The organism is Flectobacillus roseus, assembly GCF_030056595.1.
GTDB lineage: Bacteria > Bacteroidota > Bacteroidia > Cytophagales > Spirosomataceae > Flectobacillus > Flectobacillus roseus.
Genome location: NZ_JASHIF010000002.1, coordinates 57,672 through 288,357, shown reverse-complemented (window position 1 = coordinate 288,357; position 230,686 = coordinate 57,672). Strand labels below are relative to the sequence as shown.

Sequence of the window (230,686 nt, the reverse complement as noted above, 5' to 3'; positions counted from 1 at the left end):
TCTATGAAGCGCTTTATTGAAATGCTCTAAAGACTTTACATAATCCTCAAGACCATAATTAGTTTCCCCTAACTTATAATGCAGATGTCCCAACAGGGTATCAGCAGAGTTTTCGGGAATGAGGTCAATAGCCTCCAATAATATGTCACGTTTTACTTGGTCCTCAAGTTCGCCCTTCTCAGAGAATTGATATATAGCTAAGGCTCTTTTTTCATTTGCAGGTAATTTGTTCCACTTTTCACGGACACTTTCCAAGCTTTGTGCTTTAGGATGAATCCCAAGGAAAAAAAGTAATAGGAACACAAATAGCGATTTTATATGATTCATGATAAAATGTGTGTCAGGTTTATAATATTTCAAAATTTTGGACAATACTAAGTTAGTGGGCAAAATAGAATTTAATTTTTGTGCCCAAGGCATTCAGGTATCAGCTTTCGGCGGTGGGCTTTGTAAAAAAGCACGGCTGTGGTTAATAAAAACATTTTAACACTCTGTGCCTTGTGCCTGTTGCCTTGTCCCTAAACACATAACTTAAATCTTATTTTGCTCGATTACTTAATTGTAATATTTAGACTTATACGATGATTACTTGCAAAAAGTATTCTTCAGAATGTGGTAACACATCCCTAAAAATAGACTTCTGAATTTGAGAAACCTATCCATTCTTATTCAACGGTACTTGATGAAGTAGTATAAATTTAAACTATAGTATATTTTTAGTTAGTGTGATAAATAGAATTTAAGTTATGTGTTTAAGCACTAGGCAACAGGCACAAGGCAAAGAGTGTTAAAATGTTTTTTAACAACCACAGCCATGCTTTTTCCAAAGCTCACCGCCAAAAGCCGATATCTGAAAGCCCAAAGCACAATTTTAAATTTTATTTTCCCACTAACTTAACTATGTTGAATTATGTAAGCAATTTTGGTTGAAGCGTTTTGGGTAAAAATTATTAGAGAATGTAGAAGGCGGAGATATTTTCAAATAGATTTTTATCCTGTGTAAGTTTAGATATATTTTTATAAGTAAAAGGAAAGATTAAATTAATAGTATATCTGAGGCAAAGTTTGACTATAACCTTTTGATTATGAATGTCTTCAAATAACCAATATACTGTTAACTAATAACGTTTTCCTACTTAAAGCAAACGGTCGATAAAACTATCGACCGTTTATAGTTGAGCTGGCTAAAAACAGTCAAGCTCCATTAATTATATGCTCCAGTTAGCAGGGTCATGACGCCACTCTTGAAGAGTTATCATTTGACTTTCTGTAACATAGTTTTTCTTTTTAGCTTCCTCCAACAAGGTTTCGTAATCGCTCAAAGTATAGAACTTCAAACCTTTTTCTGCAAAGTTTTGAGTTGCGACATTAAAACCATAGGTAAAAATAGCGACCATACCCAATACATTAGCACCAGCCTCGCGTAATGCTTCGGCAGCCTTTAATGAACTACCACCTGTAGACACCAAATCCTCCACTAATACTACTTTCTGACCAGCTTTGATTTCACCTTCGATTTGGTTGCCCATACCATGTTTTTTCGGCTCAGGGCGTACATAACAAAATGGCAAGTCTAAGAAATCAGCTACCAAAGCACCTTGCGCAATACCTGCTGTAGCTACACCTGCGATGATATCAACCTCTGGCCAGTATGCTTTAACAGCAGCAGCCAAGCCGTCACGGATTGCGGTACGTACCTTTGCGTGAGAAAGAGTAATACGGTTATCACAATAAATAGGAGAATTCCAGCCAGAAGCCCATTTGAAAGGCTTGTCAGGGCTTAATCTTACGGCTTTTACGTCTAGTAGCATCGAGGCCACAGATTGTGCAAGTGTTGCGTGTGTCATTGGATTACTGAATTTGTATAGGGCGATGAGATTTCTTTGTCTGTTTTGAGATTGTATTCAAGCAAAGAAGGTTAATTTGGTTGTCGATTTTCAACTTTTATGCAAAAATAGGAAGAGTCGGGCATGTTTTACTAACAAAAATGTAATTTTGCTTTTACAATGCAACAATATGGGTGGCTCAACACGTGCCAAACATTACCAAATATTTAAAGATATCTATTCAATAAGATGATCATTTTCATTGACGACAGACCTATCAAAGTGATAAGTCAAAAAAAAGCTAAGTCTCTGACAACCACAGATTTTGAACACTTGATAGACGCAAAACTTGAAAGTATTCGTCCTGAGAAATTGCATGGCCATGTCTTGATATTAAACGTAATTTTACCAACAATCAATAAACTTTTTACAATTTTAAAAGAACACGATTTACCACACTTCCTGTCAATCACCTTGGTAACAGCCGATAGAGATATGACAGAAGAGCAAATTAAAGCACAATATAAGGTGATTAAAGCAGCAGGTGGCGTAGTTAGAAATGAAAAAGGAGATTTGTTATTGATGTATCGTCTCAAAAAATGGGATTTACCCAAAGGTAAACTCGACAAAGGCGAAAAATCCAAAAATGGTGCGGTACGCGAAGTAGAGGAGGAATGTAATGTAAAAGTACGTTTGGAAGAAAAAATCTGTACCACTTTTCATACTTATACTTACAAAAACGAGCACATCCTCAAACAAACTAAATGGTATTCAATGGAGATTGTGGATGCTTCTAAAATGAAACCACAAATTGAAGAGGATATCGAAAAATTAGAATGGATGGATCGTAAACAAGTACACACAGCCTTGATTAACTCTTATTCATCGATTCGCTATGTCGTAAAAAGATATTTTTACGAAGGTGAAGACAAATGGGAAATATAGGAAGTGATGAGTTTTGAGTTTGGAGTGATTTGTTCTCTAAACTCATCACTCCAAACTCAAAACTCATCACTCCAAATTCATCACTCTCAAGTCACAACTCACAACTTAGACAGTCTTCAACGCTTGCTCAATATCTGCTTTAATATCGTCGATATGTTCAATTCCTACAGACAAACGTAGTGAAGTTGGTTCTACGCCAGCAGCTAATTGTTCGGCCTCTGACAATTGCGAGTGTGTAGTCGAAGCTGGGTGAATAATCAGGGTTTTTGAATCGCCAACATTCGCCAAATGGCTAATCAATTGAAGGCTATTCACAAACTTTTCTGCACGCGCTTTATCGCCTTTCAGTTTGAATGACAAAACACCACCAAAACTGCGATTCAAATATTTTTTTGCAAGTTCGTGATAAGGGCTACTTTCAAGTCCTAAATAATTTACGCCTTCTACTTCAGGATGCGACAACAGCCATTCAGCTAGTTTTTGTGCATTTTCTCCAATTCTTTCTACACGCAAAGACAAAGTCTCTAAGCCTTGCAACAATAAGAAAGAGTTAAAAGGACTTTGTGAAGGACCCCAATCGCGCAAACCTTCTACCCTAGCACGAATGATATATTGAATATTACCGAATGGTCCACCGATGCCGAAAACATCGTTCAAAATCAAGCCATGGTATGACGGCGAAGGCTCTGTAAATTGTGGAAATTTACCATTACCCCAGTTAAAAGTTCCCCCATCAACAATCACTCCACCCATCGTAGTACCATGTCCTCCAATCCATTTGGTAGCAGACTCAACCACCACGTGAGCACCATGTTTGAGCGGTTGGGCAATAGCACCACCTGCACCAAAAGTATTATCTACTATTAATGGAATTTCATATTTGTTTGCCAAAGCAGCGAAGGCCTCAAAATCAGGCACACTAAAACTTGGGTTTCCAATAGTTTCCAAATAAATCAATTTGGTACGGTCATCAATCAATTTTTCAAAACTCGACACGTCATCGCCATTGGCAAAACGAGCCTCCACACCGATATTCTTGAAGGAGTTTTTAAATTGATTATAGGTTCCGCCGTACAAGAACGAGGTCGTAACAAAGTTATCTCCTGCCGTTGTGATGTTATTAATCGCCAAGAACTGCGCCGCATGTCCCGAACTAACCGCCAAGGCTGCCACTCCACCTTCCAATGCTGCAATTCTTTTCTCGAATACGTCATTGGTTGGGTTCATAATACGAGTGTAGATGTTACCAAACTCCTTCAAGGCAAAAAGATTAGCGCCATGTTCAGCACTATTAAAAGAATAAGAAGTTGTTTGATAAATAGGTACTGCTCTTGAGTTAGTTGTTGGGTCTACTTGCTGACCTGCGTGCAGTTGGAGGGTTTCAAATTTCATATCAAAGGGTTTTTAAGGGCAAAGCCAATAGGTTTCTGTTTTAGAAGTAATTGGAACAACAATACATCTACTGCATTGCCAAGGTTTTGTTTCTTTTTTTAATGCATTTTTCCTAAAAGAATAATCACAATCAAATATACCTATATATTTATTAAACTACAAAAACTATAGATTAAATTATTTCCAAGAACCATTGTAATCAAAAAAGGACAAAATTTAGCTAATCGGTAATTATTACCATTAAAACTACATTTCACACCACATATATTTCTTTTTTAACTTCTACCTTTGACATCATCAAACGAAGCCAATGTGAGTATGTCAGATAAAAAAATAAATTTCCCCATTTTAGATATTTGCACTTTATCCGAAACGAGAGATGAAGATTTTTTGGTGAGTAAATTTGGTGCCTATTTGGAGCGACACAAAAATCTTCATCATGCGCACCGACATAGTTTTTATCATTTGGTTTTCTTTACACAAGGTGCTGGCTTTCATACGATAGATTTTAGCAATTTTGATGTAAAACCTTACCAAATCTATTTCATGATACCCGGGCAGGTGCATAGTTGGAGTTTTGAAGGACCTATTGATGGTTATGTGGTCAATTTTTCAGAAGAATTTTTCCAGTCATTTTTATTGAAAGCAGAATATTTAGCTAATTTTTCATTTTTTAATAATATTGCACAAGACAGCGTCATCAATTTGAGTTTTCCACTCAATCAGAAGGTAAAAGGCTTTTTTGAAGAAATCCTTGAACAGGCGCAACAAAAACAACCTTTTGCTCATGACATGATAAAAAGTTTGTTGATACAAATGTTTATTGCCATAGACCAGCAAACCATTACTGAGAAGCCCAAAAATATTCCGCAGTTTAACTACACCTTGCTAAAGAATTTTCAAAAGTTGATTGAAAAACATCATACTACCCTAAAATTACCGATGGAATACGCAGAATTATTATACATTACACCTAACCATTTGAACGCACTTTGTAAAGAGCACTTGGGCTTACAAGCGGGCGAGGTAATTCGTAACAGAATTGTGTTGGAAGCAAAAAGATTATTAGTCAATAAAAATACAAGTATCTCAGAAATTGCCTATTATCTCAATTTTGCTGACAATTCTTATTTCTCCAAGTTTTTTAAAAAACACGTGGGATCAAGTCCAGAAGAGTTTAGAAAGAAGATTTAAGTTTTTTGTTGAAGGCATAAGGCAACAGGCACAAGGCAAAGAGTGTTAAATCGTTTTTTAATAACAATAGATATATTTTTACCGAAAGCTTTATAATTTAATTTTGCCCACTAACTTATTATTTTCTACCTAAAGCCTACGGCATACAGCTTAAAGCACATAAATACAATTTTGTTTCATATAAATATTTTTAGTCATGAACGAATATCAAAATATAAAACTCGATGTCGAAAGAAGTAAAACACGTGCGATGATAGAAATGCGTTGTCCGCAATGTCGCCAAGGAAAAATGTTTAAATATGCTAACTGGCGCGTTGACAAATTTGACGAGATGCACGATAACTGTCCTGTTTGTGGGCTACATTTCGAGGTAGAACCTGGCTTCTGGTATGGTGCTATGTTTGTGAGCTATGGCTTTTCGGTAGCGATATTGGCTATCATGGGTGTTGTAATCTATTGGGGCTTCAACGATCCTTCGGTTTTGGGTTATATTGTTCCTATTCCAATTGTATCCTTGATTGCGGTACCATTCAATTTTAGAATGTCGAGAAGCGTATTCTTACATCTATTTGGTTTTGTCAAATACAAACCAGAGCAAACAGCATAGAAATCTTTTCCCTTGTTATATAAAATAATTCCTCAAACAATTGAGTGATTTACAATTGAGTGAATGAGTGATTGTGTGAAAATTTGTTTTCAATCAGTAGAGACGCAATGATTGCGTCTCAAGCCAAGTGAAATCTAGTATGGTAGCATCAAAAAAGCGGTCGAAAAAATATTTTTTCGACCGCTTTTATTGAAATTTATAAAGTCATCCAAGTCTCAAAATGCTGAATGAATCATGTTTGAAGGTTCTAAGTTTTAAAACTTTTGAAAAAATGAGTCCAAGACTAAGTCTTGAACTAGGTTTTTTAATTCAATAATAAAGCCCTGTAACTTTTGTAATTAAGGTATCTTTTGACTCAGGTTTAAAAGCTCCATTCTTCAATCTTTCGTAATTAAAAAAACTTTTGTCTCGACTAGAAATTATACATTCCCTCCAAGGCTGGGACTTGTATAAGAAATAGAGTATCTCATTATTATACTTCACCACAAGAATATTTTGGTGAGAAATAACTTCTCCATCAGTGTAAATCTCGATTAGGTAAAATTCCTGATAAGGCGTATTATTGGGCACATCCCTCATATACTTGAAAAAGGTTGCCCTTTGGTAATAATCAACACTATCGCTTAGAAAGTGAGATAGATTATTTTTTTTCAAATTACGTGTATTGAAGTCTTGCCAATTAATTACCTTAAAAAAGGTTGATAGCAATACTTCATCCTTTTTATGGTTACACTTTTGAAAAAAAACGATAAATAGCATCATTGTAACGAAACCAAGATACCTCATAAAATTGGGCATTTTCCCTATTCTGTTTAAAACACAATATATATTCTAAACCTTCTACTTTAAGAATTCCAAGTTTTAAACTTTTGAAAAAGTAGTCCAAGACCAAGCCTTGGACTAGAGTTTACATTCGTTTTACTTTATGTCTATATATCGGATAGGTAAATTCCAGCCTTCAATAGAAATTTGAGTTGGTTGAGCACCTGCTTTTGCCTCTAAAACTACTTTCTTGGTTGTTTTTGGCGTAATCGAAACATAATTATCATCATAGAAAGTTGGCAAGATACGCTCTTTAGTTTGGGTATTTACCAAGGAAACACGATTGAAGAATGCTATAGTTTTTTCGTCTTTGTTCGTCAGGCTCACTTCTATTTTATCTCCTGAAATACGTTTGGCAATCACTTCCAAATTGGCAGATGGCATAGTTTGTAAACCAGAATATTTACCTTCAGCATTCGGATACCAATAGAAGTTATCACTTACAATCTTCTGATTTTCGTCCAATAATTGTAGTGATAAAAATGACCCATCTTTTGCGCCTAACTCATCTAAGATGTTTTTAACGGATAAAATCTTCTTAATGGATGTCGCCTCGATGTAGGTAAATACTTTGGTGATAAGTTTGGAATTACCTTTAGTGTCATAAGCTGTAGCCACCAGCATCAAATTTCGTTTGGCAGTAAAATCATTATTCACCATCATCAACATGCCATCAATTGGATTTGCCATGATATGCACCAATTCACTACCGCTACGCAATCCATACAAACAAGCATTTGGGTCAAGATAATAGTCATACATTTGTCCACGCATGGCAGTCCAAGGGTTTTGGGTTTTCCAAATAATAACTCCTGTGTACCAATCCCACTGATGAGCACTAAAACCTTCCATCAAACCACGATACTGGTCGTAGTTGACTAGCTGTGCCTTCAAACCAAAATCTTTAATGTCCTTTGGCTTACCGTAAGGGTCGATAAACTGATTGTAGCCCACACCCGTGTAAGTATGGTATGTCCAAACGGTATCTGGCTTTGTGCCTGAGTTATGGTATGGCACTTTTAAATTTTCTTCTGGAATAAATCTTTTCAATGATTCATAGTCCCCTGTCCCTACCGAACCTACTTCAGAGTTGAATGGGAAAGTGCGCTGTTGCCAAAATACCTCCAAAGGTTGAATTCCATAAGGGCCGTCGCCGTTACCACCAAGAAAGTTGTAAGACATCGCATCTGAGTTTGAATAGTCTACAAACCAACGAGTTCCGTCGAGTTCTGGTAAAATTTTATCACGCAATGGCACTAAAATATCTTCAGGAGGTGTAATTTCATTTCCTCCGCACCACATAGCAAGCGAAGGGAAATTGCGTACCATTTTAATCATATCTGCTGCCGACTCCAAAAACAAAGGATGATTGTCTGGATATTTACGACGTGTCCATTGGTCTTCTTTTTTCATAGGATCAATCCAACGACCATTGCAGTCGCCCGACATCCAGAAATCTTGAAATACCAATAAACCGTATTTGTCACAAGCTTCATAAAACTCTGGACGCTCTACCAATGCCCCACCCCAAATACGAATCAAATTCAGGTTCATATCTCTATGGTAGCGAATTTCGGCATCATAGCGTTCTTTTGAAAAGCGTAACATCGCATCAGAGATAATCCAGTTACCACCTTTGATAAAAATCTTTTGACCATTTACGGCAATCTGACGGCTTTGGGTAGTAGTATTCCATGAGGTTTGAATTTCGCGAATACCTACTTGAAGTTTCTCAAAATCGGAAACTTTTTGACCGTTTGGTGTAAAACTAAACTCAGCATCATATAAATTCTGAGCGCCATAACCTGCTGGCCACCACAACTTTGGATTGCTTACAATCAAGTCTTTGATTTTGTAGGTTTTGCTCGATTTGGCTGGTAATGTTAGTTTTTCGGAGACGGTTTGTCCATTAATTTTAAAAGTCAATATTCCAGAAACTGGGCTATCGCTGGTATTTTCCAAATCTGCGGTGGTTCTCACCGTAGCTGGTTGTTGCGTACCTTCTGGTGTACGAACACCCGACACAAGGGTAATTACATGAGGATCCTTGAGGTTGACTAAGCCTGTTTTTTCAATCTGCACTTTGTCCCAAATACCTGTATTTCGGTCACGAATCGGGCGAATCCAGTCCCAACCTGCGGTGTATTGTATGGCTACATTTTTGGCGATTGTTCCATCGCCACCTTGTCCACCATTTGGATTGCCAGGAGAGTTAGAAGGATATACAATGACTGCCAAGCGGTTTTTGCCATTGATTGCCAACAAGTTAGTAATATCAAATGCTTTGCGCAAAAACATCCCTTCGAATGGCTCTTTATTGACTTTCTGACCATTGACGAAGATTTCGCAAGAGTAGTTGATTCCTCTAAATTTCAACCACACTTTTTCTCCTGATGCAGGCTTTTTTTCCTCAAAATCCTTTACAAACCAATAGGTATAATACTCCTTTCCGACATGATACACATCAGGAATTTTCTCATTATTGAGTCCATAAAATGGATCAGGAATTTCTTTGTTAGCTAATTGAGTCGTCAAAACCGTTCCCGGAACTACCGCAGGTTTCCAAGTAGAAAGGTCAAATTGAGGACTAGAAATCTGCGTACCCGAAGCCTGAATAGTGTTTGCTTTGGTACATTTCCAACCTTGGTTTAGCTCATAACTTTGTTGCGCCATAGCTGGCAAAAAGCCAACTGAAAGCAAACAAGTCTTAAGCGCAAGTTTCATTTTTTGTTTGAACGAATACATAAATTTAGATTTAAGAAAATTGGGAATTATTGAGAGTGAAACCCTTCCTTTTGCTCAATGGGCATTTTTCTCAGTATTATTTTTATATTAAATATACCTAAAAAAAGCCTAGACATCGACGGAAAGGAAGTATTTCAAATATAGGTATTCAAGAAAAGTAATTAACCTGAATTATCTGGAAAATCTATTCAATCAATGATTATTAATGTTAGCACATGACACTTTTTATCCGAAAAAATGAAACCTTGTTTCCTCAAAAATCACTCAATTCTATAATCATGAAACGTATTATATCGCTCCTCAGCGCTGGAATTCTTTTGAGCAGTATTTCTTTATTGGCTCAAACGCAAAAGCTTCGCTGTGAATATTTAGAAAATCCCTTAGGAATAGACCAAACAGCACCACGATTCGCTTGGGAGTTTAGGGCAAAGCAAAATCCTGTCGCAGTCAAAATCTGGGTTAACACCGATTCGCTAGCATTGGTAAAAGGTCGTAATAATACATGGGTATCGGCTAATATCTCCTCATCCCAACAGTTAGCCACTTATGCAGGCAAACCTTTACAATCTTTCCAGAAATACTATTGGAAATTGGTCGATAAAAACAATCAAACGCTGAGTGCCATTGCTAGTTTTGAAATGGGTATGCTTCAGCCATCCGACTGGAAAGGTGCATGGATAACTGATGGGCAAGGGAAAGAGGAAAAAAATGCGCCCTATTTTAGAAAAGCCTTCGAAGCAAAAAAAGAAATTGTTTCAGCTCGCGCCTATATTGCGGTGGGTGGCTTGTATGAGTTAAGTATCAATGGACAACGAGTAGGCAATCACCGCCTCGACCCGATGTACACTCGTTTCGACAGACGAACCTTGTACGTAACGTATGATGTTACGATGCACTTACAACATGGGAAAAATGCCATTGGTGTATTATTAGGCAATGGCTGGTATAATCACCAATCTACAGCGGTTTGGTTTTTTGATAAAGCTCAATGGCGTAATCGTCCCACTTTTTGTTTGGATGTACGCATTACCTACAAAGATGGCTCAGTTGAAACCATTAGTTCTGGCAAAGATTGGAAAACTTCAGAAAGCCCAGTAACATTTAACAGTATTTACACAGCAGAGCACTATGATGCAAGACTCGAAAAAACAGGATGGAATTTGCCCAACTATGATGACAAAACATGGAAAGATGTCATTTATCGAGCAGCGCCTTCTACCCATATTGTAGCACAAGCGCTTCATCCGATTAGGCACACGAATGAAATTTTGAGCAAAAATTTAAAAACATTTTCAAAACAAAACTATGTATTTGATTTAGGCGAAAATATTTCGGGCGTTTCCTCGATAACCGTAAAAGGTAATGCAGGAACTGTCATAAGACTAAAGCATGGTGAAAGATTATTGCCAGACGGACACGTTGACCAATCAAATATTGATGTGCATTATCGTCCTACTGACGACAAAGACCCTTTTCAAACGGACATCTTTATTTTGAGCGGAAAAGGAGAAGAAACCTTTACCCCAAAATTCAATTACAAAGGTTTTCAATATGTGGAAGTCAATAGTTCAGAACCAATTGAGCTTGTGCAAAATAGTATAAAAGGCTATTTTATGCACTCAGATGTCCCAGCTATTGGAAAAATTACAAGTTCGAATCCAACCTTGAATAAAATCTGGGCTGCTACTAATCGCTCCTATTTGTCTAATCTTTTTGGCTACCCAACCGACTGTCCTCAAAGAGAAAAAAATGGTTGGACAGGCGACGCCCATATTGCCAGCGAAACAGGTCTATATAATTTTGACGGTATTACTATTTATGAAAAATGGCTAGCCGACCACCGTGACGAACAACAGCCCAATGGCGTGCTTCCATCAATTATTCCAACGGGAGGATGGGGTTATGAATGGGGCAACGGACCAGATTGGACAAGTACAATCGCCATTATTCCTTGGAATATCTATTTGTTTTATGGAGATAGCAAACTGTTAAAAGACTCTTATGAGCCTATCAAACGCTATGTTGACCATATTACCGATATCAGTCCTAATGGATTATGTACTTGGGGATTAGGCGATTGGGTTCCTGTAAAATCCAAAACACCTGTAGAATTAACCTCAACGGCATATTACTTTGTGGATGTAACTATTTTGGCAAAAGCTGCCAAATTGCTCGGAAACCAAAGTGATTACCTTAAATATTCAGCCTTAGCAGAAAAGATTAAAAAGGCATTTAATCAGAAATACCTGAACGAGCAAACTGGCATTTATGGTGCAGGAGTACAAACAGAACTCAGTGTTCCACTTTATTGGGGCTTAGTTCCTGAAGCTTTGAAGTCAAAAGTAGCGAAAAACTTAGCTGATAGAGTTGCCCAAGACAATTATCACTTAGACGTAGGTTTGTTGGGAACAAAGGCTATTTTGAACGCATTAAGCGAAAATGGATATGCTTCTGTTGCTTACAAAGTTGCTTCACAAGAAAGTTACCCATCATGGGGCTGGTGGATTGTGAATGGTGCTACAAGTTTGTACGAAAACTGGCCTATTGACGCCAAATCGGATATTTCGATGAATCATATTATGTTTGGAGAAATTGGCGCGTGGCTATACAAAGGCTTAGCAGGAATTTTCCCAGACGAGCAAGGGGCTGGTTTTAAAAGCATTATTCTTAAACCCAATTTTGTTGAAGGTTTAGCAACATTCTCAGCGGATTTCGAATCCCCAAGAGGTTTGATTCACTCTGAATGGGAACAAAAAGGTAATACAGTAATTTATAAAATCGTAGTGCCATCAAATGCCTCCGCTAAAGTACAATTACCAGAAGGATACAAGGTAAAAAGCATTAATCAAAAAGCTATCTCGACTCCACAAGTAGGTCTTTTATCTGCTGGTGAATATACCTTACTCATTGAAAAATAGAGATTGGGCAGAGATATTCTGAACACGCCTAGCAAGGCTTTAGAAAAATGTGCCACGCATTCATCTCAATGGAATTAAAATAATCCCTAATTTTGTTCTATTCGTGCAAGTCTGCTAGGTGTGTTGTTTAGATTACCAATTATTATGAAGTTTCAAAAAGTTATTTTTAGTACTATATATCTACTTTTGTTAGGCCCTTGGCTACATGCGCAAATCAGATTTGAGGTGCATATTCCAGCACAGGACCGTTCAAAAAATCTTCCTATTTTTATAGCTTGTAGTTTCAACAATTGGTCTCCTGGCGACCCTAATTTTCGATTAGAATCGATTGGAAATAATACATACGCCATTGACCTTCCTGATACGCTTTCTTATTTTGAATACAAATTTACCCAAGGCTATTGGACCCAAGTAGAAGGTGATTCGCAAGGACATAGCCGCCCCAATCGGGTGTATGATAGACTGAAGGAACAAAACCCTCAACTTTTGAGCCTTCAAATCGAAGGATGGGAAGCCCGTCCTACCTATCGTTTTTACATCAAAAGCCTTCCTAAAAATACGCCTCAAGATGCGAGTATTTATATTTCTGGGAACTTCAATAATTGGGACCCTGGCAATGAAAGCTACAAACTTCAAAAGCAGTTTGATGGGACTTATAGGGTAACTGTTTCTACAGAATTAGAAAAACTAGAATACAAATTTACGAGAGGAAATTGGGAGACCGTTGAAGGTCAGGAAAACGGGAAAGCTTGTCCTAACCGTGCGCTGTATCGCAAAAGTGACTTCCGATTGGAAGAAATTCCAGTAGATATAAAAGGTTGGGAGGATCTTACGGGGACCTTCAATTTTTACTCAATATACGATTTACTCATTCTATTTTCGGCGTTTCAATGTATTTTGCTATTGGTTGCTATTCCAACTATGCAAGACTACAATCGCAAGGCCAATCAATGGCTATTGCTCTCTATCGCCTTTACGGCTATTGTCCTAATTATGAAAACATTGACAGGCTACAGAGTTATAGCAGAACAATACAGTCGCCTGCTGTTGATTCCTGATTTTGCCTTGTTTTTGTATGCCCCTTTATTCTATTTTTATTTACAAAAACTTCTTTTCAAAACACCTCAAATGCCTGTAAAATGGTGGTTACATTTTATTCTACCCATTTTTCAGGTATTGGTATATATGCCCTTCATGCTATTGGGTTCGAAAGAGTTACTCATTAAGTTATTGAACAAAGAGCAAGACCTTCATTTCGTTTCAGTGATTGCAGGAACTATTTCGTGGTTTGTCAATATATTTTACTGGTTTATCAACTGGAAATCAGTCGAGGGATATAACAAACAATATCCAAATCAAGCATCAAATGAGCAAAATACTGATTATTTACATACTGTATTGATTCTTCAGGCGATATGCCTTGTATTATGGGCTTTTACAGGACTACTCATATTTGGCCAACGATTTTTTGCATGGGATACCGTTTTATTGGCAGACAAGAGTATCGATATTATTTGGTTGGCATTTTCGGCTATTCCCTATTTCTTGGGATATTTTGCCATTCACCAACCTGAGATTTTCAAAATAGTCAAAACTAGTCTTACTCAGGTCAATATTTTGCCCAATAAGGCATCAAATGATACGCCATCGGTATTGTCTAAATTACCAGAAATTTCACCCGAAATCATACCTCAAACAGAAGAAACTCCTGTACAAGACATTGAAAAAGATGCCAATCACGAGCAACTAATTGCTAGTTGGAAGGAAAAAATTGATGAGTTTATGAACTCAGAAAAGCCCTACACCAATGTAGGACTTACCCTAAATGAGTTGGCGGGAATGCTAAAAATCACACCACATTTGCTTTCGAAGGTAATTAATGAAGCGTATCAAAAAAACTTTTTTGACTTTATCAATTCCTACAGAATTGAGGAATTTAAAATTCGTTTTGAAGATCCTCGCAACAGACAATTCACCATGTTGGCCATTGCATTTGATGTAGGTTTTAATTCGAAAACCGCCTTCAATCGTGCCTTCAAAAAAATGACCTCCCAAAGCCCAAGAGAATATTTCTTCGACTCTCGTGTGGAGGAATAATTTAATTTTAGCAGGTATCATTTTAGAGGCAATGCATTGCGTCTAAAATGACACCTGCATTTAAAAAATAATCACTTATCCACTCAATCACGATTCACTCAATTATCAACCTCTCTGTATCTCTTCTAATTTCATTTACCATTTGTACAATTCCATCACTTTCTTGGTTTAAGTCGATATTCATAAAAATATCCCGTACCTTTGCAGTCTTTTTCAGCTAAAAATGAGAAAAATCTATCAAAAATAAGTACCATTTTATAAAGTGGACTATCCAAATAGTCATACAAAAGATTGAAAAACAACAAGTTGACTTTTATTTAAAAATAAATCTTCAAAAAGTACAAAATACAGAAAGTGGGACGACATGAGCCAGACAAGCATAGTACTTTTGTAAGAAAATATTTGAAAATTTCTCACACTTAGAGAAGACACATTTTTATAAACTAAAACTATTTCTCTCTTTTTGAGAGTAATGTACCAATTAATTATTATGAATTTTATTTACTTCCTCAACACTATTTCCCCTAAGATTCAACATCTTTTTGGGCAATTACATTTTCGAATTACACTTCATCTTTCCATATTTTTTCATTCCCTATCCCGAATGAAAAGCTTTCATTTTATAAGGTAAAATCTCAAAAAACCAGAACTATTGAAGGGCTTTTGAGATAGTCCAAATTCAATCCAATTATATTTTTCGGTAATGACGGAGTCGGCAAAAGTGGTTTTGCTGATAGCTCCTTGATTACCTTTTTTAAACCAATAATCCATTAACCAATTTCAATTTTATGTTTCAACAGAACTACGGAGAAGAATTAAAAAATTCTCGTTCGGAAGCTAGATTTTCTTTCGGTAAGAAACTCTGGCTATTGATGATGTTTAGCTGGGTGAGCGTAGCAGCTTTTGCCCAAAACAAGGTGACGGGTACTGTAAAAGATGCCAAAGATGGTTCACCACTTCCGGGGGTAACTATCCAAGTAAAAGGACAGACAAAAGGTACGCAAACAACAGGTGATGGTAAATACCAAATCAATGTCGCTGATAACACGGTATTGGTATTTAGTTTTATCGGAAAAGCAACGAAAGAAGTAACAGTAGGTAGCCAGACAGTGATTGACGTAAGCCTTGAAGATGATATAAAAACATTGGGAGAGGTTGTGGTAATTGGTTATGGTTCGCAAAAGAAAAAGGACTTGACGGGTTCTGTTGCGGCGATTAACTCAGAAGATTTTAACAAAGGTAACATTGCTTCGCCTGACCAATTGGTTGTAGGTAAAGTAGCAGGGGTTCAAATTACGTCAAACGGTGGTGCGCCAGGTGCTGGTAGTACAATCCGTATTCGTGGAGGTGCATCTTTGAATGCCAACAACGACCCACTTATTGTAATTGACGGTGTGCCTTTAGACAACTCAGGTATTTCTGGTGCGCCAAGTGCCTTGAGTTTGATTAACCCGAACGACATCGAGTCGATGAACATTTTGAAAGATGCTTCGGCAACAGCAATTTATGGTTCACGTGCTTCGAACGGGGTAATTTTGATTACTACTAAAAAAGGAAGCAAAAACGGTGGTTTGAAAGTAAACTTCAGCTCACAAGCTTCATTGGCACAAAGCACAGGCTTCACAAAAGTGCTTTCAGCTGACCAATTCCGCACAATGATTAATGAAAAAGGTACTGCTGCTCAAATCGCTGTTTTGGGAAAAGCAAATACTAACTGGCAAGAGCAAATTTATCGTAATGCATTAAGTTCTGATAATAACTTAAGCGTTTCGGGTTCTTTGAAAAGTGTTCCTTTCCGTGTATCGGTAGGTTATACTAACCAAGACGGTATCTTGAAAACTTCAAATATGGGTCGTACTTCTGCCTCTATCGGCATTTCTCCTACCCTTTTGAATAACCACTTGAAAATTGATGTGAATTTGAAAGGCTCAAACGTTGATAATACTTTTGCTAACACAGGTGCTATTGGTGCAGCTATTGCATTTGATCCAACTCAATCTGTTTATTCAGGCAATAACAACTACGGTGGTTATTGGGAATGGTTAAACTCAGACGGAAAACCAAATACGATTGCGCCACGCAACCCAGTTGGGTTGTTGAACCAAACTAGCGATAAAAGTACAGTTCAACGTAGTATTGGTAATATTCAATTGGATTACAAATTCCATTTCTTACCAGAATTACGTGCCAACTTAAACGCAGGTTATGATGTAAGTAAAAGTGACGGAACAAGATTTGTTCCTGCGACGGCGGCGGCTAACTATAGCACAGCAGGTGAGAAAACGGTTTATACTCAAAATAAGACCAACAAATTGTTTGACTTTTATTTGAACTATACCAAGGAATTGAAAGAGATCAAAAGTAGAATTGACGTAATGGCTGGTTACGAATACCAAGATTTCTTGACAGAAAGTACTAATATTAGAACAAACGCAGAAGGTTCAACGACTTATACCAATAGTCCATATAAGACACAAAACACTTTGGTATCATTCTTCGGTCGTATGAACTATACTTTTGACGATGCCTATTTGTTGACTTTCACAGTTCGTAGAGACGGATCTTCAAGATTTAACCCAGACAACCGTTGGGGTACATTCCCATCAGCAGCATTTGCTTGGAAATTGAATGAAATGTCTTTCTTGAAAAACTCAAATACCATTTCTGAATTGAAATTACGTGTAGGTTATGGTATTACTGGTCAGCAAGATATTGGTCAAAACTATGCGTATTTGCCAAGATATACTGCCTCTTTAGACAATGCTCAATACCAATTAGGTAACACTTTCTATACAACACTACGTGCTGAAGGTTATGATGCTAATATTAAATGGGAACAAACAGCTACGTCTAACGCAGGTATTGACTTTGCCTTCAAAAAAGCAAGACTTTCGGGTAGTATCGACTATTACTACAAAAATACAACCAACTTGTTGAATGTAATTCCGGTAGCTGTAGGTACAAACTTGACAAACCAATTGTTGACAAACGTTGGTTCAATGGAAAACCAAGGGGTTGAATTAGCCTTAAACTACAACCCAATTCATACGGACAAATTTGACTGGAATGTAGCTTTCAACGCAACATACAATGTTAACAAAATCACCAAATTGACTAACAACAACGACCCTTCTTACCAAGGTGTATTAGTTGGCGGTATTGCAGGTGGTGTAGGTAGTACCATCCAAATCCACTCAGTTGGTTATCCTGCTTATTCATTCTACGTATTACAACAAGCTTATAATTCAAACGGTAAGCCTATCGAAGGAGTTTATGTTGATAGAAATGGTGATGGTATTATCAATGTGGATGACCAATATCGTTACAAATCTCCAGCACCAAAAGTATTCTTAGGCTTCAACTCCCAAATGACTTATGACAACTGGAGCTTTGGCTTTGTGTTGCGAGGTAACATTGGCAATTACGTGTACAACAACGTAAAATCTTCGAACGGAGCCTATATCAACTTCCAAGGTTCGAACGGATACATCGCCAACCTTTCACCAAGTGTATTCGATTCTCAATTTGCGAAAAACCAGTTTTTCTCAGATTACTACATGGAAAATGCTTCATTCGTAAGAATGGAAAACATCACGTTGGGTTATACATTCAAGAAATTCTTGGGTAACAAAGTTAATATGCGATTGAATGCCACAGCACAAAACGTATTTACTATTACTAAATACACAGGCTTGAACCCAGAAGTTTCGGGTGGTATCGACAACAACGTGTACCCAGTACCACGTACTTACTCTTTAGGTTTGAACATAGGTTTTTAATCGAATTCAATCCAAGAGCGATAACAACAACTTAAATTTCCTATTCAAGTATTATTAAGGATACAAAGAAATGAAAACAAGATTTTTCAAAAATATAGCATTATTCGGAGGGTTAGCAGCCAGCTTATTGGTTAGCTCATGTACGGGTGATCTCGACAGAACTCCTTTTATTGAAGTAACATCGGCTACTGTGTACAACAACCCAGCAGCCTACAAACAAGCCGCTGCAAAATTATATGCAGGATTGGCACTAACAGGTCAAGAAGGGCCTGCTGGTAAACCTGATTTGGGCGGAATCGACGAAGGTTTCTCTAGCTACTTGCGTCAGTACTGGCAGTTACAAGAACTTCCGACCGACGAAGCTGTGATTGCTTGGGGCGATGCTGGCTTGCCAGAAATGAACACCATGCAATGGTCTTCAAACAACCCATTCGTAAGAGGTTTGTACAACCGTATTTTCTACCAAATTGCAGCTTGCAACGAATATATCCGTGAAGCAAGTGATGCCAAATTGAGTAGCCGTGGTATTACAGGAACTAACTTAACAGACGTAAAATACCTCCGCACAGAAGCTCGTTTCCTTCGTGCTTTGAGCTACTGGCATGCGCTGGATACGTTCGGAGGAAATGTTCCTTTCGTAACAGAAGCTGATGCAATTGGCTCTACATTACCAAAACAAACCAACGCTTCTGCTTTGTTTAATTACATCGAAACAGAATTGAAAGCTATTGAGCCTGATATGATGGATGCTCGTAAAAATGAGTATGCTCGCGCCGATAAAGCTGCTGTTTGGATGCTATTAGCCAAATTGTATTTGAATGCTGAAGCGGCTGGTGTTGGAGCAAAATACGCAGATGCTGCTACTTATGCTAAAAAAGTAATTGATGCAGGTTATAGCTTAGAGGCGAAATACACAAATCTTTTCAGAACTGACAACAACAATTCTAAAGAGATTATATTCCCTGTGGCGTTTGATGGTGTTCATACAAAAACTTGGGGTGGAATGACATTCCTAGTACATGCACCAGTAGGAGGTTCAATGTCGGCAGCATCGTTTGGTATCGATGGTGGCTGGGGTGGTTTGCGTACGACAAAAGCGTTTGTAAGTCTATTTGCTGACCCTTCTGGCAAAACTGATACTCGTGCGATGTTCTACACAGACGGACAAAAATTGGAGATTGAAGATTTGACTCAATTTTCAAATGGCTATGCGATTTCGAAATGGAAAAATATCTCTTCAACAGGTGCTCAAGGTTCTGACATTGTACACCCAGATACTGACTTCCCGATGTTCCGTTTGGCGGATGCGTATTTGATTTATGCTGAAGCAGCGGCTCGCGGTGCTGGCGATCGTACTTTGGCTTTGCAATATGTAAATGCACTTCGTACACGTGCCTACGGTAATACGAATGGAAACATTACGGCTGCCCAATTAACGGCTGACTTTATTTTGGACGAGCGTGCTCGTGAATTATACTGGGAAGGTTCTCGTCGTACTGACTTGATTCGTTTTAACAAATACACTTCAGCTACGTATGTTTGGCCTTGGAAAGGTGGCGTAAAAGACGGTAAATCAGTAAGTGATTTCTTGAAAGTTTACCCGATTCCATCTACAGACCTTACTGCTAATCCAAACTTGAAACAAAATACAGGATACTAAGGAGTGAAGAGTTTTTGAGTGTGGAGTTTTGAGTTTTTGATATTTTCAAGGCTCCACACTCAAAAATATCAAAGCTTCTAAATTAAGTAAGAGGAAAGATTAAATGAGTGTCTGACAATTGATATTCGATTAACCAATAACTTCCTTTTACTTGAGCATTAGTGCAAAATAAGATTTGATCAATTTTGAGTGTAAAATATTGATAAATAAAAAAATACATTCGCAATTCACAACTCATAATTCAGCACTAATACTTTCCTGATCAAAGTCAACTTTAACATAATTGGACTCAGAAATGAAAAAGATATTTAGTACTTCTTTAATCGTTATGGCTTCTCTATTTGTTTTCACTTCTTGTGAAAAAGAAGAGGACAAAGCCATCTTGAATACGAATGCTGTGCCTTCGATTCAACTTTCAGCAAACACGGTGGTGTTGACCAAAGACAATGCTGATAAAGATGCAGTAACACTTTCTTGGCCAAAACCAGATTATGGTTTTTCTGCAGCGGCGTCTTACACAATTTTGATTGATAAAAAAGGTGGTACTTTCGTAGCTCCAGTTTCTATCACAACGAATACAGGACTTACCAAAACCTTCAAAACGTCGGAATTAAATGCTATTTTGATTAAGTTAGGCTTAGTTGCTGGAACTGCTGGAGATATCGATATCCGTGTGGTTTCTAATGTGGGTGATAATACTTCAAAAACGTCTTTCACTTCTCCAACAATTTCATTGAAAGCAACCCCATATTTGGATAAGCTTGATTTAACTACTATTTGGGGTGTAGTTGGAAGTGCTGCCGTTAATGGTTGGAATGGTCCAGATATGCCTTTCTACAAGACTGACAAAACCGATGAAATCGTAGCATATGTTACATTGTTAGATGGCGAAATCAAATTCCGTAGCAACAACAAATGGGATGTAAACTACGGTGATGATGGTGCTAATGGTACATTAGAATCTGGTGGTGCTAATATCAAAGTAACAGCGGGTACATACAAAATCACGTTCAATACAGCTTCTTTAACTTATACAATCGAGAAATATTCTTGGGGCTTAGTAGGAAGCGCCACGCCTAGCGGTTGGAATGCACCAGATGTTCCTTTAACTTATGACCCAACTACTGACACATGGAAAGCAACAGCTTTCTTAAAAGCTGGAGAAATCAAAGTGCGTAAAAACGAAGATTGGGGTGTAAACTACGGTGGCACTGCTGGAACCTTGGTACTTAGTGGCGATAATATTGCGGTTACTGAAGGAAATTACAATATTACTATCGACTTCAAGAAAATGAAATTTACGGTTGAAGCTACTAAGCCTTGGGGTGTTGTAGGTGATGCTGCTCCAAATGGTTGGAATGGTCCAGATGTAAAATTCCGTCCTGATTTTTACACTGAAAACGTTTTTGTGATTGATAATGTAACTTTAGGAACAGGTGAAATCAAGTTTCGCTACAACGACGCATGGGCAGTAAACTACGGCGATGATGGTGCTGATGGAAATTTGGAAGCTGGCGGTGCTAACATTAAAGTTACAGCTGGTAAGTATAAAATCATCCTTGATTTGTCTAATGCTAGCAAGCCTAAATACACATTGACCAAAAAGTAATTGTACCCTAAGTCAATATAACAAAAAGCAAAGTGGTTTAGCACAATAAATCACTTTGTCTTTTTGCCCTAGCATATTCCCCCCATACCTTTCATGAAAAAGCTATTTTTATTGGGCATTATTTTGCTCAGTACCTTCAATCCTTTTGCCCAAACCAAAACCCCAGAAGTATGCTATGAGATTTTTGTACGCTCATTTGCAGACTCTAATGGCGATGGAATTGGTGACATCAACGGGATTACTTCGAAGCTAGATTATCTTAAATCACTTGGCGTCGATGCGCTATGGTTAACTCCTGTCAGCAAATCTCCTTCCTACCATAAATATGACGTGGTAGATTACAAATCAATCGACCCTGAATTTGGTACGATTGAGGACTATAAAAAACTAATCGCAGAGGCACACAAACGTAAAATCAAGATTATCAAAGACTTTGTCATCAATCATACAAGCGATAAACATCCTTGGTTTTTGGAAGCAAAGAAAGGAAAATCAAACCCTTATCGTGACTATTACGTTTGGATGACGCCCAAAATGATTGACTCATTGGGTATTGCTACTCGCGAGCAAGCAGGTGGTTCTTGGGAAGTTACGCCTTGGCATTTTGCCCATAAAGACGACACTGAAAAGTACTATGCTTTGTTTTGGGGTGGTATGCCAGACTTGAACTATGATAATCCTAAAGTTCGTAAAGAAGTTTACGAGGCGGCAAAATATTGGTTAAAAGAAGTAGGTGTTGATGGCTTTCGTTTGGATGCAGCCAAGCATATCTATCCAGATTGGGAAGCAGAGAAAAGCCATGCTTTTTGGCAGGAGTTCAGAAAAGAAATGACTTCTTTAAAGCCAGACGTATATATTGTAGGTGAGGTTTGGACTTCAGCAGACAAAGTTGCGCCATACTTCAAAGGGTTGCCAGCTAACTTTCACATTGATGAAGGATTTGCGATTCAAAAAGTAGTAAAAGAAGAGAAAGACGATAATTTGATTCAAAAAATCTTATCTGACTACAAAGCATTCGGCTCTCAAAATCCAGATTTCATCGACGCCACCATTATTGATAACCATGACCAAGACCGTATTGGTACAGTGATGAACGACGATGTCAACAAAATGAAAGTAGCGGCTCAATTGCTTCTTTCCTTACCAGGACAACCATACATTTATTATGGCGAAGAGCTAGGGATGTTAGGCAAAAAACCTGATGAAAACATTCGTGAACCATTTCTTTGGGAAAAAGAAGCTAGTGATAAGGCTCGTACAAAATGGATGAAACCTGTTTTTACCACTGAAAAAATAGTTCGTCCACTTTCGGAGCAAAGCAAAGATCCAAATTCTGTTTTTAGTACTTACAAAAACCTGATTGCTTTCCGTAGAAGTCAACCAGCGATGCGTCAAGTAATTCGTCCGAATTTACAAGAAAGTGCTATCAAACAAGAGGGGATTTTGGCTTTTGTCAGAAATCATCCTTCAGGCAATTTGTTGGTGATTCATAACCTTACAGGCAAAGCTCAGGATATCCAATTGCCATCATCAGAACAAAAATACAAAGCAGTGGTATTTACGACTTCTGGCAAAAAAGGAGCACTAAACTCCACAAAAGTTACAGTTCCAGCGTTTGGAATGGTAGTTTTGAAATAGTCTTTTGCCCCAAAAAACATAAAATATAATTGGTACAAAAGGAATAGTTCGCACCTTATAAAAAGCCATCCAATTGGATGGCTTTTTGCATTTTTCCAATAAACCCAAAAACTGTACTTCATGCAACATACTATCGTGTTAGTGACATGGCACCTCTCCTATTTCATAGACAATGTTAAACCGAAAACGTTTACAAAAAAAAATCCTAAAAAATCTCAAAGCAAAGTTTGTTAGTTCTCTATAATTGTCACAACTTTCCTTAAGAACCTCTCAAAACCGTCTCCATGACCACAAAAATTGAGATTTAGTTTCGAAAAACATTTTCAAGAAAATATAACTTTTTTAAGAACCATGAGTATCCTCCAAATGTTTGATTTAACAGGAAAAGTAGCCCTAGTGACAGGCTGTAAAAAAGGTATTGGTAAAGCTATGGCTTTGGCTTTGGCAGAAGCTGGCGCTGATATCATTGGTGTTTCGGCATCTTTAGAATTAAGCGGTAGCCAAGTGGAACAAGAAGTAGTAGCTTTAGGACGTAATTTCAAAGCATACCAAGCTGATTTTGGCAAACGTGATTCTTTGTACAGTTTTATCGAACAAGTAAAATCAGATTTTCCTGTCATTGATATTTTGGTGAACAATGCTGGTTCTATTTTGCGTAAACCTGCGGCGGAGCACCCTGACGAATACTGGGATGAAATCATCGAAATCAACCTTAATTCGCAATTTGTTATCACACGTGAAATTGGTAAATCAATGGTTGAGCGTGGTAGTGGAAAAGTAATTTTTACTGCATCATTATTGACTTTCCAAGGTGGTATCAATGTGCCAGGATATGCTGCTAGTAAAGGTGCCATTGGCAGCTTGACCAAAGCATTCGCTAACGAATGGGCAAGCAAGGGCGTAAATGTAAATGCTATCGTGCCAGGATATATTGCAACAGACAATACCGAAGCACTTCGCAACGACCCAGAACGTTCGGCATCTATTTTGAGCCGTATCCCTGCCAACCGTTGGGGTACACCAGATGACTTTAAAGGTGCAACTTTATTCTTAGCTTCTCAAGCTTCTTCTTACGTACACGGAAGCACGCTTATCGTAGACGGCGGCTGGATGGGTAGATAATCAAGTGTGGAGTATTGAGTTTTGAGTGCTGAGTTTTGAAAAATTAAGTGTTGGAAAATGAGTCATCTCTAATTGAGTGATTGAGCGATTTAGTGATTATTTTTAATAGATATTTCTAATTATTGGACAAAATTGAAGTTCCTAGTTCAAGACTTAGTCTTGGACTTACTTTTTTAAACAGTTTAAAACTGTTTAAAAAAGTAAGTCCAAACATCTGAATCACCCATTCTCGTTTTGTCCAGTAATCTGATGAATTTTACTAGTAGAGACGCAATGATTGCGTCTTAAGCCGAGGAAAATCTAGCATTGTAGCATCAAAAAGCGGTCGGGAAATATTTTCCGACCGCTTTTTTGATGAAAACTTGGAGAATAATCCCAATCTTAAAATTCGGGACGACTCATGTTTTAACATAATCACCCAATTCCACACTCAAAACTCAACATTCAGCATTACATTTCCTCCTCCTCGCCTGCCAAACTCCATATCATGGCATAACAAAAAGCTACAAAAAGACCATATTCTACCACAAACATCCACGTAATACGATAAGTCATCGACCGCAATACATACTCCACAAGAGAGAAAGGTTGTGCGATGATATCCCATGAGTTCCAACGTTCAATTCTTCCCAAATAGATACCATAGCCACTTAAAGCAATGGAAGTGATCAACGCAATCCAACTTATCTTTTTGGAAGTATATTTCGCCCACAACTGTTTAATCCAATACATAGAAATCATTCCTGCGAATAAAGCTGACATGGCGTATCCGAAGAAAGTTAACTGTTCGTGCCAATACAAGCCCGAATCATATTGTGGAAATAGGTGTACAAAATCAGTAATGATATATGGTGCATTTGGAAAAAATGCCAGCCAGATAATACTTGAAATCACTAATTTAGATAAGGTTACTTTCCCTTGATCAGACTGTCGCTGCAACCAAACCACACAAAAAAGTGGTACCCATGCCAGGAACAAATTCCAGTTAATGCCCCACATATATAAATCAGAATATACCACTACCCTTGTAGCAAAAAGCAATACGGCAAAGCCAGACATTAGCATCAAGGAGAGAATAACTCTCTCCTTGCGTTTTGAAATAAATAATTTTCCAAACATAAATTAAAAGTACTTTGAATTACAAAGTTTAGATTTAAAAAAATAGAGCGTGTAAAAACTAGATACTAGGCTTGCTCAGTCCTTGAAAAAAAGGGATAGGTCGGGCAAAAGTCAAGTGTCTATTCATGAGAACTAAATTGTTTAATCGTGATTAATCGATTGCCAATAGGGCGATAGGGTTCAAACTATTATTATATACATCCAAAGTAGGTGCTTACCAAAATAAGTAGAATATGAAAAGGTGTGTTAGTTTCCAGCAAATGGGGTTCCAAAAATACCTACTGCCAATTCTACCCAAATCAAGAAAAAGATGATAAATAAGATAGCTCCAGCAATAAACCGTGTTTTGAAAGTTTTAAATTTTCTTAGTAAAAGCTCAAGCGTAACGCCAGTACCACTCAATAAAACTCCTGCCACAATAAAGTCAAATACCGACCATTGAACTTCATTGGTAAACTGCATGGCAATCAGAGGAATCAGTAAAATCGATAAAGATCCTCCCAAAATTAAGGCTAATCTCCTCGTTGGAGTCAGCTCAAATGCATTATTTTTTTCCATAAGTAATTGATTTTAAATATATTAAGTTAAAATTTTATAAGTAGTTCAAAATTAATGATATGTCCGTGTTGTATTGTGGAGGAACCCTGTTATTATGAGTAAAATCTAATAACTGATTCCCCATTAACGAATAACTTTTTACTTACTTCAACACTCTCCTCTCAAAATTTCGCGCTTATTTCATTCCTTTCACTAATTCTTCTAAAGCCGCCAAATGGCTCTGAAATGCTTCTCTCCCCTCTTGAGTTACCTGAAAGGCTGTATTTGGCTTTTTTCCAATAAAACTTTTGCGTACTATTATGAACTGCTCTTTTTCTAAAGCAGCAATGTGTGAAGCCAAGTTTCCGTCTGTTAGTGCCAAAGTTTCTTTGAGTTCACCAAAATCAACCCAGTCGTTTACCATCAAAATTGACATTATACCTAACCGAATTCGACTCTCAAAAGCTTTATTTAACTGTGTTATAAAGTTCTTCATTCTATCCTTCTATCCTAGTTTTCGTACTTTCGATAGAGCAAAATTCCATACAAAATATGTAAAACCCCAAATCCAAAAGCCCAAAAGAACAATCCTATATAATAATCATTCATAAAACCCGAAATAATTCCTAAGACCACTTCAGCAATTCCTAGGTATCGGATATCATTATAGGTATACTTCGAAGCATTAATTAAAGCTAATCCGTAAAATAACAAGGTGGCTGAATCTATCAAATGTGGTGCATTTTGCAATAAAATGATGCAAAATAATCCCCCTGCCACCAAGGGTAGCATTAGATTCGCTAGTAATCTTTTAGAAGCTGTATTCCAGAGAGTTTGCTTATTTTTCTTAACTCTTTTGTAGGTTAGGACAAAAGCAGCAATTAAGGTCAAAACTAAAGTTGATACCCCAATTTTTACTAAATCTGACAACAGTGCTTGATTCTCAAGCAAACGATTATAGCTTCCGTTATAATCTCTTGAAATGCGAAAATAGGCCAAACCTGAAGCAATTAAACCAAACGTTCCTGCAAAAACGCCACTGAGTCCACTTAGCGATAAAAATCTGGTGGAGCGCTCCATCATAGCTCTAATTTCTGCAATGTCTTCTAAATGTTGATTCATATCCAATTTTTAAAAGTACTTTGTAATGCAAAGTTGATAATTAAAAAAGATTTTCCAAAATTTCGGTTTAATATTTTTCTAAAAATGGAGAGATTTTTGTTAGTAGAGACTAAAATTGATACTTTCGAGCTACCAAATCTTGCATTTGTTTGCCCAAACCCTTACCTATATCATGACGATCAAGCAAATTTTCATCCTTACAATTTTGCTCTTTACAAGCAATATGATGTTGGCGCAAACGCCAAAAAGTAAAAAAGTAGTTACCCAATTTTTTGTAAAAGCAATCGACGAACAAACAAAAGAAGAGTTACCCGTAGAACTTGACATTAAGCTATATAAAGCTAAAAAGACGTATCAAGGCAAAAATGAGCCGTTTTTGAGTCCTTTTATGTTTTTGCTTTACGAATCCGATACGGTAGAAGTTAAAAGTAAAGTTGACGGCTACTATTCCTACACCGAATTGTTGATAGCGTCTTGCGATACCTGCCCTATCTATCAGCATACGGTAACAATGGAAAAAAGGAAACCACTTTTTGAAAATGCTAAAGTAAACGACATCGTAAAATTAGACAAAATCTACTTCGACCAGAGTAGTTTCATTCTAAGAAGTGATTCCTATCCACAACTCGAGGAACTTTATAAAGCACTAGAAACCAATCCCAAACTTCGTATTGAAATCTCGGGACATACCGACAACGTGGGAAATGCCAAGTTAAACCAATTACTATCCGAAAACAGAGCTAGAGTAATCCATAATTATTTGGTTGGCAAAGGTATTGACTCCAAAAGATTAAAATTTGCAGGTTACGGACAAACCAAGCCTGTATCGCCTAATGATACGGAAGAAAACAAATCCAAAAACCGACGAGTCGAATGTTTGGTGCTAGCAAATTAGACTGATGTCGGTATTCATGGAACTCTCTAGTTAACCATAAAATAAACTAAATATATTTTATGCGATTGTATAACTGATTATTCATAAATTGAAAAGACAATTATTCATCTAAATTTTATGGCATGAAAAAATTAACAACCCTCCTATGCACTTTATTTCTTGTCTCATTTTCTTTATTCGGGAGTACTAATTCTCACTCATTCGAGCAAGATTTGGAGGAAAATATACTTGGAACTTGGGTTATCCCCAATAACCCATATCGAATTGCCATAATTTTCATGAGAGATGGAAGCTTTATGTTTGTTGATTATAATGATGTTAGAAAAAAAAGAGAGCTTTTGCAGGGGACGTTCGAGTTACTGGATAATGGTAAAATAGACCTATTGTTTTATGATAGAAGTAAACTAAGTTTTCGATACAAACTAAAAGCTGGTAAAGCAACAATTCAGAATTATAATGGTAAATACACTTTTGAGAAAACTAAAGTTAACTTCAAGGCATATGTAGAAGGTGATGAGGATTTATTCAATCCCGAAAAAAAGGGTAGTCCAGTAAAGAAATCTCAAAATTCGAATCTCAAAAAAACATAATAAAAAAGGAGCTTTAAATTAGCTCCTTTTTTATGAAAGACTATTTCGGTAATCATAAATAATTTCGCACCAATCCCGTTTTTTCTACCTCCATTAGAATATCAAGCCACGTAACTAAAATTCAAAATAATCCTATTATATTGCAAAATACTATCAACAGATATTTTTCGGTATTTTTTGCTATTTATGAAAACTCTTAAAAATCTTATTGCATTTTTCTGCTGTTATTTATTTACTGGTCTTTTAATCTCATTTTCTCAAAGCAAAGATTTGTCTACTCAAGAGAACAAATTTGTGAAGCAATTCTCTACGCTAAGCAATGGCTCGGGTGATTCTGAAAAATTTGAAAAAGATTTTACCAACTTCCTTTCTTCAAATGCTAATTCGATTGACTTTTCTTTTAACAAGCTGAAAAACAACTCTTTTTATATTACCACATCAACTGATGGCAATTTCCGACACTATAGCTGGGACAACGGCCAAGGTGGTTCGATGCGCTTTTTCAATGAAATCTATCAGTGGAGAGTTGGGGGAAAAGTATTTGTAAAGCAGGTGCAAGATTCGGAGGAAGGTGATAGCGGAGAGTTTTCTTCCAAAATTTATACCATCAATATTCAAAACAAAGACTACTATTTAGTAATCACCAATAGTATTTTTTCCAATCGTGATGCTCGTCAATCAGTGATAGCTTTCGTCATCAACAACAATCAACTTGTTCAAGCCCCCATATTCAAAACCAAAACTAAGCTTTTAAGCAGAATTGATGTTGATTTTGATTTCTTTTCAGTTGTCGATCGTCCCGAGCGCCCTCTCGAATTAATTACCTTCAATGGCAAGGCAGATATGCTTCTTATTCCCGTTGTCAATAAAGATGGTAAAGTCACTAATCGTAGTATTCAATATGTCTTCAATGGCACTTCACTTGAGTTTAAAGGTGTTAAGTAATACATCTTTAAGAATGGACTCGCACTAATCTTAAATATGCTTTATTGTATAAAAAATTTAATTAATTTCATTTTTTTAATTAAGATTTTATCATTTTAAATCTTTCCAACTAAACACATCTCCACTATGGGAAACAACCTAAGTAGTAACGGTGGTTACCGTTATCTAGCAGCAAACCCGAATGCAGAGGAATTCAAACCTTCAAAACGCTCAAAGAAAAAACTCCCTCCGAAAGTAGACCTCCGCAAATACATGACCAAGGTAGAAAACCAAAAGTCATTGAGTAGTTGTACGGCAAATGCTACTGCTGGGGCTTATGAGTATCTTGCAAAACGTCATTTAAAAAATCGTCAATTTGAAGTAAGTCGTCTATTCGTATATTACAATGCTCGATTAAGAGCTAGCAATGTTATCAAAGATGAGGGTAGCCATATCCAGTATGCTGTCGAAAGCTTACACAAGCTTGGCGCATGTACAGAGGATGTTTGGCCTTATGAATTGAAAAAAGTAAATAACAAACCTAATACAGCGAGTTATGATGAGGCGAGTTATTTTAAGGTACAGAAATCTAAATATGTACCAACTGACTTAAAATCATGGAAACAAGCATTGGCTGAAGGATATCCCATTATTTTTGGTATTGCACTTTTTGAGGGGTTTGACAATTGTCAAAAATATGGCGGTGTAGTACCCATGCCTTCGCCAGATGAAGCTTCTCGCGCTGCTCACGGATTACACGCTATGCTTTGTGTAGGGTACTCAGAGGCTGACGAAATGTTCATTGTTCGTAATTCTTGGGGTGAAGAATGGGGAGATAAAGGATATTGCTATATGCCTTACCAGTATGTAATCAATGAAAAATTTAACCTCGGAGATAGCTGGATTATCAAACGTACTGACCCTATTCCTGATTTTGAAGACACTTGGGTAAACGATAAAAAGTCGATTATTGCCAAAAGTGGAGCTGCAAATGCTGCAAGTCTGCCTGTTTATTCGGCTGATGACTACGAAGACTTTGATGTTTGGACCATTTTCGAAGACGAATTAGTAGACGAATATGATGAGGTTGGTTGCGATGAATACGAAGAGCTTGAATACATAGAAAGCGACCTTGACGAAGAAGGTGAAGAGGAAGAGTACGATGAGGAGGATGAAGAGGATGAAGACTCGGAAGAATACGACGAAGAAGAGGAAGAAGAAGAGTCAGATGACGAGGAAGAATACGACGAAGAAGAGTCTGATGATGAGGAAGAATACGACGAAGAGGAGGAAGAAGAAGAGTCTGATGATGAGGAAGAATACGACGAAGAGGAGGAAGAGGAAGAGTCTGAAGACGAGGAAGAATATGACGAAGAGGAGGAAGAGTCCGAAGACGAGGAAGAATATGACGAAGAGGAGGAAGAAGAAGAGTCCGAAGAAGAAGAAGAAGAATCTGAAGACGAAGAGGAAGAAGAAGAATCCGAGGAGGAAGAATCTGGCGAAGAGGAAGAGGAGGAAGAATAGATCGATCATCCAAACTTAGTCACAAGGAAATTTCATTTTCCAGACAGGGTGCGACTTAAATCGCATCCTGAGATATTCATTAAAAAGCGGTCGAAAATCAATTTTCGACCGCTTTTTTTACACTAATATGTTTGGTTAGACGCAAAACACATACACCTACCAATAAAGCTTATTATTCATCTTCATCTTTTCGAGCCTCTACGCGGGTAAGTAGACTCTCTTTCAAACTATTAAAATCTGACAAAATAAACAATACTGTCAAAAATGAGATAGTTAATTCCAACATTGATAATATTTTGGCAAGCACTGAACTTGGCAATAAATTACCATAGCCAAAAAATGTAAATTGTTGTAAACTGAAAAACAAAAACTCGAACAACAATCTTGGGTTGGAGTAATTTACGGGCATTCCTTCATAATTAGCGGGATTGATAAGATATAATCCAAAAAAGTCGAAAGTAAATGAAAGAATGAATACAGAAATATTCATACAAGCAAATACGATGAACTTATGAAATGGAGCATCTTTTATGGTTACATCTATGATTTTTTGGTATCCTACCCAGACGAAATAAATCGTTTTTGAAAAACACAATAGAACCAATACCAATGTCGACATTATCGGGCTTACACCTTCTATTTCGTCAATATAAAAAAGCCAAATCGCTGAGATAACCACGATCATACATCTAGCAAAGATTCCTAATACACTCTGATTATTGGGATTGAGTAGCTTTATTCCATTCATTTTACTGCCAAACTTATATGCATCAATATGTCCGCAAATGTAGATTAATTCATAAGATTATTCAATTGGGAATCAAGGGTGTTGAATTGATTTTGTAAAATATTAGCTTCACAACCCCATAAAAAGATAAAAACAAAATTTTATTATTGTATTTTTCATCATTGAATTCAGAAAGTAATTGGATGATTTTTCCATAGAACTGCCCTTTATAAATCTGAATAATTACCTAAACTATTTGTTAAAACTGGTACATTTCTTCTTAGAAACTTACCGATATTATTTTTATCTGCGACACAACATGAAAAATAATTTATCAATCGATATACTCTCGGCCACCATCAACAGCGTTGCAGAGAGTTTTGTACTCATTGCGCCCGACCACAAGGTATTAATCTGCAATACCTCAATGGTCAAAACGCTAGAAATATTTTTTGGAAAAGAAATCCACATAGGAGATGATTACCGAGATTTTGTGTTGGAACCCTTGAAGGATATCTACTTTTCGGCATTTGAAAACGCGATTCAAGGTGAATCTACTATTATACAAAAAGAAACTTCGACTGGAGAAATACATTTATGGTTTGAGTATAAGGCCAACCCCGTTTATGACGATGCTAAAAAGCTAATTGGTGTTGCCATTTATGCGAAAAATATAGATGAGCAGAAAAAAGCAGAATTAGCCATCGAGTATCTTAAAACTACCTACGAATCCCTTCTCAACAATATCTCCGACAGTATTTGCTTGCTTGATAGCAATTTTAAAATAATTCAATTCAACACCCATTTTAAGAAAAGTATCCTCCGCAACATAGGCAAAGAAATCAACCTTGGTGACGATTTTAGGGAATTTTTGTTCCCACTAGAAACAGATGCTTTTTACACCCAATTTAATAGTGCTATTTCAGGAAAAACAGTAGAGGACGAAATATGTGTTCATAATATACATGGAGAGACTATCTGGATTTTAAGTAAAATGTATCCTGTTCATGACAAAAATCAAACGATCATAGGTGTCTGTTTGGTGGCTATCAATATCAGTGCCAAAAAGAAAATGGAATTATCAATTTTAGAAAATGAACAACGTTTTCGGAAAATTATTGAAACGGCTCCTGTCCCAATTGTCATTGTGGATAAGAAAATGAAAATACAGTTGGTAAACCCTGAAACGGAGAAAATTTTCAATTATGAGTCAAAGGAACTTCTAGACCAAGATATTAATATTCTAATCCCAAAGCGATTTCATACAAACCATGCTCAATACCAGCAGCAATATATTCAAGCACCCAAAATGTACCGAATGGGTATTGGTCGATTTACTCCTGCTGTCACCAAGGATGGTATCGAGAAAATTGTAGAAGTAAGTCTCAATTCTTTTAAAGTAAATGATGAAACGTTTATCTTAGCCATTATCCAAGATGTCACTAAGCGAATTGAGCATGAAAATAAACTCGAAAATCAAGTGGAAACCCTTGAAAAAATCGCTTGGCAACAATCCCACGAAATGCGAAAACCAGTTGCCAATATCCTCGGATTAGTCCAGCTTATTGAATACGATAAAGCCTATAACCCACTGCTTATCAACCAGCTTCACCAGACTACTAAGGAATTGGACGATGTTATTCATAAAATTGTGAATCTTACACATCTCAACAGATAAAAATCAGAGATCTGTGTGAGTTTCGTATTGTGATTCACACAGATATTTTGGTATCTTCATTTCGAATTATGACGATACTAACCCACCATTCCCTATCGTGCTTGAAAAATACTATATCTTCGCCTTGTTGGCATTATTTGCAGAAATCATTGGTACGGTTTCAGGCTTTGGATCTTCCATCCTATTTGTGCCTGTAGCTTCCTTATTTTTTGATTTTAAGACTGTTCTAGGTATCACTGCAGTATTTCATGTTTTTAGTAATATCTCAAAAATTACTCTATTCCGAAAAGGCATCAACAAAGAAATAGCCCTTAAATTAGGTATTCCAGCGGTGATATTTGTGATGATTGGAGCGTGGATGACTACCTTTTTACCCACAAAGTCCATGGAGCTGGCAATGAATATTGTGCTGGTGGGCTTGTCGTTGTATTTGCTTTACAATTTCAATAAAACCCTCAAACAAACCGATGGCAACCTATATCTTGGAGGAATCATGTCGGGCTTGTTGGCAGGTTTGGTCGGCACAGGCGGTGCTATCAGAGGTATCACTTTAGCGGCATTTCAACTTCCCAAAGAAATATTCATTGCCACCTCCGCGCTAATTGATTTGGGAGTAGATAGCAGTCGGGCGTTGGTTTATGTCAGTAACGGCTATTTTGATCGGCAATACATGGTGTTAATTCCATTTCTAATCGTCATCAGTATTTTGGGAAGTTATATCGGAAAAGTAATTTTACAATATACTTCCGAAACGGTATTTAGGTATATCGTTTTATCTATCGTTGTCCTCACCTCTATTTTTCAAACTATCAAGTATTTCATGAATTAATCAAACCTTAGCCAGCTATGAAAACAATGCCCATTGCCATTATCGGAGCAGGTCCTTCTGGATTATCTATCGCAAGAGCCTTAGCCAATGCTCAGCTTCCATTTGTTATTTATGAAAAGCACCGCAATACGGGTGGTTTATGGGATATCGAAAATGAAGGTTCGCCAATGTACGAATCAGCGCATTTTATTTCATCAAAAACCCTTTCAGGATTTCCTGATTTCCCTATGCCTGATGATTATCCCGACTATCCTACTCGCAAACAGTTATGCGCTTATATACAGGCATTTGCCAAGCATTTTGATTTAGAAAAACATATTATTTTCAATACTAAAATTGAAAAAGTAGAAAAATACGAGGACGGTTGGAAGTTGACAACGACACAAGGTGAAAGTTATTTTCATCAGGAACTTATCTGTGCCAATGGGACGCTTTGGCAACCCAATATTGCCCAATATCGTGGTACCTTTTCAGGAATAATTCGTCATTCAAATACCTTCAAAAAGTCTACTGAGTTTCTCAATAAAAGAGTATTGGTTGTTGGAGGTGGCAACTCTGGAGTAGATATTGCTTGTGAAGCGGCTAGTTTTGCTGACGAAGCCTATTTGAGTATGAGACGTGGCTATTATTTTATTCCGAAACACGTTTTTGGTGTGCCATCAGATGTATTTTCTCATGGTGGCCCCAAACTTCCCTTAAAAGTCAATCAATGGATTTTTAAAAAACTCCTAAAAATTGTAGTAGGTGACCAAACCAAATTTGGACTTCCCAAACCCGACCATGAATTGTTTGAATCACATCCTTTGATGAACTCACAAATCATGCACCATACCTCCCATGGCAATTTGGGTATCAAACCAGACATTGATTATTTTGATGGGAAAAAAGTCTATTTCAAAGATGGGAGTTCTATTGAAGTGGATGAAATAATTTTGGCAACGGGCTATCATTACGCTATTCCCTTTGCTGAGGAGTTTTTTGGCTGGAAAGACCATCGTCCACAATTATATATGAATCTATTTAATCCAAAACATGACAATATCTATGTCATGGGTTTTGTAGAAACCAACTCGGCGGCTTATGACATATTTACAGAATTAGCAACTTTGCTAGCTAACTACCTAAAAGACAAAATCGAATCCCCAGAAAAAGCAAAGATTTTTAGAAACAAAATCATTTCTGAAAACCTCGATTTAACAGGTGGCATCAACCTCGTTGCCTCAGAACGTCATACTGGATATGTTGACAGCGATACGATCAAAGCGAAGCTTAAACAAATTCAGAAGCAAATGGGCTGGAAAAATACATTTTGAAGATGTGAAAAATTTTATCGAAATACCATATCTAACATTCATACTTCAATTGTATTTTTGATGATTCAAATCCTTTTATTCGAATTTAGATGATTGACAATATAGAAATACAAAACTTTAAATCTATCTCAAAACTAAATTTAGAGATAGGGAGAGTTAATGTGCTCATTGGGGCAAATGGTTCAGGTAAAAGTAATATCCTCGAAGCTATTGCCTTAGGAGCGGCGTCTACATCGCATGAATTAAGCCGTGAATTTCTCTCAGCAAGAGGAATTAGAGTGACAGAACCCAACGCAATGAGAAGTGGTTTTGATATGGCGAAGGAAAATAATTCTATCAAAATTACTTTCAACGAAAAGGAAACTAAAATTCCATTTGAGTTAAAACATTCAAATGAACCTTTTTCGGATTGGAATTTAGTACATGATAAAGAATTATTAACTCCAGATACGCTTGAACAGCTTGAACAGTTAGTGTTAAAACTACAAAAAGACACTTTAGAGAAAAAGAATTTCAACTCTAATGATAAGAAATGGCTCCTTATTGATGATATAATAAAGGATATCCAAGGACAATTACCCTTAATAGAAACAAGAGAAAGGCTCAAAAGCTTCTTGATATATGCTCCAGAAAATACTTTTCTGCGAAAATTTGAAGAAGAATCTCAAATTGAACCATTAGGAATCAAAGGAGAAGGTCTGTTTAAGTTAATTAGTACCATGCAAGTAGAAAACAAAGATGAATTTCAAGAGCTTGTTGAAAATCTTCATCTTATTGATTGGTTTGATGGATTTGAGATTCCCAATGATTTAAAATTTACGGAAAAACGTATTCGTGTTAAAGACAGATTTTTGGAAGAGGGTCTCGAATCATTTGACCAAAGGAGTGCTAATGAAGGTTTTTTGTTTCTTCTCTTTTACTTTGCTTTATTCATATCCAAATATACCCCAAAGTTTTTTGCAATTGATAATATAGATAGTTCTCTCAATCCAAAGTTGTGTAGCGAATTAATTAAAACTCTGGTCAAACTAGCCAAAAAATATGATAAACAGGTTATTTTCACTACACATAACCCTGCGATATTGGACGGCTTAAATCTAAATGATGAAGACCAAAGGTTGCTGGTTGTTTTCAGGAACATGAATGGACATACAAAGATAAAACGTGTTTTAAAAAGAGAATTACCTGAAGGTTCAACACCTATTCGACTATCAGAGCAATTTCTAAGAGGATATCTTGGAGGACTACCCAAATCATTCTGACGCCTATGTCTACAATCGGATTAATCTCAGAGGGCATCACGGATCAAATCGTGATAGAACATATTCTATATGGATTGCTTGATGATGAGGATTTATCAGTTGAACCATTACAACCAACCAGAGACGAAACAGATGAAAATCTTGCTATTACTGCTGGAAACTGGGTTAAGGTTTTTGAATATTGTGAATCTTCTCAATTTCAACAGGCTGTTGAGAACATGGATTTTGTCATTATTCAAATAGATGCTGATATTTTTAAGAAAGAAAATCTTAACAAGAAATATAAAGTTGTTCTTCAAAATTTATCTTCTGAAGAACAATTAGAGGTAATCAAAAATAAACTCATCGAGTTGATTGGTCATGAGCTTGTAGAAAACCACGGCAATAAAATTATTTTTGCCATATCTATCGACTCAATTGAGTGCTGGTTATTACCTATCTATTATTCTAATAAACCTCAAATTGCGTCGAAAGAGGTTAATTGCCTTGAAACTCTTAATAAAGAGCTTATCAAAGTTGAAAATTTCACAATTGACAAAAAAAATCCGAGATACTACAGAAAGATTTGTAAACCATACAGAAAAAAGAAAGAGCTAACAAAATTGTATAAATTTAACCCTAATTTTACGGCATTCATAGAGGACGTACAATTGAAGATGGTTTTATAAAAGCAAAACTCCCTATCCACCAAGGTCGATAGGGAGTTTTGTTTAAGAAGTTTTTAAACTATTGCAGATTTCTCATACTTATTTACCAACGCTAGCACGAATAATATTCAATGCTCCACCAGCTTTAAACCATTCAATTTGCTGGTCGTTGTACGAGTGATTTGCCACGATAGTATCTGAACTTCCATCCTCATGATTCAAGACAATTTCCAATGGTTTTCCTGGTGCAAAATCTGCCAATCCGTTGATATCTATAGAATCGTTTTCTTGGATTTTGTCGTAGTCGGCTTCATTAGCAAAAGTCAAAGCTAACATTCCTTGTTTCTTTAAGTTAGTTTCGTGAATACGAGCAAAAGATTTTACTAATACTGCACGAACGCCCAAGTGACGAGGCTCCATAGCGGCGTGCTCACGAGATGAACCTTCTCCATAGTTTTGGTCTCCTACCACGATAGAACCAATACCAGCGGCTTTGTAAGCACGTTGTGTTGCAGGCACTGGACCGTATTCGCCAGTCAATTGGTTTTTAACCTTATCAGTTTTCTCGTTAAAATAATTCAACGCACCAATCAACATATTGTTAGAGATATTATCCAAGTGACCACGATATTTCAACCAAGGACCAGCCATTGAGATATGGTCAGTAGTACATTTTCCTTTGGCCTTAATCAACAATTTCAAGCCTTTCAAATCTGTACCTTCCCAAGGAGTAAATGGTTCTAACAATTGCAAACGGTCAGAAGTTGGAGAAACTTTTACAACTACCGAAGAACCATCCTCAGCAGGAGCTTGGTATCCAGCATCTTCTACCGCAAAACCTTTTGTTGGCAATTCGTCTCCTTTTGGAGGATCCAATTTCACTTGCTCACCAGCTTCGTTTGTCAAATAGTCCGTTAATGGGTTAAATGTCAAATCACCTGCAATAGCCAATGCCGTTACTAATTCTGGTGAAGCCACAAACGCATAAGTATTTGGGTTACCGTCTGCACGCTTAGCAAAGTTACGGTTGAATGAGTGAACAATAGTGTTTTTCTCACCTTTCTCAGCACCTGCACGAGCCCATTGACCAATACAAGGACCACAAGCATTTGAGAATACTTTACCACCAATGCTTTCAAAAGTATCAATAAAACCATCACGCTCAATGGTATAACGCACTTGTTCAGAACCTGGCGTAATAGTATATTCAGCTTTAGTCTTTAAACCTTTTGCTGCCACTTGCTTCGCCAAAGACGCCGCACGTGAAATATCTTCGTAAGATGAGTTAGTACATGAACCAATCAAACCTACTTCTACTTTGGTTGGCCAACCGTTTTTCTCTGCCAATTCCTTCATTTGAGAAATAGGCGTCGCCAAATCTGGAGTAAATGGACCATTTAAGTGTGGCTCTAAGGTATCCAAATCAATTTCAATTACTTGGTCGAAATAGGTAGCTGGATCAGCATAAACTTCTGGGTCAGCGGTCAAATATTCTTTTATACCATTTGCCAATTCTGCTACATCTGCACGACCAGTGGCTGCCAAATAACGAGCCATTGATTCGTCATAACCAAATGTAGAAGTAGTAGCACCGATTTCAGCCCCCATGTTCGCGATTGTACCTTTTCCTGTTGCTGACATTGATGTAACACCTTCTCCAAAATACTCAACCACAGCACCCGTACCACCTTTTACCGTAAGGATACCCGCTACTTTCAAGATTACATCTTTTGCAGAAGTCCAACCGTTAAGCTTTCCTGTCAATTTTACTCCGATAAGTTTAGGAAACTTCAACTCCCATGCCAAACCTGCCATTACATCGCAAGCATCAGCACCCCCTACACCAATGGCAATCATACCCAAACCACCTGCATTTACGGTGTGAGAGTCTGTACCAATCATCATACCCCCTGGGAATGCATAATTTTCGATTACTACTTGGTGAATGATACCTGCCCCAGCTTTCCAGAATCCGATACCGTATTTGTCAGAAACTGAAGAAAGAAAATCATAAACTTCTTTATTTTTATCAACTGCTACTGCTAAATCTGTCGCCGACGAAACTTTTGCTTCAATCAAGTGATCACAGTGTACTGTTGAAGGCACCGCAACTTTCGGACGACCAGCCTGCATAAACTGTAAAAGAGCCATTTGTGCTGTAGCATCTTGCATAGCAACACGGTCAGGAGCAAAATCGACATACGACTTACCTCTTTCAAATGTTTGAGTTGGAGTGCCTTCCCATAAGTGAGAGTAAAGAATCTTTTCGGTTAACGTCAATGGTCTTCCCACTAATTTACGAGCTGCCTCTACACGTGCAGGCATTCTTTCGTAAACCGCCTTAATCATTTCTATGTCAAAAGCCATGATATTTTATTTAGTTATTAGTTATTGGAATATTAGATTTAAAGAATGAATTATGTCAAAACTATCAATAGATGCTAATTAAAGAACACCCATCTGAGCTATTAGGTTCTTATAAATTGAAATGACCTTATGAATGAACGTATTTAAGTTTTTTATTTTAGGGACAAGGCAACAGGCACAAGGCAAAGAGTGTTAAAATGTTTTTAACGACCACAGACATGCATTTTACCCCAAGCCCACCGCTGAAAGCCCAAAGAACAATCTTAATTTTATTTTGCTCACTAACTTACTAAAACTTCTAAATTGTGGATGTATGACGAATTTAGGGAATCATCTTTTTTTAGATTAAGGTAAAAATACAGTACGGATGCTATTTTTTCATACTTCATTCTTCGTAAATGCAAAAAATTAATAAAAACATATTACATCTGTAGTTGGTCGTAATAGGTACATTTTGAGCTCATATTCACCTTTCGGAAAGAATATACTGTGTATTTTCAGCTTATTTTATATAGCTTCTCGTTGTGCTAGTTCAAAATTAAATATCAGTAAAGACCAAGTAAGGTTCTCTACTTACTAAGTTAAGAATCTTTAGAGAATCTCCTTCTGCTTATTTGCATAAAACCTAAAACATTCACGTCTGAGAAAGTTGAATGAATAGTGTGCCTCTTTTTAAAAAACCAGCAAAATATAACACAATACACTTATTTTCAACCCATTGACTTCTACTTTAGATTTTTCTATTTCAAATCCTTCTCATTTTACGGTGGTATTCAAAATCTATCAAAGACAAGGTGGCATTAATTTTATTTCTGAGGATAATCATAACTATCGTTCTGAATAACATCCAAAATCACTAAGAGAAGCAACTAAATCGAATTTAGGACTAATCTAATGTTTACCATGAAAATTAATGAATAAAGCAAATAAAAATTAGATATATCCAAGAAAATATATACCTAAACCGTCTATTCTCTAAAAAATTTTTAAATCGAACTTCGATTTCATAAATTTGTCGGACAACTTCTTCTCAAAAAAACTAGTGTCTATTTTGTAGAAAAGGTTTATTTAACCAAAAATTACTCACGGATTAATACTATAATAACTGTAAATAATTCAATATGAACTTTTATAACGATTACCTTAAGGAAATTGAGGAAAGAAAAACACAGGGACTTCATCCTAAGCCAATTGATAGTGCAGAATTGGTAAGCGAAATCATTGAGCAAATCAAAGATTTGAGCAACGAGCACCGTGCTGATTCACTTCAGTTTTTTATATATAACACATTGCCAGGAACAACTCCAGCAGCAGGTGTAAAGGCTAAGTTTTTAAAAGAGATTATACTTGGTCAGTCTGTTGTAGAAGAAATCACTCCTCAATTTGCTTTCGAATTGTTGTCGCACATGAAAGGTGGTCCATCAATCGAAGTATTGTTAGACCTAGCTTTGGGAGATGATGCTGCCATTGCAACGCAAGCAGGAGAAGTATTGAAAACACAAGTTTTCTTGTACGATGCTGACTTGAAACGTTTGAAAGATGCATTTGAAAGCGGAAATACAACAGCCAAAGATATCATCGAAAGCTATGCAAAAGCAGAGTTTTTCACAAAACTTCCAGACGTACCTGAAGAAATCAAAGTAGTTACGTTTATCGCAGGTGAAGGAGATATCTCAACAGATTTACTTTCTCCAGGTAACCAAGCTCACTCTCGTTCTGACCGTGAATTACACGGAAAATGTATGATTTCTCCTGCAGCTCAGGCTGAAATCGAAGCATTGAAAGCGCAACACCCAGACAAATCTGTGATGTTGATTGCTGAAAAAGGAACAATGGGTGTAGGTTCTTCAAGAATGTCAGGTGTAAACAACGTGGCTCTTTGGACGGGTAAACAAGCAAGCCCTTACGTTCCATTTGTTAACTATGCTCCAATTGTTGGTGGTACTAACGGTATCTCTCCTATTTTCTTAACTACAGTTGACGTAACAGGTGGTATCGGTATCGACCTTAAAAACTGGGTAAAGAAAGTAGATGCAGACGGTAAAGTGGTGCGTGATGAAAACAACGAACCAATTCTTGAGCAAGTATATTCTGTTGAGACAGGAACTGTATTGACAATCAATACAAAAACAAAAAAATTATATAATGGAGACCAAGAGTTGATTGATATTTCAAGATCATTCACTCCGCAAAAAATGGAATTTATCAAAGCAGGTGGTTCTTATGCTATCGTATTTGGTAAGAAAATCCAAACTTTTGCTTCTCAGTTATTAGGTATTGCTATCGCTCCAGTTTTTGCTCCTTCTAAAGAAGTTTCAATCGAAGGTCAAGGATTGACAGCTGTTGAAAAAATCTTCAACAGAAATGCAGTAGGTGTAACGCCAGGCAAGACATTACATGCTGGTTCTGACGTACGTGTTACAGTAAACATCGTAGGTTCGCAAGATACTACTGGTTTGATGACGGCTCAAGAATTAGAGTCAATGGCTGCTACTACGATCTCTACGATTGTAGATGGTGCTTATCAGTCTGGTTGTCACACAGCATCTGTTTGGGATAAAAAAGCGCAAGCTAACATTCCTAAATTGATGAAATTCATGAACGAGTTTGGTTTGATTACCGCTCGTGACCCTAAAGGTGTATATCACTCAATGACTGACGTAATTCACAAAGTATTGAATGATATTACAGTTGACGATTGGGCGATCATCATCGGTGGTGACTCACACACACGTATGTCAAAAGGTGTTGCATTTGGCGCTGACTCAGGTACTGTTGCTTTGGCATTGGCTACGGGTGAGGCTTCTATGCCAATTCCTGATTCTGTAAAAGTTACTTTCAAAGGTAGCATGAAAGAATACATGGACTTCCGTGACGTAGTGCACGCTACGCAAGCACAAATGCTTCAACAATATGGTGGAGAAAACGTGTTCCAAGGAAGAGTAATTGAAGTACACATCGGAACATTGACTGCTGACCAAGCATTTACCTTTACCGACTGGACTGCCGAGATGAAAGCGAAAGCTTCAATCTGTATTTCAGAAGATGCTACTTTGATTGAATCATTGGAAATTGCGAAAAGCAGAATCCAAATCATGATTGACAAAGGCATGGATAATAAAAACCAAGTACTTCAAGGTTTGATTGACAAGGCGAATAAGCGTATTGAAGAAATCCAATCTGGTGAAAAACCAGCCTTGAAACCAGATGCTAATGCGAAATATTACGCTGAGGTGGTAGTTGACTTGGATGTAATTGCCGAGCCAATGATTGCTGACCCAGACGTAAATAACGCTGACGTTTCGAAAAGATATACACACGATACTATCAGACCATTATCTTATTACGGTGGCGACAAGAAAGTTGACCTTGGCTTCATCGGTTCTTGTATGGTTCACAAAGGCGATATGAAAATTTTGGCTCAAATGTTGAAAAACATCGAAGCTCAAAATGGTAAAGTGGAATTCCAAGCACCTCTTGTAGTTGCTCCTCCAACTTACAATATCGTAGATGAATTGAAAGCTGAAGGTGACTGGGAAGTATTACAGAAATACTCAGGCTTTGAGTTTGATGACAATGCTCCAAAATCAGCAGCTCGTACTTCTTACGAAAAAATGTTGTACTTAGAGCGCCCTGGCTGTAACCTTTGTATGGGTAACCAAGAAAAAGCCGCTAAAGGTGATACCGTAATGGCAACATCTACACGTTTGTTCCAAGGACGTGTGGTAGAAGATTCAGAAGGTAAAAAAGGTGAATCTTTGCTATCATCTACTCCAGTAGTAGTACTTTCAACAGTTTTGGGTAGAACTCCAACTATCGAAGAATATGTGAAAGCAGTAGAAGGTATCAATTTGACTAAATTCTCTCCATCACACATCAAGTTGGTGAAATAATAGTCTAACATATATAAAAAAGCCTGAGCACACACTCAGGCTTTTTTTATGGTCAATAAAAGCAAAACAAATGGAGTTTGTTGGATGTTTATTTAAACAAATGATCAATTTTGAGTTATTTATACATCATTTTTATAGCAAATAAGTAAGCGAATTCGTCAATTTTATGACTGTTATCAAAAAAATGGACTACATTTTGAAATGAAGTTTATATATTTGGCAAAATATAAAAGGTAGTGGCCTTTTATCAACCAAGAGGGCACTAGTATCAATAGATTTGTGCTTTAACGAATAAAATCTGTAAATGATTTCGGTTGTTTACTCCACCAATCAAAATAATTAATGTCAAAAAACTTAGTAATAGTAGAGTCTCCTGCCAAAGCAAAAACCATTGAAGGCTACTTAGGAAAAGATTTCACCGTGAGATCTTCCTTTGGTCATGTGCGTGATTTGCCAGATAAAGGAATGGCTATTGATATTGAAAATGGGTTCAAACCTACTTATGAAGTATCTCCTGATAAAATCAAGGTTGTCAACGAATTAAAAAGCATAGCAAAATCATCTGAAGAGGTGTGGCTAGCAACCGATGATGACCGTGAAGGAGAGTCTATTTCATGGCACTTGAAAGAAGCCCTTGGATTGGCAGATAACACAAAACGTATTGTTTTCCGTGAAATCACAAAAAAGGCTATTCAAAATGCGATCCAAAATCCACGTACTATTGACATGGACTTGGTAAACGCCCAACAGGCACGTCGTTTACTCGACCGTCTGATTGGTTTTGAGCTTTCGCCAGTACTTTGGTCTAAAGTAAAGAAAGGTCTATCTGCTGGTCGTGTACAATCTGTTGCTGTAAGAATTATCGTAGAGCGTGAGCGTGAAATCGAAAACTTCAAAACAAAGTCTTCTTTCAAAATCGTAGCGCAGTTCTTATTAGAAGGAAATAAAATTTTACAGGCTGAGCTTCCTAAAAATTTTGAAACAGCGGGTGCAGCTAAAGAATTCTTGGAAAAATGTTTGGGGGCGACTTTCAAAATTAAATCGCTCGAAACCAAACCTGCTAAAAAATCTCCTTCGCCTCCTTTTACGACGTCAACGCTTCAGCAGGAAGCTTCTCGTAAGTTGGGATACTCAGTAGCATCAACTATGATGTATGCGCAAAAGTTGTACGAAGCTGGTAAGATTTCGTATATGCGTACCGACTCAACGAGCCTTTCGGAAGAAGCAATCGAAAAAGCTAAAAATGCGATTACAGATCAGTTTGGTGCTCAGTATGTCCAAACTCGCCAATACAAAACTAAAAACGAATCTGCTCAAGAAGCGCACGAAGCCATTCGTCCGACTGATTTCTCAGTTACTTCTGCTGGTGCAGACCTCCGTGAAAAACGCTTGTACGAGTTAATCTGGAAACGCTCTATCGCATCCCAAATGGCTGATGCTCAACTTGAACGTACTACAGCAACCATTGGTATTTCGAGTACTTCAGAGGAACTAATCGCACAAGGTGAAGTTATCAAATTTGATGGTTTCTTAGCCGTATATCTTGAAAGTAGCGACGAAGAAGAAGATGAAGAAAATTCAAAAATGCTTCCTCCGCTAAATATTGGTCAGATATTGAATCTGGACAATATGAAGGCTACGGAGAAATTTACTCGTCCTTCAGCAAGATATACCGAAGCTAGTTTAGTAAAAGCCCTTGAAGAAAGAGGTATTGGTCGTCCTTCTACCTACGCTCCTACCATCTCGACTATTATCAAAAGAGAGTACGTAGTTAAAGAAGATCGCCCTGGCAAAGAACGTACTTTCAAAGAAATGGTTTTGAAGAATGAAACTATTTCGGAAAAAGAAGGTAAAGAAACCTATGGAACCGAAAAAGGTAAACTCTTCCCTACTTCTGTGGGTATGGTTGTGAATGATTTCTTAGTCAATAATTTCAGCGAAGTAGTAGACTTTAAGTTTACTGCCGAAATGGAAAATGAGTTTGACGAAATCGCTCATGGCAAAATGGGATGGTCTGATATGATTGATAATTTTTATCAGGGATTCCATAAAACCATTGAAGAAAGTAAAAGTGCAGAAAGAAGCTCTTCTGGCTCAACTCGCGAGCTAGGTATCGATCCGAATTCTGGTAAAACGATTTCTGTAAGACTAGGAAAATATGGTCCTTACGTACAGCTAGGAGATACGAAAGATGAAGAAAAACCAATTTTTGTCAATTTACCAAAAGACAAATTGATTTCGTCTATCACTTTAGAAGAGGCTTTAGAATTGTTCGAAAAACCAAGACTTCCTCGTGAGGTTGGTTTCTTTGAAGATAAACCCGTTATTATTGGTGCAGGTAAACTAGGCCCTTATGTAAAGCATGATGATAAATATGTAAGTTTAGAAGCTACTGACGATCCATTCACCATTGAAGAAGCTCGCGCGATTGAATTAATTCAAGCAAAGCGTTTGGCAGATGCTGGCGATGCATTAGGGGAATTTGAAGGTAGTGCTGTTACGACAGGTAAAGGACGATTTGGCCCTTATGTAAAACATGAAGGCAAATATTTCTCACTTGCCAAAACAGATTCACTTACGACTATTACTCTGGAAAGAGCCATTGAAATCATTCAGGCAAAACGTAATCAGGAAGCCAACAAATACATTAAAGAATTTCCTGAAAACGAAACTATTAAGGTCGTAAATGGAGTATATGGACCGTATATCCAAATTGGAAAACGTAACGTAAAAATTCCAAAAGATATGGTTGCTGCTGATTTAACGCTAGAGGATTGTATCCGTCTAGGTGAAGAAGCGCCAGCACCGAAAGGAAAGAAAAAATAGATCGCGATTTTTCAAATCCAATCTCAACAACAGCACAAAGTTTACTCTAACTTTGTGCTGTTTTGTTTATTCATTAAATTTATCATCAAGCAAAATGGCTAGAAAAAAGAAACTCGTCGTGCTCACAGGAGCTGGGATTTCTGCAGAAAGTGGTATTTCTACCTTTAGAGATTCAAATGGCTTATGGGAAAATCATTCCATTGATGAGGTAGCTACGCCTCAAGGTTGGCAAAAGAACCCTGGGCTAGTGTTAGAGTTTTATAACCAGCGTCGAGCCCAATTAGCAGAGGTTGTTCCTAATCAAGGTCATACCATTCTCAAAGATCTTGAAAAATATTTTGACGTGACTATTATCACCCAAAATGTAGATAATCTTCACGAAAGAGCTGGCTCCAATGATATTATCCATTTACACGGAGAATTGACCAAAGCAAGAAGTTCAGTCTCGGCGTCGATGGTATATGATATAGGTACCAAACCGATCAAACTGGGTGACAAATGCAAAAAAGGATCTCAACTTCGTCCGCATATTGTATGGTTTGGCGAGTCGGTACCAATGATTGAAATTGCTACAGAAATGACCGCCATGGCCGATATCCTCATTATTGTTGGAACGTCCATGCAGGTATATCCAGCAGCAGGACTGATTGACTGCGTAGGCAAAAATGTACCGATTTATATTATCGACCCCAACAAGCCCAACGTGTCGCTCCGCCCTAATATGACTTTCATTGAAGAAATTGGAAGTGTTGGCTTAAAACAGCTTTTTGACAAGCTTACCAAAAAATAAAATTTGTCCATAGACAAACAATCCCGTATTTTTGCGCTTTCAAATTTTACTCGATAACATCCCCCACAAGTCTAATCATGCAAATCATCGACGGTAAAGCCGTAGCAGACGAAATAAAAAAAGAAATTGGTGCAGAAGTTGAAGCTATCAAAGCATCAGGAGGTAAAATTCCTCATTTGGTTGCTATTCTCGTTGGAAACAACGGTGCTTCAGAAACTTATGTAGCCAATAAGGTTAAATCTTGCGAAGAATTAGGCTTTAAATCTACTTTGTTGCGTTTTGACCCAACAATTTCGGAGGAAGAGCTTTTGGACGAGGTTCGCAAAATCAACCAAAATGATGACATGGATGGTTTGATTGTTCAGCTTCCACTTCCTGACCATATCAATCCAGACAAAGTAATGGAAACAATCGACCCAAGAAAAGATGTAGATGGTTTCCACCCAATCAATATTGGTAGAATGGCGAAAGGTTTGCCTGCTTATATTTCGGCAACTCCTCAAGGCGTTCTAGATTTGTTGGAGCGTTACAACATCGAAACTGCAGGAAAACATTGTGTAGTAGTGGGTCGTAGTCAGATCGTTGGATTACCAATGACGATTTTGATGCAACGCAATACTAAAATTGGTAACTGTACCGTAACCATTACGCACTCAAGAACTAAAAATTTGGCTGAGGTATGTGCTTCAGCAGATATTTTGATTGCAGCATTGGGTCGTCCAGAATTTATCACAGCTGACTACGTAAAAGAAGGTGCCGTTATCATCGACGTAGGTTTGACTCGCGTAGAAGATAGCTCAAAGAAAAGTGGTTTTGCCTTGAAAGGTGACGTAAAATTTGATGAAGTAGCGCCAAAATGCTCATTCATCACGCCAGTACCAAAAGGTGTAGGTCCAATGACTATCGTTTCGCTTATGAAAAATACTTTACTTTCTGCTAAAAAAGTAATTTATCAATAGCATTCAAAACTCATTTAGTGAATTTAGATTAAGTGAATGAGTGATTATTTTTATGTGAATTTTACTTGTAGAGATGCGATGCTTTGCGTCTTAAACTGAGTCAGATATAGCGTAGTTGTACCAAAAAAGCGGTCGAAAACATATTTTCGACCGCTTTTTTGATGAAAATTTAGAGATTATTCCCAATGTTAAATAACGGAATGACTCTTATTTCTTTTCCTCGATACCCCTTTTATTTACACACCATTCTTATTAAAACCTTAATAAACTCTTCTCAAAAGAATCCATTTTTGTAAAATTTCAAAAAATCTTACTAGATGGCATTGCTTTTGTAGAGTTTTCCATAATTTCATGTCTTCAGGAGTAACATCTCCTTTTCCTAAGTAGCTTATAAATGAGACATTTATACTTTTTTTCACTCCTATTCATCTACCTATTAGCCACCCAACTAGGAATGGCTCAGATAAAAATTCGCTATCCTGAAAGTAGATTTGTATTTCAAAGAAATAATAACAATCAGGCAGAAGTCCCTGTAGTGCTACAATTTGACAAACCTGTCCAAAAAATTGAAATTCAAGCGATTGCTCGTTCTATGAGTACTCCTCAAGGTACATCTACAGACTGGATTACTGTTCAAAAAAACTCCCAATCCAATACATGCTATACCAAAATTACTCTCTCAGGAGGCTGGTATGATTTGGTTGTTAGGGCATTTGATGGACTTACGTTTATAGGTATTGATACATTAAAAAGAGTTGGAGTTGGCGAAGTTTTTATCGTTGCAGGGCAGTCAAATGCCACAGGAGATAATGAACTTAGGAATCAGAACATATTTGGTCCTAGCGCTACCGATGATAGAGTCGAAACCATCAATTATTTTAACGGGGAAAGTACTACTTATGGCGCCACAAAATACCCGTATCCTGTAATTTCTCAAATAGATTCCACCTTTCGTCTAGCGCCTTTTGGCAATAGTGCTTGGTGTTGGGGTGTATTGGGTGACTCCTTAGCCAAGAAACTTAATGTCCCTATTCTTTTTTTCAATGCTGGTTGGTCTGGATCAGGCATAAGCTCGTGGGTGTCATCTGCCGAAGATAGTACGGCTACTCCAAGCGAATTTATTACTTATCCAAGAGGTTTGCCTTATGGAAATTTAAGAAGCTCATTACGCTTTTACACTGCTCAGTTTGGTTTACGAGCAATTCTATGGCATCAGGGTGAGACTGATAATTTATATCAAACAGACCGAGATACTTATGGAAAAAAGTTAAAAAGACTTATAGAAAAATCAAGAGAACATAGCAATGCACCCAATCTGGCGTGGGTGGTGGCACGAGCTACAAGATTTAGGGGATTAAGTATCCAAGCCTCAAGAGTTTGGCAACCCGTGATTGATGCACAAAACGATGTGCTTGGTATCAATGGACAAGGACAGGCCAACTATTTACCCAATACATTTATTGGACCTGCCACCGATTCTCTGATTGGCCCATCAATTCGAACCATTGACTCTGTACACTTTCAAGGGAAAGGAATTGTAAAATTGGCACAAGCTTGGAATATGTATTTAGATAGTCATTTTTTTAGCACGTCAACGCCTATTCTGAGTACCGCATTACCCCTGATTGGTAGCACTTGTGCTAGTATTACGAGCTTAAAATTTACGCTTTCAAATCCAACACTATATTCAATGATTGAGTGGAGTAATGACCCTTTAGCTAAACAAGTTTTCAGTAAAAATACTAGTGTCAATTTATCACAAAATCAGTTTGCTAGAGTCCGAGTAAAAGATGCTCAGGATAGAGAATTATTTAGTCCTTTGTTATATACACCCAACAATTTTGCAGGATTATACCCTTTAGAGTCCATTCAATCGGGCTATTGGCACGACACAGGCATTTGGAGTTGCGGTAGAATTCCCACAGCGTTGGATGAAGTAACCATTTTGAAGAATCATGAAGTCGTTGTTGGAACAGGCTTATCAGCACAGTTTAAGAAGCTTAATTTATTGGGAAATTTATATCTATTTGGCGATACTCATTTGTTTTCAAATAAGGTAGTTCCCAAGTCACCGAAAGAGTAGAGAGACTCATAAATTGAGTGATTGGTGGTTGAGTGATTTAGTGATTATGTTAAAATTTGTATTCTCGTAGTAGAGACGCAATGATTGCGTCTTAAGCCAAATCATATCTAGTATAGTAGCATCAAAAAAAGGCGGTCGAAAATTGTTTTTCGACCGCCTTTTTTGATAAATAGTTAAAGAAATGGATTATTTCAATTCACTAAATGCGAGATAACACCTCTTTATGAATAATGAATAACAACCTGCGAAACCACTTTATCTTCTTCTTGTAATAATTGTAATTCTGCTTTTTCTTGGAAATTAATAGAAAGTCGGCGTTGAAGATTTTTCATCCCTACTCCTATTCGTTTGTTCTCTAAACTTAGCGTACCAGCATTGGTAACCCTTATCATCAAAACTTTCTCTGACATTCGGGCTTGAATCATTATATCACCACCATTTTTCGTTTTTCCAACACCATGTTTGATGGCATTTTCAACTAATAATTGCAACGACATGGGTGGTACTTTACAGCCCATAGTGGCTCTTTCTATCATAAACTGATATCGCAATCTTTCTTCGTATCTTAATTTTTCCAAAAAAAGATAGTCTTTGACCAATTTTAACTCCTCCTCAAAACTCACTAATTGGTGATTCCCCATTGACAAAGACGTCCGAAGCAAATCTGATAATTCTGTCAACGCATGGCGTGCCAAGGCTGGGTCTGTCAAGGTAAGTGCCTTGATGCTATTGATAGCATTAAAAAGGAAATGCGGATTAAGCTGATTTTTAAGGTTTTCTAACTCCGCAATTTTGAGAAGCGTTTCAGCTTTACTTAGCTGTATCTCCTTTTGATGCGAAACCCTTTCCATGATGATTAAATGGAAAAACAAAAACCAAATAATAACATAACGGACTGACTCTACGTAAAACTGTAAATAATCGTAAAGCTCAAGCGGCAAACCCATACTTGGCTTTCTATATCGCTGAAAACCAAAAGCAAAGTCTTGTAAATAGAAAGCACCGCCTACTATTACGATTCCTAGTAGCGCATATGGTATAACATTTCTTTTATCAGCAAGCTTTTTATTGAATATCTCTTTATAAATATGTGTAAGAACTAATCCAATAAAAAAACTAATTACTAAATAGATAGGCAAATTATAACCTTGCTCAAAATACTTTGAGTTAGGTTGTCTGAGCACAAAAGTGGTAAAAGTCCACCAGCTAAACTGTCCTATCCAGTAAACTCGTGAGTCTAGTAACTTCATTTTTTCTATTTTAAGGATGTAAATAATTTGCGGTACACCCCTGTTTGGCTATTTGGTTAAGGCAGACATTGTATTAAAATCCAATGTCTAAAACTACAGGCTGTATCAAAAATTGGTTCAGGTTTTGCAAATATACGAATCTTATACCGACCTCAAAAGATTGAGAAAATCTCATCCAATGAAAATCCCCAGAAATATCCAGACCATAAGATTTAAAGTTACCTATATCACTACCTTTATAATTTAAAACTTTTGTTCCCTGACGAACCGTAAAATCATAATTAGTCTCACCATGTGAGAAATCTGCAAAGAAATTGGTTTTAAGACGCTTCAAATATACCCATCTTCCTATATTCCAATCGGGTGTTGCTAGTGGCATTTTGTAGTCAACACTTAGCGTATTTAGGTACTCATAATTACGATACGAATAGCCTCTTGCATAGGCAAGCGGACTTCCATACGAATACAATTTGCTGTTTGGCGAACCATCCTGATTTTTGAAACCAAACTGTAGTTGGAATCCTCCACGCAATCTCAAACTATGATGGGGAGCTAAGCCTGGTGTATAAATACTCGCTTGTAAAGCCGCCAATCCTCCATCAATTACGCTAGCAAAAGCATTTCTGTAATAAAAATTTAAACTCTGTGCCCATTTAGGTGCTATATCTCTAAGCGACTGCTTCAATTGTCTAACATACGAGAATGTATAGATCATAGACTGATTCAGTCCATTGTAAGATTCTGTCAAATATCTTTTACTCAAGTCATAGCCACTTACTTGCATCATTGCCACATTGGCCGAGAAAGATAATGATTGAATATATTTTGATTTAGTAAAATTTAGAGGTACTCTCAACCCAACCAATAATTCCTGTTGATTCCATCGGTCTGACGCTAAGCTATCCAAAGGCTGTGCATTGTCTAAATACAGGGTAGTCTTCCGCTGAGTATTACGCCACGAAACATCAAGCATTGGGTAAAATGTTTGAAAACTCAAATTGGCATAGGTTCCACTCGTTTGCTCATTCATATTATAGGTATAGCCACCCGAAATAGCGGTAGTTCCCAACATATCCTGAGATGATAAACCTGCATAAAGCGTATTACCAGTAGAGGTAGTCATAGCTCCCCACGAATAGATATTGAAGATATTAAACTTACTGTATTTACTTACCTCATAAGACTGATTTGGCACTTGCTTCAACAGGTTTTGATGTGCCTCTTTCAGCATCATTTCCCCAAAATACCTTGTAGTTGCACTAGGATTCACTTCTTTCAAATCAGAATCCTGCAAAGTCATATAGGCTAGTCGATGCCCATTTTTGGTAAAATTGTTAAAAATCAACTCTTTTCCGTCCTTTGAAATTGCGGGGTTAAATCCTCCTAATTTACGATTTGTGACTTGATAGCGAGTTTGTTTATCTAAACGGTAAAGATAGACATTATCAATACCCGTAACTCCTGAGTTAAAAAACAGGCTATCTCCGTTCAATACTGGATGTGCTAGATTTTCTTGACTACTCGTAAATAAGGCTATTTCTTTGCCTGACAAATCCGTTTTTGTGATAGTTTTCTGTCCATCTTTTAATTTTACGAAAACAATCTCATCCGCTTTTGTCCATCGTGGATGAAGTAAAAATGCGTTTGTTGGATTTGGTATTTTTTGTAATACTTGACCAGACTGAGCATCTAAAATGACCAAACTATATTTTTGTTCAGGTGTACTTTCGACACAGACAATTTTTGAGGCCTCGGTATTCAGACTTGGTGCCGCATATTTAGTTTTGTGAGTGAGCGTTTTGATTTTTCCCTCATTAAAATCATACGTTTTTATCACAGAATAATCCTTACGTGCCCAACGAGCATCATAGGCAATTTCTGCCCATACGACTTTCGTTCCTTGCAGAGAGAGCATCCCTGCATCGTTCCAGATACCTAATTCTGCTATTTTTTCCTCTTCTCCATTTTTATCCACTGCCACTAATTGCGAAATAATATCCAAGCCTGTTTTAACAACCAAAATTCTACCATCGGGCAAATATTGAGGATATAGATAGTTCGAAAAGTATTTGTCTTTACTCGTAATCTGGGTAGCAGGGTTTTCCGTAATCTTGTTTTGCTCCTCAATCCATTCTTTTTGAATATCTAAAAAGGCATTTTTGTACAAATCTTCCACCCGAAGCCCTGTAACTTTTTTGATATTATTAGAAAAAGAAAAAGGATAAAACGGAAATCGATAGGTTCCTGTCAATACTTTATCCCAAGCATCATTTCCATATTTTTTCTTCAAATAAGTCGTTAAAAAATAGCCACTTACATAATGATTGGGAATAAAATCTTTATACGATTCTGTCACTGCTTTGGCATAAGGATATATCTTTCCTGAAGCTAATTGTGCGCGTAATGCCATATCAAAACTCGGGATTCGTCCTCTACCCGATTGAGTCATAGCAGTTTCTATACCAACGGCATCACCTTCTTTAAACCAATTGGGAGCGGTCAGGCTACTTACTACGCCGAGTCCATTATTTCCAAATAAATAATACGCTAATTTCGAGATACCCGTCAAGGCTTTGTCATTTTGTACCACATGACGAAACTCGTGTACTGCCAATAAATCTAGCCAATTGTTAGTTCCCAACAAATTGGGATCTTGAGGTGGCGTCACAAAAAATTCGCTTCTGCGTGGTAATAGGGTTACAAAACCATTGGATACAGTGGTTTGATTTTGTAATAACACAGAAATTTTACGAGGATTTTTACCCAGAGAGGAAGATACCGGTTCATAAACTGTTTCCAACACATTGGCCAAACGCTGCCCCTCTTCGAGATTAGTAGTGGGGAAAATAAGTCTAAAATGTGGCGTATTGATTTTTGACCAGCGAACTGATGGGGGATTTTGTTGTAGACTATTCGTAGAAACCTGAGCCAATTCCAAAAAAGGACTCAAAAGACCAAACACCAACAAAAGACTTTTTTTCATAGAGATAATTTGGTTTGCGAGAATGAATGGATTCTAGCGCTTGTTGAGTTCATCATCAACAAGCGCTATAGGTATTTTTAATCAACCCAAGGGTCGAATGTTTTTTCTAATTCCGTCAAATAGCCTTTATTGCCATTTGGTCGTTTTAAGCTTTTGGTAAATTCATACCAATAACCGTCGCCAACAGAGATATATTTTCCGGTATGCTTTGGTTCATTTTTCAAGGCTGCATCAGGAATAAACTCTCCAATAAAAACCTGCTGAATAATCGCATTAGCTTGCGCCCAAGTAATTGGTTTTGAGTCAGTTTTTCCGATACTATTAATACCCTCGGCTTGACGCTTGGCATAGTAAAGATTCAACTCAAAATTTTTCACATTTTTATCTTTATCGATTCTACGATATTCCAAATGAAAAGGTGCTTCTTTTTGGGAAGTTTCATAAATAGCCTGAATCAATTCTTGCAAAAAATACTCCCAATCTGTTTGATTAATTGGGTTACCTGCTGGTTGTTGATTTACTTCAATTTCGAAGAAGTTCATTTCCTCCTCGAGCGCTTTATGATTAAATTTATTTGGCGTTTTTTTCAATATCTCTTTAATAGGCTCAAGCCATGCATTGTCGATTTGGCCTTTCCAGCTATAATCATCATTGAGTGAGAATCCCTCCTCTAAAATTTCCTCTTCGCTCAAATCTTCTCTATCGATATAGGCGATTTGGAAATCTACCCCGATGCCCTGCCCAGCAAATTGCATTTTTAGCAAAATCTGATGTGAAAATGGAGCACCGACCATATCGGCTGTCTCAAATTTTATTACTAATGATGATAATTGATTAATTTCCATTGGATACTTTTTTTGGTAAAATTGTGTTTTGTCACACTAACATTGTTGCTCATGCTCAAAGCATTGTTTTGTAGCAAATAGCAAAGTCACAAAGGTACAAAGGCTAATTTTGAAGGCAATGAATTGTCCAAAATTTTATGAGTTGGTATCCAAAAGCAAACGTTGAGCAATGACCCTTTTATCAATTTTACCCGAAGCTGTTTCAATAAATGTATTTACTAAAAAAATTGCTTTAGGGATTTTAAATTTTGGTAATTTTTCAGCACATTTTTCTAAAATACTCTTTTCCTCTGTTTTCGTGATTTGGTTTGTTTCCCAAATCAACACGAGTTTTTGTCCTAATTTATCGTCGGGTATTCCCCAAGCAAAAAATCGTTTGTTCGACAATCCCTCGAAATACTTTTTACAGATTTCAAAGACTACTTTTTCCACCTCCTCTAATTGTATCTTGACGCCTCCACTATTGATAATGTTGTCGTATCGACCTAAAATCTTGAATTTCTTATCCTCGGTTAATTCTACAACATCGTTGGTAAATATCCATTCGTTATTCGAGGCTGGTGCTTTTATCGCTAAACAAGAACGCTCGTCGAGCTTGATATCGACTCCATCGAGTATCTCAAACTCATCAGAAAGTCCTATTCCATTCAACCTTTTAATGGCAATATGTGAAACCGTTTCTGTCATGCCATAAGTACTAAACACTGGCACTGAAAGTTGCTGAATCTGTGATTGTAATGCCGCATTCACGGCTGCACCACCAACGATAATGGCTTTCATTGGGTTGATTTTTTGTAATCCTATACCTCCATTCTCAATAATCTCCTGGATTTGAAGAGGTACAAGCGCCACAAAATCAAAATCAAACTGAGATAGCATTGGGTATTTCACAAAAGGATTTGAAACGGGCGGAACAATCACCAGTTTTAACCCAAGAGTCATACCACGTACTAGCATCATCACTCCTGCAATATACTCGATATTTACACATACCAAGGCAGTATCGCCTTGGTTTAACCCAAAAGTTTTACCAGTCAATTCGGCACTCGCTTGCATTTGAGCACGGGTTAATTCAATAGGCTTGGGAGTACCCGTTGAGCCAGAAGTGTGAAGGACAAAAGTTTCGGCTCCAGACAACCATTTTTCACAAAATTCCAATGCTCGTTGCTCGTAGGCATCGTCGGAATTGGGCAAGTTTTCGTAAGAATCAATATATAACATACACAAAAATACAAATCGACTGTGGCATTGTCTACCACAGTCGATTTTTTGTAAGGCGTAAAGATTTTAAACAATTGTAGATTGGGGACTGCTGATTTCGGAAATATGGGAAAATACCTCTTTTGGGATAAAATAGGTTTACCTCTACAATCCAACATCAGTAATCTTTACTAAATTACTTACCAAGTACTTATTTTATTGATAGAAACTCTACTTTACCGAAACCTTACTAGAGGTAGCATCGAAAGAAGCTGTGTATTGTTTCAAAGGACTACTAGCAGGTGCCGATAAAACAGTACCTGTAGTTGAAAATTCTGAACCGTGATTGGGACATTTGAATCTATCCTGGTCAGCCAAAAAATTAATCGTTGTTCCTTCGTGTGTACAAGCTTTTGCTAAAGCAATAAAATTTCCTGCTTTTGTGCGAGCCACAATTACATCGCCAACCACCAAGGCAGAGCCATTAGTTTTTAAAGTTGCATAGTCCGAAGTTGAAATATCAATGGTAAAATCAATAGTTCCTTTCGAACTAGCTGCATTGCCTGTAAATCCAGTACTTGTCGGATTGGTGGTAGTTCCTCCAGTAGTACCCCCCGATGGCGTAGGATCCGACTTGCTACTGCATCCAGATAAACAATTTTGTAAAATTACAGCACCTACACTGATGCCCACGAGCGACATGAATTCCTTACGTTCCATGATGAGATTAAAGAAGTTGTTTAAATAAGACAATAATTACGTTAGAAGAGAATTGTTAATTGTTATCCTCTCGCACAAAAAGATTAGGTGCACCATTCATTAAAAAGGGCACAATATGTTTAAAAAGAAGAAATTATAAATTGCAATACTAGAGTACTGGCTCAAGTTGAAAAGAGAACAAACGGATATATGTTAGTAAATTAAATGTATTTACAGATAAAAACAAATTAAAGCCTGTAAATTCTTCATTACGATTATAACCTCAAAATCAACCTTTTAGTTATATTTTTCTCTGTACATTTTTTTAATTGAATCTATAACTTCAAAAACAATTTATTAGTATCCAAGGTTAAAACCTTGATTGAATTCTTGGAAAATCTCCAAAATTTGGTCTGCCCAATAGATAATATCCCTATTTTTGTAAAAGAATTAACAGGGATTCGAACAACTTATCTATTTCAGTTATCTCAAATAGATATATTATCTAAAATTTATTAGCCTAGTAAATAAAAAATCTTGTTCTAGTAAATTTGTGGTATTCATGAACAGTACACAATTTTCATTAAAATGATGTCCGACGATAAATTTATCAATCCCATTAATAAAGATAAAGTAGCCGAAAATCCAGGTTTGCTACCATACGCACATACCGCAGGTGGTGCTGTAATCAGACCAGAGGATATGGGCAAAACCAAGGGTCGCTCTGTTACTGCGATGCGCCAGCAAACCGACCGTCAAATGAACCAGTTGTACGAACAAATGGAGACTTTGGCAAGACAAGCAAAAGCACTTGCACAGCGTCGTGAAATTTCTGAAAGAATTTACACTGCTACCGTAGGATTCGAACCTATTATCAACGAAACCTACTATATGTACGAGAAAGAAGACGGTACAGATTTGTTGTCATTGGTTGCACCGCATGAGTGGGGCCGTTCGTTCAAGTATGTAAGATATGTGGCAAAAGTGTTACTTTTGGCCGACCATACTTGGGATGTTACTTACAACGAAGAATTAGACAAAGAACAATAAGGCATTAGTGCTTATTCATTATTTAATTATACAATTATGATTCAGTGGGAAACCATCAAGGAATATCAAGAAATCCTGTTTCAATTTCATGAGGCTGGGATTGCAAAAATCTCTATCAATCGTCCTCATGTACACAACGCTTTTACGCCATTGACCGTAAAAGAAATGATTGACGCCATGAATATCTGTCGCGACGACGAGCGTATTGGTGTGATTATTTTGACAGGTGAAGGTGGTCGTGCTTTTTGTAGTGGTGGCGACCAGTCTGTGCGTGGACACGGCGGATACATCGGTACAGATGCTGTACCTCGCTTGAATGTATTGGACTTGCAAAAACAAATTCGTTCAATTCCTAAACCAGTTGTAGCTATGGTTGCAGGTTGGGCAATTGGCGGTGGTCACGTTTTGCACGTGGTTTGTGACTTGTCTATTGCTGCTGAAAATGCTCGTTTTGGACAAACTGGTCCAAACGTAGGTTCTTTTGACGGTGGCTTTGGTGCATCTTATTTGGCTAGAGTTGTTGGTCAGAAAAAGGCTCGTGAGATTTGGTTCTTGTGTGACCAATACAACGCTCAAGAGGCTTTGGATATGGGATTGGTCAACAAAGTAGTTCCATTAGAAAAACTTGAAGAAACTACTGTTGAGTGGTGTTTGAAAATGTTGGAGAAAAGTCCTTTGGCACTTCGTATGTTAAAATCTGCGTTTAACGCCGAGTTGGACGGACAAGCAGGTATTCAAGAATTGGCAGGTAACGCAACGTTGTTGTACTACTTATCTGACGAAGCAAAAGAAGGTAAAAATGCTTTCTTGGAAAAAAGAAAACCAGACTTCAGCAAATTCCCAAAATTCCCATAAGAATCGAAAACATAGTTTTCAAAATTCAGCATTCTCAAAAACGCCCAACCATAAAATATGGTTGGGCGTTTTTTATTATTGACTCAGACACAACATTTTAGATTTTATTCAAAAAAACTTATCACCGCAAATCAACCTTTTATCTACAAATTGTGTCTATAGTGGAAGCAAATACTTCCAAATTTTAATAACAAGATTCAAGACCAAAGCGTTAAGTATATCAAGATTTCTTTTAGTTTTGGGGAAATAACAAAAGAGGAAGATTCATGGGTAATTTTCTTTTGTAAAATTTGTAAAATACTTAATTCTTATAAAAATGAACTATTGGTTAGTAAAGTCTGAGCCTTTCAAATATTCGTGGGATGATTTTGTAGCACAAGGAGTAGGCATGTGGGACGGTGTCAGAAATTATCAGGCTCGCAATAATATGAAAAGTATGAAGCTTGGAGATTTAGTATTTTTCTATCACTCCAACGAAGGACTTGAAGTTGTAGGTATTGCTAAGGTGGTTAAAGAACATTACCCCGACCCTACTACAGATGATGATCGTTGGGTAGTGGTAGATTTATCACCTGTTGAAAAATTACCAAAAACAGTTACACTTAAACAAATGAAGAATGATGAAAGACTACAAGATTTAGCTTTAATTAAACAATCTCGCTTGTCGGTTACTCCTGTAAAATCGGAAGAATTTGACATCATTGTGGGATTGGCTCATGAATAAATAGCTAGTCTACAAGCTTTTGTTAATCTATAACCCAATCACAACATATATGAAAAAGATATTGTTGATTTTAAGTTGGCTACTTTGTACAACTACAATGTATGCCCAAAGTGTAAAGCGTGTAGAGATTCCACTGCCTTCGGCTTCATCGGAATACTTTACGATTCCTTTGCAAAAGCAAGGCGTGCTTCTTTTGTCCCAAATCAACAAAAATCAGTTTAACCTCATTAAACTTGATACTAACCTTGAAACTGTTTGGAATATTAATGGTACGATAGATGGCAACCTCGATTATGTAAAGCACTCTTACGATGGCAAAAATGTGTACTTGCTTTTTAGCCGTTATCGTAGCAATGTATTTGAAGTAATCAAAGTAAACCTTGGTCCGGGCTTTGTCGAAAAATTCCAAATCATGTCGGTCGACAGACTTGAAGTGTCTGATTTTCAAGCACTCAACTCATCGGTATTTATCGGAGGACTTGTCAATAGCCAGCCCATTATCTTGTACACAGATTTGGCCGCTCGCAAAACCAAAGTATTACCTTCTGCCTTGAAAAACCAAGCAGAATTACAGTCGATGGAGCTTGATACCGTAAACCATTTTGTGAACGTTACGTATGCTGTCGGCAACAAAGGAAAAAATTATCAATTGGTCGTAAAATCATTTGATGAAGAAGGTACTCCTATCAATCAAATTGTGATGGATACCCAAGAAGATTTTGCTATGATGAATGGTCGCCTCAATATGGTTTCGGATAGCACCCAAATCATGTTTGGTACTTATGGTCACAAAAATTCTATTGGTACACAGCGTGGTCCTACCTCACAAGGAATTTATTTCGGCAAAATGCTTGACAATGAGCTAACTGAACTGAAGTTTTATAGCTTTACGGATTTCAAAAACTTCTTTAATTATCTCAGTGAAAAACAACGCTTAAAGCAAGAAAGGAAAATTCAAGATAAAAGAGACAAAGGCGAAGACCTACGCTTAGATTACCGTTTCTTGGTTCATGATATTGTTAAACAGGGAGATAAATACATTCTTGTTGCAGAGGCATTTTATGCCGATTACCGTTATAACAACTTCAATAATCCGTATAGTCCGTTTAGTTCATGGGGCTCTGGTGCGTTTGGAAGTCCTTGGAACTCCTTCTATAATCCATACCGCTGGGGATACGGCTACTACGGTTTGTACTCGCCATTTAGTAGCTACTACAGTCCATGGGGATATGGAAACAGATATTATGGAAACTCACAAACTTTTGATGGTTGGATATATACTCACGCGGTAGTAGCGGCTTTTGACGAAAAAGGAAATTTGTTGTGGGACAACAGCATTCCATTGAAAGATGTGAAAGAGCCTAAATTGGTCGAGAAAGTTCAAGCCTCTATCAAAGGCGACCAAATTACCCTGACCTACAGTAACAAAGGGCAAATATTCACCAAAACCATTGTTAAGGATTTGACACTCGATGAATTAACACCCAAACAAGTAGATACTCAAGTAATAGGAGATGTAGTAAAAAGAACTACTTCTGACCATATCGATTATTGGTTTGATAATTACTTTTTAGCGTCAGGTGTTCAACGCATTAACAACGATTCTGAAAATTTACGTCGTAATGTGTTCTATTTGAACAAAGTATCTTTTTAGCATGCTTTAATGGTATCCTCTTGACGAGGGATATTTTAGAAGAATAGTAAAATATTGAACTTCAGACTTTAATGCTCTGTTTTTCAGACGATTAAAGTCCTTTTAAAAAATATTAATAGGAAGCTCAGAGCATATAGCCAAAATTGCTCGTATTCTAACAAGTCTTTTTTGTAAATTTGTAGCGGTATTCGAAAAGGATACCGCTTTTTATTTGCAGAAGTTTAATCAACAGAACCATTGAGCACAACCGTAATACAAACAGCAACACCCAAAAATTGGAAAGCTTATCAACTTTTAGATTCGGGTGGTTTTGAGAAATTAGAAAAATTTGGAGACTATATCTTACGTCGTCCCGAACCGCAAGCGGCTTGGGATAAGTCACTCTCAGAATTAGAGTGGCAAAATAGCGCACATGCCTATTTCAAAAAAGACAAAGGTTCGCAAGAAAAAGGCGAATGGATGTTGAAAAAAGGAATGGTAGAGCGTTGGTATATGCCTTATCAAACACCGACATTGAACCTTAATTTTAAACTGGCACTTTCCTCTTTCAAACACGTAGGTATTTTTCCAGAACAGGCTATGAACTGGGATTTTATTATGGAAAAGGTTAAGAAAATGCCTGTTAAAAATCCCAAGGTATTGAATCTCTTTGCTTATACAGGTGGTGCTTCTATCGCAGCCAAACAAGCAGGAGCCGATGTAACGCACGTAGATTCTATCAAGCAAGTAATTAGCTGGTCACGCGATAATATGGAAGCTAGTCAGCTCGATAATATCCGTTGGGTAGTTGAAGATGCAATGAAATTTGTACGCAGAGAAGCAAAACGTGGAAATGTGTATCAAGGAATCATACTTGACCCACCAGCGTATGGTCGTGGTCCTGATGGCGAAAAATGGGTATTGGAAGAACAGATTAATGAAATGCTCAAAACAGTGGCACAAATTTTAGATAAGGAAAATTATTTTCTCATCTTAAATATGTACTCTATGGGATTCTCTTCTCTCATTGTTGAAAATCTAGTAAAGTGTAGCTTTGAGCATTCCAAAAATCATGAATTCGGGGAACTTTACTTAGAAGATTCTTTCAAAAAGAAACTTCCTCTTGGGGTGTATTATCGCTTCGCGAGCATCTAAAAATAGTACAAACTGGAGGATTCATATAACAAATAAATACTTGACTTTATGATCTTCTTAAATAACTATTTTATGGCTCAAAAAGCTAAACAAACACCTCTAATGCTTTAAGTAGCAACAAGAAAAGTGCTAAAAGATAAAATTTTTTCATAACAACAAAATCAGTGATTAGTTAAGGTTTTACTGATAGCAAATATATTGTTATTTATATTTTCAAACAATAATTTTTGTTTGTTTCGGGAACTTTTAAATGTTTTTTAATACAGCAATTATTCTCATCGAAAATGCTGTAATTTCGAGAATGATGAAAAGACTTTTTTTCTACTATATATTCTTGTTGGGAATAGGGCTTTTTTTGGTCAGCTGTAATAGCGAATCAAAGAAAGGGCTTTCTATCCCTGCCGTTCCTGAAGTTACCGAAAAAGCGCGCAGAGCTGCCGCAATTGAATTCTTAACCGATTTGATTAATTCGTCTTCTAGTTCTTCTGAAATTTATTACAAAAGAGCCAAATTGTACCTTGAAGACGAAAGACCCAAAGAGGCTTTAGAGGATATCAATACTGCTATTGGCATGAAAGCCAACAATGGTCATTTTTACCAAACAAAAGCACTTATCTTAAGAGAACTCAAAGAGCCCCAACAAGCTCTTGAGGCTGCCTCCAAAGCCGAGGTTCTCAACGTTGAGTCGCCAGAGTTGTTTACGCTTTTGGGAGATTTGTATCAACAAATTGGGCAATTCGCTAAAGCTAAATTATACTTAAACAAGTCCTTACAGATTTCACCAAATCATGGTGAAACCTATTTCTTTAAGGGTGAAATTGCTGCTAGACAAGGTGATACTACCACAGCATTACAGTATTTTCACCAAACACTTAATCTCAAACCAACGTTTTTGCCACTGTATCTTAAGTTTGCTGAAGTTTACACGGCTTTACGTCAGTATGATTTAGCCTTATTTTACAGTGATGAGGGGATAAAGCAACATCCTAAAAATGCGGAATTGTACTATAAAAAGGGGGTTACCTATCAACGTGCCTATCAAACCGATAGCGCATTGGCGAGTTATACCAAAGCTGTAAAGTTAGATTCGTCCCTAACGCAGGCTAGTTTTAGTGCAGGAATGTTGTATTTCAAAATTAGAAATTACCGTTTTGCTTTACCGCAGTTTGCCCATACAGTCAAGATTAACCCCAAATATCCTGATGCGAAGCTTTTTTTAGCCATTTGTCAGGAGTTTACTGGTGATTTTGCCTCTGCAATCCTCACTTACGAGCAAATTATTGCCGAAAATCCATCAGATTATCGTGCTACAGGCGGACTCTATCGTACCAAGCGTAAACAAGACTATGGTTCATATATTACAGACAACTTTGGCTCATCTACTGATACGAGTGGTTTGACTCAATATGATATTCCAAGAAAGAATGTTGATACGACGTTTAGACCATTACAACCTAAGTCAAGATTAAACTTAAAACCCGATTCTTCTCGAAAGAATTAATTATCTTTGAATAGTCTTTACATTTTAATTCATAAAAACAAAAACCAACGCCTGTAATGGCTATACCTTCGAAGAAATTGTTTGTATAATTTTCTAATAAGGAAAGATAGAATACAGGCCGAAACTAAAACAATCAAATGATTAAAATCACGTTACCCGATGGTAGTGTTAGAGAGTATGCCCAGGGAGTCACTGGGATGGACATTGCCCTCAGTATTTCAGAAGGTCTAGCCAGAAATGTATTGGCAGCGAAAGTAAATGGAAAGGTAGTTGATGCATCATTACCTATCAATCAAGATTCAGATTTCCAGCTACTTACGTGGAACGATACAGATGGTAAACAGACTTTCTGGCACTCTTCTGCCCACTTGATGGCCGAGGCTATTGAAGCTTTATACCCTGGAACGAAATTCGGTATTGGTCCTGCTATTGAAACAGGTTTCTACTACGATATCGACATGGGTGATAAAACCTTAAGCTCAGAAGACTTCAAGAAGATTGAAGACAAAATGGTAGAATTAGCTCGTCAAAAAAATGAATATCAACGCACTCCTATCTCAAAGGCTGAGGCGATTGAATACTTCACCGAAAAAGGCGACGAATATAAATTAGAATTAATCGATGGTCTTGAAGATGGTTCGATTACTTTCTATTCTCAAGGTAACTTTACGGACTTATGTCGTGGACCACACATTCCTAATACAGGCTTTATCAAAGCTATTAAGTTAATGAGTGTGGCAGGTGCTTACTGGCGTGGAGACGTGAGTCGTAAGCAAATGACTCGTGTATATGCCGTTACATTCCCAAAACAAAAGGAATTAGATGAATACCTACATTTGTTGGAAGAGGCTAAACGTCGTGACCACCGTAAATTAGGTAAAGAACTAGAATTGTTTGCTTTCTCTGAGAAAGTAGGTATGGGCTTACCACTTTGGTTACCAAAAGGAACCATGTTGCGTGAGCGCTTGGAAGGTTTCCTTCGCAAAGCACAGGTTCGTGCGGGATACTCTCCTGTAGTGACGCCTCATATCGCTTCCAAAGAATTATATGTAACCTCAGGGCACTACGCTAAATATGGTCAAGATTCATTCCAACCAATTCGTACTCCAGACGAAGATGAAGAATTTTTCTTGAAACCAATGAACTGCCCTCACCACTGCGAAATTTACAAAGTAAAACCTCGTAGTTATCGTGAACTTCCATTGCGTTTGGCGGAATTCGGAACTGTATATCGTTACGAACAATCTGGTGAATTACATGGTTTAACACGTGTAAGAGGATTTACTCAGGATGATGCACACATCTTCTGTCGTCCAGACCAAGTGGAAGAAGAGTTCATGAAAGTAATTGATCTTGTATTGTATGTTTTCAAAGCTTTAGGTTTCGAAAACTATTCAGCACAAGTATCACTTCGTGACCCTGAAAACAAAGAAAAATACATTGGTAGAGATGAAGACTGGGAAAGAGCAGAAGCAGCTATTATTCGTTCGGCAGAAATTAAAGGATTGCCAACGGTAGTAGAATTAGGCGAGGCAGCGTTCTATGGTCCTAAACTCGACTTTATGGTGAAAGATGCTCTTGGTCGTAAATGGCAATTGGGTACAATCCAAGTAGATTACCAATTACCACAACGTTTTGAGTTGGAATACACTGGTTCTGACAACCAAAAACACCGCCCAGTAATGATTCACCGTGCGCCATTTGGTTCATTAGAGCGTTTTGTGGCTATTTTGATTGAAAACACTGCGGGTAACTTCCCATTGTGGTTGTCACCAGACCAATTGGCGGTATTACCAATTTCTGAGAAATACGAAGATTACGCAAATGACTTATTCGTAAGATTGCAAGAGCAAGATTTGCGTGGATATATCGATCACAGGGACGAAAAAATTGGAAGAAAAATCCGTGATGCGGAAGTTTCAAAAATTCCATTCATGCTTATTGTGGGTGAAAAAGAATCTGCTGAAGGAAAAGTTTCAGTGCGTAAAAAAGGAGAAGGCGATTTAGGAATGATGACAATCGAAGAGTTTATTCAATTGGCTCAAGAAGAAATCAACAAGAATTTGGCGCGCATTAGCTAAGCAGCCCAATATCTGTGGCATTTGGTGAATGATAAGTTAAAACTCCTATCATTCATCAAATGCTACAGATTAAGGATAGAATAGCAACGAAAAATAAATTTGTGGTTTCACAGACGCGGAAATTTGCATTTCATTTTTTTTTGATTTAGATTTCGGAAAGATAAATTGATAACTATCTAATAATCACGAAAATCTGTAAATAGACTTTGTGCTGGAACATTTTTAGGAGTATTATAGTTATTAATTTAAACAGTTTTTGAACTTCTAGCTCAATCTGATTTTATATAATTTAAAACTAATAACTTTTACAATATGGCGTTACGCCCGAATAATAATTACAAAGGGACAAAAAGAGAAGAGGAACCTTACAGAATTAATAATGCTATCCGTGGCGTTCAACAGGTTCGTCTTGTAGGTGAAAACGTTGAACAAGGCATTGTTGAGTTCAAACAAGCGTTAGAAATTGCGAGTCAACAAGGGTTAGACTTGGTAGAGATTTCGCCAAAAGCAGTTCCACCAGTATGTCGTGTTATTGATTACGCAAAGTTTAAATACGAACAGAAGAAAAAACAAAAAGAAATTAAAGCCAATGCAGCTAAAACAGTTGTAAAGGAAATTCGTTTCGGTCCTAACACGGATGAACACGACTTTAATTTTAAATTGAAACACGCTATCAGCTTCTTGAAAGAAGGTGCAAAAGTAAAAGCTTATGTACACTTCGTTGGTCGTGCTATCGTATTTAAAGAAAGAGGAGAAATGCTTTTGCTTAACTTTGCAAAAGGTTTGGAAGAGGTTGGTAAACCAGATGAAATGCCAAGATTGGAAGGAAAAAGAATGTCTATTATCTTCTCTCCAAAAGTTGTGAAGAAATAGTGCTCTGTTCCAGACTTCCCGTCTGAATATGACAATCTATTAGACTCCTAGAGGTTTATACGTATATTTCAGGTAAAATCCTGATAATCAAAAGCCATTAATGACTGTTCTCAGCATTAATGGCTTTTTTATTTCTTAAAAATTAATTATTAACGCAAATAATTACAAACTTTTTTTGTATCTTTGCGAACTATTTTACCAAGCTGAGACAGAAATGTTGAGGCAATTACTTTTCACAATTTAAACGTTTAACAGAAATGCCAAAAATTAAAACTAAGTCAGGAGCGAAAAAACGCTTCAAAGTGACTGGATCAGGCAAAATTAAGCGTAAGCACGCTTTCCATAGCCACATTTTAACAAAAAAATCTACTAAACGTAAGCGTAACTTGGTTCATGATACATTAGTATCTGCTTCAGATATGAACAGAGTTACAGCCATGTTAGTATTGTAATTTTTTTCGGAAATCTAATTTCCATTTAGTTATTGTTCAACCAGAAAATTGGCCTTAAAGATTTCTTCAACGAAACGCCAAATTTCAAAAAACAAGCAAGATTATGCCACGTAGCGTCAATCACGTAGCGTCGAGAGCAAGACGTAAAAAAGTGCTTAAATTAGCCAAAGGTTTCTACGGAAGAGGTAAAAACGTTTGGACAGTAGCAAAAAACAAGATCGAGAAAGGTCTTCAATATGCTTACCGTGACCGTAAGGTTAAGAAAAGAGATTTCCGCTCATTGTGGATTCAACGTATCAATGCTGCTGCACGTCAAGAAGGTCTTTCTTACTCAGCATTCATGGGTAAAGTAAGCAAATCTGGTATCGAATTAAATAGAAAAGTATTGGCTGACTTAGCAATGAACCACCCAGAGGCGTTCAAAGCTGTAGTAGCTAAAGTAAAATAGCACATTAAAAGCCGAACCTCTAAGGAAGTTCGGCTTTTTTGTTTTCCTACGTTTCAATCACCTTTGTTTTTACTCCCACACAATTTCCTTCTGTAGGCTTTCCCAACAAATACACGTCAATTTCTATACTTCCTATTCTGTAAATTTTTATATCTGTCAAGTTGGCTGTTAATAGAGCATGTAAATCCTCCGCAGATTTTAGCCACCCTAATTCTTCTACGCCAAACCAATCTTCTTTTTTCAATAAAGGTTTAAAAAATGTTTCTACATCCCATTCTGAAGTAGTTACTTCGGGCGGAATTCCTAGAAACATTTTAAGAGATGCCACATCTGGAGTACCCTCTATAGCAAATGGAGCATCTAAGAATTCAATCTTTTCATCAGATTCACTGGGGTAATAAAGGTCAGCTACTAAGGCTGTTATCTGTTCTCCTAAAGATAAATTTGGATCTTCTTGTGACAAATTGATAGCTGTTTCTGTCATAACACTGATTTTTATAGATTTTAATCATAATTTAGTTGAATTTATAAAAAGTCTTTCTATTATTGTACTCAACACAAACCAAATTTAAACCCCCATAAAGATGTTAGAGCAACTCATGGGTCTAATCCAAGACCATTCTCAAGACGCAATCGTTAATAACCCCGCTATTCCTAACGAAAAAAACAATGATGCAATGCAAACTATCCTTGGCGCCATTACTGGCGGGCTGCAACAGCAGGCACAAGGCGGTGGTTTAGCTAGCGTTATGGGTCTTTTGGGTGGACAAGCAAATACAAGTGGTGGAAATCTTATGTCCAACCCAATTGTAGCAAACATTACTCAGCAAGCAGTAACAGGTTTGATGCAAAAATTTGGACTTGAAAATAGTGCAGCAGCAGGAATCGTGAGTCAAGTATTGCCGGGTGTAATTAGTTCTGTGATTTCGAAAACTAATGACCCAAATGACAACTCATTAAACATGTCAGACTTTACAAACGCATTTAGCGATGGTAAATTTGACATGAATGATGTATCTAACATTGCAGGTAAATTACTAGGCGGTAACGCTGGTGGTATCGGCGGCATGTTGGGTGGCTTATTCAAGTAATTAAATCATACCGAACCCATTTATATATTTGAAGGTGTAAGATTTTCTTACACCTTTTTTAGTTTCAGTCCGATGGATGTTTATCTTTGAAGCAGATTCATCAAATTCTTTATATCGTGAAATTACCTGTTTATTTGGATTACAACGCCACAACGCCTGTCGACGAGAGGGTTTTAGCAGACATGATACCATGGTTTACTCAGAACTTCGGTAATGCTGCTTCAAGAAGTCATTTATACGGTTGGCAAGCTGAAGAAGCCGTTTCGATAGCACGCACACAAGTTGCTAAACTACTTGGTGCAGGCGAAAAAGATATTGTCTTTACCAGCGGCGCAACAGAGTCAAATAACCTGGCGATTAAAGGTGTATTTGAAGCTTTTGGAAAAGAAAAAAATCATATTATTACCATTGCCACCGAGCATAAAGCCATCCTCGATGTGTGTACGCATTTGGAGCAATTTGGTGCTAAAACCACCGTATTATTACCAAACTCAGACGGTCTAATCACGACTGAACAAATTGCTGAGGCAATCGAAGCCGATACTTTATTGGTTTCGGCGATGTATGCCAACAACGAAACAGGCGTTATTTTTCCGATTGAGGAGATAGCAAAAATCTGCAGAGAAAGAAATATATTTTTTCATACCGACGCTACTCAGGCGGTTGGCAAACTCCCTATCAATTTACGAAATACACCTATCGACCTTTTGAGTTTATCGGCTCACAAACTCTATGGAGCCAAAGGAATTGGCGCCTTGTATGTCAACCGAAATAATCCCAAACTTCAGGTAATCGCCCAAATGGATGGCGGCAAACACGAACGAGGAATGCGCTCAGGAACGCTTAATGTACCTGGCGTAGTTAGCCTAGGAAAAGCCTGTGATTTGGCTAGATTAGAGATGAGAGCTAATCAAGAAAAGCTTTCTTTTTTAAGATATAAATTAGAACAATCCATCCTATCGAAACTTGAAAATACCTCTGTAAATGGAGGAAATGCCCCTAGACTGGCGCACGTTACGAATATTGCTTTTGGTGGTGTAGATGGCGAAATGTTATTAGGAAACCTTAAAAATATCGCCGTTTCCTCTGGTTCTGCCTGTACTTCTGCCTCTGTCCTACCCTCTCATGTGCTCAAGGCTATGGGCATAAACGACGACTTGGCGTATAGTTCTATTCGATTTAGTTTAGGGAAATATACCACTGAAGAGGAAATTGATTTTGCGATCAATCATGTAGTGGAAGTGATTGAAAAAATGAGGTAAAGATTTAGGATAGAATCCTTAGAAAAAGAGAGTGCTGGATAGGAATCCAGCACTAGCAGTGATGGATATTGTTTATTTAGTCGTATACCCCCATCCATTCTGGTTTTGTTTTGATTGTTTGTAAAAAAGGTCTCTTCAGAAATTTGCGGTCTTCAAAGATTTCTATTTCGTAATCTTCAATTGTATCTTCAAGGATTTGCTCATAAGTAAGTCCTATCTTACGTTTATTATTTCTAAAAAGTCTATTCGCAAGTGTTCTCAATTCAGTTTTAGCAAAACCTCTTGTTGCTTCGTTGTATCGTTCCTTTATATTGAATAACCAGTCCCAAGTCGAAGTTTTGTTAGCGTCATTGCTGAATGCTATTTCAATTTCGTTCTCTTTAAGTGCTCGGTAGTCAAGGTCTGGGTTGTCAACGATGTTTATTGAAACTTCAATAGTCGTATGGGTTGTGTCGAATGGATAGAATGAAACTCTTCTTGCATCAGCTGGGTTTTTAGAACCTTTACATTTCTTATTACATTTACTGCATAATGGAACAAGGTTTGAAAAATTGACAGAGGCGAAAGGAAAATGAGCTTTATTAAAATAATGGTCGTTGTCTTCCCTGTAATGCGATTCTGCTGATTCAATTGGCGACAAACCACAACAAGGACAGAATTGAAATGTTGGATTTTCAGTCAGTAGAGCATTATAATAATCAAGTTTATCGCCTGGAACTTCTGACCTGTCAATCAAGTAATCATAAAACTTAACCAACAAAGGTTTCATATCTTCTCTTACAACAATAGGTAAAGCATCCAATCCAATTGGTGATAAAATACCATCACACAGTTCTGCAATTCTATTATTAACATAAAAAGCTTCCCTAATATCAGCCCTTTCTATGTCGGTTAATGTTTTACATTTTTCGTAGATAGCATCGACATCTGTTTTTAACCAAGGATAAGCATTGTATATCAATTCAAAGTCTGCATCCAATAAGTTTGCACAGTTCGAAGCATTAGAAGCATTACACCAAACCTGACAAACTAAATGTTCTACATATTGATGTAAAGTGAATATTGAATGATTGATAGGTCTATATGTTCTTAGCATCAGTTTTTAGTTTTAATTCTATTTAAGCGAGCCAAAACCATGTCTTTTTCAATAGAGTCGCCAAGTTTTTTTAACTTAGATTTTACTTTTTCAATTTCTTCGTTTGATTTAATTGAATCAAAGTCTATTGATTCAAGCACTGAGTATGATAAATCTCCGATTGATTGGTCGTAGTTAAATAACCTATCTAAAATCAATTCAACTGATGTTCCGTAAGTGTTGAATTTATTGTCAAGCTCTGATACTTTCCTTGCTCTCGTATTTCCCTTTTCATCTTTCTCAAACAGTACCACATTGTCGGGTAAACAATCCGAAATAATAAAAGGCGAATGTGAAGTGAGTAAAATATCTTTTAGTAGATGGATATTGTAATCGTTGCCGGTACTACTCGCTGAAATGGTATCATTAAGAATCTTGATAAATTTTGCTCTCCAACTTGGATTAAAATGTGTTTCGGGTTCATCCAATAATAAAAGTGAACGTCTGTTTTTCAGCAATAAACAAATGCCCATTGTATGAATAAACTGATGCTCACCGTCTGAAAAGCTTCTCAAAAGCAAATCTTTTTCTACGCCAGTTCCTTTGATTTTCTTGGTGATGTAAAAATCTAAAAAATGAAAAACATCTTGTCTTGGATTGCCAACTGGAAGTTTGCCATCTGTGTAAACACCTTTGGAACGATAAACATTTTCTTTGGTTTCGTCATCTACAAAATGAGCATTCAATTCATAAAGCAACCTGAAAAAATGAAAACACGCTAAACCCGTACCAAAATGCTCCTTGAAGGCTGCTTTTGTGGCATCGTTTACATAAAAATCTAACCAAAGTGTTTGGTTTTTGGGGTCTAAAAACCACGAAGTAGCACATTTTTTAAGCTTATCAATCTGATTTTGCTCTACTATCTTTAGAATGGGAGCTTTAGAGGGTTTGCCAGTTTCTTTATCTACAAACTCAAAATCATGTGCATGTAGATTCATTCTGAAACTTCTTAGCCCCAAAATCCCTGTGTTATCAATAACTCGAAGTGGGGCGAGCGTTTCATCATTTTCAAAAAGTAAACAACACAAAAGCACGGCTTGGCTCATGTTATTGTCAATGTAAATTAAGCTATTTTCTGATTCTTCAAAACTACTGTAGTTATCTCTTACTGCTTGTCGGTATTCGTCTAAGTGGATTAAACGGCTTTTGATGAATGGTAAACTTAAAATTTCATTCTCACCCGAAGAATATGCGATGATGTGGTCAGGTAAATAGACTTTCCCTTCGGCTGAACTGTCTCTTCCAATAGGCGGAATCAATGAGACTTCTCTCTCTTGGGTTGAATCATCAAACGGAAACGGTTGAATAAAAAGTTGTGGCTCTCTGCCTTCTTTTTTAGAAACTTTTACCTTATAAAACCCTTTGATACTATTGGACATTGATTCTTTTTCAGGAATTAAATACTCCAGCGTAAAGGCATCTGGTACAGACTCATGTCGTTTAAAGTTTTGAGGGTCCTTGATGCTTTCGGGCAGATAACGGGCTACACAAACCTCCAAATGATAAAAAATATTAGCCAATGCCTCTAAAACATTACTCTTGCCACTGCCATTTAAACCTGCAAAACAAAAAGGGCGAAATTGCTCCATTGCCTCGGTGTCTGCCAAGTAATGAAATTTGATTTCAAAATCCTTTTGAAGACTTCTGAAACCGCCTTCGTTTTCTATTTTGAGTCTAATGAGTTTCATTCAACCGTAAGTTTTACTTTTTTGGTTATATCGTCATATACTTGTTTCACTTTCTCTTCTTTGATTAGCTCAAAGACAAAGCTCTTTGCTTTGTTATAAGTTTGCTGCTCGTAAAATCTGTTTTTGTTTAGTTCATCTGTATTTAATCTTTCAAGCAGCAGTTGTATGGAACTTGAATTACTATTCTCTTTAAAAAATTGATAATCATTTTCAAGCAATACTTCTAAATCAACCGCAGTGTTAAAACCTAATTCACCTTTAAATGCTAATTGCAAGATAGAGTGAAACAAGTCATTAGTAATTTTTAAGTTGACTTTTTTGCTACTTTTAATCTTTTCAGCCTTTGAAACAATTTGTTCAAACTTGTTTTGCAGCTCAATTGGTGGAACATACACGGGAAATGCCTTTAGTTGAGTTGAATTAATAGATGCAATCCCTGAAGTTTGTTTAGCAGCTTTTAAGAAGTAACTTTTTCCATAGTAACTGGCAATTTGAAATGAAAGAAATGTAGGATTAATAATTCTAGGATCGGTAATCCGTACTCTAAATATATGATTTTGAAAAATGCAATTCTTAATTTGATTTTTCCACAAAGTTCCTCTTCCTAATTTATCAGGGTCTCCCCCCTCTGTTAATAGTAAATCATTTTTTTGAAGGGTGTACCGTTTTATTTCATCATTTGTTGCCTCAATTTCTTTAATTTCGTTTAAGTCTAAAAAACCATCCTGTACATTTGCAACCCTCATGTAAGGAATAAACCTTGTTTGCTTGGCTCCATACCTTTTACCTTTCGTAAGTCCAGAAGTAATATCAGTGAGTTCAATCAAGCTATACAAGTTTAATCCTTGATATGGATCAAACATCTCCAAAAAAGTAGCCCTTAGCAATTCATCATATTTTTTGATGGTGGCTTCTCGCTTATCTAAAATGCCTTTGGCTTTGTCTAAAATGGCTACGATTTTGTTTTGAGTTTCGAGATTTGGTTCAAATAAAATTTCGCTATCTAAATACCTGTCTAACTTTAAATTTATAATACCTGTTGTCTTGTTTTGAAATGAGAGAACTTTGTCAGTTTGATAAAAATTACTTAGTAGGTAAAATAAATATTTGGGATTTACTTTTCCTTTGTTGGGTCTCAAAATAGATGTAAAGTTATTACATAGAAATGTTGAATTATCAGGGTTTTCAAAATAGACAACCCTACCAACTGGTTGGTTTGGACTACCCCCAGACTTCTCAATGATTATATCTCCATTTAAAAGCTTCTTCCTTTCTACTATCTTCCTTTCTATTTCTCTTTTTACGAGATTATGAAAAGTTATTTTCCCCGAATTTGTAAAGTTCGCAGTCCTAATAACATTCACAGCATTACTTGTCAATGCGTCAGAACCCCATTCCCCAGATATTTTATCTGTGATTAAACTTGATATTTTTACCATTTCCATCACCCAATCAAATTTTTAAGTTCTTGCATCTCTTTTTGTATTTCGGCTTCGAGCTGAAACAAAGCTTCCAGTATTTTTTGGGGTGGCTCGTAGGTTTGCTCTTCGTACTCAAATTTTTTGTAGCGGTTGTAGCTGAGGTCGAGTCCGTTGTCTTTTATTTCGGCTATCGGCACATAAAAATGGTTGTTGCGTTCTATGGGCGTTTGAGTTGCTCTGTTTTTGTAAGCATCCGCTGCAATGGGTAAAGGGTTTTCGGCGAGTTTGCGGCGGTTATCGTCCAAGCTGTAGCCGTCATTTTTTAGCTCATAAAACCATACTTTTTCGGTGTGCCAAATCGGGCTATCTTCTTCGGCTTTGGTAAAGAGCAAGATAGCCGTTTTTACACCTGTGTAAGGTTTAAATGCTCCGCTTGGCAACGAGATTACGGCTTCTAACTGGTTGTCTTTGAGTAGTATTTCACGGGTTTTTCTTTGATTGGTGCTTCCGCCAAACAATACCCCTTCGGGGATAATCACAGCGGCTCTGCCTCCTGAGCGGAGCATCTTTGAAATACGAATCAAAAAAAGCAACTCGCTCTGTGTGCCGTCAATCTTGAGTTCATCGCTCATGCCTTTTTTATCAATCCTGCCCGTAAATGGCGGGTTGGCCATAATCACCGAATACTCCCCGTCTTGGTGGAGTTGGTCATATTTTTTAGAAAGCGTATCAGTATTCTCAATCTGAGGAATTTTAATGCCGTGTAGCATCAGGTTCATTAGACCAATCCGCACCATGGTTTGGTCAATATCAAAGCCATAGAAGGTTTTTTCGTTGAGGTCGTCCCATACTTCTTGCTTGGTGATTTTATCGCCTCCATATTTTTTAAATCGCTTTAAGCCGTTTTCATCTTCCGTAATTTCTTCGGGGCTGGTATATTTGGTCAGGATGTGTTGATAAGCTCCCACCAAAAAACCACCCGTTCCGCAAGCAGGGTCACAGATTTTGTCTGTCAAATCAGGGTCAATCAATTCGCACATAAATTGTATCAGATGCCGAGGAGTTCTGAACTGTCCGTTTTTACCAGATGAACCAATTTCATTAATTAAGTATTCGTAAACGTCTCCTTGTGTATCTTGAAACTGCTGTCCAGCATCTTGTTGAACTATGATATCTTCAAAAATTTCATTAATTGCTTTTACAGCTTCATCTAATAATGCAGAGTTATTAATAATGAAATAAGCGTTTTCCATGTGCCTTGTATAAGGCTGTGAAGGGTCGTTGAGGTTTTTTATAAATGGAAATACGTTCTTAGACACCACATCCAGCATTGTATCTGGGTCAAGCTGTGAGAAATAAGACCAACGACAATCTTCGTTTCCTTCAAAAATGGATTCATATTCTTTTTCAGCAAAGATTGCTTTTGCTTTTTCCAAAGCATCAGCATCATCTATTCTACGCATAAAAAGCAAATAAGAGATTTGCTCAATCGCTGTAATTGGATTGGTAATGCCTCTGCTCCAGAACTTATCCCAAAGCTTATTGATTTTAGATTTTAATTCGTTTGATAACATACAATACTCTGCTCAAGGCAAATTTTTAATAAATAACTGTGATTACTTGGTAACTTTCTTGAAAAAAAGATTGAGTATTTTACTTAATCTCAATTGGTCAGATATCCCAATTCTACTTTTAATACGATAGGATATCAAAATAGAAACGTTGATTTCAAAAATAGTTAATTCTTAATACACATATTGGTTAAGCTATAAACAAGAACTTTAGACATTTTGAATTATTCATAATTTAACTTCAATAATAACTATTTAGTATTACCACCTAGGTAATTGATAGTAAACTTAAGTTTATCAAGTTCTATATTTGTTCGTAATATTAGGTAAATTTTCTAATAAAATATGTAGATTACACGCATCAAGTTGTCGTAACCTTCATAAATCGTAAGAACCTCGTTTAATTAAAATAAACGAGGTTCTTACGATTTAAAATGATGTAAATAATTGCCTAACAGACAACTACTTTCCTTGTAACAACTGAATATCTGGTGTTGAGTTGTCGTCTAATGTCACTTTGCCTCTTTCTTTACGGACGATGCGTGAATAAAGCCCTACTTCTTGACTAAATAAGAAGGTGAAAAATAACTTCGTGAATGAAGTATGATATTTCAAATTATCATAAAACTCTGGAGCAATTGCTTTCAACTTTGGAAGGTTATTCCAAGGTACTGAAGGCATATCGTGGTGTTCGTTGTGGTATCCAACGTTCATGTTGATTCCATTCAATGCACCGTAGTAGCTGTATGTTTCTTGGTTTTTGTCCAATACCAAATAGTGTTCTTGAATCCAACGAGCACCTAGTGGGTGTAAACCTACTGAGAACATAAAACTTGCACCCATGTAACCTAATGCAGGCCAACCCATTGTGTACACAATAATCGCATCAAAGGCTAATTGACAAACGATATTCATGATTACCCAACGGTCAAATACAGCCAACTCCAAACAACGCAATGTACGAATAGCTTGGAAAATTGGGAATAATAACAACCACAATGCTTTTCCTATGAAATAGTTGTTAATCAATTTTGCTTCCCAGTGATCTGGTAAGTCTGCATCTAGCTCGTGAACACCTTGAAATGCGTGGTGTTTTAAGTGATAATTTTTGAATGAAATAGCTGTTGGCGCCAATGAAGGGAAGTTTGCTACGATACCTGCATAAACATTCCAAGATGGTTTTTTGAAAATCAAGTTGTGTGCAGCCTCATGAATACATACAAAAAGTGTATGCGTTGGAAATGCACCGATAAGCCAAGCAGCCGCCAAAATAACCCACCATGCTTGATCTTTTACTAGGTAAGCCATACCAATTTGCATTGATACACAGCCTAGAATCCAAACGAAAGTCATGGGGTTTTTGGTAATAAGTTTTTTTACTTCTGGGTGAGCTTTTACAATTTCACGTGTACGAGTACGGTGTGGTTCTGTGCCCGTAACATAGGTAAAATCTTGTTGATATGCCATTAGTTTGGTAATTGTTTAGTTGTTATTGTTAATGTGACTATTTCAAGATTCGGGGATTTTCTGACGAAAATCTTTCAAATATATAGCGAACTTCGCGTTTTATCAATTTGTTTACGAATTAATGCTTTTTTAGTACCTTTTACAATGATATGAATCACCATCGGGACAAGCTTCTTGTGTTTTATCCAATATTCATGAGTATTTTAACAAGAATTAGGACTTTCGAGAAAAATACTTTTATCCTACCTCAATTTTCAACCATGAAGAAATACATATTACCATTACTTTTAGCTGCTTGTACCGCTCAAGGGCAAGTGTCGGGTACACTGCCCAAACCTTCCGTTAGACAATTGGCTTGGCAACAATTAGAGACTACTGCCTTTTTGCACTTTACTGTGAATACCTATACTGATAAAGAATGGGGAGAAGGCGATGAATCTCCTTCGATTTTCAACCCTACTAAGTTAGATGCGATGCAATGGGCAAAAGCATTGAAAGCTGGAGGTTTCAAAATTGCTATTATTACCGCCAAGCATCACGACGGCTTTTGTCTTTGGCCTTCAAAATATACCGAGCATTCTGTCAAAAACAGTCCTTACAAAAACGGGAAGGGTGATATCGTAAAAGAGCTTTCTGAAGCTTGTAAAGCCGTTGGTATCAAATTTGGCGTGTATCTTTCTCCTTGGGATAGACATGAAAAAACCTATGGCACTGACGCCTACAATACGTATTACAAAAACCAGTTGAGAGAACTCTTGACGAACTATGGTGAAATAGCTGAAGTTTGGTTTGATGGCGCCAAAGGCGAAAACGCTAAGAATATGGAGTACGATTTCCAAGGTTATTGGAAAATGGTGCGTGAGCTTCAGCCAAAGGCTGTGATGTTTTCGGATGCTGGTCCAGATGTGCGTTGGGTTGGCAATGAAAAAGGTAACGCTGGCGAAACTTGCTGGTCGACTATCAATAACGCAGGACAAGCGCCAGGAAAAGCCGATGAACATTATTTGAATACAGGTGATGAAAAAGGGCCAGACTGGATACCTGCCGAAACGGACGTTTCGATTCGTCCGGGTTGGTTTTGGCATGAAAAAGAAAATGCTAAAGTCAGAACGCCACAAAACTTAGTTAACCTGTATTACCAATCGGTCGGAAGAAATAGTTTGTTGTTGTTAAACATCCCTCCTAACCGAGATGGTTTACTAGAAACAACTGATGTGAATGCTATTAAAAAGTTTAGAGAAATTTTGAATGAGACTTTCTCCCATAATTTGGTTAGTAAAAAACATAAGTTTTTGATAGATAAAAAATTAAGTACCAGTAAGGTTTTAGACGTCAATCAGTCGTTGATTTTACAACTGGAAGGTGAAAAGGAGTTTGATAGAATCTCTATTCAAGAAAATATTGCTGAAGGACAAAGAATCAAGTCATTTTTGGTAGAATTTTGGGATGGTAAGACTTGGCAAAAGCTAGCAGAAAGTACAACAGTCGGTCACAAGCGCTTGTTGAGATTTCCAACTGTTAAAAGTACGCAGGTAAAATTGACCATCAAAGACGCCTTAGCAAAAGTATATTTAGCAGAGTTTGGCGTTTATAAAGCCTCCGCACAAGAATAAGATAAGAACTTCGTTATCAAGGTGTTTGAAAGCCATTTCAAACACCTTATTTTTTAACTTGTATTGACATGAAAACATATTTTGCCTCTTTTTGCTTGTTCTTAACTTTATCGCTTTCGAATAAAGTTCAAAGCCAGTCTTTGAATACAGCTGGTACTTTTTTAGATAAAAAAGGGGGACTTTTTGTCGCCACAGTCGAGAAGGACAAGTCAGATTTGGTATCGATAAAAATCAAAAAATACCTTTTGAATAAAAAAACCAAAATCTCTACGAGTGTTGTCGCGAGCGATTATAACATAGATACGCAAACCCCAGTCAAATTACTTGAGACTTCCAATGGTACCTTATATGTTGTTTTTTTGACAAAACCTGTGGTTCATGCCAATCCGAATCCATTTAAGATGAGTGATGATGTTTCATCAAAAAACAATACTGATAATGCGCCAAGAGAAAAACGAGCCGAACCAAAAGGGAATACGGCGCTTAATTTCAAGCAGTTGCGATATGTGTATTCTAATAACGGAGGAAAAACATGGTCAGATAGTAAAGCGATTGAAAACTTGGATACTTACAGTACTACCCACACAGATTTATTTGAATTAAAGGAATTTAGTGGCGCAAGGTTGGAAATAAAAGGAGTAAAAAGACTCATTAAAGATGAAAGAGACGTCGTTTTTAATGTAGTTATTGAGAATAAGTAGAGGGAGGTTATTTATGTTTAAATAACATTGAGTGATTGAGTGAATGAGTGATTATGTTTAAACACAAATTTTAAAATAATCACTCATTCACTCAATCAAAATTCATTCAATTCTCACACCTTGTGCCTTTGCCACTCTTTAATTGTGATAAAACTTTTTGTATCCAAAAACAGAAGCAATTGGTGCTAAAATATAGGCTAAAAAGTTTTGTGTGTTTTGAGACAAACCTTCAAAATAAATCTTACTCTCCATGTAGTTTACCCATACCATACTTTGCAAAAAGTTAGCATTCCCGTTTCTTATTTTTCCATTTTGCCACATCGTAATCATCGTTTCAATCAGTGGCTCTATGTCGTAAGAAGGTGTAATGGTATAGTACATCACCACGGGATTGGCTGAATCATTGTAATGTCGATGTGCTTGTGCTTTAGGTAAAATAATGGTTTCGCCAGCCTTTGCAAGCATTTTTTTGTGGTTAATCTCGTATGTGAGTTCTCCCTCTAAAATTTCATAGATTTCGTCCGATTTCTCGTGACAATGACAAGCTAGTGCTAATTGATTGGGTTGTAAACATACTTTTATTTTAGTATGGCTACCATTAGTTTCGGAACTAACCTCAATAAACTCAAGGGTATTCCCATTCCTATCTTCCAGAATTGTGCCTTTTTTGACCATAATTTTAAGGTTTAAGCTATCAGACTCCTCTCCCAGGCGAAAGCAGACTTAATAGAGGTATTTAAAAGTATTAATGGTTATTTTTGCTATGACATTTTGATTTAGTTAAGTTGTAACTAAATCAATTATTCGTGGAGTTAGAGAAGAATTATGATTCTTAAAACAATGTGCGGTTGCTCTAAGAAATTCACTTTAAGGCACTCAAAAATAACTGAATATTAAAGACTTATCAACAAAGTTTTGTCTAATTATTATACGGCTTATAAATTATCTTTTTTGTTAACAAAAATCAATTTTACCGCTTGAACTGCAAGCTATGATCTTCTAAATTCTTTTATTTTTTATGAAAGTAACATTCCCTCCCATTCGTTTTCAGAGTGAAGTTGGACGTAACAATCCACTTAAAGTATACTATCTAAGTGTTCCGCCTGACGTAGTTCAAGCTTTGGGAGGAAAGATGGGTATACGATTTTTGTGTACGATTAAAAATATTACTTGGCAGGCAGGTTTGGTTGCTTTGGGGGAGGGCTGGGCATATATCAACCTCAGCACGAAAAGAATGAAAGAAGCAGGATTAAGTCTAGGTTCGAGTATAGAGGTAAAATTAGAACCCGACCAGAGTGAATATGGCGCTACGATTCCTGAAGAACTTCAGGCTGTTTTTGATACTGATCCTGAAGGATATGCACGTTTTCAGGGACTGACCAAAGGTATGCAGCGCTATATCATTCATCATGCAGATGGGGTAAAATCGCCACAATTGAGAATTGAAAGAGCACTGATGATGATTGAGAATTTGAAAAAGTTGCCCCTAGGCAAGGAGGAATTTAGACGTATTCTGGGAAAACATGATTAAAAAAATATCCCCAAACTTGGATGGCCACAAGAATGGGGTATTTATTCTCTCATGTATGTAAAAATTCTTCTAAAATAATCGTGTACTGTTAAGCCAAATAGGAAGATTATTCACAGAAAAACCTCATACACTTATTTTGCTTGTACACTGACTGTATTACTCATTTTGTAGCTAGTTCCATCCTTGAAATAGACTTTTACTGCATAATCTAAGGTATTAGGAGTCTTATCCAGTTTTTCTGAAAACTTATTTGCTTCAACCGTCTGCCACGTACTCAGTGCTGCTTTATTTTCAGCACGATAAATCACAAAATGAGATACGTTGTTTGAACGGCAAGTCCAATCTAAAGTCACAAGTTTTTGATTGGGGTCATAATTTACTTTCAGCCCTTCCACGCTGGCAATGCCATTTTCACCAACATACAAAATCGGTTGAGAAAACTCTGATTTGGATTTGAGCTTGCTATAATCTTCTGCCTCCACTTTATACTCATAACGTTGGTTATTTTTCACGTCTGTGTCTACATAACTAATAGAGGTTGTTAATAACCCATTATATTGTTTCAACACCTCCCAGCTTCCTTTCGAAGATTTTTTGTATAATATATGAAAAGAAACGTCCTCGCTTGAACTTGGTATCACCAATAGTTTTATCCCGTTTTTCTCGACAACAATTTGTTCAAAAACTGGTGCCGTAGGAGGATTTGTATCTGGCAGTTTTGCCATAACTACTGGCGAATATTCTGAGTGATTATTACTTAAATCAACTGCAACTATCTTATAGAACAACTGTCTATTCAATAATGTTTTGTCTGGTATAGAATCTGTGTACTCAGAATTGGGAACTCCGTAAGGCGTAAGCAATGTGTAATTTTTGGCATCTTTCCGATATGCACGATACACCTTATAGATTGCCACATCAGGTTCGGTACTCGCAGGCCAGTCAACAACTACTTTCCCTTGAGGCGTAGCCATAGCTGCGAGTGTATTAGGAGCTTTTGGAGGCGTTCTATCCTCAATATTTGCCACCACGGGCATCGCATAATTTACATTCCCAGCGGTATCTACTGCTCCAACCACATAATATCTCCCTGTATACGGCTCAGGCGATACGTCGGTAAAACTGAGACTTTGATTAGATAAGACCTCTTTTTTGACAAAATTAAAAGGCCCCGCAACTGATCCTCCTTTGGCAATGACATAGCCTTTTAGGTCGCTGTTATTTCCTACTTTTTCCCAAGTAATGATTACTTCTTTATTGTCTACAACTTTGATTTTAACATTTTTGGGTTTTGCAGGAGGCGTAAAATCCTTTGGTGAACCTACCATTATATCCGACACTGGACTAGACACCCCGAATGGATCAATTCCGACGATACGATAGTAGTATTTGCGATAGTTGACCAAGTTGGAATCGATATAGGTAATCAGAGCACTAGGATTGCTAATACCCTTATAGGTTAAAGAATCTTGTTTGAGCATATTTTCATCTGCAGGAGTTTGAATGTAAGGATTGCTCGTAATAGATTTAAAATTCTTTCCATCCTCACTTCTTTCTATCAAATAACCAGAAAACTCACCATCGACGCTCATACGATACCAACGAAGCGTAACTTGGGAGTCGCCTTGCAAAATGCCTGCTGTGATAGGCGCGTAAACTTTGGTAAACTGATTCGCAAATAGTACTACCGTAGCAGTATCAACTTTGGTATTAGATTTGGTATCTGCATCTACCCAAACTTTGTACATAATGATATCCTCTGGATTTTTGGGTGTTTTATCGACCCATCGCAAACCAAGCACAGTAGCAGCATTGGCACTATAGTCGGCAGATAGCATCGCACTGGCATAACGACTATTTTGCTCATTACTTTTTTGGATAATACCTCCCACACTCTGCTGAAAAGTTGTGCTTGCTTTAGGATTGTAGAGTGACTGCACGGCTGCACCCACATAACTATCTTGTTTGGAGTATCGCAATTTTACCTCCTCAAAAGTCAAAGGAAGAATTTTGTTGGGTGTCAAAAGGGTACTTACTCCTTGGTTTGCGCCTTTTGAAATAACTGTTTTTTGAACACGAAAGCCTTTTTGACTAGCAAAAAGCCACTGAGCAGCACTGGTAGGCGCCCATCGCAACACTACCGAATCTTGGTAATTGCGCGCAAGAAGCTGTAGCTTGGGATTGAGAGACTTTTGCGCCTGTGTTTTTAACCCAATAAGGAGCAAAAGCATGAATATATAACGATTTTTTTTCATGACTCACGATTTTTAAGGATGTCGAAAAAAGGGACAAAGAGCGCATTCAGCGTGAAGCTTTAGAAACCTTTAATTCAAATCAAATTTTAGTAAGTAGCAGGAAAGATTAAATTAATAGTATATCAGAGGCAAAATTTAACTGTAACCTTTTGATTATGAACACCTTCAAATAACCAATATACTTTTAACTAATAACGTTTCCCTACTTATTTGACATTAGGCTTGCACTTTCTTTGTCCCAGTTTACTTAGAATTTAAAATACCCGCCTACGATTGGTGATGGCATAAATGCTGTTGTACCAAAAGTGAAAGCCTTCTCCACTCGATTAGTTGGCGCATCTGGATAAGGTTTGTAATCCAGTGTAATGTAAGCAGTTGTGCCACCTGTTCGTGGTTTGAAGGTATAATAACTCGATGATTGATAGCCATTATACACATCCAAATCGGCATTACTAAAGTTACGAGCCATAGAAGAGGCGGAGATATTTAACGTCAAACTTCGACTTGTTCCTTGCACGTTGATATTTGCGAAAACAGAACCAAAACCTAAAGAAACGTTTTTCCAATTCCCTAAACTTGTATTCAGTGCTTGACGAGTTTTAACCATATTCTCTCCAAAATTCTTGACTGCATAAAAGTCATGATATGCCACTTGGTCAACTTTAAAGGCAAAAGAATACATACGGGTAGGCTCGTCTTCTAATGGGAAGAAAGTCAATGAAGGTCCAATAATATCGTCCATTCTTAGCGCTGAGCTAATCATACTGATATTACCCAGCGTTGCTTTCACACCACCTGAAGTCGTAGGTTGATTTGAAGCTGGCTGGTTGACAGTAGTTTGTAATCCATTCAATGACGTATTCAAATTAACTGATCCAATAGATCCAACTTGCCCTATCAGAGACTGTCGTTGGATACTTACCGCTAAATCTGGAGTACCTATACCGACAATTTTTCTTAGTTCTGGAACACCGTAATAGACACCTACTTGTTTAGCTCCAAAATTCACCAAAGGCGTGTACACTTCATTTTGAATATAGGTATCAAAACTTACTACGCCAGCTTTCATCGGACTTGACACATTTAATAAGGCAGGTTGGTTTTTACCATTGCGAGTATAACCATACAACTCTGCATCGTCAAAATTCTCGGCTGATCCATTAGTTGGCTTTATATCCATGACTAAATAATCCGCCGATTGGACATTATTCGTGTTGCGATATTCGGCTCTTTCAAAATTTACGGCAGACAGTTTTTCATTAATAGTACTGTACTTACTAGTTTTGAAAACGATGTCATAAATTACCTTAGATTTCGGAATCGAAGAAGACGAAGTTGCTGAACGATTCAAGGCATTTTTGTTGATATAGAAAAAATCCTCTTGGCTTCTTAAAAATGCTGAGGCTTTAGCCACCGTAACCTTTTCTTTTACCATGGCGCTAGCCAAAAGTTGCTGATTAAGATTGATGGCTGAGCCTACAGCACTTTGATAAATTCTACGGATTTCGACGCGGTAGGTTTTATCATTTTGCAAATTGTTCGGAATATCAAATTTCACCTGATTTTGTTTGTCGTAATAAACCCCTGTAGTGAGTGTATCGCCACCATCCTTCGGAATATATACCGCTTTGTAGATATATTTTCCTGTCAACAAAGCACTAAATTTTGAATCGCTACCATCTACCGTGCTGCGAAAGGCCTCATCAGGAATTTGTCCTTCGATTACTCCTTGAGGTAATTGATTTTTCAGGAAATAATTTTGTCCTTCTAATGGCCAAGTATAGTTAACGTTGCTAAACTTTATATAATCAGGTTGTTTGGCGGTTGAAAACTCTACCGTTTTTTCTTCTGAACGATTAGCGTTATCACCCTTTCCTCCTATTTCTTCGATACCCAATGAAATACTAAACTTATGTTTGGAAGTTGAAGCAAAATGTTTGTTTTTCGACAAAATCAATTGTTGATTATCATTCACCCATTCAGGCGCTTGGAAGCCATCGAATGTGGTCAAACGACCGCCATTTTTGCTATCTTCATACGTAAGTTTGTATTCCTTAAGTTTAAAACGGAAGGTTTTAACGGTATTATCAGGCATGGCCAATTCATAATCTTGTCCGATACTTGTGTTGAACGTTACGGTAATTGGCGCATCGGTTTCAACCGCATTTTCGCCGTTGGCAGGAGATATATCCCCAATGATTTCGATACCATCCAAACCATTATCCTTGTTGTTGGTAGGCGTACATTGTTCTCCAAAAGCCAAATCAAAACCTGTATTTATTTTGATTAAACCCAACACATTTCCTTGAACTTTTACCCTTCCACTCATCCACATCGGATTAGGAATCCCTCCTTTAAGAATTGCTCCAGCGGTCACTTCGCATATTTTGAAACGTCCTGCAGCAAACCAAGAATCTAAATCAATATAGGCACCTCCATTGAGGTAAGCATACATTTGAGCATTGGCATACCAGCCATTCCAGCCCAAGGCTTGTCCACCTTGTTCGCATTCGATTCCATATTCTAAGGCAGCATCAAAGCCTAAAATTGCAGAAGCATTTACAGAAAGAATTGCTACCGTAGCGTCAAAACTACCCTGTAGTTGTCCCCCTACCAAAATAGAGAATTTTGGCACAGAGGTAACTCGTCCGTCTTCGTCGGTACTCACATTCGTTTTGGAGGCTACCTTACTATATTGAGCATTGCGATACTGATCGGCAGCGGCGTTGGCACCACCCATAAAGTTGCTTACCTCAGCTGGCAATTCTGGCAAACCACCTAAGTCATTGCCCATTGCTATATAGAATTTGGCTCCCAAATGCGCTTTTACCACAGGAAGATTTAAGTCCAAAATATTAAAGGCAATACGTTTTTGGGTATCGAGAGGATCACCCAATTTGATATGCCAATTTTGTGGATCGAAGTGTACACGCAGTGGCACTTGAACATTGGTTCCTAAGATACCTGCCGTAATATCTGCGTTCACATCATAAATACCTGGCGCCAAATAATTGAAAGCGACCGAACCCTTCACCAAAGTTGTTGGGTCATCAGGAGTACCATCTTTGCTGATTATATTGACAGAACCAGTAGCGTTAAAATTGTTCAATGCTCCATTAGCAAAACCAGCTTCAAGACCCACCGAAGCGGTCAATAAGCGGGCATCTGCCACAGACATATACACACGAGCTTTGAGTCCCCAAGCACCTTTTTGTGGTGAATACACTAGCCCTGACTTGGTTACTCCAGGGGCATTGTTCAGCTCCATTTTTTCGGCATCTGAGAGTGGCTTATTGGCAATTTTAGCATCTACAGTTCCTTCTTGTTTCATGTTAAAATATAAGCCTCCACCAAAACCTGTCAAGGTAAGTGGTGGCACTAATACAAATCCAGGGTTTGCCACCACTGAAGCATCCATATAACCGTAGTAGTAGTCATTGGTATTTCCAAAAATGATATTGGATTCGACCGTTGCCAAATTCGGAATTTTCACTTTTCCCCACCCACTTAAGCCTGTTCCATATTTTGCATCATCATAATAAAATTTCAGTTCACCTTTTACATTAGCAGGCCCAAATTGTCCATCAATCGTAAATCGAGAAGGATAGACTCCTTTGAAAGAAGGGGTTAATTTTCCATTTATAAAATCTAATCTACCTAATACTTGTACTGTACCTGAGGCATTTGCCAAACTGGCGTCTTCGCCACCTACCATGACTTTTACCCCAAATTCAAAGCCTAAGCCGATATTATTTTTCACAAATTTTGGCGGAATCAATTGAATAGGGAAACCTCCCATTTTTGATTCTTTACCTCCATTAGCTACAGCTGAAGTCATGATTATATCCTCGTGAGGACCGCCTTTTACGTCTTTATTGGCTGGGTCTTTTTCATGTTCGCCTGCAAGTCCTCCTTCCAGATACCATTCACCTGTTTGAAGATATATCCCACTTCCAGCAATTTCGTCGCCACCCAAGGCTTTAAAAGTTGAAAGAGAGAAATTCTCAAAAGTCAGGTCAGGCACGACCATATTCAGAGGTGGCTTGGAATCTAAGGTTAAAGTACCATTGAGCGAAAATAAAAACTCAGGGTCTTTATCTTTTATCAAGCCTATCACAAAAACTGAGTTGGGGGCTATTTTCATATTAGCCATAAACACTGGCACGTTGTATCCTTGTGGTTTGGGTTTCACCAAGATTTTGAGCGAATCCAAACCATTGCGAAGATTACAAGTATAGTCTAGCACATCCGAACTAATAGGCAATTGTATTTTACCCACCATATTGCCACGTATCAAGGCATTTTTGACAATCAATACCTCAAAAGAATCAACCGAAAAGGCTAATTTTCCCATTTTGCCAGTGGTATAATCCAACAATGGATAACGTGAAGGCGTAAAACGTGCCGTAAGTCCGTCGCTATCAAAAACCATATTGGATGCCGCAAAGCTGAGTCGATTATTGCCTCCGCCGCCTAGTGATTTTGGCAATAGTACATCAACTCGTTGCAAGTACAAACCTTTGAAGGTATTCCCTCTTTCTCCATCGTATTCGGCTGGTGGGCTAAAATTAGGAGGATTACGAAAATCAGAATGGTCATAAAACGCATCTAAACCCTTTACCGAGATACCTCCTGCATCTTTCAATCCAAAGGTTGGTACAGTGACAGTAGCAACCCAGTCATTCCATTTATTAAAATCAAATTTGAGTTGCGTAATCACATCTCCGGGTAGCGTATTGCCATTGTCGTCATTCAATTCCAACACATTTTTCCCTAGATTCAAATTTGCTTCTACGTGTACATGACGAACTGAGTCTTCGTCGAGAATGGCATACGTACCATCGTTTTGTGGATAGTGGCTTTGCTTAAACGTGATTGGCGTGTAGGGAGCTTTAAAATCTTTGACTAAATAAAGGACTGCATTTTTGGGAAAAAGCTTGTCGGGCAACATACACATTTCGGTGGCAGCCATCGACAAAAAGGAATTATCCTCTGGCATTTTGACATTTAACAATGCTCCCATTTCAGCACCGTCTGGCGCAATCGTGAAATAATTAATACCTATCAAACCAGCGCCAGTACTATAGCCAATAGGCAATGAAACAGCCATTTGTCCTTTAAGGTCATTCCAAAGTTTACTGGTTAGCAAATTGGTGTAGGTTTTGAGGTAGTCTACACTTATATTTTTGTAGGTCGATAAATCTGGCGGAGTAATGCCAGGCATTTGAAAACCTTCATCGCTTCCATTTGCCAAACCAGAAATAGCTTGATTGGCTGCATTAATTTTCAATTTGGAAAACTTGACTTTCAATGGAACATAATTCCAAGTAATTCGACCATTCCCTGACCAGCCATCTGGCGAATCCACGGCTTGGTCAATCGTCATGTCAAAATTGCCTATTTTAATGGTTTTTCCCGTCAAGTCTGTCTGTTTTACAGCTATCAAATCGGCTGGAAATTTGGCATTTTTACACTTTACGATACTACTATTTGCCGCTAACATTTCGCCTTGTGCACCAACTCTAAACGTGCAAACTTCACTTTTTCCATCATTTTGTAAAAAGATTTTTTCGTTAGCATCTTTCGCAACCACCATCCAAGCATATAGTCCATTGGCGAGCTCGGGGTAATTGGCACCAAAAATGAGATTGGGAGCGACCAAACCCTTCTCAGAGTATGGATTTCCAACATTTCTATTGATAGCATTATTAATGGCGTCGTTGGGATTTTGTCCCTCTGGCACTCTAACAAGATAAAAATCATAGTTGATTTGTGCCCCAGCAATATTACCCACGCAAGGAGTCCAGTTAAAAACGATATTTTGTGGATTGGTCGATTGAATTGGTGTAACGGGGTCACATACAGGCATAGTCAGGCGCGGTGGCTCGATATACGTGATGGGTATCATAATACATCCACGAGGTTCATTGCCGTTCAATATCGCAGGTCGCTGATTGTAGGGCGCCACCTTAATACAGAATTCGTAAAAGCCCTGAGGGATTAAACCACCAATCAAGGATTTGGGGTCGATGCCCGTAATGTCGATGTTACTTTCAGTAAAAAAGTTTTGGTTTGAGCCAAAAATCTCTATTTCCACAGGCACACCATTCCCCGGTAGAGTTATCGGCGAAGACGGCTGATAGGAGTCACGGGTTACGGCTCGCACACCGTTATTTTGTCCCTTGATTTCTCCCAAGAGTTTTACGTCTACTGGATTGGGGGTTGTATTCGTCAAAATCACTCTCAAAGAATTATTAGCACCGTCGGGTGCATAATCCTTGAGTCTTGGGCTATAGGGTGGGGGAAAAATCGTTTGAACGTTGATTCCACTAAGGGTTTGACAAAAAGAGTCAAACCCTACTCCCATCAATAAGCTCAGAAAAAGAAAAAGTTTTTTCATGGCGTTGAATGATTTAAAAGTTGAGAGAGTAACCTGCTTGGGTATAAACTTCTGTAAAATTTCTTGCTTCAAATTTGAGATCCTTGTTGTAGAGCAATGCTGCACTCAACGAAAGTTGTTGTTTGCTCGATAGTCTGATACGTCCGTTCCATCGGGCATTGAATGTATAACCGTTGGTATTTTCTTTATAATAGTTTTGGTTGTAATTGACATTCAAGCTATTAGAAAATGACTTCAAGTTTTTGGAAATATTCAAACTTGCCCCCATCGACTGTGTGTTTCCGTATGACAAAAAGTTTTTGATAAAAATCCCGCCTGGGCTTATCGTAAATTTCTGTTTCATATTGTTTCTCAGATAGTTGAAAGACAAAAACAGGTTATTAAACTCTAATAACTGTTTGGAAACAGTATTGTAATCGCTGGAGTTTTGGTAACTCGACATTAGGTTTATCGAATGACTTACCACCCTGTCGCCCCAAGAAAAACGAGGTGCTACCACCAAACTTTGATTGACCTGCTGAATTTTGAGAGTATCAATAATTCTATCAGGATTATTCTGGAAAGTACCATAATTCGAATAGGTCATCAACATCCCAAACTTGGTGGAGGGTTGCACCGACAAATTGAGCGATCCGATGTTGCGGGTGGTTTGAGTAGCCTTGGTTTTACTAACGTTATCTTGCTGTATACCATAACTACCACTCAGATTTACTCGACCTTGCCAAAAAGAAAAGGAAGGAGAAAATAGAATTTCTTGGACGTCATTGTTGAAAAAATAAGCGCCCATCGACTTATAATCTGTCGAAATCAAACGGTATTGTACTTGTAAGGATGCAAAGCGTGAACTAAACCTCAAACTACTATTGGCGGCATAACCCACCTGAGTACTTCGTTTTAGTAGAAATAGTTTTTTCAAAAAATCACTATCAAGCGATATGGTTCCAGTCAAATCTTTGGCATTTACATCGGAGGTATAACCACTTACTCCAACATCGGTCGACCAAGTTATTTTTTTGAAAAATGTCAATTGAGAAACAATGCCAAGTGTAGTGTTTTCGGCGGGAGTAATACCTTCGGCTGTTGGGATTTTGATAGAATTTTCTTCGTCCCATGCTTTGGTATAAATCAAGTCGATGAAGTTTTGAGAAGACCCCACTCCTACTTTTACGGCATACCCCATGCGTCTGAAGCTAGAGGGTAAAGACGAAAAGGTATTACGAGTTGTATCTCGCAAACTTGCTTGTTGAAAGCGTCCATACATGGCAGAAAAGCGAAATTTGCCAGGATTCAGGTCGATACCTGCCCCAAAAAACATTCGCCCAGCCAATGTGTAATTGGAATAGCTAAGGTTACGATACCCCAAGTGTAGTCTCGCCCATTTGTAAGATGGACTCATTCCAAACTGCTGGAAGGGTCCAGAAAAGGACTGACTTTGTTGGTTAATCAAGAAAAAGAATGGCATTTGAATACCATAAAGCGAAATAACAGGACTGGCAGAAATAGTCCAAGAAAAAGGGTCGAGACGTTGCCTGCCTTCAAGATTTGAATAAGTATTAAAACCTAAATTCAAACCTCCTGAAACAGTGACAGGCTTTTGTCCCTTTAGACCACCCAAATCTTGCGCTAATAGCGGAATCTGCCAAAAGCATAGTAGTATGAAAAGTTTCTTCATGAGTAGGGCAAGGAAAATGTTTACCCAAAATAAGAGGGTTTATTTACCTTTATCTATGCCCTTTTTTAGTCATTGAATAAGCGGACAATTGACTGTATTTCAAATAATTAAGTAATTTTAAAAATGATTATTCCTTTGTTTTAAATAGGACGTAACCCTTTTTACACATTGTTAGGTGATGATTTCGATTTTTGAAGTTGAAAACTTAAGAAAAAAGGGAGTCCAAGACGAAGTCTTGAACTAGGTGAATTACACACTGTTTGGTTACTTTAGTACTTTTTTGAAGTTGATGACTTGGGAAAAATAAGTCCGAACCTAAGTCGTAAACTAGGCTTATTTTTAGTTTTTATGTTAATATCAGCATTAAAACAGATAAGAATGTGTAGATTTGACACAATATTTACAAAATTCAAATTAATCTATTAAGCCCCAATTAATAAAGCGTCATGCTTTTTGAACTCAATTATGAAAAAAGTACTATTTATCGTTGCGATGCTTCTGCAAATTTCAAGCTTCGCTCAGGAAAATGTAAGCATTCTTAGTCCCGACAAACAACTGAAGGTTAGTTTGGCGGTTACAGAAGGCAAAGCGAATTATTCTGTTACCTATCAAGGCATTAAGGTGTTGGAAAACTCTCCATTGGGCCTTGTCACGAGTATCGGAGACTTCAGCAAATCTTTGACTTTTGTCAAAAAAGAAGAAAAACAAATCGACAAGACTTACCAACAAAGTAGAATCAAAAAATCCAATATTCACTATGTTGCCAACCAAGTGGTTTGTACTTTTTCAAATGCTGATAAAAAACTTTTAGAAATTACTTTTCAGGTAAGCAACAACGATATTGCCTTTCGCTATGGACTTTTTCCATATAAAGAAACTGCCAACTGTATTGTCGAAAAAGAGCTGACAGGTTTTAGTTTTCCTTCAAACACTACTACTTTTTTAACCCCACAAGCACCTGCAGGAAGTGGCTGGATGCGCACTAAACCAAGTTATGAAGAGGAGTATGAAGCAGATGCGGCACTCAATCAAAACTCCAAATATCGTTTGGGATATACCTTCCCTGCCTTGTTCCATGTGGGTAAAGAAGCTTGGGCTTTGGTTTCGGAAACAGGTGTAACAGGTGCCTATTGTGGTTCAAAATTGAGTGAATCCAATAATGGCACGTTCACTATTTCATTTCCAGAAAAAGACGAAAATAACGGTCATGGAAGTGCCGAACCAGCAATGGCTTTGCCAGCTACAACACCTTGGCGTACCATTACGGTGGGAACAAGTTTGAAACCGATTGTGGAAACGACCGTTCCTTTTGATGTAGTTGATCCACTATATGCACCTTCACAGGAATATAAAGCAGGACGTGCCACTTGGAGCTGGATTATGTGGCAAGATGACAGTATGGTCTACGATGACCAAATTACGTTTATTGATTTGGCTCAGAAATTAGGATATGAATATATTTTGATGGATGCCCTTTGGGACAAGAATGTCGGATATGAACGCATGGAAGCATTGATTAAATATGCTCATTCTAAAAATGTAGATGTGTTTTTATGGTATAACTCCAACGGTGCTTGGAACAACGCCCCTCAAGGTCCGAAAAACTGCATGAATAATGCTATTGCTCGTAAAAAAGAAATGAAGTGGCTAAAAGCTCAAGGCGTAAAAGGCTTGAAAGTGGATTTCTTTGGAGGTGACAAACAGGAAACTATTCAGCTTTATGAAGAAATCTTAAGCGATGCCAACGAATATGGTTTGATGATTATTTTCCATGGTTGTACGCTTCCTCGTGGTTGGGAAAGAATGTACCCTAACTATGTGAGCAGTGAGGCAGTTTTGGCATCAGAAAACTTGATTTTCAACCAGCATTTTGATGATAATGAAGCATTTAATGCGTCTCTGCATCCGTTTATTAGAAATACTGTCGGAAGTATGGATTTTGGAGGGACTTTACTCAACAAACGTCTCAACAGAAATAATAATGGAGGAAGAACTCGTAAAACAACGGATATTTTTCAATTAGCGACCGCGGTTTTATTCCAAACTACCGTACAGAACTTTGCTCTCACGCCAAACAATTTGACGGATGTTCCAAGTTTTGAAATTGACTTCATGAAAAAAGTGCCAACTACTTGGGACGAAACCGTTTTTGTGGATGGTTACCCAGGAAAATATTGCGTATTGGCGCGTCGTCATGGCAATGAGTGGTATTTGGTGGGTGTCAATGCTGAAAAAACTGCGCTAAAAATCAATGTAAAATTACCCATGTTTGCAGGAAAAACCGTTGCAGAATATAGTGATGACGAGAAAAGAAATCCAACTTTTAAATCTACGAAAGTGGCAAACTCTGGAGAAGCGACCCTTGTAATTCAACCAGAAGGTGGTATTATTTGGGTAAAATAAAGGGGATTCGATTTCGGATTTCGGATGTTGGATTGCGGAAGTGATTGTGCCGTTGTCGGAGTTTTCTCCGACAAACTTGCGTCAGCAATAATTTTGATTCTTACCTAGTCTGGGGCTTAGACTCGGATTAGGTAAGATTTCAGTTTATAAACTCTTAAAAAAATAAGTCCAAGACTAAGTCTTGAACTAGTTAAGCCTCTATATAAGGTAATCACTCATTGACAATCTTTTCCCGAATTGCCTTTGCCACGGCTTCGGTACCACATTGAACTTGAAGCTTGAAATAGATATTTTTGAGATGACGACGTACGGTTTCTATCGAAATAGAACATTCGTGAGCAATCATTTTATAGGAATAACCTTTGGTCAAATACTCTAGCACCTCTTTCTCGCGCTCAGTCAAATGATACGAATTTTGGGTAGGTGCAGGTTTTCTAAAAGTCTGCAAAATACGTTTGGCAATACCTGGCGACATCGGAGCACCACCTTCAAAAAGCTGTTTTATAGCGCCAAATAGCATACTTGGTGAATCTTTTTTCAGGATATAACCATCTGCACCGTAGCTCAAACAAGCAAATAGTCGATCGTCATCTTCAAAAACGGTATGCATGATTACTTTCATGTTAGGGTATTTCTCTTTCACCAACTTCACTCCAGTAATTCCATCTATCACAGGCATATCTATATCCATTATGAGCATATCTGGTGACTCAGACTGGATATGCCGTAAAATATCTTCACAGTTATGATGCGTCCCTACCACCAGAAACTCCTCCGCAGAATTTATCAGTAATTCGAGTAATTCTCGAAGTTTAGGGTTATCTTCATATATTGCTATTCGGTTCATTAATTTGGATTGGCTGTAGGATATGTAAAATTTAGTGAAGACCTGTCAATCAATTTTGATACTGCAAATCAACAGAATAAATAGATCGTTGTAAATAACCTTTTTGGGTCAGTTGCCTTATTAATACTATGCAAACGTATAAACACATCATTTTTGATTTTGATGGCACTCTTGCCAATTCTGTCCCAATTTTTCTGAAAATCTACAATGAATTGGCTACAGAAAAAAACTTTAAGCTTATTTCAGCAGAAACTATTCCTCAAATTAGGCATTTATCTTATCTAAAGCGAGCCGAATATCTGGGAATTCCGCTCTATCAAATCCCTTTTATTATTCCGGTACTATACAAAAAGTACAAGCAAAACATTCAGTCTCTACAAGCCTACGACGGAATTTTTGATTTTCTGACTGCACTTCACCAACAGGGTTTCACACTAGACATTGTGTCTTCTAATAGCAAAGAAAATATCCTTCAATTTCTTGACAATCAAAAATTTACCTACTTCAAAAATATCTATTGCTCAGAAAATTTCATGGGTAAAGATAAGGTTTTGAAAAAGCTACTCAAAGCTACTGAATACCCCTTGCGTGAGTGTTTGTACATAGGCGACGAGAACAGAGATATTGAAGCTTGTATGAAAATTAATATGGATTGCGCATGGGTTAACTGGGGGTATGAAGATGAGTTGCAGCCACAGCTACAATATTATCCAAAAGGGCATTTTAAAACAGTGCAGGACTTATTGTCATTCATAAAAAAAGACTCCTGATATGTTATCAGGAGTCTGAATAGCACTATTATTATTAATTCAAAACTTTAAATACCCAAGCTGGTTGCGAAGCAAAGGCTGCACGAACTTTTTCAGGAATAGTTACTTCAATTCCGTTAGGAGTAATTTTGTATTTTAAAGGTTTGATTTCTCCAATCAATGTTACAATTGTAGACTTTTCAGCCTTTTTCCAAGGTAAGACCACCGTTGCTGGAACAGTTTCTCCTTCTTTGGCCAAGTAAGTCAAATACGTCGATTTTTCTTTTCCAGTAAATGCCCATTGTCCTTCACGGTATGGCGCCACAGGTTTGGTACCGTAAATAGATTCTCCGTTTACAGATACCCATTTACCCATTTCTTCCATACGTTGGTAGGCTTCGTTGTGCCATTCACCGTCTGGTCCTGGGGCTACGTTCAACAATAAGTTACCATTTTTAGCCACGATGTCGACCAACATGTGAATGATTTCACGAAGCGATTTGTACTTGTCATTAGGTACATACGACCAGCTGGTTCCCATAGTAGTACAAGTTTCCCAAGGAATCGGCATGTAATGGTCAGGAATAGACTGCTCTGGTGTTACATAGTTTTCAAATTCTCCTGTTACAGTACGATCCACTACCAAAAGACCTGGTTGATTCTTACGACCCATAGCAGCAATTTTTGCCATGTCAATATCTTGGTCATAAGGAATCGTTTTTTGCCAGCTGATATTTGGGTCGATAGTTGAGAACGGGCGTACCCAACCACCATCTAACCAAAGAATATCCATTTTACCATATTGGGTCATCAACTCCTCAATTTGGTTGTAGGTAAAGTCTTTAAACTCCTGCCATTTTTGAGGATATTTTTTAGGGTCATAGTTGACGTTGCGGTCTTTTGGTGGAAAATATGACCACCAGTATGAAGGCGTATTCCAGTCAGGCTTCGAGAAATAAGCCCCAACCATAAAGTCCTTTTTACGGAATGCGTCAAAAACCTCCTTGGCAATATTGCTACGTGGATTGCTAGAGAAAGGCGTTTTTGCGTCTGTAACTTTGTAGTTGGTATATTTTGAATCAAACATACAAAAACCATCATGGTGCTTTGTAGTAAAAACTACATACTTCATCCCAGCCTTTTGAGCAGCATCAGCCCACTTTTCAGGAGCAAATTTTACGGGGTTAAAAGTAGTTTGAAGGTTTTCATAAGCTTTTTTGTACTCAAAATAATTCGCAGAAGACGCACCTCTACGCTCGCACCAACCCTCGTCTTCAGGACATAATGACCAAGACTCAACGATACCCCATTCGCTGTAGGTACCCCAGTGCATCAACAAACCAAATTTGATGTCTTGCCAGTTGTCTAATTTCTTTTTTACCAACTCGTCCTTCGGCCACACATACTTGCTATGGTCTTGTTCTGAGTGTTGTTGGGCGGATGTACCAAAACTTAGTACACTTGCTGCTAATCCAGCCAATATTAATGATTTTTTCATTGGGTGTTTTGATATGCCAGAATGCCTTTCATTAAGCTCTAGCTATTAAATTTGAAAATGGGTGATGGCACCAAAAAATTGATCCTATTACTTTAATGCTAATTTCTTCAAAATATACTCACCTATATTTTCTCCTTGTTTACCACCATCTTCAATTGAATCTCGAAAATGGATTCCCCCATAGAGTCTAGAGATGGCTGCTTCTTGGGCAGCATGTTTAAAAGATTTGAATTCTCGAGCAGGAACTCCAAACTCTACTTCTACCACATCTGTATAGGCAAAATTATCACCTACTAGCGCAGTTAAAACTGTTGCTACAGAAGCAGATACAACGCTATGCCCACTCGTATATTCTGGAAAAGGAGGAGTTTGTAGGACAGCTCTCCATGCTGGATCTATCCACTGGTTGATTACCGTTTCAGGTCTTATTCGGTTACTTCGATATTTCTCATCCCAACAAGAAATAAAAGCGTCCGCCATCGTCATGGCTACAAGTGCATGGGTACGAATCGTTTTATTTAGGTCTAATTTCTTTTGAGTACATGCGATACCAGTAATTCCCATCCAATGCCCCCCAGGAGAAATCTTCTTTGTCCCAAAACTGATATGTCCTTTTTGGTTTAGGAAAAAAGGATTACAATCCCAGAAGTTTGCAATATGTAATTGGTCTTTTGTCAGGTTTCGAGATGCCTCGTATACTTCTTTGGTAAGAGCATAAAACTCACTCTTTGGGTCTGCACTGTAAACTACAGGAGGATTGGGTTTAAATTGAGCAGCACTATCGAGTACAAAAGGGCGAAGAGTTCGCCAATGAGGCTCATACGCTTCTGTATATGCTGGTGGGGTCGGTTGCCAGTATCCAGGTTTATTGATTGGTGTATATCTTAAATAACCACTCGTTTTTACGTAACCATCTTTTAAAGCATATTTCACAAATCTTTTTACTACGCTATCAGCCAATATTTTTGATTCAGCAAACGCTTTTGGAGTCAATTGAAGCTGAGCCTTTTGAATTAACTCTAGCTTAGGTTTCTCCAACAAATATCCAGAGGGCAATAGCTCTTCCCCCATTCTTAATAAAGTATATATTGATGCAAAATCTGCTACAACAGATTCTCCTATCTTCAAATCTCCAAGCTGAGGATACTGTCTCAATTGAGAGAGAACTTGATTGGCTGAGGTATTGTGTTCACATAACGCATTTACCTGCCACGCTGCCAAAGTAGTGTACGCATAGTATCTGGCTGCGGCACAGGGTCCCGTAACATCCTCGACCATGACATCAGTTATTTTCTTTAGGGATTTAACATAGTCAGTGGTTGATAACGTTGAATTGGCTTTAGGCTTTGGTTGCGCTATAGATTGTAAAGCCAAGAGTGCCATCACAAAAAATGGAAAAATGCGAGAAATATTCATAATGGAAAGTATTTACAATCATCCTTACACGAGTATGTGAAAGTGGAGATGTTTGAGTTCTATTTTTTGCTATTCAAACGATAGCTTTTTACACTGTCATTATTTCTAAAAAAATGTATTTGGCTACCTTTTGTTTGAGGGATAATTACCATATCTCTTACCTCACCTTTTACTTGGAAACCAGATTGATTTTGAGGTATATAGTTAAATGTACCATTTCCTTTGTTCAAAAATAACTGACCATAGTTAGCATCCATTCTGCCTATTTTGATTCTAGAATGAAAGAGATTTCCAGCTAAAACTAGATCCTTAAAACCATCTAAATTAACATCTAATAAACTAATGGCATATACTGGTGACATTTGCGCTTCCACTGGAAGAGGGATGGGGTTGAATATTCCTTTTCCTTGGTTGAGCAATACAATCGACTCAAACTGATTTGCTTCTAACTTACTGGCTTTGGATAACTGTTCTGGGGTAAAAAGTTGCTCCATACTTGCATCAGCGTAACTAGTATAATTAGGAAACTTTTTTCTTAATGAAAATACTTGATTTAAAGCTTCATCACGGCTTACCAATGGGTAAGTTTTCCCTTGCACATAGTAATTCACAAATGGATCGATAGCCTCATTTTGGTCAAAATCCGCGTATGTTAGGGACACAGGCGTCTGTAAACTAGGCTTCAATTGATTGTTTTTACCATAATTTCCAACCACCAAGTCCAAATCACCATCGTTATCCAAATCGGCAGATTCTAAAGATGACCACCAGCCAATGCTAGGGTAATTTGATAGCAATAATTCAGAAGACAAAAATTTACCATTTGTATTTTTAATCCAAAGGATAGGCTGCCATTCTCCCACTAAAACTAAGTCCTCCCACCCATCACCATCAATATCAATGTTTTTGCCAGCAGTTATTCTCCCTAAAGTTTCAAGAGCGGGTGCTAAATCTTTCGTAACATCTGTAAAAAAACCTTTGCCATCATTTTGTAGCAATCGACTTCCAGGAGAAAAAGGGTACTTCCCAGGAATTATTCTTCCTCCGATCACTAGGTCTAAGTCGCCATCCTTATCAAAATCAATGGTCATTACACAAGAGTCACTATTCAAATCACCTGTCACCAGATTATCTTCTGCCTTCTTAAAATTGCCTTTGCCATCGTTAAGGTAAAGTCTATCTTGTAACAATAAATCATCTGGAAGGTAGGAGTATCCTCCACTTACGACATACAAATCCAAATCGCCATCTTTGTCTGCATCAAAAAAAGTAGCATCTGTATCGGTGCACATGATATCACTATCGATACTAGCTTGTTCGGTTCCTATCCACGAACCATTGGGTTTTTGAAGTAAAATAGCACCTGATTGTCCCTTCGAGCCACCGACATATATGTCTACTAACCCATCTCCATTTACATCGCCATGTGCAGTCTTAGGACCAATGTATGATAACATATTTGGTAAAAGCAATTGGCGCTTGAAGTCGTTATAATCATCCTCTACATTGCCGTAAGGTAAGGTGTCAGTATCAATTTGTTTAAAATATGGAGCTTGGAGATTTACAGCCCATTGGCCAAAAGGTTCTTGAACTTTAACTTTATGAACTTGGTTTATTGAAGGATTTAGAAGTGTTTGCTTCTTATTGTTAGGAAAAATTATTTGTACGCTATCTACCTTGGTTTTCCCTAGCCCAAAATGTAGTGGAATCATCATACAAGATTGAAAGCCTCTTGTTGGGAAATGCTCTCTTAATTGCTTTTGTCCACTTTGATACACCAAAACTTTGGTTCCATAAGTTTTGGCATCTAATAACCCATCTATGTCAAAGGCAATATAGTTTCCTTGAGTTTGTTCATTCAGGTAAATACTGGCCTCAAGGTTAACATTATTTGTGACTATTTCTAGATCGCCATCATTGTCCAAATCGACATATATAGCCCCATTGGAAAGGCGAAGTTGATCGCAAGCCCATGCAGTAGTTTTATCTTCAAATTGGAGATTACCCTTATTCAAGAAGAAATAGTTTTTAGTAAGTGTAGAAGGCATTTCTTTGATAATATCCATTAGGGCAGTAGGACTCCCTTGAGCTGCTTTTAGCTCTTTATCAGCATAAAACTTCATAAAGTCCATGTTGGTGTAATCTCTCAAATAGCCATTTGTAATATATATATCTTTTTGCCCATCATTGTTAAAATCTGCCACAAGCGGTGCCCAGCTCCAATCTGTATTAGATACTCCAGCCAACTGTCCTATTTCACTAAATGTCCCATCACCATTATTTAACTGCAACATGTTGCGCATAATTTGATGATAAAACCCATTACGAACCATAGATTTATAATTCTCATAGTTTTCGGGGCCATAAAGTAGTTTTTGGCGACGATTGTCCTCTGGTAACATGTCTAAGGTCAAAATATCTGGCAAACCATCATTGTTGATATCCACCACCTCATTTCCCATTGAAAACTGACTTAAATGCCCAACAGAAGTCTCCAATTGATCCGAAAAAGTGCCATCTTTTTGATTGATATAGAGATAATCCTGTTCAATATAATCATTTGACACATAGATATCAGGCCAGCCATCTTGATTAATATCAGCAATGGCAATACCCAATCCAAACCCAAGGGGATTTCCTTTGATATGCGCCTGTTCGCTCACATCAATAAACTTTCCATGATCATTACGCAAGAGCCTATCACCTGCTTGAGGGTCTCGCTGACTTTTTAGAACCGAGGCATCAAAGCGTTTATAATCTTTAATGCTATGGTTGAGTAAAAAACAGTCGAGGTCGCCATCTTTATCGTAATCAAAAAATGAAGCTTGAGTTGAGTTTGTTGGTAGGTCTAGACCAAACTGCGAGGCTTTTTCTACAAATTGAAAGTTCTTTTGATTTATATATAGTCTATTTTTTCTTGAAGCTTCATCACCATCTCCCGAATAACAAACATAAATATCTAACCAACCATCTTGATTAATGTCCACTAAGGTTACTCCTGTTTTCCAACCATTTCCTTTACTAATACCAGCACTAGCAGTCTGGTCTTTAAATTTCATTTTACCCATATTCTGATAAATACGATCAGAAACCATATTACCAGTAAAATACAAATCTATTAGTCCATCATTATTAAAATCACCTGCCGCTACTCCTCCTCCATTATAAAAATATTCATAAGCCAAAACATTATGCTTTTCATTTTCAGTAAGTTGATTTTTAAAAGAGATTCCCGTTTCAGTTGGCGAAAGTAATCTAAATTGACCAATTGTTGGGAAGAAAAGAAACGATACACAAAATGCTAGCAGGAGTCTCATGAGGCAAAAGAATTGAGCGTTGATGTCCGCAATTAGTTAAAGAGGTAAATTAATCAAAACCTCAAATTATTCAAAATGCCTCTTTGAGGGAGGCATTTTGAATATAATTTCAAGAAAAACTAAGCTGTACACTAAAAGTATTTTACACGTTATTACTATTCTTTAAACTATAAGTTAAAAGAAAACAGGCACAGAAAATATGTGCCTGTTTGGGTAATAGATTATTGTTTATCCCACCACATACGAGTAGTAAATAAATCAGCACCTTGTTGAGCCACTGCTGCATTGTAGTTAGCAGCATTTTTAGATGACTCTGACTGAGGGTATTTCAAACGACGTGGAATAACACCACCTGTTTCGTTACCAGGGTAGTTTGTTGGAGTCAACACAGGGTATCCAGTACGTCTCCAGTTAGCATACGCCTCATAAGAGTTTAGGAAGTTAACTGCCCAATACTGAGTATGAATCTGTTCCATCTGAGTATTTGTTGTTGTAGCGTTGTAAGGGCGAGCAGTCAAATAAGCTGTGATCGCAGCATCAGAGATAGTTGCTCCGTACAAGCTAAACATTTTCATAGCAGCAGTTACACCTTTGTTGTAATGGGCAGCAGCTTGACCATCACCCCAACCACGAAGAGCAGCTTCAGCTAACAATAATTCCACTTCAGCATAAGTTTGGAATATTGTTGGAGCGGCATTGCTAGCTACATAGTTCAAGTTAGCCTCTGAATATTCAGCCAATGAATTGTCGTTCCAAGTTGTGATAAGGTTTTTGATGGTTGTATTATCATAACCATTTGGTAGACCTTTTTGTACTGCTGGAGCAGAAGCTGTTGCTAATTGAGTAGCATCAGCGTTTCCTTGCCATAAAGTAGCAAAATATGGTAAACGAGGGTCATTGTTGTTTTTCAAGAAATCAACAAATGTTTTACTCAATTTACTGTTTGCTTTACCTTTCAAGTTCGCAGCGTCATACTCTTGAGTTTTCAACGTATTGCCATCCAAGTTACGGTTGTTATCATTAGTATCTTGGTGATTGATTTTTGCAATATCATCGTTGCTTTGCATTACACCACCAGCGATTGCCTTCTTCACCCAAGTTTGAGCTGAGTTAGCATCCACTTTAGTTAAACGCATACCTAAACGCAACATCAATGAGTTTGCAAAACGTTTCCATTTTGCAACATCTCCACCATAAACAGCATCAGCAGTTCCATAAGTAGCTTTTGTTGCATCTAAAGCACCACCAGCTTGCTCTAACTCTTTCAACAAGTCAGCATAAATATCTGCTTGTTTGTCATATTTAGGAGCATACAAGTTCGACAAATAACCTTTTCCTGCCTCCGAGTATGGAATATCACCATAAAGGTCAGTCATGCGGCTATAGATATAAGCACGCCAGATACGAGCTACATTGTATTTGTTTGACAATGCTGTATTGTCTTTCGTCAACGAAATAATTTGCTCAATTTCCTTTACTTGGTTTTGGTAACCTGTATCAAAGTAAGCACTGTAATACTCCACGTTTGAGAGGTATTTATCTCCTGACCAATAAGTATTTAATGAAGCAAAATGCTGAACCATTGCGCCACAATAAATCAAGTTAGCACGGTGGTTTTCATATCCTGTACCAGCAGTTTTTACAAGGTTATATGTAAAAAGGTTTTCTAAAACAGGGTCAGTAAGAGCATTTGGGTTTTTGTTCATATCTTCAAAACCCTTATCACATGATGTAGCTAACATTGTCGCTGCAGTGAGCATTCCTGTTAGCATTAATCCTCTTTTTTGTTTGATATATCTGATCATTATTTTCAAAAGATTTTAGTAAAAAGACTAGAATTTAGCTGACAAGTTCAAACCAAAACTACGAGTAGTTGGTACACCAAACATTTCCAAACCTTGAGCATTACCGTTGTTGTAAGTTGATTCAGGGTCAATGTTAGGAACATTGTTGAAAATCATCAACAAGTTACGAGCAACAAAGTTGATTGATAATGATTGGATTGGAGTCTTAGCCAAGAATGATTTTGGAACATTATAACCAAATGTCAATTGTCTCAACTTAGCAAAGTTGGCATTGTACACAAACTCATCAGTAATCGTAGTTGAAATACCAGTGAAGTAGTCTTGTGCAGAGATAGTCTTAGTAAATGGAGCACCGTTTTGGTCAACACCTGTTACTGTAACACCTGTTTCACGAACGTTGTTAGCAACAGTACGTTGAGTCAAACCGTAACGAGTAGCAAACGCGTTTGTAGCTGAGTATAAAGAAGCTCCGAATTTAGCATCAATCAAGAAACTGAAATTGAAATTTTTGTAGCTAAATGTGTTTGTAATACCCATTGTTACTGGAGGAACACCTCTACCTAATGAAGTAAATTCACCTTGTACTGGTAGGCCTGTGTCTTTGTTGTACACGGTGTTACCATTTGCGTCTTTCTTAGCACGGTAACCTGCAATCATACCAAATGCTTGTCCTTCGAAGTGATAGATATACGCATTACGAGTTCTTGACTCATCCATTGAAAGTGTAGTCAAACCATCTGCAATTTTAATAACCTTGTTGTCATTGTATGCAAAGTTGTAACTAACATCCCATTTCAAGTTAGACGTTTTAACAGGAGTTCCTGTCAATAAAACCTCAATACCTTTGTTTTCTACGCGACCTACGTTCAATAATACATCCGAATAACCACTTGCAGATGAAACAGAAGCTCTAACAGCATCGTTTTCAGTTACACGATTGTACAATGTCAAATCTAAACCTAAACGATTATCAAGAGTTTTTAAGTCAAAACCTAATTCAGTTGTAGTTGTAGTGTTAGGCTTCAATTGAGAGTTAGGAATTGTACTTGTACCAATATTCATCAATGGATATCCCATGTATGGGTTTGACTGCAATGTGTATGGTAGGTTCAAGGCATAAGCACCAGGGTAACCACCACCTACAGTAGCGTAAGAAGCACGTACTTTACCATAAGTCAACCAATTTGGACGAGAAGCCAAGGCATCTGAGAATACAAAACCAGTACTTACCGCTGGATAGAAAATGCTGTTGTTAGCAGGGTTCAAAGTAGAGAACCAGTCTTGACGACCTGTTAATGTTAAGAACAACAAATTTTTGTACGATAAGTCAGCCGAACCATAAACTGAGTTTACAGCAATTTTAGAATAGTCATAGTTCCAGTTACTTGAAATCAAGTTACTTGGGAAATAGTTGAATGGAACGTTAAATTGGCTACCGCTAATACCTGTTCCTTCGTTTACTTTAGACATTTGGTTACCACCAACAAATGCATTTACAGAATAATCACCAATTTCTTTTGTATATCCGATGATCAACTCAGCGTTAGTTTCAGTGATTTTACGCTCACTTTGACTTAAGCTACCACGTGTGCTATAAGCAATACCTGTTGGTTCAATTTGCCAGAATTTCAATTGGTTGTAGTCAGTACCCAAACGAGCTTTTGCATACAAGTTATCAGTCAAATTATAACGTAAGTTGAATGATCCCATGAAACGGTTACGATCATCTGTATTCTTTACGTAGTTAGTAGCAAAATACGGGTTTTGAGCATAAACGTTATCATTCCAAAGAGATTCATAACCACGGCTATCTACACCTGGAGCCAAAGTACGAATGTCAATACTTGTAGCCAACAACTGAGCTGCAACGTTAGGGTTTTTAGGAGTATCAGACAAGAAAGAACGGTTTTCACCATTTTCTACGTTATACTGAACAACACTTTGGAAAGTTAATTTTTTCGCAAGTGTACCATTTGTAGCCAAGTTGAATGACTTACGGCTAAACGTTGAGTTAGGAACAACACTTTTCGAGTCAGCATTAGACATTGAAAAACGGAAGTTCAAATCTTGGTTACCACCCGAAATCGCTAATGTATTAGAGAAAGTACTACCTACGTTGTAGAAATTCTTAATATTATCTTTTTGAGCAACATAAGCGCGAGATACACCATCTGGTTGAATTACTGAAGAACCGTCTAATTTAGCACCCCAAGAAAGTCTACCAGCCGCAATTGCCTCGTCTTTAGTCGTAGGCTTAGCACCTCTAGTACCTGAACCATACAAATACTGATAGTCAGAAAGTTTCAATGGAGTTTCTGCTGTAAATGTCGAGTTAAAATCAACACCTAAACCTTTTTGTCCTTTACCACTTTTTGTTGTAATCAAAATTACACCACTACCTGCACGGAAACCATAAAGTGCAGCAGAAGCACCACCTTTCAAAACTGTTACAGACTCGATATCATCAGGGTTGATAGAGTTCAAACCATCCCCTGTATCGAAACCACCCCACATACCTGCCGAGTTAACGTTAGTATTATCCATCGGAACACCGTTGATAACATACAATGGTTGGTTATTACCACCCAACGAACCATTACCACGGATAATTACACGGCTAGAACCACCAGGACCCGTTGCGGTACTTGTAGCGTTCACCCCAGCGATTTTACCAGAAAGAGCATTACCTAAGTTAAGTTCGCGAGCCTGAGTAAACTCTCCGCCCTTCAACTCTGTAACCGCATAACCTAGCGCTTTTTTGTCTTTTTGAACACCTAAGGCCGTTACAACCACTTCTTGTAGGTTTTCAACTGTAGCCTCTAATGTTACATCTACTACTGCACGGTCACCTACAGCTACCTCCTGTGTAGCAAAACCTAATGATCTAAAAATCAATACACCGCCTTTAGGTACGTTAATAGAATAACTACCAACTGCATCAGATACTGTACCTTTTGAAGTACCTTTAATCAGAATATTAACCCCTGCTAAAGGTGTATTGTTACTATCAGTTACTTTACCTTTTATTGGGCCTTGAGCAAAGATAGTTTGCCAAGAAAGGAACAGTAATGCAGTAAATAAGAGAGTAAATTTACTTTTGCATGCTTTCATTTTTATGAACTGTTTCAGTGAAAAAATTGAATTGGATGTTAATGTGAATGATAATAAGGGATACTTTTCCCTAAGGGGGATTGGTGGCAAATAATGCTTTTTTCATGGATGGTTAAGAATAGTATAACGTGGAAAATTGGGATTATATAATTATTAAAAAAATGCTGAATCAAATTTACTTAAACTCAAAATAATACAGGTATTTCATTTAATATCTCAATAAGTATGCGATATTAGTAAATTATTTTAATAATTAGTACAAAAAAAAACGTTTGTATACCAAAGAGGAATTTTACGTACTCAATTCACATTCAAAATATTCATGAATTAAAAATAACGAAAACAAAATATAATTTGCAAATTTTATTGTAATATTACATATAATTTTAAAATATTAAAACAAAACCCTATATAATTCGAGTAAAAGTACTTAACATTTTTTTTAAAATATATTAATATAGTAAGTATTTTCTACAAAAGCCGACAGACCCCACAAGTTTTTTTGAGATTAAATCATATACTTGTTGCTGAAAATATTAATTTTTCTTTTTTTTGTGGTATTGTAGACTGAACCAGTAGAAAATATCAGCTCATTTAGTAATATTTATTCAGGATTGACTTTACTCATTTTTGAATAACAGCACGGTAGGTAATTTTTCAAGTGTCTTCCCAGATACTATATCTTGATTAACTTATATACTAAGCTCCACTGATCAGAAAGCCTATCAAACTATTTATAAAAAATGTAAACCTTTTAGAACTGTTTAACGAAGTCTATGTTGGTCGAGTAATAGTCAGTCTACTCATAACCACATACTTGAATTCTTATCCCTGAATATATGTCTGATTTGTACAAATCTGCTCCGGATAGCGAAATCGTCGAGAGAGAGTCAATTGTTGATTTAAAGAAAAACAAACTAAAAAAGAAACTTTTACAACACCTTTATAATGGTGGTAATTTTACCATTGCCCAGTTGACCAAACAGCTACACACCAGTGTTCCTTCTGTCACAGCATTGGTCGAAGAGCTTATCAATGAAAAGTGGGTAATTGAAGTTGGTATTGCAGAGGTTCAACTAGGACGTAAACCTACTCTGTATAGCCTAAACCCCTACGAACGTTTTGTTTTAGCACTGGATATTAACACCTATCAATCGAAAGCTTATATACTTAATCTTCAAAACAAGGTAATGTACAGCGATGACATTCCTGTTTGCATTGATGGCGATAGTCCTATCGCTGACCAATTAATTAGAGCCGTTGAGAAATTTCTAGCCATTTCTGCCTACAGAGTTGAACATTTTGTGGGTATCAGTGTGTCTATGCCGGGCTTGATTAACCCTCGTACAGGCCTCAACTACACGTACCCACATGTAGTAGCTGATGGAGGAAGTTTAGTCTATCTCATGAAAAGTGCGCTGCATTTACCAGTATTTATCATCAACGATACACAAGCTATTACCTTGGGCGAACACCATTTTGGACTCGCTAAAGACATGCAACATGCCATTACTGTAAATATGGACTGGGGTGGTGTAGGTTTTGGGGTGCTTGTCAATGGACAGGTTCTACAAGGAGAATCTGGCTTTGCTGGTGAATTAGGGCATATTCAGGTGCGACCAGACGGAGAGCTTTGTCATTGCGGCAAAGTAGGTTGCTTAGATACCGTTACAAAGGCGTCATACCTTATCAAACGTATCAAGGAATTATTGAAAGAAGGACGTGTTTCGCAATTAGCGAATAAAAATATTGACCAAATCGATATCGAAATGGTAATTGAAGTTGCCAATCGTGGTGATGGGCTTGCGATTGACTTACTCCATGATATTGGCAAAGAAATGGGAAAAGGTCTGGCTATTGCAGTACACTTGCTCAATCCCAAAAGCATTATTATCAATGGTGCTTTAGCCAAAGCTGGCAAATTTATCAGTAATCCAATCGAACAAGCGATTTACAAATACTGTTTGGCTGATTACAAAGAAAATTTGAGTATTGTCATATCTGAGCTCGGCGAATCTGCCAAAGTGTTGGGTCTACAAGCTTATGCGCTCAACAAGGTACTGGCAGAAGATTAATCATTGACAAATTATTTGATATTACAAACTCTCATCTGATAGTCACAAACGACTTTTGATGAGAGTTTTTTATTTGATCAAAATCATTTTGGTAAAATCAAACACTCCTTACATTTTCTCTAAATCTACCTACATACAATTTGGATAACCTCAAAGATTTATTTGCCATAGTTTAGCGGAACAAAAACAATAATTCAAACAATCCGCTATGAAAAAACCATTTGTCTCTCTTTTCTGCCTAGGCATTACTATAGGACTTTCAAGCAGTCAGATCAATGCCCAAGGTTTTTTACAAAAACTTAAGGAAAAAGCTGAATCCGTAGCAGGAGGAAGTGGTACTGGTGCCAAGCCTAGCAAAGCACTCTATGAAAAACAAAAGGAAGATGCCTCTAAAAATGTCCTTGAGGCAAAAGGTATTACCAAAGATCCTTACGGACTTGCTGGTATTTACTACACGCGTGAGCTATTTGTGTGTGGCAAAGAAGAAGGAAAACCAGACAAAGCCATTGGAAAGTTTTTAGTGAGTTTTGAGAAGGAGGCAAATGCTGTAAAAGTAAAACTAACGCCAAGTTATGGTATCGAAGAAAATGTACCTTCTTTGATTATTGGTCGCAATGATTTTCCTGCAGACCTTGTACTTAAAATTAGTTCGGCTATCAAACAGCCACGATTTGACGCTACCATTGGCAATTCAGCATTTTATGGTTTTTATGCAAAACAGAAAGTGGTCAAAGACGGAGAGTATGTAAAGGAATCAAAAGAAACCTTGAAAGATGCTTCCAATCTGCATTTGGTATTAATCGAACCCGGTTTGATTTTAATAACGCCAGGCAGTGGACTTTACTACATTCCCAAATGTGGTCGTGATGCAAGTGATGTAAAAAGTGAAAAAATGGATCCAGTTATGGTTCTTTATGCAAAAAATAAAGAATCAAAGGCTCTTTCTTTAACCGACGAACAACTTTATGATATGCTAATTACCCACCAAAAGGCTTATCAACAAAGAGATGATTTAAAAATTGACGGTCAAAAAGAGGCCTACAAAGCTATTGATGAGGCTAATGCATCGCTTTTTAATGGTTCGAGAAATAGTAGTTCAAGCTCGTCGAAAAGTAGTAGCTCGAGCGATAAAACTTTCAAAGTTGAATTACAAAATTTAACAGGTGAAGATGTGTACTACACGGTCAATGGTATGAGCAATACGCTGAAACGAATTGGAAACAAAATGATTGAGGGTATTTATGTGAAAGTTGGTGCATCAATTGTTACAAAATCTGGAAGAGTGATAGCCACTATCACAGAAAGCACTAAACCAAGCACAAGATTTAAAATTGAGTAAAACGATCTACATTGATGTCGCCGAAATAACTGTAGTAGTAATTTCGGTGACATCTTTTTAATTAAATTACTCAAACACTGCCACCGCTCGTACAGGCGACCCCGTTCCTCCTCTGATTTTAAATGGCAAAGCAATGAATCTAAAGCGTCCACGTCCGATTAGTTGATAAAGATTCACCATATTTTCATAATGCGTAAAGCCCATTTTTCCACAGATATAATGTACCTCTTTATTGCTTATTTTGGGTATCCCCGGTGAAAGAGTTTCTACGCCAAAGGCAGATATTTGCTTCTCCCCTAACCATTGTGTTGCCTCCGCAGTCAATCCCGGTCCTTTGTTCCAATTTTCTGTAGCAAAATGTTCTCTAAAATGATTGGTGTACAGCAATACAGTATCTCCTTTTTTGATATCAAGGCTAGCTTTTTCGCAAGCTTTTTGTAAATCTTCTGAAGTAATGAATTCTTGCAGCCCTTTGTGACTCAAATCCAAGCAAATACCTTCAGTGTAAAACATAGATAAAGGCATAGTGTCTATCGACTGTCCTGCAAATTCTCTACCCATGTGATTAAGTGCATCGACATGTGTACCTGTGTGCTCACTCATAGCTAATTTGTAAACACTAGGAGTTTGAGTTTCAGCATCAACCAATCCATCCCACTGCTCATGGGTAGCATGAATTTCCATTTTTACGGCTGGTAAGCTATGAAAAACCGACATCCCATCGAATATTTCTTGGCTCAAATCAATTATTTCCATTATTCAAATATTTTTCCTCTATTCAATATTCCTTTGGGGTCTAGAGCAGCTTTCAAGGTTTTCATCAATGTTATTTCTTCTTGACTTCGACTTAAATGTAACCACATCTTTTTCTCTAAACCAACACCATGTTCGGCAGTAATAGAGCCATCAATAGCCCTAATTGACATTTACAATGTATAAACCTATAGCAGAATCACTTATTCAGGAAGATATTCATAACCTTCCAATATCTCTTGTATGATTATTTGTTTTCCATTTTCCGAAAAAATTCTATTTTTTATTTTGCCAACAGGAATTGGATTTTCTGATAAAATAACCAGTTGTATCTTGGAGTCATAAAGTTTTGCAGGAATCTCTTTTATATGGTTTTTACCTAATCTTAATATCTCCAAATTATCAAGTTCAAGTAACATTTCTGGGATAAATTGTAGTTGGTTATTCGATAAATTTAAATGTTTTAAATTTTTAGCGCTTCTAATATTGTCTGGGAGTTTTTTAATTCGATTACTTATTAAAGATAAAACCTGCAAATTGGGATATTGAGAAAAAAAAGAACCATTTATTGAGGTGATTTTATTAAAATTAGCAATGATTTTCTTTATGCTCCTACTTCTAAATGAACAATCTGTTATACTATTGTTGTTTAGGATAATCGTTTCAAGATACTTCAAGCTTGAAATTTCAAATGGCACTTTTGATAAGTTATTATCACTGAGGTCAAGATATTTAAGGTGCTTAAGGTCTTTCAACCTAGAAGATACATACCTTAAATTATTATGCGATAGTATCAGGGTGTTCAACTTGGTCAATTTAATTATATCATTAGGAATTGACCGAATATCATTATTGTCTAAGTATAATACTTCCAAATGGGGAAATAAAAATACCTCTTGGGGTATTTTTTTATAAGATTTGGAGGGAAGATTCAATGTCTTAACTTTTGTGGGCTCTTTAATAGCATCCTCAATTGAATAAAATGTACTGTCCAAACCTTGACAATATAGTCTTAGGGGAAGGTTTAAAATGCAGCAAACTAGTAATACAAATTTAATTATTTTCATTTTGTTTGATCCTTTAAACTAGCTACCAATACTCATAATTATCTAATTCGCGAGTTGTCAATACTCCAAACTGGTCCACAAACTTAAGCTGTGTAATTTTGCCATTTGAATCCCTTTTGCTATTAGCAAAAATCACCTAATGTACTAATCCATCATTCATGTAATGACCAGAGGGAGAAAGCAACTAAGCACGTTTATTGAATTCAATAACTATTCCCAACATGGTATGATACAACATAAAGTTTCCATTTAGCCTTCAATAAATTTAAGTAATTATAGACATAGCAACTATCTTTTTGCGAGGATATCACAACTGAATCACCAACAGAAAAAAACTCATCATTTGAAACAATGAGTTCTGCTTTTTTCTGCTGAATTGTGCATAAATAAAATTCTAATGAATCTTGAGGATGATAATAGTCCATATTGGAACTTTTAACATCCAAAAAAAATCTAGACACACCATGACCTATGTTTTTTTGCACTTACATTTCCTGTAATCTCTAAATGGAGACTCTTTAGGTAATCTACTAACTCCCTATTCGTTTCAATAGCTTAATTACGAACAACTTTGATGAACAGTATAACGATTACTAGAAGTATTGTTATACTTAAAAATATCTATTTCATTTTTAATGCTTAATGTTGTTGTTGGGAATATCAATTCAAGAACGTTGCAAAGTTGGATGCGGTAATGAAAGTTATTTTTCAAAGAAATTAAAGTGGTTTTATCCTAGTCAATCATAATTTCTTTTTTAAGATAAAATAATAAATGCGAACGACTACCGCATATGCTATACCAATAATTGTGTTTGTTGTCAAAGTAAGTCGATTTGAGCATAGATATTTTCGTCTTTCATTCGAATTAAATATTTTTTATAGCAGCGAATTATTCCTATTTTTGCCATGAGTCAGAAAAGAAGAAAGCGTAGGCGTTTTCTTTGCCTATTGTAGGCATAACGCTTCTTCATTCATTCACTCAATAGCACAATGAAAGAATACGGCACAAACGTCCAGAAATTAGTTGATTATATATTATCGGTTCAAGACAAAGAAAAGCGTACCAAATATGCTTACTTGCTTGTCGAACTGATGCGTCAAGTACATCCGAATATGCGTGATAATCAGGATTATTCCAACAAACTGTGGGATGACTTGTATATTATGTCAAACTTCAAATTGGATGTCGACAGCCCCTTTCCTCCTCCATCGCCAGATGCCGTAGGAAAGCTACCAAAACAAGTACCATACAACGTAAACGAACTACGTTTTCGCTACTACGGTCGCAATGTTGAGTTGTTGATTAAGCGTGCTATCGCTGAAAGTAATGAAGAAGAAAAGCGTATTTTGGTAGCACACATCGCTCGATTAATGAAAACTTTTTACCAAAACTGGAACAAAGAAGTAGTCGACGATGAAGTTATTTGGGGGCATTTGTTAGAAATGTCAAATAATTTATTGGCTCCTGTGGTAGAAGGTATCTCTGGAAAATCTGCTTTAGGCAATTTGCGCAATGCACGCCCTGCTACCAGCAATAACAATTCTAGTAACGGCCGCAACAACAATAATAACAATAACAGCAATCGTAATTTCGGTGGTCGTAATAACAATCACCAAAACGAAAGAAACGATCGTAACGACCGTAATAATAATCGTAATTCGAACGGTCCACGCAACAACGACAATAGAAACAATCACAATAATCGTAACAACGGAAAACGATAGTGCTGTTGGCCTCAAACACAAATCAACAAAATAATAGACCATTAGGCTTAACGGGCGCATTATCCCTTAATTATAAAATAGTATATGGCATCATTTAAAGTAACAGGCGGTCGCCACCTAAAAGGCGAGATTATCCCTCAGGGAGCCAAAAACGAAGCTTTGCAAATCTTGTGTGCGGTGGTTTTGACCAAAGAACCCGTTACCATTCACAACATTCCTAACATCCGTGACGTAAATCAATTGATTGAGTTATTGGGCGATATGGGTGTTCGTTGCACACGTTTGAGTGATTCTTCTATCAAGTTTGATGCCTCAGAAGTAAACCTTGATTATCTAAATTCAGAAACATATAAGCGTAAAGCAGCGGCTTTGAGAGGCTCAGTAATGTTATTGGGACCAACTTTGGCTCGCTTTAAAAAAGGTAGAATTCCTTCTCCAGGTGGTGACAAAATCGGTCGTCGTCGTTTGGATACTCACTTTCATGGCTTCATGAAATTGGGTGCAAAATTCAATTACAGTCAAGAAGATGGTGGTATTTATGAAGTAGATGCCTCGCATTTGCAAGGTGCCTATATGTTGCTCGACGAAGCATCGGTAACAGGTACAGCCAACATCGTAATGGCTGCTGTATTGGCAGAAGGTACAACCACTATTTACAACGCTGCTTGTGAGCCTTATTTGCAACAGTTGTGTAAAATGTTGAACCGCATGGGAGCTAAAATCTCAGGGGTAGGTTCAAACTTATTAACTATCGAAGGTGTATCAGAATTACATGGAACAGAGCATACTATGCTTCCAGACATGATTGAAATTGGTTCATTCATTGGTTTGGCGGCTATGACTCAATCAGAAATTACCATCAAAAATTGTTCAATTCCTGATTTGGGGATTATGCCACAGGTATTCCAAAAATTAGGTATCAAATTGGAATTCAGAGGAGATGATATTTTTGTACCAGCACAAGACCACTATGAATTAGAAACATTCATCGATGGTTCAATGTTAACTGTATCAGACCACCCTTGGCCTGGCTTTACTCCAGACTTGTTGAGTATTGTATTGGTAACAGCGATTCAAGCCAAAGGAACGGTATTGATTCACCAAAAAATGTTTGAAAGCCGTTTATTCTTCGTGGATAAATTGATTGAAATGGGTGCTCAAATCATTCTTTGTGACCCACACCGTGCTACGGTTGTTGGTTTGAATCGTCAACAACAATTACGTGGAATCCGTATGACATCGCCAGATATTCGTGCAGGGGTTTCGTTATTGATTGCAGCACTTTCAGCTAAAGGAACATCGATTATCGAAAATATTGAGCAGATTGACCGTGGTTATCAAAATATTGATACACGTCTTAATGCAATTGGCGCCGAGATTGTTCGTTTATAGAATAGTACAAAGGCCCAGTGTTAAAACACTTCAGCGATTCATGGTGCTGAAGTGTTTTTTTTTGTCCTAAAAATAAAGGTCTGACCCTAGAGGTTTTCATGATTGTTTAATCGGCTAATTCGCTATCTTTAAGAGATAAATATTTAACATACCACATTCATGAACATCAAACAAAAAACATTGCTTTATCTCATTGGGATTCCAGTGGCGTATGCTCTTACACTACGATTGCTCTACAAAATCCCGAGTCTGGAAGGAATTTTTACGTTAATGTCTATCAGTTTTTTGTTTTTTGTTCCCTTTATCGTGGGGACATTGACTACCTATTTAGCCTCAGAAAATTTCACAAATACCAAATTAAAAGCAGCCTTTCTTCCTTGGATACCAATATTGATTTTCTTCTTTGTCACATTTTTATTTGCTATTGAAGGCTGGCCTTGCCTGTTGATGATAGCCCCAATTTTTTTAATCTCAGCTTCAATTGGAGGGTCATTTGGAGTTAAGTTGAAAAAAAGAGATAAGAAGACACGTCTACAACTATCAGCTTTGACAGTCCTTCCCTTTCTTATATCTCCAGTCGAGCAAATGATTGGTGCACATACTTCTGAATACAAAGCATATACTTATATCGACATAAAGGCGCCAGCAGAGAAGATTTGGAGTAATGTAACCAGAGTTAGAGAAATTTCAGAAAAAGAAGACCAAGGTTATCTCACGCATTTGCTCAATTTTCCTCGTCCTGTCAAAGCCGAGCTCAATTATGAAGGTGTTGGAGCGTATCGTGCTGCCATATTTACGAATGGACTCGTTTTCCACGAAACTGTAACAGAATATATTCCTCTCAAAAAAATGTCATTTACCATCAAAGCGCTTCCTCACGAAATTCCACTTACTACGATGGATGAGCATTTAGTGGTTGGAGGAAAATATTTTGATGTGCTCAACGGCACTTACGAACTCGAAAAGTTAGGTAATAATTCTTACCGACTTCACTTATTCAGTAATTTCAAACTAACGACCACTTTTAATTTCTATGCCAGTTGGTGGACAAAAAACATCATGAAAGATATTCAAAATAATATTCTTCAGATTGAAAAACAACGAGCTGAAGCCGACTCAGTGACTAAATAATATTCATTCTTCCTAGTTAAAGACTTAGTCTTTAATTAGGAAGATATCACGCGAAATCTCTCTATTTTTTCAAATTGGCAAATCAATCAAGAATAAACTTCCTGCCTTTGGGTTACTCTGAATATCAAGCTTTCCTTGGTATTTATTGACTCTTTCTCTGATATTTTGGATACCATTTCTATCCGTTTTTTGTTTGGTGTCAAATCCGACCCCATTGTCTTGAATCGAGAGAATGATTGATTTTTTCTGAATCATAATCTTTATACTCGCTTCGGTACATTGACTATGCTTGGCGATATTATTGACGGTTTCTTTGAAAATCAAATAGATGTCATGTCGTTTTTCCATGGGCAAAGCAATACCGCTCAAGTCCTCAGGAAGTTGTAATTGATAGTTGATATTCTTTGCCTCAAACAGCTCGCTGGCATAGCGTGTCATGCGAGAAAGTACATTTTCCAAACTATCATTTTGAGGTTTGATACTCCACACAATATCGTCTAATGCCTCCGAAATTCTTTTGGCATCTTCCGAAATACGCTCCACAAAACCTTTATTTTCGGGCTGTTCAATAAGTCTTTGTTTGAGAATATTGCTAATAATATTGATTCCACTGATAGTAGAGCCAACTTCATCATGCAAATCAGCAGATATCTTATTTCTCACGATATATATCTCTTTAATTTGCCTAATACGGTACAAATAAAAGCTATAAACAGCCCCCAGCACAAGAAATCCTACGAATATCTGAAACCACCAAGTTTGATAAAAATGAGGTTTAATTTCAAAATTAATCGCCAAAGGCACACTTGCCCAATTCCCTTGACTATCGCCTTGTTGTACTAATAATTCATATTGTTTTGGCGATAAATTCGAAAAGCTTATCATTTCAGCATTTCCATTATCTATCCAATTTTCATGAATATCAGCTAGTTTAAAACGAATGTGATTTTGCGAAGCTGATTTAAAGTTCAAAGGACTTAGTCTAATCGTTAAATTATTCTGCTGGGGCTCAAACACTAGCGATTCATGGGTATTGACCAATGTAGTATCGCCCAAAATTTCGATGGTAGAGATTTTTAAATTTGATTTAATCTGCTTTTGTTGAAGTCTTTCCAACTGCAGAATATTGAACTGATTCGTAAACCCAAGCCATAATTGGTTGGCAGAATTTAGGCTATAGCCATGTACCACATCATTTTCGGTCAAGCCATCTTTTTCGCAAAAATAAGACACCTGATTCTGTTTCCCTACCGAACATACCCCTTCGGTAGTACCCATCCAAATAGTACCTTTTTTATCCAACACAATCGAGTTACAATTCCCTCCTTTTAGTTTTAGATTTCCTGATGCTCCTGTCCGAATTATTTTCCCAGTCTCAGTATTCAGCACATTAAAACCGCCATATCCAGATACAGCAATGGTATTAGGCGCATTGTAAGCCAAGCTTAAATAATAATCGGTAACAAAATCGGTGTGCTTATTTTGATTTTCGGCTAAAACAAATTGTTTCTTTTGTATGTCAAAGTGAGCAATCCCAAAACCTTTAGGAAACCACGCCGAAAACCATAGATTTCCATCCTCCGTTTCGAGAATATCAGTAAAAACATTTTGCTGAAAAAAGTTTTGATAAGGGAGCTCTTTCCAAGGCTGAACTAACTGATGTGTCTGCCAATCATATACCTGAATCGCTCCCCATTCGGGTAAGCACCACAGTTGATGCTGCCTAGTCAGACATACCTTTTTGATATTGCTAGAAAAAGAAATAAGCTTTTCCCAAGACTTTTTCTCAAGGTTTAATCTAAAAATGGCTCTCTGAGTACAAGCCAAAAGATTTCCTTTATCATCCTTCAGAAGCTGATTGACTGGCGCGCCATCAGGAATAGCAAACATTTGAAAATCGTTATTTTTCTCATTCCATGATAACACCCCCGTATGCGAAAGTCCTAGCCAATTACGTTCTGAATTTTCATGAAAAAAGCAGATGACTTTTACTGGAAATGCCACCAGTTTTTTGGGCAAATCTACCTGTAGAAGCGTTGCATCTATGGCAAAATCATGCTTGAGAAGTCCTACCGAAGAGGCTAACCATGTGATTTGATTTTGGGTATCCAAATAACAATCCTTCATGGTAATCCCTTCTTCTCTAAGATTAGAAAAATCTATAAATGACTGCTCCTGAGCATTAAAAAGATACAAAGAACGGTCAGTGCCAAGCCAAAAATGCGATGGTAAATGAGCGGGTTTCAAAAACACAGGAACGTCAGACATAGAAGGAAGCTTGACGAAAGGACTAATCCGTTTTTGAGAGATTTCTAGTAAAAAAATACCTTCATTCGGCGTCGCAAACAAGGCAGAATCCTTGCTCAAAAATGCAATATCACTTACAGATTGATTTTTCAAAACCTTCCATAAACGTTTTGTCTGTGGGTCATAGCACTGTATTCCCCACTGGTTGGTAACCCAAACACGCCCTTGGGTATCCTCCTCAAAACGGCTTTTGAAGATATTAAACTGATAACTTGGCGTAATACGAAAAACTTTTAAATGCTTAGTTTGTGGTTCATAACACTTAATATTGTTAAAATCATTGGACCAAACTCGTCCTTGACTATCAGCATAAATATTTTCGTAATGGTCATTTTCGGGAAAAGCATCGTGGAGATTGGACGAGATTTCTTTCTGGATTTTTAAGGTTTTTTCATCAAGACTGAAAAGTCCATTAATGTTGGCAAACCAAATTTTTCCTTTATGATCCGAAGATAAACCGAAGAGCATTTCAGCTTGTGGGAAATGGGTAAAATGATAGCCATCGTAGCGACTAATACTTTGTTTGAAACCCAACCACAAAAATCCTTGGGCATCTTTGGTAATAAACTGAACCTCTTTGGACAATAACCCTTCCTTAATTCCTAGTCGCTCAAAACTAATCCCAGAGTTTTGAGAAAACAGTTGTGGAGTGGAAATGAGAATTAATAGCAAAAAAGTAAAGTATAATTTTCTGAGCATGTTGTGTAAGGTCTTTATCAAATCTAAACAAATGGCGTTGTGGTAATAATTATTCTGATTTACAGTTTGTTATCCGAATAATCAATTTTAAACAAAGAATTCGATTTTTGAGAACACTTCCAAAGCTTGTTCATGTTTTTGCGGTAAATTTTGAGTAAATGGAGTTTTTGAGTCTTTAGAGTGATTTATTCCCTTTTAAATATTCGGCTTACGCCATTATTTTTCACGAAACTTCAAGCAATTTCATCTATATTTAAGGCATAAAATTCTGACCTTAAAACAATCCTTTTTTACAATTATGTCTGAAAGAACCATTGCCACACGCAAACGTATTGCGCTGATTGCACACGACAACAAGAAAGCTGAACTAATCGATTGGGTATATTACAATAGAGGAGTTTTGTCGCGTCATGAGCTGTTTGCGACAGGTACAACAGGGAAATTAATTGAAGAAGCTATAGATCGACCTGTCAAGAAATTTTTGAGTGGTCCACTCGGCGGCGACCAGCAAATTGGTGCATTGGTAGCTGAAGGCAAAGTGGATGTGCTAATTTTCTTTTGGGATCCAATGGCATCTCAGCCTCACGATCCAGATATTAAAGCACTTTTACGCTTGGGGGTAGTTTGGAATATTCCAATGGCATGTAATCGTGCTACCGCCGATTTTATCTTGACTTCCAACCTTATTGCTGAAACCTACGAATCAGTACAAACTGATTATTCAGGATATTTGAATAGAAAGGTTTAAGATATGGTTCAAAACAGGGTGTGACTAATGCTACACCCTGTTTTGAATATAGTAATTTATGTAAAAATGCTCTTATTCATCCATTGGGGTAATTTTCAAAACTTGGTCTGGTGCATTCATAAGAAGATAAAGTGAGCCATCAGGTGCAAATTTTACATCTCTTATTCTACCATAGCCCTTCAAAAGAATTTCCTGCTCCAGCACTTGATCTCCGTCAATTACTAATCGTCTCAACTCCTGAAATGCCAAAGATCCTACGATGAGATTTCCTTTCCATTTTGGAAATTTGGCAGAAAAAGCAAAATCTATCGCACTCACCGCTATGGAAGGAGTCCATTGAGTTAGAGGTTTTTCAATACCTTCCTTTTCTGACTTATCAGAAATAATTTTTCCACTATAATCGACGCCATAAGTCACCAAAGGCCAACCGTAATTGGCTCCATTCTTTATGATATTCAATTCGTCACCACCTTTTGGTCCGTGCTCGGTGGCGTAGATAACATTAGTTTTAGGATGAATTGTTATGCCTTGCGCATTGCGATTTCCCCAAGCGTAAATTGACTGAATAAACTGCCGATTCCCAGAGAAAGGATTATCTTTGGGAATAGAGCCATCAGTATTGATACGGAAAACTTTACCTGATGGTCGAGTCAAAATCTGAGAATCCTCGCCCCGATTCATATCTCCAATCGTAAAAAACAAATGTCCTTTTTTATCCAAAGCCAAACGGCTTCCCCAGCGGGTTCCTCCTTTTACTTGTAATGAGTCATGAACCTGAAACAAGGTTTGTTCTTCCAGCCATTGATTCTCTCTAATTTTACCACGCACGATTTTAGTCATTCCAGCAGCCTTCGCGTCCAAGCTATTTTCTGAATTATGGCTTAAAGCTAAATAAACCCAACCATTTTTTGCATAATCTTGGTCAAGCGCAATATCCATATAGCCTCCTAATATACTTTGGGCATACGTTGGTGGCGTATTTTTTACGGAAGAATCACTCAGTTTTCCATTTTTCATCCATGTTAATTCACCCGATTTCTCAGAAATTAAAGCTGTGTGGTTGTCCACAAACTCAATCCCCCAAGGAGTGCTGAGACCTTTTGTTACTAAACGCTCTATTTTCAGTTTATAAAGATGTGTTTCAACTATAAAACTTTCTTCATACTGTTTTTCCTTTTTAGGTTTTTGCTGAGCATTTATAATAAAATCTGCAACTGATTCAATCTCTCTGGCATTCAAGGTATTTTCCCACTTAATCATTTCTGTAGTTGGAATCCCTTGGGTAATCGTTTTTATTAATGAAGCCTTATCACCTCCATGTTTCCATGAAGTTCTAATCAAGGCAGGTGCTGAGCTTCCTTGAAGTTCGGTACCGTGACAACCAGCGCAGTAGTTTTTATATAATTTATCGCCTGACTGTGCGAAAGCGGTCATGGACAATAAACTTAGGATAATATTGAGGGAAAGGAGATTGAATATTTTCATTAGATGAAGCGGTTTAGTTCAAAGGGCTAATCTATATAATTTGAAAAACATTCATTTGATGGGACTTTCAACTTGATACGAATTGCATAAAGTTTGAATAATTAGTACAAACCGATTGAATTTACCTTTAAATATAATGACTCATTGATAATTAGGGAGTTATGGTCATTTTCCAATTATTATCAAAAAAGCGCTCGAAAGAACAATTTTCGAGCGCTTTTTTGATACATTTATGTCTGATTAGCTAGCCTCATAGGCAAAGCTCTGAGGCTAATTCATCGAACTTCCTAAGAGCACTTTCAAATAACGCGCCAAGCGCTCAATATTTTGTTTTTGACCTTCATCAGCCTTATGTGCCTTTACCAAAATATCGTACATTTCAGGGGTATCAAACAACATTGACCAATCTACTTGGGTTTCGTCTCCTTTTTCCTCAAAAAACACGGTAGTCGTAAAATGAGGGTTAAAATGTTCAAAAACGATTTTATGATAAGGAATGATTTCTAAATAGATACTTCGATTGGGATAATTTTTCCCATCTGGCCCATGCATGGTCAGTCTCCATTCGCCCTCCTCTTGAACATCCATCACCTGAATGGTAGAGGTAAAACCAGCAGGTACCCACCAGTTGACTATATGTTTCGGCTCAGTCCAGACTTTCCAAAGTAATTCAATCGGAGCGTCAAAAGTTGTAATCGTTCGAAGCTCTTTGATACTAGTAGTATTCATTTTCATAAAGGGTCTAGCATTATCGTAGCTAAAAATAGCCGAAATTTGACTAATACCAAAGTAATATATTACTTTATCGCTATTCTTTGAGCTTTGATACTAGTTATGTCCTTTGGTTGCTAAATCAAAAACTTTACAAAAATTTGCCCCACCGATTTTGATAATTTCGGGTTCAGTTAAACCTAGTTTTAGTAATTCTTCCACAACGGTATAGAAATACCCCGAATGCTGAGATTCCCATATTTCATTGGTGCGTTCGCCAAATCGTTTTGGCTGATTGGCATTGTTCGGACGATTCTGGTTTGCATTTGGAGAACGGTAAGCTGGCGTCAATTTGGTGTCTGTTCCCAAACACACATGATCTACCCCAACAACCTCCACCATTGCTTTAATATTTTGTGCATACATCGATGGAGAGTCGGTCAAATGTCGCCAAACTCCGATTAAGCCACCTGCATCCGCTACGATTTTGGCTTGTTCCTTGCTTATCAAACGAGGCATCATCATTTTGGCCATATTTGGATTTTGCCCCAATTGTGTATTCAAACTTGTATGGGAAACTATCACAGGTTTGCTTGAAATTTTGAGGGCATCGTTGATAGCGGCGTCGCTGCAATGCGTTAAATCAATCAAAATTCCAAGTCTATTACATTCTTTGACCACTCCTTTTCCAAAATCTGATAATCCATTAAATTTGGGAGGATTAGTATAGATATCTCCCAAAGGCACCGAGGCATCATTGTCGTGTAAAAGCCCTAATTGTCTCAAGCCACGTTGATAAGCAATTTCTAAACGCTCTATTTTTCCTTCTAAAAAATGCCCTCCTTCTACCGATTGAATTACAGTTGGAGTACCCGATTTATGAGCCTTTTTTAGGTCTACCAGATTGTATGATCGCTTGATTTGATTGTTTTCCAGTATTTTATCCATAGCATCCAAGCCATTCATAAAACGCTCATAGGCTTCTCCTTCATAAGTAAGCTTTTGATAATCAACCGCAAACGTCATACAAATAGCAGAAAGTCCCGATTTTTTCATCTCTGCATTTAGCTCCACCGCAGGACCTGGCAACTCCTCTTTTTTGAGCGGAACATCAATGTGATTGTGTGTATCTATCGCAATGGTTTTCTTTATGATAGCGACTATACGAGGGTCGGTTTCATCTAGGGCAAATGATTGAAAAGATTTGAGTAACATGATACCTCCCATACCAGAGATAGCAGTCAAAAAATGTCTTCTTGTAAAATCGTTTCGGGTTTCTTTCATGGTCGGTTTATATATGGATTGATGGTAAAATAGCTCGTGTTATTATTGACCGAACTCATTAATATTGACAGACCATTAGACCAGAATGTTGTGCGATTGTAAAGATGCTTTGGTGTGATTATAACTTTTTTCGACGTATATAACCTTTTACTCCATCAACGCGTTATAAATCGAGATAAAAAATGAGCACATTCAATTTAATTGATATCCTTTAGGCTAGAAACCCTAGCATTTAGTAAAAAAGCCTAATTGAACTCATAGGAAATATTTTACCGAAAGCCAATAGCTGAAAGCTCCAAGTATGAATTTAATCAAACATTCCTTTGACGGTTTTTGTACTTTCCTGGCGTGATGCCTGTGATAGATTTAAAAACTTTAGAAAAATATGGCACATTTTCGAAACCTGTTTGTGTAGCAATTTCTTCGAGAGTCATATCTCGAGTAATCATCAAATACTGCGCTCTTTCAATACGTTTGTCCAAAATATAAGCCATTGGTCGCACACCCATGGTTTGAAGAAAAAGTCTTGAAAAATAATCTACATGCATGTTGGCGCGCAAGGCCAGCATCTTGACAGAAAGTTTTTCGGACATATTCAATTGAATATAATTGATAGAATCCATGATTTTGGAAGGAATTAAGGATTCGACCTGTCGAGAAAAATTTTCCTCTGCCAAAAATCTCGCCATAAGCTGAAACAATATTCCTTGAGTCTCGAACTGACAAGAGAGCGATTGTTGAAGATTAAGCTCTTGGTATTCTTTATAATAAATATCTTTCTCATAAACCTCAGGATTGTCTGATCGATTGATTCCTCTTCCGGGATTAATGGCAATGAGACGTTTAAAATTGACAATATCTATCTCATGAGCTTTTACCTTCAATACTTTTCGTTGATTAAAAAAAAGTGATAATCCACTCCCTAATTCTTCGAAAAATTGGACAAAATATTGACTCAAATACTGCTCACAATTCAAATCACAAACCGTAAAACTCGGAATCAGGTACAAGAAACCTGCCTCTAAATCTATAGACCCTTGTGTACTTGTAATTTTCCCATGGCCATCATCTATATAGTACAAGCGATAATAGGGACTCACCACGGTTTTATAATTCCATTTCGACCCCAACTTTACGTAGTCGACGTGTAAAAGAGAAAACAACTGATTTCTAGCAATATTTCTCATCTCAAAAGCCCAAAGTCTGATTAGTATAATTTAGCAAGAAAACTGCCATACATAAAAAATAGTATAATACCCAATAAAAAAGGTAATATAGGTCATTAAACTATACTAAATAAAGATTTTTCATAACCTTTTCTATGATGAAAAGACAGATAAAGAATATCCTTAATACACAAAATATCTGATTTGTATAATAAAATTGCTGATTTCTATAAAAACAACACAAGGGTAAAGTCTAATTTTGTTAATTCCATTTCAATCTAATTCTGAGAATTATGAAAAGAAGAACGCTCCTTAAACAAATTGGTTTAGGTATTCCAAGTTTGGGCTTGGCACAACATTTACTTGCGAAAAAGCAGTCTGAGCACACCATACTTGGAGAGGCAATCGCCAAGGGAAAATTTACGCCCGATTGGGCTTCTTTAGAGCAATATCAAGTGCCGAAGTGGTTTCAGGATGCGAAGTTTGGCATGTGGGCGCATTGGGGGCCTCAATGTCAGGCAGAAGCAGGCGACTGGTATGCCAGAGGAATGTATCAAGAAGGAGATTGGCAATATAAATACCATGTAGAAAAATTTGGACATCCATCCAAGTTTGGATTCAAAGATATTATTCACGAATGGAAAGCCGAAAAATGGAATCCAGATGAGTTGGTGACGCTTTACAAAAATACAGGAGCGAAATACTTTATTGGTATGGCCAACCACCATGATAATTTTGATATGTACGATAGTAAGTATCAAAAAAATTGGAACTCCACTAAAATGGGTCCCAAGAAGGATATTATCGCAGGTTGGGCAAAAGCTGCCAAAGCCAACAATCTTCCATTTGGCGTAAGTATTCATGCAAGTCATGCTTGGCGATGGTATGAGTCGGCACAACGAAGCGATAAAAATGGGACATTGGCGGGAGTTCCTTACGACGGTAAACTGCGTAAATCTGATGGTAAAGGTCAATGGTGGGAAGGTCTAGATCCTCAAGAACTCTATGCCCAAAATCATGAGCTAAGCGAGAATAGTCTTCAGAATGGCGCTATTCACAAACAGTGGGAATGGGAAAATGGGGCAAACAGACCATCCAAAGAATACATCGAGAAATTCGTAAATCGAACTATCGACCTTATCAACAAATACGAACCCGATTTGCTGTATTTTGATGATACGAAACTTCCATTTTGGCCCATTAGCGATGCAGGATTGCGTATTGCAGCGCATCATTACAACATGAGCATCAAGCGTCACGGAGAGTTAAGAGCTGTCATTAATGGCAAAATTTTGGATGAAAACGAACGAAAAGCCATGGTTTGGGACATCGAACGCGGACAAGCTAGCGATATTCAACCTTTTGTTTGGCAGACGGATACTTGTATCGGAAGTTGGCATTATGACCGTGGTGTTTATAATAGAGATGGCTACAAATCAGCCAAATCTGTCATTCATGCACTGGTAGATATTGTTAGTAAAAACGGAAATTATTTGCTCAACGTACCCGTTCGTGGCGATGGTAGTATTGATGAAAAAGAACGTAAAATTGTAGAAGAAATTGGTCGTTGGATGGCCGTAAATAGTGGAAGCATCTATGGCACAAGACCATGGAAAATCTATGGAGAAGGTCCTTCTACTCAAAACGAAGCCAAGCTAAATGCACAAGGTTTTAATGAAGGTAAAACGAAATATACTGCTGAAGATATTCGCTTCAATACTTTGGGAAATACGCTTTTTGCCACAGTGATGGATTGGCCTGCAAATGGCAAAGTGGTAATCAAAAGCCTAGCTCAAAATAGCCCTTTACATGCACAAACCATCAATAAAGTTGAGTTTTTAGGAAATCAAAATCAGCCTTTGAGTTTCGAAAGACATTCAGATGGATTACATATCCAATTCCCTGAAAACAAGCCAGTAGATAGCTACGCGAATGTCTTGAAGATTTCTTAGTAAATAGAAATTCAATATTAAGACAACGAATTATAATCCTCTTTGTAAGTCTGTATCCTAAAAATACAAACAGACTTTTACAACCTAAAACAGTTCACCTAAACGAATTGAGTGAATTGAGATTGAGTGAATGAGTGATTATTTTAAAATCTATATTCTAGCGGTATAGAGGTAAAACATTGCGTCTATACCAGTAAAATTAAAAATAATCACTCATTCGCTCAATCACTCAATCGCTCAATCAGCAATGACTCTTTTTTCGATTAAATGAATTTATGAAACCGAGGGATGTAATTTTCCGACTCTAACCGTCGTAAGTAATAACATCACAAAAGCACCCATTGAAAAATACCCTAAAGCTAAGTCTGGCTGAGTGGCAGGATGTAGCATATTTACGACACCATAACTCAAACCCGAAGTCAGAATAAAGGCAACACCTCCCATAAATCCACCTGAAACACCTGCAATTTTAGGGAAACGACTCAGACAATACGTAAAGTAGTTGTTAAAAGTAAAACCAGCCGCCAAATGAATAAAAAAGGCAAATCCGAGTAATGTGTAAAGATTTTGAAGCCATTGAGAAGATATGTACATCGCCAAAATCAAGGCTGTTTGCACCAAACTTGCCAATTGTATTTTGGGTAAAAAGGCTTTGTTCATCAATGTACGTCCCAAAAATCCACCCAACATCCATGCTATCCCCATAATTAAGGAAGCATATCCAACGGTCACAGGCGTATATCCCATCTGATGCTCAATGATAAACGGCGCACTCAGATTGAACAAAAATATCATCCCATAGCTAAGTCCTACAATCAATAAGCCCAAAAAGAAATCTGGGGTTGCAATCATTTCCTTAAAATTACCAAACAAATTACGAGCATTAAAACCAGTCTTTTTACGAATAGTTTCGCCCGAAAACAAAAACTCTAATATACCTACCACACCACTATACCCTGCCAATAAGTAAAAATTAGACTGCCAGCCAAAATGTTCTTGCAAATAGCCCCCAATAAAAGGCGCTACTATCGGACCAGCAGACCAGACAATTGTCATCAAGCTCAAATATTGTCTTCTTTCTTCGCCCTCATACACATCCACAAAAAAAGCTCGCTTAGCCACAATCGCAAAAGCTGAGAGAATTCCCTGTACCACACGCATCGCATAAATCATGTATATATCTGTGCTTATGGCAGTTATCCAAAAAGATACCATAAATAAAAATAAAGATATAGTCGACAATTTATAACGCCCAAAGGCATCAAGGATACTTCCTACAAAAAACTGGGCAATGGCATAGCTCCCTAAATAAAGGGATAAAGTGAGCTGTATGCTGTTTTCTGCTTGACCAAAATATTTTGCCATATATGGCATCGAAGGCAAGTAAATATCCGTTGCCAAACCCGACATTGGTATTACCGCAAATGCTAACAAGGTAGCAATAAATCTATTTTTTTCCTGAACGGCTTTCATGATCTTATTTTAAGGGACAAAGTAAACAGGCACAAAGTTTATGAGGTGATTATTTACTAAGCGCTTTTCCAATAAACAGAACTTTTCACTTTGTGCCTATGTGCCTTATCACTGTTCACTACTAATTTTAATTCAAAATTATAGGACAAAAAGAAGGCTACAAAAGAAGATTCAAACAAGAAATTATAAAATTCAAACAAGTTCTAGTTTTCTTAACTCTTTTGGTTTGTTCCCTGTAGCTTTTCTGTAAAAATTGTTAAAGTAGGCAGGATACTCAAATCCTAAGCAATAGGCTATTTCGGCAATGGCCCAATCGGTATAGGTCAATAATTGATTGGCCTCCAGCACAATTCTATGAGCAATATGCTCGGTGGTTGTTTTTCCCGTAATCGTTTTGACGGCTCGATTCAAATGGTTGACATGCAAATTCAATTTATCAGCAAAGTCTTTGGCGGTGGTCAACTGCAATTGATTTTGCATAGAATCAATAGGAAATTGACTTTCTAATACATCAAAAAATTGCTGAGTAATACGAGCATTGGCATTGACTGGAACTTCCTGTTGCGATTGGTTAAAGGACTTTAAGGCATAATGCACTATCAAATGCAAATAATTTCTCATAATATCCTGTTTATAAGCATAGTTACCCAAACTTTCACATTTCATTTTTTGAAACAAATCCGATATTTCATCAACACTTTTTTCATCTAAAAAATACACTTTATCGGTATTCATTTGAAACATAGGTAACTCTGTCAACAAATTATCTCGTTGATGAATAAAAGCTTCATTAAAAATACAGAACCAACCTTTCTGCAAATCCGAAACAGATTGCCAATAATAGGGTAAAGTTGGGTTACTAAAAAGCAAAGCAGGCTTGTCGATATGGATCGTTTTGTCTGCATATTCTACACGACCCTCTCCTATTACGAGTGTCACTTTATAATAATCTCGGCGTGAATAAGGTAAAAGGTTTTTACAATCTCCTCTTTCAAAAACATTGATATGAGGCGCATTTTGACTAATAGATTCTCTTGGTTGAATCTCTAGTCTCTGATAAAACTCTTGTAAATTCTCTGTTACTTTCATATCACTAAATTATAAAATTCAAACTATTATCTTGAATACTTATTTTTACAAAATGTATTTTTTCAAGAACAAGTTCCCCATTACTAACAGTTCTTTAAAATTTAATCTTTAATTTTATATAGTTTGTTTCTAGTAACAGAAATACACTATTTTTTGGTATTCACTCATTTTCTATTTAAACATTTATGCAATATCCCAACCGTCGTACCTTTTTGCGTCAATCCAGCAGTTTAGCCTTGGCAAGCTTGCTTCCGTCTTCTTTGTATCAAAGAGTGTCTTTTGCTAAAACCGTTAAAGCCAAAGTTCATGTCAACTTTGAGCAAACCATTGGCAAAATCGAACCTGAAATCTACGGACAATTCATCGAATATCTCGGTCGAGCCATTACTGGTGGAGTGGTTGATGCCAAAACTAATCAAGTCAGAAAAGATGTGTTGGAAAAAATCAAAAGACTTCAAACGCCTTTGTTGAGATTTCCAGGAGGTACTGTTACTAAAATATATCATTGGCAAGACGGTATTGGTCCCAAAAACTTACGTCCCGTTCGACCAAACCTCATTTGGGGTGGTGAAGAAAGCAATCAATTTGGTACCAATGAGTTTATCGATTATTGTCGCATGCTCAAAACTGACCCATTTTTAGTGGTCAATATGAATACAGGTACACCAGAAGAAGCCTCCAACTGGGTCGAATACTGTAATGGTGCGGGAAATACCTCCTTTGCTAGCCTACGCAAAAAACATGGTTATCCTCAAGCTCACAAGGTAAAATATTGGGGATTAGGCAATGAAGAAAGCGCCGTTCCTGATACGGGTAGTTTACAAGACCCTAATAAATATGTAGAAATAGCTTGGCAATACGCCAAACTTATGAAGTTACAAGACCCTAACATTTCGCTAGTTTTGGCGGGCGGTGATACCAAATGGAACGAAACGCTTATCAAAGAACTCCATCCTATTGCCGACTATATCTCCTTGCATTATTATGCCAATTCCAAGAAAGGTCAACCTGCTTCACTCTTTGCGCATATCGATACATTCGAAAAAGAAATCGTAGCGACAAAAAAGCAAATTCATGAACTAGCACCTGAAAAAGTAGAGAATTTTAATCGTTGGTATCGTTTTCCTGCCCGCAAAAAGCCCTTAAAAATTGCCTTGGACGAATGGGGAATCTGGGAAAATGAAGGAAAAGGTGCATATAATTTAGAAGTAACATATCAGTGGTTTCATGCCTTAGGGGTTGCAGGCTTTCTGAATATATTCCAACGTCAAGCAGACATTGTGGGCATGGCTACTTGGGCGCAAACCGTCAATGTACTAGCACCTATTATGACCAATGAAAAAGAATCTATCTGTCAGACTGTTTTTTATCCACTCGAACTTTATCGTAAATATTGCACAGGTACAAGTATAGCGACGGAAGTCGAAAGTTCAGCTTTGGAGCAATCAGGCGCAGAAAATCTTGGCATTTTAGATACTGCTGCCAGTTATGATGAAGACACCAAAATGCTAACGCTCGCTGTTGTAAACCGTCATCCAACGGTGGCTGTAGAGACGGAAATTGATTTCCCTGTAGCCAAAAGTTTGAAAATATTCGAGAAACATGAGCTTACAGCTACCTCATATACGGCAGCCAATACGCTTGAAAAACCTTCTCAGAATGTGGTAAATTATCAACATCAAAATATCGATAACAGTATTTCAAGTATCACCCTAGCTCCTGCTTCTATTACACTCTTGAGATTTAGGTAAATAATGTAGTATTTGTTTTTACCCAGAAAGGCAATACGTTCGGTATTGCCTAATCTATAGATTTTCTTAGGGATTCAGTTTTAAAAACCCTAAATTTGCACTTTCTTAAGTAATTCGGCTGTTTTATGTAATTTTTCTGACTTAAAATTACCGAATTAGGCACAATCAACTATCAATTTGCTATCATCATGATTCATTTCTTCGGAAGTCACTCTGGTAATGTTTTTGCTGTCCAAGCTCAATCTGCTATCGCAGAGGAAGATATTCAAAAACTAGTGTGGCTTTTCAACAGTTCAAGAGACCATCGTTTCACTGTCATCAATCAAGAGGATGCTTCGTTAGAGGCGGTTTTTGTAGGTCCACGTGCCGCTATGATTACTCCATGGAGTACCAATGCTGTGGAAATTACCCAAAATATGGGTATTCAGGGAATTATCCGTATTGAGGAGTTTGCTCAGGTAGCCGAAGATTTTACGGACTTCGATCCAATGTTATCGCAAAAGTACACAAGCTTACACCAAGCTATTTACACGATAAAAATTCAGCCTGAACCTATTCTCGAAATTGATGATATTGCAGCCTACAACAAACAAGAAGGGCTTGCGCTAAGTCAGGAAGAAATCGACTATCTGAATGGTCTTTCAGAGAAATTAGGTCGCAAATTGACAGATTCTGAAGTATTTGGTTTCTCTCAGGTAAACTCTGAGCACTGTCGTCACAAAATCTTCAATGGTACCTTTATCATCGACGGTGAAGAAAAACCAAGCTCTCTTTTCAAGCTCATCAAGAAAACTTCTGAAACGAATCCAAACGACATCGTTTCTGCTTATAAAGACAACGTTGCTTTCATCAAAGGTCCTCGCGTTACTCAATTTGCTCCAAAATCTGCTGACAAACCAGACTTTTACGACGAAAAAGAATTCGATTCTGTTATTTCGGTAAAAGCTGAAACACACAACTTCCCAACAACTGTTGAGCCATTTAACGGTGCAGCGACGGGTTCAGGTGGTGAAATTCGTGACCGTTTGGCGGGTGGACAAGGTTCATTACCATTGGCAGGTACAGCGGTTTACATGACTTCTTACTCTCGCTTGGAAGAATCTCGTCCTTGGGAAAAAGGAATGGACGAGCGTGCTTGGTTATATCAAACACCAATGGATATCTTGATAAAGGCCTCTAATGGTGCTTCTGATTTTGGTAACAAATTCGGTCAGCCATTGATTACAGGTTCTGTTTTGACGTTTGAACATGAAGAAGAAGCTCGCAAATTAGGTTTCGATAAAGTAATCATGTTGGCTGGTGGTATTGGTTATGGCAAAGAAAGTCAAGCAAAAAAACAAAAGCCATCGGTTGGAGATATAGTAGTGGTTTTAGGTGGCGAAAACTACCGTATTGGTATGGGTGGTGCAGCCGTTTCTTCGGCAGATACAGGTGCATTTGGTTCAGGTATCGAATTGAATGCGATTCAGCGTTCAAACCCAGAAATGCAAAAACGTGCAGCCAATGCGATTAGAGGCTTAGTTGAGTCAGACGAAAACCCAATCGTTTCTATCCACGACCACGGTGCCGGCGGACACCTCAACTGTTTGTCGGAATTAGTAGAAGAAACAGGTGGTTTGATTGATTTAGACAAATTGCCAGTAGGCGACCCAACGCTTTCGGCAAAAGAAATCATTGGTAACGAATCACAAGAGCGTATGGGCTTGGTGATTGGTGAAAAAGATATAGCAACGCTTCAACGTGTAGCAGAACGCGAACGCTCGCCAATGTACACGGTAGGAGATATTACAGGTAACAACCGCTTTACATTCGAATCAAAATCTACAGGTGCAAAACCTATGGATTTTGCCATTTCGGAAATGTTCGGAAGCTCGCCTAAAATTGTGATGGAAGACAAAACTATTGCACGTAATTACGCAGGTTTGTCATATTCAGAAACAGAAATTCCAACGTATTTGAATCAAGTATTACAGTTAGAAGCTGTAGCTTGTAAAGATTGGTTGACCAACAAAGTGGATCGTTGCGTAGGTGGACGTGTTGCCAAACAACAATGTGCTGGTCCATTGCAATTGCCATTGAACAACGTAGGTGTAATGGCCTTAGATTTCAAAGGAAAAGATGGTATCGCCACTTCTGTAGGACATTCGCCAGTAGCCGCTATCGTTGACCCAGCTGCGGGCTCACGTACTGCTATTGCAGAGGCATTGTCAAACATCGTTTTTGCTCCATTGAAAGACGGTTTAAAATCAGTTTCATTGTCGGCCAACTGGATGTGGGCTTGTAAAAATGCTGGTGAAGATGCACGTTTATATGAAGCCGTAAAAGCTTGTTCTGACTTTGCAATTGAATTAGGAATCAATATTCCGACAGGAAAAGATTCCCTTTCGATGAAGCAAAAATATCCAAACGATGAAGTAATTGCCCCAGGAACAGTAATTATCTCGGCAGGAGCTCATTGTTCGGACATCAATAAAGTAGTTGAGCCAGTTTTACAGCGCAATGGCGGTTCTATTTACTATTTGAATTTATCAAAAGATCATTTCAAATTAGGCGGTAGCTCATTTGCTCAAATCTTGAACAAAGTAGGTAACGAAGTTCCAACAATTCAAGATGCGGCATACTTCAAAACAGCGTTCGATACTTTCCAAGATTTAATCAAAGCAGGAAAAATCGAGGCTGGTCATGACATCGGTAGCGGTGGTTTGATTACGACTTTACTAGAAATGTGTTTTGCAGATGTAAACCTTGGCGCCAACTTCGATTTGTCAGGTTTAGGCGAAAGCGATACCGTAAAAGCTTTGTTCAACGAAAATATTGCCTTGGTATTCCAAGCAGATGCTTCAGTTGAGGCAGTTTTTGCAGCGAACAATATTACAATCGTTAAAATTGGAGAAGTAGCAGAAGGAGATACAGTTTCTATGAAAAACAATGATACTTCATTTGATTTTTCAGTAACAGAATTAAGAGATGTTTGGTACAAAACTTCATTCCTTTTAGATTCAAAACAATCTAAAAACGGAACAGCTTTAGATCGCTATACCAACTACAAAAACCAACCTTTAACTTATACATTCCCATCACAGTTCACAGGAAAATTAACTGACCACCGTGCGATTTCAACTCGTCCAAAAGCAGCGATTATTCGTGAAAAAGGCTCAAACTCTGAGCGTGAAATGGCGAATGCGATGTACTTGGCTGGTTTCGATGTAAAAGACGTGCACATGACCGACCTTATTTCTGGTCGTGAAACCTTGGAAGATATTCAGTTTATTGGTGCAGTTGGTGGTTTCTCAAACTCAGATGTTTTAGGTTCGGCAAAAGGTTGGGCTGGAGCATTTTTGTACAACGAAAAAGCCAATGCTGCCATCAAGAAATTCTTCGAACGTGAAGACACGCTTTCGGTAGGTATTTGTAATGGATGTCAGTTGTTTATGGAATTGGAATTAATCAATCCAGACCATGATATTCATGGTAAAATGCACCATAACAAATCACATAAGCACGAAAGTATCTTTACATCAGTAACTATCCAGCAAAACAACTCAGTAATGCTTTCTACCTTAGAAGGAACTACTTTAGGTGTTTGGGTATCACACGGAGAAGGTAAGTTTGTATTGCCTTATGGCGAAGAACGTTATCACATTGTTGGTAAATATGGTTATGCAGAATATCCTGCTAATCCAAATGATTCGGATTACAATACAGCCATGATGTGTGACTCAACAGGTCGTCACTTGGTAACCATGCCACACATCGAGCGTTCAACTTTCCCTTGGAACTGGGCAAACTACCCAGCCAACCGCAAAAACGACGAAGTAAGTCCTTGGTTAGAAGCTTTTGTCAATGCAAGACTATGGATTGAGGAGAAGAATAAGTAGAATAGCAAATAAAAAAGGAAGCCTTCGGGCTTCCTTTTTTATTTACTCTTAGAGTACTAGAGCAAGTCTTAGACTTGTGCTTTTTCTTTCTAAAGTTTTAAAACTTTAACTTTGAATTTATTGATTATCAGTAGTAGGAAAGATTAAATTAACAGTATGACTGAGGCGAAATTTGACTATAATCTTTTGATTATGAATATCTTCAAATAACCAATATACTGTTAACTAATAACGTTTTCCTACTTAGGATCGGAATAGTTAGTGCCAGCTTCCAAACCAGCACTAACTCGGGTTTTTCTTAATATGTTCCTTTCAATAAGACATCTATTGTACGAGCTTCTGCCATAAACTGGTTATATCCGATGTTCAGTTTGCCAATACTTTCACCACTACAATTATAAATATACGATGCTGGTGATGAAACCAAAGGATTAACCACACCTATAAAGTATTGGTTTTTGTAAGTGTAAAGTACCACTTCCAATGGACCACTTTTAGGTTTTTGAAAGTCTGTAACTACACTTTTAAGCCAAGGTAGTTCAGCAATAGCGTCTTTCTTAAAGCATGTGTCGGTTGGTAATGCGCTGGAGGTGTCATCAGTACAAGCATTCATTGAAAAAATGAAGAGTAAACTTGCTAAGCGTAGGTAGTTTTTCATAGTGTAAAATTTTTGTTTAGTCAGTACAAATATACCTTTTTTATAAATATTTGAATACTAAATAGTTATAAACTTATTTAACGAAACCAATTGTGTGGTGATGACAGAGGTATCATTCTGAACTAAATTTGAGTATAGAGAATATGCTCAGCATTTATTCTAAGCAGAATCAGTCGATTTACACTTCATGCAACACAAAATATTGAAATAATGTTAGGATGTGTATAAAGAGTATTATACTTTTTGTCGATATTTAAGGCATAAGGTATTTCGTAAATTTTTCTATATTACTTCTACTATGAAAAAGCTATATTTCAGTTTTACCCTCTTAATTCTTCTTTCGTGTGGAAAGACTTCTCCCAAAACTGATATGAAAAGCGCTAATCAGGTCAATAACTTTGAAGATTCGATCAGAGCAATCAACTCACTAATGAAGCCCGAAATGAAGGAGAGTTCTGAAGAGAATAAGGGTTTGTTGGTTAAGCAAAATGTGGTTTTGGGGAAGTATAAAATTGAGTTTGGCTACACAGCATACAACGAAGAAAAGTATGGGTTTGACAACCCTGGCTATTTGAAAGTGTTTAAAAACAATAAGGTGATATTCTCGGATACTTTTTTAGGAGACCATGAATTATTTGTTTTCACTTTGGATAATAAGGTAGATAATAACCTATTTTTTACGCTTAACTGGGGTAAGGAGGCTTGTGATTACCAACAAACCTCAAGATTTTATTGTATTACTACGGATGACAAAGTCCATAAACTGGGCGATCATTGGACAGCGAGCAGTGGAGATGGGTATTCAAGTCGAAGCTTTGAGCACTTTTATAAACAAAACCCTCAAGATAATTCAAGTCAATTATTGGTAATAGAGTCCTTATTTTTTCATGAACACGATAAGAAAGACCTAATTGATACAATTGTTTATACGCTTAAAGAAAATAATTTCAAATCAACGAGATTAAGTAATCACTTAAAGTCGGATAACTAGCTGTAATTAAGAAACTTCAACTTTGCACATTCAATATAAAGCCTACTTTAAAAACATTATCGATACTAATTCGGGGATCGTTTTGTAGCATTTTCCTTAACTTTGATATAAATACATCAAAACTTCTACCCAGAAAATAGTCTTTTTTACCGTAAATTTTTTCTACCGCATCTTCTCTTTTTAAAATCTGATTTTGATTCTGACAAAGCAATTTTAAAACCTCACTTTCTGTTTCGGTCAATCGCCATGTTTCATCTTGATAACATAGCTCTTGTCTGGAATAATCAAAAACGTAGGTACCAATCGTAAATTTCATTACTTGTGGCGCTGGCAACTGTTGTGGCTGACGACGTAATAATACCTTGATGCGACAAAGCAATTCATCTTCATCAAATGGTTTTGTAATGTAATCCTCCGCTCCTAGTTCAAAACCTTTTAGCTTATCTTCTTTTAATGAACGAGCCGTAATAAACAAAAAAGGCATATTAGGATTAAGTTCTTTACAATGCGATGCCAAGGTAAAACCATCCATTTTGGGCATCATTACATCAAGTAAACAAACGTCATACTGTTGTCTTTTAAGCGCATTATATCCACTTTCTCCATCTCGACATAGCTTGACTTCAAATCCTTGGTCTTCCAAAAATTCGGTCAATAGGAAACCCATACTCAGGTCATCTTCGATCAAAAGTATTTTGTGTGGAGTAATGCTCATAAATAAGTGGTTACAGGAATGTGTTCAGAGTTTTGTGTAATACTGAAAATTCTACAGGCTCAAAGGTAGATATACTTCAAAACAGCTTCCTTTTTTATCTTCGCTTTTTACTTGAATATTGCCCTTATGAAGCTCAAGCATATTTTTGACATAAGCCAAACCTAATCCAAATCCTTTGAAAGCGTGGGTCGTTTGATGCACTCGCTGAAATTTCTCAAATATCAAACTTCGCTGGCTTACAGGAATACCAATGCCGTTATCTTCAAATGATATGACGATATCTTGAGATTGTAATTTTGCTGTGATACGAATTTCAGGTGTATTTTCATTGTATTTCAACGCATTCTCAATCAAATTGCGAAAGGTGTTCACAAGGTGTTGCCTATCTCCTATAACACACATATCTTCCCTAAAACCCTCCAACACAACGAGTGCATTTTTTTCGGAAATAGACATCGACAAACTGTCTATCGAAGCACGAATGAGAGATTCTGTACTTAACTTTTCTTTCTCCAAAATGTATTCTCCATTTTCGATTTTGGCTAGGTGTAATACACGTTCAACTTCTTGCAATAATTGAGTATTTTCTCTTTTAATAACTGCTAAAAATGGGTTTTCTCTTAAATCTTCATGCTTTTTAGTCAAACGATTTACTGCTAAGCCAATGCTACTGAGGGGAGTACGAAACTCATGTGCCATATTATTGAAAAAATCCACATTGGTTTGAAGTAACAGTTTTTGTTTCATCAAAGACCAATTGACCATCAATAATACAACTGTAATAAAGCCAACAATGAAGAGGGTTGCTAATACCATAACGGTCATACCTCCCAAAATATAGCGTTCTTTTGTAGGAAAAGTCACTCTTAGGTAGGACTCATTTCCATGATGATTTTTGAAAGAAATTGCCGTTTGAAATACATCAGTAGCGCAGAAGCTATTGGTAGAAAGGCTAATTTGGTAAGGTAAAAACACCTGATAATTAGCTAGGTTTCTATCTAAGGTTTCTCGAAAATCTTTGGTATTGACAATATCATGAGGCAATTCTGAAATATTAGAAATAAGCGTTTCGCCCGACATATCTACCACGGCGCATTTTCCATCATTGCAATAGGCGCCATCTTTATAAGATTTGATGGTAGAACAAAGTGCTGACGTAACCCTTTGATTAAATATCTCCTCCGACAATCGCCACGAGTGACGCATCCATATAATTTGGATAATCACCAAGGCAATTACGCCTAAAGTCGACGCAATCAGAATGTAAGGGATATTTTTATGCTGAATTTTCATGTAGTAAAGATAAAGAGCTTCTTGTTAAAGAGGATGGTTTTAACAACTCTATAACAAGTCAATAACACTTGAATGACAGCAAGAAGCCAATTGAAGATTGTAATTTTGTAAGGTCAACAATGCAAAAATTATCGTACTCAATAAACCTCTTTATACTTCGATATTTTGCGTTATTCGTTCCATTAAATTAAACAAATTCAACATGAAAAAAGCAATTATTTCAGGATTCTTAACACTTGGTATTGTAGCGGCATCTTTGGCTTGCCCTGGTGGAAAATGTGATAAGTCGAAATGTGACAAAGCAAAATGTGACAAGTCAGCTTGTTCGAAATCGGCAAAAACCGAAAACTGTAAAGACCACGATAAAAAATCTGCCTCTGCCGAGAAAAAAGAAGCACAAGACAACAAAGTAAAGTCTGATGCCAAACCATATAATAAAGTGGCTATCTGGACATCTCCATATTTTACTTTGGACAAACCAGGCTGCTAAGAATAAGTGCTGAATTGTGAGTGATGAGCGTAATTTTATGATTACTAATATTTTGGCTCATTAATTCCCTCCACTTCATGCTAAGGAAATTGGATTTTTGATTTCAGATACAGGGAATACCAAAAGTTTTCGAGGCTTTTGTCGATTCTAGTTGTAGTAATCTGAAATCAAAAACCCAATTTTCAGAGTTCAATATAGTTTTACCTAATCCACGCTTTCAGCTTCTTCCAAGATATAATTCAACTCTTGCACATTGTTGGCATTTAGTCGCAGGATACCTTTAAAAGTTCTTATTTCATCAACCTTATATCGTTGATGCTTGCTAGTAAACTTTAATTGAATCATGGATTCTGGACCAGATTTCCCACAAAAGTAGCACATCGAATTGGGGTTCTGTGACACTACAAAATTTCCTTCACTATCAATCGGAATCGTATAACCTCTGATTTCAATAGTTCTTCCATTGAGCATGGTTACCTTGGGTCCAAAATTGGGATACAAATAAAACATCGCTAAGTCGATGTTGAATTTCTTTTTGAAATGCACATCTTTTAAATCATTCCAAGTAATCTTTTGGACATCAAAGTCTTGTTTTAATCTTTTTTGAAAGGGCTTTTCTGTGAATAGAAAAACTAGAAAAAAGTTGAGCGTTAGAAGAGATTTCATAATCCTTGTTATTTTTGCAACAATATTGCAAAAATAACAAGGATTTGAATATAGGATAATAAAAAAGGGTGTTTTATTAGAAAAATAGTCAAACTATTTATTCACTGTACTGAGTTAGAATTTTGATAAGAATCAATAAAAACATCATTACGAATCCAATCGTTATGATTCTTTTACCGTGCTTTCGGTCATCTTCTGAGTAAGAGTAAACTACACTTCCGTTGGGCAATCTTTTTTGTGAGAAATAAATTCCCCAGCCAATAGCAATTCCCAAAAGCCCGCCCAAAACAGCAAAAATATAACCCGCCCAGATAAATTTAGCTTGTGAAGGTTCTGGCTTTGCCAGCATTTCCAGTCTTTCCTTTTTCAGATACTTGAGATATTCCGAACCAACAACATGTCCCCTATCCTGTAGAATTTTTTGTGCGAGCTTATAATCCAATTCAGACCACTCGTCGGGTTTGGATAATATTTCAAACAGCTCCTCATCCGAAAACTGAAAAAGGTAATGGTCAGGGTCAATATCCTCAATGCTTTCTTGCGCAAGGTTTTCCAGTAGTTTTTGAATAGGGGTAAAATTTTCTTTTTCGATTTTTACTAAAAAAAGCCTTTGTACAGCACGCATACTTACAGGGTCAATGGCACCATTGCTGATTTCTGTTTGAAATCTAATATTCTTTTGCTCAAGAAATTGAGTAAATTCAATAAAATGCTCTTCGTCCGCAAACTCTTTGAAGGTTACAAATTCATCCATAAAAGGTAGTAGTTATAGTTATCACAGTTAAAGGTTTCTTTGAATGGAAATTAGGTAAATTATCTTGAGAAATAGATGGTTTTTCCTGTTTTCGCTGATTCCTTGGCGGCTGAAAGAATTTCGACCACTACGCTATTGACCGCAAAAGACGACAAATCTTTTTCAGGTTTAATTTTGCCATTGACCACCGCCGCCAAATACGAAAACACATTGGATTGCTCGTTGGGTAGAGCGGAAAGGTCCAGCCATTTTTCTGCTTTATTGCCTTCTCCATAAATGTATCTCATATTTGCTTCCTTGTTGGCAATGACGATTCCTGATGTACCGTAAACTTCGGTATCTTTTACGCCAAAAGGCCAATTCCACGAGGCTTGAATCACAGCTTGACAAGCTGGATATTTCAAGATAATTGTAGCCTCATCATCTACCTTTGGATAAACAGATGTTTTTTCTTGAGATGTTACCGCAGTGACAGAAATAGGTTTTTGTCCATCCATAAGCCATGTCATGATATTGGCACCATAACAGCCAAAATCAACGATTGCGCCTCCACCGTTTTGAATAGGATCTGTCAGCCAATTGGTAAATTCTTTAGAGCAACCTATCTCGATTGGTCCATTATGTCCATCTTTGAAAACAACTTTTCTAATCGTTCCTAAACTTTTCTCTTTTTTAGCCATTTCCCAAACTTTGGCATGAGAAGGATACCAAGTAGTTTCAAAATTGGTGAGTAAATGTATTTGATGTTTTTCAACGAGTGCTTTCATCAATGCCAAATGCTGGTTGTTGACAGCCAAGGGCTTTTCAACGATAACATGAATTCCTTTTGGGGCACAGGTTTCTACCACAGCCAAATGCTCATAAATAGAATTAAAAGCACATACAGCCTCAGGATTTTTTTGTTGGATTAATGCCTCCAAAGTAGGAAACCACAAGGTTTCGGGGAGATTATGACTTTTCAGCAAACGCATCGCCAGAGCTTTGTTGGGTTCAGCAAACCCTACGATTTCGACATCCTGCTGTTTGCCAATATAATCAAACACTTGATTGATATGGTCATGAGTCATACCAGCTACCCCTACACGGATAGGTTTGGCAGAAATGAGAGTACCACTGATGAGAAATATGCAAAGCAATAAAATAAAAGATTTCATAGAAAATTAGTTTTATGATTTATAGAATAAAAGTAGGTTTTGGCACTCAGTTTTTATCATTGTTTATAGGTATTTCTGAATAGTATTAGTATCAACCAAAAATGTTTAGAGTCAATCCTCATGTATAATTATTTTGTATAGATGGCATGTTTTTTGCTTCAATTTACATAAAAATAATCAAAGCAACTTTAGAGACTTTTTTCTATTTATTAACAAATTTCATCTTTTATATTATTTTTTTACTCAATTATAGATAAATACCAAAACTAAAGATTCGCATGTTGTAAGGTAAAATAAAATATATTAATTTCGCTTTTAAATTTTGATCCGCTACATTTCTTGAACTGAAACAGATAAATCATCAATTGCTATAATGTTAAACTATATACTAAACTCGCCAAACCTATTCCTTTCTTTTTCCTTTTCACATCTAATTTATTTTGGGTTTACGGACTAGTTTCCAACCCTCTACGCAAGGTATTCTAAGGTTCATCTGTATCCCTGCCTATCACTCCTTTGTTAGTAGGTGCTGTCTTTGAGCATGTGCTATTTTTTAATAGCAAAGTCAACATCAAGAATTTACATTGGGGTTAAAATCAGGTTCTGAGTCCCAGTGGATTTTCGCTGCTTATAATTTCTTATTTAATCAATACACTTTAATGAAAAAACTATTACCCCTACTGCTTCTTGGAGCTAACTCCCTTTTTGCTCAAAAGGTTGATTTGGATCGTTCGTACTTCAATGTCGAATTCCAAACGTTACCTAAAAGGTATCTTCCAATCGAAAAACGCACCTATGGTGTACATGTCAAGGCAATGCCTGTCATTTCTAATGTTTTTCCCGAGACCAGAATTTATGATAACATAAAGGTGGATGGATTAACCAAAGTAGAAGCCTCTCCTGCAATTGGCATTGATGTAGTTTTCGAAGATTTTGCCTTTACGGGTAATGAAATCAAAAAAGAAACTATCACCGAAAAAGACAATAATGGAAACGTAAAAAGCTCTACTACCTATTATTGGCTTGATATCACCTATTCTGCACGCGGACATGCCTTAATCAAAGCACCATTTGCGCCAACCAAAACAGAATTGGCATCGGCACAACAAAAACAGGAGGTAAAAGCGACCAATCGTTTTTTGGTAAATACTGAATTCAAAAAGCCAGAGGAAACATCTGGAGATGAAAAGAATTATTCATTTACCAAGCTTGTCCATTATGTCGGTCAAAAATCAACTAGCTCGGTAGCAGCTCAAAGAGAATATGATAGTTTGAAACAACGATTGTTTGAACAGACTCTTCGTAATTATGTCCAGAATTCTATCAATGAGCTCAACGGATTTCTGGTAGAAAACTTTGGTTTCTACACTGTCAAAAAAGAAGACTTCTTATGGATTTTGGATGCAAAAACTGATGAAGGAAAAACACAGTCAGAAGCTATTGAGGCGGTAAGAATGCTCTTTAAAGAAATGAAAGCCAATGAGTCAACTGAAACTCTAGAAAAACAATTGCAACCGTTGATTGATTACTTTGAGTCTTTGAAAAAGAAATATACGGAAAATGACAAAGGAAGCCGTAAAATGCGCTATTCTGCTTACTATAATTTAGGTAAAATCTATTATTATCTTGACAAACCAGAGAAAGTAATCAAAGAAGCTCAAGGATTAATTGACAATGATTATGATACTCGTGATGGCAAAATACTGATTTTTGATGCAGAGCAATTAAAAATTATTTTCGACGAATCTAAATATAATACTCGTCATAACCCATCTCCAAAACTGTAAACAATCTCCATATTTCTACCATAACAAAACCATGAAAAAATTACTTTTTGTGGCAAGTATTTTACTTGCCTCTAGTTTTTCGTTTGCCCAAAATGCCCGTGTTGCATTGCCCAAACAATTTGTAGTAAGAGCCCCTATTGCTCCCATCGATGGAAGTTTTGAAGATTATAAAAGCTATTCTGTCAAACTTAATATCAATCAAGGATTCAAGGATGCTTTTCAATTTTTCAAATTACCTTATAATGAAGAAATATTGACACAGCGTTGTGGGTTGGGTGGATTGAAATTTCAAGATAGTGGTGATTTCAAGATCGTCTATACGCTTGAAAGATTTGAGCTTTTGAACTCTGGAAATCTTGACTATTTGATTCAAACCACTTATCAAAATGCCCCAGCCTATTATATCGGTTTACAATCAAGTTTGAAAATTATGGATAAAGCAGGTAAGACTATCTTCACGCGTTATCACATACCTTCTATCAAAATGTATGTAACTGATAGAGAAAACAAATTTGATAGTTTTGCATACGATATCGTTTCAAGAGATTACGCCAATCTACTCTCTGAATTTAGTAGCTACTATTTATACACGCCAAATAATGATTACAAGTTGTTTACCCTAACAAAAGGCAGAAAATCAAAATCGACCTTTAATGTAGACGAATTTAATCAATCCACACAAGTCTTTACGGTATTGCTAGATGTGGAAAGAAAGAACTGGGCTGGTATGTTTGGAGAAGCACAAAAATATTGGAAGTCTTTGGCCGAATACACAGACCCTGAAGATGAAGATTTACAAAAGGATGTTCGTTTTATTTCAAATTATAATTTGGCGATTAGTTCATTGTTAATTAATAAAATGGATGAGTTTGAAACCTATTTGCCACAAATAAAGAAATATGATCGTACATTTTTGGGGATGGCTCAAAACTATGGTAATGTTCAGGATGCTCAAAAACTAGTGAAATACTTTATTGATGCTAATAAAGATGCAATGAAGGTGGAGCCAATTCAAGCAGAACCTGTATTGTCTGCTCAACAATCTGGTCCAAATGCCTTCAAATATTATGAATTAGAGAATTCTTCAGTGACTGACGAGGACGGTAATACCTACGCTGGTAATGTAAGGTTATTTTTTGACTTTCCAGAAATTGAGGATTTGAGATCTAGACAGAGTAGTTCTGGTTTTTCTCAATTAATGAATCAAATTGGTTCAGAAAAAACTTCTGTTTGGATTTATATGGAAGGAGAGAAAAAACCTAAGAGAACCAACTTGAAAAAGCTATCTACTTTCAAAGATTCATCAGGAAAGCAATATAATATTGGTCGTGTTGCTTCGGGAGGTTTAAGTCTTTTCGTAACAAATCAAACTAATAACAAGCACTATGCGATTTTTGATGAGCTTAAAAAGTCTGAAAAATTGAGCTTGAACAAAGAATACTTCCCTTTGACTAGTTTTGCATTCAAACGTCCAACTGAGGACTCATATACTTCTCTGCCTTCTTATGCTGGAAGACGTAAAACTTTGAGAACTTATTTCGCAGACTGTCCAACAATTGTAGAGAATGTGGGTAAAGGTTTATATGACAAAAATGATGCAGAAACCAACACGAAACTATTTAATGACTACATGGCTGCGTGTGGTAAATAGTTAAAAGTATTCTAATTGAGTGAATTGTGATTATGATTAAAAATCTCACTCGTAGAGACGCAATGATTGCGTCCAAGGCCAAATAATATCCAATTTTACAGCATTTAAAAAAGCGGTCAGAAAATATTTTCCGACCGCTTTTTTAATACTACCACGCTAAATATGACTCGACTTAAGACGCAATTATTGCGTCTCTACAGCTAGAATACAAATTTAAAAATCACTCATGCACTCAATCACAAATCACTCAATTGTTTATTTCGCATCCTTCTCAAAATCCAATGCCACTGAGTTGAGACAATATCTTAAACCTGTGGGTCTTGGTCCATCGTCGAATACGTGTCCGAGGTGTGCGCCGCAACGACTACACAAAATTTCGGTGCGTGACATCCCAAAACTATCATCAGGAATTTCGAGGATGGCGTCCTTATGAATGGCTTTGTAAAAAGAAGGCCAACCTGTTCCTGATTCAAATTTTGTTTTTGAATCGAACAAAGGAAGTTTGCAACAAACACATTTATAGATACCCTTTTCATGGTTTTTCCAGTAAGCTCCCGAACAAGCTAATTCGGTACTTCGTTGTCGAGTAACCTTATATTGTTCTGGTGTCAAAATTTTACGCCATTCAGCTTCAGTTTTGACCACGGTAAATTTGTGGTTTTTGAGTGGATCGTCTTCTTTTCCTTGTGAAAGACTTATCACAAGCCCTAACACACAAATGAATCCTAAAATGACTAATACGGTTTTCATATCTGATAAGTTTTGTTTTAATAATTACGAAAAACTGCTACAAATTGTTTTTGTATGCAATTAATAACTTCTCAAAATGCTAATTCGTCGGCTAGATTGCCAAATAAAATCAAGATTAAAAATTGTTAATTTTATGGTTAAAATTGACAATCACAGAAAATTTTCCTGCTGGTTTCAAAAACACACTAAATGCACTGTTTTTCTGGCAAATAGGTAATTATACCATCCAAAATTGACCGAATAGTACCTATTTTTAACATATTTTAACATAATTTTAAATTTTTTTATTATGTTTTAAAATAAGTTATTATATTTAACGGTCTGCTTACAAAGAGTCTTTTTTGAGCAGTCCAATTTTCTAAAAAAAACGATTTGCAGAATTTTTTACTCCTAAATATTACTGGATGCAAAATATTTACTAATAAGGATACAAACTTGACAGAATTTGAAAGTATTTCTCTTGTAAGACCTACTTAGATCTTAGAGAGTTTCTTTCATGTAAACAATCACATACGTATTTTCTCCTTGTCATTCCTCTTTGTTGGTAGATAGCTTCTTTTGATTTTAGGCTTTAGATTAAAACTTAAACCGAAACTAAATTTATTATCGTTGAATATTATCCTATTTCATAGGTGATTTTTGACATAACTTGACTAATTAGCTTGAAGAACTTTACCAACAATTCAACCAAACTAAAGGAAAACTATTTAGAATCAACAACAACTTCTGGGTGAAATCACACCTAGGATCTTTCCTTTTACCATTCAATCTCAAATAATCAAAATCCAAGCATTGTTTTGCTACAACTGCCTGTAAAAAGTGCGTCTATACGACTCTTATCGGGTTTTGATATTTCCATATTCATCTTTTCCGTGCGGAATGATGCCTTTTTTACTGTGTGTACTCACAACTGAGTGTACCCTTTCTGGAATACGTATATACTTATAGTTAGCTAGTTTATATTTCTTTTCCACCTTTAAAAAGAATCTTTTTACCAAACAATTTAAACAATAATCATTATGAGAAAACTCTTACTGCTTATTACTGTATTTCTTCTTGTACAGATAGGCAACGCGTTTGCACAAGATAGGCAAGTTACAGGGAAGGTGACCTCATCTGAAGATGGTGCTCCACTTCCTGGCGTTAGTATCTCAATTAAAGGTACACCCCGCGGAACAACTTCGGGTGCAGATGGTTCCTACAAAATTGCTGTAGGGAAAGACGCTGTTTTGACATTTTCATTTGTGGGTTTTGCTGCTCAAACAGTTACTGTAGGCGGACAATCACAAATCAACGTGGCATTAAAAGTAAACACTTCACAAATCGAAGAAGTTGTGGTTACAGCTTTAGGTGTGAAACGTTCAGAAAAATCTTTGGCTTACTCTGCTCAAAGTGTTAAGGATGAACAATTGAACACTATTCGTCAAACAAACTTAAACAACGCATTAGCTGGTAAAGTAGCTGGTATTCAGGTACGTAGCCAGTCAACAGTAGCATTGGGTCGCGATGCTAGTATCCGTATCCGTGGTGCGGGTTCATTGAGCGACAAAGCTCCACTTTACATCCTTGACGGTAACCCTGTAAGTTCATCTGACGTAAACTTAGATGACGTAGAATCAGTAACAGTATTGAAAGGTCCAAGTGCAACAGCACTTTACGGACAACGTGGTGATGCTGGTGTAATCATCATGGCCTCTAAAAAAGGTACCATGAAAAAAGGCGTTGGTATCGAATTGAACCAAAGTACTTTTTACGAAACAGTTTACATTTTGCCTCGCTACCAAAACTCTTATGCAGGTGGTGCTTCATCAGACATGATTAAATTCAATTATGAAGCTGGTATGCCAGAAGAGTGGAAAGCATTAAATGGTAAATACTATCATGACTACTCTGATGATGCTTCTTGGGGTCCTCGTATGGTAGGTCAAGAGTATATTCCTTGGTATTCTTGGTATCCAGGCACACAATATACTGGAAAAACTGCCTCTTTGGTAGCTCAACCAAACAACATCCGTGATTTCTACCAAGGTCAGTTTGCTACAAACACCAACGTAAACTTCTCGAAAGCTGGTGATAACTATACAACCCGTATCTCGTTTACAGCACAAAACCAAAATGGTTTGATGTACAAATCAAGTGGTGTAAAGTATAATATCTCGTCACAAACTACAGTAGATTTAGGAAAACACTTAACTGCAACGGCTAACATCAACTTGTCTGAGTACACTATCAAAGGACAATTCAATGACGGTTATTCTAACCAATCTTCAGGTTCATTCAACTCTTGGTTCCACAGAGATTTGGATTTGAATAAATTGAAAGAATTGAAAGATTTGACTTCTCCAGAAGGTATTTTGGCTAGCTGGAACCACAACAACCCAGGTGCTTATGCCTCATCTCCATTGAATTTCTACGGAGCGAACTACTGGTATAACTTCTACTCATATTTCGAAAAATTAGATATTTCGGAAAATAGAAGACGTATGTTTGGTGATGTTAACTTGACTTACAAAATCAATGATAATTTGAAAGTGGCAGGTTTTGTTCGTTTCAATCAAGGTAATACATTCGGTGAATCAAAAGTGCCAACCATTCTTCAAACATCGGCTACTCAAACAGGTTTGAAAGCAGGTTATAACACTTACCAAACTTATGGTAATATCGTAAACAACGGCAACACACCAAACGAGATGAACTATGAATTGATGGCAACATACAACAAGCACATCAAGGATTTCACAGTTGATGTAATGGCTGGGGGTAACATCCGTCACGATAGCTACAGAACAATGTCTGCTGGAACTGTAAATGGTCTAGTAATTCCAGATTATTTCGCATTGAGCAACTCATCATCGACTCCTTCTTTGAGTTCTTACCGTTCAGACAAAGAAATTCGCAGTATGTATGCACGTGGTTCATTTGGTTACAAAGACATTATTTTCTTAGAAGGCTCTGTACGTAATGACCGTTCTTCAGCTCTTCCAAAAGATGCTAACTCTTACACGTATCCATCGGTAGGTACTTCATTCATCTTCGGTGAATTGATTCGCAATACTGTTCCTGCATTGTCATTTGGTAAAGTTCGTGCTAGCTGGGCGCAAGTGGGTTCTGACTTAAGCCCTTATTCATTGGCTTTGAACTACTCGTTAGCTTCTGCAAAATTTGGTTCTTACTCATATATGGGAACACCAAATACGATTGTTGACCCTAACATCAAGCCAGCATTATCATCTGCGTATGAATTAGGTTTGGATTTGAAATTCTTGAAAGATAAAGTAGGTTTGTCAGTAACATATTATAACGAAGATAAAATCAATGAAATCATTACTGTACCTATCTCAGGAACAAGTGGTTTTACATCTAAATTGATTAACGCTGGTAAAATCAACCGTCATGGTTTAGAGGTTTCATTGAATGCAACTCCTGTTAAAACTAAGGATGTAACTTGGACTACTACTGTAAACTGGGCTAAAAACACTTCAAAAGTATTAGCATTGGCTGAAGGTGTAGATGCGATTACAGTAACTTCAGATGCTTTTGGTGTGGGTACAGTTGTTCACCAAGTAGGTGAAGCATGGGGTCAAATCCGTGGTGGTGCTTATACTTACAAAGATGGCAAGAAAGTATTGACTGCTGATGGTATGTATGTTGTAACTCCAAACTCTTATTTGGGTAGTGTATTGCCAGACTTCACAGGTGGTTGGTTCAACCAAATCCAATACAAAGACTTCGTTCTTTCTGCTAATATTGAATTCTCTAAAGGTGGTAAATACTTCTCATTGTCTGATTACTGGGGTGGTTTCTCAGGGTTGTTTGAAAGAACTGCAGGTGTAAACGACAAAGGAAACCCTATCCGTGACCCTATCGCTGATGGTGGTGGTGTACACGTACAAGGTGTAACAGCAGATGGTGCTGCAGTAGATAAATATGTAGACGCTTATACCTACTTCCACCAATTCGCTACTAACAAACTTTCTCAAGAACACGTTTATGACCTTGACTTCATCAAATTGAGAGAGGTTAGCATCGGTTATAGAATTCCAGTAAAAGGAAGCAAATTGTTACAAAGCGCAACGGTTTCAATTGTTGCTCGTAACCCTTGGTTGATTTATACTAAAAACAGAGATTTTGATCCATCAGAGATGTCTCAAATTTTCGGTGAAAACGGTCAGTTCCCAGGCACAAGATCATTAGGTGTAAACATCAAATTAGGTTTCTAACAAACGATTTTAATTGAAGAGTAAGATGATACGTAAAAATATACTAAAAACGCTGGGTTTTGCATCAGTTATGCTTTTCACAGCAAGTTGTTCGGATTTTGGAACAATGAACGACAACCCCAATGCCATTGTAACACCAGTAACATCAGCTTTGTTAACAAACGCATTGTTAGATTTTGATAGCCCTGCAACCAACGGCTCAATCAGAAATGGTTTGTACTGCCAATATTTTGCAGAAACACAATATACAGAAACATCACTTTATGCTATTCCACAAATTGGTTGGGATGGTAACTATGCTGGTTCATTGTATGACTTACAAAACATCATCAATAACAATACGGATCCTGCTACCAAAGCTTATGCAGCGTTAAATGGCTCAAACAATAACCAAATTGCTTTGGCTCGTATTGTAAAAGCATATCGCTTTTTGATGTTGACTGACCAATGGGGTGATATGCCTTATTCGGAAGCTTTACAATTAAAAACACAACCAAAATACGATACCCAACAAGAAATCTATAATGGTTTGTTTAAAGAATTGAAAGAAGCTGTGGCTCAATTTGACGGTGGTGCTGCTCCTGCTGGCGATATTGTACATAGTGGCAATTTGACTCGTTGGAAAAAATTTGCTAACTCACTGCGTTTAATCATGGCGCTTCGCTTATCAAAAGTTGACCCAACTACAGGTAAAGCGCAGTTTTTGGATGCCTTGGCATCTAGTGGTGGTGTGATTGATGCAAATGAGGACAATACTCAGGTAGCATACCCAGGTGGTACATTCAATAGCCCTTGGTACAACACTTATAACGGACGTAAAGATTACGGTATTAGTGATGTGATCGTAAATATGCTTTATGCTACTTCTGACGCTCGTGTAAATGCTTATGGCGAACCAAATGCAAGTGGTACTGTAGTACCAATGCCTTATGGCTTGACTCGTGACGATGCTGTTAACTATACTAACGCACATGCTGACTGGTCAAGAATTTTGAATCCTAGTTTTAGAGCTGGTAGTTCAACTTCATTTGTATTGACTGCTGCGAGTGTGTATTTGGCAAGAGCTGAAGCGGCTGCTTTGGGCTGGACAACTGAAAATGCTTCAACTATGTACAGCAAAGGTCTTGAAATGTCTTGGAAACAATGGGGTGTATTTGACCAAACGAAGTTTAATACTTTTATGGCGAACGCAGGTGTTCAATTAGGCACAACAAGTACTGACATACTTACAAAAGTTCGTACTCAACGTTATATTTCATTCTTCCCAGATGGTGCAAACGGTTGGTCAGAATGGCGTAGAACAGGGGTTCCTGCTCTTGCTCCAACACCAAAGGCTACCAACACCAGTAAACAGATTCCTCGTCGTTTTGTGTATGGTTCAAATGAGCCAAACCTTAACAAAACAAATTATCAAGCAGCAGTATCAAGACTAACAGGTGGCGATACACAAGATGCTAAAATTTGGTGGGACAAATAGATTAACCTTTTATAATTCTAGAAGCAATGAAAAAATATATCAACATATTTAATGTCCTAGCTTTAGGTTCACTTCTTTCGATGACGAGTTGTATCGAAGAAGGCAAAGACCTAATTGCTGGAAAAGGCTCAAACTTTGTTAGAATCCCTGCTGCAAGCACAGAACTAAACAATGTAGGCCTAGAACTAAGTGCAGGAGACAAAACGGCTGATTTAGTGGAAATTATCCGTGATGTAACTTCCAATGCTGAATTGCAATCGACTGTTACAGTGAAGTTAAAGGTGGATGACGCCTTGATTACAAACTATAACACGGCACATGGAACAACTATCAAACCTTTGCCAACTTCTTTTTACAAACTTTCGGCTACAGATGTAACATTCAATGCTGGTGAGTTCAGTAAAATTGTTCAGTTGACAATCGATCCTACCAAAATCGTTGGCGCTGACTATGCGGTAGGTTTAACGGTAGATAATGCAGGTGCTTACAAAATCCGTTCAGGATTGGGTTCAGCCTTGTTCAAAATCATCGCTAAAAACCAATGGGATGGTCGTTACAAAGCTGCTGGGGTATTCTCACACCCAACTGCTGGTGACCGTGCTATCGACCGTGTAAAAGACTTGGTAAGTGTGAATGCTAACACAGTAATTGCTGAGTTAGGTGACCTAGGTGGTTCTGGATATTACATGTTGTTGACCATCAACCCTGATAATTCAGTAACCGTTAAACCATCGGGTGCAACTCCAAACGTAGACCAGAGTTATTCTAAAAACTATTACGACCCAGCTACGAAGAGATTCTACTTGAATTACTCTTACAACGTAGCAGCTCCTCGTATTGTGAAGGAAACATTGACTAGACAATAAAGAATTTTATTAATAATTATTGGTTAAATTGTAATCGGTACTGAATATTTCGGTACCGATTTTTTTTTGAATCAGGATATCTAAAACCCCAATCATTTAATTCTTCTGTCAAAATGGACAATGAACTAAAATATCAACTTATTCAATTCATTAGGGAGGAAATTGGAGAATTCAACATCGAGATCACAGATACTACCGAGTTAGAAAATGATTTGGGGGTGACAGGAGACGATGGTAGGGATTTAATCGTAAAATATGCTAATGTATTTAATGTAGAAATAAGCGGGTTTGTATTCTCAAAATACTTTTATCCCGAGCCATCAGTTTTTTCTAATTATAAACCAATTAGTTCATTAAATATAGATAAGCTATTTGAAGGTGTTCTTGAAGGAAAATTAACCTAAATTCTTCTCCAAAGGCATAAGGCAAATAATTGTATTTTAAGCACATGCTAAAAATAAAAGTCATTTAAGACAAAATAGAAAAGAATAAATTTTATATCTTAACAAAGTAATTTCTACATTAATAAACAAGTTACATCTCTAAATTAATTATAATATAACCTTTCTTATGAAAACTCACCTTTCATTTCTTGCACTTTTGTGCATGCTACTTTTTACTTTTACTCCAAATTTATTTGCTCAATGTACGATTCCATTATTAGATATTAGAGACTCTGTTACCATAAAAGCATTGAGAAGGTACGTCGATAAGGCAGACGTAAGTAACTCAAAAGGTACTGGCAAATACATTGATACAAAATCTACGGTTATTTTGCTGCAGGAAGAAATCGTACATCAAGCCGATAGAACTGTGACGAAGCTTTTGAAAGTTAATATGGCCAGAATGAATTATTATAAGTATCGTAAAATGAGCATATTGGGATATTTTTATATTGATGAATTTCTCGTCTTAGTAACTTCCTCCGAATTCGGTTTATTCACAACCCAAAATTATGACTATGACAACTGTTTGAGTCAAGTACTACAAAATCATTCCCTAAGAGAATATGATGCACCAAAAAGAATTAAGAAAATCTTTCATAATCAAGAGGTCGAACAGATAGAATTGGGCGAACGAACCACTTTTCATGCAGCAACAATAACACTCGACTTTGCTGATAAGAAAAAGAAAGAGCCTTTTCATATTCAGTTTGAATGGGAAAATGTAAGTGATGGGCGTTAGGCTTGAAGAGTAAAGTATAAGATTTTAGGACTATCAGAAGGATTTCAAACTATTGATGATTTGGGATTTCTGATTTCGGTAATAAAGTAAAAAACGCTGGTGCTGGCTTCCAAGCCAGCACTAGCATTTTCTTTGTTAGTAAAAGAGTTTAACTTATCCGAAGTAAAGTTTTAAAACTTTAGAAATAGAAAGCACAAGTCTAAGACTTGCGCTAGTGGGTTGGTCCTATTCACAAAGGAGTTGAAACGCCTCACGTTCAGCAATCTTTGCCTAATATTGATAAAGAAGGAAAAATCCATTACAACAAGGACAGAAAGACCGTAGAGTCTATGGCTCAAGAAGATATAATTACTATAAAACGAGTATTAAAAATCGCTTAAATGACTGAAACTATTATACCGCTTTGGACAAATGAAGATTTTAATAATATGGGCTGGCATGACAATCGCCTATATGGGATAATTTTTGATACACAAAATTTCCGTATCTCACTTGACATAGATTATATCTTTGAGTGGTCTGATTCTTGGAAATCTTTTTTAGTCGCTCCTTGTAGCCTTAATTTTGAAAATGTGTCAAATACAAATATCAAAATCGAATTTGGTGATACTCAAAATATTATAATTAGTTGCGTGAAACGTATAAATGAGAGTAAGACCCCAAATGGCAATTTGCAGTGGTTTTTTATTATTGAAACGGATGTTGGTGATATTAGTTTTTGGGCAACTGGATTTACTCAAAAGCTTAGAGATGAACCCATTTGGAGTACAGCCCAAGATTTAGATAGAATACCCTCATTTTAGGTCGTGTTCCCAAGAGGGATATTTTACTGCCCCGTTAGTACTGGCTTCCAAGTCAGAACTAACAAAGGCTTAGGATTACTAGTATCTGCTCACCCCAAAATTCGGAAGTAATTCAAGATACACTTCCGAGAAGATTAGACACCAACAGTCCCCTGGGCAAGTACATTTACTGGTACGACATCAAAGACCACTTGGGCAACGTTTGCGACAGAGAGCAAACCAAGATATATCAGGGGAATTATTACGGAGCCTTTGGAGTATCGATATTATCCTTAGGCGATAATATGACCCCTACCCAAACAGTGCAGGCTCTACATCGGCAAAGAGCTACAAGACGGCACCAACTGGCTAGACTATGGAGCTAGAATGTACTACCCAGAGTTGGGTAGATGGATGGCGGTGGATCCGTTGGCGGAGAAACGTTTTAATCTAACGCCTTATCATTATGTTTCAAATAATCCTATTAACCGAATAGATTTGTTTGGCTTGGAGGATGTCAATGGTGATGGAAAAGATGATGGAAAACTCTTGCCAGAAGTCACCGTAACTGCCAAAAAGAGAGACATTAGCTCTTCATGGAGTAATTATATAAACAATTTGGGTAATGAAGGGTACAATAGTTATAAAGAAATCTATAGAGAACATAAATTGTCTCCATATAATTCTAATTTTTCGGGAGCAATTTATGGAAGAGACGCTAATGGTCAAGTACAGATACCAGATGATATTTTAGACCGAATTGATCAAGAAGTAGATGATGAAGCGATGCTTGCTTTAGCAATGTTATGGGCATCAGAACAATCTGGAGTTGACCCCAATTCTTTCAACTTTGAGTTTAACCCATTTGCAAGGGCTAATTTTTATAATTCATATTTATCAACAGGAGTATCAAATGAAAAAGCACGAAGTGTAGTTACTTCAGTTGGGGTTAGTACTGGTTTAGCTTATGCTGGGAATATTAAGTTGAGTTTATTAAAGAGTGTAAAAAAGATAGATAAAGGTGTTATTTTCAAATTCTATAACAGCAATTCTCGTTTATCAGATAGGATTCAACTTAGAGTTCAAGCACATAAACACACTCTATCTCCTTCAAAAGGGAGAGCAAAGGGATTAGGAAAAACTCCCGCACCATTTCATATAAATTTTAATAAGGAACATATTATACCAAATCCCAAATACTGGAAATATTATGGAGGACCATTCTACAGCTTATAACAGATTTTACTCTCAAATTGTTAACTCATATCAATTAAAAGAGATCATGAAGCAAATTTTAGTAAAAGAGATTTGCTCTATAGAAGATAATGACTTGGATGATTTGTCTTGTATATATCATGACGAATATTTTTCATTAGCTTTACATAGGTCTAATTATACAGAAATTATTCTATGTATTATTGTTTGGGATAGTGGTGATGCTGAAATAAATACCTCGTTTGGTTATTCAGAGTATTTTTTCTTCAAAGAGGATGAAAATTATTTAGAGTTTAGGAAATACCTTACTACTCAAGTATTACCCCTCTTTAAGTATGGTAGTTTCTCATAGCAATCTATTCGTAAAACATACACCCCCCGCTAATCTAAGTGCTATTTCACTTAGACTCACAAATAAATGCAGTCATTGACTGTACTCAAATGTAGAGGTTTACTTCGCCGTATAAACAAGCGGTACAAATAGGTTCAAGGTAAAGTCAAATGCAATATTTGTAGCAGGCACTAACAAAGGTAAGTGACTCTATTAGCACAACTTAGCCAACGATGCCAATGCCACGCAGATACAGACCAACGATTACACCCCATTTGGATTAGCCATTAGTAGCGATGTAAGCAAAAATACCCGCTAGTACTAGCTTCCATGCCATCACGATCTTAAACTAGGGATTCCATTCCTATTCGTAAAAGAGTTAAACTTATCTGAAGCAAAGTTTTAAAACTAGAGAAATAAAAAGCTCAAGTCTAAGACTTGCGCTAGTGGGGTACTAACGGAGAAGATAAATTATCTAAAGCTGGTATAGAAGTAGGGAATAAGCATAATAAAAATAAATTATATAGATAAAATGACAAAGTACTTTATTGGGGTTTGGATCTTCTTTTTTTGTTCATGTGACGACAAAAAAAGAATCACATTATACGAATATGACGGAGTATATGTTACAAGAATAGATAACCATACAGAGTCATATTTTTATTTTGGAAAATTTAAAGATGAGTATAATTTACCAAAATCATACGTTAAAAGTCATTTTAATGGTTTTAATAGTGGTATTGATGCCTATTTGATATTTAACCAAAATAATGTGGATGTATATTACTCAATGGGGCAGTTTGAAAACATTGGAAAAAAGGGAAATATCAAAGTTATCAATAGTCCCAAATCAAGAACATTTAATTATAATTTTGATGATAAAGTTAGGGGGAGATATAATAATATATGTCGTGTAAGTGATATTTTGACCCGTGAACAAGTATTGAATTTTGATAATCATTCTAAAGTTAAAGTTACTATACTGGTTGAGTAATCCCCCGCTAATGCTGGCTTCCAAGCCAGTACTAGCTTAATCTAAGGATTCCAATTCTGCTAGTAAAAGACTTAAAATTATCCGAAGTAAAGTTTTAAAACTAGAGAAATTGAAAGCATAGGTCTAAAACTTGCGCTAATGATTATACGATAGATTAATACTACATAACTTAAACGGTTTTGATACATCATATCCTGTATTTCAGATGGATTTTTTGGAATAGGTTCACTCTTTTTGTCTCCATCTGATGGTTGCGTTAATTGATTGAACAAAATTAGGTGAACCAAATTTAAATGAAGCATTTAGATAATGAATAACAGGATAACATTAAATTTTAGAGAGTTTGGACAAAGTTCAGACCCGAAAGTAGTAGGTATTAGAGATGGAGGTGGGCAAATAATTTTTGATGATTTGTTTTTTCACAGTCATCCCCATTTTACGAGTGTTTTTTTTCCCGATGTTTTAATGGATAAAGATTGGTGGAAAAAATGGGCTAAATGGGAGGAGTATGGAAGTAAATTACTCCATATAAAATTAGCAAAAACAGCTATACTCACTGATTATATTGGTGCTAGTGGACTTTTCAGATGTTTTTTTGTGAATAGTAAATTGAAAGAAATACTACAAACAGCTAATTTGCCAAATCATAATTTTTTTGAAATTACTTTTATTCAGGGGGGAAAAATTGTAGATGGTTACTGGTGGTTTTGTTTTGATCTTGAAACAGGTGAAAATACTGTTGACTTTTCAAAATGTGAATATAACTTACGTGATCACAAGAGGACATTTGGTGAAAATTTTTCAGTTAATATTCAGTCTTATCAAGATTATTTAAATGTTTTTTATGAAACAGGTAGAGCAGTCAAAGTTACAGAATTAGTTTTTAACTCTAACTTTAATTCTGAGCTTGATATTTTTGGAACTCAATTTTTAACAAATCAAGTATATATATCCGAAAATCTTCATAGAAAATTACAAGAACAAAACATTACAGGGTATACAGCAAGATATCCTACATTTGGCTTAGATTTAGTAGTATTTTGAATGGAGACTCAAAAACTAAAAGCACAAGTCTAAGACTTGCGCTAGTGGGGTTCAGTAATACTAATAATCAATTGATTTATGAAACAGCCCAAAGATTCGGATTTAATGTAAATTATCAAGGAACCAACGGATCAAATATTGGGGCAATAAGAGTTGGGGGGCATAATAACCATGGATATTTAGGTTATGGTTTACCACCTGTGACAATTAGGACAAAAAAACAAAAGACTGATGAAAGTAATAAGATTTATTCTATTGTGTATTAGCCCATTTTTAGGAATATTTAACTGCTATTCGAGTGCTGGGCTTTTATGTAATAATTCTGACTTAGGTAAGGATAATATATTAACCATTTTGAATAGCGATAATAGTATTTATTTAGAATTTTCTTTGTTAGGAGATATAAACCCTAGATTACCCGAAACGTTTAATCCTTACGCAATAGATATTCCAAATGATATTTTTTTAATCGAAGTAATTCGTGAAGATAAAGATAGGTATCAAGTTTCTATAGGAAATGGGCAATCAAAATTTATTAGTAAATCAGAAAATAGTTTAAAATATTACAGTTGGACGAACTTTATTCTTAATTACGACTATAATTCTATCATAGTTGATAAAAAGAAAAACCCAGTGAGAGTTTTGCCAACTGAAAACTCCAAGAAAGTATTGTATATTGATTACGACACTTATACTATTTATGGAAAAAAAATTGTTGGAGATTGGCTGAAGGTAGAGGTTCAAGATATTGAATCTATTGAAAATTTTAAGACCTATGGCTGGGTAAAATGGAAAGACAAAGACAAAATGCTAATTGATTTTAGATATTATGACTAATCCAGTTCCATCGCTCATCCCCGCTAGTGCTAGCCTCCAAGCCTATATTAGCTTATTCTAAGGATTCCAATCTTGTTAGTAAAGGACTTAAACTTATCTGAGGTAAAGTTTTAAAACTTTAAAAATTAAAAGCACAAGTCTAAGACTTGCGCTTGATGGGTAAGAATGGAAAACCCATACAATAAACTTTTTGCAGATATGAAAAAACATTGTTTACATTATTGTTTATCTATATTTATTTGTTTTCTCTCATGTTCTAAAGAGAGATTAGATGAAGCTTATTTCTTCAGTAAATACGATAAGAATGGAAGAGTGATAGGAAAAGAAGAACTCTATTTGAAGGTTAAGATGATTAATGACACTTTGAAAGAAATTCTAATCCTGAATAAGGATTCTTTAATATTAAAATATAAAGAATTTGAAAATAATACAGGCGTTTATCGGGAATTTTCTGATGAATTTAGACCATATTACTCTTTTGACTCTTCATCTGTTGGAGGTACTAACGATATATTTCCTCCTATCGTGAATATGGAATCATGGTTAATAAATAAGAAGATAATAAAAGTTGATAATAATATATATGAAATATATCATTTTAATGAGCTAAGTTATTGTAATCCATCGATTTCAACTTATTGGGTAAAAGGCATAGGGCTTATTGCTGTATTTATTTACAATGGAAAAAAAGAACAATATTATTTATGTGATAGAATTGAAGGAAATATTATAAAAAGTATGCGAATGAAAAAAATTGGCGAGACAATAATAAACGATTCAACTTTTTTTAAAAAAGCAAAATATTTGCCTTGTACCTAATTTGTAGTACCCTCTGCTAATACTGGCTTGATAGCTAGCATTAGCTTATTCTGAGGAATCCAATCCTATTCGTAAAAGTTTTAAAACTTTTACGAATAGAAAGCATAAGTATAAGACTTGCGCTAGTGGGGTGGCATCATTAATGGAAGTGATGTTTCAGATATTATTAAATATCCTTTGAGGAGCAAAGCTAATTCAGAAGGTGACATATACGTTGGTAAAGAAAGGGTTTTAGATATAACCCTAGTTCCAATAATTACAGAATACTGTCAGTCAACTCATCCTATTTCCCATCCAAAAAATTTAAAGAAAGGAAAGGTTCAATGAATAAATTTATTATTTTAATTTTATTTTGTTTTGGTGCATATTCACAAAAATTAGATGAGATTTATTTACTAAATCCAATAATGTTACATTTAGAAAATGATAATAATTCCTTTACTATTGTTACTGTCGAATCAAACTTGAAATACTTTAAAAGTAATATTAAAAAGCTTTATTCCTTAGATTCAGTTTATTTTTTGCCACATAATTTTTATTCATTTTTCAATAATCCTAATTTCAAAATAAACATAGATTATGATTTAGATAATTTTCAAAAAAGAAAATATCATAACTTAATTTATTATAAACTACAAGGAAATTTAAAAATCAAACGGCTATATTCCACCATTAAGAACTATAATGAAAAAGAGAATGGCTTTGGGATTCGAAATTTACCAAGAAATAGAAATAAATTAATTTCGGTTGTTGCATTACAAAATGAATAACTATCTCACTTGTCTAAGTGTTTTTTCACTAAGACCTACAAATAAATGTATTATTTGACTGTACAGGTTTACTTCGCTCCCGCTGGTACTAGCTTCCAATCCAGTACCTACCATTTCCAATAATTCCCCAAAACTTCAAAATATAACTACAAGTCTTTGACTTTCTCTAGGTGGTAATTCTCACTAAAATTGAAAAATCCTACATGCTTCATTTCTAACACCTACAATTAAAGTATATTTGTGTTTTTTACACAAAACAGCTTATGCTCTATGAAAAACCTCCTATGCTTGCTATGTCTAGGCTTTATTCTTTCAATAAGTTCTTGCTCAGTTAGCGAGTCAGTCGAACTGCCAAAAGTTACATGTTTTAACGATAATTCTTCTGCCATCGAACAGTTACCTTGGTTAAAAACGGTAGTATCCGAATTTCAAAAGCCTAAAAGTGGACCACTACAAGTAGTACAATACGTATATAATCATAAGGATAGTACAGGTAATTATAAATTAGAATATTATATAGGCGTTTACAATTCATCGATATCCAACCCTGCTTCGTATATTTATACTTGTGATGGCAAAACTCTGGGAAAGGCTTCGATAGACTCTAGTGATTTCTATGCAAAAGCTACAGTTGTGAAGGTATTGTTTGAGGGGAGTTATTAGACATTACATAAACTCAAAATGACCACCTTAAGGATGGTCATTTTGAGCAATTTAGGTAAAATAATATAGAACTATTAATTAGACTTTGGGAATTAAATCTCTATGGATTTTATTTGATTTTCTATTAATGCATATCAACAGTGATGACCATTTAAAGACCATCCCATCCAGCGACGAGCCATTGTTGAGGGTCAATATGTACCTTACGATGATTAAGCATTTCTTTTAAAAAAGAAATTTCTTGTAATGTAAGGTGAGAAAAAACATGTTCTTTGCCTGTTTCATCGAAGATGGTTAAATAACCCACTTTATTAACCATATCCCATCCGATAGTGTACTTCCGAACTTGAATCATTAATGCAAAATTGCTTCAATATCGTCGGAGTGACAATCCTAATTATTAAGTATATTTGAAGAAGCATATACTTACTATTGAGTAGTCCCAATACTTTTATCACTATTTTGATTGTTGCTTTATCACATTATGTTTTTCACACACCCATTCAAAATAATCATCTTTTTTGCTTTTCCTTTTTTGGCATTAGCTAGGCCAAACTCAACATTGGACAGCCTACATAAAAAGTTAAATCAGCTAGATAAAGAAGGAAAAAGCTTTCCTTTGGATACCGCTAGAATAAATCTCCTCTGTCAGTTGAGTGAACTAGAGGTGGTGTCTTCTCCTAAACAATCATTTAGTTATTTGGATACTGCTGAAAGACTTGCCAAAAAGCATAATTGGCAGGAGGGTATAATGCGCATTAACTATGAGCGAGGTTTTTACTATATGAGCCATGCTCAATATATGGTATCTACCGAATTTTTGTTTAAAAGCTTATACCAAGCAGAGCAAATCAAAAACAGAGTATTTGAAGCCAAGAATTTGAGTATGTTGGGGCTCTCTTTTTCAGAATTGAAAGACTTCAAAAATGCGCAAATCAATTTGCAAAAAGCCCTTAAGATTCATCAGATACTTGGCGACAAAATTCGTTACACCAGAACACTACATTATATTGGTTTGGCACTGGCAACTGAAAAAAAACATTCAGCGGCCTTAACTTATTTTCAACACGCCTATCAACAAAACCTAAAACTACAAATTCATCACATGGATATGTACTGTTTGAGTGGTATTGGGTCAAGTCAAAAAGAATTAGGTAAGTTTGACGATGCTTTGAAGACCTTCGAAAAGTTACTTATTCTTGAGGGACAATATGCAGATGTACCAGATTATGATAAAATGGTTAGCCTAAGTGAAATAGCTGATATTTACCGAATCAAAAAAGAATTCAACAAAGCTAAGCCATTGTTTGATCAAGCTTTATCACTAGACAAAAAAGGAGGAGTAGACTCATACTCTAGAACGCTTTATGAGCGTCTTTATCTTTTTTATAAAGAATTAGGAAATAATAAAGCTGCACTACTATATTTTGAAAAGCTTTCTAAAATTAAAGACAAAATCGGAAAGCAAGATATCGAACAGCAAGTCAAAAATTTGAAATTTGAGTACGAGTATGCAAAGAAAGAAATACAGTTGAATGCGTCTAAATTAGAGGTAAGTCAAGAACAACAACTACGAAATATCTCTATCATTGGCCTTCTTGTTTTGCTAATTGGTGCGTTATGGCTTTGGTTTAATAGACTTGAACTTTCGAAAAAGAACAAACAAATCTATACTCAAAGTCTCGAGATATCTAAGGCATACGCACAATTAGAAGATTTTAACAAAACGCTTGAGCAAAAAGTAGATCAACGAACTCATGAATTAAAACAAGCCAACATAGAACTCCAACAAAAGAATGAAGAGATTTTAACTGCCTTGTTTGAAGGACAAACACTTGAGAGAAAGAGAGTTGCCTCTGAGCTCCACAACAATCTTGGTTCAATGCTTTCCGCTATGCGCTATCGCTTACAAATTTTGGATAAAGAAAAACTTTCAAGTAAAGAGCAAAAAGTATATGACTCTATTCTCGAAATGATGGGAACTGCCTATGCGGAAGTTCGCCTGATTTCACACAACCTATTACCCGCCGAGCTAGAAAAGAAGGGACTGAAAGGAGCTATTGAAAAATTAATTGGAGATATTAATTTGGGACAAAAGCTAATCATCGATTTACAAATGGATGATGATATTTTACCGAAAAACAAAAGATTTGAATTAGAACTATACAGTATTTGCTTGGAACTTATCAATAATATCATAAAACATGCTGAGGCTACACAAGCATCAGTATCATTTTATGAAGAAAATAATCTATTGATTTTTACGGTTTCAGATAATGGGAAAGGTATGAATCTTGAAAAATCAAATGGTTTTGGGCTTAAAAATATCGAACAAAGAGTCCAAAGCAATAGTGGAAAAATGGAAATTCATACCAAAGAATTTGAGAAAACCGCAATTATCTGCAAATTCCCTTTGGAACAAATCACTTAAATACAACCTTTCTAACAATTCAACTTCCAGATTCCATAAAACCATGAGCAATAGCCCATTGCATGAGTCCGATACTATTATTTACTCCTATTTTTTTCATTAAATTTCTACGGTGTGTCTGAATAGTAGTAACTGCCACGCTCAATTCTTCTCCAATTTCTTGGCTTGTTTTATTTTGTAATACCAATCTCATCACTTCAAGTTCTCTTGCAGTAAGTGGCGAATCATCATCCAAGGATGCTTGTCCAGTAAAGTTTTCAGGATTTGGAATCTCAGCTAATTTTTTAACAATTTTTTCACTAAAAAACTTGTGACCACTAGCCACCATTTCAATAGCCTGCAACAATTCTGACTTCTCAGCGCTCTTCATCACGTACCCATGGATACCTGCCTTCAATCCCTCTCGAATATCATCAGCCTCCTCGCTCATTGTCAATATAATTACACGCACGTCAGATGATTTCTCTCGTAATCTCAATGCCATATTGATTCCATTCAACAGGGGCATATGCAAATCGGCAATTATAATGTCAATTGGATTACTTTCTATAAAACTAAGTGCTTGCCAGCCATTTGATACAATGCCTATTACCTCATAGTTGTCTTGCATATCAATCAACATCCCCAAGCTTTCAGCTACTATAGCATGGTCATCTGCAATTAGTATTTTAACATTATTCATAAATTTTATAGTTTCATTTATCAACGGTATCTTGTATGTCTTGCAAAAGTATACTTAAAAGTGTTGTACTAAATTAATTTTTCATCAATCTAAAATTCACTCCACCCTCACCACCTGCTGACAATACAGTTCTCTTAAATTAGATTTATTGACTTTGAATACCATCACAAAAGGTGAATTGTCTATTGATAGGTTTTGTTCTACGTCGTATTTGCCGGCAATGGCTTTCCAATTTTGACAAAGATAGCTAGTCATGGAGCGAGTAGATTTGTTTTCTATACCTGAAATAAAATAGGCAGTAATTACCCGATTATTAGGTAGTTGCATGGGGACTTTTGCCAAAAATCCTACATCAAACCCTGCATTACTTTCATAATAATCGCTCCAGAGTGATTGTTCTAAAATCTGATTGTAATAGCGTACTCTAAATCGAGTATTATTTTCATCAAACTCGATATAAGCGCCCAATTCTTGCTGTAAGGCCCATTTAACAAAATAATTAGAATAAAAACCTATCGCAAATACACAATCTACTTTATCCCATGGAGCATCGGCTTCTTTCAAAAAATATTGTCCGTGGTCTAGTTTTACCAAGTCTTGATCATAATGTCTTTTGGGCAAAATGTAATTACTTTCATGAAAAAGATCTATGATTTCAAGCAAACATTCGGTGTCTCGCGAATCTACGGTTTGCTCATCACTTCTTGGAGATTTCCCTTCAAATAACCCACTCGGATTTTGTTGGTCTTTGGCATCAAATATCGCCTGAATCATCCAAATTTTACTCTCTTTTTTGATACCAAAAAAGTCCAGCAAATTCATCGAAAACTGGTCGAGATAGGCTTGTGGAGTTTCATATCCTAAAAACTTCACAAACATGACCAAATAGTCTTCTTGAAAATTGACTACCTTTTTGGTTTGCACCTCATTCATTTTTCGCCAGAGGTACATATTGTTAAAAGTTGCCGAAAAACTCAATCCAGTATTTTCTTCCAGAACTAATTGAAAATAGGTTTTCTCTAGTTTCGGTTCAGTCATTTTCCAAATATGTGTTTCAGACCCTCGAAACGTTTTCCCCCTTTTGGTAAGCTCTTGTTGAAGTTTAGTTTTTACTTCTGAATATAATTTTTCGCAAACGTTTTTCTCTATGTTCATCTTTTCCAGACTGTTCCAAATTGTTCCGATTTGTTACAAAAATAGTACAATATCTTCAAAACATTCTTACTAAAAATAGAATAAAACAAATAATTAATTAAACAATAGCCTTTATATTTTTGCATTCATTCTTTGATAAATACCAAAATAACTATCCAGAATTGGCTTTGAGCTTTGGGCAAAAAGCAGATGGTATTTAACTGTGGTTCTGATAAAGTTGTATTATTAAGGATATTTCAATCTCTAAAAAAATAATCGATGAACAATAAACTGATACTTTGGTCTATTACTGTGGGTTTGGGAGGCTTCCTATTTGGTCTAGATACTGCTGTAATTTCGGGAGCGGAACTCGAAATCCAAAAACTGTGGAATCTCGATAGTTGGACTCACGGTTTGGCAGTTGCCATTGCCTTATATGGTACTGTAATTGGCGCTGCATTCGGTGGTATTCCAGCCGATAAGTATGGACGCAAAAACACACTTTTGTGGATTGGTATTCTGTTTTTCCTTTCCTCAGTTGGAGCGGCAATTGCTTCTGGCGTGAATATGTTTATGGTTTTTAGATTTATTGGAGGTTTGAGCATCGGTGCGTCTTCGGTGGTTGCACCTGTTTATATTTCCGAAATTGCTCCACCAAAATATCGTGGTCGTATGGTGATTTCGTTCCAAGCCAATATTGTTTTTGGTATTTTGATTGCCTATGTTTCTAACTATCTTCTTCAAGGCGGTGCAGATTCGTGGCGCTGGATGTTGGGTGTTGTGGCTTTTCCATCATTGTTATTTTCAGTTTTGATGTTATTTACCCCAGAAACACCGAGATGGCTATTGCTCTACAAGGGTGACGAAGCCAAAGCAAGAGAAGTGTTAGCCATTACGGAAGAAAACGTCTCGGGAGCAGTCGATGAAATCATGGTGTCAGCCAAACAAGAAGCATCGAGTAGCACGGATAAACTTTTCTCGAAAAAATACTTCTTCCCACTCCTATTGGCCTTTTTATTCTCTTTCTTCAATCAGGCTTCGGGAATCAATGCGGTGATTTATTATGCACCTCGTATTTTCGAAATGACAGGTTTGGGTAAAGAAGGGGCATTACTTTCAACATCGGGCATTGGAGTTTTCAACTTGATTTTTACGATTATTGGTTGGTATTTGATTGATCGTTATGGTCGTAGAGTATTGATGTACATTGGCTCGATTGGTTACATCATTTCTTTGGCATTGATTGCCATGGCTTTTTATAACGAATCATATGCCTATGTGCCTTACTATGTGTTTGCTTTTATTGGGGCACACGCAATCGGTCAAGGTTCAGTGATTTGGGTATTTATTTCTGAAATTTTCCCTAACTCGGTTCGTGCTTCGGGTATGGCGTTTGGTTCACTGACACACTGGGTATTTGCAGCGTTGATTGCCAATTTCTTCCCATACTTTGCCGATCATTTGGGTGGTGGTCCCATCTTTGCCTTTTTCAGCGTCATGATGGTTTTCCAATTGATTTATGTATGGAAAATGATGCCTGAAACCAAAGGTGTTTCGCTCGAAGATTTGCAAAAAAGATTGATTCACTAATTCAAAAATCAGCCACTTCGCTATGTCATTGGTCTTAAAAAAAATACAACATATAGGTATTCCTGTCACTAATCTCGAAAAATCAGAGGCATTTTATCAAAGCTTAGGTTTTGAAAACGTTATGGGATCAGCTTTTGAGCATCCCGAGGGAAACGGAAAAGTTTCCATGATGAAAAGTGGTGAAATTATCATCGAAATTTATCAATTTCCAGAAACAGTTTTACCCGAAATTGCTTGCAGAAAAGATGGTCATGTCGACCATATTGCCTTTGATGTGGAAGATATAGACCAGACTTTTGCAACACTCAAGGCAGGTGGGTATGAAATTTTGGAAAAAGCACCTGTTTTTCTTCCTTTTTGGAAAAATGGCTGTAAATACTTCAATATTAAAGGGCCAGATGGCGAACGATTGGAGTTTAATCAAATTTTATAAGTTCAGCTGACTTTTGGAAAACGAAAAAATAACGATTTAATCATTCAGAAAATGCAACAATATATCTGCTGTTTTGGTGAAGTTTTATGGGATATGCTTCCTAGTGGCAAATTACCTGGAGGAGCTCCCATGAATGTGGCAACGCATTTACAAAACTTGGGAATTCCAGCCAAAATGATTAGCCGTGTAGGAAAAGATGAATTAGGGGCAGAAATTAAAGCTTTTCTAGAAAGTAAAAATTGTACCACTGAGTGGATTCAGGAAGACGAAACTTTAACGACAGGATGGGTAAAAGTACAACTGTCTGAAAAGAATGAGGCAACGTATACCATTGTTCACCCCGTGGCATGGGATTTCATTCAGACCAATGAAGCTACTCAACAGCTAGTCAATCAGGCTTCTGCCTTGGTATTTGGCACTTTGGCAAGTCGTGACGATACCTCATATCAAACGCTTTTGAGTATTTTGAAAAATTTACCAAAAGACTCTAAGGTCTTGAAGGTATTCGATATAAATCTTCGTCCTCCACACTATTCACAAGGTTTAATTGAGGAGTTTTTACAATATGCGGATATCGTAAAACTCAATGAAGATGAGCTAAAAATCGTTGCAAAATGGTACGAAATAGAAGGAGATGAAGAAAACCAGTTACGTGAAATTAGCCAAAAATTCAATATTAAAACTTTAATAGTGACCAAAGGTGGCGACGGAGCGATTCTGTTAAGATTAGAAAACGATGGTAAAAAACATTTTTTTCAACAAGCAGGATACAAAGTGGTCGTGGCAGATACCATCGGAAGTGGCGATTCATTTTTAGCAGGTTTCTTGAAAAATATTCTAGCAGAAAAATCCTCAGAATATGCGCTGAATTTTGCCTGTGCCATTGGTGCCCTTGTTGCTTCTCACAGCGGAGCTAATCCTGCTATCTCCGAGGCTGATATTGAGGAAGTGATGGTAGGGGTTAGGGGTTAGGGGTTAGGGGTTAGGGCAAAACGCTCCCACATCCTATTTACTCACTTTTTCAACTTTTTTCGAAAAAAACTAAACCCTATACCCTCACCCCTAGTGCCTTAAAAAGATATTCTCTGAGTACAACAAAATATGGAGTTCAACTCCTTTGGGGACTTTAAACAAAGCCGCACAATTTGTCAATGAAGTCCCTACTTTACTGTGTAGCATTAACCATTTGTATAAATTTGATAACGGAAAAGGCAGTCAAAATAGACTGCCCATTTCCAATCAAGCAAAATTTTAACACTATCTATCCCCTTTCAATTATGCCGTAGGAAGCTTCTGTTTCTTACGGCTTTTATTTTTCCAAAAATGATTCTTTTCTAAAAATGCTACTCTTACCTTATTGTACTTCAGCACCTTACAGCTGTCAATAAACCAGATACTAAATTAAAACCTTGCAATATATATCAGACAAGCAAAAAGGTTAACTTTACTAAAATTGAACCTTAAATCCAGCTTTCCTTGATGAAAAAACATATATTCCTATCGCTATTCCTTCTTTGCGTAACTTACAGTCTGACATTTTCTCAAAATGGGCTGTTTCATCGCTATACAGACTCTACGTTATTGGTAAGAGATGCCAATGTTGTGAGGCTCAAATATCAGATCAGAATTGCTCAGAAATTAGGCAATATTTTACCAAAAGCTAAAGCTATTTTAAACACAAGTCCCTATTTAGTGTACTGGGATCATGAATTGTCTACCATTAATTTACCTCTCTGGGCACAGGTAATTGAGCCTCAAAAAGCCTTTTTTACAGAACTCAATAAGAGTAAAAGCAAAGGGGAAGAAATGTTTGGTCTATTTTTTAATGGCTTTTATATCATTCATGAATTAGGACACGGAACGGATTTTTATTTAACAAAAAAAGCCAATCGAAAGAATTTGGATTTCTACGAAGGGGAATATTTAGCCAACCAAATTGCGATTGCTTACTGGCAAGAAGCGGGCTATGAGAAAGAGCTACAAAAATGTTATCAATACGCCTTAAAATTTACCAAACAACTTCCTAATCCAGTACCAAAAGGAGAAGATCCTCTTAAATTTTTTAATACAAATTATGATGAGCTCTCGAAGGATCCATTTAAGTATGGATATTATCAATTCAAACAATTTGTAGAAATTTATGAAAATAGGAAAACTTTGCATCTCGATGATTTGCTAAAATAATACTCCGTTGTGACTATTTGAAGAAAACTCCCTATGACCTCACCAAGTGTGAGGTTATTTTTTTGTAATTTCGCCCTCTGAATTTTATCAACAACAAAACCATCCATTCTCTTGAATACTTTTCTCAATCGTTATAAATCTGATTTTAAAGCTACTTTTAACCTTGCACTACCCATTATTACCGCTCAAGTTGGGGTAATGTTAATGGGTTTTGCAGATACAGTGCAAGTAGGTCGCATGGCGCATGGCTCTGTTCAGGCCTTGGCCGCTGCTGCTGATGCAAATGGTATTTTCTTTAATATCGCTATCATTGGCTATATCTGCTTGCAAGTAGTGGCGCCACTTGTCTCATCGGCGCAATCCTCAAACAACCCTGGGCAATGTAAACAATTACTTCGTGCAAGTGTGGTAGTTTCGCTCATTATGAGCGTAATATGTGCTCTAATCATCGTGTTGATTGGGCTGAATATTGACTTGTTGAAACAACCTAAAGAAATCAAATCGATGACCCTAGATTTTCTTTGGATAATCACCATTTCTATCTTTCCTTCTTTTGTATTTTCAGCAATCAAAAGTTTTACTGACGGACTTTCGCATACCAAAGTTGCCATGCAAATTACCATCAGTGCCTTGTTACTCAACGTGGTTTTAAATCATTTTTTAATTAATGGTTACAAGGATATTATTCCTGCTCTAGGCTTAAATGGCGCTGGTTATGCAACCCTAACTGCTAGAACTTATATGGCGGTTGCCATTATAATTTATACTCTTCGTGGCAAAGCTTTCAAACCGTATTTGCAAGCCTCAAAGCAAGGTTTGGATTCTATCAGAACACTGGTTGGCAAAATAATGAAGCTGGGTATTCCGAGCGGATTTCAGGGATTTAGTGAGGTTGCTGCCTTTTATGGTGCTGTTGTCATGATGGGATGGATCAGTTTGCCACATAAGGCTGCACACCAAGTGGCTATAGGTTTTGTATCTATGACCTTTATGGCGGCAACAGGCATTGGTGCTGCGGGAGGTATCCGTGTAGGTTCGGGGATGGGTGAAAAAAATAGAAAAGCCATCATCAATGCAGGAACGTCTGCCTTATTGATGGGGCTAATTTTTATGGGAACTTGCAGCGTGATATTCCTGATATTCAATGATTTTTTGGCAAGCTATGTCAAAGACGACCAAGTTGTAGCACTGGCTGCCGAATTAATTATTTGGGGTGGAATATTTCAGTTATTCGATGGAGTACAGGCAGTGAGTGTAGGTATCTTACGAGGTATTGCTGATGTCAATGTGCCAACAGTCATTACCTTTATTGCTTATTGGGTGGTTGGTCTACCAATGTGCTATTTCTTGGGGTTTGTACTTGACCTCAAACATATTGGTATCTGGATTGGACTAACTTCTAGTTTGTTTGTTTCGGCATCATTACTGAGTTGGCGATTTTATGCAAAATCAAACAAACTGTGGCATTAACGTATGTGATTTAGTGAATGTTGAATGAGTGATTTAGTGATTATTATTTGAGTTTTACTGGTAGAGACGCAATGCTTTGCGTCTAAAGCTGAGTCAGCCAGTACAGTAATATCAATATGCTAAATAACCCATATCTAGACGAAAAATATTGCGTCTCTACAAATGAAATATATAGTAAAAATCACTCATTCTCAATTCACTCAATTAAGAATACCCTTTACTTACCCAACGCCAATTTGATATGCTCTAAATGGTGTTTGGCATGCCAAGCACCCATATCCAAGGCATCAATTAATTTGATATATATTTGACGAATTGGATGATAATATCCCCTCTGAAATTCCTCCTCTGACATTTGCTCAATGAGATACGTCCAACGAGCATGTGTACCTTCTATCATTTGTAAAGAAAATGCAATAGGTGCTGTTTTTGCCTCCTCCATCGTTGCCCAAGCATCAATTTTAGCTACTACACCATTAGGGTCGGTTTCTGTCAAGGCATGTTTGAAACGGATGTAATGCAAAAGATGCATATCTGCCACATGATTGATTAATTGCTGAATAGTCCAACTTCCTTCACGATACTGTTTTTGTAAATCTTCATGCGATAGATTTTCAGTTAAAGCACGATACTCGGCAGGGATATTCTTTAAGGTATTGAGTCTTTCCTGAAACTCTTCTGGTGTGTACTCGCCTTTTGGCGACCATTTTCCAATGGGGAATTGTAATGCTGTAATGTCCATTTTTTCAAAGTTGTTTTGTTCAGAACGAATAAAGAGATGATTTATGATTTTGGTTAAAGATGAATAATCTCTCTTCTAAGTAACAAACTGTACGTCAATAACATTTCATATCAACTCCGTAGTGACGAAAATTTAATGGGTAAACCTGCATGATTCCATTTAGCCGGTGAATTTATTCACCCGCAACCAAAAAGGCGGTCGAAAAACTAGTTTCGACCGCCTTTTTAGATACTATATTTCAAAATGATACTTTGTTAAGACGCAAAGAATTACGTCTCTGCTGGTGAATTTCTTTTTAAAAACTAAATTCACCACTCACAATTCACCATTCTAAATTATTCTACAACACAACGTTAACAATACGTTTCGGCACAACAATAACTTTCTTAGGTGTTTTTCCTTCAAGCCATTTTTGTACTACTTCGTTTGCCAATACACCAGCTTCGATTTCTGAACTAGCCAAATCTACAGGAAAAGCAATGTTTGTTCTTACTTTGCCATTGATAGAAATTGGGTATTCAAAACTTGATTCTACCAAGTATGAGGGCTCAAATTTAGGGAAAGAAGCCTTAGAAACAGTTCCAGCCTCATGACCTAACAACGACCATAATTCTTCAGACAAGTGTGGTGTATATGAAGACATTAAGATTACTAATTGTTCCAAAATTTCCTTTTTAGAACATTTCAAAGAGCCCAAGTCATTTACACAAATCATCAAACTTGAAACTACGGTATTGAACGAATAGCGCTCTAAATCGTCTTCAACTTTCTTAATGGCTGTGTGTAGTACTTTCAACTCTTCTTTGGTAGCTTTTTCGTCTTTTACTTTCCAGTTGCCTTGCTCATCGTAGAACAAACGCCATACTTTTTTGATAAATCTGAAAGAACCGTCGATACCATTAGTATTCCAAGGTTTAGCTTGCTCCAATGGGCCCAAGAACATTTCGTACAAACGTAAGGTATCTGCCCCTACTCTATCCACCAATACATCTGGATTTACGACATTGTATTTCGATTTTGACATTTTCTCAACCTCTACTCCACAAATATATTTGTCGCCTTCCAAGATAAATTCAGCCTCCGCAAAGTCAGAACGCCAAGCTTTAAACGCCGCAATATCCAAGATTTCATTGCTTACGATATTTACGTCAACGTGCAATGGGGTGAAGTCGAAAACAATATGTCCTTGCTCGATTAAATGTTTTAATTTTTCATCGATAGCCGTGTTTTCTAAATTTATACTGTTCTTAATATACCCAGAGTAAATATTTGCAATATCTATTGCAGATAATTCATTTTTCTTGAACTTTTCTACAAATCCATAAGAGAAAAATATATTCGTAGAATTAACAGTATTAGTTTTAGTGTTTACTTCTTTGAGTCTATACACAAAGTTAGAACGACCTTGAATCATACCTTGGTTGATCAACTTTTTGGCAAATTCTTCTTCGTTTACCAAACCAATATCTTTCAAGAATTTATTCCAGAAACGGCTATACAACAAGTGACCTGTAGCATGCTCAGAACCACCAATGTACAAGTCAACTGCTTGCCAATAATCGATAGCCTCTTTGCTTGCCATTGCCTCCTCGTTCTGCGCGTCCATATAACGATACCAATACCAAGATGACCCTGCCCAACCCGGCATGGTACTCAATTCGTATTCGTATTCGCCTTTGTATTTCCAACCTTCTGCACGACCAAGTGGTGGTTCGCCAGTTTCGGTTGGTAAATATTTATCAATTGAAGGTAACTCTAATGGCAATTCTGATTCTTCAATCAAGTATGGCAAACCATCTTTGAAATATACTGGCACTGGCTCACCCCAATAGCGTTGACGGCTAAATACCGCATTACGCAAACGGAATTGTGTTTTACCTTTACCAATACCTCTTTCCTCCAATGACTGAACCAACGTAGCCGTAGCCTCTTTGTATTCCATGCCATTGATGATACCAGAGTTGATATATTTACCTTCTTTTGTATTATCTGCTTGTGTTTCAATTTCTTTTTGCGCATCCAAAATTGGAATAATTGGCAAATTGAAATGTGTTGCAAAATTCCAGTCACGTTGGTCACCCGATGGCACGCCCATGACAGCACCTGTACCATAACCAGCCAACACATAATCAGCTAAATAGATAGGTACTTTCTCGTCGTTGAATGGATTGATAACGTAGCTTCCAGTAAACGCACCTGAAACACGTTTTACCTCAGACATACGATCTAGCTCTGAGCGAGATTTTGCCCAATTAACATAAGCATCAACCTCCTCTTTTTGAGCCTCAGTGGTCAAATATGGAACATAATCGTGCTCTGGAGCAATTACCATAAAGCTTACGCCGTAAATGGTATCTACACGAGTCGTAAATACTTCGATAAATTCTGGTGCTTCTTCTGATACTGTAGAACGGTCAACTTTGAAACGAACCGATGCACCCTGTGAGCGACCAATCCAGTTGCGTTGTTGTTCTTTGATAGCATCAGACCAATCTACTTCGTTCAAGCCATCAATCAAACGGTCTGCATACGCTGTAATACGCATAGACCACTGCTTCATTTTCTTTTGTTCAACTGGAAATCCTCCACGTTCAGAAACACCGTCTTTTACCTCATCGTTGGCCAAAACTGTTCCTAAACCTGGGCACCAGTTTACTACAGATTCATCAGGGAAAGTCAAACGGTATTTCAACAACAATTCTTGTTGCTGATGACCCGACATATTATTCCAATCTTCTGCAGTGAATGTTGGCGTCTCCTCATCACAAACCGCTTTCACGGCAGTGTTTCCAGATTCTGCAAAACGTTCTACCAAAGAATCAATAGACAAAGCTCTATTGGCATCTTTGTCGTAATAGTGATTGAAAAGTTGCATAAAAATCCACTGAGTCCATTTGTAGAACTTAGGATCTGAAGTACGCACTTCTCTTGACCAGTCGTAGCTAAAACCGATTTGTTTCAACTGACGAATATATGTAGCAATATTATCTTCGGTTGTAATGGCAGGATGCTGACCCGTTTGGATAGCGTATTGTTCAGCAGGCAAACCAAAAGAGTCAAAACCCATTGGGTGTAATACATTGAAACCCTTGAGGCGACGATAACGGCTCACAATATCACTTGCGATATACCCAAGTGGGTGACCTACGTGCAAACCCGCTCCTGATGGATAAGGGAACATATCCAACACATAATACTTTGGTTTTGAGTGGTCGATTTCAGTTTTGTAGGTTTGGTTTTCATCCCAAAACTGACGCCATTTTTGTTCTACTTCTCTAAAGTTGTATTCTGCAGACATTTCTATAAAATTGAATGATTGGAGCATAAAATGCGGTTGAACATTCAGCGCTCGAAAATTTTGGCAAAATTACAGATTTTTGTCGGAATTTCCTGTAGGAGATTTTGTAGAGGCTAAGTTTAAACTATTTTACCTGAAGATTTGATTTGGTATTTCTATTCCAATAATGAAAGCTGTTTATAATCATTGCAAAGGAAAAAGAGGTTTGTAATGAAATTAACACACATCTCGTGCCAAAGGGAATAATTTACCTAGTTCTTGATCTAAAGTTTTACTTGGTAGGTACCCTTATTCACCCCAAAAGAAAATGTTCAAATAGATTCAAGTCAAGACGCAATCTTTGTATATCGACTGAAGAAATAAAATAATTTTACAACAAAATATTTACTCTATCATATTTGTAGAATAATAAAACTCTATTAACTTTGTAGGAAATATTGATTTTATAGACCAATGATAGAAGGCTCGACACAAGCAGAAATTCAGGAAACAAAACCCATTGTCCCGAAAAAATCCTCCAAAAACCCATTTGAGGAAGCTATTATTAAATTATGGAAGCGTGAAAGAACACCAGCTGAAATTGTCATTCATATCTTCAATGCATTAGCGTTGATGCTAGTTGGGCATTTCTTATTCACTTACCTAACGGTTCAAAATATTACAACAGCATTTAGCGAAGTTACCTCCGATATTCTCTTTTTCATCATGGCTGGATTCATCGCCCAAATGGTCGACGGAGCATTAGGCATGGCTTATGGTGTAACAGCTTCGACGTTTTTAGCTAACGTAGGCGTTTCACCAGCGGTAATTAGTATGAGTGTGCACGCCTCTGAGATTTTCACCAGTGGAGCTTCTGGATATATGCACTTGAAGTTTGGGAACGTAAACTCAAAACTCTTCAAGGCGGTCTTGATTCCAGGGGTAATTGGTGCCATATTAGGAGCCTATTTGCTTTCAACCTTATTAGAACAATACATAGGATATGTCAAACCAGCTGTGTCTATCTACACACTTTGCCTAGGTATTTTGATTATCAAGAAGGCTTTAGTAAAACGTCAGGCGAAGAAAAACGTAAAAATGATTGGACCTTTGGCTTGGTTTGGTGGTTTTATGGACTCAGTAGGCGGTGGCGGCTGGGGACCGATTGTTTCCTCTACGCTCATTGCTTCAGGACGTCATCCTCGCTATACAATTGGTTCAGTCAACTTAGCGGAGTTCTTTATTTCTCTCTCATCTTCATTAACCTTTATTTTTGTCATTGGATTTTCACAATGGCAAGTTATTCTAGGTTTAATTTTGGGAGGAATGGTTGCTGCTCCAATTGCGGCTAAATTATCAACCAAGATACCTACCAAAGCACTCATGATTCTAGTGGGTATTGTGGTAATTCTAGCTTCATTGAAAAAGATTATAGGATAAGAATTTTCCAAAAACAATCGATATATACAGCCTTCTCAGCTTAGTTGGGAAGGCTTTTTTTATGATATTCGACCGCTTAGTCAGAATATCATTAAGTAGATAGACCTACTCTTGGTGATTCAAAATATTCCCATTAATTTTCCTAAAAATTGATACCCTTAACATAGCTACTTTGTTTAACTTCCTTTTTCGGCATTAAACCTGCGTTTCTTCAAAAGGCTATTAGTTTCCAAACTTTAGAGAACACTTCTCAATTCACTTGCAAGGCAATGCTATATCTCAAACTAATATAAAATTGCTCGGTATTAAAATCTGATATTTATTTTTTATGAGTATTATTAAACGTTTTTTTCAGAAACAATCTGCACCCAATAATCCATATAAAGAGTTCTGGAATTGGTTTTCGGAAAATGAAAAAAAGTTTTTTGACATTGTTAAAGATGGTGAAAAAATCGACGAAGCATTTTTTGCTATTTTAAGTCCTAGGTTAGAACAATTACATAAAGGAATCTTTTTTTTATCGGGAATGTCTGACGAAAACATTGCCGAACTTATCCTGACAGCCGATGGCATTGTAAAAAACATTGTTTTTATTGAAGAACTCATTGAGGCTGCTCCAGTATTTCCCAATTGGAAAATAACGGCGCTCAAGCAGGCTGTAGATATGGAAGATTGGCAGATTGGGATTGAAGATTTAATCATCAATTCGCCAAGCTTAAGTTTCTTTCCAGATGACTATCCGCAATATCCTGACGAGATTGCGATTACGATTGTATATCAGGACTACTCAACCGAAGAACATGGTACGATTGTCTCTGGTATTTATATGTTTTTGGACAATCTTTTGGGAGAATTAAATGCTGGTGTTCAGCTAGATCAAATCAAAATTCAAGGACCAAATACATCACATCCCGATTTGATTCCAATTGCTAAACTCCCTGCTTACCTTAACTGGCGAGAAAAGGAATTTATCGAAAAGTATGAGTCAACCGAAATTCCCGACGACGATATTCCCCTCACTACACTTCAGGCAACGAGCGAAAACGAAATGCCATTGATTGCTAGCATTAATATGCCTTTGCTCAACTGGGATGCCAAACCTTCCTTCCCGTGGGTTTTACGCCTAGAACTGCAATATGATGGTCAGCAAAATGATGGACTACCCAATGAAAGTGATTTCGAAATTTTGAATGAATTAGAAGATACCCTACTCGATAACCTACTGGATTCGGGCATGTGTTTGTACGCAGGTAGACAAGTGGGATCGAATATGTGTGAGTTTTATTTTACTTGTAAAAACTTCAGAGAACCTTCCAAAAAAGTTTACGAACTCACACCCGAAATTGAACAAAACTTTAAATTCGAATACTTTATTTATCGAGATAAATATTGGCGTTCATTTGAGCATTTTCGCGCAGCGCTTTAGTATCTAAATTGAGTGATTTGAGATTGAGTGGATGAGTGATTATGTTAAAATTTGTATTCTAGCAGTAGAGACGCAATGATTGCGTCTTAAGCCGAGTAAAATCTAGCAATTTTTCATCAAAAAAGCGGGCTGAAAACATTTTCAGCCCGCTTTTTTGATGAAAATTGGAGAATAATCTCAATCAACTAAGCAGTTTTGATGGCCTCTTTCAAGGCTGATAAAACTTTGGCATCGACATTTCCAAAAAGAGAAACGCCTGAAGCGCCATTTTTTAGGGCTAGTTGAATACCTTTCACAATTTCTCCTTGATTATCAAAATCTGGCAAAAACAAACCTGCATACAGAGGAAACTTTCCATGAAGTGTTCGTACACCCTCCTCTACAGCATCCCCAATCCAAGCAACATCTTCTTTGTAGAATTTGTGATAAATCATAGGACAAACTCCTGACAAATTCCAATTAGTCCAATCCTGACGAACAATTCGCTTTGCCACTTCTGGCGTTGGAAATACCGCAGCAGTAATAGGCTTCTTGAACGAAGCTGCCGTCGCAGACAAATGATTGACAATCCGGGTAATGTTGTCATAACGGAACTTTCGCCAAGAAAGATTTTGGTCGGGATTTTCTGTCTTTAAAATATCTATTCCTTTTAACTCCTTGAACTTCGAGCGACAAGTATCGCAGTAGCAAAAATCATATTCTGGTAACTCCTGATTTTGCTGTATGCCGTAGTTTTTCCAAAGATTTACAGGTAAAATTACATCGCAATAACGCACATAATCCAAGTGAATTCCATCAACGTAGGGCTTACTTAATTCTGTTTTGACAACATTTTCAAGATAAGCTTTTGTTTCTGGTTTGGATGGACACAACCAACGATAATAATCCACATACGGAGGTTTCGTCGCACAAGAATCGCCCTTGCGACTCACAGCATACATTTCAGGATGAGATTTCAAGAGGCTTTCTTCACCACGGTTCATGGTCCAAATCCAACGGTGGGTTTCTAGTCCTTGTTTTTTAGCAATAGTAAAATGCTTTTCGTCATCGGCTTCAAAGAAAATACCAGTAATACCACTTTCTTGAAATTCTTTATACTGTTTGGTCAGCGTCTCTTCTGTCGCTTTGTGGTCTGGATTTATCCAAATCCAAAACTTACGTTTTGCTTTTGCTGAAAAAATTTGCTGTTCTCTAGTTACGGCAGCAGTGCTAGAACCACCCGCCAAGGCCAAAGACCCTATGCCAATTTGCTTCAAAAATGTTCTTTTTTTCATAGTTTTTAAAAATTGAAAATTGGGAAAAATTAAGGGTAAAATTTGCTAAGACCTGATTTGCTGGAGAAAAACTCTAAACAAAGGCAGGAAATAAATAGGCATTCGGCTGTCAGCATTGGGCTTTCGGCTAGACAGCCCAATACTGAAAACGGTCAGTGAGAAACTCTCCACCGAACTAATATCTGGCTTGTTGCTATAGCCTGATTTGTTGGAGAAAAACTCCAACAAAGGCAGAAATAGGCTGTCAGCTTGGAGCATTGGGCTGTCGGCTTGAAGCCTTATTTTAGCTCCTTGCCGAAAGCCAAAAGCTGAATGTCGAATGCCCAACCCTTGACCTTGGTAAATTTATAAATCTCGCACTAAAAGTCTGCCATCCTGTGTGAGTGTCAACAGTTTTTTGTTGGTCAAATCTTTTAACCTAATCATAAATAAATGCTCCGAAGCTTCTATTTTGACTTCATACGCTGTTGGCCAATTCAAACCACTCAGGTCTGAAGTATAAGTTTTATTTTTCCCATGAAAGGCTTGTTGAGCGTCATATCCAGCCCAAACCCATCTTTTAGCCGTTTCGATACTTGGCAATTGGTAGTGAATGGGGCTTTCTGAAACCTTTTTGTCAGAGAAAATTAAATAGCCCCAGCGATCAGGGATATGCATATTAATCGCATCTTGTGGCGACCATACCCAGTTATATTCTGGCAATATACCCGTTCCATCTGCTTTTGCTTTTCTTACATATTTACCATTTTTAACCTCGTGCTGCCATTCTACTCTGGAGAAATTGATACGCCATAGACTTAAATCTTTTGGCAATGGCACCTTCAACCCCATACCCACCGACTCAAAAGGAATTGCGATTTCGACCGTCCAAAACTGATCTTCATCTTTAGGGTTATTAACTGTTCCATTACGATAAACCGCTGTTTTCATACCTTTTATATCCCAAGAGATAAGGGCATCGCCCCCGTTTCTGTATGATTTAGGCAAAAACAAATCGAAGGTATTATTAATAGGATTAACCTCTAATTCGAAATAATCATGTCCATCACCATCAGGGTCGATAAATACCTCAAAATCATTTTCGAGAAATACCACTTGGTCTTTCTTATTTTGATATGACCACAAATGTTTTTCGTCCAATTTGGCAGCAATGTACAAATACTTGTTATCCCATAACATTTTGGCTTTGGTCGCTTGCAAGGGCAAAGGCTGTTTGGAACCTTCTATGTCCACAAACTCGGTGGTCCAACTTGCTTTTTGCCAAGCTTCTTCGTCTAGTTTTCCATCAATTTTTAGATTTTGAGGAGTTTTGTAGCAAATGTATTGCTTGGGAAAATAGGGAACCTGCGCATAGTTTTGAAAACCAATGATGCCTAAACACAGGGTTAAAAGAAGTTTTTTCATAAGATATTAATAAAGAAAATTGGAAGTGTTCTATCTAGGTTTTGTACAAAATAGAATCGTACAATATTCTGATAGTTTTGTGTATTAACTATACCGAACTGTAACGATTTCCATTTTGAGCTTTGATTTCAAGATTCAGGTTTCTATATTTCAAAATGGTATAAACTCAATCAAACTTCATCATGTCGAATTTATCGCTTCATTTTGCCCAAAACTTTAATCATAAATTGGATTGTGAATATTTTACCTCGATTCGCCCACAACGAGATATTTATCAAATCGGAAAGAAAATGGATATTTATTGTCAAAACCATTTTCTTAAAAAAGCCACCATCATCAGTATTAAAACATTAACTCTTGCAGAATTAGACGATTGGACGGCTTTTCTTGATGCAGGTATGAATAGGCTTAAACTTACGGCTCTACTCAAAACCTTTTATCCTGAAGCCGAAAGTCTACTCTTTAACGTATTACTCTTGCAAACTTGTTAAGACGATAAGACAATTTACAAAAGCAGACAAGACCTTGTTTATCAATCAAAAAAAAGTCATAATTTTCCTTTTTTAAATTTTATCCAAAATCCCAAAATTCTATGAAAAAACCGTTTTCAACCTTTAAAGCTGGAGCATTTGCCCTACTCCTCCTCGCTTCGGGAGGGCTCAAAGCTCAAGACAAACCTCATAATTTAATTCCTGAGCCTGTCAAAATTAGTACTAGTAAAGGGCAATTTTCCATAAAATCAAGCACTACTATTCTTATTCAACAAGAAGAAGCCAGAACTACAGCAGAGCTTTTGGCAGCACGTTTGAACAAGGCTACAGGATGGACTTTTAGTGTTAAAAAAGGGTCACATCAGCCCAATGCGATTAGTTTTTCACTACATAAAAATCCTGTGGATGAGCTAGGGAAAGAAGGCTATAACCTAGAAGTGGATGCCAATGGGGCAAAAGTAACTGCCAATCAAACAGGAGGATTGTTTTATGGTATGCAGAGTATTTTGCAACTATTGCCAACCGAAATCGAAAGCAATACCGCTGTTAAAAAAGACTGGACGCTTCCTTTTGTCAAAATCACCGATTATCCTCGTTTTGCTTGGCGTGGTATCATGTTTGATGTAAGCCGCCACTTCTTCACCAAAGACGAAGTAAAGCGTTTTATTGATGTCATGGCTCGTTTGAAATACAACACTTTCCACTGGCATTTGACCGACGACAATGGCTGGAGAATCGAGATAAAATCATTGCCAAAACTAACCGAGGTGGGAGCTTGGCGTGTGCCACGTATTGGAAAATTTAATCAGTTGGATGCTCCAAAAGATGGCGAAGCAGCAACAGACGGCGGTTTTTATACACAAGAAGATATAAAAGAGGTAATCAAATATGCCTCAGATCGCAATGTAACCATCGTACCCGAAATCGATGTGCCGGGACATAGTATGGCAGCGATAGCAGCCTACCCAGAGCTTTCTTGTACAAAAGACCCTAAGACTAAGGTAAACCCAGGCAGTAAATTTGCAGAGTGGTACGGTAACGGTAAATTCAAAATGTTGACAGATAATACGCTGAACCCTTCAGATGAAAAAGTCTATAAGTTCTTGGACAAAGTCTTTACTGAAGTGGCAGCACTTTTCCCGAATCCATATATCCATGTAGGCGGAGATGAATGTTACAAAGGTTTTTGGGAAGCCGATGCCAACTGTCAGGCATTGATGCAGAAAGAAAATATGAAGCATGTAGAAGAGTTGCAAGGATATTTCATGAAAAGAGTGGAAAAAATCTTGAAAACTAAAGGGAAGAAATTGCTTGGATGGGACGAGATTTTGGAGGGCGGTATTGCGCCAGAAGCGACAGTCATGAGCTGGAGAGGCATCGAAGGAGGTATTGAAGCAGCCAAATTGGGGCATAACGTAGTGATGACGCCTTCTCCTTATGTGTACATCGATTTTATGCAAAGTGACAGAACTTTGGAACCGCCCATTTATGCTACATTACGTTTGAAAAAATGCTATGATTTCGAACCAATTCCTGAAGGAGTAGATGGTAAATTTATTTTGGGTGGACAAGCCAACCTTTGGACAGAAGGCATTCCTACTTTGGCCTATGCGGAGTATATGACTTATCCTCGTTGCTGGGCATTATCAGAAGTATATTGGTCACCAAAAGAGAAAAAGAATTGGGAGAAATTTGTCACTAAAATGGAAAATCATTTCGATCGTGCCGATTTAGCAGGAATCAATTACGCTCGCTCTGCCTATGATGCAGCCATCAAACCGAGTATGAAAGATGGAAAATTAGTCGTAGAACTCGAAGCTGAAATTCCGAACCTAACAATTCATTATTCTATTGACGACACCGTTCCTAGCAAATTTAGCCCTGTGTACAAAGACCCTATTCAGATTCCAGAAGGACCTATTACTCTACGTGTAAACACCTACCGTAATGGAAAACCGATTGGACGAATGATTACTTTGAGTCGTGAGGAATTAGCCAAACGCTCAAAATAATTTTTCATCGTACTTTTTTCTCGATTGAGACTCTCAAACGTGTATTACATCGAATCATACGGTTGTGATTGATGGATTGTCTAAGAATACCTGTATTTTTAGGAAAAATCACTTATCCAACCTTCATCGCAACTGTATGGTTCTCCTAACTTCCAAAAAGAGAATCGTTGAAGTCGAGAAAAAAGTACTTAACAATGAAAAAAATCTTTATTCTGGCTGGGCTACTCGCTTTTTCGAGTTGTGCTTTTGCCCAAAGTTCCTATCCAAACCATGCGCAACTGAGTACACGCCTCAAAACCCTCAGTAGCAAATACGCCACCAGCACCAAACTAGAATCTATTGGAAAAAGTAAAGGTGGAAAAGACCTATTTGCCATTACCCTAAGCAAAGGTGATGCAAGTGCAAAACCTGCTATTGCTATCTTAGCGGGCGCAGATGGCGCACATTTAGCAGGTACAGAGGTTGCTCTACAACTGGCAGAAAAATTGGTCGCTTCGGATTCGCTTGCCAAAATCCTCGAAACAAAAACTTTTTATATCATTCCTAGCATCAACCCTGATGCACAAGAACAATTTTCAGCAAAACTCAAATTCGAGCGTAGTGGCAACGATGTTGATACCGACGACGACCGTGATGGACGCTTAAACGAAGATCCTTTTGAAGATTTGAACAACGACGGACAAATCACATGGATGCGCATAGAAGATCCAACTGGCGCTTATATCATCAGCAAAGAAGACCCAAGAGTCATGGTAAAAGCCGACCCAAGTAAAGGGGAAGTTGGCAAATATATCCTCCTCAGCGAAGGTATTGACAATGACAAGGATGGTGTTTTCAACGAAGATGGTGTAGGAGGTGTTAATATCGACAAAAATGGTACTTACGACTATCCATTTTTCACCCAAGGTTCGGGAGAATATGCTGCTTCCGAGTCAGAAACTAAAGCGCTTTTAGACTTTTTATATACTACCAAAAATATTTACGCAGTATTTACCTTTGGTCCTGCCAACAACTTAAGCGAAGCAACAAAGTTTGATAAATCTAAAACCTTGAAACGAATTGTAACAGGAATTTTAGAGAAAGATGCTTCTGTAGGTGAACAAATATCTAAACTTTACAACGCTCAAACAGGTTTGAAAGATGCACCTGCTATGCCACAAACCAAAGGAAATCTTTCTCAAACTGCTTATTATCACTACGGAAGATTAAGCTTTAGTACTCCAACTTGGTGGGCTCCAAAAGTATCTGCAACAAAAGATTCTACGAAGAAAGAAATAAAAGAAGTCAAAGCAAGTGACAATGAGGATATTCGCTTCTTGAAATGGGCTGATGCACAACAACTAAAAGGGAGCTTTGTGGCTTGGCAAAAAATCAATCATCCAGATTTCCCTAATCAAACTGTTGAGGTTGGCGGTATTGCTCCTTATGCAAAATTGAACCCTCCTCTCAGTTATTTGAATGAAACTACCGACAAACATCTCAAGTTTTTCAAAGCTTTTACCGCACAAATGCCTGATGTGCAGATTCTCAATGTAAAAACAGAAGCTGTTTCGGCTGGATTAACTCGTGTAACAGTTCAAGTAACCAACAAAGGTTTATTACCAACTGGTTCTGAAATCGGGGATCGTGTGCGTTGGGTTCAAAAAGTACGCACAGAAGTAAAAACTTCAAATGCACAAACCATTATTTCAGGTAAAAAAGTTAACCTTCGAGGTGCTATGTCGGCTGGTGAATCACAAGAATATAGCTGGTTGATTAGCGGTTCGGGCAGTATCACTATCGAAGCGGGTAATGCTATGACAGGTATTAAAACTGTATCTGTAGCGCTGAAATAGACTTTTATTCTCCACATCGTACAATATTCAACAAATTATCTTAGTATTTTCTCATGAAAAAATATATATCCCTATTCTTGTTGTCATGCTCATTGGGTGCAGCAGCACAAGAAAAAACCATCAACGATGACCTAACAGGGCTTCGTGCCATTGGCACTCCCGCTTCGCCAAAAGTAAAAATTAGCTGGAATCATTACAACGATTATGCGATGATTACTCGTTTCTGCCAAGATTTAGCAAAAGCATACCCAGATTTAGTGAAAGTAGAATCTATGGGAAAATCAACGCAAGGAAAAGATATGTGGGTTTTAACTATTTCAGATTTTAAGTCTGGAAGTGTAGATCGTAAACCTGGCTTTTATATTGATGGCAATATCCACTCAAACGAGATTCAAGGCACTGAAGTGGCAATGTATACAGCTTGGTACTTGGCAGAAAGTTTTAATTCGGTAGATTTTATCAAACAACTTTTGAAAGATAAAGTCTTTTACATTGTTCCAACTATCAACCCAGATGCTCGCGAGGATTTCTTGAAAAATCCAAACACACCACATTCGCCTCGTTCGGGTATGTTGGCTTTTGATGATGACGGCGATGGTAAGGCAGATGAAGACAAATTTGATGACCTCGACGGCGATGGCAATATCGTAATGATGCGCCGCAAAACGCCTTATGGTCGTTGGAAAGTAGATTGTGACAATCCACAGCGTATGATTCCTGCCAAACCAGACGAAAAAGGAGAATACGAAATGTTAGGTTATGAAGGCATCGACAATGATGGCGATGGTGCTGTCAATGAAGATTTGATTGGCTATTATGACCCAAACCGCGACTGGGGTTGGAACTGGCAACCAGACTACATACAACGTGGAGCCTTGTATCACCCAGGCACTTTGGCGGAGACTCGCAATATCAAAAACTTTGTATATGCACACCCTAATATTGCTGGAGCGCAAAGTTATCATAACAATGGAGGCATGTTCTTACGTGGTCCGGGGGCTGAGGAAGACGCAGGATTTTACGTACCTCAAGATGGCGCAGTGTATGATTATTTTGGAAAAATTGGTGAGAAAATCAATCCGGGATATAAGTACTTTGTGATTTACAAAGATCTATACACCGTATATGGAGGTGAAATTGACTGGCTTGCCCTTGGTCGTGGAGTATTTACTTTCTCGACAGAGTTATTTACTTCATATAAATTATTCGGAAAACAAAGCGAGGAAGGTCGTGGACAAAACAATGATTTTGAGGAGTTTAGTAAAAACCTCTTATTCAATGATGCTTATGTAGCTTGGAAACCATTCAAGCATCCGCAATATGGCGATATTGAAATAGGTGGACCAAAGAAAAACTACACTCGAAATCACCCAGGATTTATGTTGGAAGAGGATGCTCACCGCAACATGGCATTTACGGTTTTGCATGCTTCACAAATGCCTAAATTAGAAGTATCGGAAATTCGTCAAAAAGCCTTAGCGGGAGGTTTTACAGAAGTAACAGCAGTGGTGACCAACTCTAAAGTTATTCCAACTCACTCTGCACATGATTTGAAATATAAAATCGAAAGACCAGACTATATTTCTTTGAAAAATGCTAATGTAGTAGCTGGAATGATCGTCGAAAACGAAGACATCAATTTGACTAAAGAACAAAAATACACGCCTCAAACGATTGAAGTTTCGAACATTTCAGGAATGAGCGCAGTGAAAGTTCGCTGGATTGTAAAAGGAAAACTTGATAAAGCCACAGTAGAAGTTGACAGTCAAAAAGGTGGATTGACAAGTAAATCTTTGTAAATAAGCTTTAGGTAATAAGCCGTAGAGGCATTAAGCTAAAAAGCTTAAATTATTTCATAAGAAATTCTTGTCAACTTTTAGCTTAGCGTATAAAGCCCATCGCTTAATGCGGGTATAATTATTTTTTAAATACCTGTTAAGACGCAATGATTGAGTCTTAAGCATTTTAGCATCAAAAAAGCGGTCGGAAAATATTTTCTGACCGCTTTTTTAATGAAAACTAGGATCCTGTTTTAGACGTACATTTTATAATACAAATTTTAACAATCACTCATGCACTCAATCACAAATCACTCAATTAAGATGACTCATGTTTTGTGAATAGTATCATTAACAAGATGAGCTTGGAGAGTCAAAACTGTAAAACACAAGTTTTTCAGAATATAATCACATACAATTTTCTATCTCCTACCGTTTACTAACTACATATCTATATTTCTACTTAAATAGCTGTTTTTCAATCCTCTCAGAAACCTCGTATACTATCTTTGTAAACAAAATTCTTCTTTGCTCTCTCTAAATCCTAAAATCTTATGACTCATCCTCTCAAAATTATCTTTCGAATATTTACGCCTGTCCTTATTCTTGGGCTTGCAATTTATCAGTTTTTACCTGAAACTCCACTTCCCAAAAATGCTCAAATTGATAGTCTAGTTGTATTCAAATCGAAGCGACAATTACTAGCTTTTTATGATGGGCAACTCCTTAAAACATATTCTATTGCACTAGGGCGACAACCGCTCGGTGCTAAAGAGTACGAGGGCGATTTAAAAACCCCAGAAGGAAGCTATATCATTTACGACAAAAACCCACACAGTGATTACTATAAAAACCTAGGTATCTCCTATCCCAACGCCAAAGATATTGCACATGCAAAACGCTTACACCGCCCAGCAGGTGGCGAAATCAAAATTCATGGGCTGAAAAATTATATGGGACTATTAGGCAAATTCCATCGCTGGTTTGATTGGACTTTAGGTTGTATCGCTGTTCAAAACGCTGAAATAGACGAATTATACGATGCTGTTCCAATTGGCACTCCTATTGTAATTTATCCTTAAACCTCTTCAAATTCCACAGGTTCTTTTAAAGCATCCTTGGTATCTGCTTTTTTGTTTACTGGAGTACTACAATTTCCTGCGGCGCAACAGCCAGTATTAGATATAGCTTGAAAAAGTACAATCGCACTCAATCCCAAAAGTAAAAAATCTTTCTGCATTATTCCGTTTGTTAAAGCCCAAGCTCCAACTGCCAAACGGAGAAATCGCATCACACTCCAATTCTTTAAATCCATGTCGTTAGTATTTATTTGCTCAAAGTAGTAAAAAATCAATCAATATTACACAAATATATGAACATATAATCATTTATTATAGTTTCAAAAAAGGCTTTTCAGCCTTTTTTGATTTGCTTACAACTAAGCCTTTATATTATTTCTGATACGACTCAGACTATCAGGATGAATACCTAAAAAAGAAGCCAAATCTTTTACAGGAATGAGTCTTAGGGCATCTGGCTGGTATGTGATCAAATTGAGATAGCGTTCTTCCGCACTTTGCGAAATCAAACTGTAAGTACGTTTTGTTTCACGGATATACAAGCCTTCGGCGATTCTTCGGTGAAAGCGTTCAGCATTTTTAGATCTTTCCAAAAGCTCCAAAACAGGCTGATAACGCAAACGCATAGCAGTAACCTTCGTAACCGCCTGAATACCAATGGAAGAAGGCGTTTGAGATAAACAAGAGGCAAAAGAACTTACAAAATTTCCTTTGAAGCCCAAATCCACACAAATTTCTTTATCCTCCTTGAAGGAAATATATTTTACAGCACCTTCAATGATAAAATAAGTACACGATTCTACCTGATCTATTTCAGTAAGAAATTCCTTTTTCTTAAACTGAACTTCTTCAATATGACTACGATAGAAGTCCCACTCTTCTGACGAGAAGTTTGCTAGTCTGAAGATTGCCTCTTTCACAATTTCTATTTTTTGGGGATTTACTATCATCTCATTACATCTAATAGTGGGTTAATTACGGAATTCTTAGTCCTCAGGATAAGGAATATACACAAAACTAGCAAAATCATTGTCAAAGACAAACAAACAGCAAAACTCATCAGGGTCTTTGTAACTGCTTTCAAAAACCTCCGCATTTTCTGCAGAAATAATACCTCTTTGCATAAACTCCTCTGCTACTGTGGCATTATAATTCCAAGTATTCCCATTCATTTCGTTGATACCAATCAATTTTGAACCAACAGGCACAACAGTACGAGAAACTGCGAAAATAGGATATTTGGAAAAACCTCTAGTCCTAATTTGATAAGAAGCCTCCTTAACAAATTCTGCCACTAAGGCGAAGTCTGTTGAAATAATGCCCAAGTACTTTCCATTCAAATCAGGAGAGTTGGGGGCATTGGATATAGCTTGATAATCTTCAATCATTTTATTTAAAATTTTACTTTTCAAAAATTAATGCCTCTGGGAGCATTAGTAAAAAAGGAATTGATTTTTCATAATCTAAGCCCTCATAATAAATACCTAACCTTGCAAGATTCTTATAGTAAGTATTTACGTTTTTGTAATAATACTTTTCGGACTGAATAAACCATGCACTTCTCCCGAATTTTTCAGCTAAAAACCACTTTTCTAATAATCGAGCTAGTCGTCCATTACCATCACTAAAAGGGTGAATATTTACAAATACCAGATGGATAAAGGAAGCGTAATAAAATACCTCTTCAACTGGCATTGGTTCTTGCAATAATTCATCTATTTCAGTCCAAAAAGCTTCAAATTCTTTCTCTATTAGTCCAAGTGAAGCTGCCTCATACTGAATTCTACCCGTTTTATGCTCCATAACAAGCATTTCGGTTTTCCGTAGCGTACCTCTTAGCCTTTCAGGAAGTAAATGAGCTGATATCAGCTTATGCGCCTCTAAGAAATTGGCGTACGTTAAGGGATAATCTTGAGCAAACAGGTATGCATTATATAAATCATTAGGCTTTTCTGTTAGCTCAGGAAGATATTCAATTTGTAAAAGTTTGTGCTTCACAAAACTATCAATCTCAAGCTGTTCACCTTCTATCTTAGAAGAAGACATTACTGAAACAGAAGTGTAAAACGTGAAGCTATGAGGTTCTAAACGTATTTGCTCTACCTCTGAAAATTCATTTTGAATATCGAGATCTAACAATGATTTCCAAGTCTTCAGATATCTTGAGGTAATCAATTTGCTCATCGATATGATTTAGTTTTATTTAGAACCTAGCAGCCGCCAACAAACTTAAGTCTTTGTACGCTATTCCTAGTTTTTTTGCTATTTGAGCATTTGTCAAGCTTCCTTTATAACTATAAACCCCTTTCATAAAGGCTTTGTTGGCAAAAATTGCTTCTTCTATTCCACCTGTTTTTCCTGTTTTAAGCAAAAATGAGGTAAAAATATTACTCAAAGCCTGAGTAGCAGTATGTGCCACGCGCGAAGGAATATTAGGCACACAATAATGAATTACATCATATTTACGATAAGTAGGGTTAGCTAAATCTGTCAACTCAGAAGTTTCAAAACAGCCCCCTTGGTCGATACAAACGTCGATTAATACCGAGTCTGGTTTCATTCTAGAAACCATTTCTTCAGTAATAATACAAGGCGTAAAGCCATTTTCAGCACGCAATGCCCCTATCACAACGTCCGCTTGAATAATTGCTTCTGGCAAAACATGAGAATCAATAATACAAGTATAAACATGCTGACCAATGGCATGTTTGAGACGCTGAAGTTTGTAGATATCTTTATCAAAAATCTTTACATCAGCTCCTAGACTAATCGCTGTTCGAGCGGCAAATTCAGAAACGGTACCAGCACCCAGAAAAACCACTTTCGTCGGTGGTACTCCTGTTATTCCTCCCAAAATTACCCCCATACCATTATTGGCACTGCTCAAACATTCAGCAGCAATCAACATAACGGTACTTCCAGCAATTTCGGACATCGCACGAATTAAAGGCAAACCGCCAGCATTGTCTTCAATAAACTCATATGCCAAAGCTGTTACCTTCTTACGGTTAAGTTTCTCAAAATACTCTTTGGTAGATTTTTGCATATTGAGTGCCGAAATCAAAGTAGCTCCATGTTTCAGGTATTCGAGTTCTTCTTCCGTAAGTGGCTGAATTTTTACAATCACATCGGCTTTGTAGAGCTCCTCTTTCGAATAGGCGATTTGAGCACCAGCTTCGGAGTACTGAGAGTCTTTGAATTTGGCACCTTCGCCTGCGCCAGTCTCAATCAACACTTGATGACCATTTTTTACCAAAAGCGATACAGCATCGGGGGTTAAGGAAACACGTTTTTCGTGTAGGATAATTTCCTTTGGTAAGCCGATGAACAAGCTTTTAGCATTTTGCTTGGTCCACAACAACGCTTCTTGAGGCATCAAAGCCGTTTGAGTAAGTCCTGTTTGGGCGAGTATTTCTTTAAATCCAGATTGTTTAGCCATTGCTTTATTCAACACAAGATTGGGTTAGTATAGCACGAAAATAAAGTGTTGCTTTACCTTTCCAAAATTCTATCGTGAAGGTTTACTAATTTTTTTTCAAAATAATAAGGCGACTTCCATCAGTTTGCACTGAAATTTCAATGCTTAAATAATTCAAGGGCCACAAATTTTCAATTTTTGAAGGCCATTCAACAAAGCAATAATTACCCGAATCAAAATATTCCTCCACACCCATATCCATAGCTTCTACCTCGTTTTTTAAACGATAAAAGTCAAAATGATAGAGCGTTTCTTTGGTTTCGGTAATATACTCATTGACAATTGAGAACGTAGGGCTTTGTACATGATTGGTAACTCCCCAATTGGCACACAGCGCCTTGATAAGCGTAGTTTTACCAGCTCCCATCTGTCCTTCAAATAACCAAACTAACTCACTTTTGCCAAATTCCGCAATTTGAGCAGCTACTTCTGGTAATTGTTCCAGACTTTGATATTGAATTTGTTTTTCCATTTCCAAAATTAAATCTACTATTTCAGCTATTTAGTGATTTGTAAATGAGTGATTTAGTATTTTTTTCACTATTCGCCATCCCGCCTTTGTTGGAGTTTTTTCCAACAAACTTGCGTCATTGTTGGAATTTCAGCCTTTGTTGGAAATTTCTCCAACAAACTTGCGTTAGCAACAGCCAAACCCTATCCTCATGACTCGTTGAGTTGCTGACGCTTGAGTCGTTGGAAATAACTCCAACGATGGCAAAATTCACAACTCACTAATTCACTATTATATATCCCCCAACTGTGGGCGTAATAAAATTTCTTCTAAAACTGTGCTGGCTGGCATTTTGTGTGCCGTCCAGATTACTTCTGCAACATCTTCAGAACGCATAAAACGCTCCGTTGGCAAATCGACACCTGCCCATGAATTGGTCAAGGTCGCTCCTGGAAGAATACTTGTAACACGTACATTAAAAGGTTTTAGCTCTTCACGCAATACCTTACTCATACCCAAAAGTGCAAACTTTGAAATACAATAAGAGCCTCCATTGGTATAGGCAGTAATACTTGCGGTAGAACAAATATTGAAAATATGTCCTGAACGCATTTCAATCATCTTATTAACAAACTGTCTTGTTAGATGATAGGCGCTGTAAACATTAGTTTCAATCATGGCTTCAAGCGTCCCTTCTTCCTCATTATGAATTTGACCTGGGATAAAGAAGCCTGTATTATTTACCAAAATATCTACGCTTGCAGTATGTTGACGAACAAAATCCGCAAAAGCTAAAACCTCGCTACGTTGTGATAAATCAGCCTTAAAAAAATGAACATTTGATATTCCTTTTAAAGACTCATCCTCTGAACGAGCACAAGTAAATACCTGATATTGTTCTTGGGCAAACTTGTCAACAATAGCTCTTCCGATACCTTTTGTTCCGCCGGTTACGATAATCGATTTCATAAATGATTGTTTATAGCATGTATATTCAATAATACCTTCGCTTGAATTACTTTCTTATTTCTCTCAACAACATCTGTCATAAAAACTCTGTTCCCTTCGCCGATTTTTCTTGTAAGGTTTGTTATCTTTGAGGGCACAGCTTGCTAAAGTTGTCATAGCTACAAAAAACGTAGCAACGAAGTTACTAACTTATAACGCTTAACAGAAAACGAAGTGACAAGAATAGGTAGATATTTCATTTTCATGGGGAATTTATTTAAAAATCCTGAAAAATTTAAGGTTTATTTTGATTTGGTATTTGAGGAGGCTTATGAAATTGGAATTAATTCTCTACTCATTGTTTCAATTGTTTCATCCTTTATTGGAGCTGTAACCTGTGTGCAAACGGCGGCCAACCTTTCAAATCCATTCGTACCAAAATACATTATTAGTTTGATTGTACGAGATTCCACGATTTTGGAACTCGCACCTACGATTACGGCCATTGTTTTGGCAGGAAAAGTGGGTTCGCATATTGCCAGTCAATTAGGTACCATGCAAATTACTGAGCAGATTGATGCCTTGGAAGTAATGGGTATTAATTCTACTTCTTATTTGGTTTTACCAAAAATCATTGGTGCCATTATTACTTTCCCGATGTTGGTCGCCTTAGCAGGATTTCTCTCTATTTATGGAGGCTATTTAGCAGGTTGGCTTTCTGGTGCTATTTCGCCGTCGGAGTATATTCAAGGCTTACGCTTTGACTTTCATCCTATCTATGTACCATTTGCCATTATCAAGTCGGTGGTTTTTGCCTTTTTGATTGCCTCTATCTCTGCCTTTCAAGGATATTTTACCAAAGGGGGAGCGCTAGAAGTGGGTCAGTCATCTACCAAAGCCGTGACGAATAGCTGTATCGCTGTATTAGTAGCAGATTATTTACTTGCGCAATTATTAGTAGGAGGTTGAGATAGTCATCCTTTTGTAAGTATCAAAAAAGCGGTCGAAAAACAAGTTTCGACCGCTTTTTTCATAATGAATAATAGTGCAAAATTAAATCCAACTGGCTACTGGACAAGACGAGTAAGTGGCATTCAGATGTTTAGACTTCATCACTCAATTTTATTAATACAGTTTTAAACTGTTTAAAAAAGTAAGTCCAAGACTAAATCTTGAACTAGAGACTTCAATTTTGTCTAGCAATCAGAAAATTCAACCAAATAGCAAGACCCTTCACTGTACATCTATTAATTAAATCAAAAACTCAGCACTCAAAATTCATCACTCACAATTACAAAAACTCTTCTAATTCGCCTAATCCCTGACGAATCACTTCAAAATCATCAGAAGTTGCATCCACAATAGTCGAAGGAATATTATTCCCAAATCCTCCATCAATTACGATATCAACCACATTTTGAAATTTTTCAAAAATTAATTCTGGGTCCGTTGAATATTCCACAATATCGTCTTCGTCACGTATCGAAGTTGTGATAATGGGATTCCCTAATTCTTTGACAATCAATCGTGTTATTTCATTATCTGGGACACGAACTCCCACGGTTTTCTTCCCTTGAGCTAATACTTTAGGCACTTTGTTGTTTCCATCTAACACAAAAGTGAACGGCCCAGGTAAAGCTTTTTTCATGAGCTTAAAAGCGGCATTCGATACTTTTGCGTAGTCCGAAATATGACTCAAATCATAACAGATAAAAGAGAAGTTGTTTTTGTTGGGCTTTATTCCTTTGATTTGACAAATACGTTCAACAGCACGGGTATTATGAATATCACATCCCATTCCATACACCGTATCGGTAGGATAAATAATTACGCCACCGTCTTTCAGGCACGAAATAATCTGATCGATTTTTCGCATATCTGTACCTTTTTCGTACAGCTTTATAAACTCTGCCATGGTACCTCCTTCTTAAAAAATGTTCTGTGGATTGCGACTTAATTGATATAACAAGGTGAGAACTTGGGGTCAAAAAACAAAATAGAAGTACTTTTTTTTCAAAAAAGCTTCTATTTATTAGAAATAATAAAAATTTGGCACGATTATGGCGGAAAATTGATTATCAATGCTAAAAAGTAGGAATACTTCATTGATTTTTATGGGTTAGGGTACAAAAAGCCGTGCTTACTTTGAGTGCGGCTTTTTCAATTTTCAACCGACAAAAACTCCTCTTCGCTATCAGGTGGCACATTTATCGCATGGTCGATACTCGCATTTATCTCAAATCCCAGAATCAATACCAACGCAATCAGGTAAAGCCAAACCATCAAGGCAATAAAGGTACCAATTGTTCCGTAAAGCCTGTTGTAAGATGCAAAATTAGAAAGATAATACGAAAATCCGTTTGTTATAATAATCGTCAAAATAGAGGCTGTTATGGAACCTACGTTTATAAACTTCCATTTTTTGTGTACAGAAGGCCCCCAATAATATACAATAGAAATAACCAGAAAAAACAGCGTAAAAATCACAAAATAGGTCAATGCCTGTAAGAGATAGAACGTAAAACTGGGATTAATCATCCCCCCTTCAAAAAGCATATCCACTAAAAGTCTTCCTACAATCAATACTACAATCGACACGAACAAAACCATTGTCAGCAAGAAATTCATCATCACGGCAATCAATCTGGCTTTGACAAAACCTCGCTTTTCTTGTGTTGTTAAGGTCAGATTAAAGGCTCGCATCAATGCCATTGTTCCGCTAGTAGAAGCGTACAAAGCAAAGAAAAAACCGAGCGATAAAACGCCTCCTCGTGGCTTGCTGATAATTTCGACAATGGTACGCTTGGCTTCGCCATAAATCCCCGCAGGCATTACGTCTGAAAGTAAATTAAGAATTCTTTCGTCTAGATTCTCAACAGGGATGTAGGGAATTAAAGAAAAAAGAAAAATCAAGGTAGGAAAAACCGCCAAAGTAAAATTATACGCCACCGCTGCTGCACGCACGTCTATATCGAACTGAATGATTTTTTGAATCAATATTTTCAGGACGTAATAAACAGTTGCAGTTGTGTTTTTTAAGCGTGTTGTTTGTAAAAAATAGATTACGAGGGAATATAATTTGGTATTTCTTAGTCGTTTGAGCATTCCAGTATCTTTTACTTTCCTTCAAAAAATCTTTAGTTTAGCCCGCAAAATAAGGTTGTAGTAATTGTGTTAGTTCTTTGGGGGCTTTTGTCAAGCGATTAGTTTCACGGTTTACAAAAACCAAGATTGTTTCGCCTGTATGTACTAATTTACCTTCCGTGTTGAATATTTCATAATTGAAAACCACACGTGCCGATGGCATTGTTTGCAAACTGGTCTTAATAGTCAGCAATTCGTCATAAAGTGCTGGAGCGATGTACTTAGACTTGTTTTCATATACTGGCATCATGACACCAGAATCTTCCATTTCTTTATAACTGAACCCTAAACTTCTCAGTGCTTCTACCCTACCAATTTCATACAATCGGGCATAGTTGCCATAATATACATAGCCCATTTGGTCGGTATCGGCATAGCGAACTCGGTAGCTGAATTCGTGAATATACATAAGAATTACGAAATTTTGAGGGAATTGGATGCTTTGATTTAGTACAAAAGCACAAAGACTACAAAGTTGCCACATAGGTCATACTTTATAGTCTTTGAATTTTTGAGTATTATTTTTTTGTGCTATGAATATTGAGTTTATTCAAGGCATCTTGGTAAATACGAGCGTTATTCAAATGATCTTCGAAGCTTTCAGCAAAATTGTGATAACCCGAAAAATCTTCTTTTGCACAGAAATACATGTATTTGTGATGTTCATAATTCAGAACAGCATCAATAGATTTCAAATCTGGTAAGTTGATTGGACCTGGAGGCAAGCCAATTACCTTATAGGTATTATAGGGCGATTTGATGCTTGTCAAGGTACTATTTACACGCTTAATCGTAAAATCTTGGTGTGCAAAAACTACCGTTGGATCGGCCTGTAAAGGCATTTTAGCATTCAAACGATTCATATATACCCCTGCAACTCTTGGTTTTTCGTCAGGTTTCTTGGTTTCGGCCTCTACAATTGATGCCATAATTTGCGCCTGAATTGGATTCAAACCAATAGCCGCTGCTTTCTGTTTACGTTCTTCTGTCCAGAATTTTTTGTACCATCCGTGCATGATGTCAAAAAACTCATTGGGAGTAACTGTCCAATAAACCTCGTAGGTATTAGGCAAAAACATACACATAATGGTCTCATTTGTAAAACCATATTTACGAGCGATTGTGCTATCATTCAGCATTTTGGCAAAAGTCAGTGAATCAAATTGGAAACGATTACCAATTTTATGCACCAAATCTTTCTTCAAACGAATATTATTGAAAGTCAAGCGAATAGCATCTTGGCGACCTGAACGAAGTTTTTTCAACAATTCATAATTACCCATTTCAGCCGTAATCATATAACGACCTTCATGAACATTATCATGAAACTTGAGTAGTTTTGCTAAAAACTTAAACGAAAGCTCATCTCTTACAATTTTGTGAGCATTCAAGGAGTCCCATACGGTTTCGAATGTTGCTCCTTTAGGAATCAACAAAGCAAATCCTTTCTTTTCATCTACCTGATAATTAGGCGTTTTGGCAATTTGCCAAACATAATAAGAGAACATCGCCGTAAATAAAGCAACTGTAATAATCAGATAGCGAATGAGTTTGTTATTCTTTTGCATTTTTGATTTGATAAGCTATTTATCGAGTTAATCTTGAGATTGCTTTTAAAATTTTATACCAAAGCGTGTTGCCAAGGCATTTAGGTCATTAACAACTGGCTCCAATAAATTAATTCCATTGGCTTTACGTTCAGCTTCTAATTCGCGCTCTGGATCGCCTGGGATAATTACATTTTTCCCTTCTACGGCAGGTGCTGCCTTAAAACGATTAATCCATTTGTCCATATCAGCTTTGAACTCGTCAGCAGGACGGAAACCATCAATTCGCATAGCACCTAGGAAGTGTCCAGTACCTTTTCCTACTTGTTCACCTGCAGACATAAATCCAGCTGTAGCAAAAGGTGGAACCCAAGGACCAAAATTTGCACCAGAGAGTACCCCTGAGAAAATATCTACAATCGCACCTAAGCCATATCCTTTGTGAGATCCGTGCTCTCGGTCGCCACCTAAAGGCAACAAAGCACCTCCATTTTTCACAGCATTGGCGTCGTCAGTCGGATTACCATCCTTATCTTGTACCCATCCAAGTGGAGCAGGCGCACCTTTACGTTGTAAAATTTCCATTTTACCATATGCCACTGCCGTAGTTGCAAAGTCAGCAACAAATGGAGGATTTTCAGCCGCAGGAACTGCCACAGCAATCGGATTGGTACCCAATAATTTCTCTTTAGAAAACGTTGGTGTAACTAAAGGAGCGGCATTAGTCATAGCCCAACCAATCATATCTTTATGCAAAGCTTTCATCGCATGATAACCTGCAATACCAAAGTGGTTGGAATTTTGAACCGAAATCCAGCCAGAACCCACTTTGTCGGCTTTTTCCATCGCAATTTCCATTGCTTTTGGTGCAACCACCAAACCCAGTCCTTTGTCACCATCTATAACGGCAGTTGAAGGGGTTTCGTGTATGATTTTAATAATCGGCTTAGGATTGAGTCGACCGTTATCATACAAACGCACGTAGCCGCCTAAGCGAGCGATCCCATGAGAATCAACTCCTCTCAAATCAGCGGAAATCAATACTTGAGACGCCAAAAGGGCATCTTCCTCGCTACATCCAATCGACAGAAAAACCTGTTGGATAAATTCTTGTAATTTTGTATATTGAAAATTCATTATCTAAAACTTTGACTATTCCTTTTGAGATTTCTGTCGCAAAATTACAAATAAATGTTCGTTGAATGACTCTATTTTGAAAAATCACTATTATTAGCCATCATCCTTATTTTGAAGACCTTGAAAAATATTTTGGCAAAATTCTTGCAAAAAACTTTAAAGACGGCACTTTTCACTCTCTTTTTTTGTACTTGTTACAGCATTCTGGCACAAAAAAACAAGTCACAAAAATTACGTCCCATCAACAAACCCGACACGCTTTCATTAAGTGTGGAAGAGAATCTTAGAATTAAAATTAGACGTGATATTAAACATCATACCAAACAGGTAGACGATGAACTTATTCACGAATATCGTTCAATAGCCATTCGTGTTTATAATCCGTGGTTGAAGACTTTAAACATTGTGGTCGGTGAAACTATACCAAACATAAAGGACACTGATCTTATCTTCGAAATGGAAGAAAATTCTGATGCTACTGTTGATTACAATCGAAATAAACTTTTTTGGGATTTTGCACTCAAACCCAAAGAGGCCAAAACAATCGTACTAAGTTATCGAGTTCATTATCCAAAAGGCAAAACCATAATAGATATAAAAAATGTCTTTCAGATTCAAACGTATAAGCGCAAAGCTTTTTAGTTATTTTGTACAAGGGCTACTTTTACTAGCGCCAGTTTATATTACAGGCTACATTATTTTCAACTTACTTTCTTCTCTTGACGAACATTTTTACTTTCATTTTAGAGGCACAGGGCTTGTCGTTCTTTTAGCGATCATCATGGTCGTGGGATTTTTGGGTTCCTCTTTTTTGGCGGTGCCTGTTCTCAAGATTTTTGAAGAAGGACTTTCCAGATTGCCCCTCGTCGGACTCATTTATTTCTCACTCAAAGACCTAGTTGAGGCTTTTGTAGGAGATAAAAAGAAATTTAATCAGCCTGTTCTTTTTACCATTAATAAAGAAAATGGCATCAAAAAAATTGGTTTTATCACCCAAAGCGACCTAAGTTTTTTATCGCTCGATGGCGATGTGATGGTGTACTGTCCACATTCCTATGCGTTTTCTGGTGAGATGATGATAGTGCCCAAAAGCAGTATCATTCATTTGGATATACCATCGTCGGACGCTATGAAAATGATTATTTCAGGTGGCGTATCTCTTACTCAAGACAAGTAAGATTGTATTCATTAATCTTCTTTTTTACAAAAAATATTCGATACAGTTCATGTATCTTAAAACGAGCTTAGAATACACGAATGACTTAAATATAATACGCACATTTGAGTAGTTTAGCGTTTTAATTCTTTTTAACCTAAAGCAACAATAATTCCAATCAATTTTATGGATTTCATTCAAAACTTACACTGGAGCGTCTGGATTGTGATACCGATTGTGGGACTGGCAATCCGTGATATTCTACAGAAAAGGCACACTATCCAACACAATTTCCCTGTGATTGGGCATATCCGTTACATGCTCGAAAAAATTGGCCCTGAATTACGCCAATATATCGTGGCCAACAATCGTGAAGAATTGCCTTTTAATAGAGGAGAAAGAGCCTGGGTATATGCTTCTTCCAAAAAAGAAAATAACCTACAAGGTTTTGGTTCAGATCAAGACTTTAATGCAGTAGGATATATCTTTATCAAACACGCTATGTTGGGATTAAAGCTTCCCAAAGAGCATCCCAATTTGAAAGACCCAAGCGCCGTACCTTGTGCCAAAACTATTGGTGAATATCACAATCGTAAGCGTCCCTACAAACCCTATTCGATAGTAAATATATCGGGTATGAGTTACGGGTCACTTTCAGCCAAAGCCATTGAGTCATTAAATAAGGGTGCCATCAAGTTTGGATGCTATCACAATACAGGTGAAGGTTCATTATCACCTTATCATAAGTTTGGTGCGGATGTCGTGGTAAATATCGGTACAGCTTATTTTGGTGTACGTGATGATGAGGGAAATTTCTCGATGGAAAAACTCATCAAAATGACACAAGATAATCCTTTTATTCGTGCACTGGAACTCAAACTTTCTCAGGGAGCCAAACCTGGCAAAGGTGGCGTTTTACCAGCCTCCAAAATCACCCAAGAGATTGCAGCAATACGTCATATTCCGATGGGAAAAGATGTTATTTCACCAGCATATCACTCTGCTTTTTCTACCATTCCTGAAATGGTGGAGTTTATTGAGCAAATGGCCCATAATACAGGCTTGCCTGTAGGTATAAAATCGGCAGTAGGTAAGTTAGAAATGTGGGAGGAGCTAGCACAATATATGGTAAAAACAGGCAAAGGCCCTGACTTTATTACTGTAGATGGTGGTGAGGGTGGTACTGGTGCAGCACCACACGCTTTTGCAGACCACGTGTCTTTGCCGTTTACTTTTGCTTTCAGCAAGATTTATAAAATATTCCAACGCTATGGATTAGCCGATAAGATTGTATTTATCGGTTCTGGAAAATTAGGATTTCCAGAAAAAGCCATGATGGCATTTGCAATGGGTTGCGATTTGATTAATGTTGGTCGTGAGGCTATGATGTCGATTGGTTGTATTCAAGCACAAGTTTGCCATACCAACCGCTGTCCAACGGGTATTGCCACCTCGAGCAAATGGCTACAAGGAGGCATTGACCCAGCGCTAAAGAGTGAGCGTCTTTATAATTATATGAAAACACTCAACAAAGAAATGCTCGAAATTGCGCATGCTTGCGGTTATGAGCATCCTTCGCAAATGACCATGAAAGATGTGGACATGGCCATGGGCGACAATAACAAAACACAGTCACTAGCGACTACATTTGGATATGACAAAACAGCCGTTCCCTTCAAAGGCGTATCCAACTTATTACAATCGCCCTATCTTGGCGGAAACAAAGCTACAAAATAAGCATTTTCACGCAGTTGGGAGCTTCCTTCCAACTGCGTCCCTCACTCATCACTTCCTATACTTCCTTATCACAAAAAAATTGAATTTTTTGACATTTTTTACGTATTTTACACTTTCATTGAGTTTTTTCATCACTGAATAAACTTCCCTTTTATTACGCCTTTCCAAATTAGTAACACACGCTTTGTATTTAAAACCAGTAAAAAAAATTTATGTACACCCACATTAGAAAAGTAGTTTCACAATTCGTTTCGGAATTTACGAAGGAGGAGTTAGATTTAATTGAAAAGAATTTTTATCCAAAGAAACTAGGCAAGAATGAACATCTATTACAAGTTGGAGATGTGGCAAAGGAGGTGTTTTTCATTAATAAGGGTATCATGAGAAACTATGTCCCAGTTGTAAACAAGGGACAAATCACAAATTATTTTGCAGAGGAAAGCATGTTTAACACTTCGGCTGTGAGCTTTTTTTCACAACAACCCTCATACGAAGCTGTACAAGCAATTGAACCCTGCGAAGGTCTTGCTATTCAGTATGAAGATTTACAAAAGTTGTATGACCGTTTTCACAATTGGGAAAGATTGGGCCGGTTATTTTTACAGGCTATTCTGATGCAGCAAGATTTACGTTTGCGATGGTTTATCGAGAAATCCGCTAATGAAAGGTACGAGGCTTTTTTGCAAACCTACCCTCATTTGATGCAGCGTATTCCACAATACCACATTGCCTCATATTTGGGTATTACTCCAGAATCCTTGAGTAGATTGCGTTCAAGAAGTCATAAAATTTCAGCGGATAAAATATGAGGCAATTCTTCAGAAATTAACAAACTCTTCTACACTTAAACGGTTTTTGACCGCACTCTTCTTGTAAAAGTGCGGTCTATTTTTTTAAAAGGATTGAACTAAAATATTTCCTTAAGAATTAAAAGAGCATAAGTCTCAGCAAAACTTCATAAACCTTGAAAAAAATCGTTGCTATTGTTGGCAGTGCCAGCGCCAACTCTTCCAATTTGGCTATCGTCAAGTATCTAGAATCTTTATCTTCAAGTGAAATTGACTTTGAGATTATTGATGACCTAAAACACTATCCCCACTTTGCTCCTGAACTTTCTGTCGAAAATACACCAGTCGAAATAGTCCAGTTTCGAGCGAGTATCGCAAAGGCAGACGGGATTATTATTTGTACTCCCGAATATGTGTTTTCGATTCCAAGTGGTTTAAAAAATCTATTAGAATGGTCGGTATCTACTGTTATTTTTTCCGATAAACCTGTTGGATTAATTACCGCCTCCGCCAATGGAACCAAGGGCCATGAAGAGCTTCAATTAATTTTAAGAACATTAGGAGCATCACTTCATGACAACACTCAGTTGTTGATTCAAGGAGTAAAAGGAAAAATAACGCCAGAAGGAATCATAACGCATCAGGAGACGAAGAGTTTATTGGAAGAGTTTTATGAAAATTTTCTTAATGCCTAATTAGCATACACCGCGTTATCCATCAAGTCCACAATTTCCACTATCTTTGTGATATGTTATCTATTAATAATTTATCATTCTACTTCGGGAGTCGCCCGATGTATTATGAAGCCAACTTACACATCAAACCTAAAGATAAAATCGGTTTGATTGGGGCTAACGGAACAGGGAAATCAACTCTTTTGCGCCTTATCTCAGGCGAATATCAGCCAGACGGTGGAAACATCTCAAAGTCAGGCAATTGCACTATCGGATTTTTGAATCAAGACTTACTCTCTTATCAGTCCGACGAATCTATTCTCTCGGTAGCTATGCAGGCTTTCGAGCGTCAGAATTTCCTGCAAAAAGAAATCGACCGTATCCTGCACAAAATGGAAACGAATTACGAGGATACTGATGTCGATAAATTAGCTAGAGTACAAGATGAATTTGATGCCTTGGGTGGATATACCATGCAATCTGAAGCTGAGGCGATTCTGGAAGGTTTAGGGTTTACTACCGCCGATTTGAGTCAACCGCTTCGTACCTTCTCTGGAGGCTGGCGTATGCGTGTGATGCTTGCCAAATTACTCTTGCAACGACCGTCTTTATTGATGCTCGATGAACCTACCAACCACCTTGACTTACCATCGATTGAGTGGGTAGAAAACTATATCAATAATTATGAAGGAGCTATCATCGTAGTATCTCACGACCGTTATTTCTTGGATAATACCGTGAATACGATTGTGGAAGTCACTGGTTCTAAACTGATCCAATATTCTGGAAACTATACATTTTACGTGGAAGAAAAAGCCATGAGAAATGAAATCCAGAAGGGTGCTTACGAAAATCAGCAGGCAATGATTCGTCAGACTGAACGTTTTATTGAGCGTTTCAAGTCTAAAGCCACCAAAGCTCGTCAGGTACAATCACGTGTGAAATCATTAGCGCGTTTGGATGTGATTGATGATGTGATTGATGAAGCTGCAAAAGTGAATTTCAAATTCAATTTTGGTACTCAGCCGGGGCGTTTTATCATGAATCTGGAAGATGTAAGTAAAGCTTATGGTTCTAAGCGTATTTTGAGTGGTGCGAATGCTGTAATCGAACGAGGCGACAAAATTGCGCTAATTGGTGCCAACGGAAAGGGAAAATCAACCGTTTTAAGAATCATTGCTGGTACCGAAACCCTTGATGGCGAACGTAAGCTTGGTCATAATGTAATCGACTCCTTCTTTGCACAACACCAACTTGAAAGTTTGGATGTCAATAACACACTTTTGGATGAACTAAAGATGGCAGGGACTGCCAAGCTTGAAACAGAATTGAGAAGTGTTTTGGGCTGTTTCCTATTCACAGGTGAAGATGTATTCAAGCGTATCAAAGTACTTTCAGGAGGTGAGAAATCAAGAGTAGCATTGGCAAAAGTTCTTATTTCTGAAGCTAACTTTTTATTGCTGGATGAACCTACCAACCACCTCGATATGATGTCGGTGAATATCCTAATTCAGGCATTACAACAATACGAAGGTAGCTATGTAGTAGTTTCTCACGACCGTTTCTTTGTTTCCGAAATTGCCAATAAAATCTGGTATATCGAAGATGAACAAATCAAGGAATATCCTGGAACTTACGATGAATACGAAATCTGGCAAGCCGAGCGCCAAGCCAATGCCGCACCTTCACCAGTAGAGAAAAAAGTAGAGGCTCCTAAGGTCGAAGTGAAAACTCAAGTAAGTGATTTTGCTAAAAAAGAAGCTCAAAAACAAATCAAAAAGCTAAATCAAAAAGTAAGCGATATGGAAGATAAAATTTCGAAATTAGAGGAAAAGAAAACTGATTTAGAGCATCAATTAGGCGACCCTGCAATTTATAATGATAATGCAGCGTTAGCCAAAGCAAATGCTTCATATCAAGAGGTTCAGCAAAATCTAGCACAAGCCAATCAAGATTGGGAATCAGCGATGATTGAACTAGAAGAAGTGGAAGCGAGCATAAACTAATGAATGATTGAGTGGTTGGGTGAATTGATTCGAAACAGTCGCTCAATCATAAGCAGAACTGCATCAAGGATTTTAAGAATCATCTATTTCGGATATTAGATATTGGATTTCGGAAGTGTAACTTACTTTATTTTGTAAAAAACATTGGTATTTCATTTCCGAAATCAGAAATCCCAAATCCGAAATTGTTTAATAATTCGCGTACGCTACTAAATTTACCAATACTCCGTTTATCTATGTCCAATATGATCTTATCTATGAAGCCTGTTTTTGGTAAAAACTTACTAAAAACAGGCTTATTGCTTTTAATAAGTTTTGCGGTATTTGCTCAAAAAGGCAAAACGTTGATTTATGATAATCAGATTTATGAGCCTTATATCAAAACGCCGCTCCTCTACCCTCTTGACGGTACAAATAACGTACAGGCAACCTTGAATCCGCCCGTAATTGGTCTTAACAATAATCAAAATCTTAAACTAGAATTTGATTGTTTGAACCCAGCAGTGCAAAATTTTCGAGTTAAAATCTTTCATTGTAATGCCGACTGGCAACCATCATCACTGAATGAAATCGAATATCTTTCTGAATACAATGATATTCCGATTTATGATTACTACAACTCTTTTGCTACCAAAATCCAATATAATCACTTTAGTTTGGTATTGCCTAAAGTACGTGTTTCGGGCAATTTTATCGTGATGGTTTACAAAAATCGGAATGAGAAAGATATAGTTCTATCCAGAAGATTTCAAGTGTATGATAGTCGTGTAAGTGTAGGTGGAAAAATCGTCTTTTCGAATGTTCCCGACAAACGTCGTACGCACCAGCAGGTCAATTTTGCGATTAATTATTCAGGATACGAAATTCTTGATCCTAAGAATGACTTAAAAATAATTATTCGTCAAAACTTCCGAGACAATAAAACCATCAAAAATCTTCAGCCTTTTATGATTGATAATTTTAATAGAAAACTAGATTATCAGTTTTTTGATGGCGAAAATAGCATTGAAGGCATCAACGAATTTCGCTTATTTGACATTCGAAGTTCACAACAAAAGTTGGTTGGAATTTCGCATATTTCTTATGGAGATAGAGAAAATGTCTTTGAGCTTTTTACCGACAAGCCTCAAAACGGATTGGCATATGTAGACACGAAAGACTTTGATGGAATGTTTGTGATTGATAATTACGAAACCAATAGAGGTTCCACCGATGCAGACTATGTTCGGGTTAGTTTTCAGTTAAAAACTGATTCATTAATCAATAAAAAAGTATATATTTTGGGTGCATACAATGATTGGAAGCTCAATGAAAGCAACCAAATGCACTATGTCCCCGAAAGTAGCTCCTACGAAGCCTTTATTCAACTCAAACAAGGTATCTATAATTTTCAGTATATTACCGTAGACAATAAAGGAACTGTGAACGAACGTGATATTGAAGGTAGTCATTCACAAACTGAAAACTCGTACGAAATCTTTGTATATCACCAATCTATAGGTGGACGAGCAGATAGTTTGGTAGGATATTCGCTCATCAAATCAAGGTAAGAATTAGTACATAATTGCGATTTTTTAGTATAAAATTTTCTATCTCAAAACTCTACACTCAATCCGAATTAATATACTTTAGGCTATAAGCCGTTGGTGTTAGGTAAAAGCTCATACCAATCCATAAAAAATATTTTAACGAAAGCCAATAGCTGAAAGCTGAACGCCAAATACTTAAATTTTATAACCCATAGATCCAAAACCCATTATTTATTAAGTCCAAACTCAATCAATAATCATATCCGTCTTATGAAAAAACTTCTCATTATTTTAGGATTTGTTCCATTTTTCCAAAGTTGTATTAGCATGCAACCAAGCGGAGCATATGGAGGTACAGATAGTGGAAATAGTGGTGGCAATCAATATCCAACTCAAACACCAACACCCCAAAAGTCAAATACGAGTATCCGAATCAACAATGTTCGTCTGACCAATCAATATACCATTTTGGATATGAGCTTCAGAAACTCAGACCCAACTACACGCGACCCACAAACAGGTCGGGTGAGTACTATCCCAATTGCGATTAGTGCTGAGTCACGATTATTAGCTTCTAATGGCAGATCTTTTCGCTTTATCAAATCTGAAGGTATTACAATTGCTCCTCAAATGACACAGGTTTCGGCGCAGCAAGAAGTGAATTTTAGTGTTTATTATGAAAGACTAAACCCTGGGATTGAAATTTTTGACTTGTTTGAGTGCGAGGATAGCAATGGTACAGAATGTTGGAACTCGTACAATATTCGCGTGAGTAATCCTGCGACTTCACAGAATTATCCTCAACAACCCAACAATACCCAAACCTATCCCAATAATACTCCAACGTATCCGAATAACACACCTAGTTACCCTTCGAATACACCATCCATTCCAGCACCAAGTGGCTCAAATGATACCCCTACTAAAAAACCGAAATCTGGAAAAGTGGGTGAAGTAGACAATAGTACAAAACCAACTGAAGCTAATACCATTTTGGTGATGGGAATTGTACGTGATGCCAAAACGAAGAAAGCAGTGAGTGCAACTATTAATTTTGTCCAAACTAACACCAATAAAAAAGTAGACTCTACCCAAAGTTTTGTCAGCACAGGAATTTATCGCTCTAATCTAACTGCTAATCAATCCTTTGTGATTACTGCCTATGCGAGAGGTTATGCTACATTTACAGAAACTATTGATTTGAGTAAATTGGCGGTTAATGGCAAATTGAATAAAGATATTTACTTAAATCCACTGGCTGTAGGTGATAAAATCACCTTACAGAATATCAATTTCGAACTATCAAAATCAGATTTATTACCAGCCTCTTTTATAGAACTCGACAAGGTAGTAACCATGATGAAAGATTTTCCACAAATGGAAATCAGACTCGAAGGGCATACTGATGTCGTTGGTGACCCCGAAGCCAATCAGGAACTTTCGGAAGAAAGAGTTGAATCTTGTAAAAATTATTTGGTCAAAAAAGGAATAGCGCCAACTCGCATCCAAACGATTGGTTACGGTAGTTCAAAACCTATTATCAAAAGTGGAACTGAAGAGCAACGTAAAGTAAACAGACGTGTAGAAATGAGTGTATTGAAGATGTAAATCTGAGAAATTTCACTACTGAAGCTGTTTAAACTTTTGTAGAATTGCTTGCGTCAGCAATGAATTTATACTGTTTGAGCGAAGCGAGTTTATAAATTCTTGAATTTTTTGTTACTTTTTGTTTCAAGACAAAAAGTAAGGCTAAGAATGAATCCCAAAAACTGCTTTTTGAAAAGTTTATACAGCTTGACTAATAAAAAATGACGGCTTTTGAGAGTCGTCATTTTTTATTAGTCAATATTTTATACTCAGTAGCAGGAATTAAGATCTCTGCAGCAATTGCCTTCTAATTTTGAGTACTCAAATAACTGATTTACTATTAACTTTCTATTATCTACACGTTGAAACGGAAGTGCATAATGTCACCATCAGCAACTACATATTCTTTACCTTCTACGCTCATTTTACCCGCTTCTTTACAAGCAGCTTCAGACTTATATTGCTGATAATCAGTCAATTTAATTACCTCGGCACGAATAAAGCCACGTTCAAAGTCGGTGTGAATTACACCTGCTGCAGCAGGAGCTTTCCATCCTTTTTGGATAGTCCAAGCACGAACTTCTTTCACACCAGCGGTGAAATAAGTAATCAAGTTCAACAAAGCATAAGAAGCACGAATCAATTGAGAAAGACCCGATTCTTTCAAGCCATATTCTTCCAAGAACATTTGACGTTCGTCCAAATCCTCAATTTCAGAGATTTGAGACTCAACTGATGCACAAATAACAATAACTTGAGCATTTTCGTCAGCAACTGCTGCTTTCAATTCCTCCACGTATTCGTTTGTTCCAGATTGAATCGAAGTCTCATCAACGTTTGCTACATAAATAACAGGTTTGTCAGTCAACAAGAACAAATCACCGATAGCCTCTTCTTTCAAATCAGCGTCTATATCTTGAACCGTTCTTGCTGATTTACCCATTTCCAAAGTCGACTTGTATTGGCTCAAAGCCCCAACAATTTGTCTTGCTTTGGCATCACCAGCTTTGGCAGCACGTTCAAATTTTTGCAATTTTTTATCTACTGACTCAAGATCTTTCAATTGAAGCTCTAGGTCAATAATTTCTTTATCAGAAACTGGGCTAACACGACCCTCAACGTGTACGATATTGTCGTCGTTGAAACAACGCACTACGTGAATAATAGCATCAACCTCACGGATATTTGCCAAAAATTTGTTACCCAAACCAGCACCTTGAGAAGCACCCTTTACCAAACCTGCAATATCTACAAATTCGATTACTGTTGGCAACACACGTTGTGGGTTTACCAATTGCTCGAGAATTTGAAGACGTTCATCAGGAACAGTCACAACACCTACGTTGGGCTCGATGGTACAGAAAGGATAGTTGGCCGCTTCGGCTTTATTAGAAGAAATTGCACTAAACAAAGTAGATTTTCCGACGTTCGGCAAACCTACGATACCGCATTTTAAACCCATTGAAGTTTTGTTATTGATAGGGCCAAGCGAAACAAATTCATCTTGGCGTTTTAAATTCTTTGATTTTGGAGGTGCAAAGTTACATGAATATTCCTGTAACAACAAAAAGCCTCTGAAAAATCAGAGGCTAAGTCTTTTTAGAGAGCATACTAAGTAGAAAAGGTCAATAGTGTAGCAAGTACAGCGTCTTACATAGAGCTGCTCTCTTACGATTCATCATAGCTTGAGTACACTAGAATAAACTTGACCTAGCATTCAATTTTCTGCCTACTCCCACTTTAGTTCACTACCAAAACCTTCGTCTTCTTCACGGTTGAATTGTGAAAAATCTACATCTGGTAACAGTTCATGCTTCACATGATCAACGGCTTCTCTTAAGCCTTCCAAAAACTTATCGAAGTCCTCTTTGTACAAGAACATCTTGTGTTTTTCGTAAGCAAAGCCATCATCTTTTTGGTAGCGACGACTTTCAGTGATGGTAATGTAATAGTCGTTTGAGCGAGTTGATTTCACATCGAAGAAATACGTCCTTTTCCCCGCTCTAATGCGTTTTGAAAACAATTCTTCTCTTTCTCTTTCTTCCACTGTACTATTAAAATTTAGGGTTTATGGATTGGTAAAAGTAAAAATTTTATTGATTCTAACAAAAAAATCGAATAAAATAAAATTTGCATTTTGGACTTTTAAACTAAATATTTATCAATAAAAATATAACAAAACCAATAAATATTTTTATTTTGATTCCAAAAAGCATAGATTTGTAAATAGTGCCTTTTTCTAGTAATAACAAACTCTTTCTCGCACATTCATCAAGTATATACTAATCACTTACAATGAAGAAACAACACTTTGGAATTCTCAAGATTTCGTTGATTCTAACTGTAGCCTCCACTGCAAGTGCACAAAAACTAGGCGACGAATCGTATGGAATTGCCTCTTTTTATGCCAATAGCTTTTATAACAAGCCCACGTCTACTGGTGAGATTTTGAAAGAAAATCAATACACAGCAGCGCATATGACCCTGCCCTTCGGAACCATGTTGGAAGTAACCAATCTTGCCAACAAACGCTTCGTTATTGTACGTATCAACGATCGTGGACCTTACAAACCTGGTCGTATAATTGACCTCACTGAGAACCCAGCTAAGTGGCTCAAAATGAGAAAGGATGGTTTGACTAATGTAAGGCTGAAAGTTGTAGGTTTTGATGGAGATATCATGCTCGAATCATATGACTCTTTGCGCGTAGTTGCCACTCCTAGGTTAGAATCCAAATACTATCAAAAACCTATTTTACAGCATACTAAGTACTACCGTTTGCGAAAAAATTGGCATAAACGTAAATATCCTCATCTCAAAAAAAGGCGTTTGAAGGTAAACTCTTATCTACGAAAATTAGCCAGAAACAGGAAAGCTGAACAAAAAAATAAGCCAAAATAGTCGATACTCAAAATAGGAAGGTTCAGACATTTATCACAGTCTTTTAAACAATTTCGATAGCATTTTGTACGTTTAGCACTTGGCATTGAGGCGACAGTCTACTAATAAAACCTATCTTGACTTACAGGTTTTGGGGAGAATAAAAATTGTAAATTTTAAAGATAATGATTTTTGTCTTTATTAAACTTTTTTTAGAATTGGGGCGTTAAAGGATAATTCTTAACTTTTATCTTTTTTATGCAGCCTTTTAGACTTTTCTTGCAAAGACATATGCCAGACCAAGAAAGTTTGTAAATTGGCACAATATTAGACTACTGCCTTCTATACAACAAAATTATGGATTTAGCGAAAATCAGAGAATACGGAAATATTGAATTCTTGGCCAAACAAATGGTTGAGGGGTTTATTACAGGTCTACATAAGTCTCCATTTCATGGCTTTTCGGTAGAATTTGCCGAACATAGATTATACAATACTGGCGAAAGTACGCGACATATTGATTGGAAAGTTTATGCCAAAACCGACCGTATTTATACCAAGCGCTATGAAGAGGAAACTAATTTACGTTGCCATTTGCTCATAGATACCTCTTCCTCGATGTACTATCCTGCTCCTGGTTATGGCAAAATTACTTTTTCTATTATGGCTGCAGGGGCACTGGCATATATGCTTCAAAAACAAAAAGATGCTGTTAGCTTAACAACTTTTTCGGATAAAGTAGAGATTCAAACTCCTATAAAATCAACACCAACGCATATCCACAAGATACTTTTGGATTTACAGGAGTTGATGCAAAAGCCTGACGCTTCAAAAAGTACAGGAGTCGCCTCTGTGATTCATGAAATTGCAGAGAAAATCCATCGTCGTTCTCTGGTAATCTTGTTTAGTGATATGTTTGACAATATTACCGAATCAGAAAAGCTGTTTTCAGCGCTACAACACCTCAAACATAATATGCATGAGGTATTGATTTTTCATGTTACGGACAAAAAAACCGAGTCCGATTTCGCTTTTGAAGATCGTCCTTATGAGTTTATTGACTTAGAAACAAACGAAAAGATTAAGCTGAATCCCGCACAAGTAAAAGATGATTATCAAAGAGTATTACAAAGTTTTTATCATGACTTAAAGCTTCGTTGTGGGCAATATAAAATTGATTTTATTGAAGCGGATATAGCTCAGGGCTTTGAGCAAATCCTTTCAGCATATTTGGTTAAACGAGCCAAAATGAGGTAAAAATAGGAATCATTCTTAATTGAGTGAATGAGTGATTCTTTTATCAATCTGTATTCTAGCTGTAGAGAAGCAATGTTTTGCATCTTAGACCTAATTGGTTATAACATAGAAATATCAAAAAAGCGGTCAGAAAACAGTTTTCGATCGCTTTTTTTGATAAAAATTTGGAGAATAATCTAAATTCAAAAATTCGGTATAATTCATATTCACTTTCCTAAGTATCTCACTACAATTTGTTCCATATCTTCAATCGCTAGATTTCCTTTGCCGACAATTCTTTTCTCTTTATCCAAAATATAAATTGTTGGAGTATATTGAGCATCAAACTCTTGGAAAAAGTTGACATTCCCTGTCTGATCAATCACATTGACAAAATCTTGGGTTTGATAATGTTTGATAAATTCTCCCCACGTATCCAAATCATTACCAAAAATTGGAGCAAAAACCTGCAAGCCTTTATCGGCGTATCTTCTATGTAATTGCACTAATTGTGGGGTAAAATTCTTACAATGACCGCAATCAGCTGCGTAAATATATAATATGGTACAATCTGCTTTTTGAGCGTGTAAAGTCTGTTCCTTGCCTGCCAAATCAGTCAATTTCACATCAGGTATTTTACTGCCTATCAAAAGCTTTTCTAGATAAAACACTCTTTGTTTTACTAATTTGATAGTGTTTTCATCCCATAATTGAGGTTCTTGCAGATAGTACTTTTTCATCATATATACAAAAACTGCATCATGCCCCATGGTTTTGCTTGTCTCGAAAAAACCTGTTGTTTTTGTAATCAAATATTTCCGCATAGCGGTATTTCGCCCAGCTTTTTCAATAATCTTATTGGATAGAATGATCAAAGAATCAATTGGCAAAAAGGTAAGAGGCTCAAAATAGCTTGCCACATTTTGATGGATATAAGGCGTGCGAATCATTCGGTCGTCGGTCAAATCAAAATTATCGAAGAAATGATTGACGAAAAACTTATTAGACCAAAGCGGGTCTTCTTGTCCATTGGATAATTTAGGTGCTTGTGGCAAATCCATTGGCATGGTCGCTTTGATGAGCTTTGACGCAAATGTACCTGCAAATGCCGTAACAAACTTTTTACGATACTGCTCTAACTCATATTGTATTGCGTACTTTTTATTGATAGAAACCGAATCTGTTTTAGTTTCTAACAATGCTATTTTAGCGCCTTCTCTGACAATTTTCTGTTGGTAGCTATAAAACAAGTCATTTTCTCTCGACCCTGTAAACTTAATGGTATTAACTAGGTCTTTGGCATCTGCTTCAAACGAAAATTGCTGCTCCACAACCAGAATATCAATACTTTTCCAACCTCCAATCATTAGGTTATATAGCCCAGGTTCTAGGTTTTGTTTTGCCTGAAATACCACTACTCCATTGGCATTTACTTTCGCAGAATCTTGAACATAGTTTACATCTTCGTAATAGTACGTCAAATAGCAAACAGAGTCTCGAAGGTTTTTAAATTTTGCTTCAATGCGAAATTGGGCAAAAAGCTGGCTAGATAAACAAACGAATGAAATGGTTAGTAGGTAAAAATATTTCATAAAACTAGTGATAAGTATGGTTGAAACGGAGGGCTAATACTACAGCATCCAAAAATAACAAATGGCACAGCTTGGTAGGCTGTGCCATTCGAATTATTTTTTAATATTTTGTTTTTTATGGAAATCTATAAAATCTTCAATTTGTTCAAGTGGTAGTCGCTTGGCTATAATTTTTTTGTCTTTGTCCAGCACATAAATCACTGGAGTAGCGTACACATCAAAAAGATTTTTAAAATCGGTATAGTATTCTTCTTTGCCCGTTTGAGGGTTTTTATGAATATCTATCCCATTAATCATCGATTCAAACTTAAACTCTTTGATAAACTTCTTCCATTTGGAAGCACTACGATCAATAGATGCGGCTAATACTCTAACATTTTTCTGTTTAAGGGCAGGATACATTTTTGCCAATTTAGGAGCGGATTCTCTACAATGGCTACACTCAGGGTCGTAAATAAAAACCACAGTATAATCAGCAGGAATACGACGAATATCAATTTCTCTTCCGAGGGTATCTGTCAAATACATATCAGGAAAAGGCTTGCCATTTAATAAAGGTTTTACAATCGCAATTCTTTCTTTCATTTTGCGCACTGTACTTGTATCCCAAAGTGCTGGCTCGCCAATGTAGTATTTTTCAGCCATGTGAACAAAAGCGCCATCTACACCCAAAATTTTAGGGTTTTCGTACGAACTAGTGATTTTATATATCGTGTAGCGACGAATATCTCTTCCTTTTACTTTTGATAAAATTTTATCAGCCTCAAGTGAAATTGAATCTGATTGTTGAACCGTCAAGTCCTCAAAATATCTTTCTAATTTTTTCTGATAAAATGGCGTTCTCATCAAGCGCTCATCACCCAAGTCGAAGTTGTCCCAGAAATGTGACTTATAATAAGAGAACTGAAACTGATACATTGCCGACGAGTCAGCTTTAGTAACTATAGGTTTGCCATAGGCTGGAACTTCTGGTTCTTGCGCAGCTTTAATCAATTTGACTACAAATGAACCTTTATTTTGTTCTAACCAAGTCTTCTGAAACGACTCTATGTCAGTTTGCTGTTTTTTGAATGCTGCCTCAGAACCAGCATCTTTCTTTTGGCGACGCATAGCATCTAATTGCTTAAGCTTTTCAAACTTAGAAGACATTTCTTGTTGAAAGCCAAAAAATAATTCATTTTCTTTCGAGCCAGTTACTTTCATTTTTCCAATTAGATTGGTCGTATCTGTTTCAAAAGAAAAATTGGTATTACCAATCACCACGTCCAAGTATTTGCCTTTGGGTAAAGCAATCAAATACAAACCTTCTGGTAATTCTTTAGTGCCTTTAAAATGAAATTGTCCGTAACTATCTACTTTTGCAGTATCTTTTATGACTTGTTGGTTGTACCCAAAATAATGCGCAAGAAAGACAGTTGTGTCTTTAATACCATTAATTTTTCCTTTGATTGAAAAACTGCTTGGTGTTTGGGCAAAGCTTTGTGAACCGAACAATAGGACAAGAAGGAATAGAAAAATTTGTTTAGAATAATGCTTCATTTTATGTAAGTAAGATTGAAATAACAATTTATGTAAGTTAATATTGTATATCGAGCCAAGTGTAATTTTTATCTAAATTCTGTTCATCGAACTCTTACACAGGAATAGTAAATGGGGAGTTACAGTCCTGCTAAGTAATAGTGTAAAGTAAGATTAAGTAGGCACTAGACAAAGAATTTTAAACTTTTTTTAATAGCCAAAGACATGCTTTTTACAAAAGCCCAGCGCCGTTAGCCGATACCTGAAAGCCTAATGTCAAACGCTATTATGAATAATATTATCAAAGTAAACCAAGTGAAATTCTGTAATATGCCAAAAACACTTGATTATTTCCTCTATTTTAGATTCGAATTTACAAATTTATCTAAACTTCCTTTCAGATGAATAGGAAGCCTATCAAATACTTTCAAATTTATCTGTAAGACATATTTATCCCTACCAAACAATGTTTTTTATCCTTTCCAAACTCTTGTTTTACATATTCATGCCTATCAGTTTGATTACGATAACGCTTATTTGGGGCATTATCACCAAATCTTTGAGGCTTAAGAAAATACTACTTTGCACAAGTTTGGGAATCCTGCTACTATTAGGAAACAGTACAATTGTCAATTGGGGATATCATTTATGGGAAACGCCTCCTCCAACAAGTCCATTCGCTCAACGATATGATGTTGGAATTATTATTTCGGGAGGCATGATGATGAATCGTGAGTGTAATCGTGAACAAATTTTTTCAGGAAAAACTGCTGATAGATTTCTTCAACCTTTGAGAATGTATAAAAGAGGGCTATTGAAAAAGATTATTATTTCGGGCGGCGATGTCAGCATCAATCCATTGAACAATGAAAATGATTCTGAAACTGCTAAAACACAACAGATTTTAATAGAATTAGGTGTAAAACCCGAGGATATTCTCTTAGAGACTAGAGCACGTAATACGAGAGAAAATGCCCTTTATTGTGCTCAAATTTTACATAATTTTCCTCAACTCAAAACAAGTGTACTATTTACCTCCGCCTTTCATGGACGAAGAGCAATAGGTTGTTTTCAAAAAGCTGGTCTGAATACCACTTTATACAGTTGTGCCATACGAGCACTAGACATGGGATATACACCCGATACACTTATTATGCCGAGTGAACAAGCCTTAGCTGAGGCTTATCAGTTAATCCACGAAATAATTGGGTATTGCGTTTATAGGGCAATGGGATATTGCTAAAAGATAGGACAGAATGCGGTAACACTCATCTTTTGAGTGAAAAGTATATAGTGAAAAAACTCACTACCACTCTTCACCCGAAAAATTTTATTTTACAGAAAATCTGTAAAACCTTATTTCAGTATTGCATGGCTAGAGCTTTGGCACAATGCCATGAGCTCTAGTTTTTGATTTAGAATCTTATCGAAGAATCGATGCCATTCTCAACAAATCACTATTGATTAATTTTTTCTTGGTAATAGTGTCGTGGAATGGTGTGTAAATCAACTCATCATTTACGATACCAGCCATTACATTTTTCTGTCCATTCAACAATCCTTCTAATGCACCAAGACCCAAACGACTTGACAAAATACGGTCATAAGCAGTTGGACTACCACCACGTTGGATGTGACCTAAGTTGGTAACACGGATATCTACAGGTACGTCGATAGTTGCTTTAATTTTTTCTGCAACCTCAGCAGCATGACCTTCCTCGTCACCCTCTGCTACAATTACAATAGAAGAAGATTTCTTTCTATCAAAACCAGCTTTCAAAACAGATACCACATCCTCTACCGTTTGTCTTTCTTCAGGAATCAAGATAGACTCGGCACCACCAGAAATACCAGACTGCATAGCGATATAACCAGAGTCACGACCCATTACTTCGATAAAGAAGATACGATCATGCGAATCAGCTGTATCACGGATTTTGTCGATGGCATCCAAAGCTGTATTTACAGCAGTATCAAAACCAATGGTGTAATCAGTACCATACAAATCGTTATCGATGGTTCCTGGTGCTCCAACCGTTGGAATTTGGAATTCGTTAAAGAAAATCTCAGCTCCTGTAAAAGTACCGTTACCACCAATAGCAATAAGGCCATCGATACCATGTGCTTTTAGCTGATCATAGCCTTTTTTACGACCTTCGGGAGTCATAAACTCTTTTGAACGAGCTGATTTCAGGATAGTACCACCACGTTGAACGATGTTACTTACTGATTGAGAATTAAGAGGAATGATATCACCTTTGATCATTCCGTTGTAGCCTCGGATAATACCGAACATCTCAAGGCCATAATGTAAACCCCCACGTACAACCGCTCTAATACAAGCATTCATACCCGGAGCATCACCCCCAGAGGTAAATACTGCGACTCTTTTCATATAGACAATTTATTATTTTTAGTCGGTTAAGCTAAATCCCAAATATTATTTGCTTTTTATGCAAATCACTGCAAATTTATTGCTTAAAAACGAGGTTTCGAATCATTTTCGCAAAAAAATAGCGCAAACAGTTGCAAAAGCATCAATTATATCATTTTTTCAATTTTTTATATAATTTTTTCACTTCAAAAATAATATACTTAGAAATATCCAAGACCTCACTTAAAATTATACAACAATTTTACGAGTATTTTTTGACTCTAAAAAAAATCTCTTCATTTATCCCAAATCATTATTTGATTAATCCAAGACAAACCATATTTAGAAATCGACTCGTTTTAACTTTGGTTTTACTACAGTAAGTACCAATATTTAAACGTTTAATCAAAACGTTTTGCAAAGTAACAGACTAATTAACGAATTTTGTCTTGAATTAGGGGTTAGAATAAAATTAAATTATCAAAAAGAAACTAAAATGGCTTTATAAAATTATCATACAATAATGAATCTATATTTAGAGTTTAATATTCAGTCCGATAGAATTGAAGCTCTTTCGAATAAATTAAACCAACCTTATTACATTTGCACCCACAAATAAGTATTATACTTTATTCCTCTCACACCGACTCGTTACCCATACATAAATCAATCGTTAAAACAACTCATAGGCTTTATAATACATGTTAAAAAGATTACTTGCCCTAATAGGTATTTGCTTCTTGCCAATTATCTCACAAGCACAACAATGGTTAGGTATTGCCAACAGTAACTATGCAGGTACAAATGCGATCTATGTAAATCCTGCTAATGTTACAGATTCTCGATATAAGTTTTACTTGAATATTGCTGCCAACGATGCATTTGCTACCAATAGCTATTTTAGATGGAATGCGCCTTATTCGTATTTATCAATGTTTACCAATAGCGTTTCTGATACTTATCGTAATGCAAAAGGGGTAATTGTTTATAAAGATGAATATTTGACTCCCAACCCCAATGGCTCATTTGAGTCTGTATACGCACTTACTGACACACGTGGCCCTTCGGCTCTTTACACAATCAACGAAACTCGTTCTGTAGCATTGACAACACGTGTACGTGCAGGCATGAGCGCTACCAATGTAGATAGTGATTTTGCACAAGCCATGTACTATGGAATTGATAATGTGCAACCAAGTACCGCAGGGTATGACCTCAAAAACATGATGGTCAATCTTAATAGCTATGCAGAAGTTGGAATAACCTATGGACAAACGTTGATTGACAACGACGAGGAGTATATCAAGGTTGGTGTAACGGCGAAACGATTAGCGGGAATATATGCGGCTTATGCGCTCATTACTGAAGCAAATTATCAAATTATACCTGATTTTAGAAACCCTGTAAATAATACCCTACTGATTAATTCGCTGAAGCTTCAATACGGTTACACCGATGAAGATGCCTTGAAAAATGCAAGTCCTTCCTTAGGTTGGTTGTTGGGAGGAGACGCAGCTGGTGGTGGCTGGGGCTTAGATCTTGGATTTGTATACGAGTACCGACCTGATATAAGCAAATATACTTATAGAGAAAAAGGAAGGCGAAAACTCGATGCGAGCAAAAACAAATACAAATATAAGTTTGGAGCATCGCTAAACGATATTGGATACCTCAATTACAATAACCAATTCTATGCTAACAGCTGGGATTTATCCATTAATAATACATCCTTTACAAGAGAAGATTTTAGAGGCTCTCGCGGATTTGATGCCTTGTTTAATCAAATCAACAATAAATTAGGAGCAGGGCCTGGTAACAATGAGCAACAGTTCATGACAATTTTGCCTGCTACCTTGCAAGTCACCGCAGATTATCAAGTAAAACCTCACGTATATGTGGCGGGGTATTGGGTTCAAAATTTAACTACTAGCAAAACCAGAGGACTAAGAACACCCTCCTTGCTAAGTATTACCCCACGATACGAAAGAAAATGGGTAGAGGTAAGTATGCCTTTAGTATTGTTCGATAATTACAGCAAATTTGGTTTTGGTTTAGCAACAAGACTTGGGCCAGTATTCATAGGTACAGATAACCTAGGTTCATTATTGAACTTGGGCAATCCCAAAGGATTTGATGCGTATTTTGGAGTAAATTTACCGATATACAGCAAAGGGCCAACCCTCCCAAATTCATGCTGGTATGAAGAAGACAGCGAAAAGTCTATTTTTCAGAAAATGATGTTTTGGAAGAGATAAAAAACATTTATTTAACATATGAATATGAGAGCTACACTTGATGATCTCAACAAACAAGGCTTTGCTTTTTGTCCTCCTATATACTCTGAGGCGGAGATTTCAGATATAGTAAAGACGATTGAGATCAATACAAAAGATAAAGCTAACTTCAGGAGATCCAATAATTTATTTGCGATACGTCGATTTTTGCTAGAAGTCCCTGAGGTGTATCCAATGGTTTTTAGTCCAAAACTCAAATCTATTCTTGCTGAGTTACTTGGAGAAAATTATTTTCTTGTCAAAAGTATCTATTTCGACAAACCTGCTGATTCGAATTGGTATGTGGCTTATCATCAGGACTTGACTATTTCTGTCAATCAAAAAATAGAGACTGAAGGCTTTGGGCCATGGACAATCAAACCTGATAATTTTGAGGTGCAACCGCCTTTGTCTATCTTAGAACAGATAGTTACGCTGAGGATTCATTTGGATGATACCTCTGCCGAAAATGGGGCTTTATACATAATTCCCGAGTCGCATAATAAATGTATTTTGAGACCAGAGCTGATTGATTGGAGTAATACTTCTGAAAAAGTCTGTCCTGTAGAAAAAGGCGGTGTTATGCTGATGAAACCCCTCCTACTCCACAGCTCCAAACGAACCACCAATCTTCAACCTAGAAAAGTCATACATTTAGAATTTGCCAATGCTGAATTACCCAATGGTTTGGAATGGGCAGAAAGATGAAATGAGAAGGCATAAAAAAAGGTGTTAGTTTTCACTAACACCTTTTTATCTTATATACAGTAAGCTAAAATTATAAATATGTTTTTGAATAAATAAAGGAAACAATTTGCCAAAAGCTCAATGCCGACCGCCTAAGGCCTAATCATTAAAAACCTGTTCCTAACGCAAAGGCTTTTACATTCACTGGTAAATCTGCCACTTTTGTTGCAGCACCCGTCGTAAGATTAATCGTATAAAGTGCCGAAGTGCTACCAACTCTTAATGCTGCATAAGCTGTGCCACTTCTACTGCCAATATCAAAACCGCTAGATGATTCTACATTGATTCCCAAAGCTCCTACTTCTACTTGTGTTCCGTTGTTTGGTGGATCTTGTTTGGTCAGTTTGTCTGTATTCACATCGATGTTATACAAAACTGTTGTGGTAGCGCCAGCAAAGTTATTGGTATAAGCCGATGCTGTAATTGCAGGTGTTCCAGGATTTAAAGCGCCGTCTAATGCTGCAATCGCCCCTGTTTCAGGATGTAATCTCAAATTTTGACCTGTATTACTTATACATCTGATTCTGTCTACCGTTGGGTTAAAATCAAAACCAAAAGATGTACCTGATATTAACGTAGCAAACGGTGCTGTTCCTACGACAGTTGCTACCCCTGATGATGTATTAAGCACATATAATCTACTAGTGCTACCAAGTGCGTACAATTGACCGTTTACAGGACGAAAATCTATACCTAAAATCGACTCACCAGTTTGCAGACCAGTAATAGCTTTTGACACTGGCGTTCCGATATTACTTGGATTGAATATAACTAAATTATTAGACTCATCAACTGCATAAGCTACAGGGTTAGTTGGAATGGCCAAGCCCGTAATATTACCAGAAGGAAGATTCCCAATTTTAGTGAGTTTTCCTGTCATCAAATCTACTTGATGCAATTCCCAAACATTGTTTACTTTTACAGCTGTTAACGCTTTTGTACCGTCAGGATTAATATCAAATCCGCCAGAAGCAGATATATCTACTCCTAGTGCCCCAACTTCTACTAAAGTACCATTGTTAGGCGGATCTTGCTTGTACAACTTATCTGTTTTTGAATCGATGTCATATAAAATGGTCGTACTCGAACCAGCCATATTTCCTGTATAAGCTACAGATTCAATCGTTGGACTCATTCCTCCATTAATAACACCGTCTGTAGCGGCAACAGCACCCGTCTCAGGGTGAATACGTAAGTTCTGACCTGTGTTGGTTACCAAACGAATTCTATCGACAGTAGGATTAAAGTCTAATCCAACTGCAGTTCCGCTGATGGTTGGATTTAAGGCCGTTGTACCGATCACTCTTGCTGTACCAGTTTCTTGGTTGATGACATAAAGGCGATTCATCGTGCTTACACCATACAATTCGCCAGTTGCAGGACGAAAATCAATAGAAGTAAGCGCATCGCCCGACATCAAACCTGTAATTGTTACATTTGCTGTAGCCATTTCTGACTGCATGGCATTGATTTTAGCTAGTTTTGTTCCGTCAACAAGAAGATAAAGATTGACGTCAGGTTTAGGAGCAGACTCCATTTCTGTTTGTTTACACGAGGACACAAAAAGTCCCGCTGACAGGCTTAGCGCTGTCAATGAAATGATAACTGATTTTCTCATTGTTAGTAAGACAAAGTAAAGTTTGTATGTTTTATATTAGATACGAGAGATATGTTATTTTGGATTTAAAGAGAATGTTTAAATTGATTAAACGGTCATGAAGAATAGAAAAATTTACCTCCTCAGCGGACTTGGAGTTGATGGTAGAGTGTTCAATAACATTGATTTAAGAGAATATCATCCACAATTAATTGAGTGGATTCCTTTTTTTAAGAATGAGGATATTTCTCATTATGCTCAACGACTATCAGCTCGAATAGAACCTAACTCTATCCTTATTGGGCTTTCGTTTGGAGGTATGGTAGCCATTGAAATTGCCAAACATATCCCCGTTAGTAAAATCATATTAGTTTCTTCTGCTTCTAGTTTTAGACAAATTCCGTGGCTATTTCGACTATGGGATTGGAGCCAACTGATAAAGTTACTTCCCAGAAGCTTCTTTCTTAATGCGAATCCTGTGACTTTCTGGTTATTTGGCATTAAAAGAGAACAAGATAAAACTCTTTTAAGTCAAATCTTGGCAGAAACTGACTATGATTTTTTTATATGGGCAATACAGCAAATCATACAATGGAAGAATACTGAAGTGGATACAAAGTTTATCCATTTACATGGCACAAAAGACCGTTTACTTCATCAACCTATGGATACTTTAACGGATGGAAAGTATTGGATAAAAGAAGGTGGACACTTTATGATTATCACGCATTCTAATGAAATAGAAGGGATAATTAGAAAAGAATTGAAACCATAATGGCTTAAAACAAAAAAACGGAACAAATTGCTTTGTTCCGTTTTGTACCCAGAGCCGGAGTCGAACCGGCATGCCAATGAAGGCATTGGTGTTTGAGACCAACGCGTCTACCAATTCCGCCATCTGGGCTCAATTCACATCATTTTCTGTGTGATTGTGATGCAAATTTAGAGGATTAAAATTTACTGTGCAAACGCAAAATTTAAAAAAAATAAAACTTTTTCATAACATCTACCATAATCTTCTGATTACTATAGCCTTTATAAATTCATTATTTTTTTAAATAATTTTACATTTATGCACGTTTCAAAAAAGTGCTTGTATGGCTGGTTCATTTTATTCATATCTCAAAGATTCGATAGGATCTAATTTAGAGGCTTTACTAGCTGGGTAAAAACCTGAAAGGATTCCGACGAATACACAAACTGCGATACCTAGGAACATCCACAACCAAGGTACAATAAAACTTGATGTTCCAGACATGATACCACTGGCTATTACGTTTCCGATTGGGATAGCCAAAATCAAACCTGCCAAGCCACCCAAAACACATATCACTATTGCCTCAATCAAAAATTGTAAACGTATTACTCTCGGGGTAGCTCCCAATGATTTTCTGATACCAATCTCTCTAGTACGCTCTGTTACCGAAACCATCATAATGTTCATCAGGGCAATTGCAGCACCAAGCAAGGTAATAAACCCAATACCAAACCCTCCTATTCGCAAAACGCCCGTGATACTCTCAGATTGTTTCACTAATGAATCAGAACGCTCGATGCTAAATGAGTCTTCTCTTCCTAACTCATCCTGACGAACGATACGCATGGCACCACGAGCTTCTTCCATAATATTTTCAACATCTTTGATATTAGGCGCAGATGTTACAATATCAAATGTCAAACTACGTCCTTGCGACAGTTTACGACCTGTTTCGAGAGGAACAAAAACCACACGGTCGTCGCCTCCTCCCATTAAACTTCCTTTTTTCTCGAGTAAACCAACAATTTTAAATTTTCCACCAGAAATCGTAATTTCTTGATTAAGGGGATTAATATTTTTTTCAAAAAGCTGACTAATTACCTCTACCCCAACGATACACACATTGGCAGCGCGCTCCAAATCGCTACTCGAAAAATCACGACCACTAGCGATTTTATAACCTTTCATATCCAAGTAATTCTCGTCGGTACCGATAATTCTGGAGTTAGGATTCGTTTTTTTCGATTCGTGTTTTATTTCAGCATTGAACGTAACATTCGTTTTCATCCCAATAATAGCCTGCTTTCCAAACAATGCTTTATACATTTTTGCCTGACGATAGTTGATTGGTGGATAATTACGTTCTTTTTCACCTTCTTTTCTAATTCTAAAAACATCTCTATTGCGAATATCGAATGAGTTGGCACCCAAGCCTGAAAAGCTATTATCTACAGAACTTTGAATCCCGTCGATGGCCGTCAAAATACCTACTAAAGAGGTAATACCGATGGCAATAATAAGGGCTGTTAGGACCGTTCTCAACATATTACCTTTGATAGAACGTAAGGCTTCTCGTATATTTTCAATAAAGTTCATATAATTGAAATTTAAGTTTTGTGCAATAATGAAGGTTTGTCACTATTATTTCCTGAACTAAAATTTTGTAAAACAATCCTTTACCATTTCGTTATCTACTTGAATTGTTCTGAGCAAATTAACTTCCTTTACGAATCATGTTATGTGCTTTGGTGATTAGCACTATATTTGTAGTAAGGAATCCTTGCAGAGATATACATTCGACGGTATTATTTTCGTTGAAATATCAATTGTATTTATCCGCTTAGTAGCTTTCAGTACTTCTCTGGAGTAGTTTGGCTATAATAGTTTTATGACGTAACAAATTTAGGTCTTGTCAGACAAAATTCTCAAACCAATGAAGCGCCTTATATTTCCGTTTATCATATTTTTTCTTTTTTGCACCCGTGCATGGGCGTCGTACATCCTAATTCCGATGGATGATACCCAAAAAAACCACCTCAAAGCTTATGGCTTGGCCTATTGGGTATTGAAAAACCACGAAACAGAAGTTGAATGGTTATTAAATTATCGTGGTGGTGCCTTTATGGTTCAACAAGCGCAAAAGTTCGAAAATGAATTGGTAATTCGAGGTATTAGCTATGAGGTTATTTCAGATGGAGATGCAGCTCAAATTCGTACCGAATTGAGTAGTCCTGATGTGAATATGGATGTGGTAAAATTACAAAAACCTCCTAAAGTTGCCGTTTATTCTCCCAAAACAGCACAACCTTGGGACGATGCTGTGACTTTGGCGATGACCTATGCAGAAATTCCTTATGATTTAATTTTTGATGAGGATGTACTAAATAACAAACTACCAGAATACGATTGGTTGCACTTACACCATGAAGATTTTACAGGTCAAATGGGTAAATTCTGGAATCAGAGTAGCCAACCTTGGTATCAGGCACAATTGCGTGAGGATAAGAAAAATGCGGCGAAATATGGTTTTAATAAAGTATCTCAGCTAAAATTGGGAGTAGTCAAAAAAATCAGAGATTTTGTCGCTGGGGGTGGCTATATGTTTGCCATGTGTACTGCTACAGATACTTATGATATTGCTTTAGCGGCGGAAGGGCTTGATATTGTCGATGCTTTTTATGATGGTGATGGCTATGACCCCAATGCTGACAAAAAATTGAATTACGCTAATTCATTTGCATTTCAAAACTTCGGATTGGTCTATCATCCTCAAGTCATTGAGTTCTCGACAATTGAGGCATATCCAAACAATGAGCGTCCAGTTAGAGAGGATAATGACTATTTTAACCTATTCCAATTTTCAGCTAAATGGGATCCTATCCCCACAATGTTGACACAAAATCATGAAACCACTATTCATGGTTTTATGGGACAAACTACTTCGTACAAAAAATCATTGATTAAACCAGAAGTGACAATTTTAGGGGAAAATCGATCCCTAAATGAAGCTCGTTATATTCATGGGACTTTCTTGAAAGGATTCTGGACGTTTTATGGTGGTCACGACCCTGAAGACTATCAGCACTTTGTCAACGAAGAACCTACTGATTTGAATTTGCATCCAAATTCAGCAGGTTATCGATTGATTTTGAATAACGTATTGTTTCCTGCCGCAAAGAAAAAGAAACAAAAGACTTAATATAATTTGAAAATTTGGGGGATTTGAAGATTTGAAAATGTAAAAATAAATTTAAAGATATCTGAAAATTTGGGAATTGGGAGATGTAAGAAAAGTAGATTAATGCATTTCCAAATCTTCTCATTTCTAAATCCACTCATTTTCAAATCTTCAAATCCCCAAATTTTCAAATCACCTAATTATTTAATTTTCATCGTGAAGGCATATTTTCCAGAACCAAAGGTTTTAGAAATCCATTTGCCCTCTTGCTTCAAATCAGTCAAAGCTACCCCGTTGCTTTTTATAGAGCTTATATCCGAAGTCGGGAAATAGACTGTTGATTCGGTATTGGCTGGAACTTCAACTTCTAGGGCTAGGATATCCCCTTCTATTTTCCAGTTGGAAGCAATTTTACCATAAGGCGTCAAATAACTACCTTTTGCAAAAGTCAATCCTCCTCCAAGTTCTGGTTTAATAATACTTGCTTTATAACCTGCACCATCTGCTTCTTTGGTATCTATTCCTGCAATGGTGCGATACATCCAATCGCCAACGGCACCGTAGGCATAATGATTGAAAGATGTCATACCTGGGTCTTGGAAAGTACTATCTGGTTTCATCGAATCCCAACGTTCCCAAATGGTAGTTGCACCATGCGATTTGATAGGATATAACCACGAAGGATAGGTATCCTGTAAAAGAAGTTTATACGCTACATCATTTTGTCCATAACGTGTCAAAACTGGATTAAGAAACGGCGTTCCTAAAAAGCCTGTGGTTAGATGATAGTCATAGGATTTGATGTTTTCCACAAGGCGGTTTACGGCATTTTGGCGTAGCGATTCTGGGAGCATATCAAACTGCAATGCCAAAATATAGGCGGTTTGTGTTTCAGAAATCAATCTTCCTGAAGCCGTCATAAATTCCTGTTGAAATGCTTTTTTGACTCTTTGCAACAAGGCCTCATAGTCTGCAACCTCCTCATTTTTCTGTAATACCTTAGCTACTTTAATCATCAACTCAATATTATACGCATAAAAACATTGAGCCACCAAATACACATCTGTCACGGCTGATTTTTGTCCAATAGTACTTTTCGAATCATCTACTCGGTACGACAACCAATCGGCAAACTGAAATCCCATATTCCAAAGATCATTTTTTGCTAAACCTCTCACATGGGTCAAATACGCCTTCATGCTGGCGTATTGGTCCTGTAAAATTTGTTTATCGCCATAAACCACATACATATTGTAAGGAATAATGATGCCAGCGTCTGACCAACCAGCAGCTCCCGTTACCTTGCCCAACACATTAGGAATCACAAACGGAATAGCACCATCTGGCTCTTGGTCAGCACTTACGTCTTTAAGCCATTTAGCAAAAAATTGATTTACATTAAAATTATATGCTGCCGTTCTAGAAAATACCTCCGCATCGCCTGTCCATCCCAAACGTTCGTCACGTTGCGGACAATCCGTTGGCACATCCAAGAAATTGCCTTTTTGTCCCCATTGTATATTTTTTTGTAATTGGTTCACCATTGGATTTGAGCACTCAAAACTACCCAGTGGTTTCATGTCAGAATAGAGGGTAACAGCCGTAAAATCTTCGGGATTAATTTTACCTTCTAACCCTTCTACTTTTACATATCTAAATCCAAAAAAGGTAAAATGTGGCTCAATCGTTTGATTCGGCTCGCCACTCAACACATAATGAGCCTGAGCTTTGGCTGAACGTAGATTTTCAAAATACGGAACCCCATGTTTATCCAACATTTCGACATGATATAGCTTAATCATTTGACCTGCTTTCCCTGAAATGTTGAATTTTACCCAACCCACCACATTTTGCCCAAAATCTAAAATCGTTTCTCCTTTCGGTGAAGTTAGGACTTTAATTGGCTTAAATGTTTCATGCTTTTTAATAGGTTCATTTACGGAAGCATTCAGGTAATCTGTGGCAAATGAGGCGATTTTTACATTTTGCCATTTAGAATCATCAAAATTTGCCAAATCCCAACCCTTGCTTTCTTTTCTTAAATCCTGACGTTCGCCATCATATATTTCAGAAAACAAAATATGACTAGGTGTTGATTTCCAAGAATTATCAGAAACAATCCAATCCTCTGAGCCATCGGCGTACGTGATATGTAACTGAAACAACAAAGCGGTCTCTTTGCCATATAGGTTTTTATGATTCTCCCAAGCCAATTTCGTTCTATACCAACCACTACCGAGTGTAACGCCAACGGCATTTTTTCCTGTACTCAATTGTTTGGTAACGTCATAGGTTTGATACTGCAAATGCTTGTTATAACTGGTCCAGCCTGGCGTCAGAAATGCGTCTCCGACTCTTTTACCATTCAAACTTGCTTCGTACAAACCTCTGGAAGTCACAAAAACCGTTGCGGATGAAATGGGCTTTTTTACCTCAAAGGTTTTTCTTAAATGTGGGACAATCCCATTGACAGAATCGCCCTCAATCCCAGAATTAATCCATTGAGCTTTCCATTCGTCGTGGCGTAACAATGCTGTTTGGAAATTGGCGGTTGCCAAGGCAGGAGCTTTTGCTTGGTTATCCCAAACTTTTACTTGCCAAGTGTATTTACTATCCGATGCTAAATTTGCACCGCCATAAGGTATCCGAAGCGAATTTTCGGAAGAAATCTTACCTGTTGACCAGACCAATTTCTTTCCAGAACGAACACTAATTTCATAGGCTGTTTGCTTGACGTTTTTTTTGTCCGACTTGAGTTGCCAACTAAATCGAGGTTGTGCTTTATCGATTCCAATTGGGATAGATAGGTTTTCGACCGTTAAATTTTGAACCGAGAGTTGCGCCCAACTACTGAAACTCAGCATTGAGGCAAACAAGAATGTAGGTAGAGAATATTTCATAGTTTATTTTCGATAGTAAAATTTGGTTTTATTGAAAAATACAGAATATTTAATGGTAATCTGTCTTGGTCTAGCATACAGGGTTAGGAAAGTTTGACGTCATCTGATGTTGAATTTTTATGGAATCATACATTTTCCTAACCCTTATTGAAGCGTACTACAATTTGAATTGATTCTGTCCTTTTTTAAGAAGCATGGGTTTCCCTTTCCAAACAAAAGTTCCCTCAACAGGGCTTTCTATCTGAATTTTCCATTGTTTTCCAGCTTGCACATAATCACAAACTATTTTGCCTTGAGGATGTGGCATTTCACCTTTAATTTGGGACAAATTACCCAAATGAGGTTCTATTTTTACTTTAGAAAAACCTTGTGCGTCAGAATCTATTCCTAATATCACTCGATAAAATTCGATATTGGGACTGGCTCCCCAAGCATGACAGTCTGAACGAGCATGCTCTATTTCTGAAATTTCTGCCCATGTTGTTAATCCTAGTTCAATATTACGTTTCCAATCACTCAACCAAGTTATATATTCATCGCCTTTTCCTGCTTTTACCAATGCTTGGTGTAAATAGTATTTAAAATAAATTGAAGCTGGTGCTAAAGATTTATCATGGAGAAGTTTATCGCTTACTTGGGCATAATTATTTGAAGGTATTACTCCTGTCAAAATACCAAGACTATTGGCATGTTGCGAGAACACCTCTTTTTCTTCTGTATCAGCCAATATCCCTTTTGAAGCATCCCAATATTTTTGTAAAATCATTTTTTTCAATTGCAAAGCCTTCTGCGAATACATCTCAGCATAAGCTTTCATACCCAACTGACTTTCGAGGTCGGACGCCACTTGATACCCCCAAAGTAATTGCAAGTCCAATACAGCTGAAGCGCCATTTTTGCCATAAGGTGCTTCTCCATTACTCCAACCTTTTCGATTTTCGACCCAGTCGGTAAATACCCAATAGGGAACCTTACGAAGTGAACCTTCTGCATTTTGATATTTCTCAAAAAACCACAAGATGTTTCTCACACCTTGCAATTTCTCTTTGATAAAATTGGCATCGCCACGATATTTTAAATAATCCTGAAGCATACCAATATACCAGAGTGAAAACGTAGGAATTTGTTGTGGAGAAAAAGAAGGGTGACGACTCAAGGTAATTCCCTCTGCTATACGAGAATGTTCCATTTGATTCAAGGCATTACGAGCCAAACGGTCATCGCCAGCATTGAAGTACGAAACCAAGGCTTGGATACGTGCATCGCCAATATATTGTAACTGCTCATAATACGGGCAGTCCATATAAGTATCTACTGCACAAAGCCTTGCGGTGCGCCAACCAATAGTCAAATAAGGCTGAAAGTCTATGGTCGAGCTTTGTAGTTGTGCTTTTTGTGTAAAAGGAAATCCTATAAAAGTGCTTGATATTTCTTTCACCAGAAGTGGTTCTGACCCTGCCTGAATCTCTATTTGGACATATCTAAAGGTTCG

174 protein-coding genes and 1 tRNA gene (2 of these 175 only partly in view) are annotated in these 230,686 nt (G+C 37.1%); 98 read left to right on the top strand and 77 right to left on the bottom strand.

What is annotated here, in order from left to right:
• Together QM524_RS01270 and pyrE are read right to left on the bottom strand one after the other, a co-directional pair.
• Nucleotides 1-327, bottom strand: the beginning of a protein-coding gene (locus tag QM524_RS01270) for a histidine kinase dimerization/phosphoacceptor domain -containing protein (protein WP_283343122.1). It extends 1,476 nt beyond the left edge of the window; the window shows 327 of its 1,803 coding nt (coding positions 1-327); the start codon lies at nt 325-327; the stop codon falls past the left edge of the window.
• Nucleotides 328-1,208: 881 nt separating this feature from the next.
• Nucleotides 1,209-1,847 carry an orotate phosphoribosyltransferase gene (gene pyrE, locus QM524_RS01265; RefSeq protein ID WP_095164634.1) on the bottom strand — a complete coding sequence of 213 codons (639 nt, stop codon included), beginning with the start codon at nt 1,845-1,847 and terminating at the stop codon, nt 1,209-1,211.
• Between the two features lie 228 nt (nt 1,848-2,075).
• Here pyrE and QM524_RS01260 point away from each other — a divergent pair, with 228 nt between their 5' ends.
• Nucleotides 2,076-2,771: an NUDIX hydrolase gene (locus QM524_RS01260; protein ID WP_283343121.1), complete on the top strand. Its 696-nt coding sequence runs from the start codon at nt 2,076-2,078 to the stop codon at nt 2,769-2,771.
• 105 nt (nt 2,772-2,876) lie between these two features.
• On the opposite strand, the gene QM524_RS01255 is transcribed toward QM524_RS01260, so the two are convergent.
• Nucleotides 2,877-4,163 carry an O-acetylhomoserine aminocarboxypropyltransferase/cysteine synthase family protein gene (locus QM524_RS01255; protein ID WP_283343120.1) on the bottom strand — a complete coding sequence of 429 codons (1,287 nt, stop codon included), beginning with the start codon at nt 4,161-4,163 and terminating at the stop codon, nt 2,877-2,879.
• A 318-nt stretch (nt 4,164-4,481) separates the two neighbouring features.
• Here QM524_RS01255 and QM524_RS01250 point away from each other — a divergent pair, with 318 nt between their 5' ends.
• Entirely contained in the window at nt 4,482-5,357 is an 876-nt protein-coding gene (locus tag QM524_RS01250) for an AraC family transcriptional regulator (RefSeq protein ID WP_283343119.1), read from the top strand.
• A gap of 196 nt (nt 5,358-5,553) precedes the next feature.
• Nucleotides 5,554-5,964 (top strand): DUF983 domain-containing protein, encoded by a 411-nt coding sequence (locus QM524_RS01245; protein ID WP_283343118.1) that lies wholly within the window; start codon nt 5,554-5,556, stop codon nt 5,962-5,964.
• Between the two features lie 918 nt (nt 5,965-6,882).
• Here QM524_RS01245 and QM524_RS01240 read toward each other — a convergent pair.
• Entirely contained in the window at nt 6,883-9,510 is a 2,628-nt protein-coding gene (locus QM524_RS01240) for a glycoside hydrolase family 2 protein (protein WP_283343117.1), read from the bottom strand.
• Between the two features lie 299 nt (nt 9,511-9,809).
• Here QM524_RS01240 and QM524_RS01235 point away from each other — a divergent pair, with 299 nt between their 5' ends.
• The 7 genes from QM524_RS01235 to QM524_RS01205 all read left to right on the top strand — a co-directional run bounded on the left by QM524_RS01235 (nt 9,810) and on the right by QM524_RS01205 (nt 24,354).
• On the top strand, nt 9,810-12,449 hold the full coding sequence (locus QM524_RS01235; RefSeq protein ID WP_283343116.1) for an alpha-L-rhamnosidase: 2,640 nt from the start codon (nt 9,810-9,812) through the stop codon (nt 12,447-12,449).
• Between the two features lie 144 nt (nt 12,450-12,593).
• Nucleotides 12,594-14,546 (top strand): helix-turn-helix domain-containing protein, encoded by a 1,953-nt coding sequence (locus QM524_RS01230; protein WP_283343115.1) that lies wholly within the window; start codon nt 12,594-12,596, stop codon nt 14,544-14,546.
• A 788-nt stretch (nt 14,547-15,334) separates the two neighbouring features.
• Nucleotides 15,335-18,325: a SusC/RagA family TonB-linked outer membrane protein gene (locus tag QM524_RS01225; RefSeq protein ID WP_283343114.1), complete on the top strand. Its 2,991-nt coding sequence runs from the start codon at nt 15,335-15,337 to the stop codon at nt 18,323-18,325.
• Between the two features lie 70 nt (nt 18,326-18,395).
• Nucleotides 18,396-19,985 (top strand): RagB/SusD family nutrient uptake outer membrane protein, encoded by a 1,590-nt coding sequence (locus QM524_RS01220; protein ID WP_283343113.1) that lies wholly within the window; start codon nt 18,396-18,398, stop codon nt 19,983-19,985.
• Between the two features lie 295 nt (nt 19,986-20,280).
• On the top strand, nt 20,281-21,594 hold the full coding sequence (locus QM524_RS01215; RefSeq protein ID WP_283343112.1) for a SusE domain-containing protein: 1,314 nt from the start codon (nt 20,281-20,283) through the stop codon (nt 21,592-21,594).
• 93 nt (nt 21,595-21,687) lie between these two features.
• Nucleotides 21,688-23,232, top strand: a complete 1,545-nt coding sequence (locus QM524_RS01210) for an alpha-amylase family glycosyl hydrolase (protein ID WP_283343111.1) — start codon at nt 21,688-21,690, stop codon at nt 23,230-23,232.
• Between the two features lie 357 nt (nt 23,233-23,589).
• Entirely contained in the window at nt 23,590-24,354 is a 765-nt protein-coding gene (locus tag QM524_RS01205; RefSeq protein WP_176464466.1) for an SDR family oxidoreductase, read from the top strand.
• 450 nt (nt 24,355-24,804) lie between these two features.
• On the opposite strand, the gene QM524_RS01200 is transcribed toward QM524_RS01205, so the two are convergent.
• The 4 genes from QM524_RS01200 to QM524_RS01185 all read right to left on the bottom strand — a co-directional run bounded on the left by QM524_RS01200 (nt 24,805) and on the right by QM524_RS01185 (nt 27,132).
• On the bottom strand, nt 24,805-25,473 hold the full coding sequence (locus tag QM524_RS01200; protein ID WP_095164668.1) for a DUF1361 domain-containing protein: 669 nt from the start codon (nt 25,471-25,473) through the stop codon (nt 24,805-24,807).
• A gap of 246 nt (nt 25,474-25,719) precedes the next feature.
• Entirely contained in the window at nt 25,720-26,031 is a 312-nt protein-coding gene (locus QM524_RS01195) for a hypothetical protein (protein WP_283343110.1), read from the bottom strand.
• Between the two features lie 175 nt (nt 26,032-26,206).
• On the bottom strand, nt 26,207-26,506 hold the full coding sequence (locus QM524_RS01190) for a winged helix-turn-helix domain-containing protein (RefSeq protein WP_166578515.1): 300 nt from the start codon (nt 26,504-26,506) through the stop codon (nt 26,207-26,209).
• A 14-nt stretch (nt 26,507-26,520) separates the two neighbouring features.
• The gene (locus tag QM524_RS01185; RefSeq protein ID WP_283343109.1) at nt 26,521-27,132 is read right to left on the bottom strand and encodes a hypothetical protein; all 612 of its coding nucleotides are present in this window, start codon (nt 27,130-27,132) and stop codon (nt 26,521-26,523) included.
• Nucleotides 27,133-27,304: 172 nt separating this feature from the next.
• Here QM524_RS01185 and QM524_RS01180 point away from each other — a divergent pair, with 172 nt between their 5' ends.
• The 4 genes from QM524_RS01180 to QM524_RS01165 all read left to right on the top strand — a co-directional run bounded on the left by QM524_RS01180 (nt 27,305) and on the right by QM524_RS01165 (nt 31,065).
• A complete protein-coding gene (locus QM524_RS01180) occupies nt 27,305-28,027 on the top strand; it encodes an OmpA family protein (RefSeq protein ID WP_283343108.1) in 723 nt (240 codons plus the stop codon).
• Nucleotides 28,028-28,149: 122 nt separating this feature from the next.
• Entirely contained in the window at nt 28,150-28,617 is a 468-nt protein-coding gene (locus QM524_RS01175) for a hypothetical protein (protein WP_283343107.1), read from the top strand.
• 270 nt (nt 28,618-28,887) lie between these two features.
• A complete protein-coding gene (locus QM524_RS01170) occupies nt 28,888-29,562 on the top strand; it encodes a hypothetical protein (protein ID WP_283343106.1) in 675 nt (224 codons plus the stop codon).
• A gap of 126 nt (nt 29,563-29,688) precedes the next feature.
• Nucleotides 29,689-31,065 carry a C1 family peptidase gene (locus tag QM524_RS01165; protein ID WP_283343105.1) on the top strand — a complete coding sequence of 459 codons (1,377 nt, stop codon included), beginning with the start codon at nt 29,689-29,691 and terminating at the stop codon, nt 31,063-31,065.
• A 172-nt stretch (nt 31,066-31,237) separates the two neighbouring features.
• Here the strand turns inward: QM524_RS01165 and QM524_RS01160 are convergent, their stop codons facing one another.
• Nucleotides 31,238-31,813 carry a hypothetical protein gene (locus tag QM524_RS01160; protein ID WP_141234820.1) on the bottom strand — a complete coding sequence of 192 codons (576 nt, stop codon included), beginning with the start codon at nt 31,811-31,813 and terminating at the stop codon, nt 31,238-31,240.
• A 298-nt stretch (nt 31,814-32,111) separates the two neighbouring features.
• On the opposite strand from QM524_RS01160, the gene QM524_RS01155 reads away from it, so the two are divergent.
• The 5 genes from QM524_RS01155 to QM524_RS01135 all read left to right on the top strand — a co-directional run bounded on the left by QM524_RS01155 (nt 32,112) and on the right by QM524_RS01135 (nt 37,542).
• On the top strand, nt 32,112-33,470 hold the full coding sequence (locus QM524_RS01155) for a PAS domain S-box protein (protein WP_283343104.1): 1,359 nt from the start codon (nt 32,112-32,114) through the stop codon (nt 33,468-33,470).
• A gap of 97 nt (nt 33,471-33,567) precedes the next feature.
• Nucleotides 33,568-34,299 carry a sulfite exporter TauE/SafE family protein gene (locus tag QM524_RS01150; RefSeq protein WP_283343103.1) on the top strand — a complete coding sequence of 244 codons (732 nt, stop codon included), beginning with the start codon at nt 33,568-33,570 and terminating at the stop codon, nt 34,297-34,299.
• Between the two features lie 17 nt (nt 34,300-34,316).
• On the top strand, nt 34,317-35,612 hold the full coding sequence (locus tag QM524_RS01145; RefSeq protein WP_283343102.1) for a flavin-containing monooxygenase: 1,296 nt from the start codon (nt 34,317-34,319) through the stop codon (nt 35,610-35,612).
• A gap of 89 nt (nt 35,613-35,701) precedes the next feature.
• Nucleotides 35,702-36,874, top strand: coding sequence for an AAA family ATPase (locus tag QM524_RS01140; protein ID WP_283343101.1), 1,173 nt, complete (start codon nt 35,702-35,704; stop codon nt 36,872-36,874).
• Between the two features lie 5 nt (nt 36,875-36,879).
• Entirely contained in the window at nt 36,880-37,542 is a 663-nt protein-coding gene (locus QM524_RS01135; protein WP_283343100.1) for a hypothetical protein, read from the top strand.
• Nucleotides 37,543-37,620: 78 nt separating this feature from the next.
• Here QM524_RS01135 and QM524_RS01130 read toward each other — a convergent pair whose 3' ends face one another.
• Complete coding sequence (locus tag QM524_RS01130; protein WP_095167323.1) at nt 37,621-39,888, bottom strand: aconitate hydratase; 2,268 nt, start codon at nt 39,886-39,888, stop codon at nt 37,621-37,623.
• A 1,121-nt stretch (nt 39,889-41,009) separates the two neighbouring features.
• Between QM524_RS01130 and QM524_RS01125 the strand changes: the two genes are divergently transcribed.
• The 5 genes from QM524_RS01125 to QM524_RS01105 all read left to right on the top strand — a co-directional run bounded on the left by QM524_RS01125 (nt 41,010) and on the right by QM524_RS01105 (nt 50,439).
• Nucleotides 41,010-43,781 (top strand): bifunctional aconitate hydratase 2/2-methylisocitrate dehydratase, encoded by a 2,772-nt coding sequence (locus tag QM524_RS01125; RefSeq protein ID WP_283343099.1) that lies wholly within the window; start codon nt 41,010-41,012, stop codon nt 43,779-43,781.
• A gap of 342 nt (nt 43,782-44,123) precedes the next feature.
• Nucleotides 44,124-46,607, top strand: a complete 2,484-nt coding sequence (topA, locus tag QM524_RS01120) for a type I DNA topoisomerase (protein WP_283343098.1) — start codon at nt 44,124-44,126, stop codon at nt 46,605-46,607.
• 94 nt (nt 46,608-46,701) lie between these two features.
• Nucleotides 46,702-47,397 carry an SIR2 family NAD-dependent protein deacylase gene (locus tag QM524_RS01115; RefSeq protein WP_283343097.1) on the top strand — a complete coding sequence of 232 codons (696 nt, stop codon included), beginning with the start codon at nt 46,702-46,704 and terminating at the stop codon, nt 47,395-47,397.
• Between the two features lie 77 nt (nt 47,398-47,474).
• Complete coding sequence (locus QM524_RS01110) at nt 47,475-48,356, top strand: bifunctional 5,10-methylenetetrahydrofolate dehydrogenase/5,10-methenyltetrahydrofolate cyclohydrolase (RefSeq protein ID WP_095167315.1); 882 nt, start codon at nt 47,475-47,477, stop codon at nt 48,354-48,356.
• A gap of 454 nt (nt 48,357-48,810) precedes the next feature.
• Entirely contained in the window at nt 48,811-50,439 is a 1,629-nt protein-coding gene (locus QM524_RS01105) for a sialate O-acetylesterase (protein ID WP_283343096.1), read from the top strand.
• A 221-nt stretch (nt 50,440-50,660) separates the two neighbouring features.
• Here QM524_RS01105 and QM524_RS01100 read toward each other — a convergent pair whose 3' ends face one another.
• From QM524_RS01100 to QM524_RS01080, 5 genes are all read right to left on the bottom strand, one after another.
• Complete coding sequence (locus QM524_RS01100; RefSeq protein ID WP_166578502.1) at nt 50,661-51,689, bottom strand: sensor histidine kinase; 1,029 nt, start codon at nt 51,687-51,689, stop codon at nt 50,661-50,663.
• A 73-nt stretch (nt 51,690-51,762) separates the two neighbouring features.
• Entirely contained in the window at nt 51,763-54,672 is a 2,910-nt protein-coding gene (locus tag QM524_RS01095) for a TolB family protein (protein WP_283343095.1), read from the bottom strand.
• A gap of 77 nt (nt 54,673-54,749) precedes the next feature.
• Nucleotides 54,750-55,517 (bottom strand): hypothetical protein, encoded by a 768-nt coding sequence (locus QM524_RS01090; protein WP_283343094.1) that lies wholly within the window; start codon nt 55,515-55,517, stop codon nt 54,750-54,752.
• A gap of 135 nt (nt 55,518-55,652) precedes the next feature.
• Nucleotides 55,653-56,738 (bottom strand): AMP-binding protein, encoded by a 1,086-nt coding sequence (locus QM524_RS01085; RefSeq protein WP_283343093.1) that lies wholly within the window; start codon nt 56,736-56,738, stop codon nt 55,653-55,655.
• 210 nt (nt 56,739-56,948) lie between these two features.
• On the bottom strand, nt 56,949-57,437 hold the full coding sequence (locus QM524_RS01080) for a QcrA and Rieske domain-containing protein (RefSeq protein WP_283343092.1): 489 nt from the start codon (nt 57,435-57,437) through the stop codon (nt 56,949-56,951).
• Nucleotides 57,438-58,007: 570 nt separating this feature from the next.
• Between QM524_RS01080 and QM524_RS01075 the strand changes: the two genes are divergently transcribed.
• The 10 genes from QM524_RS01075 (at nt 58,008) to rplT (ending at nt 68,188) form a co-directional block, all read left to right on the top strand.
• Nucleotides 58,008-58,466 carry a DUF2452 domain-containing protein gene (locus tag QM524_RS01075; protein ID WP_095167296.1) on the top strand — a complete coding sequence of 153 codons (459 nt, stop codon included), beginning with the start codon at nt 58,008-58,010 and terminating at the stop codon, nt 58,464-58,466.
• Nucleotides 58,467-58,502: 36 nt separating this feature from the next.
• Nucleotides 58,503-59,321: a 1,4-dihydroxy-2-naphthoyl-CoA synthase gene (gene menB, locus QM524_RS01070; protein ID WP_095167294.1), complete on the top strand. Its 819-nt coding sequence runs from the start codon at nt 58,503-58,505 to the stop codon at nt 59,319-59,321.
• Nucleotides 59,322-59,637: 316 nt separating this feature from the next.
• Nucleotides 59,638-60,045, top strand: coding sequence for an EVE domain-containing protein (locus tag QM524_RS01065; protein WP_095167292.1), 408 nt, complete (start codon nt 59,638-59,640; stop codon nt 60,043-60,045).
• A gap of 49 nt (nt 60,046-60,094) precedes the next feature.
• Nucleotides 60,095-61,699 carry a hypothetical protein gene (locus tag QM524_RS01060; protein WP_283343091.1) on the top strand — a complete coding sequence of 535 codons (1,605 nt, stop codon included), beginning with the start codon at nt 60,095-60,097 and terminating at the stop codon, nt 61,697-61,699.
• Nucleotides 61,700-61,936: 237 nt separating this feature from the next.
• A complete protein-coding gene (locus QM524_RS01055) occupies nt 61,937-62,833 on the top strand; it encodes a class I SAM-dependent methyltransferase (RefSeq protein WP_095167288.1) in 897 nt (298 codons plus the stop codon).
• 301 nt (nt 62,834-63,134) lie between these two features.
• Nucleotides 63,135-64,334 (top strand): tetratricopeptide repeat protein, encoded by a 1,200-nt coding sequence (locus tag QM524_RS01050; RefSeq protein WP_283343090.1) that lies wholly within the window; start codon nt 63,135-63,137, stop codon nt 64,332-64,334.
• Nucleotides 64,335-64,471: 137 nt separating this feature from the next.
• Nucleotides 64,472-66,415 carry a threonine--tRNA ligase gene (gene thrS / locus QM524_RS01045; protein WP_095167284.1) on the top strand — a complete coding sequence of 648 codons (1,944 nt, stop codon included), beginning with the start codon at nt 64,472-64,474 and terminating at the stop codon, nt 66,413-66,415.
• Between the two features lie 312 nt (nt 66,416-66,727).
• The gene (infC, locus tag QM524_RS01040) at nt 66,728-67,288 is read left to right on the top strand and encodes a translation initiation factor IF-3 (RefSeq protein ID WP_095167282.1); all 561 of its coding nucleotides are present in this window, start codon (nt 66,728-66,730) and stop codon (nt 67,286-67,288) included.
• A gap of 257 nt (nt 67,289-67,545) precedes the next feature.
• Nucleotides 67,546-67,740, top strand: coding sequence for a 50S ribosomal protein L35 (rpmI, locus tag QM524_RS01035; protein WP_095167280.1), 195 nt, complete (start codon nt 67,546-67,548; stop codon nt 67,738-67,740).
• Between the two features lie 103 nt (nt 67,741-67,843).
• Nucleotides 67,844-68,188 carry a 50S ribosomal protein L20 gene (rplT, locus tag QM524_RS01030; protein WP_095167278.1) on the top strand — a complete coding sequence of 115 codons (345 nt, stop codon included), beginning with the start codon at nt 67,844-67,846 and terminating at the stop codon, nt 68,186-68,188.
• 46 nt (nt 68,189-68,234) lie between these two features.
• Here rplT and QM524_RS01025 read toward each other — a convergent pair whose 3' ends face one another.
• Entirely contained in the window at nt 68,235-68,672 is a 438-nt protein-coding gene (locus QM524_RS01025) for a nuclease A inhibitor family protein (RefSeq protein ID WP_283343089.1), read from the bottom strand.
• A gap of 100 nt (nt 68,673-68,772) precedes the next feature.
• On the opposite strand from QM524_RS01025, the gene QM524_RS01020 reads away from it, so the two are divergent.
• Both QM524_RS01020 and QM524_RS01015 read left to right on the top strand, forming a co-directional pair.
• Nucleotides 68,773-69,279 carry a DUF937 domain-containing protein gene (locus QM524_RS01020; protein WP_095167274.1) on the top strand — a complete coding sequence of 169 codons (507 nt, stop codon included), beginning with the start codon at nt 68,773-68,775 and terminating at the stop codon, nt 69,277-69,279.
• Nucleotides 69,280-69,395: 116 nt separating this feature from the next.
• Nucleotides 69,396-70,541, top strand: coding sequence for a cysteine desulfurase family protein (locus tag QM524_RS01015; RefSeq protein WP_283343088.1), 1,146 nt, complete (start codon nt 69,396-69,398; stop codon nt 70,539-70,541).
• A 76-nt stretch (nt 70,542-70,617) separates the two neighbouring features.
• On the opposite strand, the gene QM524_RS01010 is transcribed toward QM524_RS01015, so the two are convergent.
• The 5 genes from QM524_RS01010 to QM524_RS00990 form a co-directional block, all read right to left on the bottom strand.
• Nucleotides 70,618-71,637 (bottom strand): hypothetical protein, encoded by a 1,020-nt coding sequence (locus QM524_RS01010; RefSeq protein ID WP_283343087.1) that lies wholly within the window; start codon nt 71,635-71,637, stop codon nt 70,618-70,620.
• Nucleotides 71,637-73,364, bottom strand: a complete 1,728-nt coding sequence (locus QM524_RS01005) for a restriction system-associated AAA family ATPase (protein ID WP_283343086.1) — start codon at nt 73,362-73,364, stop codon at nt 71,637-71,639. The genes QM524_RS01010 and QM524_RS01005 overlap by 1 nt, the downstream gene beginning before the upstream one ends.
• Nucleotides 73,361-74,809, bottom strand: coding sequence for a restriction endonuclease subunit S (locus QM524_RS01000; protein WP_283343085.1), 1,449 nt, complete (start codon nt 74,807-74,809; stop codon nt 73,361-73,363). Before QM524_RS01000 ends, QM524_RS01005 begins: the two co-directional genes overlap by 4 nt.
• Nucleotides 74,809-76,359: a type I restriction-modification system subunit M gene (locus QM524_RS00995; protein WP_283343084.1), complete on the bottom strand. Its 1,551-nt coding sequence runs from the start codon at nt 76,357-76,359 to the stop codon at nt 74,809-74,811. Before QM524_RS00995 ends, QM524_RS01000 begins: the two co-directional genes overlap by 1 nt.
• A 459-nt stretch (nt 76,360-76,818) precedes the next feature.
• Nucleotides 76,819-77,823 (bottom strand): fatty acid desaturase, encoded by a 1,005-nt coding sequence (locus QM524_RS00990; RefSeq protein WP_283343083.1) that lies wholly within the window; start codon nt 77,821-77,823, stop codon nt 76,819-76,821.
• Between the two features lie 260 nt (nt 77,824-78,083).
• Here QM524_RS00990 and QM524_RS00985 point away from each other — a divergent pair, with 260 nt between their 5' ends.
• A complete protein-coding gene (locus QM524_RS00985; protein ID WP_283343082.1) occupies nt 78,084-79,436 on the top strand; it encodes an alpha-L-fucosidase in 1,353 nt (450 codons plus the stop codon).
• Between the two features lie 68 nt (nt 79,437-79,504).
• Entirely contained in the window at nt 79,505-80,137 is a 633-nt protein-coding gene (locus tag QM524_RS00980) for a hypothetical protein (RefSeq protein WP_283343081.1), read from the top strand.
• 138 nt (nt 80,138-80,275) lie between these two features.
• On the opposite strand, the gene QM524_RS00975 is transcribed toward QM524_RS00980, so the two are convergent.
• Nucleotides 80,276-80,812 (bottom strand): cupin domain-containing protein, encoded by a 537-nt coding sequence (locus QM524_RS00975; RefSeq protein WP_283343080.1) that lies wholly within the window; start codon nt 80,810-80,812, stop codon nt 80,276-80,278.
• Between the two features lie 343 nt (nt 80,813-81,155).
• Here QM524_RS00975 and QM524_RS00970 point away from each other — a divergent pair, with 343 nt between their 5' ends.
• Nucleotides 81,156-81,668: a YdeI/OmpD-associated family protein gene (locus QM524_RS00970; protein ID WP_283343079.1), complete on the top strand. Its 513-nt coding sequence runs from the start codon at nt 81,156-81,158 to the stop codon at nt 81,666-81,668.
• A gap of 131 nt (nt 81,669-81,799) precedes the next feature.
• On the opposite strand, the gene QM524_RS00965 is transcribed toward QM524_RS00970, so the two are convergent.
• From QM524_RS00965 to QM524_RS00955, 3 genes are all read right to left on the bottom strand, one after another.
• Nucleotides 81,800-83,923, bottom strand: a complete 2,124-nt coding sequence (locus QM524_RS00965) for a fibronectin type III domain-containing protein (protein ID WP_283343078.1) — start codon at nt 83,921-83,923, stop codon at nt 81,800-81,802.
• A 247-nt stretch (nt 83,924-84,170) separates the two neighbouring features.
• Entirely contained in the window at nt 84,171-90,323 is a 6,153-nt protein-coding gene (locus QM524_RS00960) for a hypothetical protein (RefSeq protein ID WP_283343077.1), read from the bottom strand.
• Nucleotides 90,324-90,336: 13 nt separating this feature from the next.
• Nucleotides 90,337-91,995 carry a hypothetical protein gene (locus tag QM524_RS00955; RefSeq protein ID WP_283343076.1) on the bottom strand — a complete coding sequence of 553 codons (1,659 nt, stop codon included), beginning with the start codon at nt 91,993-91,995 and terminating at the stop codon, nt 90,337-90,339.
• Between the two features lie 465 nt (nt 91,996-92,460).
• Here QM524_RS00955 and QM524_RS00950 point away from each other — a divergent pair, with 465 nt between their 5' ends.
• A complete protein-coding gene (locus tag QM524_RS00950; RefSeq protein WP_283343075.1) occupies nt 92,461-94,398 on the top strand; it encodes a glycoside hydrolase family 97 protein in 1,938 nt (645 codons plus the stop codon).
• Nucleotides 94,399-94,609: 211 nt separating this feature from the next.
• On the opposite strand, the gene QM524_RS00945 is transcribed toward QM524_RS00950, so the two are convergent.
• Nucleotides 94,610-95,245, bottom strand: a complete 636-nt coding sequence (locus QM524_RS00945; protein ID WP_166579393.1) for a response regulator — start codon at nt 95,243-95,245, stop codon at nt 94,610-94,612.
• Between the two features lie 128 nt (nt 95,246-95,373).
• Here QM524_RS00945 and QM524_RS00940 point away from each other — a divergent pair, with 128 nt between their 5' ends.
• Complete coding sequence (locus QM524_RS00940; protein WP_283343074.1) at nt 95,374-96,015, top strand: HAD-IA family hydrolase; 642 nt, start codon at nt 95,374-95,376, stop codon at nt 96,013-96,015.
• A 34-nt stretch (nt 96,016-96,049) separates the two neighbouring features.
• On the opposite strand, the gene QM524_RS00935 is transcribed toward QM524_RS00940, so the two are convergent.
• From QM524_RS00935 to QM524_RS00915, 5 genes are all read right to left on the bottom strand, one after another.
• Nucleotides 96,050-97,492, bottom strand: a complete 1,443-nt coding sequence (locus QM524_RS00935) for an alpha-L-fucosidase (RefSeq protein WP_283343073.1) — start codon at nt 97,490-97,492, stop codon at nt 96,050-96,052.
• An 87-nt stretch (nt 97,493-97,579) separates the two neighbouring features.
• The gene (locus tag QM524_RS00930) at nt 97,580-98,908 is read right to left on the bottom strand and encodes a vanadium-dependent haloperoxidase (protein WP_283343072.1); all 1,329 of its coding nucleotides are present in this window, start codon (nt 98,906-98,908) and stop codon (nt 97,580-97,582) included.
• Between the two features lie 59 nt (nt 98,909-98,967).
• On the bottom strand, nt 98,968-102,225 hold the full coding sequence (locus QM524_RS00925) for a VCBS repeat-containing protein (protein WP_283343071.1): 3,258 nt from the start codon (nt 102,223-102,225) through the stop codon (nt 98,968-98,970).
• Nucleotides 102,226-102,446: 221 nt separating this feature from the next.
• Nucleotides 102,447-104,030: a SusD/RagB family nutrient-binding outer membrane lipoprotein gene (locus QM524_RS00920; RefSeq protein ID WP_283343070.1), complete on the bottom strand. Its 1,584-nt coding sequence runs from the start codon at nt 104,028-104,030 to the stop codon at nt 102,447-102,449.
• Between the two features lie 27 nt (nt 104,031-104,057).
• Complete coding sequence (locus tag QM524_RS00915) at nt 104,058-107,141, bottom strand: SusC/RagA family TonB-linked outer membrane protein (protein WP_283343069.1); 3,084 nt, start codon at nt 107,139-107,141, stop codon at nt 104,058-104,060.
• A gap of 839 nt (nt 107,142-107,980) precedes the next feature.
• Here QM524_RS00915 and QM524_RS00910 point away from each other — a divergent pair.
• Nucleotides 107,981-109,216: an ROK family protein gene (locus QM524_RS00910; protein WP_283343068.1), complete on the top strand. Its 1,236-nt coding sequence runs from the start codon at nt 107,981-107,983 to the stop codon at nt 109,214-109,216.
• A 208-nt stretch (nt 109,217-109,424) separates the two neighbouring features.
• A complete protein-coding gene (locus QM524_RS00905) occupies nt 109,425-110,555 on the top strand; it encodes a hypothetical protein (RefSeq protein ID WP_283343067.1) in 1,131 nt (376 codons plus the stop codon).
• 66 nt (nt 110,556-110,621) lie between these two features.
• Here QM524_RS00905 and QM524_RS00900 read toward each other — a convergent pair whose 3' ends face one another.
• Genes QM524_RS00900 through QM524_RS00890 form a run of 3 tightly spaced genes read right to left on the bottom strand, consistent with a single transcriptional unit; the run spans nt 110,622 to nt 112,375 of the window.
• Nucleotides 110,622-111,311: a cyclase family protein gene (locus tag QM524_RS00900; RefSeq protein ID WP_283343066.1), complete on the bottom strand. Its 690-nt coding sequence runs from the start codon at nt 111,309-111,311 to the stop codon at nt 110,622-110,624.
• Nucleotides 111,311-111,481 (bottom strand): FAD-linked oxidase C-terminal domain-containing protein, encoded by a 171-nt coding sequence (locus QM524_RS00895; protein ID WP_283343065.1) that lies wholly within the window; start codon nt 111,479-111,481, stop codon nt 111,311-111,313. The genes QM524_RS00900 and QM524_RS00895 overlap by 1 nt, the downstream gene beginning before the upstream one ends.
• Before the next feature lie 30 nt (nt 111,482-111,511).
• Complete coding sequence (locus tag QM524_RS00890; protein ID WP_283343064.1) at nt 111,512-112,375, bottom strand: leucine-rich repeat domain-containing protein; 864 nt, start codon at nt 112,373-112,375, stop codon at nt 111,512-111,514.
• 990 nt (nt 112,376-113,365) lie between these two features.
• Between QM524_RS00890 and QM524_RS00885 the strand changes: the two genes are divergently transcribed.
• The 3 genes from QM524_RS00885 to QM524_RS00875 all read left to right on the top strand — a co-directional run bounded on the left by QM524_RS00885 (nt 113,366) and on the right by QM524_RS00875 (nt 116,623).
• The gene (locus tag QM524_RS00885) at nt 113,366-114,100 is read left to right on the top strand and encodes a DUF4290 domain-containing protein (protein ID WP_283343063.1); all 735 of its coding nucleotides are present in this window, start codon (nt 113,366-113,368) and stop codon (nt 114,098-114,100) included.
• A gap of 84 nt (nt 114,101-114,184) precedes the next feature.
• Nucleotides 114,185-115,492, top strand: coding sequence for a UDP-N-acetylglucosamine 1-carboxyvinyltransferase (murA, locus tag QM524_RS00880; RefSeq protein ID WP_095167217.1), 1,308 nt, complete (start codon nt 114,185-114,187; stop codon nt 115,490-115,492).
• Between the two features lie 159 nt (nt 115,493-115,651).
• Entirely contained in the window at nt 115,652-116,623 is a 972-nt protein-coding gene (locus QM524_RS00875) for a hypothetical protein (RefSeq protein ID WP_283343062.1), read from the top strand.
• A gap of 69 nt (nt 116,624-116,692) precedes the next feature.
• On the opposite strand, the gene QM524_RS00870 is transcribed toward QM524_RS00875, so the two are convergent.
• Complete coding sequence (locus QM524_RS00870) at nt 116,693-119,629, bottom strand: ligand-binding sensor domain-containing protein (RefSeq protein ID WP_283343061.1); 2,937 nt, start codon at nt 119,627-119,629, stop codon at nt 116,693-116,695.
• A 298-nt stretch (nt 119,630-119,927) separates the two neighbouring features.
• Between QM524_RS00870 and QM524_RS00865 the strand changes: the two genes are divergently transcribed.
• Nucleotides 119,928-120,377, top strand: coding sequence for a methylglyoxal synthase (locus QM524_RS00865; protein ID WP_095167210.1), 450 nt, complete (start codon nt 119,928-119,930; stop codon nt 120,375-120,377).
• Nucleotides 120,378-120,449: 72 nt separating this feature from the next.
• Here the strand turns inward: QM524_RS00865 and QM524_RS00860 are convergent, their stop codons facing one another.
• The 4 genes from QM524_RS00860 to QM524_RS00845 all read right to left on the bottom strand — a co-directional run bounded on the left by QM524_RS00860 (nt 120,450) and on the right by QM524_RS00845 (nt 125,044).
• A complete protein-coding gene (locus QM524_RS00860) occupies nt 120,450-121,862 on the bottom strand; it encodes a PQQ-dependent sugar dehydrogenase (RefSeq protein WP_283343060.1) in 1,413 nt (470 codons plus the stop codon).
• A gap of 270 nt (nt 121,863-122,132) precedes the next feature.
• A complete protein-coding gene (locus QM524_RS00855; protein ID WP_283343059.1) occupies nt 122,133-122,591 on the bottom strand; it encodes an SRPBCC domain-containing protein in 459 nt (152 codons plus the stop codon).
• A gap of 99 nt (nt 122,592-122,690) precedes the next feature.
• Nucleotides 122,691-123,857, bottom strand: a complete 1,167-nt coding sequence (locus QM524_RS00850; RefSeq protein ID WP_283343058.1) for a dipeptidase — start codon at nt 123,855-123,857, stop codon at nt 122,691-122,693.
• Nucleotides 123,858-124,168: 311 nt separating this feature from the next.
• On the bottom strand, nt 124,169-125,044 hold the full coding sequence (locus QM524_RS00845; RefSeq protein WP_283343057.1) for a helix-turn-helix domain-containing protein: 876 nt from the start codon (nt 125,042-125,044) through the stop codon (nt 124,169-124,171).
• Nucleotides 125,045-125,316: 272 nt separating this feature from the next.
• On the opposite strand from QM524_RS00845, the gene QM524_RS00840 reads away from it, so the two are divergent.
• The gene (locus QM524_RS00840) at nt 125,317-126,975 is read left to right on the top strand and encodes an alpha-L-fucosidase (RefSeq protein ID WP_283343056.1); all 1,659 of its coding nucleotides are present in this window, start codon (nt 125,317-125,319) and stop codon (nt 126,973-126,975) included.
• Between the two features lie 273 nt (nt 126,976-127,248).
• On the opposite strand, the gene QM524_RS00835 is transcribed toward QM524_RS00840, so the two are convergent.
• Nucleotides 127,249-128,448 carry an MFS transporter gene (locus QM524_RS00835; protein WP_283343055.1) on the bottom strand — a complete coding sequence of 400 codons (1,200 nt, stop codon included), beginning with the start codon at nt 128,446-128,448 and terminating at the stop codon, nt 127,249-127,251.
• 192 nt (nt 128,449-128,640) lie between these two features.
• The gene (locus tag QM524_RS00830; protein ID WP_283343054.1) at nt 128,641-129,537 is read right to left on the bottom strand and encodes a helix-turn-helix domain-containing protein; all 897 of its coding nucleotides are present in this window, start codon (nt 129,535-129,537) and stop codon (nt 128,641-128,643) included.
• A 185-nt stretch (nt 129,538-129,722) separates the two neighbouring features.
• Between QM524_RS00830 and QM524_RS00825 the strand changes: the two genes are divergently transcribed.
• Nucleotides 129,723-131,288 (top strand): alpha-L-arabinofuranosidase C-terminal domain-containing protein, encoded by a 1,566-nt coding sequence (locus QM524_RS00825; protein ID WP_283343053.1) that lies wholly within the window; start codon nt 129,723-129,725, stop codon nt 131,286-131,288.
• A gap of 188 nt (nt 131,289-131,476) precedes the next feature.
• The gene (purL, locus tag QM524_RS00820; RefSeq protein ID WP_283343052.1) at nt 131,477-135,166 is read left to right on the top strand and encodes a phosphoribosylformylglycinamidine synthase; all 3,690 of its coding nucleotides are present in this window, start codon (nt 131,477-131,479) and stop codon (nt 135,164-135,166) included.
• A 298-nt stretch (nt 135,167-135,464) separates the two neighbouring features.
• Here the strand turns inward: purL and QM524_RS00815 are convergent, their stop codons facing one another.
• Complete coding sequence (locus QM524_RS00815; protein ID WP_283343051.1) at nt 135,465-135,824, bottom strand: hypothetical protein; 360 nt, start codon at nt 135,822-135,824, stop codon at nt 135,465-135,467.
• A 298-nt stretch (nt 135,825-136,122) separates the two neighbouring features.
• Between QM524_RS00815 and QM524_RS00810 the strand changes: the two genes are divergently transcribed.
• Complete coding sequence (locus QM524_RS00810) at nt 136,123-136,815, top strand: hypothetical protein (RefSeq protein WP_283343050.1); 693 nt, start codon at nt 136,123-136,125, stop codon at nt 136,813-136,815.
• A gap of 16 nt (nt 136,816-136,831) precedes the next feature.
• Here QM524_RS00810 and QM524_RS00805 read toward each other — a convergent pair whose 3' ends face one another.
• Together QM524_RS00805 and QM524_RS00800 are read right to left on the bottom strand one after the other, a co-directional pair.
• Nucleotides 136,832-137,530: a response regulator transcription factor gene (locus QM524_RS00805; RefSeq protein ID WP_283343049.1), complete on the bottom strand. Its 699-nt coding sequence runs from the start codon at nt 137,528-137,530 to the stop codon at nt 136,832-136,834.
• Nucleotides 137,531-137,581: 51 nt separating this feature from the next.
• Nucleotides 137,582-138,823, bottom strand: a complete 1,242-nt coding sequence (locus QM524_RS00800; protein ID WP_283343048.1) for a sensor histidine kinase — start codon at nt 138,821-138,823, stop codon at nt 137,582-137,584.
• Nucleotides 138,824-139,025: 202 nt separating this feature from the next.
• Here QM524_RS00800 and QM524_RS00795 point away from each other — a divergent pair, with 202 nt between their 5' ends.
• On the top strand, nt 139,026-139,313 hold the full coding sequence (locus tag QM524_RS00795) for a hypothetical protein (protein WP_166580058.1): 288 nt from the start codon (nt 139,026-139,028) through the stop codon (nt 139,311-139,313).
• A gap of 204 nt (nt 139,314-139,517) precedes the next feature.
• Here the strand turns inward: QM524_RS00795 and QM524_RS00790 are convergent, their stop codons facing one another.
• The 3 genes from QM524_RS00790 to QM524_RS00780 all read right to left on the bottom strand — a co-directional run bounded on the left by QM524_RS00790 (nt 139,518) and on the right by QM524_RS00780 (nt 141,887).
• Nucleotides 139,518-139,979, bottom strand: a complete 462-nt coding sequence (locus QM524_RS00790; protein ID WP_095163300.1) for a DUF3299 domain-containing protein — start codon at nt 139,977-139,979, stop codon at nt 139,518-139,520.
• Between the two features lie 97 nt (nt 139,980-140,076).
• Nucleotides 140,077-140,733 (bottom strand): hypothetical protein, encoded by a 657-nt coding sequence (locus QM524_RS00785; protein ID WP_283343047.1) that lies wholly within the window; start codon nt 140,731-140,733, stop codon nt 140,077-140,079.
• A gap of 59 nt (nt 140,734-140,792) precedes the next feature.
• Complete coding sequence (locus QM524_RS00780; protein ID WP_283343046.1) at nt 140,793-141,887, bottom strand: Gfo/Idh/MocA family protein; 1,095 nt, start codon at nt 141,885-141,887, stop codon at nt 140,793-140,795.
• A gap of 659 nt (nt 141,888-142,546) precedes the next feature.
• Between QM524_RS00780 and QM524_RS00775 the strand changes: the two genes are divergently transcribed.
• Together QM524_RS00775 and QM524_RS00770 are read left to right on the top strand one after the other, a co-directional pair.
• Entirely contained in the window at nt 142,547-143,674 is a 1,128-nt protein-coding gene (locus QM524_RS00775; protein ID WP_283343045.1) for a hypothetical protein, read from the top strand.
• Between the two features lie 31 nt (nt 143,675-143,705).
• The gene (locus tag QM524_RS00770) at nt 143,706-145,325 is read left to right on the top strand and encodes a hypothetical protein (protein WP_283343044.1); all 1,620 of its coding nucleotides are present in this window, start codon (nt 143,706-143,708) and stop codon (nt 145,323-145,325) included.
• A 255-nt stretch (nt 145,326-145,580) separates the two neighbouring features.
• Here the strand turns inward: QM524_RS00770 and msrB are convergent, their stop codons facing one another.
• Complete coding sequence (msrB, locus tag QM524_RS00765) at nt 145,581-146,075, bottom strand: peptide-methionine (R)-S-oxide reductase MsrB (protein WP_283343043.1); 495 nt, start codon at nt 146,073-146,075, stop codon at nt 145,581-145,583.
• Between the two features lie 1,019 nt (nt 146,076-147,094).
• Here msrB and QM524_RS00760 point away from each other — a divergent pair.
• The 15 genes from QM524_RS00760 (at nt 147,095) to QM524_RS00690 (ending at nt 161,278) form a co-directional block, all read left to right on the top strand.
• A complete protein-coding gene (locus QM524_RS00760; RefSeq protein ID WP_283343042.1) occupies nt 147,095-150,295 on the top strand; it encodes a SusC/RagA family TonB-linked outer membrane protein in 3,201 nt (1,066 codons plus the stop codon).
• Nucleotides 150,296-150,320: 25 nt separating this feature from the next.
• On the top strand, nt 150,321-151,772 hold the full coding sequence (locus QM524_RS00755; RefSeq protein WP_283343041.1) for a SusD/RagB family nutrient-binding outer membrane lipoprotein: 1,452 nt from the start codon (nt 150,321-150,323) through the stop codon (nt 151,770-151,772).
• A 26-nt stretch (nt 151,773-151,798) separates the two neighbouring features.
• Nucleotides 151,799-152,638: a BT_3987 domain-containing protein gene (locus QM524_RS00750; RefSeq protein ID WP_283343040.1), complete on the top strand. Its 840-nt coding sequence runs from the start codon at nt 151,799-151,801 to the stop codon at nt 152,636-152,638.
• A 113-nt stretch (nt 152,639-152,751) separates the two neighbouring features.
• Nucleotides 152,752-153,042, top strand: a complete 291-nt coding sequence (locus QM524_RS00745; RefSeq protein WP_283343039.1) for a DUF1493 family protein — start codon at nt 152,752-152,754, stop codon at nt 153,040-153,042.
• Nucleotides 153,043-153,208: 166 nt separating this feature from the next.
• Nucleotides 153,209-153,823, top strand: a complete 615-nt coding sequence (locus tag QM524_RS00740; RefSeq protein WP_283343038.1) for a hypothetical protein — start codon at nt 153,209-153,211, stop codon at nt 153,821-153,823.
• 227 nt (nt 153,824-154,050) lie between these two features.
• Nucleotides 154,051-154,203 carry a polymorphic toxin type 24 domain-containing protein gene (locus QM524_RS00735; RefSeq protein WP_283343637.1) on the top strand — a complete coding sequence of 51 codons (153 nt, stop codon included), beginning with the start codon at nt 154,051-154,053 and terminating at the stop codon, nt 154,201-154,203.
• The gene (locus QM524_RS00730) at nt 154,204-154,626 is read left to right on the top strand and encodes a hypothetical protein (protein WP_283343037.1); all 423 of its coding nucleotides are present in this window, start codon (nt 154,204-154,206) and stop codon (nt 154,624-154,626) included.
• A 315-nt stretch (nt 154,627-154,941) separates the two neighbouring features.
• Nucleotides 154,942-155,841: an RHS repeat domain-containing protein gene (locus QM524_RS00725; protein ID WP_283343636.1), complete on the top strand. Its 900-nt coding sequence runs from the start codon at nt 154,942-154,944 to the stop codon at nt 155,839-155,841.
• 46 nt (nt 155,842-155,887) lie between these two features.
• On the top strand, nt 155,888-156,172 hold the full coding sequence (locus tag QM524_RS00720) for a hypothetical protein (RefSeq protein ID WP_283343036.1): 285 nt from the start codon (nt 155,888-155,890) through the stop codon (nt 156,170-156,172).
• A 511-nt stretch (nt 156,173-156,683) separates the two neighbouring features.
• Nucleotides 156,684-157,145 (top strand): hypothetical protein, encoded by a 462-nt coding sequence (locus tag QM524_RS00715; protein ID WP_283343035.1) that lies wholly within the window; start codon nt 156,684-156,686, stop codon nt 157,143-157,145.
• A 309-nt stretch (nt 157,146-157,454) separates the two neighbouring features.
• Nucleotides 157,455-158,189, top strand: coding sequence for an imm11 family protein (locus QM524_RS00710; RefSeq protein WP_283343034.1), 735 nt, complete (start codon nt 157,455-157,457; stop codon nt 158,187-158,189).
• A gap of 231 nt (nt 158,190-158,420) precedes the next feature.
• Nucleotides 158,421-159,026: a hypothetical protein gene (locus QM524_RS00705; RefSeq protein WP_283343033.1), complete on the top strand. Its 606-nt coding sequence runs from the start codon at nt 158,421-158,423 to the stop codon at nt 159,024-159,026.
• A gap of 165 nt (nt 159,027-159,191) precedes the next feature.
• Nucleotides 159,192-159,845, top strand: a complete 654-nt coding sequence (locus QM524_RS00700) for a hypothetical protein (RefSeq protein ID WP_283343032.1) — start codon at nt 159,192-159,194, stop codon at nt 159,843-159,845.
• 323 nt (nt 159,846-160,168) lie between these two features.
• Entirely contained in the window at nt 160,169-160,615 is a 447-nt protein-coding gene (locus tag QM524_RS00695) for a hypothetical protein (RefSeq protein ID WP_283343031.1), read from the top strand.
• A gap of 270 nt (nt 160,616-160,885) precedes the next feature.
• Nucleotides 160,886-161,278: a hypothetical protein gene (locus tag QM524_RS00690; RefSeq protein WP_283343030.1), complete on the top strand. Its 393-nt coding sequence runs from the start codon at nt 160,886-160,888 to the stop codon at nt 161,276-161,278.
• A 151-nt stretch (nt 161,279-161,429) separates the two neighbouring features.
• Here QM524_RS00690 and QM524_RS00685 read toward each other — a convergent pair whose 3' ends face one another.
• Entirely contained in the window at nt 161,430-161,633 is a 204-nt protein-coding gene (locus tag QM524_RS00685; RefSeq protein WP_166578952.1) for a hypothetical protein, read from the bottom strand.
• 207 nt (nt 161,634-161,840) lie between these two features.
• Here QM524_RS00685 and QM524_RS00680 point away from each other — a divergent pair, with 207 nt between their 5' ends.
• Nucleotides 161,841-163,709 (top strand): tetratricopeptide repeat-containing sensor histidine kinase, encoded by a 1,869-nt coding sequence (locus QM524_RS00680; protein WP_283343029.1) that lies wholly within the window; start codon nt 161,841-161,843, stop codon nt 163,707-163,709.
• Nucleotides 163,710-163,728: 19 nt separating this feature from the next.
• On the opposite strand, the gene QM524_RS00675 is transcribed toward QM524_RS00680, so the two are convergent.
• Both QM524_RS00675 and QM524_RS00670 read right to left on the bottom strand, forming a co-directional pair.
• A complete protein-coding gene (locus QM524_RS00675; RefSeq protein WP_283343028.1) occupies nt 163,729-164,391 on the bottom strand; it encodes a response regulator in 663 nt (220 codons plus the stop codon).
• A 96-nt stretch (nt 164,392-164,487) separates the two neighbouring features.
• The gene (locus tag QM524_RS00670; RefSeq protein WP_283343027.1) at nt 164,488-165,546 is read right to left on the bottom strand and encodes a hypothetical protein; all 1,059 of its coding nucleotides are present in this window, start codon (nt 165,544-165,546) and stop codon (nt 164,488-164,490) included.
• Between the two features lie 258 nt (nt 165,547-165,804).
• On the opposite strand from QM524_RS00670, the gene QM524_RS00665 reads away from it, so the two are divergent.
• The 5 genes from QM524_RS00665 to QM524_RS00645 all read left to right on the top strand — a co-directional run bounded on the left by QM524_RS00665 (nt 165,805) and on the right by QM524_RS00645 (nt 171,202).
• A complete protein-coding gene (locus tag QM524_RS00665) occupies nt 165,805-167,115 on the top strand; it encodes a sugar porter family MFS transporter (RefSeq protein ID WP_166578948.1) in 1,311 nt (436 codons plus the stop codon).
• Nucleotides 167,116-167,137: 22 nt separating this feature from the next.
• Nucleotides 167,138-167,548: a VOC family protein gene (locus tag QM524_RS00660; protein WP_283343026.1), complete on the top strand. Its 411-nt coding sequence runs from the start codon at nt 167,138-167,140 to the stop codon at nt 167,546-167,548.
• Nucleotides 167,549-167,599: 51 nt separating this feature from the next.
• The gene (locus QM524_RS00655) at nt 167,600-168,520 is read left to right on the top strand and encodes a carbohydrate kinase family protein (RefSeq protein ID WP_283343025.1); all 921 of its coding nucleotides are present in this window, start codon (nt 167,600-167,602) and stop codon (nt 168,518-168,520) included.
• Between the two features lie 507 nt (nt 168,521-169,027).
• The gene (locus QM524_RS00650; RefSeq protein WP_283343024.1) at nt 169,028-169,732 is read left to right on the top strand and encodes a hypothetical protein; all 705 of its coding nucleotides are present in this window, start codon (nt 169,028-169,030) and stop codon (nt 169,730-169,732) included.
• Between the two features lie 111 nt (nt 169,733-169,843).
• Nucleotides 169,844-171,202, top strand: coding sequence for an MATE family efflux transporter (locus tag QM524_RS00645; protein ID WP_283343023.1), 1,359 nt, complete (start codon nt 169,844-169,846; stop codon nt 171,200-171,202).
• Nucleotides 171,203-171,419: 217 nt separating this feature from the next.
• On the opposite strand, the gene QM524_RS00640 is transcribed toward QM524_RS00645, so the two are convergent.
• Nucleotides 171,420-171,944, bottom strand: coding sequence for a YfiT family bacillithiol transferase (locus tag QM524_RS00640; RefSeq protein WP_283343022.1), 525 nt, complete (start codon nt 171,942-171,944; stop codon nt 171,420-171,422).
• 340 nt (nt 171,945-172,284) lie between these two features.
• Nucleotides 172,285-175,242, bottom strand: a complete 2,958-nt coding sequence (locus QM524_RS00635; RefSeq protein WP_283343021.1) for a leucine--tRNA ligase — start codon at nt 175,240-175,242, stop codon at nt 172,285-172,287.
• 453 nt (nt 175,243-175,695) lie between these two features.
• Here QM524_RS00635 and QM524_RS00630 point away from each other — a divergent pair, with 453 nt between their 5' ends.
• Both QM524_RS00630 and QM524_RS00625 read left to right on the top strand, forming a co-directional pair.
• Nucleotides 175,696-176,661 (top strand): sulfite exporter TauE/SafE family protein, encoded by a 966-nt coding sequence (locus QM524_RS00630; protein WP_166578942.1) that lies wholly within the window; start codon nt 175,696-175,698, stop codon nt 176,659-176,661.
• Nucleotides 176,662-176,989: 328 nt separating this feature from the next.
• Nucleotides 176,990-178,087 carry a DUF695 domain-containing protein gene (locus QM524_RS00625; protein ID WP_283343020.1) on the top strand — a complete coding sequence of 366 codons (1,098 nt, stop codon included), beginning with the start codon at nt 176,990-176,992 and terminating at the stop codon, nt 178,085-178,087.
• A 185-nt stretch (nt 178,088-178,272) separates the two neighbouring features.
• Here QM524_RS00625 and QM524_RS00620 read toward each other — a convergent pair whose 3' ends face one another.
• Together QM524_RS00620 and QM524_RS00615 are read right to left on the bottom strand one after the other, a co-directional pair.
• Nucleotides 178,273-179,361: a family 10 glycosylhydrolase gene (locus tag QM524_RS00620; RefSeq protein ID WP_283343019.1), complete on the bottom strand. Its 1,089-nt coding sequence runs from the start codon at nt 179,359-179,361 to the stop codon at nt 178,273-178,275.
• Nucleotides 179,362-179,706: 345 nt separating this feature from the next.
• The gene (locus QM524_RS00615) at nt 179,707-180,765 is read right to left on the bottom strand and encodes a carbohydrate-binding family 9-like protein (RefSeq protein ID WP_283343018.1); all 1,059 of its coding nucleotides are present in this window, start codon (nt 180,763-180,765) and stop codon (nt 179,707-179,709) included.
• A gap of 182 nt (nt 180,766-180,947) precedes the next feature.
• Between QM524_RS00615 and QM524_RS00610 the strand changes: the two genes are divergently transcribed.
• The 5 genes from QM524_RS00610 (at nt 180,948) to QM524_RS00590 (ending at nt 187,963) form a co-directional block, all read left to right on the top strand.
• Complete coding sequence (locus QM524_RS00610; RefSeq protein WP_283343017.1) at nt 180,948-181,256, top strand: hypothetical protein; 309 nt, start codon at nt 180,948-180,950, stop codon at nt 181,254-181,256.
• 101 nt (nt 181,257-181,357) lie between these two features.
• Entirely contained in the window at nt 181,358-183,268 is a 1,911-nt protein-coding gene (locus QM524_RS00605) for a beta-N-acetylhexosaminidase (RefSeq protein ID WP_283343016.1), read from the top strand.
• A gap of 194 nt (nt 183,269-183,462) precedes the next feature.
• On the top strand, nt 183,463-185,103 hold the full coding sequence (locus QM524_RS00600; RefSeq protein ID WP_283343015.1) for a M14 family metallopeptidase: 1,641 nt from the start codon (nt 183,463-183,465) through the stop codon (nt 185,101-185,103).
• A 53-nt stretch (nt 185,104-185,156) separates the two neighbouring features.
• Complete coding sequence (locus QM524_RS00595; RefSeq protein ID WP_283343014.1) at nt 185,157-186,902, top strand: M14 family metallopeptidase; 1,746 nt, start codon at nt 185,157-185,159, stop codon at nt 186,900-186,902.
• A 533-nt stretch (nt 186,903-187,435) separates the two neighbouring features.
• The gene (locus QM524_RS00590) at nt 187,436-187,963 is read left to right on the top strand and encodes a L,D-transpeptidase family protein (protein ID WP_283343013.1); all 528 of its coding nucleotides are present in this window, start codon (nt 187,436-187,438) and stop codon (nt 187,961-187,963) included.
• Here QM524_RS00590 and QM524_RS00585 read toward each other — a convergent pair.
• From QM524_RS00585 to QM524_RS00555, 7 genes are all read right to left on the bottom strand, one after another.
• Complete coding sequence (locus QM524_RS00585) at nt 187,960-188,196, bottom strand: hypothetical protein (RefSeq protein ID WP_095163224.1); 237 nt, start codon at nt 188,194-188,196, stop codon at nt 187,960-187,962. The genes QM524_RS00590 and QM524_RS00585 overlap by 4 nt on opposite strands.
• A gap of 123 nt (nt 188,197-188,319) precedes the next feature.
• Nucleotides 188,320-188,880: a Crp/Fnr family transcriptional regulator gene (locus tag QM524_RS00580; RefSeq protein WP_166578932.1), complete on the bottom strand. Its 561-nt coding sequence runs from the start codon at nt 188,878-188,880 to the stop codon at nt 188,320-188,322.
• Between the two features lie 66 nt (nt 188,881-188,946).
• On the bottom strand, nt 188,947-189,348 hold the full coding sequence (locus QM524_RS00575) for a hypothetical protein (RefSeq protein ID WP_095163220.1): 402 nt from the start codon (nt 189,346-189,348) through the stop codon (nt 188,947-188,949).
• A gap of 13 nt (nt 189,349-189,361) precedes the next feature.
• Entirely contained in the window at nt 189,362-190,144 is a 783-nt protein-coding gene (locus QM524_RS00570) for a Fic family protein (protein WP_283343012.1), read from the bottom strand.
• A 19-nt stretch (nt 190,145-190,163) separates the two neighbouring features.
• A complete protein-coding gene (locus QM524_RS00565) occupies nt 190,164-191,399 on the bottom strand; it encodes an alanine dehydrogenase (RefSeq protein WP_283343011.1) in 1,236 nt (411 codons plus the stop codon).
• 85 nt (nt 191,400-191,484) lie between these two features.
• Complete coding sequence (gene tsaE / locus QM524_RS00560) at nt 191,485-191,910, bottom strand: tRNA (adenosine(37)-N6)-threonylcarbamoyltransferase complex ATPase subunit type 1 TsaE (protein WP_283343010.1); 426 nt, start codon at nt 191,908-191,910, stop codon at nt 191,485-191,487.
• 270 nt (nt 191,911-192,180) lie between these two features.
• A complete protein-coding gene (locus QM524_RS00555) occupies nt 192,181-192,858 on the bottom strand; it encodes an SDR family oxidoreductase (RefSeq protein ID WP_283343009.1) in 678 nt (225 codons plus the stop codon).
• 213 nt (nt 192,859-193,071) lie between these two features.
• On the opposite strand from QM524_RS00555, the gene QM524_RS00550 reads away from it, so the two are divergent.
• Complete coding sequence (locus QM524_RS00550) at nt 193,072-193,806, top strand: MlaE family ABC transporter permease (protein WP_283326612.1); 735 nt, start codon at nt 193,072-193,074, stop codon at nt 193,804-193,806.
• Nucleotides 193,807-194,128: 322 nt separating this feature from the next.
• Here QM524_RS00550 and QM524_RS00545 read toward each other — a convergent pair whose 3' ends face one another.
• From QM524_RS00545 to QM524_RS00525, 5 genes are all read right to left on the bottom strand, one after another.
• A complete protein-coding gene (locus tag QM524_RS00545) occupies nt 194,129-194,752 on the bottom strand; it encodes an L-threonylcarbamoyladenylate synthase (protein ID WP_095163207.1) in 624 nt (207 codons plus the stop codon).
• Nucleotides 194,753-194,997: 245 nt separating this feature from the next.
• Nucleotides 194,998-195,942: a YihY/virulence factor BrkB family protein gene (locus QM524_RS00540; protein WP_283343008.1), complete on the bottom strand. Its 945-nt coding sequence runs from the start codon at nt 195,940-195,942 to the stop codon at nt 194,998-195,000.
• Between the two features lie 37 nt (nt 195,943-195,979).
• A complete protein-coding gene (locus QM524_RS00535) occupies nt 195,980-196,390 on the bottom strand; it encodes an acyl-CoA thioesterase (RefSeq protein WP_283343007.1) in 411 nt (136 codons plus the stop codon).
• A 109-nt stretch (nt 196,391-196,499) separates the two neighbouring features.
• Nucleotides 196,500-197,549, bottom strand: coding sequence for an endolytic transglycosylase MltG (mltG, locus tag QM524_RS00530; protein WP_283343006.1), 1,050 nt, complete (start codon nt 197,547-197,549; stop codon nt 196,500-196,502).
• Between the two features lie 45 nt (nt 197,550-197,594).
• Nucleotides 197,595-198,665 (bottom strand): Ldh family oxidoreductase, encoded by a 1,071-nt coding sequence (locus QM524_RS00525; protein WP_283343005.1) that lies wholly within the window; start codon nt 198,663-198,665, stop codon nt 197,595-197,597.
• A gap of 120 nt (nt 198,666-198,785) precedes the next feature.
• Here QM524_RS00525 and QM524_RS00520 point away from each other — a divergent pair, with 120 nt between their 5' ends.
• The 8 genes from QM524_RS00520 to QM524_RS00485 all read left to right on the top strand — a co-directional run bounded on the left by QM524_RS00520 (nt 198,786) and on the right by QM524_RS00485 (nt 208,163).
• The gene (locus tag QM524_RS00520; protein ID WP_283343004.1) at nt 198,786-199,307 is read left to right on the top strand and encodes a DUF4139 domain-containing protein; all 522 of its coding nucleotides are present in this window, start codon (nt 198,786-198,788) and stop codon (nt 199,305-199,307) included.
• Nucleotides 199,267-199,842 (top strand): DUF502 domain-containing protein, encoded by a 576-nt coding sequence (locus QM524_RS00515; protein WP_095163200.1) that lies wholly within the window; start codon nt 199,267-199,269, stop codon nt 199,840-199,842. Before QM524_RS00520 ends, QM524_RS00515 begins: the two co-directional genes overlap by 41 nt.
• 165 nt (nt 199,843-200,007) lie before the next feature.
• Complete coding sequence (locus QM524_RS00510) at nt 200,008-201,558, top strand: FMN-binding glutamate synthase family protein (RefSeq protein WP_283343003.1); 1,551 nt, start codon at nt 200,008-200,010, stop codon at nt 201,556-201,558.
• 212 nt (nt 201,559-201,770) lie between these two features.
• Nucleotides 201,771-202,367, top strand: coding sequence for a Crp/Fnr family transcriptional regulator (locus tag QM524_RS00505; protein ID WP_095163196.1), 597 nt, complete (start codon nt 201,771-201,773; stop codon nt 202,365-202,367).
• 155 nt (nt 202,368-202,522) lie between these two features.
• On the top strand, nt 202,523-203,041 hold the full coding sequence (locus QM524_RS00500; RefSeq protein ID WP_283343002.1) for an NADPH-dependent FMN reductase: 519 nt from the start codon (nt 202,523-202,525) through the stop codon (nt 203,039-203,041).
• A 53-nt stretch (nt 203,042-203,094) separates the two neighbouring features.
• A complete protein-coding gene (locus QM524_RS00495) occupies nt 203,095-205,026 on the top strand; it encodes an ABC-F family ATP-binding cassette domain-containing protein (protein WP_283343001.1) in 1,932 nt (643 codons plus the stop codon).
• Between the two features lie 236 nt (nt 205,027-205,262).
• Nucleotides 205,263-206,576 (top strand): type IX secretion system plug protein, encoded by a 1,314-nt coding sequence (locus tag QM524_RS00490; protein WP_283343000.1) that lies wholly within the window; start codon nt 205,263-205,265, stop codon nt 206,574-206,576.
• 249 nt (nt 206,577-206,825) lie between these two features.
• Complete coding sequence (locus QM524_RS00485; RefSeq protein WP_283342999.1) at nt 206,826-208,163, top strand: OmpA family protein; 1,338 nt, start codon at nt 206,826-206,828, stop codon at nt 208,161-208,163.
• A 334-nt stretch (nt 208,164-208,497) separates the two neighbouring features.
• Here the strand turns inward: QM524_RS00485 and ychF are convergent, their stop codons facing one another.
• Together ychF and QM524_RS00475 are read right to left on the bottom strand one after the other, a co-directional pair.
• Nucleotides 208,498-209,604, bottom strand: a complete 1,107-nt coding sequence (gene ychF / locus QM524_RS00480) for a redox-regulated ATPase YchF (RefSeq protein WP_283342998.1) — start codon at nt 209,602-209,604, stop codon at nt 208,498-208,500.
• A gap of 267 nt (nt 209,605-209,871) precedes the next feature.
• Nucleotides 209,872-210,189, bottom strand: a complete 318-nt coding sequence (locus QM524_RS00475; RefSeq protein WP_095163185.1) for a DUF3276 family protein — start codon at nt 210,187-210,189, stop codon at nt 209,872-209,874.
• 248 nt (nt 210,190-210,437) lie between these two features.
• On the opposite strand from QM524_RS00475, the gene QM524_RS00470 reads away from it, so the two are divergent.
• Nucleotides 210,438-211,043, top strand: a complete 606-nt coding sequence (locus QM524_RS00470; RefSeq protein ID WP_095163184.1) for a septal ring lytic transglycosylase RlpA family protein — start codon at nt 210,438-210,440, stop codon at nt 211,041-211,043.
• Between the two features lie 336 nt (nt 211,044-211,379).
• On the top strand, nt 211,380-212,279 hold the full coding sequence (locus QM524_RS00465) for a DUF58 domain-containing protein (RefSeq protein WP_283342997.1): 900 nt from the start codon (nt 211,380-211,382) through the stop codon (nt 212,277-212,279).
• A 206-nt stretch (nt 212,280-212,485) separates the two neighbouring features.
• Here QM524_RS00465 and QM524_RS00460 read toward each other — a convergent pair whose 3' ends face one another.
• Complete coding sequence (locus tag QM524_RS00460) at nt 212,486-213,850, bottom strand: TlpA family protein disulfide reductase (RefSeq protein WP_283342996.1); 1,365 nt, start codon at nt 213,848-213,850, stop codon at nt 212,486-212,488.
• A gap of 93 nt (nt 213,851-213,943) precedes the next feature.
• A complete protein-coding gene (locus QM524_RS00455; RefSeq protein WP_283342995.1) occupies nt 213,944-215,389 on the bottom strand; it encodes a DUF4369 domain-containing protein in 1,446 nt (481 codons plus the stop codon).
• A gap of 445 nt (nt 215,390-215,834) precedes the next feature.
• Here QM524_RS00455 and QM524_RS00450 point away from each other — a divergent pair, with 445 nt between their 5' ends.
• Nucleotides 215,835-216,611 carry a YdcF family protein gene (locus QM524_RS00450; RefSeq protein ID WP_283342994.1) on the top strand — a complete coding sequence of 259 codons (777 nt, stop codon included), beginning with the start codon at nt 215,835-215,837 and terminating at the stop codon, nt 216,609-216,611.
• Nucleotides 216,612-216,791: 180 nt separating this feature from the next.
• On the opposite strand, the gene pfkA is transcribed toward QM524_RS00450, so the two are convergent.
• On the bottom strand, nt 216,792-217,763 hold the full coding sequence (gene pfkA, locus QM524_RS00445; RefSeq protein ID WP_095163173.1) for a 6-phosphofructokinase: 972 nt from the start codon (nt 217,761-217,763) through the stop codon (nt 216,792-216,794).
• A gap of 680 nt (nt 217,764-218,443) precedes the next feature.
• Between pfkA and QM524_RS00440 the strand changes: the two genes are divergently transcribed.
• A complete protein-coding gene (locus tag QM524_RS00440; protein WP_283342993.1) occupies nt 218,444-219,997 on the top strand; it encodes a DUF5723 family protein in 1,554 nt (517 codons plus the stop codon).
• Between the two features lie 24 nt (nt 219,998-220,021).
• Nucleotides 220,022-220,723 carry a phytanoyl-CoA dioxygenase family protein gene (locus QM524_RS00435; RefSeq protein WP_283342992.1) on the top strand — a complete coding sequence of 234 codons (702 nt, stop codon included), beginning with the start codon at nt 220,022-220,024 and terminating at the stop codon, nt 220,721-220,723.
• Between the two features lie 145 nt (nt 220,724-220,868).
• On the opposite strand, the gene QM524_RS00430 is transcribed toward QM524_RS00435, so the two are convergent.
• Nucleotides 220,869-222,380 (bottom strand): DUF4394 domain-containing protein, encoded by a 1,512-nt coding sequence (locus QM524_RS00430; RefSeq protein ID WP_283342991.1) that lies wholly within the window; start codon nt 222,378-222,380, stop codon nt 220,869-220,871.
• Nucleotides 222,381-222,477: 97 nt separating this feature from the next.
• On the opposite strand from QM524_RS00430, the gene QM524_RS00425 reads away from it, so the two are divergent.
• On the top strand, nt 222,478-223,134 hold the full coding sequence (locus QM524_RS00425; RefSeq protein ID WP_283342990.1) for an alpha/beta hydrolase: 657 nt from the start codon (nt 222,478-222,480) through the stop codon (nt 223,132-223,134).
• Nucleotides 223,135-223,179: 45 nt separating this feature from the next.
• On the opposite strand, the gene QM524_RS00420 is transcribed toward QM524_RS00425, so the two are convergent.
• Both QM524_RS00420 and QM524_RS00415 read right to left on the bottom strand, forming a co-directional pair.
• Nucleotides 223,180-223,263: transfer RNA gene (locus QM524_RS00420), tRNA-Leu, on the bottom strand.
• Nucleotides 223,264-223,470: 207 nt separating this feature from the next.
• On the bottom strand, nt 223,471-224,712 hold the full coding sequence (locus QM524_RS00415) for an ABC transporter permease (RefSeq protein WP_095163144.1): 1,242 nt from the start codon (nt 224,710-224,712) through the stop codon (nt 223,471-223,473).
• Between the two features lie 337 nt (nt 224,713-225,049).
• On the opposite strand from QM524_RS00415, the gene QM524_RS00410 reads away from it, so the two are divergent.
• Nucleotides 225,050-226,315 (top strand): asparagine synthetase B, encoded by a 1,266-nt coding sequence (locus QM524_RS00410; RefSeq protein WP_166577556.1) that lies wholly within the window; start codon nt 225,050-225,052, stop codon nt 226,313-226,315.
• Nucleotides 226,316-226,494: 179 nt separating this feature from the next.
• Here the strand turns inward: QM524_RS00410 and QM524_RS00405 are convergent, their stop codons facing one another.
• A complete protein-coding gene (locus QM524_RS00405; RefSeq protein ID WP_283342989.1) occupies nt 226,495-229,194 on the bottom strand; it encodes a glycoside hydrolase family 78 protein in 2,700 nt (899 codons plus the stop codon).
• Nucleotides 229,195-229,351: 157 nt separating this feature from the next.
• Nucleotides 229,352-230,686 carry the 3' portion of a family 78 glycoside hydrolase catalytic domain gene (locus QM524_RS00400; RefSeq protein ID WP_283342988.1) on the bottom strand. The gene runs 1,056 nt beyond the window's last position, so 1,335 of the gene's 2,391 nt are visible here — the last part of the coding sequence; the start codon falls outside the window, past its right edge; its stop codon occupies nt 229,352-229,354.

Excerpts from the sequence above, each read along its gene's own strand:
- pyrE (WP_095164634.1), bottom strand. The coding sequence starts at position 1,847 with ATGACACACGCAACACTTGCACAATCTGTGGCCTCGATGCTACTAGAC.
- QM524_RS01260 (WP_283343121.1), top strand. The coding sequence starts at position 2,076 with ATGATCATTTTCATTGACGACAGACCTATCAAAGTGATAAGTCAAAAA.
- QM524_RS01255 (WP_283343120.1), bottom strand. The coding sequence starts at position 4,163 with ATGAAATTTGAAACCCTCCAACTGCACGCAGGTCAGCAAGTAGACCCA.
- QM524_RS01250 (WP_283343119.1), top strand. The coding sequence starts at position 4,482 with ATGTCAGATAAAAAAATAAATTTCCCCATTTTAGATATTTGCACTTTA.
- QM524_RS01245 (WP_283343118.1), top strand. The coding sequence starts at position 5,554 with ATGAACGAATATCAAAATATAAAACTCGATGTCGAAAGAAGTAAAACA.
- QM524_RS01240 (WP_283343117.1), bottom strand. The coding sequence starts at position 9,510 with ATGAAACTTGCGCTTAAGACTTGTTTGCTTTCAGTTGGCTTTTTGCCA.
- QM524_RS01235 (WP_283343116.1), top strand. The coding sequence starts at position 9,810 with ATGAAACGTATTATATCGCTCCTCAGCGCTGGAATTCTTTTGAGCAGT.
- QM524_RS01230 (WP_283343115.1), top strand. The coding sequence starts at position 12,594 with ATGAAGTTTCAAAAAGTTATTTTTAGTACTATATATCTACTTTTGTTA.
- QM524_RS01225 (WP_283343114.1), top strand. The coding sequence starts at position 15,335 with ATGTTTCAACAGAACTACGGAGAAGAATTAAAAAATTCTCGTTCGGAA.
- QM524_RS01220 (WP_283343113.1), top strand. The coding sequence starts at position 18,396 with ATGAAAACAAGATTTTTCAAAAATATAGCATTATTCGGAGGGTTAGCA.
- QM524_RS01215 (WP_283343112.1), top strand. The coding sequence starts at position 20,281 with ATGAAAAAGATATTTAGTACTTCTTTAATCGTTATGGCTTCTCTATTT.
- QM524_RS01210 (WP_283343111.1), top strand. The coding sequence starts at position 21,688 with ATGAAAAAGCTATTTTTATTGGGCATTATTTTGCTCAGTACCTTCAAT.
- QM524_RS01200 (WP_095164668.1), bottom strand. The coding sequence starts at position 25,473 with ATGTTTGGAAAATTATTTATTTCAAAACGCAAGGAGAGAGTTATTCTC.
- QM524_RS01195 (WP_283343110.1), bottom strand. The coding sequence starts at position 26,031 with ATGGAAAAAAATAATGCATTTGAGCTGACTCCAACGAGGAGATTAGCC.
- QM524_RS01190 (WP_166578515.1), bottom strand. The coding sequence starts at position 26,506 with ATGAAGAACTTTATAACACAGTTAAATAAAGCTTTTGAGAGTCGAATT.
- QM524_RS01185 (WP_283343109.1), bottom strand. The coding sequence starts at position 27,132 with ATGAATCAACATTTAGAAGACATTGCAGAAATTAGAGCTATGATGGAG.
- QM524_RS01180 (WP_283343108.1), top strand. The coding sequence starts at position 27,305 with ATGACGATCAAGCAAATTTTCATCCTTACAATTTTGCTCTTTACAAGC.
- QM524_RS01175 (WP_283343107.1), top strand. The coding sequence starts at position 28,150 with ATGAAAAAATTAACAACCCTCCTATGCACTTTATTTCTTGTCTCATTT.
- QM524_RS01165 (WP_283343105.1), top strand. The coding sequence starts at position 29,689 with ATGGGAAACAACCTAAGTAGTAACGGTGGTTACCGTTATCTAGCAGCA.
- QM524_RS01160 (WP_141234820.1), bottom strand. The coding sequence starts at position 31,813 with ATGAATGGAATAAAGCTACTCAATCCCAATAATCAGAGTGTATTAGGA.
- QM524_RS01155 (WP_283343104.1), top strand. The coding sequence starts at position 32,112 with ATGAAAAATAATTTATCAATCGATATACTCTCGGCCACCATCAACAGC.
- QM524_RS01145 (WP_283343102.1), top strand. The coding sequence starts at position 34,317 with ATGAAAACAATGCCCATTGCCATTATCGGAGCAGGTCCTTCTGGATTA.
- QM524_RS01140 (WP_283343101.1), top strand. The coding sequence starts at position 35,702 with ATGATTGACAATATAGAAATACAAAACTTTAAATCTATCTCAAAACTA.
- QM524_RS01135 (WP_283343100.1), top strand. The coding sequence starts at position 36,880 with ATGTCTACAATCGGATTAATCTCAGAGGGCATCACGGATCAAATCGTG.
- QM524_RS01130 (WP_095167323.1), bottom strand. The coding sequence starts at position 39,888 with ATGGCTTTTGACATAGAAATGATTAAGGCGGTTTACGAAAGAATGCCT.
- QM524_RS01125 (WP_283343099.1), top strand. The coding sequence starts at position 41,010 with ATGAACTTTTATAACGATTACCTTAAGGAAATTGAGGAAAGAAAAACA.
- topA (WP_283343098.1), top strand. The coding sequence starts at position 44,124 with ATGTCAAAAAACTTAGTAATAGTAGAGTCTCCTGCCAAAGCAAAAACC.
- QM524_RS01115 (WP_283343097.1), top strand. The coding sequence starts at position 46,702 with ATGGCTAGAAAAAAGAAACTCGTCGTGCTCACAGGAGCTGGGATTTCT.
- QM524_RS01110 (WP_095167315.1), top strand. The coding sequence starts at position 47,475 with ATGCAAATCATCGACGGTAAAGCCGTAGCAGACGAAATAAAAAAAGAA.
- QM524_RS01105 (WP_283343096.1), top strand. The coding sequence starts at position 48,811 with ATGGCTCAGATAAAAATTCGCTATCCTGAAAGTAGATTTGTATTTCAA.
- QM524_RS01100 (WP_166578502.1), bottom strand. The coding sequence starts at position 51,689 with ATGAAGTTACTAGACTCACGAGTTTACTGGATAGGACAGTTTAGCTGG.
- QM524_RS01095 (WP_283343095.1), bottom strand. The coding sequence starts at position 54,672 with ATGAAAAAAAGTCTTTTGTTGGTGTTTGGTCTTTTGAGTCCTTTTTTG.
- QM524_RS01090 (WP_283343094.1), bottom strand. The coding sequence starts at position 55,517 with ATGGAAATTAATCAATTATCATCATTAGTAATAAAATTTGAGACAGCC.
- QM524_RS01085 (WP_283343093.1), bottom strand. The coding sequence starts at position 56,738 with ATGTTATATATTGATTCTTACGAAAACTTGCCCAATTCCGACGATGCC.
- QM524_RS01080 (WP_283343092.1), bottom strand. The coding sequence starts at position 57,437 with ATGGAACGTAAGGAATTCATGTCGCTCGTGGGCATCAGTGTAGGTGCT.
- QM524_RS01075 (WP_095167296.1), top strand. The coding sequence starts at position 58,008 with ATGTCCGACGATAAATTTATCAATCCCATTAATAAAGATAAAGTAGCC.
- menB (WP_095167294.1), top strand. The coding sequence starts at position 58,503 with ATGATTCAGTGGGAAACCATCAAGGAATATCAAGAAATCCTGTTTCAA.
- QM524_RS01065 (WP_095167292.1), top strand. The coding sequence starts at position 59,638 with ATGAACTATTGGTTAGTAAAGTCTGAGCCTTTCAAATATTCGTGGGAT.
- QM524_RS01060 (WP_283343091.1), top strand. The coding sequence starts at position 60,095 with ATGAAAAAGATATTGTTGATTTTAAGTTGGCTACTTTGTACAACTACA.
- QM524_RS01050 (WP_283343090.1), top strand. The coding sequence starts at position 63,135 with ATGATGAAAAGACTTTTTTTCTACTATATATTCTTGTTGGGAATAGGG.
- thrS (WP_095167284.1), top strand. The coding sequence starts at position 64,472 with ATGATTAAAATCACGTTACCCGATGGTAGTGTTAGAGAGTATGCCCAG.
- infC (WP_095167282.1), top strand. The coding sequence starts at position 66,728 with ATGGCGTTACGCCCGAATAATAATTACAAAGGGACAAAAAGAGAAGAG.
- rpmI (WP_095167280.1), top strand. The coding sequence starts at position 67,546 with ATGCCAAAAATTAAAACTAAGTCAGGAGCGAAAAAACGCTTCAAAGTG.
- rplT (WP_095167278.1), top strand. The coding sequence starts at position 67,844 with ATGCCACGTAGCGTCAATCACGTAGCGTCGAGAGCAAGACGTAAAAAA.
- QM524_RS01025 (WP_283343089.1), bottom strand. The coding sequence starts at position 68,672 with ATGACAGAAACAGCTATCAATTTGTCACAAGAAGATCCAAATTTATCT.
- QM524_RS01020 (WP_095167274.1), top strand. The coding sequence starts at position 68,773 with ATGTTAGAGCAACTCATGGGTCTAATCCAAGACCATTCTCAAGACGCA.
- QM524_RS01010 (WP_283343087.1), bottom strand. The coding sequence starts at position 71,637 with ATGCTAAGAACATATAGACCTATCAATCATTCAATATTCACTTTACAT.
- QM524_RS01005 (WP_283343086.1), bottom strand. The coding sequence starts at position 73,364 with ATGAAACTCATTAGACTCAAAATAGAAAACGAAGGCGGTTTCAGAAGT.
- QM524_RS01000 (WP_283343085.1), bottom strand. The coding sequence starts at position 74,809 with ATGGAAATGGTAAAAATATCAAGTTTAATCACAGATAAAATATCTGGG.
- QM524_RS00995 (WP_283343084.1), bottom strand. The coding sequence starts at position 76,359 with ATGTTATCAAACGAATTAAAATCTAAAATCAATAAGCTTTGGGATAAG.
- QM524_RS00990 (WP_283343083.1), bottom strand. The coding sequence starts at position 77,823 with ATGGCATATCAACAAGATTTTACCTATGTTACGGGCACAGAACCACAC.
- QM524_RS00985 (WP_283343082.1), top strand. The coding sequence starts at position 78,084 with ATGAAGAAATACATATTACCATTACTTTTAGCTGCTTGTACCGCTCAA.
- QM524_RS00980 (WP_283343081.1), top strand. The coding sequence starts at position 79,505 with ATGAAAACATATTTTGCCTCTTTTTGCTTGTTCTTAACTTTATCGCTT.
- QM524_RS00975 (WP_283343080.1), bottom strand. The coding sequence starts at position 80,812 with ATGGTCAAAAAAGGCACAATTCTGGAAGATAGGAATGGGAATACCCTT.
- QM524_RS00970 (WP_283343079.1), top strand. The coding sequence starts at position 81,156 with ATGAAAGTAACATTCCCTCCCATTCGTTTTCAGAGTGAAGTTGGACGT.
- QM524_RS00965 (WP_283343078.1), bottom strand. The coding sequence starts at position 83,923 with ATGAAAAAAAATCGTTATATATTCATGCTTTTGCTCCTTATTGGGTTA.
- QM524_RS00960 (WP_283343077.1), bottom strand. The coding sequence starts at position 90,323 with ATGAAAAAACTTTTTCTTTTTCTGAGCTTATTGATGGGAGTAGGGTTT.
- QM524_RS00955 (WP_283343076.1), bottom strand. The coding sequence starts at position 91,995 with ATGAAGAAACTTTTCATACTACTATGCTTTTGGCAGATTCCGCTATTA.
- QM524_RS00950 (WP_283343075.1), top strand. The coding sequence starts at position 92,461 with ATGAAAAAAGTACTATTTATCGTTGCGATGCTTCTGCAAATTTCAAGC.
- QM524_RS00945 (WP_166579393.1), bottom strand. The coding sequence starts at position 95,245 with ATGAACCGAATAGCAATATATGAAGATAACCCTAAACTTCGAGAATTA.
- QM524_RS00940 (WP_283343074.1), top strand. The coding sequence starts at position 95,374 with ATGCAAACGTATAAACACATCATTTTTGATTTTGATGGCACTCTTGCC.
- QM524_RS00935 (WP_283343073.1), bottom strand. The coding sequence starts at position 97,492 with ATGAAAAAATCATTAATATTGGCTGGATTAGCAGCAAGTGTACTAAGT.
- QM524_RS00930 (WP_283343072.1), bottom strand. The coding sequence starts at position 98,908 with ATGAATATTTCTCGCATTTTTCCATTTTTTGTGATGGCACTCTTGGCT.
- QM524_RS00925 (WP_283343071.1), bottom strand. The coding sequence starts at position 102,225 with ATGAGACTCCTGCTAGCATTTTGTGTATCGTTTCTTTTCTTCCCAACA.
- QM524_RS00920 (WP_283343070.1), bottom strand. The coding sequence starts at position 104,030 with ATGATCAGATATATCAAACAAAAAAGAGGATTAATGCTAACAGGAATG.
- QM524_RS00915 (WP_283343069.1), bottom strand. The coding sequence starts at position 107,141 with ATGAAAGCATGCAAAAGTAAATTTACTCTCTTATTTACTGCATTACTG.
- QM524_RS00910 (WP_283343068.1), top strand. The coding sequence starts at position 107,981 with ATGTCTGATTTGTACAAATCTGCTCCGGATAGCGAAATCGTCGAGAGA.
- QM524_RS00905 (WP_283343067.1), top strand. The coding sequence starts at position 109,425 with ATGAAAAAACCATTTGTCTCTCTTTTCTGCCTAGGCATTACTATAGGA.
- QM524_RS00900 (WP_283343066.1), bottom strand. The coding sequence starts at position 111,311 with ATGGAAATAATTGATTTGAGCCAAGAAATATTCGATGGGATGTCGGTT.
- QM524_RS00895 (WP_283343065.1), bottom strand. The coding sequence starts at position 111,481 with ATGTCAATTAGGGCTATTGATGGCTCTATTACTGCCGAACATGGTGTT.
- QM524_RS00890 (WP_283343064.1), bottom strand. The coding sequence starts at position 112,375 with ATGAAAATAATTAAATTTGTATTACTAGTTTGCTGCATTTTAAACCTT.
- QM524_RS00885 (WP_283343063.1), top strand. The coding sequence starts at position 113,366 with ATGAAAGAATACGGCACAAACGTCCAGAAATTAGTTGATTATATATTA.
- murA (WP_095167217.1), top strand. The coding sequence starts at position 114,185 with ATGGCATCATTTAAAGTAACAGGCGGTCGCCACCTAAAAGGCGAGATT.
- QM524_RS00875 (WP_283343062.1), top strand. The coding sequence starts at position 115,652 with ATGAACATCAAACAAAAAACATTGCTTTATCTCATTGGGATTCCAGTG.
- QM524_RS00870 (WP_283343061.1), bottom strand. The coding sequence starts at position 119,629 with ATGCTCAGAAAATTATACTTTACTTTTTTGCTATTAATTCTCATTTCC.
- QM524_RS00865 (WP_095167210.1), top strand. The coding sequence starts at position 119,928 with ATGTCTGAAAGAACCATTGCCACACGCAAACGTATTGCGCTGATTGCA.
- QM524_RS00860 (WP_283343060.1), bottom strand. The coding sequence starts at position 121,862 with ATGAAAATATTCAATCTCCTTTCCCTCAATATTATCCTAAGTTTATTG.
- QM524_RS00855 (WP_283343059.1), bottom strand. The coding sequence starts at position 122,591 with ATGAATACTACTAGTATCAAAGAGCTTCGAACGATTACAACTTTTGAC.
- QM524_RS00850 (WP_283343058.1), bottom strand. The coding sequence starts at position 123,857 with ATGAAAGAAACCCGAAACGATTTTACAAGAAGACATTTTTTGACTGCT.
- QM524_RS00845 (WP_283343057.1), bottom strand. The coding sequence starts at position 125,044 with ATGAGAAATATTGCTAGAAATCAGTTGTTTTCTCTTTTACACGTCGAC.
- QM524_RS00840 (WP_283343056.1), top strand. The coding sequence starts at position 125,317 with ATGAAAAGAAGAACGCTCCTTAAACAAATTGGTTTAGGTATTCCAAGT.
- QM524_RS00835 (WP_283343055.1), bottom strand. The coding sequence starts at position 128,448 with ATGAAAGCCGTTCAGGAAAAAAATAGATTTATTGCTACCTTGTTAGCA.
- QM524_RS00830 (WP_283343054.1), bottom strand. The coding sequence starts at position 129,537 with ATGAAAGTAACAGAGAATTTACAAGAGTTTTATCAGAGACTAGAGATT.
- QM524_RS00825 (WP_283343053.1), top strand. The coding sequence starts at position 129,723 with ATGCAATATCCCAACCGTCGTACCTTTTTGCGTCAATCCAGCAGTTTA.
- purL (WP_283343052.1), top strand. The coding sequence starts at position 131,477 with ATGATTCATTTCTTCGGAAGTCACTCTGGTAATGTTTTTGCTGTCCAA.
- QM524_RS00815 (WP_283343051.1), bottom strand. The coding sequence starts at position 135,824 with ATGAAAAACTACCTACGCTTAGCAAGTTTACTCTTCATTTTTTCAATG.
- QM524_RS00810 (WP_283343050.1), top strand. The coding sequence starts at position 136,123 with ATGAAAAAGCTATATTTCAGTTTTACCCTCTTAATTCTTCTTTCGTGT.
- QM524_RS00805 (WP_283343049.1), bottom strand. The coding sequence starts at position 137,530 with ATGAGCATTACTCCACACAAAATACTTTTGATCGAAGATGACCTGAGT.
- QM524_RS00800 (WP_283343048.1), bottom strand. The coding sequence starts at position 138,823 with ATGAAAATTCAGCATAAAAATATCCCTTACATTCTGATTGCGTCGACT.
- QM524_RS00795 (WP_166580058.1), top strand. The coding sequence starts at position 139,026 with ATGAAAAAAGCAATTATTTCAGGATTCTTAACACTTGGTATTGTAGCG.
- QM524_RS00790 (WP_095163300.1), bottom strand. The coding sequence starts at position 139,979 with ATGAAATCTCTTCTAACGCTCAACTTTTTTCTAGTTTTTCTATTCACA.
- QM524_RS00785 (WP_283343047.1), bottom strand. The coding sequence starts at position 140,733 with ATGGATGAATTTGTAACCTTCAAAGAGTTTGCGGACGAAGAGCATTTT.
- QM524_RS00780 (WP_283343046.1), bottom strand. The coding sequence starts at position 141,887 with ATGAAATCTTTTATTTTATTGCTTTGCATATTTCTCATCAGTGGTACT.
- QM524_RS00775 (WP_283343045.1), top strand. The coding sequence starts at position 142,547 with ATGAAAAAACTATTACCCCTACTGCTTCTTGGAGCTAACTCCCTTTTT.
- QM524_RS00770 (WP_283343044.1), top strand. The coding sequence starts at position 143,706 with ATGAAAAAATTACTTTTTGTGGCAAGTATTTTACTTGCCTCTAGTTTT.
- msrB (WP_283343043.1), bottom strand. The coding sequence starts at position 146,075 with ATGAAAACCGTATTAGTCATTTTAGGATTCATTTGTGTGTTAGGGCTT.
- QM524_RS00760 (WP_283343042.1), top strand. The coding sequence starts at position 147,095 with ATGAGAAAACTCTTACTGCTTATTACTGTATTTCTTCTTGTACAGATA.
- QM524_RS00755 (WP_283343041.1), top strand. The coding sequence starts at position 150,321 with ATGATACGTAAAAATATACTAAAAACGCTGGGTTTTGCATCAGTTATG.
- QM524_RS00750 (WP_283343040.1), top strand. The coding sequence starts at position 151,799 with ATGAAAAAATATATCAACATATTTAATGTCCTAGCTTTAGGTTCACTT.
- QM524_RS00745 (WP_283343039.1), top strand. The coding sequence starts at position 152,752 with ATGGACAATGAACTAAAATATCAACTTATTCAATTCATTAGGGAGGAA.
- QM524_RS00740 (WP_283343038.1), top strand. The coding sequence starts at position 153,209 with ATGAAAACTCACCTTTCATTTCTTGCACTTTTGTGCATGCTACTTTTT.
- QM524_RS00730 (WP_283343037.1), top strand. The coding sequence starts at position 154,204 with ATGACTGAAACTATTATACCGCTTTGGACAAATGAAGATTTTAATAAT.
- QM524_RS00720 (WP_283343036.1), top strand. The coding sequence starts at position 155,888 with ATGAAGCAAATTTTAGTAAAAGAGATTTGCTCTATAGAAGATAATGAC.
- QM524_RS00715 (WP_283343035.1), top strand. The coding sequence starts at position 156,684 with ATGACAAAGTACTTTATTGGGGTTTGGATCTTCTTTTTTTGTTCATGT.
- QM524_RS00710 (WP_283343034.1), top strand. The coding sequence starts at position 157,455 with ATGAATAACAGGATAACATTAAATTTTAGAGAGTTTGGACAAAGTTCA.
- QM524_RS00705 (WP_283343033.1), top strand. The coding sequence starts at position 158,421 with ATGAAAGTAATAAGATTTATTCTATTGTGTATTAGCCCATTTTTAGGA.
- QM524_RS00700 (WP_283343032.1), top strand. The coding sequence starts at position 159,192 with ATGGAAAACCCATACAATAAACTTTTTGCAGATATGAAAAAACATTGT.
- QM524_RS00695 (WP_283343031.1), top strand. The coding sequence starts at position 160,169 with ATGAATAAATTTATTATTTTAATTTTATTTTGTTTTGGTGCATATTCA.
- QM524_RS00690 (WP_283343030.1), top strand. The coding sequence starts at position 160,886 with ATGAAAAACCTCCTATGCTTGCTATGTCTAGGCTTTATTCTTTCAATA.
- QM524_RS00685 (WP_166578952.1), bottom strand. The coding sequence starts at position 161,633 with ATGATTCAAGTTCGGAAGTACACTATCGGATGGGATATGGTTAATAAA.
- QM524_RS00675 (WP_283343028.1), bottom strand. The coding sequence starts at position 164,391 with ATGAATAATGTTAAAATACTAATTGCAGATGACCATGCTATAGTAGCT.
- QM524_RS00670 (WP_283343027.1), bottom strand. The coding sequence starts at position 165,546 with ATGAACATAGAGAAAAACGTTTGCGAAAAATTATATTCAGAAGTAAAA.
- QM524_RS00665 (WP_166578948.1), top strand. The coding sequence starts at position 165,805 with ATGAACAATAAACTGATACTTTGGTCTATTACTGTGGGTTTGGGAGGC.
- QM524_RS00660 (WP_283343026.1), top strand. The coding sequence starts at position 167,138 with ATGTCATTGGTCTTAAAAAAAATACAACATATAGGTATTCCTGTCACT.
- QM524_RS00655 (WP_283343025.1), top strand. The coding sequence starts at position 167,600 with ATGCAACAATATATCTGCTGTTTTGGTGAAGTTTTATGGGATATGCTT.
- QM524_RS00650 (WP_283343024.1), top strand. The coding sequence starts at position 169,028 with ATGAAAAAACATATATTCCTATCGCTATTCCTTCTTTGCGTAACTTAC.
- QM524_RS00640 (WP_283343022.1), bottom strand. The coding sequence starts at position 171,944 with ATGGACATTACAGCATTACAATTCCCCATTGGAAAATGGTCGCCAAAA.
- QM524_RS00635 (WP_283343021.1), bottom strand. The coding sequence starts at position 175,242 with ATGTCTGCAGAATACAACTTTAGAGAAGTAGAACAAAAATGGCGTCAG.
- QM524_RS00630 (WP_166578942.1), top strand. The coding sequence starts at position 175,696 with ATGATAGAAGGCTCGACACAAGCAGAAATTCAGGAAACAAAACCCATT.
- QM524_RS00625 (WP_283343020.1), top strand. The coding sequence starts at position 176,990 with ATGAGTATTATTAAACGTTTTTTTCAGAAACAATCTGCACCCAATAAT.
- QM524_RS00620 (WP_283343019.1), bottom strand. The coding sequence starts at position 179,361 with ATGAAAAAAAGAACATTTTTGAAGCAAATTGGCATAGGGTCTTTGGCC.
- QM524_RS00615 (WP_283343018.1), bottom strand. The coding sequence starts at position 180,765 with ATGAAAAAACTTCTTTTAACCCTGTGTTTAGGCATCATTGGTTTTCAA.
- QM524_RS00610 (WP_283343017.1), top strand. The coding sequence starts at position 180,948 with ATGTCGAATTTATCGCTTCATTTTGCCCAAAACTTTAATCATAAATTG.
- QM524_RS00605 (WP_283343016.1), top strand. The coding sequence starts at position 181,358 with ATGAAAAAACCGTTTTCAACCTTTAAAGCTGGAGCATTTGCCCTACTC.
- QM524_RS00600 (WP_283343015.1), top strand. The coding sequence starts at position 183,463 with ATGAAAAAAATCTTTATTCTGGCTGGGCTACTCGCTTTTTCGAGTTGT.
- QM524_RS00595 (WP_283343014.1), top strand. The coding sequence starts at position 185,157 with ATGAAAAAATATATATCCCTATTCTTGTTGTCATGCTCATTGGGTGCA.
- QM524_RS00590 (WP_283343013.1), top strand. The coding sequence starts at position 187,436 with ATGACTCATCCTCTCAAAATTATCTTTCGAATATTTACGCCTGTCCTT.
- QM524_RS00585 (WP_095163224.1), bottom strand. The coding sequence starts at position 188,196 with ATGGATTTAAAGAATTGGAGTGTGATGCGATTTCTCCGTTTGGCAGTT.
- QM524_RS00575 (WP_095163220.1), bottom strand. The coding sequence starts at position 189,348 with ATGATTGAAGATTATCAAGCTATATCCAATGCCCCCAACTCTCCTGAT.
- QM524_RS00570 (WP_283343012.1), bottom strand. The coding sequence starts at position 190,144 with ATGAGCAAATTGATTACCTCAAGATATCTGAAGACTTGGAAATCATTG.
- QM524_RS00565 (WP_283343011.1), bottom strand. The coding sequence starts at position 191,399 with ATGGCTAAACAATCTGGATTTAAAGAAATACTCGCCCAAACAGGACTT.
- tsaE (WP_283343010.1), bottom strand. The coding sequence starts at position 191,910 with ATGGAAAAACAAATTCAATATCAAAGTCTGGAACAATTACCAGAAGTA.
- QM524_RS00555 (WP_283343009.1), bottom strand. The coding sequence starts at position 192,858 with ATGAAATCGATTATCGTAACCGGCGGAACAAAAGGTATCGGAAGAGCT.
- QM524_RS00545 (WP_095163207.1), bottom strand. The coding sequence starts at position 194,752 with ATGGCAGAGTTTATAAAGCTGTACGAAAAAGGTACAGATATGCGAAAA.
- QM524_RS00540 (WP_283343008.1), bottom strand. The coding sequence starts at position 195,942 with ATGCTCAAACGACTAAGAAATACCAAATTATATTCCCTCGTAATCTAT.
- QM524_RS00535 (WP_283343007.1), bottom strand. The coding sequence starts at position 196,390 with ATGTATATTCACGAATTCAGCTACCGAGTTCGCTATGCCGATACCGAC.
- mltG (WP_283343006.1), bottom strand. The coding sequence starts at position 197,549 with ATGCAAAAGAATAACAAACTCATTCGCTATCTGATTATTACAGTTGCT.
- QM524_RS00525 (WP_283343005.1), bottom strand. The coding sequence starts at position 198,665 with ATGAATTTTCAATATACAAAATTACAAGAATTTATCCAACAGGTTTTT.
- QM524_RS00515 (WP_095163200.1), top strand. The coding sequence starts at position 199,267 with ATGTCTTTCAGATTCAAACGTATAAGCGCAAAGCTTTTTAGTTATTTT.
- QM524_RS00510 (WP_283343003.1), top strand. The coding sequence starts at position 200,008 with ATGGATTTCATTCAAAACTTACACTGGAGCGTCTGGATTGTGATACCG.
- QM524_RS00505 (WP_095163196.1), top strand. The coding sequence starts at position 201,771 with ATGTACACCCACATTAGAAAAGTAGTTTCACAATTCGTTTCGGAATTT.
- QM524_RS00495 (WP_283343001.1), top strand. The coding sequence starts at position 203,095 with ATGTTATCTATTAATAATTTATCATTCTACTTCGGGAGTCGCCCGATG.
- QM524_RS00490 (WP_283343000.1), top strand. The coding sequence starts at position 205,263 with ATGTCCAATATGATCTTATCTATGAAGCCTGTTTTTGGTAAAAACTTA.
- QM524_RS00485 (WP_283342999.1), top strand. The coding sequence starts at position 206,826 with ATGAAAAAACTTCTCATTATTTTAGGATTTGTTCCATTTTTCCAAAGT.
- ychF (WP_283342998.1), bottom strand. The coding sequence starts at position 209,604 with ATGGGTTTAAAATGCGGTATCGTAGGTTTGCCGAACGTCGGAAAATCT.
- QM524_RS00470 (WP_095163184.1), top strand. The coding sequence starts at position 210,438 with ATGAAGAAACAACACTTTGGAATTCTCAAGATTTCGTTGATTCTAACT.
- QM524_RS00465 (WP_283342997.1), top strand. The coding sequence starts at position 211,380 with ATGGATTTAGCGAAAATCAGAGAATACGGAAATATTGAATTCTTGGCC.
- QM524_RS00460 (WP_283342996.1), bottom strand. The coding sequence starts at position 213,850 with ATGAAATATTTTTACCTACTAACCATTTCATTCGTTTGTTTATCTAGC.
- QM524_RS00455 (WP_283342995.1), bottom strand. The coding sequence starts at position 215,389 with ATGAAGCATTATTCTAAACAAATTTTTCTATTCCTTCTTGTCCTATTG.
- QM524_RS00450 (WP_283342994.1), top strand. The coding sequence starts at position 215,835 with ATGTTTTTTATCCTTTCCAAACTCTTGTTTTACATATTCATGCCTATC.
- pfkA (WP_095163173.1), bottom strand. The coding sequence starts at position 217,763 with ATGAAAAGAGTCGCAGTATTTACCTCTGGGGGTGATGCTCCGGGTATG.
- QM524_RS00440 (WP_283342993.1), top strand. The coding sequence starts at position 218,444 with ATGTTAAAAAGATTACTTGCCCTAATAGGTATTTGCTTCTTGCCAATT.
- QM524_RS00435 (WP_283342992.1), top strand. The coding sequence starts at position 220,022 with ATGAGAGCTACACTTGATGATCTCAACAAACAAGGCTTTGCTTTTTGT.
- QM524_RS00430 (WP_283342991.1), bottom strand. The coding sequence starts at position 222,380 with ATGAGAAAATCAGTTATCATTTCATTGACAGCGCTAAGCCTGTCAGCG.
- QM524_RS00425 (WP_283342990.1), top strand. The coding sequence starts at position 222,478 with ATGAAGAATAGAAAAATTTACCTCCTCAGCGGACTTGGAGTTGATGGT.
- QM524_RS00415 (WP_095163144.1), bottom strand. The coding sequence starts at position 224,712 with ATGAACTTTATTGAAAATATACGAGAAGCCTTACGTTCTATCAAAGGT.
- QM524_RS00410 (WP_166577556.1), top strand. The coding sequence starts at position 225,050 with ATGAAGCGCCTTATATTTCCGTTTATCATATTTTTTCTTTTTTGCACC.
- QM524_RS00405 (WP_283342989.1), bottom strand. The coding sequence starts at position 229,194 with ATGAAATATTCTCTACCTACATTCTTGTTTGCCTCAATGCTGAGTTTC.